This is a genomic window from Crocosphaera watsonii WH 8501 (genome assembly GCF_000167195.1).
Taxonomy (GTDB): domain Bacteria; phylum Cyanobacteriota; class Cyanobacteriia; order Cyanobacteriales; family Microcystaceae; genus Crocosphaera; species Crocosphaera watsonii.
In genome coordinates, this window is the sequence record NZ_AADV02000005.1 from 1 (window position 1) to 198,057 (window position 198,057).

The following is a 198,057-nucleotide window of genomic DNA, read 5'->3' on the forward strand; positions in this document are numbered from 1 at the left end:
GGGCAGCCCGCCGGGATCAGCACATACTCAAGTGACCCATGTCATGAGGAGCTATTAATAAAAAATTGAGATTGTTGGAAAGAAAAGAAGTTGAACTGATTGAAACTTACTCGAAAAAAAAGGAAAAGATTTATAAAATGATTAGTCTGATCATCAAAAAAGATGAAGAGATAAGTAGAAAGACTAAAGAAGCAGGAAAATTTATTTTAGCAACTAACTTAGTAGAGGAAAATAAATTAGAAGCTAGTGAAATTCTGATAACTTATAAAAACCAGCAATCTACGGAAAGAGGATTTCGATTTTTGAAAGATCCCTTATTTTTTACTGATAGTTTCTTCGTTGAAAAACCAGAAAGAATAGAAACAATGTTATTTTTAATGTCTTTGTGTTTGTTGATTTATAACTTGGGGCAAAGAGAATTAAGAAATTGTTTAAAAAGAGTCAAAAAAGGAATAAATAATCAAGTAGGGAAAGTAACATTGCGTCCGACTTTGAGGTGGATATTTCAATGTTTTCAAGGTATTCATTATGTGATTTTAAACGGAGTTAAACAAATTGTCAATTTAACAGAAGAAAGGCGTTTTATATTGAGTTTATTACCTGCATCTTGTCAAAGATATTATCTATAAATTGAATTAGATAAAGCAAAAATAATAAAAGAATAAGAGTCTAATGATATCAAATGAGAAGAGGAAACTCTCCTTCGTTTGTGCTGAGTCTTGCTAAGTTTTCAATGAGTATAAATCTTCTTAATTTGATTATTTTTCCTAAAAATTTAATGAAAAGAGAAATATTCTTGCCCAGGTATGATTTTCGGACTTTTCAAAACTATGTATTTTTTTATACTACATTTTGAAGTGCGGAATCTGGGTTTTAAAGAATAGGGTTTTGCTTTTATTCAGCAAACCCTAAGTAATCGTTGGCAATAAACCTTTGGGGATTGGGGCAAAACTTCCAAACACGAATCCATAGGCCTCTTTAGGAGTTACGCATTGACAGATGGTTTACAATGTGCATAGTCCAAACAGAGAAAGCGATCGCTGTTAACAAAAAGCAAAAAACTGATAAAATAGAGAGGATTATAAGAACTGGAGGTAGATATCCGAACTATAACGAAGAAATCAACGGCTAAATGTCATTTAGAACTCTATACTTACTATTTAATTGCTGAATCCAAATATTCGGGTTGTAATCGTTTATCCGAGATATTTGAGGATTTATCTCATGATAGTGTTAACCGTTTTTTATTAAGAGAAAGCTATAAACCTGTTGATTTATTCAATGAATTTAAACAGCACATTGAACTGAGTGGGGGAACCTTAAGTATTGATGATACAGTCATTGAAAAACTTTATAGTAATCCTAAATTAAGTAAATTTATTGGTTATTTCTGGTCAGGAAATAAACATAAAACTATCAAAGGAATTAATTTAGTTACTTTATTATATACTGACCCTAATGGAATTTCAGTCCCTCTAAATTATCGACTTTATGATAAAGAAGATAATCTGTCTAAAAATGATTATTTTCGGATGATGCTATCGGAAGTTTTAGCTTGGGGACTGAGGCCAATTTATGTAACTGGTGATAGTTGGTATTCATCTAAAGAGAACCTTAAATTTTTGAAAAAACAAGAATTAGGTTTCATGATAGGAATAGCTAAAAATCGACAAGTATCAATCGTTAAAGGACAATATCAATCCGTTGAAAGCTTAGAAATAGAGGAAAATGGGACAATTGTTTACTTAAAAGAGTTTGGCGAAGTTAAAGTATTTAAGAAACATTTCAAAAACGGGATGCTTCGTTTTTATATTTTATTTGACAAAGAGAATAAAGACTTAAGAGAAACAGATAAAACTCTATTTACTTTGTTGAAAACAACTCATTGGATTATTGAATGTTACCATCGTGCGCTCAAACAATTATGTGGTATCAATAAATTTATAGTCAGAAAATCAGAAGCTATATTGACCCATTTCTTTAGTTCTTTACGGGCTTTTATTAAACTTGAATTAATGAGAGCTAATGAGTTAATTGATAATTGGTATCAACTCCAAAGAGAATTGTCTATTGAAGTTAATCGGAATTTTATTTTAGAGCAAATAAATTTGAAATTATCAGCCTAATTTATAGATTAGTTATTGTTATTATTACGTCAATTTTAATGACTCTAATAATTAGCGATCGTTGTCTCTCTTTAAAGCTACTCATATTTAAGTTAATTTGTCAATGCGTAACTCCTAGGTACTTAATTGATCCGACTTGGGATAGTGGTTATGTTAATGAATCAGGTTTTTATCCTTCTTATAATACTAATTATTTATTTACTCCTCCTGAAGTAATGATTATGAGTCATTTTCCTAATAATAAAGATTGGCAATTATTATCTAATCCTTTACCAAAAGAAGAATCTTTAAATAATCCAATGATTCAACCAGAATTTTTTGCTAAAGGTTTGTCTCTTATCTCTCCTAAACAATTCAAAAATAATGTTAATTCCGTGGCAACAATAGAAATTAATAATCCCAATAATAATTATTTATTGGCTAAATTTAATTTAATTGGAAGTAACAATAATACTGAAGATAATAACTGTCAAATCAATCAGGGAATAATTACAAGTATAAAATGCAAATTACCAAAACAAGGGGAATATATAGTTAATTTCTTTGCTGCTCAAGAAAAGTATGGAAATTATAATTATTTAGGACGTTTTCAGTTTAATTATTAATCTATTTTTATCTAGATTTATTTATAATTAAAGGTATTCTTGTTCAATTAGTTATTAATTCAAGAAGGTGGGCAAACGATCTAAGTTTTTGGACTTATCACATTTCTTAAAACTTTGCCCACCCTACAAAATATTACTTTATTTTCTTTTGTGTAAAAATGGGAACTGTTACATTGTACTTAACTAACAATTATATCAATACTGATGTAATAATCACGGTAATATTTTCACTAGGTATCGCACGTAAATGCAAGTTGAACAACCCATTGTGTTGCTTGTCTATAGTCAGAAAAAAGTTCATCAAATCGCTTCATTTCTGATGAGATGCGCTCAACATCCGACGTTAAGTGTTTAACATCTGATTTAATATTCTCAACCTCCGATGTTAGGTTTTCAACATTAGAAGTTAATTTATCCAGTTTTTCAATAACATCGGTTAAGGTTGGTTCATGATTTTGGGTTATTGCCATTGTTTTTATGTTTATTTTTCTATCATTCTATGATTATTATAGATGACTTTTTTTTGATTCCTGAAAACATGAAAGGTAAAAGTTTTGTTATCTTTTTATTTTCTTAAGCAACAGAACAAAGGACAATAGAAATATTGCCAGAGCCATAAGGAGAACGCTATAATGTCAGAGAATATAAGAAGTCGCCTCATAACCCACGGTCCTCAACGTACCCCAAACCGTGCAATGCTGCGTGCTGTGGGCTTCGGAGATGATGACTTTACTAAACCCATCGTTGGGGTAGCTAATGGCTTCAGTACCATCACCCCCTGTAATATGGGGATTAACGACTTAACCAAGCGCGCTGAAGCAGGAATTAAAACGGCCGGTGGTATGCCCCAAATATTCGGTACTATTACTATCAGTGATGGTATCTCTATGGGTACAGAAGGCATGAAATACTCCCTGGTGTCACGGGATGTCATTGCCGACTCTATCGAAACCGCTTGTAACGGTCAAAGTATGGATGGAGTGATTGCGATCGGTGGATGTGATAAAAATATGCCAGGGGCTATGATCGCTATGGCCAGAATGAATATACCTGGAATCTTCGTCTATGGGGGAACCATTAAACCCGGCCGCTACAACGGGGAAGATTTAACGGTGGTCAGTGCTTTTGAAGCAGTTGGCCAACATAGTGCAGGTAAGATAGATGATAACACACTATTAGCCATCGAGCGCAACGCTTGTCCCGGTGCTGGTTCCTGTGGGGGAATGTTCACCGCAAATACCATGTCTTCTGCTTTTGAAGTGATGGGGATGAGTTTACCTTATTCCTCTACTATGGCGGCCGAAGATGCAGAAAAAGCAGACAGTACCGAAAAGTCAGCTTTTGCCCTAGTTAATGCCATTCGTAACCAAATTTTACCTAGTCAAATCTTAACCCGAAAAGCCTTTGAAAACGCCATTTCTGTAATCATGGCTGTAGGTGGTTCAACTAATGCTGTATTACACCTTTTAGCTATTGCTAATACCATGGGTGTTGAGTTAACTTTAGACGATTTTGAAACCATTCGTCAACGGGTTCCGGTACTATGTGATTTGAAACCATCGGGACGCTATGTTACCGTTAATTTACATCAAGCTGGTGGCATTCCTCAAGTGATGAAAATGTTATTAACTCATGGGTTATTACATGGGGATGCCTTAACTATTTCTGGCCAAACTATCGCCGAAATTTTAGCTGATATACCAGAGCAACCTCCTGCTAATCAAGATGTTATTCGTCCTTGGGATAACCCTGTTTACAAAGAGGGACATCTAGCCATTTTAAAAGGTAATTTAGCCTCCGAGGGTTCCGTTGCTAAAATTAGCGGTGTCAAGAACCCAACAATGACAGGCCCCGCACGAGTATTTGAGTCAGAAGAGGAATGTTTAGAGGCTATTTTAGCAGGAAAAATTAACGCAGGTGATGTGATTATTGTGCGTTATGAAGGTCCCAAAGGAGGCCCAGGAATGCGAGAAATGTTAGCACCAACCTCTGCTATTATTGGCGCAGGTTTAGGTGATTCTGTAGGCTTAATTACCGATGGACGTTTTTCAGGAGGAACCTACGGTTTAGTTGTGGGCCACGTTGCCCCAGAAGCTTATGTTGGGGGAACTATTGGGTTAGTAAAAGAGGGGGATAGTATTACCATTGATGCCAAAGAAAAGTTGTTACAAGTGAACGTTTCTGAGGAAGAATTAGCCCAACGTCGCGCTAACTGGAAAGCCCCCGAACCTCGTTATAAAAGAGGGGTATTAGCCAAATATGCGAAGTTAGTTTCTTCTAGTAGTTTAGGAGGAGTTACTGACTTGAATTTGTTTTAAAATATAGGTGGGCATTGCCCACCCTAAGCTAAAAAGCATTTAAAATGCTTTTTAGAAGGCAAAAGGCAAAAGGCAAAAGGCAAAAGGGGTAGGAGATTATAGTTTTTTTATCCATTTCAACAATGAGCGGTTTAAATGCACAACAGCTTAGCATCAAATATAATTGGTAATAAATGCTCTTTAAATAACATATATTTTACAAATATATTGACAAATTAGAAAACAAAACATCTCCCAGTCACCCCATCTCCCAGTCACCCAGTCACCCAGTCTCCCCGTCTCCCAATATGCCTACTCATCGCTTAATTATATTAATTATCGGTTTAAGTATAATTCTTGGTTTGGTTATTTGGTTAATTACCTCTATTTACCGACTTTATATACAAATTTCTTTTACAGCACCTTTATTAGCTAATTTTCTCGTTTTTATGATTATGGGATTATTAGGATTGTTAATTTATGGCTTTATTTATTACTTTAATATCTTTTCTTCTGAGGGTTCTCGTCGTTATAAAAAACGTCGTCCTCAGCTAAAATTACCCGAACAAAAAACGGAAGCAGCACAAGAAAATTTACAGGCAATTCGTCGCCAACTGGAAACAATACAAGATAAAGTTGCTCAAAAAGCTTTATTAAATCGTTCCCAAGAAATTACCGATAATCTAAATAGAGGTGAATTAAAAGTCGTCATTTTTGGAACAGGTTCCGCCGGAAAAACATCTTTAGTTAATGCTTTATTTGGGGATATTGTTGGAGATGTAGAAGCAACTATGGGAACCACAAAAATAGGGGAGACTTATTCTTTAAAATTAAAGGGAATATCCAGAGAGATTTTAATCACAGATACCCCCGGTATTCTGGAGGCAGGAATAGAAGGCAGTGAAAGGGAAACCTTAGCGAGACAGTTGGCAACGGAAGCAGATTTATTATTATTTGTTGTCGATAATGATTTAAGACAATCTGAATATAATCCCCTAGAAATATTAGTAAATTTAGGTAAGCGATCGCTGCTTATTTTTAATAAAATTGATCTCTATACAGAAGAAGAAGAAAACCAAATTTTAGAGCAATTGAAAGAAAGAGTTAAATCAATTATTGCTGAAAAAGATGTCATTTCCTTATCAGCTAAACCCCAAAGTATTACTTCACAAAATGGTAAAAAAGTCCAACCTTTGCCTAATATTACGCCCCTAATAAAACGACTTGCAGCTATACTGAGAGCGGAAGGAGAGGACTTAATTGCGGATAATATTTTATTACAATCTCAACGGTTAGGAGAAGAAGCAAGAAAACTGATTGATCGTCAGAGAAAACGACAAAGTGAGCAGGTAATTGATCGTTATCAGTGGATTAGTGCCGGAGTGATTGCTGTTACACCTTTACCCGTAGTTGATATGTTAGCAACCGCCGCAGTTAATGCGCAAATGGTAATGGAAATAGGACAAGTTTATGGTTGCGAAATTAATAGCGATCGCGGTAAAGAGTTAGCTTTATCTTTAGGGAAAACTTTAGTTAGTTTGGGGGTAGTCAAAGGTGCGGTTGATCTGTTAGGAAGAGTCCTACAATTAAACATAGCAACCTATTTAGTAGGTAAAGTAATTCAAGGGGTAACAGCAGCTTATTTAACCCGTATTGCTGGTAAAAGTTTTGTAGAATATTTCCGTCAGGATCAAGACTGGGGGGATGGAGGGATCACAGAAGTTGTACAAAGACAGTTTCAACTGAGTCGCAAAGATGAATTTCTCAAAGCTTTTGTTCAAGATGCTATTAGCAAAGTAGTGCAACCTTTATCAGACAGTTGGGAAGAAGATAGAGAAGATATTGAACCCGTTAAACAACCTCCAATACAACAAAAAGCTGTGTTAGAAGAACAAGAGGATGATTGGTAACTTATAGTGGTTCTTGAGTTTTTGTTTGAGTTATAATTTGCCTGATCAATTTATCTTCCCATCAGGCTTTAAGCCTAATGGGTAAGTTGTGTTAGCAGCTACTTTTTTCTAGATTCGACCCCTTAACATCATGGCAATCTCATTAGGAGTTGGGGATAATTCTAGGGCAGTTTCTTCGGTAATACGTCCCTCTTGATAGAGATTAAAGAGGGCTTGGTTGGTGGTAATCATACCATCAAATTCACCATCCTTCATTAATTCGTGGATTTCGTCGTTTTGACCGCGAATGATATAGTCTTTCACCGTTTCTGTGTTGACCAAAATATCGTGGTAAGCAGCCCGTTTTCCATCGGTTGTTCGACATAACCCCTGAGAAATAACCGCTACTAACGATTCTGCCATAGCTACCCGCATAGCTTCTCGTTCTTCAGCAGTATATAAGCTCAAAATCCTTTCTATAGTCTTGACCGCACTGTTGGTGTGGAGAGTTCCCATTACTAAGTGACCGGTTTGGGCTGCTTTGAGAGCGGTATTCACGGTTTCTTTGTCCCGCATTTCCCCCACCAGAATGATGTCAGGATCTTCCCGTAAAGCCGCTTTGAGGGCGTTGTCAAATTTGTGGGTGTGCATCCCTACTTCCCGTTTTTTAATCAGGGAACGACGGCTTTGGTGAACAAATTCCACCGGATCTTCGATGGTAATGATATGTTTGGGGTGTTCTTTGTTGATATAGTCCACCATAGCAGCCATAGTGGTAGACTTACCCGAACCAGTAGGACCTGTTACTAAGATTAAACCTTTATGGGAATCAGAAATATCCTTAAACACCATCGGTAGGCGTAATTGTTCCATGGTCAAGATTTTTAGGGGAATGAGACGCAAAACCATGGCGTTTCCCCGTAAAGTGTCAAAGATATTGATCCGAACCCTGGCAAAATCGTACTAGGTTGCCCCATCAAATTCTAATTCCTTTTTAAACCCAGATTCCGCACTTCAAAAAGTAGCATTAAATACTACAAACCTGGGTTTAATAATTAAGTATAATTGCTTAAGCTCTTGAAGACAAAAAAGTGGGATAATTGCTTAAGTTGTTTCCTCTGTAAAAAAAGAGCGAAAAATGTCTTATTTAGAAGAAATACAAGTTAAAAATTTAGACCATTTAGGGATAGTAGCTGGTTTAATTGATGAAATAGGAATAGTCAAAATAATTAATAATAAATTAGGAATAGATGTTAGAGAAAAAATCTCAGCAGGTACAGTAGTTAAGTCTATTTTAATCAATGGACTAGGATTTGTTTCAAGACCTCTATATTTATTCAGTCAGTTTTTTCAAGATAAAGCCATTGAGAAATTGTTAGGAGAAAGAATTAAACCTGATTACCTTAATGATGATAAAATTGGGAGAGTAATGGATGAATTATATAAATATGGACTAAATGATATTTTTATTGAAGTAGTTTTAGAAGTAATTAAAAAATTTGAAATAGACCTTAAATACTCCCATTTAGATTCCACATCATTTCATTTAGATGGAGAATATAAAAGGGAAGAAGATAAAGAGAAACAGGAAGAAGAAAAAATTATTAAAGAAAGACCAATTTTTATTAAGAAAGGATATTCTCGGGATCATAGACCAGACTTAAAACAATGTGTCTTGGATTTAATAACAAGCCAAGATGGAGATATTCCATTATTTGTGAGAGTAGGAGATGGAAATGAATCTGATAAAGCTGTATTTGGAAAAGTTTTAGTAGAATTCAAAAAGCAAATAAAGTTTGATAGTATCATGGTTTGTTATTAAATCCAAGACACATTGTTTTAAGTCTGGTCTATGATCCCGAGAATATCCTTTCTTAATAAAAATTGGTCTTTCTTTAATAATTTTTTCTTCTTCCTGTTTCTCTTTATCTTCTTCCCTTTTATATTCTCCATCTAAATGAAATGATGTGGAATCTAAATGGGAGTATTTAAGGTCTATTTTAATTTTTTTAATTACTTCTAAAACTACTTCAATAAAAATATCATTTAGTCCATATTTATATAATTCATCCATTACTCTCCCAATTTTATCATCATTAAGGTAATCAGGTTTAATTCTTTCTCCTAACAATTTCTCAATGGCTTTATCTTGAAAAAACTGACTGAATAAATATAGAGGTCTTGAAACAAATCCTAGTCCATTGATTAAAATAGACTTAACTACTGTACCTGCTGAGATTTTTTCTCTAACATCTATTCCTAATTTATTATTAATTATTTTGACTATTCCTATTTCATCAATTAAACCAGCTACTATCCCTAAATGGTCTAAATTTTTAACTTGTATTTCTTCTAAATAAGACATTTTTCGCTCTTTTTTTACAGAGGAAACAACTTAAGCAATTATCCCACTTTTTTGTCTTCAAGAGCTTAAGCAATTATACTTAATTATTAACCCCAGGCTTGTAGTATTTAATGCTACTTTTTGAAGTGCGGAATCTGGGTTATATGAGAGAGGGGTCGATGCTGCTCCCAAAAACATACTCAATCTTGTCTAAACTTACTCATATTAGTAGAGAGTAAGTTTGAGTAAGTTTTATATAGCGGTGTAGCTACTCTGATTGAAGTCTTATCTCGAATACAAGCCCATCAATTAATCAAACAACCAGCGCAACTAATGGCATTTAGACTCGTGCAAATTTTGCACTTCTATAAGGTAGTCTTAATAGAACCTTAAAGAGCCTAGCCAAACCATGTGTGTCTATGGTATATTTTTCATGAAAAAAATTATTGAGGAGTTTGTTATTAAAGAATTGAAATCAATTAGATCATAGAGTAAAGTTGTATATTATTAGAGAATTATGAAGGCTAAGTCCCTAGCAAGGGAAGCTTAGCTATGATAAATGTTTTAGGATTTGAATGATGGTAAACCATGGGAAATTTTTAACAGATTGCTCAAGGAACAACTTTGACAATCAGTCTATAATAACAGGAGTTTGCCTGTGTCCAATGATTCGAGCCTTGTCTAAAAAAGAAAATTTTTAGGCCATACTTACTAAACAAAATAACAATAATCCCAAAAGAAAAAAATGCCCCAAGTCGCACTTTCTACTTTCACCAACCTAGATATCTATCCTGGTGCGGTAGTTGAAAATCTCGGAACCCTATTAACCTTTAATTTCGAGCTTGATGAACCCGCTCGTGTTGGTGGTTTAAAAATTTATGTTGATAGCGATACTCCAGGAATTCTTGGTCGTCTTGACCTATCGGCACTGAACGATAACCCCGATTTCTTATCCAATTTAACAGTTAATCAAGAGTCCTTTGAGAACTTTACTGGTAGCGGTTTCGTAGTCACAGTTGAGGCCGGAGCAAAATCCGCTTCCCTGACGCTTCCAGCCCTCGATATAGCCGACTTAAATGGGTTAGACCTAACCACATTTACCCTCACAACCAGAGAAGAAACCGATAGAACAACACAAACCGATCCCGTTACCGGTGATCAAGGTAGCGACTTAAATACTGTGGAAGCAGATGGGTTTCCCATTGGGGATTATACAGTTGACCCGGAATCTGCCAGTAGCAGAGTTTTATTTGCTGATAACGTAGCAGATTTACCACCACTGCCAGTTGTAAGTTTTAGCACCACCCCACAAGTGGTCAATGAAGCCGAAGGAACATTCCTAGTGATGGACTTCAGCTTTGAAGGAGAAATCCCTGATGAAGGGGTTACCGTCAACCTGGAAGGGGATGCAGCCCGCATCATGGAGCAGTTTGACGTAGTCCAAGCTGGTATTGACCAAGAGACAGGAAACATCTTCTATCGCTTTGATGAGGACTTTGTTAACTCTGACAATATTGTAGGAGGTATTTTAGATCCCTTTTCCTTGGAAGATGGAGATCCGGCAGAAAATAATTCCGACCCCGAAGCTGCAGGAGACGCTTTCCTCAGTAGTTTCAGCTTTACTATCACCGAAAACACCGCCAGTATTAGACTTCCGGTGTTAGATGACTTTGTACAAGAAGACGATGCCACCTTTACTTAGGGTTTGCTGAAAAAGTTTCTCCAAAATTTATGCCACTTTTGACCAAGAATTTTCTGACAAATCAATAAGTTTTAGTACATAAAAATTGTTTAAAGTATAATCAAAATTAATGAAAGGCGGTTCGATGAGTTCCCCTGTTCTATTATTAGTAAATAAGGACAAAAAAAGCGACAAAAACTGTCTCAGAAGTTTAGAAAGATTGACAACTAAAAATGTAATAGCAATAGATGTAATGGAGGTTTCAGGGAGTTTTGTCATCACGAGATTTAGGCTAAATCTTCGTTTAGCTTGTCCAAACTTTCCCTCAATAGCATTACGGAAGCATTCATCGGAGTGGGCTTGTTTCTTTTCTTCTTCACTGACATTTTTCGGAGGTCTTCCTAACTTCGGACCACTGATTCTTATCCCTCTTTCCTTACACCAATTTCTGTTTTCCCTAGTTCGATAAATTTTATCTACATGGACGGATTCGGGATAATAGCCAAACGTTTTTTTATACTTTTCTACTTGTTCTTTTAAATGACAAGATTCATTGAAGTTTTCCCAACTTATTTTGTCTAGAAACACATAGTTATCTACACAGCTTACTGAGAGTTTAGCTCCAAACTCTATTGGTTTTCCTGCTTTTCCCCTCACTATTGGACGAATATGCCGTTGAGTTAAACTTACAATTCTTTGAGGAACACTCTGGGTCTTATTCTCCCACATTGACTGTTGTTGTTCATAAACTTTTTTGATAGTCTCTAGACAATTTTTCTGTCTTTTACTCAGATTTTCCAGGGAAGCCCCCAGCTTGAATTAAGTCTTCTATATTTCCTAAATTTTTCTTAAGGTATTTTAACTGTTTCCCGATAGCTTTTCTTCTTTCTTGATAAGATACTTTTCGTTTTTTAGCTACTTTTAAGTATTCCTTTCTAGCAATTTTTTTAGAAGTTCTCGGCTTTTTTCTCAATTTCACTCTTAATGGTTTATAAAGATTATCTATTATTCTTTCTGTCTCAATTCTGGCTTGATTTAATATGCCTAAATCCGTTGGGTATTTGATGTCTGCTGGCGCACAAGTCGCATCTAAAATTAGTTTACCTTTATTTTTTATTTTTTCTCCTTTTTCTTGGAGACAATCCTTTTTTTTTACTTCTTTATCACTCTTGTCTATTTCTCTTTTTACTATTTTTTTATTGATTTTGTTTATCAATTCTCCATCAATTCTTTTCCTAAAATGAACTAGCATTGAAGATTCCAGTGGTGGCTCTTGTTGATAACAATTTAAACCTATAAAGTATTGTAGATAGGGATTTTCTCTAATCTGTTCTATAGTTTCTCTATCACTTGTTCCTAATTTTTCCTTAATAATTAATGTCCCTAATGCCATTCTAAATAGTTTGGCTGGCGCACCTTTTTCTGCTGAAAAAAGTTTAGCATATTCTTCCTCAAAATCATCCCAAGGTATCAACTCTGCCATGATTACCCAACGATTATTGGGGGACAATTTGCCCTCGAAAGGTAATTCAAATTTTTCTGGGGGCGGTAAAGGTTGCTCCTCTTTTCGATACATTTGTTCTTGACCAACAACTGGGAGGTGTTTCTACCAATTATAGCGGTTTGTAGCCGACAAAGCTGATCTTTTTTGCGATCGCGAATATGGGTGTAACCCTAATTAACCTTTCATAAAAGATAAACGTCTTTATCCTACCCCCCCCTCATATTTTGTCAAGTATTCGTTACTTTTTGTATAAAAAGAAGAAAAAGATGTTTATACTGTAGGGGTCAACGGCCGTTGACCCCTACAATATTTATTATGAATTTTGTGATTTGCTAATATATAGAGTAGCTGTAATTAATAGTTTTCACTCATGCCAGCCAAAGATATTTATCATGATGCTGTCAAAAATGCTTTAATCAAAGATGGATGGAAAATTACAGATGATCCCTTAATTTTATCCATTGGAAAAAAAGACTTATTTATCGATTTAGGAGCAGAAAAATTAATTGCTGCTGAGAAAGATCAACAAAAAATTGCTGTAGAAATCAAAAGTTTTCTCGGTAATTCACAAGTTAATGATTTAGAGAATGCTTTAGGTCAATATATTCTTTATTATGAAGTTTTATTAGCAAAACAAGATGAGAGAGTTTTATACTTAGCAATCAAAGAATCTGCTTATCAAGAAATTTTTGAGGAACCTATCGGTAAAATTTTATTAAACAGGAAAATTATTAAATTATTAGTATTTGAACCCAGAAAAGAGAGCATCTTGCAATGGATAAGTTAAATCACTTTTATAACATTATTGCCCCTATTCTCAAAGAATACGCAGCCTTGCCGTATTCTTGTCAAAATCTTAAGCATAAATTAGTTATTAGTGATGATAAAAAGGATTATTTATTAATGACCATGGGCTGGGAAAATGATGTCAAGATTCATGGTTGTTTAGTTCATCTAGAAATCATTAATGATAAAATTTGGATTCATAGAGATGGATTAGAGGATGGTATTGCCAATGATTTAGTCAGAGCAGGTATTCCAAAAAATGAAATTGTTTTAGCATTTCATCCCCTAGAAGTTCGTCATTTTACTGAGTTTGCTGTTTCTTAACTATCATTATTTATTCCTATCCATCATATCTGCTAGAGGACTGATGTTGTGATATACTTAAATCGAACTATACCTACATATGGTTAAGTAACATGAATCAAACAATTGTTTTTGAAGTTTCCCAAGAAGAAGATGCTGGCTTTTTTGCAGAATGTTTGACTGAAGAAATCTTTACTCAAGGGGATAATTGGGAAGAACTAAAAACTAATGTTAAAGAAGCTGTGAAAGGTTACTATTTTGACCAGCCTACTGTTCCTAATATTAAGTTACATCTCGTTAAAGTGGGAACACTTAATAGTATGTTAAGGGCTATTTCTCTTCATAAGCAGGTAAGTAAACAAGCTATTTTAGATATTTTGTAAAGTTCATTATTATTGAGTTTTGCTGTTTAAAAAATTACCATCAAGCCCTTTTTAAAGCAGATTTATCCATAGCAATTAAAGACTTTTGTTGCAGTTGTAATTTATACATATGGTTAAACAAATTCCAACAATATTCTTCAGAAAGTCCACAGGTAATTGCACCCCGTAATACTACATTCAAATACCAATCATTGGGGGCTAATTCTTGGGGTAATTTATCTATAACCACATAGGTTCTCACATTAGTATAAATTTTTCCTTGACTCTCAACAGTGACAGTGTGTCGACGATAACCATTACGGGGGACTTCTTCCCTTTCATCTAGGCGATCGCTAAACCGCCAAGGTAGTTGATACAGTACCCCTTCCACCTTAGCATTGGAGTTTTCAACTACGTCTAAGACTCCACAGTTACGTCGTAGGGAACGACGATAAAAACCCAACCGATATCCTTCTAATATCCCTCTTCCTACCACATACTGATGGGTATTTTCCCCAAAAGTCCGTTTTAAGTCTACTGGACACATACAAGAACCATAGGCAAAATAGTAAAATGAGGGTTCTAAAGTCCCTTGAGGTTGCCAATGACTTCCCTGTGGATGATGATGGGTGGGATGGTTAGTTGCTATCTTGGTTTCTATAAACGCAGAGGTGTTAGGGGTTGGACTCATAGCTAATAATCAATGGTTTGCCTTTCATCCTTAATTTTATCTCAATAATTGAAAAATTTTCAGATACAAAGGATACTTTTCTGCTTAACGCTTAACGCTTAACTTTTTTGTTGAGTGGGACGCAATAAAATATCATGAATTTGTACATAGTCTGGTTGGGATAAAACATAGTAAACTGCGTTAGCAATATCTTTGGGTTGTAAGACGGGAAAACGACTATAAAGTTCTTGTGCTTTTTCTTTGTTATTGTTATATTTTTCAGCAAATTCTGTTTCCACAAAACCTGGACTAATAGAAGAGATTTTAATGTTTTTCTTGGCTTCTCTTAACTCTTGTCGTAACCCTTCTGTTAACGCACTCACTGCATATTTACTAGCAGCATAAACCCCACTAGATAAAGGAACACGATGACCTGACATTGAACTAATATGAATAATATGGCCTTCGTTGCGATCGCTCATATCTTTAATTGCTTCACGGGTACAAATACATAAAGCCAAAACATTCACTTCTAACATTTCTCGCCAAGCTTCTGTTTTCCCTGTCATTAAGGGTTCTTTGTGACCTAACCCTGCATTATTAATTAATATATCAACACCACCCCATTGCTTCCGAATGGTGTTAAAAAGGTTTAATATTTCTGATTCTTGACGTAAATCAACTTTTATGGCTAATATCTCACTATTTTTTTCTTGTAATGTTTTTGTTAATTGATCTAATCTTTCTTGACGACGGGCGCAAATAACTAAACGATAGTTTTCTGCTGCTAAACGATGGGCGATCGCTTCTCCTATCCCACTCGATGCACCAGTAATTAAAGCAACTTTTTTCGATAATTCTTCTACCATAATCCCAATTATACACTATTTCAGATTAAGAATAAACTGAAGTGCTGATACTACATTCAAAATTATCCATTATCCATTATCCATTGTCGAACATTTGTTTAACTATTATTGCTGCTTCTTGCTGAGTCTTAATTTCTCCATCTAAAGTTAAAGCGAGTAACCGATCTAAGACAAGTTTATACTGTGGTCCTGGTTTATACCCCATACGCTTTAAATCATTACCATTTAAGGGTGCTTGAATTTTTGACCATTGGGTTAAATATTGCCAAATAATGCGTCTAACTTCTTTCTTAGAATTAACTGCAACTAAAATTAAATCGGCTAATTTATTGCGATATAACTGTTTATATTTATCGCTTATTTTATTACATTTTAATAACAATTCTTGTATTTCTGAATAAATTATGTTATCTTTGTCTATTCTTTCTAGACTATCTTTAGGTAGGTGTAAATTAAGTGCAAGTTGTTTTCTTTCTTGGGGATTAATTTTAGAAATTAAGATTTCTAGACGAATCAACCAATGACCAATATTATTATCAGGATCAAGATATCTTAACCAACGAGAAGCACAGCGAATTTGCCACCATATCTTATCATCTAATATGACTTGATTATGCAAACATTTTAAAGAATCTAAATCTGACAGTAATTGTAATGCTGGTTTCCAATAATTTGCTTCTAAAATATACTTTGATTCTGCTTTTAAGCGTGTTGTTAAAGCAGGAGTTACATGATTTTTAAGTTTTAATTTATCGTAGATACCGCTTTCAATAGCATAACGGATATAGGTTTCTGTCTGGGGTTCAATGTCAAAGTTTAATCTGACAGCAAACCGCACAGCACGATAAATTCTGGTAGGATCTTCAATAAAACTATTGGCATGAAGTACCCGAACTTCTTTCCCTTTTAAATCTAATAAACCTCCAAAGAAATCTAATAATTCTCCTTCCCTTGGTGGGGTTAATCTCACCGCTAAAGCATTAATAGTAAAGTCCCTTCTATATAAGTCTTGACGAATAGAACTTGATTCTACTTCGGGATTGGCTGCAGGGTAAGGATAAAATTCAGTTCTTGAGGTAGCAATATCAATCCATAGTGACCCAAATTCTGGATCTTTATGCCATAATAAAGCTGCTGTCTGAAACTCTCCATGTACTGATAATCGACAGTTAGGATATTTTTTCTGTATGGTTGAAGCTAATTCAACCCCTGCACCAACATCAGCAGAGCGATGAAATCCATCTACGACTAAATCAATATCTTGAAGCGATACTTTTTGATTATTATTAGTTAGTAATAGGTCTCTAACTGCCCCTCCTACAATATATAAATGCCAGCCTTGATCTTCGGCTTCTTTAGCAATCATTTCTAATAGTTTCCAAGTCGATTTTTTCAAAGAGTGACGCATTGAAGGTAATAAACAGGAAACCGTTGCCACTCTTTTCCCATTTTCGTCTTTAACTTCTTTTCTCTGTTGATGAATTTGCCGTAATAAGTCAGTGCGTGTAACAATCCCTAAGAGTCTATTATCATCAATAACTGGTAATCTTCCCACATCATAAGTTACCATGATTGATTCAATATCAGGTAATAAAGTATCAGGATTAATAGTTTTGATATTTTTGGTCATATATCCTTTTACTGGTGCGTGACTAAACCCATGATGTAATGCTAAATCTAAATCTCGACGGGAAATAATCCCCACTAAATGATCTTTTTCATCCACCACCGATAACCCTGAATGGCCATAACGAAATAACACCCTTTCTGCTTGTTCGATAGTTGTTTCTGGATGAATAGTCCTCACTGGAGAAGACATTAAATCTCTGGCGTTTAAAGGGTGAGGAATTTGAGTAATAAATTCTTCTACTAACTGCTTTAATTTACCGTCAGCATCGACATTTCTTAACATTAAAGAAGCTGCTTGACTATGACCACCCCCTCCATAAAGTGAGAATAATTGATTGAGATCAGTTCCTTCAATACGAGTCCTGCCAATAACAACTAAACGGTTTTCAGGATAAGGCTTATTATTGTGTCGTTTATGATAAATATGAGCAAACAATAAAGCATCACTTTCGCTTAATTCAATCAATCTTTCTGTTAAATTAGATAATCCTGAAACAAAATTTTCTGTTTCAATAAGTACCCAAGCTACTTGATATCCTCGAATATTATTTGTCTCTAATTTATCTAAAGCTTCTGTAAATATTTCTTGTAATTTAGGAGTCAAACCTGGATCACAATATTCAGCAATAATCTTAACATTTGCCCCCTTCTCCATTAACCAAGCCAAAGCTTTTGCGTCCCTAGCAGTGGATTGGGGAAAGGTCAAAGAACCAGTGTCAACATGAATTCCTAACCCCATAATAGTCGCTTCAATGGGATTAGGATTAATATTATTTTCCTGCATTTTTTCCACAATTAAAGTGGTACTTGCTCCCACTGCTTCTATTTGCTGAAAAGTGGCAGGAATATCGGAGCTACTGTTAAGATGATGATCGTATAATTCCACACTCTCTATCTGTGGTAAATCAAACCATTCTGCTGCTTTTCCTAAACGACTAAGTTGTTGGTTATCTACCACAATTAGGTGACGAATTCGTTTCGGGTTAACACTTCTTAACTCAATGAGGGCAATTTCATCTCGATGTAAAGCTAAAAAATCCTTAACCTTTGGATGGGCCCCACCGGTTAAAACGATGCGACTTCCTACTCTGAGACAAGATAAACCAACGGCCGCCCCTAATGCGTCAAAATCAACCGTCTGGTGGCATAAAATTAAGTCCATAGATTCCCCATTGATTGGCGATACCTAATCTAATTGTATCTTTTTGACTGCTGAAACTTTATGAGACTCCAATAATTGTTGTCCCCCTCAATTTTTGTCAGTTTATAATAAGCGGTTAAATGTTGTCCATAAAGAATAAACTCCCAATGGGACATTTCCTTAATAAGCGATTCATAACTACCGAAATCTAGTCTTTTTATTTGTCCTCTTCCTTTACTAATAGTCCCTTCATAACTTAAATAAATCAAGCGATGATCTTGAATTTTTTGGACTATAATTGCTTGTTCATCTTGAATTTCAGGCAAGGAAATTGTTAATTGCCATGTAGCCAAAGTTTTGTCATGTTCGAGCATTAAATCATAGTGAGGTTGGCCATAACCTGTATGATGATGAAAAACAAATTGTTTTAACCCAGATTCCGCACTTCAAAAAGTAGCATTAAATACTACAAGCCTGGGGTTAATAATTAAGTATAATTGCTTAAGCTCTTGAAGACAAAAAAGTGGGATAATTGCTTAAGTTGTTTCCTCTGTAAAAAAAGAGCGAAAAATGTCTTATTTAGAAGAAATACAAGTTAAAAATTTAGACCATTTAGGGATAGTAGCTGGTTTAATTGATGAAATAGGAATAGTCAAAATAATTAATAATAAATTAGGAATAGATGTTAGAGAAAAAATCTCAGCAGGTACAGTAGTTAAGTCTATTTTAATCAATGGACTAGGATTTGTTTCAAGACCTCTATATTTATTCAGTCAGTTTTTTCAAGATAAAGCCATTGAGAAATTGTTAGGAGAAAGAATTCAACCTGATTACCTTAATGATGATAAAATTGGGAGAGTAATGGATGAATTATATAAATATGGACTAAATGATATTTTTATTGAAGTAGTTTTAGAAGTAATTAAAAAATTTAAAATAGACCTTAAATACTCCCATTTAGATTCCACATCATTTCATTTAGATGGAGAATATAAAAGGGAAGAAGATAAAGAGAAACAGGAAGAAGAAAAAATTATTAAAGAAAGACCAATTTTTATTAAGAAAGGATATTCTCGGGATCATAGACCAGACTTAAAACAATGTGTCTTGGATTTAATAACAAGCCAAGATGGAGATATTCCATTATTTGTGAGAGTAGGAGATGGAAATGAATCTGATAAAGCCGTATTTGGAAAAGTTTTAGTAGAATTCAAAAAGCAAATAAAGTTTGATAGTATCATGGTTTGTGATAGTGCTTTATATGGTCAAGAAAATCTCCAACTAATCCAACATTTAAAATGGATAACGAGAGTTCCAATGACCATAAAAAAAGCAAAAGAATTAGTGCAAAATATAGAGGTGGAAGAAGTAAAAGATGAAGATAAAGAAAAAAGAAGTGACCTAAATTTAGAAAGTTATACCTGGAAAGAAGAAATTGTTGCTTATGGTGGAATCAAGCAAACTTGGTTAATAGTCTTGAGTGAAAAAAGACAGAAAAGTGATTTGGAAAAACTAGAAAAACAACTTTCCCAAGAAGAGAAGAAATCCCAAAAATTTCTTAAAGAAATACAATCTGAAGAATTTGAACATCCTCAAGCTGCTCGATATAAATTAAAAGCTATTAATAAAAAATTGAGATTGTTGGAAATAAAAGAAGTTGAACTGATTGAAACTTACTCGAAAAAAAAGGAAAAGATTTATAAAATGATTAGTCTGATCATCAAAAAAGATGAAGAGATAAGTAGAAAGACTAAAGAAGCAGGAAAATTTATTTTAGCAACTAACTTAGTAGAGGAAAATAAATTAGAAGCTAGTGAAATTCTGATAACTTATAAAAACCAGCAATCTACGGAAAGAGGATTTCGATTTTTGAAAGATCCCTTATTTTTTACTGATAGTTTCTTCGTTGAAAAACCAGAAAGAATAGAAACAATGTTATTTTTAATGTCTTTGTGTTTGTTGATTTATAACTTGGGGCAAAGAGAATTAAGAAATTGTTTAAAAAGAGTCAAAAAAGGAATAAATAATCAAGTAGGGAAAGTAACATTGCGTCCAACTTTGAGGTGGATATTTCAATGTTTTCAAGGTATTCATTATGTGATTTTAAACGGAGTTAAACAAATTGTCAATTAAACAGAAGAAAGGCGTTTTATATTGAGTTTATTACCTGCATCTTGTCAAAGATATTATCTATAAATTGAATTGGATAAAGCAAAAATAATAAAAGAATAAGAGTCTAATGATATCAAATGAGAAGAGGAAACTCTCCTTCGTTTGTGCTGAGTCTTGCTAAGTTTTCAATGAGTATAAATCTTCTTAATTTGATTATTTTTCCTAAAAATTTAATGAAAAGAGAAATATTCTTGCCCAGGTATGATTTTCGGACTTTTTAAAACTATGTATTTTTTTATACTACATTTTGAAGTGCGGAATCTGGGTTAAATTTAAGAATAGAATCTTTTGGGCATCATGGGTTGAGCGTCCAGGTCTAAACCCGTAGCTTCTGGCGTGAAAAAGTGCTTCGTGTGCTGGTTCTAGGTCATATTTCACAAGGCATTGCCATGCTCTGTCTGCCATAGTTGGAACCTTTAGCATTCTGGTCGTACCGTCCTTTTTGGGGATGGGTATTTCTCGTAGCTTAGAGTGTTTCCAGTGGTGAGCTTTGGGTAACCTTTCTGCTAGGGCAAACCGTTGTTTGAAATTGAGGGATTTTATCCCGTCTATTCCTGCGGTCTTCTTGCCAGTATTTAGCTGTGATACTTGTCGGACAGCGAGTAGTCTAGCAGCTTTGGATTTCAAAATAAGCTTTTGTATGTTCCTAGCTCGTCTAGTGTCCTCTGCTTGAATGGCTTTGAACAATCTTCTTTGGAGACGGAAAAGATTTCTGCGAAATTTCTTCCACGGAATGTTTTTCCAGAGTTCACTAAAATCTATGATTTTGTGTCTAACCATGTTCACCTCGGTTAATCGTTTTCTATTTGCCTCGAAGCAATTACGCTTCGTCCTACCCGAATCTAGAGGATTCCGCATCTCGTCTTGCCTACTCAGGGTTCGACTATTTCCTGAGACTCTAGATTCGTTTTTATTCGTTCCGTCCGATGATTGATTGTCCCTTTAGATGGAACCGATTTGACTATCGGAAACCCTTGGTTAAGTCAGTCACACCTGAAAGATGCTGACGGGTTACGTTGCTCCGATGAGGTCAGGGGATACTATTCTTTCTGCTTTACCTGCCTTCAAGTAAGTCACTTTTATAGGTTCTGTTTCATCGTGGGGACTCCTGTAACGCCAGTGTCACCAGCAGTCGGTGTCTGATTGCGTCCTATTCCCTGCTTCAGCCTCCCAAATTCCGAGTTGGGTCACTGAGGGTAGGTCTTGAGTCATGTCTAACCTTGACAGGGAGGACTTTCACCTCCATCAATCGGACAGTTACTCAGATTAGGTGTTTATGCTGTTCGGTAATCCCTACTTAGCTTGTTCGGTAATTTGTCATTAAGTTTTGTAAACTTGTTGGCTTTTACCTGATGTTTGGTTTTTGTCCATTTGACTTTCCTAGATTGTCCCCTTCGAGGATGACCTTTAGTGGGTCTGATTTTCCTTTAGGGTCTAGTTGGTCATTTCCACCTTGTTTGACTCCTTATGGAGCCTCTGAGCGAGTCACACGCTGTATCTTTGTCTAGTACTAAATATCAGCTTTCTGACTCATCGAATCGCACCCAGGTTCTTGATTAAAAGGTAAGGCACTACAAAGAGTTATAAAAGGGATATCCAGTAATTGAGCTACTGTGCCTCCCTCTGGATTAATTTGATCGACAATTAATGCTTCTACTCCTGTTTTTTCCAGGGCATTTGCTCCTTCTTCCAGAAAAATTTGGGCAGATTGATAAAACCAGTTGATGGTGAATTGTAAGGCGGGAATACCTTTAAGTTTACTAAGTTTTTTAAATAAAGCTTCTGTTGAACCTAGAGGAAAAATATCTGCACCAATAGGGTAAAAATCAAGTTTAGCTGCTCTTATTTTGGTTTCTGCGTCGGGAACGCCAAAAAAGGTGATCTGATAGCCTTTTTTTTGTAACCCTTGTCCTAGAGGAAGCATGGTGTGGAGATGACCCGTTTCCGCAGGGCAATATAAACCGATATGTTTCATAGTTGCTAGAGAAGTTTTTGTTTGGTTAGAGATAATCTGATTCTAAGGGACAATGATCTTTAGAGGTGCATAAGAGACCTCTATCATACCTAAAAAACGGTTAGCGAGACCTTAATCTTCTTCCTAAATCTCTTGCAAAAGTATTTCGTGATATGATAAGTGGCTGTTTTTTTAGCCAAGACTGTGCTCAGATAGCGATCGCCAGAATAAAAGAGTTTTTTGTGATACTAATTTTCTGGGAGAACATTTAATGCCCCAAAGCTAAAAGGAAAGATTAAGAAAATCTATAATAAGGTGTTTCAATGTGTTAATTAGTAAAATTTTCGTTTATCCTGTTAATTGAAAAATTACACATTAATGAAAATATTAAAAATGCAAGTTTCTCTATCTAAAAATATTTTAGTTTGTAGTATTGTTTGTAGTATACTAAAAATTACAAGTGGTGTTGCAAATGCGAATATTTTCTATGATTTTGAAGATGGTTTGCCTTCTGATGCAATATTTATCCAGGAGCTACTACCGACACTACCAGACGACCCTAATTTTGATTATGAACCCATTATTGAAACTAGGAGTTACGCATTGACAAATTAACTTAAATATGAGTAGCTTTAAAGAGAGACAACGATCGCTAATTATTAGAGTCATTAAAATTGACGTAATAATAACAATAACTAATCTATAAATTAGGCTGATAATTTCAAATTTATTTGCTCTAAAATAAAATTCCGATTAACTTCAATAGACAATTCTCTTTGGAGTTGATACCAATTATCAATTAACTCATTAGCTCTCATTAATTCAAGTTTAATAAAAGCCCGTAAAGAACTAAAGAAATGGGTCAATATAGCTTCTGATTTTCTGACTATAAATTTATTGATACCACATAATTGTTTGAGCGCACGATGGTAACATTCAATAATCCAATGAGTTGTTTTCAACAAAGTAAATAGAGTTTTATCTGTTTCTCTTAAGTCTTTATTTTCTTTGTCAAATAAAATATAAAAACGAAGCATCCCGTTTTTGAAATGTTTCTTAAATACTTTAACTTCGCCAAACTCTTTTAAGTAAACAATTGTCCCATTTTCCTCTATTTCTAAGCTTTCAACGGATTGATATTGTCCTTTAACGATTGATACTTGTCGATTTTTAGCTATTCCTATCATGAAACCTAATTCTTGTTTTTTCAAAAATTTAAGGTTCTCTTTAGATGAATACCAACTATCACCAGTTACATAAATTGGCCTCAGTCCCCAAGCTAAAACTTCCGATAGCATCATCCGAAAATAATCATTTTTAGACAGATCATCTTCTTTATCATAAAGTCGATAATTTAGAGGGAGTGAAATTCCATTAGGGTCAGTATATAATAAAGTAACTAAATTAATTCCTTTGATAGTTTTATGTTTATTTCCTGACCAGAAATAACCAATAAATTTACTTAATTTAGGATTACTATAAAGTTTTTCAATGACTGTATCATCAATACTTAAGGTTCCCCCACTCAGTTCAATGTGCTGTTTAAATTCATTGAATAAATCAACAGGTTTATAGCTTTCTCTTAATAAAAAACGGTTAACACTATCATGAGATAAATCCTCAAATATCTCGGATAAACGATTACAACCCGAATATTTGGATTCAGCAATTAAATAGTAAGTATAGAGTTCTAAATGACATTTAGCCGTTGATTTCTTCGTTATAGTTCGGATATCTACCTCCAGTTCTTATAATCCTCTCTATTTTATCAGTTTTTTGCTTTTTGTTAACAGCGATCGCTTTCTCTGTTTGGACTATGCACATTGTAAACCATCTGTCAATGCGTAACTCCTAGAATTCGCTTTGTTTATATTCCCAAACATACATCGTGGCTTAATCAAATTGAGTGTTGGTTTTCGATCTTAGTCCGGCGTTTACTCAAAAGAATTACTGTCCGTTCAACTGAAGAACTATCCCAAAAAATTCTCAATTTTATTGATTACTTTAATCAACATTTTGCTAAGCCGTTCGTTTGGAAATTTAAGGGCTTTAAAGATCATAAGTGACTGGTGGATTATTTTTGCTAAGCTGCACTAGTCAAGGCACAACAACAGTTATCTCTTCAACAAAGACTGATTGACCAGCAACAACAACAAATCTCTACACAACAGCAAGAAATTGAAAAATTGAAAGAAGAGAGAGATAAGCTAAAAAACCGTAACTCAAAAAACAGTTCAGTCCCCCCATCATCAGACCCACTAAAAAAGCCTTCTGACAAAAAGAAACGCAAAAAAGGATTTAAACGCGGACCAAAATATGACCACCCAGGGAAGACCCGTAATGGTTTTGGTCAGCCCGATAAGATAGTCCCTTTAGAACTAGAAAACTGTCCTGTTTGTGGGGGTTCAGTGGAACGAGATGAAGTAGTTCCCGAAAAAGTCCAGCAAGTGGCTGAAGTAGTAGACCAACCCATAGAAATCAGGGAATATCGTCGCGGATTCTATAAATGTCCTAGTTGTGGATGGTCAGATTACAGTCCTGTTCCATTGGGAGTTAAAGAAGGATTCAGTTATGGGGCGCGATTAAGTAGCATCGTGGGCTGGCTTGGCTATGGGGGTAATCTTACATGGCGTAAACAGGAACATTTTATAGAGTATGTCTTTGGCATTCCCATTTCTCAAGGGAGCCTTGCCAAAATGCACAAATGGTTTCAAGAAAGTTTAGAACCCTTGACCAAACAGTGGTTAAAGTACATCCAGCAGCCAGGAATCCGATGTGTTGACGAAACCAGTTATTGCATCGATGGCATCAAGTATTGGGTTTGGGTAGCCACATCAAATGAGGTCTGTGTGTTGATGTTGGCTCCCACTAGAAGCTCCGCAGAAGTCGAGAAATTGTTAGGAGCAGATTTTAAGGGCATCCTCACCAGTGACTGCTATAGTGCCTACTTTAGACAAAGTGCGATGGCCAAACAGAAATGTCTGGCACATTTAGAACGAGAGTTAGAGTCCCTTAAAACCAGTCGTTTTCAAGCGAATCGAGAATTTGCTGCCGATGTACAGCAAGTTTTAGCAACCGCCCGTATCCATTATCGTCATTATCATGCTCGAAATTTAACCCTTGAAGACTTAGGCTCCAAAAGAACAGAAGTCGAGAACTCACTGCAAAAGATTTTTAAAGCAACTCCCAAAAAAGGATGGCCTTATGATGCACAAAGATTGATTAACCGTCTCAAACGTCATTGGGAAGAGTGGTTCACCTTTCTAACTTATCCTGAAGTCAAACCAGATAATAATGATGCTGAGAGAGCTTTACGTCCCATTGTCATTCACCGCAAAGTAAGTGGGGGAGCAAGAAGCGACTGGGGTGCAGAGTTAGTCACCCAAATGTTCAGTTTTTTAGAGACCATGAGATTACAGGGGCAAAATGCCATTGTCCAATTATGCGAATTATTTTCATTAGCTGGTCGGAGTCCCCCAGGATTAGAGATGTAAAAGGCTCCGGAGCCGATGGGGGATAGATTTTTCTTGATCGCCCTATATCTCTACACAAAAATAAACAAGGTTAGCGGATAATCTCCGCTAACAAAAAACTATCTTACTATTCTTTTTTTCTCATATTGTTGTTTTTATTTGAGGTTTTTAAAAGACTTGATTCTGGGAATGTTAGTCATTAAAATAGCCGTAATAAATTAGCTTAAATTTTACGCTAAATCACAGGGCTTATATTTTTGTTGACTCAACTGATGTTGTTTGTAGTGCTTTTCGATAAGACTTTTTTGTTGCGGTGAGCAGTTACATTGAGTTAAACGATATTTACACTCAAGTTAATATTTTAGAAAAAATTATTGGCCGCAGAGGATTTAATTTAGATGAACTTTTTCAGAACTTTAATTTAGAAAAAGATGAATTTGATCGCTTTGGTTTAAACAAGATTACACAGGAAAGAGTTTTAGGGTTAGACGCAGTTAATGAGCATGATAAGTTAATGATTTTAGGTAAACCTGGTGTAGGAAAAACGACGTTTCTTAAATATTTAGCGATACAATGTAACAGAGGAGAATTTGCTGCGACGAAAATCCCCATATTTATTCCTTTGAAAAAATATGCAGAAACCGAAAATAGTCCATATTTATCCAGTTATATGATTAAATGGTTTGAAGATTGTAAGATAACTAATGCTTCTGAAAAATTAGAGAGAATCTTAACAGAAGGGAGAGGATTAATATTACTGGATGGTTTAGACGAAGTAAGGGAAGAAGACAGCGAAAGAGTAATCAGAAATATTGAAAGTTTTTATAGCCGTTATGATAAGAATAAATTTGCTGTTACTTGTCGTATTGCGGCGAAAGAATATACTTTTACTCAGTTTACAGAAGTAGAAGTTGCAGATTTTGATGATGAGCAAATTAAGACTTTTGTGAATAGTTGGTTTAAAATTAAACAGTTAACTGACTATCCCAAACATTTTCTAGAACAGATAGAAAATAATCCTACTATCAAAGAATTAGGGAATAATCCTTTGCTGTTAACTCTATTATGTTTAGAGTTTGAAGATTCAGGTAATTTTCCCTCAGATAGAGCAGATTTATACGCAAGAGCAACTAATACTTTGTTAAGAAAATGGGACAATAAACGTAATATTTATCGTGACCAAGTATATAAAGAACTGACTCCTAAAAGAAAAGAAGGGTTACTGAGTCAAATTGCTTTTAAAACCTTTGATAAGAAAGAATATTTCTTTAAATTGGACTTTGGATAAAAAATAATTGTTAGCGTAAATTTTACGCTAACAATATCTCCAGAGCTAAAATAGAGAATTAAGGTGATTTTAAAAACTCTCTTTCCATCTTTTTAGGGGATTTTAAATATTAAATAGCTTCATTCAGTTTCGGTTCCAATATAGATATCTAAGTAGGTTTTGCTGAATAAAAGCAAAACCCTATTCTTTAAAAGGTTACACCCATATTCGCGATCGCAAAAAAGATCAGCTTTGTCGGCTACAAACCGCTATAATTGGTAGAAACACCTCCCAGTTGTTGGTCAAGAACAAATGTATCGAAAAGAGGAGCAACCTTTACCGCCCCCAGAAAAATTTGAATTACCTTTCGAGGGCAAATTGTCCCCCAATAATCGTTGGGTAATCATGGCAGAGTTGATACCTTGGGATGATTTTGAGGAAGAATATGCTAAACTTTTTTCAGCAGAAAAAGGTGCGCCAGCCAAACTATTTAGAATGGCATTAGGGACATTAATTATTAAGGAAAAATTAGGAACAAGTGATAGAGAAACTATAGAACAGATTAGAGAAAATCTCTATCTACAATACTTTATAGGTTTAAATTGTTATCAACAAGAGCCACCACTGGAATCTTCAATGCTAGTTCATTTTAGGAAAAGAATTGATGGAGAATTGATAAACAAAATCAATAAAAAAATAGTAAAAAGAGAAATAGACAAGAGTGATAAAGAAGTAAAAAAAAAGGATTGTCTCCAAGAAAAAGGAGAAAAAATAAAAAATAAAGGTAAACTAATTTTAGATGCGACTTGTGCGCCAGCAGACATCAAATACCCAACGGATTTAGGCATATTAAATCAAGCCAGAATTGAGACAGAAAGAATAATAGATAATCTTTATAAACCATTAAGAGTAAAATTGATAAAAAAGCCGAGAACTTCTAGAAAAATTGCTAGAAAGGAATACTTAAAAGTAGCTAAAAAACGAAAAGTATCTTATCAAGAAAGAAGAAAAGCTATCGGGGAACAGTTAAAATACCTTAAGAAAAATTTAGGAAATATAGAAGACTTAATTCAAGCTGGGGCTTCCCTGGAAAATCTGAGTAAAAGACAGAAAAATTGTCTAGAGACTATCAAAAAAGTTTATGAACAACAACAGTCAATGTGGGAGAATAAGACCCAGAGTGTTCCTCAAAGAATTGTAAGTTTAACTCAACCGCATATTCGTCCAATAGTGAGGGGAAAAGCAGGAAAACCAATAGAGTTTGGAGCTAAACTCTCAGTAAGCTGTGTAGATAACTATGTGTTTCTAGACAAAATAAGTTGGGAAAACTTCAATGAATCTTGTCATTTAAAAGAACAAGTAGAAAAGTATAAAGAAACGTTTGGCTATTATCCCGAATCCGTCCATGTAGATAAAATTTATCGAACTAGGGAAAACAGAAATTGGTGTAAGGAAAGAGGGATAAGAATCAGTGGTCCGAAGTTAGGAAGACCTCCGAAAAATGTCAGTGAAGAAGAAAAGAAAGAAGCCCACTCCGATGAATGCTTCCGTAATACTATTGAGGGAAAGTTTGGACAAGCTAAACGAAGATTTAGCCTAAATCTCGTGATGACAAAACTCCCTGAAACCTCCATTACATCTATTGCTATTACATTTTTAGTTGTCAATCTTTCTAAACTTCTGAGGCAGTTTTTGTCGCTTTTTTTGTCCTTATTTACTAATAATAGAACAGGGGAACTCATCAAACCGCCTTTCATTAATTTTGATTATACTTTAAACAATTTTTATGTACTAAAACTTATTGATTTGTCAGAAAATTCTTGGTCAAAAGTGGCATAAATTTTGGAGAAGCTTTTTCAGCAAACCCTATATAAATGGGCGTGTTTATCGAAAATAGTTGGGTCTAAAACCCCGCCTTTTAAGGCGCATAGTTTTTGAAGCGGAGCATAAATCTCTGTTTCAAAAACAACTTCTGTGCGATAGCGCCGGAACGTAGTGAGGAACTTCTGACTTCTGACTTCGTTAAGAGCCTTGGTTTAATCAAGTACAAGTTCATCTTCATTCCTGGGTTCTGGCTGGATCTTGGTTGTACAAAGCACGACGGGTAAGGGCTTTTTCTCATCATTTTGATAGTTGGCAACAATTCTGTGAGAAAGCATTGAATCTTTCTCAGTTCCAAGTAAACAATTATATTAAGGCCGCTAGGGTATTTAAGGATCTAGCGTTTAGTGGTTTTAAGATTTTACCCAAGTGCGTTAGTCAATGTCTCCCCTTGGCAAAACTTAAAGACTACGAATTGACCGAGGCGTGGCAAAAAGTTATTGATGAGAACCCACCCCATAGGATTACTAAAAATGCGATCGAAGCCACCATCAAAGGTGAACCCCTAGCAATCAAGAAACGGTTAGAGATACCCTTGCCAGAATGGGAAAACTTTGAGCAACGCTGTAAAGACGCTGGTTTGAACCCAAAAGACGAACTGCAAAAATTCTTAGGAGGTTAGGATCCAGAAACAGGGGAAATGAGCGAAGAAGATGATCTCAAAGATGATGAAGTTGAGGAGGTTGATCCCGAAAAGATAGAAGTATGGGAAGACGATGTTAAAAACTTAGTTAACGAGTATCAAGTAGCATATAACCTGAGCGTATTTTCGGTTAAAGTCATCCTTGACTGGGTGAACCGGATCAGGAATATTTTCCCCTCCCCACCTGAATGAGAACTGGACGGCGACCAGTCGAAATGACCTTACTAGAGGTAAGGTTATCGTGGGAAGCTTCCAACCCTTCTCACCGGGTAGTAATGGGTTTACGTGGCTTTTAGAGAGATGTAAGCACCATTTTAGGGCTTTTATGATCATCGTAAGCACTAATTAACCCACACTAATCCGAGATCAGCTTAAGACAGAGGTAAGCACCCGAATGCGTGGGCTTGTGGGAGTATCGTAGCGAATATGATCTAAATTCTTAGGGTTGGCAAATTAAAATCAAGGACACTCCGTAATGACAATTGTAGGATTGGACATAGGAAAGCACGGTAATGCCGTAGCTGCTCCACTGCTTGCTATGCCCAAAAATATACTCAAGTATCATGATAACAAGGATAGTGTATTTCTACACTTAACTCCTAGTAAAAAGTCCATCAGGCAGTTGTTAGAACTAGAACCTACTGGTCTAGTTATGGAACCCACAGGAGGGTGGTATAGTGCTTTTTGGCATAGGGTGGCATTCGTCTATCACATCCCTGTTTACTGGATGGGACACGCGGATCTCAAGGGGCAACGATCGCACTTTGGATTTTCTAACAAATATGACAAGAATGACGCGCTGTGTTTAGCAGCATCTTATTTTGACCCATATTTCATCAACAAAGATGGTTCCAAGCGATTCTTAAGAGGATACCGCATAAAAGAGATACAAGCTGTACGGGAACTGGTTTTAGAGTTAGAACAACTCGACAAATTAAGAACAACATTGGTCAATCAGTTAAGACAAAGGTTTGCCTTAGAATACCCAGAAGCGGCCGCACAAACATGGCAAACGAACGATCACGGTATGACCCCTATAATTGAGTGGTTAATCGGCAAGAATCATCACGGTAGACGAGTAAACCACTACAACAATTCTGTCGCTAACAGCTTAGGTATTGACATCTCAGAATATTCTCTAGATCACGGTTACGCTATACATCACATAGAGCAGCGTCGTAGAGACACAGAAAGGATGTTAGATGAAGCGATGGATCAAGAGTGCTTTATTCCCTACCGACAAGCTTTTAAGGGGTTTCGGTGGGGTATAGGAATGGAAGCTTTAACATTAATGAAGGTGTACCCCTTCGAAAAGTTCTTGGTAGATGGATTTCCTGTGGTTGAGTGGATTAAACCACCTAAGCGGTTAAATACAGAGATAGGGAAAAAGTTGGGGAAGAAATGGGACAATTTCAAGGACGCTAAGCAAGCTAAGGGGAAAGATGCTATTATGCGCTTAACGTTCTATGCCACTCGCTTGCTTTTCCAACAACTCAAGGATAATATCTGCTTTTAGCTCTACAGCAATAACCCACCAGCTTGTTATGGTGGGTATAATTTTGACAGAAGTTTTATCTAGAGAGATAATGGAGCTAATTTTGAGTTAAAAATCCGATGGTGTGATAACTCTGTCCACTGTCAATTCATCTTTTTTTAGGAGAACTTCAGGAAAAATCGATCATTATGTCTATTATCTTCCAACTTGTCTTATCCGCCCTTGTTTTCTTTTCCTTTGTCATGGTAGTTGCCGTTCCCGTCGCTTATGCTTCCCCCCAAAACTGGGATCAATCTAAGCCTTTATTGTTCATTGGCTCTGCCATTTGGACTGTTTTAGTGTTATTGGTGGCGGGCTTAAACTTCTTAGTTGTTTAACCCTACATTCACTATTACATGAGCTTTTCAGACTTCATGGAGTAGGATAGCCCCATCTTTAGCTATGGTTAAAGGTGGGGCTGCGGTTTTAAAGCTCAAATGAACAATTGCCGATACAATAAAACTTAGCTGCCATAAATAAGATCAACATCAATCTATGAATGCACCTTTTACCCCCGAAGAAATAGCAGCAGAAGGTATCAAACCCTCTGAATATGAAGAAATTGTCCAACGGTTAGGAAGACACCCCAACAGAGCAGAATTAGGGATGTTTGGGGTCATGTGGTCCGAACATTGTTGCTATAAAAATTCTCGTCCTCTACTGAAAAACTTTCCCACGGAAGGCGATCGCATTTTAGTGGGGCCAGGAGAAAACGCTGGAGTGGTGGACTTAGGTAAAGGGTTAAGATTAGCTTTTAAAATTGAATCCCATAACCATCCCTCGGCAGTGGAACCGTTTCAGGGTGCTGCTACTGGGGTTGGTGGTATTTTAAGGGATATTTTTACTATGGGGGCCCGTCCCATTGCCTGTTTAAATTCTCTACGGTTTGGAGAGTTAGAAAATGCGAAAACTAGGCGCATTTTTTCGGGAGTTGTTGAAGGTATATCTCATTATGGTAATAGCGTTGGTGTGCCAACGGTTGGGGGAGAAATTTATTTTAATTCTGCTTACAATGGCAACCCTTTAGTGAATGCTATGGCTTTGGGTTTAATGGAGACAAAAGATATCGTTAAATCTGGGGCTTCAGGAATAGGTAATCCTGTATTATATGTAGGCTCAACTACCGGCAGAGATGGTATGGGGGGAGCGAGTTTTGCCAGTGCAGAATTAACGGATCAATCCATGGATGATCGTCCGGCAGTACAAGTGGGTGATCCGTTCTTAGAAAAGTCTTTAATTGAAGCTTGTTTAGAGGCATTTAAAACCGGTGCAGTGGTGGCAGCACAAGATATGGGAGCAGCAGGAATTACTTGCTCAACCTCTGAAATGGCTGCCAATGGAGGGGTTGGCATTGAATTGGACTTAGATAAAATTCCCGTTAGAGAAACAGGAATGGTTCCCTACGAATACTTATTATCTGAGTCCCAAGAAAGGATGTTATTTGTGGCACAAAAAGGAAGAGAACAAGAATTAATTGATATTTTTCAGCGTTGGGAACTGCAAGCAGTGGTAGCTGGAAAAGTTATAGAAGAACCCATAGTTAGGATACTATTTCAAGGAGAAATTGCAGCAGAAATTCCGGCTAATGCTTTAGCAGATAATACCCCTATTTACCATCGAGAGTTATTAGAAAATCCTCCCGAATACGCCCAAAAAGCTTGGCAGTGGACAGAAGATAGTTTACCTAGTTGTACAGCAGAAGGGATTGAAATTAAGGGAGAATTGAAAACCTGGAATGATATATTATTAACCCTCTTAGATACTCCTTCTATTGCTTCTAAAAAATGGGTCTATCGGCAATACGATCATCAGGTACAAAATAACACGGTTATTATACCAGGAGGAGCAGACGCTGCGGTGATTCGTGTACGTCCTATTGATGCGAAACCAGATACTTGTAAAATAGGGGTTGCTGCTACCACTGATTGTAATTCCCGTTATGTTTATTTAGACCCCTTAGAAGGGGCAAAAGCTGCTGTAGCAGAAGCGGCCAGAAACCTTAGTTGTGTCGGGGCTAAACCCATAGCTATTACTGATAATTTGAATTTTGGGAGTCCTGAAAATTCTATCGGTTATTGGCAATTAGCCTTAGCTTGTCAGGGTATTTCGGCAGGTTGTCAAGAACTAAATACCCCTGTTACTGGGGGTAATGTTTCTCTGTATAATGAGACAGTTGATAGTGATGGAAATCCTCAGCCAATTTATCCCACACCCGTCATCGGAATGGTGGGTTTAATAGAAGATATTACCAAGGTTTGTGGACAAGGTTGGCAAAATGAAGGGGATATTATTTATTTATTAGGGGTTGACAATAAGCCCAGTTTAGGCGCATCAGAATATTTGGCCACTATTCATGATATTGTGGCAGGAAAACCGCCAAAAGTTGATTTTGAGCAGGAACGTTTAGTGCAGAAAATTTGCCAAGAAGGTATTAGTCAAAGTTGGATAAAATCGGCCCATGATTGTGCAGAAGGTGGCTTAATGGTAGCTTTAGCTGAATGTTGTATTAGTGGAAATTTAGGGGCAAAAATTCAACTAGATTATCAAGATAAAAATAGGTTAGATACTGTACTCTTTGGGGAAGTATGTGAACAAATTATTGTTTCTGTTAGTGCCAACAATCAACAAGAATGGGAAAGTTATCTACAGCAAAATTTAGGTAATAATTGGCAAAAGTTAGGTCAAGTAAAATCTAATCAACTGGATATTATCTTGTCTGATGATGCTTCAATTATTAGTGTAGAAGTTAAGAGGATGATTAATGATTGGTCAAATGCCATTGAGAAAAGATTGAAAAGTTAACCTGTTTAAGCCTACTAAATTAGGAGAAAATCACTCATGTTATCTATTATGTCCTATTATTACGAATATAAAGGAGAAATTGACCAGCAAATTGCTAATGATGAAGCTTTTGCTGATGAATTCCCTAAAAATAACCCCTCTAAGTTACAAGCAAAGGTAAGGTTGTAGGGGTTAACGGCCGTTAACCCCTACTAACAGAAACTGGTATCAGTTGAATATCTTTAACAGCGATCGCAGTTAAAAACCCTAGTGCTAGATATTCCTGTACAAAAAATCAAAGCTAAGATATTTTGTTAGGATCACAGTGGTTGAAACTTGGTTAATTCCTTAAATAATGGGAAAATTCAGACAAAAAAATGACCACAACTTTAACACAATATATTGAAATAACTCCAGATACTCGATTAGGGAAACCTCGCATTGTCGGGAGTCGGATAACAGTAGCTGAAATCGCCACAATGTATCTTAAAATGGGACAATCCCTGGAATTGATTGCAGGTAAGTACAATTTATCTCTAGCCTCAGTTTATGCGGCTATGTCCTATTATTACGAATATAAAGGAGAAATTGACCAGCAAATTGCTGATGATGAAGCTTTTGCTGACGAATTCCAGAAAAATAACCCCTCTAAGTTACAAGCAAAATTGAGGAAATTAAAGGGTGAGTCAACAGATTAAGTATCATTTAGATGAAAATGTTGACCCTGATATCGCCCTGGCCCTTCGTAGTCAAGGAATTGATGTCACGACGACTTTTGAGATGAATATGGCTGGAACATCAGACAATGTACAATTAGCCTTTGTTAAGCAAGAAAAAAGGGTTATTGTCACTCATGACACGGATTTTCTCAAAATAACGAGCCATGACAGCAATCATTATGGTGTTGCTTTCTCTAAAAAAGGAAGTCGTTCTATGGGTGATATGATTCGTACCTTGATATTAATCTACGAAGTGATGACTCCTGAAGAAATGAAGGGAACGGTTGAATATCTTTAACAGCGATCGCAGTTAGAAACCCTAGTGCTAGATATTTTTGTACTAAAAGCTAAACTCAAGATATCTGTTAGGATCACGGTGGCTCAAACTTGGTTAATTCCTTGAATAATAGGAAAATTCAGACAAAACAAGGTAAGGTTGTAGGGGTTAACGGCCGTTAACCCCTACTAACAGAAACTGGTATCAGTTGAATATCTTTAACAGCGATCGCAGTTAAAAACCCTAGTGCTAGATATTTTTGTACTAAAAGCTAAACTCAAGACATTTGTTAAGATCACTGTGGCTGAAACTTGGTTAATTCCTTAAAATAGAAGGCGATCGCCAATATAATTAAATATTTTATACTGTTTAAACTAGAACTATCCCTGCTAAGATTAAGTTAAACATTTGTTAAGAATTCTTTATTATTTCTCTACAAGTTGCCCGAAGCCCATCCTTGAAGCTGTTTTCAGGAGTTCATCTCTAACATGACTGCCCAAAAAAAACTGTCCTCCAGCTATCACTTATTAGATTCTTCTTTTGATAATAACGATTATCCCTTAGATAAACCCGAAGAGGCTTGTGGTGTTTTTGGGGTATTAGCCCCAGAAAGAGAAGTGGCGAAACTCGCCTATTTTGGTTTATACGCCCTGCAACACCGTGGCCAAGAATCTGCCGGTATTGCTACTCTAAAAGACGATATTATTCATCTTCACAAAGACATGGGCTTAGTTTCTCAAGTCTTTAACCAAGAAATACTCCCAACCCTCAAAGGTAGCATCGCAGTAGGCCATACCCGTTACTCTACTACGGGATCAAGCCACAGAGCTAATGCACAGCCCGCTGTTTTGAAAACTCGCCTCGGTCATTTAGCTTTAGCACATAACGGTAATCTTGTCAATACCCTAGAATTGCGAAAAACCCTAGAAGAACGGGGCTGTAATTTCCATACTAGCACCGACTCAGAAATGATCGCCGTTGCGATCGCCCAGGAAGTAGATCAAGGAAAAGACTGGTTAGAAGCTGCCATTAGTGCCTTTCCCCTGTGTTCTGGGGCTTATAGTTTGGTCATTGGAACCCCGAAAGGATTAATGGGAGTCAGAGATCCTCATGGTGTACGACCTTTGGTTATTGGTATCTTAGACGATGATCCTCGGCGTTATGTTTTAGCTTCAGAGACTTGCGCCCTAGATATTATTGGGGCTGACTATTTAAGGGATGTGGAACCCGGTGAACTGGTGTGGATCACAGAGGAAGGATTATCTTCTTTTCATTGGACAGAACAACCACAAAAGAAATTATGTATTTTTGAGATGATCTATTTCGCCCGTCCTGACAGTTTAATGCACGATGAAACCTTATATAGTTATCGGGTGCGTTTAGGGCAACAACTGGCCAGAGAATCTTGTGTAAAAGCAGATTTAGTTATGGGTGTTCCTGACTCTGGTATTCCTGCGGCCATTGGTTTTTCTGAGGTGTCTGGTATTCCTTACGGCGAGGGCTTAATCAAAAATCGTTATGTGGGACGTACCTTTATCCAACCCACCCAACACATGAGAGAGTCGGGGATTAAAATGAAGTTAAACCCCCTCAAAGACGTTTTAAACGGTAAACGGGTGATTATGGTGGATGATTCTATTGTACGGGGAACCACCAGCCGAAAAATTGTCAAAGCTTTAAGAGATGCCGGGGCCAAAGAAGTTCATATGAGGATCTCTTCCCCTCCTGTTACCCATCCCTGCTTTTATGGTATTGATACCGATAACCAAAGTCAGTTGATAGCGGCCACAAAATCTGTTGCTGATATTTGTGAACAGATCGGTGTGGACTCTTTGGCCTATTTGAGTTGGGGCGGAATGTTGGAAATGACACAGGAAGATACCAATGGTTTTTGTTCCGCTTGTTTTACGGGAGATTATCCCATTACTATTCCTGATGATCTCAAAGGCTCTAAATTAATGTTAGAACAAGTACGAGGTTAAGTATATCTAAGCCTTTGCAGATGTTCCCGATCGCTCTATAGTGATAGGTGATCCCCAGTTTAATAATGCAGTATTGTGAAAAAAATTTCTATCCTTGGCTCCACTGGTTCCATTGGTACCCAAACCCTTGATATTGTTAACCAATATCCCGAACAATTTCAAGTGGTGGGTTTAGCCACTCGTTCTAATGTTGATTTATTGGCTACCCAAGTTCAACAGTTTCGTCCGGAAATTGTAGCTATTCGTGATGAAAACAAACTCGGAACCCTCAAAGATGCCATCGCTACTCTGGACTATTCTCCTATTATCTTAGCAGGGGAAGAAGGGGTTATCGAAGTTGCCCGTCACGGTGACGCTGAAAGTGTGGTAACTGGTATTGTGGGATGTGCTGGTTTATTGCCTACTATTGCGGCCATCGAAGCTGGAAAGGATATTGCTTTAGCTAATAAGGAAACCTTGATAGCAGGGGGTCCTGTTGTCTTACCTTTAGTTGAAAAACATGGGGTCAAACTATTACCAGCAGACTCGGAACATTCTGCTATTTTTCAATGTTTACAAGGGGTTCCAGAAGATGGTTTAAGACGTATTATTTTAACCGCTTCTGGGGGAGCATTTCGTGATTGGCGAGTAGAAAAATTAAAGTATGTTACGGTACAAGATGCCTTAAAACATCCTAATTGGTCAATGGGTCAAAAAATAACCGTTGATTCTGCTACTTTAATGAATAAGGGTTTAGAGGTGATTGAAGCTCATTTCTTGTTTGGAATGGACTACAAAAATATTGATATTGTTATCCATCCTCAGAGTATTATTCATTCTTTAATTGAGTTACAAGATACTTCTGTTTTGGCACAGTTGGGATGGCCTGATATGCGTCTTCCTTTATTATATGCCCTGTCTTGGCCCGAAAGAATTTATACTGATTGGGAAACCTTAGACTTAGTTAAAGCAGGTAGTTTAACCTTTAGAGAACCGGATCACGATAAATATCCTTGTATGCAGTTAGCATACTCAGCAGGAGAAGCAGGAGGGGCAATGTCTGCTGTTTTAAATGCAGCTAATGAGCAAGCGGTAGCTTTATTTTTAGAGGAAAAAATCGCCTTCTTAGATATTCCTAAAGTCATAGAAAAAACCTGTGATGATTTTAGAGATCATAACCCTTATAGTCCTAGTTTAGAGGATATTTTAGAGGCAGATAATTGGGCTAGAAAAACCGTTTTAGTTGAGGCTGAAGGGTTAGGTAAAGAAAGTAAAGTTATTTCCGTAAAATAGCAATGTAGAGACGTTATCTATAACGTCTCTACATTGATTTTTAGTTAGGAATTATGCCGATAAATCTAATTTTATTGATTGCTGCTTTGTTAGTTTCATTATTACTATTTCGTTGGCTATTGACTATTATTAAGTCAACGGTTATTAACTTAGCAATTATAGCATTAATTATAGTATTACTACAGTCTGCTTTTGGGATTAGTCCTCAAGAATTATGGAATGAAATTATTAATCTTCCCCAAACTTTTCAAGACTTTTTTCAAACAGACAGTAATCAATTATTTTTAGTAATTGTTGCTAAACTAGGGATACCAATCATCATCTAATATTTGTTCAATGGTGAAGGGTAATTCTAAGGGGAAATTAAGGAAAAGAGTAGCGTTATCAGCTTCTAATTTTACCTCTTTTAAAGCTTTACTATAATTCTTGTCAATATTAGCTGGAAAATGTTTATACTATTTTTTTATCAAGATAAATTAAGAATATTTTCCAAAGGTTTAAAGAGTTGTTTAAAGTATTAAAGTTATTATAAACTATGTGGTAAAATTACTTTTGTTATTCTGAACGAAAAAAGACTTTTATGATTATAAAATACCCCTTAAAACCAAGAGAATATCAGTCAAGACTAGGATTAGAGGTGCTTAAAGGGTGTAACTTAATTGACTTGACAGAGCTACAAAGAAGTCAATTAAAACAAGCTCTATGGCAACAGGGTGTAATTGTTGTTAAAAATCAACATATTAGTGCATCTGAGTTAGAAGAGTTTGCCAGAAAAACCTTTGGAAATTTAATGTTTGGCTCTAATTCTTTTTCTTTAGATCCTGAAATCAGTCCAGAGATACAAAGCCAATATTCTGCGATTTTAGGTAATCCTAAAGGCTTAGATAGAAAGCCTCCTGAAAAGATTTATGGAGCTAGGATATGGCATCAAGATAAGGATGGAGTCCCCATCATAAAAGAGTTGGAAATGAATGCACTTTATGTGGTCATGCTCTATGGTATAAAGGTTCCCGAAGAAGGGGAAAATGGACAACCTCACACGACAGAATATTTAGACTTAGTAGAAGCCTATAATAATCTTGATTCTAGTCATCAAAAAGCATTAGAAGAAATATTAATGTATCAAATGCCTCCTGTCTGGTTTTGGCAAAATCTTGACTGGGATAATGTTCCTAAAAAAGTTCATCCTCTTGTTTCTACTCATAAAGTGACGGGTAAAAAAGGATTGTATTTAGGTTCTTGGAATACAGCAATACCTCTGGGTATGGAAGATAAACAAGAAGAAGCTCAACAATATTGGCAAGATTTATGGAATATGGTTTTGGAACGCACTCCCGTCTATTCTCATGTTTGGGAACCAGGAGATATTGTTTTTTGGGATAATTCACAAGTCATGCACAGAGGGACTTTCTATGATTCGACTAAATACCAGCGCATTGCATTACGATTAGGTGTTGTTGCTGATTGATTTAATGAGCAAAAAATCCCGTTAATAACAAAGGCAACAAAATCAGTAAACTTATAATTAATACTGCTGTTTCTGGACTGATAGGAATAGTATTTTTTTCTTTTGGTGGTTCTTTCATTTGTAGTTTCCTCCTACATTAATTGTGATTTTAACGTATTTTCGTCCCAATAAGCCTTAACTTCGGTAATCTTACCAGCTTCATTGAGTTAAAATGTAGTAATACCTTCAGCGTTTGCTTCTTTACCATTCTTAGAAACAACAATCATTTTCCATTTAACCGCAACTTCATTATTAACGATAAATAAGGACTCTCTTTCTATCTCAAATTTACTATAAAAATTAGTGAGAATAGTAAACAATTTTTCTGAATCTTTTTCTGGGTTTAAAGCAGGTTTTCCCACAGGATCATAAATTGCTGCATCATCCGCTAAAGAGTCTAACCAACCTTGAGGATTCATGGCAGCTAAACTGTTATAATAATTAGAAATCGTAGCTTCAATAGACATAATTTTCTACAACAGTAGGGTGGGCAAAGGTTTTAGAAATAGGATAAACTTCAACAATTCTATCATTTGCCCACCTTTTAGTCAAAAATTCTATTTTTATCTCTGAAATTAGGTGGGCAGTTTATAGTTATTACATTTTATTTTAGGATGAAATATTGCAACTGCCCACCCTATAAGAATTATTAAAATTCCGCACTTAAAGGAGTACGAGGGAAAGGAATAACATCACGAATATTACCCATACCTGTCATAAATTGTACCACTCTTTCAAACCCTAAACCAAATCCTGCATGGGGAACGGTTCCATATTTTCTGAGGTCTAAATACCACCATAGATCATCAGGAATTATCTCCATTTCATTAATCCGTCTTTCTAATACATCTAGTCTTTCTTCCCGTTGCGATCCGCCAATAATTTCCCCAATTTTCGGAGCTAATACATCCATAGCGGCAACGGTTTTCTCATTGTCATTTAAACGCATATAAAAGGCTTTAATAGCAGCAGGATAATTCGTGACAATCAAGGGTTTTTTAAACAATTCTTCTGCCAGATATCGCTCGTGTTCCGACTGTAAATCAATGCCCCATTCCACAGCATACTCAAACTTTTTATTGCACTTCTCTAGTAATTCTATAGCCTTTGTATAAGTAATTCTTTCAAATTCATTGTTAATGATATTATCCGCCGTTTCCAAAACAGACTTATCAATACGCTTGTTGAAAAATTCCATATCTTCGGGACAAGTTTCTAACACATACTTAAAAATGTACTTTAAGAACTCTTCCGCTAAATCTTGATCCCCTTCAATATCACAAAAAGCCATTTCTGGTTCCACCATCCAAAACTCAGCTAAATGACGAGAAGTATTAGAATTTTCTGCCCTAAATGTAGGACCAAAAGTATAAACATTTTGAAAAGACATAGCCATAACTTCCGCTTCTAACTGTCCACTTACAGTTAGATAAGCTTGTTTACCAAAAAAGTCTTGGCTGTAGTCTATTTTCTCTTGTTTATCGACAGGAATCTTGCTTAAATCAAAATTAGTAACAGTGAATAATTCCCCTGCACCTTCGCAGTCACTAGCAGTAATAATAGGGGTATGAACCCACATAAAATCTCTTTCTTGAAAAAAGTTATGAATAGCGGTTGCACAAGCATTTCTGACACGCATCACCGCCCCTATTGTATTGGTACGCGATCGCAGATGTCCAATAGTGCGTAAAAATTCAAAGGAGTGGCGTTTTTTCTGAAGGGGATAGGTTTCGGGGTCAGATGTGCCATATACCTGGACTGTAGCAGCCTTTAACTCGATTTTTTGACCTTTTCCGAGGGATTGTACCAGGGTTCCCGAAACTTCCACAGAAGACCCAGTATTAAGGAGTTTGAGAACATCTTGATAGTCGGGGACGCTTTCATCGAGAACCACCTGTAAACTATTCAGGGAGGAACCGTCATTAACTTCCATAAACGAAAAATCTTTTAGTTCCCGTTTGGTGCGTACCCACCCCTGAATGGTAACGGTTTCATCGGGTTGGCCGTGTCGTAAGATGTCTCTAACTCGTTTAGTTTGCATTATATATTTAATGGTTTATCAATCCGTTGCTTGATCATTTTAGCAAATTTTGTCTTTATCATTGTAGGGTGTATTAGCATAGCGTAATACACCAAGAAATCTAATTTTGGTAGCTTAGGACAGAGGAGTATATTCTTGTTATCATCTAAGTTAAAGTGAAGTATAGAGAAACTTCTATCTTAAACTTTTCAGGTTTTCAATGTTATTTTTAAAGTTATACATGAAGTTATACATTGCGTTTACATATGCAAATAATTCATTGTGATAAAGTTAAAGTATCTAAGACATATTTAGCACATTAATTTAATGAGGAGTTAATCTCATGTACAAAACATTATTAACAGCAACGTTAGCTTTAGGCATAACAGGAATGACTGCATTATCAACTAAAGCTAGTACACTTATTTTTGCAGACAATTTTAATCAAGAAAATAATGGTGTTAGGGCTCTAAATTATAGTAGTTTTAATAATTGGGATGTTACTAATGGATCTGTTGATTTATATGGTAGAGCTTCTAATGGTTTTGGTTCTTTACTCGTACGGACTAATGGAGCATTTGTTGATCTCGACGGTTCTACTGGAACTGCCGGCACTCTTACTTCAAAACAAACATTTACTTTCAATCCTGGAGATATATTAACCCTACAGTATGACTTGTCTCCAGGGGCAAGACCTAACACAAGCTTTGGCAATAATATACTTATTGTATCATTAGGAGACATTTACAGAACCGTACACGCTACTGGAGTCGGATTTCCACTCAAAACTCCTTTTAAATCATTTTCTACAACTATTCATGTAACTGAACGGACCAGAGGAAATTTAGTTTTTTCACATCTTGGTGGTGATACACAAGGTATTTATCTAGATAACGTAAGATTAAGCGTAGAAAAAGCTGTTGTCCCTGAACCTTTAACCATTCTCGGTGCAGGAACTGCGATCGCTTTTGGAGCAGGTTTCAAACGTAAATTAGGTAAAGCTAATAAGAAATAGAATATAGCAATCAGTAATGATTCGTGAGATTATCGAGATCCCCCCTTTAGTTCCCCCCTTAATAAGGGGGGTGAGGGGGGATCAGTTTCAACATTAATTCTCACAACTGATAAATGATTGCTATAGTAAGGCGATGCACTGCCCACCCTACAATTAAACGATAGCTGATACATTACTCATATTTAATTGCTGTAATGCTTGCCAATTGATAATATCCTCATACAAAGATTCATACCCTTTAACATTTGGATGTAACCCATCATTAATTAATCGTGACTTGACATAATTTTCTCCTCTTCCTAACCATAAATCAAAAATATCTAGATAAGGAATATTCCGAGAGTGACACGCTTTTTTTGTCACTTCTTTATAACGATACTGATCAAAATGATTGAAATAAAAACAGTCCATAAAGGGCATTTTTGCCTCATCCACAGGAACCATCCCCACAAAATATACAGAACATAATTGCTGCGCTTCATCCAATAAATTCTCTATTTCCTGTTGATATGTCTCAAAGTCTGTAAATAAACGTCCATTTGCTCGTCTCAACCTCGCCGAATCATTCACCCCAACGGAAAGCATAATCAGATCAGGGACACGGTTACGTAACTCTCCACGATACCGATATTCCCCTTCTAACCGTTGGGCAACCTGATGAGTGCGATCGCCTCTCACCCCCAAATTATACAACACATGACCATTTTCCTGCCCCATCCACTGACGACGCAACCTCTCAACCCATCCACCCCCAACGAGATCACCGTACCCATACACCAAACTATCCCCTAAAGCCACAATTCTCAATGACTGCGTGTTAAAAGATGAATTCCAGATTTGGGTGGGGTTTACAACGGTTGACATTAAGAATACTCCTGTAATGGTCTGTAAAATAACTTTATATATTGATACTAAACTTCATTTTACCGTAACTCAGTAAACTTATTTTTGTAGTATGATTGTAATATAGAGATCGTTAACCCAGTAAACACTGGTTACTGATCACCGATAACTGATAACTGAAAAAATATGCCTTACCAACCATTAAAAATTAGTACAGAAAAACCCGTATTGTCTTGGGCTGATCATGATTTAGCATCGGCAGAAATGCAGATGGCCAAAAATGTTGCCTCTCTACCTTTTGTATATAAGCACGTTGCTTTAATGCCGGATGTACACTTAGGAAAAGGGGCTTTACCCGGATTTCTCACAAATTAATTTGAAAGCCCAATCCAGAGATGAAAAATGATAATTTTTAGGACTAATAGAAATTTTGAATATAGATGAATAAAAAAATTGACTTTGATTATCCAAAAATTGAGTTTAAGAGGGAATAATTATATTAACTTTTGATTTTCTCCACTATAAATAAGACTAAATGAAAGTATCAGTCAGTCAACAACTTATGATAGATATCTTTTTTAAAAAACAACTTATTCTACTTATCCAGTATTAGGAATAGTTTTAATTCTTTTGTTAGCAATAGACAAAATATCTTGATAAGGACAAGCACTAGCTATAGCGATAATAATTCTTCTACAACTAATCTTTATTCTGGCTCCCAACTTAAGAAGATTTAGACGTATTCTTCCCACAGTTGCTTTAGCCAATGAAGTTTTTTTTAAACAGTGTTGACGAAAAGCATTTATGAGAACATAAGCCCAGGAATGTATCCATAATCTTAGTTTATTACTTTGAAATGTTTGAGTTGAAGTTCTATCAGCTAACAAGTCTAATTGTTGTTCTTTAATCCGATTTTCCATCTCGCCTCTCGGACAGTATTTTTTTGTATAAAGTTTTGAGGGTGGAATTTTTGAAGCGGGCAAAGATGTCACCACATGGCGCATTTTTAAGCCATCACTTCCATAACAAACTTTTGTCACTACTCTTCTTTGACAACTCCATGACTTTTCTGTTTTATAACGAATAGAGCGATACCAAGTAGAAATTGGTACTAATTTTTTAACTTCTTCTAAATCTTCTTTTTTCTGAAATAAACTATCCATTAATTCAGTTATTGGAGCTAGTTTTTTTTCATATTCATGTTTGGCTTTTTCAATTACATCATCCGCTCGTAACTTAAGAACGCCATTTGTTCCCATAGCTATAACATAATCAACTAAAGGCTGATTTTCACAAAAATAGAAGATTTCTTCACGGGCATAGGCACTATCACCCCTAACTAGGATATGAGTCTCTGACCATTTTTCTCTAATCAGTCCGATAATTCTTTGTAATTCGTCTAAGGCTCCATCGGCTGGATCTACATTAGATGAACGAAGTTTAGCAACTAATAAATGATGCCCACAGAAAATATATAAAGGAGCATAACATACTCCGTGATAATAACTATTAAAAAATGCCCCTTCTTGATTACCATGTACTTGGTCATCCGTGACATCCATATCTAATGTAATACTTAAGGGAGGTTTTTTATAAGACTCTAAAAAAAATTCGACAAAAGATTTTTCAATGGCTTCAAAGTTGGGTTCTATTTTATGATAACGACTCGTTTTTTGGTCGAGAATAGTCTCAGGACAATATTCCAATCTATTAATTGTACTTTTTCCAGCTAACCATCCCTTTTTATCTTCAAGTTCATTAAGCTTTTCTAAAGCGATCTTAAGGGCAGGATCGTGACGTAATTTATCATGGTCATTGACATCTTCATAGCCTAAAATAATTCCATAAAGCCTTTGTGCTAATAACTCATGAACGGAATGATCTACATAAGATTTATGACGATGATCTTGAAAATAGTTACCAAACTTCTCGGTAATTCCCAGTTTTTTTCCAACTCAGCTATCCAGACAATCCCCGCATCTGAAGTGATTAGTCCCCCATCAAAATTAGCGATTATTTCTTTTCCTTTCTGTTTACTAAAGTTGATTACTTGACGAGGGGTTCGGGGATGACTGGGACTCATTAAATCAGTTTAAGGTAAATTGCTTTAATAATTAAATTATAGCATATTTTATTCTAACAATCTAGTACTATTAGAGATTTTATTAATAATTTTTTTGGAAAAATGAGTGATTGATTTATCTTTTCATCTTTGTCTAATTCGGGTTGATTTTAACTTAAAATCTGACAACAGACTGTTGGTTGGGGAAATCTGCGATCGCTCTGTTCAAACCCACTTCCTGTAAGGCTTCTGTGTTTGGCGATCGCAGATTTTGTGAGAAATTCGGGTCCACCATCCCGTTAAAGCAACTAGAGTAAGGGTGGGTAGTAGCCGAAAAATTACATGAGGTTTATAAGGTTTAGAAGGAGTTAAGGTTTGTTCTATTTTTTCCTGAGATGTTGTCATTATTAAAATTAGAGCATTATGAGTTTTAACTTATTAAGTTAACATCCTACCGCAATACTAATCAAATTGCTAAAATAATCTGTTGAGATAGAGAAACACAATTTATTATCTACATAATAAAATTAACGCTATAATATAAGTCCTTATGTAGTCATTGTTCTGATGACTCGTTAATTTGGGTAAAGATAGTTAACAATTAGTCTAAAAATATTTTACTATGTCTTTCGTTGGTCTACATATACACAGTGATTATAGTTTACTCGATGGTGCTTCTCAATTAAACGCTTTGATTGATCGTGCTTTGGAATTAGAAATGCCGGCGATCGCTTTAACAGATCATGGGGTTATGTATGGGGCGATCGAATTAATTAAAGTTTGTCGCAATAAAAGTATTAAACCCATCATCGGTAACGAAATGTACGTTATTAATGGGGATATTAAAGAGAAGAAAAAGTATAAAAAATATCATCAAGTCGTCTTAGCAAAAAATACCCAAGGTTATAAAAATTTAGTTAAATTAACCACAATTTCCCATCTAGAAGGAATGCAAGGAAAAGGTATTTTTGCCCGTCCTTGTATCAATAAAGAACTATTAGAAGAATATCACGAAGGGTTAATTGTTACCAGTGCTTGTTTAGGGGGAGAGATACCTCAGAGACTTTTAGCAGGAGACTTCAAAGAAGCGAAGGCAGTAGCAAAAAGGTATCAAAAATTATTTAAAGATGACTTTTACTTAGAAATTCAAGATCACGGTTATGTTCAGGATAGAATTGTTAATACTGGTATTGCTAAAATTGCCCGTGACTTAGACATTAAAATTGTAGCAACCAATGACTCACATTTTATTTCTTGTTACGATGTAGAAGCACACGACGCATTATTATGTATTCAAACTAGGAAACTTATTACCGATGAAAAACGGCTGAGATATAGTGGCACAGAATATTTAAAATCTGCTGATGAAATGCGCTTACTATTTCGGGATCATCTTCCTGATGAGATTATAGAAGAGGCCATTAATAATACATTAGAAGTCGCCGAAAAAATTGAACCTTATAAAATTTTAGGAGAACCCCGTATACCTAACTATCCAGTACCTGCTGGACACAACCCTGATAGCTTTGTAGAAGAAATAGCTTGGGACGGATTATTAACCCGTTTGAAATGTCGCTCTCGTAGTGAAATTCCTGATGACTATCGGGAACGGTTAGAATACGAATTAAAAATGTTGCAAAGGATGGGCTTTTCTACATACTTTTTAGTGGTTTGGGACTACATTAAATATGCCAGAGATAACGGTATTCCCGTGGGACCAGGTAGGGGTTCAGCAGCCGGATCTTTAGTGGCTTATTGTTTAAAAATTACCAATATTGATCCAGTACATCACGGCCTATTATTTGAGAGATTTTTAAACCCTGAAAGAAAATCAATGCCCGATGTTGATACAGATTTTTGTATCGAAAGACGAGACGAGATGATTCAATATGTTACCAGAAAGTATGGAGAAGCTAATGTTGCTCAGATTATTACCTTTAACCGCATGACATCAAAAGCAGTGTTAAAAGATGTGGCTAGAGTATTAAATATTCCCTATGCTGAGTCAGATAAAATGACAAAAATGATCCCAGTTTCAAGGGGTAAACCAGCTAAATTAAAAGTCATGGTTTCTGATAAAACACCAACTCCAGAATTTAAAGAAAGGTATGATAACGATCCCACTGTCCATCGTTGGGTTGACATGGCTATTCGTATCGAAGGAACCAATAAAACTTTCGGGGTTCATGCTGCCGGGGTGGTTATTTCTTCTGAACCTTTGGATCAAGTTGTTCCCCTACAAAAAAATAATGACGGGGCAGTTATTACCCAATATTATATGGAAGATTTAGAGTCCTTGGGATTATTAAAAATGGACTTTTTAGGGTTAAGAAATTTAACCACAATTCAACGCACTGCTGATTTAATAAAACAAAATAAAAGGGTAGAATTAGACTTAGATCAACTACCCTTAGATGAAAGAAAAGCATTAGAAATTATTGCCAAAGGAACAGAAAAAAGACTACCACCCGATGTACAAAAAACTTACAAACTTTTAGAAAAAGGAGATTTAGAAGGTATCTTTCAGTTAGAGTCATCGGGGATGAAAGAGATTGTAAAAAACTTAAAACCGTCAGGAATTGAAGATATTTCTTCTATTTTAGCCCTCTATCGTCCGGGTCCCTTGGATGCAGGATTAATTCCTAAATTTATTAACCGTAAACACGGACGAGAAGACATTGTTTATCAACATAAATTATTAGAACCCATCCTAAAAGAAACCTACGCAGTATTAGTTTATCAAGAACAAATTATGAAAATGGCGCAGGATCTAGCCGGTTATTCTTTAGGAGAAGCTGACTTATTACGTCGGGCCATGGGTAAGAAAAAAATATCAGAAATGACCAAACATCGAGAAATTTTTATCGATGGTTCCACAAAAAATGGTGTTTCTCAAGCTATTGCAGAAGATTTATTTGAGCAAATGATCAAATTTGCAGAATATTGTTTAAGTTATGATACAGAAATTTTAACCGTTGAATATGGAGCGATGTACATTGGAAAAATAGTCGAAGAAAACATAAATTGTACCGTTTATACAGTAGATAAAAATGGTTTTGTTTATACTCAAACCATTGCCCAATGGCATAATAGAGGAGAACAAGAAATATTTGAATATGATCTAGAAGATGGTTCAAAAATCAAAGCAACAAAAGACCATAAATTTATGACAATAGATGGTGAAATGTTGCCCATTGATGAGATTTTTGAGAAAAATTTAGACCTTAAACAGGTAGTGTCTCATCCTGATGATTATCTTGTGTAAACCCATTAAATTATTCTTCAAGCAACCCATAAATTTTGATTGTTTGATCTGCATCATAACTGACCACCCACTCCCGATTGGAACTCAGACAAATAGCTTGAATAGGTGATCTATTTCCTGATAAAGTGCAAATCTTCTGATTAATATCTAGGGTTTGCTGAATAAAAGCAAAACCCTATTCTTTAAGAGGTTACACCCATATTCGCGATCGCAAAAAAGATCAGCTTTGTCGGCTACAAACCGCTATAATTGGTAGAAACACCTCCCAGTTGTTGGTCAAGAACAAATGTATCGAAAAGAGGAGCAACCTTTACCGCCCCCAGAAAAATTTGAATTACCTTTCGAGGGCAAATTGTCCCCCAATAATCGTTGGGTAATCATGGCAGAGTTGATACCTTGGGATGATTTTGAGGAAGAATATGCTAAACTTTTTTCAGCAGAAAAAGGTGCGCCAGCCAAACTATTTAGAATGGCATTAGGGACATTAATTATTAAGGAAAAATTAGGAACAAGTGATAGAGAAACTATAGAACAGATTAGAGAAAATCCCTATCTACAATACTTTATAGGTTTAAATTGTTATCAACAAGAGCCACCACTGGAATCTTCAATGTTAGTTCATTTTAGGAAAAGAATTGATGGAGAATTGATAAACAAAATCAATAAAAAAATAGTAAAAAGAGAAATAGACAAGAGTGATAAAGAAGTAAAAAAAAAGGATTGTCTCCAAGAAAAAGGAGAAAAAATAAAAAATAAAGGTAAACTAATTTTAGATGCGACTTGTGCGCCAGCAGACATCAAATACCCAACGGATTTAGGCATATTAAATCAAGCCAGAATTGAGATAGAAAGAATAATAGATAATCTTTATAAACCATTAAGAGTAAAATTGAGAAAAAAGCCAAGAACTTCTAGAATAATTGCTAGAAAGGAATACTTAAAAGTAGCTAAAAAACGAAAAGTATCTTATCAAGAAAGAAGAAAAGCTATCGGGAAACAGTTAAAATAACTTAAGAAAAATTTAGGAAATATAGAAGACTTAATTCAAGCTGGGGCTTCCCAGGAAAATCTGAGTAAAAGACAGAAAAATTGTCTAGAGACTATCAAAAAAGTTTATGAACAACAACAGTCAATGTGGGAGAATAAGACCCAGAGTGTTCCTCAAAGAATTGTAAGTTTAACTCAACCGCATATTCGTCCAATAGTGAGGGGAAAAGCAGGAAAACCAATAGAGTTTGGAGCTAAACTCTTAGTAAGCTGTGTAGATAACTATGTGTTTCTAGACAAAATAAGTTGGGAAAACTTCAATGAATCTTGTCATTTAAAAGAACAAGTAGAAAAGTATAAAGAAACGTTTGGCTATTATCCCGAATCCGTCCATGTAGATAAAATTTATCGAACTAGGGAAAACAGAAATTGGTGTAAGGAAAGAGGGATAAGAATCAGTGGTCCGAAGTTAGGAAGACCTCCGAAAAATGTCAGTGAAGAAGAAAAGAAACAAGCCCACTCCGATGAATGCTTCCGTAATGCTATTGAGGGAAAGTTTGGACAAGCTAAACGAAGATTTAGCCTAAATCTCGTGATGAAAAAACTCCCTGAAACCTCCATTACATCTATTGCTATTACATTTTTAGTTGTCAATCTTTCTAAACTTCTGAGGCAGTTTTTGTCGTTTTTTTTGTCCTTATTTACTAATAATAGAACAGGGGAACTCATCAAACCGCCTTTCATTAATTTTGATTATACTTTAAACAATTTTTGTGTACTAAAACTTATTGATTTGTCAGAAAATTCTTGGTCAAAAGTGGCATAAATTTTGGAGAAACTTTTTCAGCAAACCCTAAGTATGTTCGGTCAATTTTGCTGATTCTTTTATCAGTTTCTCCCAGGACTTCCATCGTATCAGATTCCTCCCAAAATTGCCGTTGATCATCGGTACGAATCTCTTTAGCAAAATTTATAACCTGTTGTTTCAATTGCTCTAAAAAGTTGCGGAATTTTTGATTAATCGCAACTGCTTGCATTTCCGCTTCAAGATTGGTGCTTTGGCTGTATTGATCATCAAGGGGTTTCAATAAAGTATCCAGAATGCGAATCCCCTGTAATAGTTCTTTTTTAGCATCGGCAATAAATTGATCTTTTGCTTCTGTGTTTAAGTAATTAAAGAGAGATTCACTAAAATCAGAAAAAGAGACAATATCGGGATGACTAAGAAGGGATTTTGCTTTTTCTTGATCAAGATCGTTTAAGTCATTAATAATTCCCGATTTCGTCAAATTGTCAAGGTGATTTTTAAGTTTTTGACTGTCTTCAATTGTTTCTTCTGCTGTTGCTTTTAACAGTAAGTAATTGAGAGCAGAAGTTTGAAATTGTCTGTTTTTTCTGTCGTCGTTGATACCAAAGTTATATTCTTTAACTCGTTTATCAAAGCTATTTAAAGCTTCTTATTGTTGTGTCTTATTGGGTAAATCCCATTGATTAATGACCCAAAAAGCTCGCTGAATAATGGTTGGGTTATTTTTATTAATCTGGGATAGAAACTCTATTTCTTGTCCTTGAAGCACTTTAAAAGGACTCATACAAACCACAAAAGCTTTAGCTTTTTCTTTGATGTAATCCTTGGTGAATTCGACGTGACGCTTATTGTCAACCCCTAAACCGGGTAAATCAACTAAAACAATGTCATTATCGATATTAAGTTCCTCTAAAAAAACCTCCACTTTATCCACATAAATTGCCCCAGCATACCCCTCTACATAATTTTTGAGTTCTGATAGAGCAATTTCTTTTTTCCCTTTATATTCATCATTTCCGAAATTACGTAAGAGGGATTGTAATTTCATTAACTCTTGTTGATCAATAGCAATTTCATGGTTTTTTCGTAGGCTTCTACTGCTGCTTTAATTCGTTGTAAATGAGCACCTGGCAGTTCATTTTTTTGTCGTTTTAAGTCTTTACTAATTTTGGTAGAAATTTCACTAACAAAACTATCCCAAAGCTCCATTCTTGCTTGATCACTCATAAAGTGAATAAACCCCTGCTCTTTATCACCTTTTTTCACAATTGTCGGAAAAGCAGTGGTAGACTCGTTGGCTTCAGGTAAAATTTCTCGGCCTAAAATCCCATTAATAATAGTAGATTTACCAGCAGAATATGAACCTAAGAAAGCAACAGGAAACTCGGTTTGTTGTAATTTTTGAATCCAACCTTGTTTTTTCTCAATAATGGCTTTTTTACTGTCCTCCATACCTACGTAAGGGAGAACATTTGTATAAATCTCAAAAAATTTGTTAAATTGTTTAATGGTCAACTGGGACTGTTCATGAAGCATAGCCATGGATATTTTCCTCAAGGTATAAGAGTAATGCTACTGAAGTATAACCTTCACTATGTATTCGTGATCGGATGGGATAATTATGCACTTTTTCTGGATTAGAAGTGGGAAGAGAAAGGGCTGAACATTGAAATTATAGGCTAATTTCACCCAAATTACGTCTTTTTCTCTAATTAATATTAATCATTGTTTCTAGAGCAAATAGCATATATTAATGTTTCCGCTAATAGTGCGATCGCAAATAATTCCCAATCATTATGAATTATTTAAGTAATCTATTTCCAAATAACGCTTCATCGTAACGTTTTTGAAAGATTTATTACCATAGAATGTGACAATTATTAAACTGTCCCTCATCTATTGAATTTAAAAAGGGATCACTCTAGGATTATATTATATCGATCATCAATCGGTACTATGTGGTGTGAGTGAGTTAGTAGAAAAACACTTGGGGTCGAAACACGGCAAGACTCCCGGGTGTTTTTCTCATTTTGGCCAAACCACCCTAAAAAAATAATGTATCTTAATAATTTTACACTTCGTATTGTTGAAGGCAAAGAATTAGAAAACGGTTACGTTGAACTTATTCACAATACTCAATATAGAGTTATTTTAGGTAATCAAAAACCCGTTCGTTGTGATGCTTACCTAGAAATTGACGGTAAACACCTTGGGACTTGGCGACTTCACCCTTATTATTCTATCACCTTAGAAAGACCGGCACATGATGATGGACGTTTTACATTTTATCAATTAGGAACCACAGAAGCTTATAGTGCTGGCTTAGTGGAAGGAGATCCCAAGTTAGGACTTATTAAAGCAATTTTTACCCCAGAACTGACTCAAAAAGAACCCCAATGGATGTCAGCAGAGTCGATGGAAGTGGGGAATAGAAATCAAAGAACCGCCAAAAAATCTGCTAGAGGTTATGCACCTGGGGGAACCGGACTATCAGGTAAAAGTGATCAAGAGTTCATTACTGCTTCGTCTAGGTAGCTAAAACCTATCTATATATTCTAAAATATTATAAATATTAGTAGATTATAGGAGTAAGTCACCGACTGAAAACGAAGATAATATGCTAGAATGAGTCTAGAGTTAATTACTCATAGTAATGGCTAAAAAAAAGTCTCTAAAAGCTAAATTAACACGGATAAGTCGGTCTAAACAAAAGACTGATAAACCCGTGTATCAAAGGCTGATAGGGATTGAAAGTAAAATAGAATATCATCCATTTCTAGAAGATTGGGGTAATGAATATCAAAGTCTTTTACGCAGGGCTTTAAATGATAGACAAAAAGGAATATCCGAAACTGAAATAGAGAAAAGTTACCAAAAAAAGTACAATATTCAATGGGCATGGGCTGATAGTTTAGCCACAAATGCTAGTTCTGTATTTGAGCAATTAACTACAGCTAAACAAAATCAAATAGAACTCCTTGAAACTGATGTAAAATCAGGATTCATGAAAGTAGGAGAAAATCTAGAAGCTTTAGATAATGCTTACTGTAATCCAACTCATTCTTCGACAAGAAACTTTAAGAAGAAATTATTAGGAGTTAAATCGAAACTAGAAAGATTAGTCAGATATTGGGATGGTGAAGTATATGGCTAAATATGGGCTTAATTCAGCTTATGCGGCGGCCATGGTGATTGCCAGACGAGCATTAGGGTTTTCTGAAAGGATAACTCGTTCTAAGGAGCCAATAATAGGAATTTGCATCTCCTCACCAGAGGATAAGGAGGTGCAATCATGGGGTCAATGGGGGAAAATCTGTAAACTTCTTCGTGAGCAGAAAATCTCCCGACACCAAATGTTTGAATCAGCGAAAGTCCTAGAGGCACTGCAAGCGGTGCGACCGAACCGCCGTCTTACGGCGGATTCGCAAGCGCACCGTGCAGTTTCCCGAAGCAGAAGGGGGAAATCTCCTGCCAGAAGTCGAAGGAAAGTTAAATCTACTTCTCTACCAGTAGTTTTTTCAAACAGTCAAATCCACGGGGAGTCACCGATGCCCCAAAACTGTTAGTCTGACAACAGATTGTTAGATATTAATAGGTTTTTAGTAGGTGCTATTAATCAAACAAAACTTGTTAAGCTTATCTATGATTGACACTTCATCTCTAAAACAATTTCGCACTGTTGGTCTAATTTTAATAACTACCTTGCTAGTGTTAGTTTTTCGTTTACCTGCTGTTGCTCAAACTCCCAAACACTACACGGACTTAGAATTTCCCCTTTTAGCAGAAATTTCTCTCCCTGAATACGAACGCTACGAACTGACTAATGGGATGGTTGTCTATTTAATGGAAGACCATCAGTTACCTTTAGTCAAGGGTAGTGCTTTAATCAAAACAGGATCACGACTTGAACCTGCACCAAAAGTTGGCCTTGCTCAAACCACGGGTAGTTTGATGCGTTTAGGGGGAACCCAACAACATTCTGCCAACGAAATAAACCAACTTTTAGAACAACGGGCGGCTAGGGTGGAAGTCGGTATTGGGACCAGTTCGGGTAGTGCGGGATTTAATACCCTCAGTGAAGATTTAGAGACGGTATTTAACCTCTTTAGCGAAGTATTACAAGAACCTGCTTTTTCTCCTCAACTCCTTGGTTTCATCAAAAACCAACAACAGGGGGGTATTGCCCGTCGTAACGATGATCCGGGGAGTATTGCCAGTCGTGAGTTAGGCAAACTCATCTATGGGGAAGACAGTCCCTATGCTCGCACTATCGAGTACGAAACCATCGATAACATTACCCGTGACGATGTGGTTGCCTTTTATGAGCAATATGTGCGACCCGAAAACATTATTTTAGGGGTTGTGGGGGATTTTGAACCAAACACCATGAAATCTTTGATTGAGAATACCCTCGGAAAATGGCAACCTAATACCCCAGAACCCGAGATAAATATTCCCTCAGCACAACAAAAACAAGGTCAGGGGGTCTTTTTCGTCAACCAACCTCAATTGAATCAAAGTAATGTCTTATTGGGGCATTTAGGGGGTAAATTTGATAGTCCTGATTATCCTGCATTATCGGTGGTAAACGGTTTATTGAACGGGTTTGGGGGTCGTCTATTTAATGATTTGCGATCGCGTAAAGGTTTGGCTTACACGGTTTATGGTTTTTGGAGTGCTGGTTATGACTATCCTGGGGTATTTATTGCTGGAGGGCAAACTGCTTCTCAAACCACTGTAAAATTTATCACTTCTTTACTAGATGAAATTAAACGAGTACAAACTACTGCTATTTCTTCCGATGAATTAGACTATGCAAAAGAGTCGATTTTAAACTCTTTTGTCTTTAAGTTCGAGAACCCATCTCAAACTTTATCTCGTCTCACCACTTATGAGTATTATGGGTATCCTCAAGACTTTATCTTTGAGTATCAAAAAGGAGTCAAAGCAACCACTATAGAAGATGTACAACGAGTTGCTCAAGAATACTTAAAACCAGAAAATATTGTCACGTTGGTGGTGGGGAATGAAGAGGAAATTAATCCTCCTTTATCTCAACTAGGACAAACGGTTAAATCCATTGATGTCACTATTCAGGGACAAGCTAAAAGTTAACACAAAGTTTGTAGGGGCTTAATATTATTAAGCCCTTATTTTCATTTAAAATTGAATTATGATAAGTGACATAAAAGCAAGAATGAGATATGGAGATAAAAAAACAATTTAAGTTTTCAGGAATATTTAGAAAATTCCACGAAGAAGATTCTAAACCTATAGAAATTTCTAACGCTAATATATTATGTTATACCAATGGTCATATATTTCTTTAAGTGAATGCTCAAGTTAATCAATATATAAATGAAAAATTATTTTTTGAAAAGTCTATAAAACGATATGAAGGTGATTATGGGATTGAAGGTAAAACGGTTGAAGGTTGGAAGATAACAGCAATTCTAGCTAATCATAGCTTTAAAGTTGGTAACGTGAATAATGTCAATCAACAAGATAAATATCAACTGAGGTTTAAAGCATTATATATTGATTATAATCTAGAGATGTTAGAAGAGAAAGAAACCGAAGAAATTATCTATGGTCTTGCTAACATAGAAGTGTTTTATCAATTTTCCGCTAATATCGGTAATTTCGATACTGAAATTGATATTAAGTCAGTTACGAATCAAGCAAATAGAAGAAAAACTGGATTTTTAAGTGCAGAAATGAAAATAAAAAATGTTGACAAAAACGAACAAAATTCTTACGGAAATTATGGTAATTGGATTATATATCTTTTATCCCTTGTATCAGGTCATTGTGTTGATAAAATTTATAAAATTGAAGGGATAATGGATGAGAAGTTTAACATCAAAAGGGAATATTGGCCTGGTTCTGAACTTCTTAATGAAGCAAAAGGAAGATCGGTTATACAATCACCTGATTTACCTTTATTTATTCAACAGTGTGCTAAAAAACTGAATTGGGATACATTTAATGATAAGGGTCTAGGGTTGGCTTTATATTGGTATATTGATACGTTTGTAAGTATAAAAAGTGAAGTTAATTTTTTGACTTTATGTACAGTGTTAGAAATATTAAATAAAAGACATTCTAATAATTCTAGTAAAAGATTACTCCCTAAAGGAATTTATAAACAAATCAGAAAAGAGATTATAGAAACTATCTCTAAGTTTAAAGATAACATTGATCACAAAGATGATCTTGAGCAATATAATAAATTTGAAATAAAGGTTAAAAAATCTTTTGAAAGTGCTTCGTATAATCAAATGGGAAGTTTACGAACAAGCTTAAAAGAAATGCTCACCTATTATAGTGTTCCCTATGAAGACTTATTTCCAGAATTAGAATTTATAAAAATTAGAGATAAAATTGTTCATGAGGGATTTAGTGGAGTTGATATAATCACAGAATGGGTTAAACTATCAAATCTTGTTGTGCGAGTATTTTTGGCTATCTTAGAGTATGAAGGCAATTATATGGAGTCAACCATAATTGATCTAGATGATAACTGTGAACACAAGAAATATGACTTAATTTGTAAGTCTTTTCCTTTTGTTGTCTCGAAAGATAACTTAAATAAAACTGACTAGAATAAAAAAAGGGGCAATTTTACCCCTTTAAACTACACTAAAAAATCTTCACTTTTAAACCATCACTAGGACGAGGACTAGGAATATTTATCATCTCTAAGTTTTGGTCTGGTAATAGTTCCCAATGACATTTACGAACTAAGAGACTAGTGCAGCTTGGCGAAAGTAATCCACCAGATTTTTACAGAAACTTTCGTGACTAGCCACGACAATGTGTTTCAATGAAACTAACGGAAGAATCTCGAAGTTGATGTCCATGATAAAAGCATTGCCAATTAACCTCTCCAACCTACAGAAAACAGTACTCCAACAAATAGTGAGAGGGACAACAAACCCCTATCGCCTTGTTAGACGAGCCAAGCTAATCTTAGCCGCAGCATCAGGAGAGAGCAATAGTTCGATTAGTCGAAGATTAGAATTAGACCGGGTACAAGTGCGTCAGTGGCGATCGCGATGGTTTGAGGAGAGAGAAAAACTGAGTGCCGCCGAAGAACAACAGGTAACGGAGAAAGCATTAATGGTCTTGATCAAAGGAATTTTAAGCGATCGCCCAAGACCTGGAACAACAAAATCCTTTACGGTCGAACAAGTAGTCCAGATTGTAGCGATCGCTTGTGAAGAATGTGAAAAATCAGACAGACCAGTGAGCCATTGGACACCTTCAGAGTTGGCGGATGAAGCCATAAAAAGAGGAATTGTCGAAAAGATTGCCCCCCGTAGTGTGGGGCGTTTTTTAAAAAGAAGCGACATTACAACCACATCTCGTTCGTTACTGGTTAAATGCCAAAATTGATGATCCCTTAAATTTAAAAAGCAAGTCAAATATATCTGTGAACTTCATCAAGAAGCTAAAACTTTGTTAGAACAAGGAATTCATTTAATTAGTACAGATGAAATGACAGGGATTCAAGCTCTTGAGAGATTATTTCCGAACAAAAGAATCAAGCCTAAACAAGTAGAAAAAATCGAATTTGAATATGAAAGACACGGAACTTTAAGCTTGATTGCGAACTGGGATGTGGCAAGAGGAAAAGTTGTTAGTCCCTCTATTGGACCGACAAGAACAGAACAAGATTTTTCTGAACATATCCAGAGAACGATTAAGATTGATGAAAAAGCAGAATGGATTTTTATTGTAGATAAACTCAACACTCATAAATCGGAAAGCTTAGTCAAATTAGTAGCAGAAAGCTGTGGAATTACTATTGATTTGGGGAGAAAAGAAAAGGAGGGGATTTTGCAATCTATGGACAGCAGAGCAGATTTTTTATCAGATGAATCTCATCGAATTCGCTTTGTTTATATTCCCAAACATACATCGTGGCTTAATCAAATTGAGGGTTGGTTTTCGATCTTAGTCCGGCGTTTACTCAAAAGAATTACTGTCCGTTCAACTGAAGAACTATCCCAAAAAATTCTCAATTTTATTGATTACTTTAATCAACATTTTGCTAAGCCGTTCGTTTGGAAATTTAAGGGCTTTAAAGATCATAAGTGACTGGTGGATTATTTTTGCTAAGCTGCACTAGCACAAACTTGACTGCTTGGTGTTAACTGCTACTAAGATGTGGATGCTACGCAGTTTATACACTGGTCGGGTTTCATCCCTACCTAAAATGTAGAGATTTTTGATAGTATTTTTAGCTAGGGTCTTCACCCGACATTTTTGATAAAATTTCACCTGATCGTAGGGTGGGCATTCCCCACCCTACTACTGTTACAAATATAAACATCCATCAGACATGATGAACCTTAAGCATCTGTCTTTTTAGTTGTACTCGTCTTACTCTTAGTCGTTCGTTTAGTGGTAGTTTTCTTCTTAGTAGTAGTTTTACGAGTAGTTTTCTTCTTAGTTGTAGCCTTAGCTGCTAACAACTCCAAAGCCTTTTCTAAGGTAATAGTTTCCACAGTTTCACCTTCAGGTAAACCAGCATTAACCTTACCATGTTTAACATAAATCCCATAAGGACCCTCGTAAACGTTAACCGCTTCTTGATCTTCGGGATGAACCCCTAACTCTTTTAAAGCTTTCTTGGTACGACCACCACCCCGTCCCCGTTTGGGTTGGGCCAATAATTCCAAAGCCCTTTCCAACGTAATAGTTAAGACATCATCCTCTTTTTTAAGCGATCTATAATCTTTACCCTCCTTCCCTTGATCATGAACCACATAAGGGCCAAACCGTCCTAAACTGGCTTTAATTTTTGCCCCGGTTTCAGGATGGGTTCCCAATAAACGGGGTAAGGCCAATAAACCCACAGCCATGTCTAGGGTGACATCGTCTACATTGGTTCCCTTGGGTAAAGAAGCACGTTTTGGCTTTTTATTCTCCTCACTAGCTTCTCCCAACTGTACATAGGGGCCGTAACTGCCAATCAAAATATAAATAGCTTCCCCGTTTTCCGGGTGTAAACCCAACTTTTGAGGTCCCTCGGTTTTCTGTTTCAATAACTTGTTAATTTGTTCGGGATCAAGATCCGATGGGGTTAAGTCAGTGGGGATAGAAGCGGTAATTTTTTCCTCCTCTTGCAAAACTTCCACATAAGGACCAAACTTACCAATTTTCACCGTTGCTTCCAAATTATCCAAATTAATGGCTTTAGCAACCCCTGGATCGATTTGATCGATACCTACCTTAACCTGACTGTCTAACCCTTCTTCCCCCGAATAGAATTTCTTGAGATAGGGAACCCATTGCGCCTCTCCTGTAGCTATTTCATCGAGGGTTTGTTCCATTTTCGAGGTAAATTTAGCATCTACTAGATCAGGAAAATGGGTTTCTAGTAAACTCACCACAGCAAAAGCAGTAAACGTGGGAACTAAGGCTTTACCGCGCATTTGGGCATAACCGCGATCGCGGATAGTACCAATAATACTGGCGTAGGTACTAGGCCGGCCCACCCCTTCCCCTTCCAACATTTTCACCAGGGAAGCTTCTGTGTATCTTGCCGGGGGTTGGGTTTCGTGGCCCAAGACATCTAACTCTTTACAGTCAGGATGATCTCCTTCTTCTAGAGGAGGTAGAATCACCTCTTGGTTTTCAATAGCAGCATCGGGATCGTCGGAACCCTCCACATAAGCCCTGAAAAATCCAGGAAAATCGATCCGTTTCCCCGAAGAACGAAAACCTGCCTCTTCTACATCCAAAAGAACCGTAATTTGGGTTAATTGGGCGTTGGCCATCTGGGAAGCTACAGTTCGTTTCCAGATCAAGTCATAAAGGCCAAATTCTTGACCCGATAGCCCCGTTTCTTGGGGGGTACGGAAGCGTTGACCAGCCGGACGTATGGCTTCGTGTGCTTCTTGGGCTCCTTTGCTCTTGGTGGTATATTGACGGGGTTTGGGGCTTAAATACTGTTTACCATATTTTTCCTCAACACAACTCCTCGCTGCTTTAATGGCTTCATCAGACAGATGAACCGAGTCCGTCCGCATATAGGTGATATAACCTTCTTCGTAGAGTTTCTGGGCGATACGCATGGTATCTCGTGCGGATATACCCAGTTTACGGTTAGATTCTTGTTGCAGGGTGGAAGTGGTAAAAGGAGGATAGGGTTTACGAGTGGTAGCTTTTTCTTCCTTCTTACTAACAGTCCAAGTTTTCCCTTCTAATTTATCTTTGAGGGCGTTGGCCTCTTCTTCGTTGAGAAGCACCACTTTGCGCCCCTGAGCAATTTTTCCTGTGTCGGGGTCAAAATCAGCCCCCGTAGCGACTTTCTTGCCCTCAAGGGTGATTAACTTGGCTTCAAAGGGACTTTTTTCTTTTTCCAGTAGGGCTTTGAGATCCCAATAACCCCCGGATTGGAAGGCCAGGCGTTCCCTCTCCCGTTTTACCAGTAATCTAACGGCCACCGATTGAACCCGTCCGGCGGATAGGCCCCAAGCAATTTTTTTCCAGAGTAAGGGGGAAAGGGTATAACCGTATAAACGGTCTAAAATACGGCGAGTTTCTTGGGCATGGACTAAATTTTCGTCAATATCCCGACAGTTTTTTAGGGATTTTTGGATAGCTTCACGGGTGATCTCATGGAACACCATACGTTTGATGGGAACTTTGGGCTTGAGAAGTTGTAATAAATGCCAACTGATGCTTTCCCCTTCTCGATCTTCGTCAGTGGCTAAGATTAATTCATCTGCGCTTTTCAAGGCTGATTTTAACCCCTGAACCACCTTTTTTTTGCCCTTGGGGATGACATAAATGGGTTCAAAGCTATCTTCTACATTGACCCCTAAATTTGCCCAATCTTTGTCTTTGTAGGAGGCTGGTATTTCACTGGCCGAGGCCGGAAGATCCCGAACATGGCCCATGGATGCCTCCACTTGGTATCCTTTGGGTAAGTAATTTCTAATGGTACGGGCTTTGGTTGGTGATTCAACAATAACAAGGGTTGACATAATCGTTATCAATAATCAAGCAATTTTAGCGTATCTCATCAAGCCTGGGTAATGGACTTATTCCTAGCTTATCAATTACAGAAAAAGGTGATCGAAAATATCTATTGCAAAACATACCCCTTTTTAGGTAACTTACCACAAGGTTTAGCTAAGTTATGCTGAATTTAATGAGAATTTTCTTAACCTATCTTAAGTAAGAAACCCCTGTCCAATGCAAGATTGTTACAGGAGTTTCTTGAAAAAATGGGTTAAACGATTTTTTCTTAATTTTGTTTTAAGGTTTGCAAGTGTTGCAGCAGTACATCAATTTCAGCTTGTAAATGTAAATATTTAACTTGTTGTGTCACTGAATAAGTTTCTCTCACTTTCATCATCTGATTCTCTCCATCTTTGACCCCATAGGTTTGATTATGAGGATTTTTGGTGGTGTTTTTAGAAGAGTCCGAAGATACACGAGAAAGAGTTTGAGTTGTCATTGATGGTATATTAAGTATATTCACTTATGTTTTTTTGCTTTGCGATGTCCAGTATAACCAATCGGGTGCGATCTTGTACAGTCCATCACCCCTGAATTCTGGCATCGTTGGGTTTTATCTACTGTCGTCTATGATACACAGTCATCAATTTTCCTTGAGGGTTATAGACTTCGATGGACTTACCTGTTTGGTTACTGATTGTTTGTAAGCGTTTTTCAAAGGTGGAAAGATGCTTTAAAAGTTCTACCTGAGTTTGTAAATTTCCTTCTGCTTTTGCTTGTAAAGCAATCATCCATAGTTGTTCTAAATAGTTTGATTCTAGTGCAGCTTGGCGAAAGTAATCCACCAGATTTTTACAGAAACTTTCGTGACTAGCCACGACAATGTGTTTCAATGAAACTAACGGAAGAATCTCGAAGTTGATGTCCATGATAAAAGCATTGCCAATTAACCTCTCCAACCTACAGAAAACAGTACTCCAACAAATAGTGAGAGGGACAACAAACCCCTATCGCCTTGTTAGACGAGCCAAGCTAATCTTAGCCGCAGCATCAGGAGAGAGCAATAGTTCGATTAGTCGAAGATTAGAATTAGACCGAGTACAAGTGCGTCAGTGGCGATCGCGATGGTTTGAGGAGAGAGAAAAACTGAGTGCCGCCGAAGAACAACAGGTAACGGAGAAAGCATTAATGGTCTTGATCAAAGGAATTTTAAGCGATCGCCCAAGACCTGGAACAACAAAATCCTTTACGGTCGAACAAGTAGTCCAGATTGTAGAGATCGCTTGTGAAGAATGTGAAAAATCAGACAGACCAGTGAGCCATTGGACACCTTCAGAGTTGGCGGATGAAGCCATAAAAAGAGGAATTGTCGAAAAGATTTCCCCCCGTAGTGTGGGGCGTTTTTTAAAAAGAAGCGACATTACAACCACATCTCGTTCGTTACTGGTTAATGCCAAAATTGATGATCCCTTAAAATTTAAAAAGCAAGTCAAATATATCTGTGAACTTCATCAAGAAGCTAAAACTTTGTTAGAACAAGGAATTCATTTAATTAGTACAGATGAAATGACAGGGATTCAAGCTCTTGAGAGATTATTTCCGAACAAAAGAATCAAGCCTAAACAAGTAGAAAAAATCGAATTTGAATATGAAAGACACGGAACTTTAAGCTTGATTGCGAACTGGGATGTGGCAAGAGGAAAAGTTGTTAGTCCCTCTATTGGACCGACAAGAACAGAACAAGATTTTTCTGAACATATCCAGAGAACGATTAAGATTGATGAAAAAGCAGAATGGATTTTTATTGTAGATAAACTCAACACTCATAAATCGGAAAGCTTAGTCAAATTAGTAGCAGAAAGCTGTGGAATTACTATTGATTTGGGGAGAAAAGGAAAGGAGGGGATTTTGCAATCTATGGACAGCAGAGCAGATTTTTTATCAGATGAATCTCATCGAATTCGCTTTGTTTATATTCCCAAACATACATCGTGGCTTAATCAAATTGAGTGTTGGTTTTCGATCTTAGTCAGGCGTTTACTCAAAAGAATTACTGTCCGTTCAACTGAAGAACTATCCCAAAAAATTCTCAATTTTATTGATTACTTTAATCAACATTTTGCTAAGCCGTTCGTTTGGAAATTTAAGGGCTTTAAAGATCATAAGTGACTGGTGGATTATTTTTGCTAAGCTGCACTAGTCAAGGCACAACAACAGTTATCTCTTCAACAAAGACTGATTGACCAGCAACAACAACAAATCTCTACACAACAGCAAGAAATTGAAAAATTGAAAGAAGAGAGAGATAAGCTAAAAAACCGTAACTCAAAAAACAGTTCAGTCCCCCCATCATCAGACCCACTAAAAAAGCCTTCTGACAAAAAGAAACGCAAAAAAGGATTTAAACGCGGACCAAAATATGACCACCCAGGGAAGACCCGTAATGGTTTTGGTCAGCCCGATAAGATAGTCCCTTTAGAACTAGAAAACTGTCCTGTTTGTGGGGGTTCAGTGGAACGAGATGAAGTAGTTCCCGAAAAAGTCCAGCAAGTGGCTGAAGTAGTAGACCAACCCATAGAAATCAGGGAATATCGTCGCGGATTCTATAACCCAGATTCCGCACTTCAAAATGTAGTATAAAAAAATACATAGTTTTAAAAAGTCCGAAAATCATACCTGGGCAAGAATATTTCTCTTTTCATTAAATTTTTAGGAAAAATAATCAAATTAAGAAGATTTATACTCATTGAAAACTTAGCAAGACTCAGCACAAACGAAGGAGAGTTTCCTCTTCTCATTTGATATCATTAGACTCTTATTCTTTTATTATTTTTGCTTTATCCAATTCAATTTATAGATAATATCTTTGACAAGATGCAGGTAATAAACTCAATATAAAACGCCTTTCTTCTGTTAAATTGACAATTTGTTTAACTCCGTTTAAAATCACATAATGAATACCTTGAAAACATTGAAATATCCACCTCAAAGTCGGACGCAATGTTACTTTCCCTACTTGATTATTTATTCCTTTTTTGACTCTTTTTAAACAATTTCTTAATTCTCTTTGCCCCAAGTTATAAATCAACAAACACAAAGACATTAAAAATAACATTGTTTCTATTCTTTCTGGTTTTTCAACGAAGAAACTATCAGTAAAAAATAAGGGATCTTTCAAAAATCGAAATCCTCTTTCCGTAGATTGCTGATTTTTATAAGTTATCAGAATTTCACTAGCTTCTAATTTATTTTCCTCTACTAAGTTAGTTGCTAAAATAAATTTTCCTGCTTCTTTAGTCTTTCTACTTATCTCTTCATCTTTTTTGATGATCAGACTAATCATTTTATAAATCTTTTCCTTTTTTTTCGAGTAAGTTTCAATCAGTTCAACTTCTTTTATTTCCAACAATCTCAATTTTTTATTAATAGCTTTTAATTTATATCGAGCAGCTTGAGGATGTTCAAATTCTTCAGATTGTATTTCTTTAAGAAATTTTTGGGATTTCTTCTCTTCTTGGGAAAGTTGTTTTTCTAGTTTTTCCAAATCACTTTTCTGTCTTTTTTCACTCAAGACTATTAACCAAGTTTGCTTGATTCTACCATAAGTAACAATTTCTTCTTTCCAGGTATAACTTTCTAAATTTAGGTCACTTCTTTTTTCTTTATCTTCATCTTTTACTTCTTCCACCTCTATATTTTGCACTAATTCTTTTGCTTTTTTTATGGTCATTGGAACTCTCGTTATCCATTTTAAATGTTGGATTAGTTGGAGATTTTCTTGACCATATAAAGCACTATCACAAACCATGATACTATCAAACTTTATTTGCTTTTTGAATTCTACTAAAACTTTTCCAAATACAGCTTTATCAGATTCATTTCCATCTCCTACTCTCACAAATAATGGAATATCTCCATCTTGGCTTGTTATTAAATCCAAGACACATTGTTTTAAGTCTGGTCTATGATCCCGAGAATATCCTTTCTTAATAAAAATTGGTCTTTCTTTAATAATTTTTTCTTCTTCCTGTTTCTCTTTATCTTCTTCCCTTTTATATTCTCCATCTAAATGAAATGATGTGGAATCTAAATGGGAGTATTTAAGGTCTATTTTAAATTTTTAAATTACTTCTAAAACTACTTCAATAAAAATATCATTTAGTCCATATTTATATAATTCATCCATTACTCTCCCAATTTTATCATCATTAAGGTAATCAGGTTTGATTCTTTCTCCTAACAATTTCTCAATGGCTTTATCTTGAAAAAACTGACTGAATAAATATAGAGGTCTTGAAACAAATCCTAGTCCATTGATTAAAATAGACTTAACTACTGTACCTGCTGAGATTTTTTCTCTAACATCTATTCCTAATTTATTATTAATTATTTTGACTATTCCTATTTCATCAATTAAACCAGCTACTATCCCTAAATGGTCTAAATTTTTAACTTGTATTTCTTCTAAATAAGACATTTTTCGCTCTTTTTTTACAGAGGAAACAACTTAAACAATTATCCCACTTTTTTGTCTTCAAGAGCTTAAGCAATTATACTTAATTATTAACCCCAGGCTTGTAGTATTTAATGCTACTTTTTGAAGTGCGGAATCTGGGATCTAACTAAAGGTCTTCTTTTCACACTTACCTCTATTTTATTTTCCCCTTTAATGACTAATGAGGTCAAAGCTGAAAAGTTTTGTATACAGAGTATTGCCAACCCTTGTAAACCCGAAGTTAGTGAAATGTCTGAACAAGCAAAAAGACGGGCAGAACGTATTTTAGATTCTGATAATTGTGCTTTATATACTTATGGTAATGAACCGCAAATTCATTGTGCTTATGGTCGTGCAGAAAAACGACAACAAATATTAAACGATGTTCGTGCCGGTCGTGCCAGACCTTTTTATGGAGACGGTAGAACTCTTGGTTTTTATATTGAAGAAGTTGGTTTAAATCAAGTGGTGGTTACTTTAGATAATCTCGATGTAAATTATAGCCAATAATTAATATTTACTTTTTGATGTTTCCTCTCTAACCTGAGGAGAGGAGTTCGGAGTTTGGAGTTGGAGATTTTCCATGAGATAATCAGGGTTTAAGACTCTTGATGAAAGATCGGTTGTCTATAAATTTCCTTATATCGAACTCAGGTCTCTAAATCAATCTTGCCAGTGGATAATGGATAATGGATAATTGACAATTATCCATTGGTAAAATCAATTCTGTTCCCTGTTCCCTCTGTAAATTAGCCAGTTTGAGCGAAGTTGCAAGATGTGAGTTTAACACCACAATTATTTTCATTGACACTCTCCTGATTCCGCTACGCTAAAATCAGGAGATTCTTCTCTCAAAGGCTCTTATCTAGCCAATCAAAGATTGACCCCGACAGAACGCCTCCAGAAGCTTCTTGATGCAGTCGCTCATGGGGGAAACCCCCAAGACCGCGCTGCATCGCATTTTCATTCACGGGCTGCCCGACCGCTACTAATCCTCGATTTCTTATTACTTGACTCGCCGCCACATCACGATTTGTTTTATACCCACAATTAGGACAATGATGAATTCTATTTGATAGATTCTTTTTGCCTGTTTGGGTATTACAATTAGGACAAATTTGACTGGTATAATCTTTATCTACCTTAAGAAAATAGACATCTCTTTTCCAACAAATATACGACAAGATGTTGAAAAATTGACCAAAACCAGCATCTAATGTATGCTTACCAAATAAGCCTTTAGCCCAAGCTTTGAAGTTAATATCCTCAACAAACATCATGCCAGCTTGGTCACATAAATGATGGGCTAATTTAAAGTGCCAGTCTTTTCTAGTATCGTGGATTTTTTGATAAACTCTAGCTATTTGAGTTTGCAGTTTTTGCCAATTATTAGACCCCTTTTTCTTGTTCTTTAACCTTCTTTGCAGTGATTTCAACTTGCCATGAAGTTGATTAAAAAACCGAGGCCTTTTGACTAATTCCCCTTCGCTAGTGGCTAAATAAGAATCAAGTCCAATATCTACCCCTAACGGATATCCCTGTATGGGTGTTTCGGGAATATTGACAGATAACTGATAAATTAACTGTACAAAATATCCTGATGCTCGTTTAACTACCCTGATTTGTTTCAACACAAACCCATTACTGATAGGTCGAGACATCCTCATTTTTACTTTCCCAATTTTGGGAAGTTTTACCCATCCATCACCCACCCATTCTTGCTTAACTGATGGGTAGAGAAAACTTCTCATTTTTTTCTTAAGACGTGGAAAACCAAAACCTCTTTCCCACATATTTACAAACGCAGCTTCTAAAGTTCTTAGGGTTTGCTGCAAAACTTGTGAATGGGGTTCTTTTAATTGAGGATAGATTTTCTTGGCATCAGTTAAAGATTTACACTAAGAATTATAGGTAGGTCGTTGTTTATTCGGACTGATTATATATTCTGAGTGAATGGAACAAAAATTGATAGGAGACTTACGACTATTTACCCAATCTTTTCTTTCTCGAAGTGCATAGTTATAGACTTTTTTGCAGGTTTCAAGATACATCTCAATCATCTGGACTTGAGACTTTTTAGGTTTGAGCTTGAAATCGTAGGTCATCGTTATCATGCCCTCATTATAGCATACTTAATAAATGTTGCTACATTTGTTAAGTAATATTCACGGGCAATAAATTACCCGTGTTGCGCTACATCTCCCACTTAAAAGATGGGAGCTTTGCGCTGCCCGTCTTTTTCTGTAAATTAATTAATCATCCATTTGCCAGGGTTCTAATAAATTATTTTCATCAAAAATCTTTTTTGGTCTTAAGACAATTATTACTTGACCTAAAAGTGGACAAGAAGGACTTTCAGCAAACCATTTAAAGGTTAATTCTTCCCCTTCTTCTACTAAAAAATAACTTTGGTCATCCCATGCAGTTACTGCTCGATCAATTAACACCAAAACATCCTCTGGTTTCCCTGTTAAAGATTGAGGAAGTCCATCGCTTTGACATAATATAGCCACGGGATCGACGGCTTTTAAAACAGATTGCCAACTGGGTAGGGGAACCACGGAACCTGTGTTATGATAATTTACGTAGTTAAATGGGCTAACTGTATCTATCTTTTCCACCCCCAACACCTGATTTTTATTCAAGGGCAGGTTTCCGGCTAAGGGAACGATACGGGATATCTCTTCTTGGTTTTCAACGCGGTAGAGGGGCATTAAAGGCGCACTAGCTTCGGGAGTTACGGTAAAGTCGCTGAGTAATTTTTCAATCGCTCCTCTAGCTGTATTAGAGGAGGCATATTTTAACCCCTTGGCGATTAAACGAGTACGAGCTTGAAGGTCTTTTTTCTGTTTGGCCTGTTTCCAACATTGATAAGCCATTGCATCCCCAGGATCAAGAGTAAACCCTGGCGGTAACTGGGGCATTAAAGAGAAGGTTTGGAAAGTTTTGGCGATGTCTTTAGTTTCCAGGTGATCTAAACTTTTATCCTTGGCTAACTTTGCCACTGTAACCCGTTGATTTTGCTTAAGGATGCGTAGTTCGTAGAGTACATCGCTTTTTGGTCCTCTGTAGTAGCTCAATAAGTCTTCGGAAACTTGGCCATCCAGCAAGCTATCATAAACTTGAGCGGCAACGATAATTAAATTTTGCTGACTTGCCTGAAACCCTGTTTTTTCAAAGATGGTTTGACTGTTATATCCTGCTTTTTGTAGCTGCTGACAGGTTTTTCCCCAGTCTACCCAAGTACCTTCTTTGTGGAGAAGCGATCTCATTAATTCTTCGGCCTGTTCTTCAGAAAGCTGTGGTGATGTATCTTGGGGATTATAGTTCATCGAGTCTTTTAACGATAAAGCTTTATTCTTAGGTTATGTTATGGAGACACAAGTTTTCCAACCATAACTTACACTTTCTATTATAAATCAAAAGTGTCCAGAAACATAAAAACTTTCCCAGTTGACAAAGTTTTCCTGTATTGTAGGGTGAGTAGGTATTCGGCTAGGTATTCGGGGAAAATAGCATGAAAATTGCTTATTTAATTAATCAATATCCAAAAATTAGTCATAGCTTTATTCGTCGAGAAATTCTAGCCTTAGAAGCATTGGGACTATCGGTGACAAGGTTTTCCATTCGCTCTTGTAAAGAACCATTGATTGATGCAGCTGATCAAGAGGAATTAGCAAAAACCAATATCATTTTAGATGTCGGAATTATTGGTTTATTGGTCAGTTTGATTAAAATAGCAGTTACTCGACCTAACAGATGGTTAAATGCTCTAAGATTAACTTTTAAATTAGGCTGGAATTCAGAAAGAGGTTTATTATTGCATTTTGCTTATTTGGCGGAAGCTTGTGTATTAGTTTCGCGATTTTCTCAGTTAAACATATCTCATTTTCATGCTCATTTTGGCACTAATTCTGCTATGGTAGTTCTGCTTAATCATGTGTTAGGAGGTCCTGCTTACAGTTTTACTGTTCACGGTCCAAAAGAATTTGAAAAGGTAGAGGCGATCGGGTTACCGAAAAAAATTGACTGTGCCAGTTTTGTTGTGGGAATTAGTTCCTATGGTAGAAGTCAACTTTATCGCTGGTGTAACTATAATGAATGGAACAAAATTAAGGTAATTCATTGTGGTCTTGATGAATCTTTCTTTTCCCATGCTCAGCAACCTATTCCTGAAGAACTGCGCCTAGTTTGTGTCGGGCGTTTATGTGAACAGAAGGGACAACTTTTGTTAGTAGAAGCAGCCAGTAAATTAGTGAGTTTAGGGTATAAATTTAAGTTAGTTTTAGTGGGAGATGGCGAATTAAGAGCGCCCATTGAAGAAGCGATAAAATCAGATAAATTAGAAGGTGATGATAGTGATGATTATTATCAATTTAGTCTAGATAAGACTGCTGGAGTCTCGGTAGCATGGTCAAGTTCAGAGAGTATCACCGTTGAACTTCTCGACAGCAATAAAACCTTAATTAAAAGTTTATCAGGAACCAATATATATGATGATGATGTGCTGTTTGACAATCTCAAGGCAGGGACTTATTACTTACACTTATTAACTGGAAATAATACCGTCAGTAATTATGATGTTGAACTTTTTGTTGGGCCAACGGATAATGTAGATAATGCTAGTCAAACTCCTAAAGATTTAGGAGATTTAACTGCTACTTCAGTAACTCAAAGTGACTATATTTATACTTATTCTGGTTTCTCAGATAGTGATACCTATAGCTTTACTCTCACTGAAGCAAGTGTAGTAGATTTTACTTGGACTGATGGGGTAGGAGACAATACAAATATTTATTTGGGATCAGGTTTTGGCACTTTTGAAGATTTGTTACCTTATTATAATGGGGACTATGAAGAAACAGTTAGCTATCAAAGAACTTTGGGGGCAGGAACCTACGAATTTACTATTGATTATAAATATATTTCTAATGCTCCTGCTTCTTATAATTTAACCTTAACTGCTAGTGAAGCTCCCGATGCGGGAAATAGTTTAGGAGAAGCGCAAGATTTAGGGTTGTTTTCCTATAGTATAACCAGTCCTTTAACCATTCCCATCTTCAAAGAATTTTCAGAAGTTGTTGGGGGTGATGATAGTGATGATTATTTTAAATTTACTCTAGATAACACAGTAGGAGTCTCGGCATCATGGTCAAGTTCGGAGACTATAACTGTTGAAATTCTCGATAGCAATGGAACCTTCATTAAAAGTTTATCAAGCAATCATAATGATGTTCTCTTTGAGAATCTCAATGCAGGGACTTATTACTTACACTTATTAACAGGAAATAATACCGTTAGTGCTTATGATTTAGTATTGCAAGTCGGACCAACGGATAACGTGGATAATGCTAGTCAAACTCCAAAAGATTTAGGGGATTTAACCACTACTCCTTTTAATCAAAGTGACTATGTTCATGGTAATCGTATCCAAGATCATGATATCTATAGCTTAACTCTCACTGAAGAAACTGTAGTAGATTTTACTTGGACTGATGGGGTGGGAGACGATACCAGATTTCAATTATGGTCAATTTCGCCAGTATTTGCTACCTTCAATTATTTCTACAATTGGGAGGACGAAGAGACAGTTAGCTATCAAGAAACTTTGGGACCAGGAACCTACAGATTTGAGATGTGGGGTTCTGGTCCTGTTTATGCCCCTGCTTCTTATGATTTAACTTTGACTGCCACTCCAACAGGCAATACAAATGATAGTCCAACAGATATAACTCTCAGCAACACAACCATTGATGAAAACGAACCGATTAACACAGAAATAGGCACATTGACCACAACAGATACCGATGCAGAAGAAACCTTTACCTATAGTTTAGTTGCAGGGGAAGGAGACACCGATAATAGTTTATTTACTATTGATGGCAATGTCCTCAGAAGTAATGCTATTTTCGATTTTGAAGCTCAAGAAACTTACAGCATTCGTGTAGAAACTACTGATTCAGCTAACAATACTTATTCAGAAGCTTTCATTATTAATATTGAAGATATCAATGAAAGTATAGCCACCTTAGATATAGACGATAACGGAGCTTTAGAACCACAAGATTATAACTTAATTAATTTATATTCTTCTCAATTAGATGAAAGTGAATTTTATTTTTTAATCAATAACTTTTCCAATGACTTAATTGGGAAAAATTCCACCCGTACCGATGCTAGTTCAATTTTTAGTTATTTGAATGAAGTGGGAGAAATATTATTAGATATTGATGGTAACAATAAAGTATAGCTACAAGACCATAACTTAATAAACTTATATTCCTCTCAATTAGATGAAAGTGAATTTGATTTTTTAATCAATAATTTTTCTAACGATTTAATTGGGGAATTTTCCACCCGCACCGATGCTACTTCCATATTTGCTTATTTTGAGACCATTACAGTTTAGATGGGGGAGTAACCCCCAGTTTAGTTAAACTTTGTGCAATGTCTTGTATGAGTTGAAAATCTTTATTTCCTGCGTTATGGTTAGGGTGGCGTAAACAATCAAAAGCTTCTCTAAACTCTGAATTATTACTGATAATTGGGGCGGAAAAATGAGCAGGAATAATCTGCTCAAAACCCCATTTTCCAACTCTATCCACCCAACTTAAAACATCCAAAGGACTACGGTTAAAAATAACTCCTTGTAAAATAGGCGCAACTAATAACTGAGTATGATATAACTTCTCAAAAGAAGATGGCCAACTGTCATCCCATTGAAAAGGAAAGATCCCAAAATAGGCTTTTCTGGAGCGATCAGGAGCTTTCAGAGCATCTTCTAAAACTTTTCTCCATTTCACTGTACCTAATGCACTAGGACGAAAATAGAGCGCAAATAAAACAGTTCTTTGCCACCCTTTAATTCTGTTTTCTGATGTGTCTTCAATGGTTTCTACACCACTGTTTTTGGCATGAAATAGTAAAGGATAGGGATCAATTTCAGTAATTTCAGGAGGGGTTGCAGGGATAGATATAATAGAATCGGTTAATAATAAAGTCTGCGATCGCTTATGATAAAAAGCCACTTCCTGAAACGCCCCTAAACCTAAATCCAATGGTCCTAAAATCTCATAATCAAACTCATTAGCGAAGGGAGTTTGATTACTATTTAAAGGTAATTTTTGGGTTCGTTTTCGGGGAAACCCCAACCAACTCAAAGGAAGATTAACTGGGAAACTCCACTGATCAGGAGCAATGAAAACTTCTGCCTTTGGGAAACATCTGGCAAAAGGCCCCACAAACACTTTATGTTCAATACCAGAAACCGTGGGTAAAATAATGTATTCAACCTCGCCATGAGCAGCTACCAACTCATTAACCAGACTGATACATTCACCAGTCGGGGCAACAGGAGCATAAACCAAAAGTCCACCCTGAGCGAGTTTCACCACCGTCATACGAATGGGAACCACTACATAGAGAATACCCTGACATTGCTCAAATGTCCAAATAGTATCCTTGATAACTTCTTTGCGTATGGTACGACGTTGACCATAAGGGTACAAAGGAACTATCGGCCAAAAAGGCCAAGAGATATCTTGAGAACTAATATCGCTTGATGTTGTTTGTCGGGGTGGGGTCATTCCGTGACTTCATGTTAAAGCAACCCACCTATTTTAATGCTTTTCGCTCCCTGAGAACAATTATCAGTGCTAATAATCTAACATTTGCATTGATTTTTCTTCCAAGTCGGTTGTTTCTATATTTTCGGAGGGCTTTTTATTGTACTTAACTTTCGCTATTTTTAACTTCAAAAAACCACCAACTCCAGCCAGTCCTAAAAGACATAATATACTTAAAGGCTGAGGAATGGGTAAAATTATTGATGAATCGTTAAGATTAAGTAATTGTTGTGAAGACACCAAAACATTCTGATGGTTAACTAACTCGGTAACAACTATTTCATTTTCTTGATTTTTTACGTTTTCAAGTTGCTTTATGTCATTATTTTGACTGAGTGCTGTTTTATTACCAGATACTAAAGAGAGAAGAGCAATAACAGTAATAATCTTTATTTTACTAACTATTTTCATGATTCAAAAAAAGGGTATTTGGTGGCAATTATAGGTAAGATTTCAGTAACCCCCTTTCTTTTTTAGGAATACTTTAGATTTGGGATAATAATGTCTGCATCTTCCAAGCAAAAACAGTGTTATATCATAGAAGAAAGCGAGGAAAGAAAAAAAATATGAAAAATTCCCTACACCCTCAATCTTCTCCTAAAAATAGCTCATTAACCCAGGAAAATTTACATTTAGAAGGAATGGGATGCGCTGCTTGTGCAATCAAAGTTGAAACAGTTCTTAATAAAGTTGCTGGTGTTAAAAAATGTAACGTCAACTTTGCCTTAGAAAGAGCAACGGTTGAGTATGATAGTCAAGTCACTAATTTAGGGAATATTCAAGCTGTTATTAGTAAAGCAGGATACAAAAGTCATGTTTTAGAAGAACAAAAAAATAATCAAACTGAGGATAGTGAACAGGAAAAAAGAAAAGCTAAGCAACAAGAATTAACTCAAAAAGTGATCGTTGGTGGAGTTATCAGTCTTATCTTAATGTTTGGTGGTTTACCAATGATGACAGGTTTATCTCTGCCTTTTATTCCTCATTGGTTACATAATGCTTGGTTGCAGTTATTTTTAAGTATTCCTGTGGTTTTTTGGTGTGGTAAGGGGTTTTATATGGGAGCATTCAAAGCTTTTAAAGGTGGCACATCTGATATGAATAGTTTAGTTACTTTGGGGACAGGTGCAGCCTTTTTATATTCTTTGTTTGCTACATTTTTTCCTCAATTTTTCATCTTTCAAGGATTAAAAGCGGACGTTTATTATGAAGCTGCTGTGGTGATTATTACCTTAATTTTATTGGGTAGGTTATTAGAAACTAGAGCAAGAAGTAAAACATCAGAAGCTATTGGCAACTTAATGGGATTACAAGCTAAAACAGCTAGGGTTATTCGTCAAGGAGAAGGGGTAGATATTGCTGTTGAAGATGTGATTATTGGCGACATAGTTTTAGTACGGCCAGGGGAAAAAATACCGGTTGATGGAGTAATTATTGAAGGACAATCTACCCTAGATGAATCTATGATTACGGGGGAATCTATTCCCGTGGAAAAACAAACAGGAGATGAGGTTATTGGGGCAACTATTAATAAAACAGGTAGTTTTAAGTTTGAAGCCAGAAAAGTAGGGAAAGATACTACATTATCCCAAATTATTAAATTAGTAGAAGAGGCACAAAATAGTAAAGCTCCCATTCAAAAAATAGCGGATCAAGTGACTGCTTGGTTTGTCCCTGCTGTCATGATTATTGCGGTTATTAGTTTTATTTGTTGGTTAATATTTGCTCAAAATTTATCCTTAGCAATGGTGACAACTATGAGTGTTTTAATTATTGCTTGTCCCTGTGCTTTAGGGTTAGCAACTCCCACATCGATCATGGTAGGAACTGGTAAAGGAGCAGAAAATGGCATTTTAATCAAAGGAGCAGATAGTTTAGAATTGGCACATAAAATAAAAGCGATCGTCTTAGATAAAACAGGAACTTTAACCCAAGGCAAACCCATAGTTACAAATTATATTACTGTGGATGGGATTGCTGATAATAATGAATTGAATATTTTAGGGATAGCAGCAGCTATTGAAGAAAATTCTGAGCATCCCCTAGCTGAAGCCATTGTTAATTATGCTAAGTCCCAAGGTATTGTTAATAATTTCCCAAAAGTAGAGAATTTTGAGGCTATGGGGGGGCAAGGAGTACAGGGTAAAATAGAAGGAAAATTAGTGCAAATAGGCACACAGAAATGGCTGGAAAAATTAGGGGTTAATACTAAGCAGTTAGTTTCTCAGGCAAGGGAATGGGAAAACCAAGCAAAAACTACTCCTTGGATAGCTATTGATGGGGAAATAAAAGGTTTATTTGCCATTGCTGATGCAGTGAAACCTTCTTCTATTGAAGCGGTTAAGAAGCTCAAAAAAATGGGCTTAGAAGTGATTATGTTGACGGGAGATAACCAACAAACTGCTCAGGCGATCGCCGATGAGGTGGGGATATATCATGTCTTTGCCGAGGTACGTCCCGATGAAAAAGCTAACAAAATCAAGGAAATACAGCAATCTCAGGGCAAGATCGTTGCCATGGTAGGTGATGGTATCAACGACGCACCAGCACTGGCTCAAGCGGATGTAGGAATGGCGATCGGTACGGGTACGGATGTGGCTATGTCTGCCAGTGATATTACCCTCATTTCAGGAGATTTACAGGGTATTGTAACCGCTATAGAATTGAGTCGTGCAACCATGAAAAATATCCGTCAAAATCTCTTTTTTGCCTTCATTTATAATACGTTAGGTATTCCCATTGCTGCTGGTATTTTATATCCTTTCTTTGGTATGTTATTAAACCCCATGATTGCCGGTGCAGCCATGGCTTTTAGTTCCGTTTCTGTGGTTTCCAATGCTTTAAGGTTACGTAATTTTAGTCCATAATTGTGCTATATTCTTAGTAAGGTCAACACAATAATAATGAATTAATGCTAACCTAGAAATCATGATTATTAGAGCAGTTTTAGAATGGGACGATGAAGTCAAAGCTTTTTCGGCCACCTGTCCAGAATTAAATTATATTTCTTCTTGTGGTGACACAAAAGAGGAAGCTATTGCCAACCTAAAAGAGGCGATTCAATTGCTTTTAGAACCAATCCCTGAGAATTTAGTTAGGGTTTGCTGAAAAAGTTTCTCCAAAATTTATGCCACTTTTGACCAAGAATTTTCTGACAAATCAATAAGTTTTAGTACATAAAAATTATTTAAAGTATAATCAAAATTAATGAAAGGCGGTTTGATGAGTTCCCCTGTTCTATTATTAGTAAATAAGGACAAAAAAAGCGACAAAAACTGCCTCAGAAGTTTAGAAAGATTGACAACTAAAAATGTAATAGCAATAGATGTAATGGAGGTTTCAGGGAGTTTTGTCATCACGAGATTTAGGCTAAATCTTCGTTTAGCTTGTCCAAACTTTCCCTCAATAGCATTACGGAAGCATTCATCGGAGTGGGCTTGTTTCTTTTCTTCTTCACTGACATTTTTCGGAGGTCTTCCTAACTTCGGACCACTGATTCTTATCCCTCTTTCCTTACACCAATTTCTGTTTTCCCTAGTTCGATAAATTTTATCTACATGGACGGATTCGGGATAATAGCCAAACGTTTCTTTATACTTTTCTACTTGTTCTTTTAAATGACAAGATTCATTGAAGTTTTCCCAACTTATTTTGTCTAGAAACACATAGTTATCTACACAGCTTACTGAGAGTTTAGCTCCAAACTCTATTGGTTTTCCTGCTTTTCCCCTCACTATTGGACGAATATGCGGTTGAGTTAAACTTACAATTCTTTGAGGAACACTCTGGGTCTTATTCTCCCACATTGACTGTTGTTGTTCATAAACTTTTTTGATAGTCTCTAGACAATTTTTCTGTCTTTTACTCAGATTTTCCAGGGAAGCCCCAGCTTGAATTAAGTCTTCTATATTTCCTAAATTTTTCTTAAGGTATTTTAACTGTTTCCCGATAGCTTTTCTTCTTTCTTGATAAGATACTTTTCGTTTTTTAGCTACTTTTAAGTATTCCTTTCTAGCAATTATTCTAGAAGTTCTCGGCTTTTTTCTCAATTTTACTCTTAATGGTTTATCAAGATTATCTATTATTCTTTCTGTCTCAATTCTAGCTTGATTTAATATGCCTAAATCCGTTGGGTATTTGATGTCTGCTGGCGCACAAGTCGCATCTAAAATTAGTTTACCTTTATTTTTTATTTTTTCTCCTTTTTATTGGAGACAATCCTTTTTTTTTACTTCTTTATCACTCTTGTCTATTTCTCTTTTTACTATTTTTTATTGATTTTGTTTATCAATTCTCCATCAATTCTTTTCCTAAAATGAACTAGCATTGAAGATTCCAGTGGTGGCTCTTGTTGATAACAATTTAAACCTATAAAGTATTGTAGATAGGGATTTTCTCTAATCTGTTCTATAGTTTCTCTATCACTTGTTCCTAATTTTTCCTTAATAATTAATGTCCCTAATGCCATTCTAAATAGTTTGGCTGGCGCACCTTTTTCTGCTGAAAAAAGTTTAGCATATTCTTCCTCAAAATCATCCCAAGGTATCAACTCTGCCATGATTACCCAACGATTATTGGGGGACAATTTGCCCTCGAAAGGTAATTCAAATTTTTCTGGGGGCGGTAAAGGTTGCTCCTCTTTTCGATACATTTGTTCTTGACCAACAACTGGGAGGTGTTTCTACCAATTATAGCGGTTTGTAGCCGACAAAGCTGATCTTTTTTGCGATCGCGAATATGGGTGTAACCTTTTAAAGAATAGGGTTTTGCTTTTATTCAGCAAACCCTATTATAGCTAATGATTATTATAGCGTTTCTTAGACTTATGAGGTGTACCTCACGAGTATTAGAAACGCTATATTTTGTCCAATTGAGAATCAAAATCAACTATAAATAAAATTGATTGCTTCATTAATAATTGCTGTTTTATCAACCATTTTTGCAAGTTCTTCAGCTTCATATTTTCCCTCAAAAGCTTCTTTTGCAGCAGCTTTTAAACCTAAATCATAAGCATCTTCTAACGTTTCCTGTAACTCTTTTCTGGTAAGATAAGTTCCCTTAGTTTTGCGTCTTTTATTAGTTCGTTGAATTTATTTGACTGCATTAGCAATAGATAAATCCCATGAGCGTGTTTTTCTTTTTTCCGCTGCTTGTTTAATGAGATGTAACAGGAGAATTTTACCAAAGCTAAAAATCTTATTGAGCTTATCATCCTTGCTCATTTCTGTCAACTCCTCAACCAATACTAAAGCATCCGTCACATTTCCTGACAGTAATAATTCTTTCAATATAAATAATTCTTCCATGTCTTTTCTTTAAAGTTATTAATTTTCAACACAATATTTAATGACTATCTCAATATTATAGTCATTATTTTAGCTAATTAATAACAAAAAATCGGGATGACTGGATTCGAACCAGCGACCCCTTCGTCCCGAACGAAGTGCGCTACCAAGCTGCGCTACATCCCGTAAAAATATCACTCCTCGATTATATCTTAAAAGTTCGCTTCTAAAAATCCTCTAAACTTCTTATATTGCCAACCTCTATCTCAGAGCAAGCACGCTTAAGTAAACCAGCTAATACCTTACCCGGCCCCACTTCTAACACTTGAGTAATCTCTTGTTGAGGCAAAGCTAACATAATTTCACGCCAACGTACCGATCCCGTCATTTGCTTGCTTAAACGTTCTTTGAGGATGGTTGCTGAGGTGCTGGGAGTGGGATCAACATTGGATAGTACAGGAACCTTTGCGTCTGTAAACTTCGCTTCGTCTAATAACTGTTTAAACTTTGTTGCAGCTTCGGCCATCAAAGGAGAATGAAACGCCCCGGATACTTTTAAGGCGATCGCACGTTTACTTTTAACTTGGGAACAGAGTTGATCCACTGCTTCAGGAGTGCCGGAAATGACCACTTGTTGCTCGCTGTTATCATTAGCCAAAACCACACCAGGAATGCTTGCGATCGCCTCTTCCAACTGAGAACGATCAAACTTCATCAAGGCCACCATTTTACCTCCAGCAGCCTCACTCATCAACTCAGATCGGCGTTTAACCAAGTTTAACCCTGTGGCAAAATCAAACACCTCAGCAGCATATAAAGCGGAATATTCCCCTAAACTATGACCTGTGACTAAATCTACCCTTTGACCCTTATCTTTCAATAAGTCGATTAAAATACTTTCCACTACATATAAACAAGGTTGAGTGTATAACGTCTTCCCTAACTCAGTTTCATCCCCCTGACATTTATCTAATACAGACCAACCTAAGATTGTTTCTGCCTCTATGAAGCGATCTTTTGCCATAGGAGTTGCGGTTAAATCTGCTCCCATACCTACGGTTTGTGATCCTTGTCCTGGAAATACCCATGCTGTTTTCATCATTACTCACCTATTTATTAATTTATATATTTATGGGGTCTAACTACCCCAACGGAATACGGCAGCACCCCAAGTTAAACCAGCACCAAAACCAGAACTAGCCACAATATCCCCTGGTTTGATTTTTCCTTGTCTAACGGCTTCATCGAGGGCTAAAGGAATAGAAGCAGCAGAGGTATTGCCATATTCATCTAAATTAGCAATCACTTTCTCTCCTGGAATTTTCAGACGTTTGGCTACAGAATCGATAATTCTTTGATTGGCTTGGTGTAGAATTAACCAGTCAATGTCATCGGTGGTTAATTGGGCGTTAAAGAGTGCTTTTTCGATGACTTCTGGCACCTTTTCCACGGCAAAACGATAAACATCTCGTCCCTTCATGGTAATGGGTTGATAAGTGCCTTGATTGACCTTTATACCTTCTTTTAAGCCCTTATCTGTACCGTGATAACCAAGGTTGAGAGCATCGTGTTGTTTTCCATCGCTGTACATGGCAAAACCTAACAAATTATCCTCCTCTGTAATGCCTTGACAGACAACGGCACCGGCACCATCTCCAAAGAGAACGCAGGTGGTACGATCTGACCAATCAACCCAACGGGAAAGAATATCGGCCCCGATCACTAAGACATTTTTGTAGACTCCTGTGCGCAAAAATTGACTGGCGGTGATTAATGCAAAGACAAAACCCGAACAAGCTGCGGTTAAATCAAAAGCTACTGCCCGATTCGCTTGTAAAATGGCCTGTACTTTAGCTGCACTGCCAAAGAGATCATCGGCGGTAGATGTGGCTAAAATAATCAAATCAATATCGCCAGGAGTGAGTTGCGCCATAGCGATCGCCTGGGTGCCTGCTTGTGCCGAGAGTTCACTCAAGGATAAATCTGTGCTGGCCAAATGTCGCTTACTAATTCCGGTTCGGGTGCGAATCCATTCGTCAGATGTTTCAACCAAAAGACTTAAATCGTCGTTGGTCATCACCTGCTCTGGTGCAGCCGAACCACAACCTATGATGCTTACCCCGATCGCTTTCAATAACCTTTCCCCCTAATGGTTTAGGACAATAGTAGAGTTGACACTCCCTTCGACGGAGTCGAGGGATTCTTGAGCTAATCACCGCCCTTTCAAGTTTCCTCTACTTAGGTCTGACACGATTATGTCCCATCCGAGCTTGCTAGAAGATCACTTGCTATCTAGATGCCCACTTAAGGATGGATCTCCAAGCGTTTTCCCATTTCAGGGACGATTCGGGTATGCCCTACCCTATCTGTCTTACGACAAAACCTTTTACAAGTTGTTCATTCACCGTTGTTTGTCGGTTACTGCGCTTACGGTCGCTCAGATCATTCTGAGGACACCTCAGAGTGCGCGACCTCATGTTTTACGAGGTTTTCGCTACCCTACTTTTTTGTCTCTTGTGCAGACTTTTGGGTTCTAGGGTTCAACTCAGTCGAGTCATTCACTACCGCCCTTTCGGGACTTCCACCCAGGGGATTCAAACCGTCTCTGATATGCTAACACTCGCAATTTATCCCGTCAAGAGTATATCGTGCTTCGCTGTTAATATACTTGGTCGGATTTTCATCCCGAAGGGTGAAATCTAGGGTCGAGGGTCCGACATTTTAGGATAAATCTCACTTTCCGGTGATCAATGGATAATCACTTCTCTTTCAAAAAGAAGAGGTAATTATCCATTGTCCATTATGGATCGTCCATTGTCTATTATTGTTCCACCGATGCTTTAACACCATCGGATATAGTAGTTTTTTGAGAAGCTTTGATGCGATCTATTACTTGATTGTCGATCGCTTCTTTGGCTGAGCGAATGGCGTTAAAAATAGAGGGAGCATGAGAGCTACCATGACTAATAATACAAATACCGGCTACACCTAATAATAAGGCTCCTCCGTGTTCAGCGTGGTCGATCCTTTGTTTCAGGTTTTTCAGGTTGGGTTTGAGAATAGCTGTCCCTAATATGCCACGCCATCCTTGGGGTAGTTCTTCTCGCATGATCTGTAAAACAATTTCCCCTACTGCTTCGGCAAATTTTAAGAGTACATTGCCCACAAAACCGTCGCAAACAATAACATCAAAATTACCTGAAAGCACGTCTCGGCCTTCGGCATTACCAGCAAAGGGAATGGCTTGGTTATTTTCCAATAATTGATAGGTGGCTAGGGCTAAATCGTTCCCTTTGCTGGATTCTTCCCCAATATTCAGTAATCCCACTTTTGGTTGCTCAACTCCCATCACATATTGGCTGTAAATGGTTCCCATCAAGGCAAATTGTTCTAGATATTTGGGACGACAATCTACATTTGCCCCCACATCTAATACAATTACCGATTTCCCTGCTATAAGGGTGGGAAATACCGTTCCAATCGCGGGGCGATCGATGCCTTTGAGACGACCTAATCTTAGGGTGGCTGCCCCCATAGCAGCCCCAGAATGACCGGCTGATATCACCGCATCTGCCCTATTTTTCCTGACTAAATCCATTGACACATTAATCGAGGCTTTGGGTTTGCGCCGAAGTTCACTAATCCCTTCGTGCATCTCGATCGCACCCTCTGCGTCCACGATCTCTATATTGGGGGATGGCTGATGATGTTGGAGGCACCCTTCGATGGATGGGCGATCTCCCACCAGTAAAATATCTACGTCCAACTCTTCCGATGCCCGAACCGCCCCGGCGACGATTTCTTTGGGGGCATGATCTCCCCCCATAGCGTCCACTGCAATCCTTGCTCGATTTCCTGCCATTACTCAAAACCATAGAAGTCACCAAGATTTTAGCAGAAGCTTTGAACAATTTTGAAATGAATTATTAATCATACTCATTATGATTATGTATATTTTCTTATCTTCTCCCTCCCTTATTGCATGGATGCGATAAAAAAATTAAGATGAACAATTTTAAGATAAAATAAGATTTGTAAAATAACCGTTTGAAAAATGAATTTTTTAACCGAGCTTTTTTCTGCACCTAAATCCACTGAAAAATCAAGGAAAGAAACAGAACAAATTGGACTACCTCGCACGAAAAAAGGTCGTCGGGGGGTACAGATCAAATCCCCTGAAGAAGTGACTATTATGCGTCAATCTTCTTTAATTGTAGCAACGGTTCTCAAAGAAATTCAAGAGATAGTGAAACCGGGGATGACTACAGGAGATTTAGATAATTATGCAGAACAAAGAATCAGAGAAATGGGAGCAACACCGAGTTTTAAAGGTTATTATGGTTTTCCTGGATCGATTTGTGCCAGCATTAATCATGAAGTGGTTCATGGTATTCCTAATGCTAAAAGAAGAATTCGCCGTGGGGATGTTTTAAAGGTAGATACAGGGGCTTATTATCAAGGGTATCATGGAGATTCTTGTATTACTATTGCTGTGGATAAAGTATCCTCAAAAACTTCTCGTTTAATTCGTGCAGCAGAAGACGCTTTATACGCAGGTATTAGGGAGGTAAAAGCAGGGAAGTATTTAGCAGATATTGCTGGGGCCATTGAAGATGTTGTTCATAAATATGGTTATTCTGTAGTAGAAGATTATACCGGTCATGGTGTGGGACAAAACCTACACGAAGAACCTCCGGTTTTTAATTATCGTACCAGAGAAATTCCCAATATTAAGCTAAAAGAAGGCATGACTTTAGCCATCGAACCTATTGTTAATGAGGGGTCAAAATATACTAAAACGTTGCGCGATCGCTGGACAGTTGTAACCGTTGATAATCGTTTATCGGCACAGTTTGAACACACCGTATTAGTAACAGCAACAGGTTACGAAATTTTAACAGATAGAACACACATTTAAAGGAGTTAATAAAATTCACTATAGCAATTATCATAATTATGAGGTACACAGTTTTCTAGTTTTAGGAGTTCGGAGTTAGATGTTAGGTGTACCTCATGAATTCTAAAAACGCTATAATAACATATATTAAAGAAAAACCTATTAATTAAATTTTGATTCTTCAAACATCAAGTAAGGAAGTTGTGTCATTCCTAATACCCTATAGGTTTCTTGGGCTATATTATTATCTTGTTCAACATATAATCGAAATCCACAGACATCTTCTTTATCATTAGCAAGTTCTTTGATAAACTGATACATACTTCGATAAATGCCACAACGACGATATTCTTTTTTAACAAAAACACTTTGAATCCACCAAAATACTCCATTGCGCCAGTCACTCCACTCCTTAGTAATCATCAAACATCCAACTACTTTAAAATCTATTTCAGCTACAATATAAAAACCTTGTGATGGATTTTTTAGTAAAGTATTGACCCCGGCTAAAACAACATCAGGTAATAATACCTTCTCCTCAGTTTCTTTGGCCATTATTTGATTAAAAGTTGCGATATCTTCCGCATCACTGAGTTGGGCCAGACGTATGTTTATGGTATCCAATGTTTAACTCAAGTTCGTTTAGTTGACAATCCCTATTTTACTCCCCAGAAGGACTTGATACAGATTATGATTGATATGGAGGACAATATTTTTAAGGATAATTCTACGGGATATATGGATTACAAAGATTACTATGCTACATTGGGCATCAATAAAAGTTCCAGCGCAGACGAGATCAAAAAAGCCTTCCGCAAATTAGCGGTTAAATATCATCCTGACAGAAACCCTGATGACAAGCCAGCTGAAGAACGTTTCAAAGAGATCAGCGAAGCTTATGAAGTGTTGTCTGATCCCGAAAAACGCAAGAAATACGACCAGTTTGGTCAATATTGGAAACAAGCGGGTCAAAGCACCTGGCCTGGTGGCGGTGCTAACGTGGATATGGGAAACTTCGATTTTAGCCAGTATGGTAACTTTGAAGAGTTCATCAATGAGTTATTAGGAAAGTTCTCTACTCCAGGGGGAGGGAGAACGGGTAATTATGGTTATGGCAATCAGGGAACGGGATATAGTGGTTATAGTGGGGGTTATGGCAATCAAACTCCGGCACCAAACCGAGAAGCAACCTTAAAACTGACTTTTTCTGAGGCATTTCGTGGGGTACAAAAACGTCTTAACTTAGGGAATGAGATCATCGATGTGCGTATTCCTGCCGGGGCAAAAAATGGTAGTCGTATCCGTGTTAAAGGGAAAGGGGGAAATAGTCCTTATAGTCAAAATAGAGGAGACTTGTATCTGAATGTAGAACTGACTCCCCATAACTTTTTTGCCTTTGAAGATGATAACCTGGTGTGTGAAGTTCCTATTTCCCCCGATGAAGCGGTATTAGGAAGTACCATAGATGTACCTACCCCTGATGGTATGGTAACGGTTAAAGTTCCTCCTGGTATTCGCTCTGGCCAGTGTTTACGGTTGCGTGGAAAAGGATGGGTAAACCAGAAAAAAGGGAGAGGGGATCAACTGGTTAAAATTATCATTGATACCCCTCAACATATAACTGATACGGAACGAAACTATTACGAGAAAATTCGTGATAGTCGCAGTTATCAACCTCGTCAGCATTTACAAACGATTAGTTTATGATCCCCCTAACCCCCCTTATAAAGGGGGGCAAAGGAACAAGGTTCAAGAAGGGGAAGATTCCTCTAAAATAGTGAACTGTACATGGTTAATGGCTAAATTACCAATAGAAACCTGTTGCTTATTTAAGACAACTCCATCGATCATTAACCGCTCAAAGGGAACCCCTTTACTCATTTCTGCATGATACCAAGCTAACCCCATGAAAAACCTTGTGGGGTATGGGCCTCCTTCGTAAATATCATCGGGGTTTGACTCCATAGGTAACCAACCCACCCCAGGAATATAAAACTCCAACCAAACATGATTATAATCGGGTTTGAGGGGGATATTATGAACTAGGGCAGAAGCAGGACATTTATAGCGGCCAACGGTACGACAAGCAATACTATTTAAACGAAATAAAGCCAGTAACACTCCTACATATTCCCCACAAGATCCCACCCCTCGTCTCAGGGCAATATCGGGGGTATCAATATGGGGTTTAATGCCATAAGACAGGCGATCGTAAACATAGTTACGAATATTGTAGATTTTTCTGAGTAGGTTGGTTTCTCTTCCCACTGCTTCGGCGGCGGCCCGTTTAATAATATCTGTATCCATGGCTAAATTATCGTTATCTACTAAATAGCGATCGCCGTAGTCTGGGGGCATTTCTGGGAGTTTTTCGCAATCACGGGGTGTTAAATTATATTTAATTCCCCATACTTCGATTAAGGCTTTCCAGCCGAAAATACAACGGCTATGTTCTGTTAGGGTATCAAATTTAAACACAGCCACCCTTTCCCCATCTTCGATTATTTCTGTAAAGGGTAGGCCGATGGGTTCGACTTTATGGACTTTTTGACGATGGGTTTGGGCCGGTAGGGCCATACGCCATTCTAAATTTTTCAACTCGATGGGATCAAGGGGTGCCAACTCTTCTACGTAAGTCATTTCCACTAGATAACCATTGGAGAGGGCATAATGATCCTGGGGATAGTAGCGAAAATATAAAGGATGGATAAAGGTTTCTATGCGATACACTAGTTCATGGTTAGGATCGGCGTTAGGATTATCTCTAATGTACGGTTCATTATTAACATAAGAGACATATAAGATGTCTTGATCTGTTTCTGGGTCGTGATAAAAGGTTAATCCTGTGGGACATTCAAAAGGGGTTAATAAACTAAATTTTTGTCTTCCTGTAGCCCGATCTAAGCAATAAACACTTTGTTCTAGGGTATCGCTAACCCATAAGTCTTCTCCTTTTATGGTAATGTTTTCAATGCCAATTCCTGGAGCATCTAAATGGGTAATTTCTTTAGCATTTTGTCGATCAAAAACGGAAATGGTTCCTGCTTTTTGTGAGGAAACATAAACGCTTGATTCCCAGATGGCAACACCGTTAACACGATCAGCAAGTCGGATGAATAGTTCACATTTGAAATCGGGATCATCTAAGTTACAATAATAGACGCTATAACGGGATGTAAACCACAGTTTATTATCGGCGATCGCTAGTCCTGTAACTCCGATAAAATCTTCCCAGTGGTTGCTATTCAGAACTTTTGTGTTATGAGTAATGGGATCAACTTCCAAAAGATAACCATTACGATTATCTAGAGCATACAATTTGTTATTATAGAAAGCGATTCCATGAATTTCTGAGGCTGCGATGGGGCGAATGGTTGCACCATTAAACTGTTGTTGTGGGGAGACAGATAAAAGGGTATCAGAAATCATTTTTAATGCTTCAGGATGTTTATCAGTGAACAGTTACCAGTTACCAGTGAACCGTTATTCAGTGAGCAAGAATTGTTCACGAATCATTCATTATTGCTGGCTTCCTCTAGTTTACCAACTTTAGCATAATTAACCCTTAAAAAATGCTTATTTTGAACTAATTATCACCAAAAAATCTTTTATTTTTATTAATTTTGTCTAGAATCACAATTAAAGTTAATAGAAGTCAAACTATTATAGCTCAGTGAGCATCCTACTCACCTAAGTTCGACATAAGCAAATTTATACACAACTGATTTACATCAAGAGTCTTAAACCCTGGTTATCTCATGGAAAAAACTTCAACTCCTAACTCCTAACTCCTAACTCCTAACTCAGTTTGCCCACACTCCTCTGTGTCAAATAAATTGAATTCATTGAATTTTATCTATGGTAACCTTCTTATTCCCCTCCTGGGAGGGGTTAGGGGTGGGTAGGTTAAGAGTGGGTTGAATACCTTAAAAATGGTGAGTCACGAGGCATTATCAATTTCTTGTGATAACCTAAGTTATATCCGTATAAACCACCTTATAATCTAAGTGTAATTAACATGAAAAATTATAGAGCGATCGCTTCTTGTTTATCTTTATCTCCTCTGTTATTGAGTTCCTCGGTTTTAGCAGGAACAATAACACAAAATGGCACTCAACTTTTAAATAATCCTGATGTTTCTTTCCCGACAATAAGTCCTACTTTAATTGGTGATACTTTGAGATTTGGCACAGGTAGGGCTTTTGGTGAAACTATACTAAGATGGGACTTATTTCCAGCTAATACATTAACAAATAATAGTCCAACAGAAATAATAAATGTTACTGCTAACTTAGGAAGATTAAGAAGTACAAGTTCGAGATTTCCTGGAGACTGGGACTTTACAATTTACCTTTGGGATGGAACTAATATTGTTGGTGGGATTTTTGGAGATAATGGAAGAGGTTTTTTTAGCAGTGTAACAGGAACTTCTAACGGCACTTTTAACACAATTAGAGAAGGAGCAAAATTCTATCCTGGAAGTGGCTTCCCTGATATTAATAAATATGCTAATTTTAATGTAGATTTTGAACTAGGACAAACTACGACACGAGTAACTTTATATGGGTTAGGATAAAGTCTTTCTTTCAATACAAATACTTTTGATAGGACTCAATCTTTATCTCTTGGAATAGCTCGAAATCATAATTATGAAAGATATGATATTAATTCAACTACTGTAATATCAAATCATGTCGTACCTGAACCTTTAACTATTTTAGGTGCAGGAACTGCTGTTGCTTTTGGAATCAGTTTTAAACGGAAAGTTAATCAATCTCAAAACCAGTCAAATAAGTCATAATATTGTGGGATTATTCGTCCCTAAGAATGATAACTAAACTGAGTTTTTGAGTTCTGTAAATGGTGGGTTACGACGGATTACTAATTTCTTATGATCACTTAAATTATATCCGTCTGACTCACCCTATAATCTAAGTGTAATTAACATGAAAAATTTACTTGCGATCGCTTCTTTTTTATCTTTTTCTCCTGTATTATTGAGTTCCCAAGTTTTAGCAGGAACAATAACGCAAAATGGGAATCAACTTTTAAATAACCCTAATGTCTCTTTCCCGACAATAAGTCCAACTTTAATTGGTGATACTTTGAGGTTTGGGACAGGAAACTTTCTCAATGAAACAATTTTGAAATGGGACTTATTTTCTGCTAATACATTAACTCCTACAAGTCCAACAGAAGTAATAAATATTACTGCTAATTTAGGAAGATTAGAAAGTACAAGTTCGAGATTTCCTGAAGACTGGGACCCAACAATTTATCTTTGGGATGGAAATAATATTGTTGGGGGACTTTTTGGAGATAATAGAGGAGGTGAATTTAATAGTGTGGAAGGAACATCTAATGGTTCTTTTAATAATACTACATTTGGACCATTCTTAGATGCAGGAAATGATTTTCCTAATATTGGTGAATCGGCTAATTTTAATGTGGAGTTTGAGTTAGGACAAACAGAGACTAAAGTGACTTTATCTGGATTAGGTGAAACTCTCTCTTTTACTACTAATAATTTTGATAGAACTCAATCTTTATCTCTTTTAATTGCTCGTAATCATTTCTATGAAAGATATGATATTAATTCAATTACTGTAACATCAAATCATGTTGTCCCTGAACCTTTAACTATATTAGGTGCAGGAACTGCTGTTGCTTTTGGAATCAGTTTTAAACGGAAAGTTAATCAATCTCAAAACAAGCCAAATAAGTCATAATATCTTGAGATTATTCCTTACAAAAATACTGGTTAAAATAGTGGGTTACGACGGATTACTAATTTCTTGTGATAACCTAAGTTATATCCGTCTAACTCACCCTACAATCTAGGTGTAATTAACATGAAAAATTTTCTAGCGATCTCTTCTTTTTTATCTTTTTCTCCTGTATTATTGAGTTCCCAAGTTTTAGCAGGAACAATAACGCAAAATGGGAATCAACTTTTAAATAACCCTAATGTCTCTTTCCCGACAATAAGTCCAACTTTAATTGGTGATACTTTAAGATTTAGTACGGCAAATGTTTTTTATGAAACTATATTAAGATGGGACTTATTCCCTGCTAATACACTAACAGATAATAGTCCAACCGAAATAATAAATATTACTGCTAATTTAGGAAGATTAAGAAGTACAAGTTCAAGATTACCTGAAGATTGGGACCCAACCATTTATCTTTGGGATGGAACTAATATCATTGGGGGAATTTTAGGAGATAACTTAGGGGGAGCTTTTCAAAGAATAGAAGGTACATCTGATGGAACTTCTAATAATCTTTCTCTTATCGGTTCACTATCAGATGCAGGAAATGGTTTTCCTGATATTGGTGAATCTATTGACTTTAATGTGGAGTTTGAATTAGGACAAACAGAGACTAAAGTAACTTTATCAGGTTTAGGAGAAAGTCTCTCTTATACTACTAATAATTTTGATAGAACTAAATCTTTATCTCTTTTAATTACTCGAAACCATCCCTATGAGAGATATGATATTAATTCAATTACTGTGACATCAAATCATGTTGTACCTGAACCTTTAACTATATTAGGTGCAGGAACTGCTGTTGCTTTTGGAATCAGTTTTAAACGGAAAGTTAATCAATCTAAAAACAAGTCAAATGAATCATCATATTTTGAGATTATTCGTTCCTCAGAATGACATTTATATTCATCTCCGATCAGTTATCTTACCCTCTTGTTCCCCTCCTGGGAGGGGTTAGGGGTTGGTAGGGCCGGGGTGGGTTGAATATATTGAAAATGGTGGCCTGCGAAGGATTATAAATTTCTTGTGATAACCTAATTTATATTAGTCTAAGCCACCCTAAAGTTAAGTATAATTAAAATAAGAGTTAACTCAGACACTCAAAATTATGTTAAAAATTAAACCTAAATTTGAAACTTTTGAAGACTATTTAGCTTACGATAATAATAGTGATAAATGGTATGAATTATTTAATGGAGAATTAGTTGAGATGCCTCCAGAATCAGGAATTAATGTACAGATTGCCAATCGTTTATTTCTCATCTTTGCCCTGTTATTAGGAACCGATAAAGTTAGGGGTCAAGGGTTAGAATTAGAAGTGAGAGGAGAACCTAGAAACCGTTATCCAGACCTTACCATAATTAGAGAAGAACATATCAATTTATTAGCAAAACGTAATACAATTCGTTTGTTTATGCCTCCTCCTTTATTAGTAGTAGAAGTTGTTAGTCCTGGGGAATTACAACGCAACAGAGACTATATTGCAAAACGGAGACAATATGAAGATTGCGCTATTCCTGAGTATTGGATAATTGATCCTGAAGCTGAAAATATATTAGTATTAGAATTGAAGGATAAAACATACATTGAGGTGGGAGAGTTTTCAGCAGATAATAGAATTATATCCCCTCAATTTCCTCGATTAGATTTAACTCCATCGCAACTTTTTCAGCCATCTGTAGGGGTTTAATATTATTAAAATTACAGTTTTGTAATAGGTTATCGCTGTTGAGTCATTGCGACGATAGCTTCTACTGTTAAGTCTAAAATATTATCAAGGGTAGGAAGTTTATCATTTCCAGCAAAAATAAGGGGTAATTCTTGTCCATCCCAAACCCAAATTTGTTTTCGTTGAATATCAATTAAGCAAGCAAGTTTTGTTCCATTACTTAAACAGTGTAATATCTTTTTTTGTAAGTCTAATATGTTTTGATCAGGGGATCTAATTTCTATTAACCAATCTGGTGAACCTTGTAGGGGTCCATCGTCATCACCAAGGCGCTCATATTTAACAACTACTATATCAGGTACAGGAGAAAAAGGGGGAACAATACACCGTAGTTCTTGAATCGCTTCGTATGCTTTACTTTTATTATTAATTGTGTTGACTAGGTTGCGCTGAAGACGAGAATGAAATAAGGTAGGCATGGGCTTTTGTTTAGCTTGTCCATTGATAAATTCCCACGCTGGACTTGCTTCAATATTGGGTTGCTTAAGGAAAGTGTTTAAGGAGTTAGTAATACTAGGAGTTTGCATCATTAAGTTATCTCTAATAGCATGAAAAGGTTATGTAATTATTATTGCATCAGAGGATAGATCAATTGTGTCTGGTTGTAGATACAATTCAATCGATTCTTTTATATTTTGTAAAGCTTCTTCTTCTGTTTCTCCACAAGAGGTACATCCTGGTAACTCTGGACACCAAACAGCAAAATTACCTGTTTCTGAATCTTTCTCAAGAAGAACACGCCATTTATTCATATTGTTTATACTCTACTTATTTTTATGTTTCTATTTTAGCATAATGAGCATAATGCTATTATGCCCTTACAATATATAAAATAGCATTATCTAAATTTTAGGGTGCATTAAGCAAGTGTAATTCACCTAATCATAATTCAAATCAGCAAAAGGTAAGAACAAACTATCCTCAATTTCTTCTCTCACTTCTCGACTAACATAACACTCACTATTTAAACACTCCATTAAGAGTTTATTAGCAGTTAAATATTGCTTAAGTAATTCAATTTGCTGCTGGTTAAAGTTCCATTCGTGACCAATATTACGATATTTAATCATCGCTTGTCTGAGTTCATTTTTCCAAGTTGCACCATTATTTTTCCACCACTGCTTTTTTATCTCTCTATCTAAATCTCTATCTGGTAATTGTTGTTGCAATTGTTGTAATATTTCTCTTAGTTTTCGATCTAGACAATGTTTTATAGCGCTGTTAAGGTCGGGGGAGAGGTCAAGGAGTTTAAGGTTGATGTCCTGGGAGAAATCGCAGGAGAGGTAGAGGGACAGGTAGAGGTCGAGGTAGAGGGAGAAGTTACGGTCGTGGTCGAGGGAGGGGTGGAGGGAGTAGTAAAACTCTCTAATAGCTGCAATTTTCTGATCTGCTTCCACTGAATTACTTTTATCTCTCACCCAAACTAAATATTCTTGTAATCTTGTTTCATTTGCGAGAAATTGATCAATATTTCGTTTCATTAACGATAATAAACGATCCGCAGGTTCTAATAGAGTTGCTGTTAATAAAAAAACTTCTTTCCATCGCTTTTCAAATACATGATCTGCTAAATCAATTAAAGCAGTTTCTAACTCCTTGGACTTTGGACAAAAAAAAGTTTGTTAGCGTATATTTTACGCTAAACTAAAATCCCAAAATATCGGCTCTGTATCAGTCAATAAAATTGGCTGACAAATAGGGCTAATCTATAGATTCTGAGGAAAACTAAGGAGCTTTTAAGTTTTCAGTTGATTTTTTGCTCCCTTTCTTGATAACATCATGACGAGTTCGTGGGGCTTTTTTGTAACCTTTAATACGTCCGGAAGAAAAACCTCGACGTTTGGGAAATTTGGCGAAAGTCCCCAAGGTCGTAATTATTCTTGAAAAGTCTCTTTGAACTAGACTAGGGGTGATTTTGATGGATTTATTAGTCTTCAAATACTGTTCCCAATCACGGGGTAAAACCACAGCTAATTTTCTGGCAGCCCACAAATTTACATAAGAAAGAAGTGTTAGTTTAAACCAATTTTCTTCATGATGTACATCGGGAGTTAAATAAGATGTCATCAATAATCTTTGTTTACCAAATCGAAAAAGATGTTCCATGTCATAACGTTGTCGATAACACTGATAACAATCAACTAAACTTAACTCATCGCGCCGAGAACCAATAACAATAAGCCACATAGGTTTCCAAATACTATTTCTTTCTTGATCTCTGACAACAATCTGGAGTAAAGTAAAGGAGTGATTGTTCATTTTATAGTTTTTAGTTCCTCTCATTAACATCTGTTTCCATCCCGAAATAGTCACTGTTAATTGACGACCTTTTTTCGTTGTAAAGGGAACATGATGAACTTCATCAGGTTCAGTCCAAGTTTTGTCATCTTTAAGGTCAAATTTATCCCCATACCAACGGGGATGTCCCGAAGTTTTGGCTTGATTTGGGTCCCGAATAAATTGACGATAAAAAACTCGGTCACTTCTAACTCTTGTAATAGTAACTACGTCTTCATGCTTAACTTGTTCCCCAATAAAATCCTTTTGGCTGTAGTCACTATCAGCCACTAAGACAGATAATTTATCAGAAAATAAAGAACTTTGCCAGATTTTTTTTAGTTGTTGATTGCCTTGATTTACTCCTTTATGTTTAGAGGGGACTAGCTCTCCTGATAAGGGGACAGCCCAAGGGACTTTTTCTGTGTCTATTTGGTCAGGTAAAGCGCAGACAACGGAATAACAATGTCCAATATTAATGGGTTTATTTCCCTTAATTGGATTGGGGTAATGAATAAAGGTTTTATCCGCTAACGTTTCGGCAAACCGTCGTGGACAGGGAGTTGTGTCAATACCAAATAAGTTATAATGTTTTGAAGTGGGAGGAACTGTTCTCGATACCGCTGAAAATAAAGTCTCAATTCTCTGTTCATAATTAGGGTCAGTTTGAGTGGGTAAAAACTCTTGAATTCCTCTATATAAACTGTTATAATCTCTTCTAAATAAAGGATTGAGAGACAATTCAACGACTGAGTGAGCTTGTTGGTTACTGGAGAGGGCATCGAGTAATTCTATAATAGTTTCTTTTCTAACTTTTAGTCCTTGGAAGAGGTTAGACCTCCACACCAGGAATTCCTCGACAGATGTAGCCGTTTCATTTTTGGTCATTTTTAAAATTTATTACCTTATAAATTAGCGGAATATATACGCTAACATCAAAAGAGGTTGTTTGTTACAGTTAAGGCTAATGTCATAACATTCCGAACTTAAGACCAGTCAAGATGTCCACCTGAGAGCCAAACAAATTAAGAGTCTAATTCGCTCTCTTAAACAGAAAATAAAAAAAATTGAACGGGAAGGGGAAGTAGCACCAGCTAATTGTCATATTATTCGTTATCAGGTTAATGGAAAGGGAACAATCTACTGGTATTATAAACTACAGGCTGCTGAATCAATTTTTCCTATGGCCACTAATAATGAGAAAAAAACCAAATATAAATATTTAGGACGAGCCGGAAGTTCTGCTCATATTGATGCTGTAGAAAAACTCACTAGAAGAAATCTCATTGATGAATTAGAACGAGTCATTCAATCTCTAACTGAAAGCTACTTAGATATCTATATTGGAACCGAAACTGAATGAAGCTATTTAACATTTAAAATCCCCTAAAAAGATGGAAAGAGAGTTTTTAAAATCACCTTAATCCTCTATTTTAGCTCTGGAGATATGTTTAGCGTAAAATTTACGCTAACAATTGTTTTTTATCCAAAGTCCAAGGAAACAATACCAAAGACTATCTCAACTTTTTAAAACAAGTATTCCTAGCAGAAATAGAAAGTAATAGCAACCCGGCGGTGGTTTATCCCATCCTACAGCAGCATCAACACCTATTAGATGATGTCTTGGCCCAACTCCTGCCACAATGGATAAAACATGGCGTTTCTCAAATCAACCCAGAAGAAACTGCGGCCATAGTCGGGGTGATTGAAAATTTATGTATTCATATTAGTCAGTTTCCTTTGGGAAGTCGAGCAAATAATCTAGAAATTGCCATTAAAGAGTATGAAACGGTGTTAGAAATGCGTCCCCGTGCAACAATGGCAGAACAATGGGCCATGACACAAAATAATCTGGGGAATGCTTATAGCGATCGCATCCGAGGGGAAATGGACCAGAATATAGAACATGCGATCGAAGCTTATGAGCAGTCTTTACAAGTCTATACCCGTGACGCTTTTCCTGAACAATGGGCCATGACACAAAATAATCTGGGGAATGCTTATTATAGTCGCATCCGAGGGGAAAGGGCCCAGAATATAGAACATGCGATCGAAGCTTATGAGCAGTCTTTACAAGTAAGAACCCCCACAGCATTTCCTCTAGACTGTTTACAAACAGGACGAAACTTAGGGAATATTGGGAAAGCAGAAAAAGACTGGGAAACTGCTATGAAAGGGTACGGACAAGCTATTGCGGGGGTGGAACAAAGTCGAGATTGGGCGATTACCCAGTACAGTAAGAAGGAAATACTAGGGGATGCTATCGGTGTTTATCATGGGATGATAGAAGTGTGTTATCAGGCAGGGCAGTTAGACAGGGCGTTTACCACCGTAGAAAGCAATAAATCTCGCTATTTAGTGGAATTATTGGCTGCCACCACGGTTAATATTCCCGATACTGCTACAGATGACCAAAGACAAGTTTATCAAGCATATCAACAGTTACGTCGTCGTCTGGATATCTCTGGGTTGCAGTCAGGAAACAGTGAAGAATTAAACAGCGAGCGTCTACAATTAAACGAGTTATTAAATGAGATCAAAGGTTTCGATCCTAACTTTGCCGTCACCCAAAAGGTGGAAAGGATTAAATTATCAGAAATACAAAGCATATTAGACCCAAAAACCGTTATTTGGGAATGGTATATAAGTGATGACAAGTTTTATTGTTTCGTCATTACTGAAAATAGCATTGATGTGGTCATTAGTAATGAGCAGCAGTTAGAGCAATTAAAAGACTGGAGTAACGGTTATTTTGATAGTTATGTGCAGGAAAACTGGAACACTTTACCCGAAAAATTAGGGTATTTTTGGGAGACATTACTTTTACCGCAAGTGTTAGAGAAAACCCCGAAACACTGTGATGAATTAATTCTCATTCCCCATCAATATTTACATATTTTCCCCATTCATGCGGTTTATAACCCCGAAAATAATCTAAGTTTAGCAGAGACATTTAAACAAGGTATTCAATATAGTCCCAGTTGCCAACTGCTGCAAAAAATAGAGAAAAAATCTCGTCAAAGGAAAGAGCCAAAACCTTTATTTTTCGGGATACAGAATCCTACAGAAGACCTATTTTATGGTGGTTTAGAAGTGGAAATTATTGCCGAAAGCTTCAAACCAGATACTTTTGTTTTGAAAGAAAAAGAAGCCAGCAAAACAAAGTTATTAGAAGTAAATAATATTCAACAATTACGTCGAAGTCGTTATCTTCATTTTTCCTGTCACGGAAGCTTTAACCTTGATTCACCCTTAGATTCCTTTTTACTTTTAGCAGGAGAAACAGATAAAGATAGGTTAAACGAACAAGAGTTAGAAACCTTCAAAAATGAAGGATTTTTGAAAGATGAAAAAGGCGTAATTAAACCTATTCAAAAATTAACACTAGAAGATATTTTTGAAAAGATAAACCTACCCCAATGTGAGTTAGTTATCTTATCAGCTTGTCGAACAGGGTTAACAGGTTTAAGTAAAGGAGTTGACGAATATATTGGGTTAGGGAGTGGATTTTTGTACGCAGGAAGTCTTCATGTAATTAATAGTTTATGGAGTGTTGGGGAATTTTCCACAGCTATTTTAATGATTCGTTTTTATCAATTGATGTTCGACAAAAATAATCCTGTATCCATTCATTTAGCCTTACAAAAAGCACAAAATTGGATGAAAAGGGTTACAAAAAAAGACAGAATTGATTGGTTAACTACTTTGCCATTTAAAGATAAAAAACCTTACAAGATATGATCATTTATTTAAGACTAAATTATAATGAAAACCCACCATTTAAACACCCCAAATATTGGGCAGCGTTTTGTAGTTTAGGAAAAGTAGAGTCAACAAACAGTTAACAGTTAACAGTTAGCAGTTAACTGTTTGAAGATACAAAAAATGGTTAGTACATTGTTTGTATCTTTAAACTGTCATTCCGAGGTAGGAGGAATCTCTGTAACCTTTTAACTACAATGAGTAGTATTATGTATAAACGTAGCAATCAGGTTTCAGTTGTGAGAAAATAGAAGAAGAGGATTTATTCTCGCTTCTCACATATCATTATTGACTACTATAGCAATCAGTTATCAGTTGTGAGAATTAAGTGAATTGTAATCCCCCCTAACCCCCCAACCCCCCTTATTAAGGGGGGATCATAAAGGGGGAACTGAAGGGGGGATCTCGACGTTCTCATGAATCATTCGGTGATTGCTATATCTCTTCTCTTTTAATTTTATTTTCACCTACCTACTTAATTAACATCATGACAGAATCAATCACCTTAGAAACAATTCAAGCTTTTATTTACCTAATAAAGCAAGAAGATAAAAGTATTTTTCCTGATCATTTTCAAAGTTTATCCCAACTTAACCAAAACTTAGAAAACTTAACAAGTGAAGAAGATTTTGACGTAGCTAATATCATTTTAGACTGGTGTGAGAACTATCCTAACATTAAACAAGCATTACGAGAAGCTTGTAACAAGAGAAAATCAACAAAAGATATTGTAGAAAATGAGGAACAAATACCCCAAAATATTAATCATCAAAATGAAGAGGGAATAATTACAAATAAAATTTTAGTCCGTAAAACGATTGAAACTGCCTTAAAACAACAGACACAAGCTGCTGATTCTGAAAACAATGAATGATTTTGACTTTGAAGTTTATGCCCCAAATTTTCATAGTTTCACCTTTAAAGTTCATACAGGAATTGATAAAAACTTGCAAACTATTAGTTGTGATCGCAAATGGATTTTAGATACTTATAATCCCATTGTTGAACAACTAGGAGACTTTCCCAGAGATACTATTAAACTGCGAGAAGACACCCCGAAAAATACTCCATTTAGTTTACTAGACTATAGAAAAAATGCCCGTTTATTTGACTCAGATAATGGTAATTTAGAAAGTAACAAACCCAGAAGAAAATCATTAGTTTATCCTCAACAATTTGATGATAGTTATAGCTTAAGTCTCGATTTATTTATCCCCGAAACTCCTGAAACGGATAAAATTAACAGAGAAAAAATAAAACAATTTAATCCTAATAACTGTTTTCAAATTGACACAGAATTAGGTCAAACTTTTCTAATCACGGCATTTTTAGAAGAAAATAATTCACAAAATTATGAAAAAATAGCTAATTATTGTCTCCATGAACTATTATCTATATCTCTAGAAGAAATAGAAACCAAACTATATCGTCAAGGAGAAATATTTGATAGTAATATTTTAGAATATGGTTATCCTAAAGAAGATGAATTTCATGCAGTAGTTGTATTTTTTACAGACAAATCAAACAGTGAAAAATTAGAGGAAGTTTACTGGGAATTACCCAGTTTATTCTTATACCATCACAAAATTATAAATGCTTATGCTGATAGTCGTTTAGATTACCATAAATTAGACAATCAAGTAGCCAAAATAGAAAACCTTGTTTCTAGCATCAAAAAACAAGATAACACAAAAAATAGCCAACTTTCAGAACTAGAATTAGACAACTATAAAGACACTCTAAAAGAACTTTTAAACCTATCTTTGGATTATTCTCAAACCCTCCGTAACCTACAATATTATCAAAATACAATTGCTATTAACAGTCATAACTACCAAATTAAACTGAATAAAATACAAACAATAAGCAATAATGACCTTGACTTTTTTGCCAGATTAATTGATAAAGAATGGATAACCTTACAAGAGCAAATCAAAGCAGACTTAAGCTATTTCAATCAAGGAAATATCATTTTAAACCGAGGAATTGAGACAATTAGAGGATTAATAGAAATCGATCAAGCTAAAAGCGATCGCCTCAGAGAACAAAAAGAAATAGAACGCGATCACAACTTACAAATCAATATTTTAGCCATTGGTTCTAGTTTAACAGTTGCAGGAATTGTTGCTAGTAGTTATGGATTAGTTACAGCAGAAAAACCTTTATTACCCCCAGAATTTTACCATCCTTTTCGTTCAGTTTCGCCTTTCTATAAATCTGTTTTCTTAAGTATTGCTTGCGCTATTATTACTTATATTTTAATCAGAATATTTCAGAAGATATTTAGATTTCTCAAAAAAATACTTAATATTTTAATCAGAAAAATTCAGAAGATATCTTGATTATTCAAATAAAAGTAGAGATTCCTCTTACCTCGGAATGACAATTATCCATTATCCATTATTCATATTATGAGACAAGAAATTATCGATTGGTTAAAAGAGAATGTTTCAGAACATCGTTTGCAACACATTTTAGGTGTAGAAAAAATGTGTGAGCAATTAGCTATTCATCATAAAATTGACCCTAAAAAAGCTGCAAAAGCAGGATTAATGCACGACTTAGCCAAATTCTTTCCACCCCCTAAACTATTAGCAATGGCTAAGAAAGAATATAATGAAATTGATACAGTTTGTTTATCTAACCCCCATCTTTTACACGCAGATGTAAGCGCAATGGTTGCTAGAGATACTTTTGGGGTAACAGATGAAGACATTTTACAAGCAATTCGTGACCATACTTTAGGGAATCCAGAAATGAGTGATTTAAGTTGTATTGTCTTTATTGCTGATGCGTTAGAACCCAATAGAGGCAATACACCAGAATTAGAAAAAATGCGTCAAATTAGTTGGGAAAACCTGTATAAAAGTGTACAACAAACTTGTGAATATTCCCTACAGTATTTAATAAAACATAACAAAACTATTCATCCCAGAGCAATTTTAACACGTAATTGGGCATTACATAAAATAAGAGCTAAGCATTAAAAAATATTAACTCATGAGAGATTTAAGGACATAATTTTTAATAATTTTATTTGAGTATGTATTCTAAGATCAAGAATAACTAAACAGGAGAGAACAGTTTATGTTTATTACTAGAATTACAAAAATACTGCTTGTTTGTGTGCTTTCATTGGTTCTATTTACAACGTCATTAGCGAACGCAGGGACTGTAGTAACATCCCGAGAATATAAATTAATTTTGGTTCCAAGCAACTTTAATGGTAGCAACCCAGATGATGCAGTTAATGATTATTGGAGTGAACTTCAGCTACTTGTTGAAGGGGAACCCATTAACATAGAGATGAAAGGTTCTCTAACCCTTGCTAAGAACCGTACTGTTAAATTTTACGATACACCAGGAACCTGTCAACTGAAAAAGAAAGACTTAGTATTTCGTGAAAGGGTTGAAAATGAGAAGAGAGAAGTCGTACTTAAGTTCCGTTCACCTGATCGATATATTGCTGCTTCTCTACCTATAAGGTGATTTCCGAGAAAGCTTTTCCCATAAGGGTAATCGCTTGGACTAAAGGCTTTCAAGAAATAAAAGGAACAGAGAGTTAGCGGATCTTGGTACACAACTTTAAAATTTCATAATTGGCTTGTCTGAAAAAACAGAAGAAATAGATTAAAATGAAGAGGTAAAAAGATTAGAGAGAGTAAATTGAAGCTAAAACAGACAAATAATCCCTTAACCCCGTCGATGGTCGATGATTTACGTTTAGCAGCCTCAAAAATGACGGGAGCAGAGCGTCGTTCATTTCAAGCTGAAATGTGTCTCAAGTATTGTGGAGGAAGTGCCAGACAAACCGAAATCGTGTTTGGTTGAGGGAGAAAAAATGTTCAACTTGGATTACATGAAAAACGAACTGGGATAGTGTGTTTAGGATTACAATCAGTCAATAGTGGATGTAAAAAATGGGAGGAAAGATACCCAATAGTTGCCCAATCATTGAAAGAAATAGCCGAAGCTCACGCACAACAAAACCCCACATTTAATAACCCCATTGCCTATACAAGATTAACGGCGGCTGAAGCCATTAAACAATTAAGAAATCTAGGATATAATGGAGAGGAGGTTCCTGCTGCTTCGACAATGGCAGATATTTTAAATCGTTTGGGCTATCGATTAAGAAAAGTGGTAAAAGCTAAACCTAAAAAAAAATCTCGGAGACGGACGCTATCTTCGAGAATATAGAGAAAAAAGATAGAAAAAAAGACCCTTCTGTGAAACGTTTAAGTATGGATTGTAAAGCAACTGTGGAAATAGGAGAATATTCACGTGGCGGACAAACTAGAGGTTATAATCAAGCTCAAGATCATGATATGGGAACTAAAGAAAAATACGTTCCTTGTGGGATTGTAGATGAAGATACAGGGCAACTTTATGTAACTTTTGGAAGTTCTTATAAAACGAGTGATTTCATGGTAGATAACTTGGAGCAATGGTGGACAAGTCTGAGTATAACTGAAAAGCAGCAACTAGAGAACATCCAAATTAAAGTTGATAATGGAGCAGAAAATAGTGGAATAAGAAGGCAATTTTTGAAGAGAATGGTAGAGTTTGCCGACCAAACTAAGAAATCTATTCAATTACTATATTTTCCTCCTTATCACAGTAAATATAATCCCATAGAAAGATGTTGGGGAATTTTAGAGAGGCATTGGAACGGAACACTTCTGAGAAATGCTCAAACGATGTTAGCTTGGGTAAAAACTATGACATGGAAAGGCTTAAATCCGATAGTTAAGTTAAGTAAAAAAGTTTATCAAAAAGGCATTTCTTTAACGAAAAAAGAGATGAAGGAAATTGAGAAACGTTTAGAACGTAATCCTCACTTACCTAAATGGGATATTTTGATTAGACCCAGTTAGTCTAAAAAGTTAATAAGAGTGTAAAATTAAGTGAATTTCCTTTTTAAAAATAGTCAAAGCTAATTTAAAAGTTAGCGTATTTCTTTCTTTTAGATAGGGAGGTTTTTGTTCGCGGAAAGTATCCGCGAACAACTTTTTATTTTTCCCTTTTCGCTTATTTGAGATGTTCTACAAACAGATTCTGAGAATGGGTGGGAAACTTTTTCTTGGAAATCACCTTAGCAGCCCCACTTCTAATGCCATTGCTTCTTTGTCTTATAGCTTTAATAGTAACCAAGATTTATCTTTAGTGGTGGCTGGTACTGAAGGTACTCTTCTGGCTTATTTATCAGGCAAAATTGTTAAGTGGTCTGCTACCCCCCCTAGTCTTAAGCAACTCTTCACAACACTTCCGGAATGGCAGTTTGCCATCAAACAAAAATTGGCCAAGTTTTTTCCCAAAAACCAAGGGCAAAAAATCAGAAACAGTCCTCACTATCGACAAATTAGCCAATTTTTTAAACAAATAGAAACCCAAGAACCTTTCACTGTCACCTCAGAAAAAGCAAGAGAAGTTGTCCGCCTTTGGGAAGAAATTGTTTCTATTTATGCAAAATAATCAGAAAACTTCCCTGTTATTAGGGATGTTAGCTAATCGCAAATTAGCGAAAGCCATCTCGGAACTAGGTTTTTATGAATTCAGAAGACAGCTAGAGTACAAATGTGAGCTTTACGGCTCAAAATTGACTATAGTTGACAGATGGTTCCCTAGTTCTAAAACTTGCTCTAGCTGCGGTTCAATTAAGAGCAATTTGTCTCTATCAGATCCCATTTATCGAAGGGACGTGCGGATTTGAGATAGATAGAGACTTAAATGCTGCCAAGGTATTAGCTAACCAAGCGGTAGGCTATACCGTGGGGCGCCTGTGGACAGAGTACCGCCGACGGTTCGCAGTTGTTGCAGGAAGTAAAACTCAATGTATCAGTTTTATGTAGCAGTGTCAATCTGACTCCGAACTCCGAACTCAAGTTAATAAACATTCATTACAAATGCTGTAACACAGGCCACCCCTAATGATAGGGTGAAAAATGCACGTATACTACTGGGGGAACCATAATGACAGGAACTAACGAGACACCCTATCTCCTTCGTGCTGCACAAGGAGAAATCTTAGATCGTCCGCCAGTTTGGATGATGAGACAAGCTGGACGCTACATGAAAGTATATCGGGATTTACGGGATAAATACCCCAGTTTTCGTGAAAGATCCGAAAATCCTGACCTTGCCATCGAAATTTCTCTGCAACCTTGGCGAGCATTTCAACCGGATGGGGTCATCATGTTCTCTGATATTTTAACCCCTTTGCCTGGGATGGGGATACCTTTTGATATTGTCGAAAGCAAAGGGCCAGTTATTGATCCACCCATTCGCACCAAAGAACAAGTGGATAACCTACGTCCTCTCGATCCAGAAGAGTCCTTACCCTTCATCAAAACTATTTTAAACACCCTCAGAGCAGAAGTGGGTAATAAATCCACTGTGTTAGGATTTGTGGGATCACCCTGGACTTTAGCTGCTTATGCTATTGAAGGGAAAAGCTCTAAAAATTATGCCATCATCAAAAACATGGCCTTTTCTCAACCCGAGATCCTGCACAGTTTCTTGAGCAAAATAGCTGATTCGATCGCGGTTTATGTCCGTTATCAAATCGACTGTGGAGCGCAAGTGGTACAGTTGTTTGATTCTTGGGCCGGTCAACTAAGTCCCCAAGACTACGAAACCTTTGCCTTACCCTATCAACAACAGGTGGTGCGTCAGGTTAAACAAACCCATCCCGACACCCCATTAATCCTTTATATTAGCGGTAGTGCTGGTGTCTTAGAAAGAATGGGACAGTCTGGGGTAGACATTGTTAGTCTCGACTGGACCGTAGATATGGCAGAAGGGAGAAAACGTTTAGGTAGGGGGATGAAAGTACAGGGAAATATCGATCCTGGGGTATTATTCGGGTCCCAAGACTTCATCAAAGCTCGCATTTTGGATACAGTACGCAAAGCCGGAAGAGGTGGCCACATCCTCAACTTAGGTCACGGTGTCTTAGTGGGAACCCCTGAAGATAACGTCCGTTGCTTCTTTGAAACAGCGAAGCAAGTGGATCAATTATTAGCCGTTCCCGTGTAGGTGCTAGGGTGGGTTAGACGGGTATAATTGCTGGCGATCGCAATAATATAAAAATCCGTCGCAGCCCATCATTTTTACCGAAACAATCGAGTAGGGTGGGTTTTACCCACCTTATTATTTTGTTCTGCAATGGTGATACTCCTATACCCGGATTTCTCACAAATTAATTTGAAAGCCCAATCCAGAGATGAAAAATGATAATTTTTAGGACTAATAGAAATTTTGAATATAGATGAATAAAAAAATTGACTTTGATTATCCAAAAATTGAGTTTAAGAGGGAATAATTATATTAACTTTTGATTTTCTCCACGATAAATAAGACTAAATGAAAGTATCAGTCAGTCAACAACTTATTCTATTTATCCAGTATTAGGAATAGTTTTAATTCTTTTGTTAGCAATAGACAAAATATCTTGATAAGGACAAGCACTAGCTATAGCGATAATAATTCTTCTACAACTAATCTTTATTCTGGCTCCCAACTTAAGAAGATTTAGACGTATTCTTCCCACAGTTGCTTTAGCCAATGAAGTTTTTTTTAAACAGTGTTGACGAAAAGCATTTATGAGAACATAAGCCCAGGAATGTATCCATAATCTTAGTTGATTACTTTGAAATGTTTGAGTTGAAGTTCTATCAGCTAACAAGTCTAATTGTTGTTCTTTAATCCGATTTTCCATCTCGCCTCTCGGACAGTATTTTTTTGTATAAAGTTTTGAGGGTGGAATTTTTGAAGCGGGCAAAGATGTCACCACATGGCGCATTTTTAAGCCATCACTTCCATAACAAACTTTTGTCACTACTCTTCTTTGACAACTCCATGACTTTTCTGTTTTATAACGAATAGAGCGATACCAAGTAGAAATTGGTACTAATTTTTTAACTTCTTCTAAATCTTCTTTTTTCTAAAATAAACTATCCATTAATTCAGTTATTGGAGCTAGTTTTTTTCATATTTATGTTTGGCTTTTTCAATTACATCATCCGCTCGTAACTTAAGAACGCCATTTGTTCCCATAGCTATAACATAATCAACTAAAGGCTGATTTTCACAAAAATAGAAGATTTCTTCACGGGCATAGGCACTATCACCCCTAACTAGGATATGAGTCTCTGACCATTTTTCTCTAATTAGTCCGATAATTCTTTGTAATTCGTCTAAGGCTCCATCGGCTGGATCTACATTAGATGAACGAAGTTTAGCAACTAATAAATGATGCCCACAGAAAATATATAAAGGAGCATAACATACTCCGTGATAATAACTATTAAAAAATGCCCCTTCTTGATTACCATGTACTTGGTCATCCGTGACATCCATATCTAATATAATACTTAAGGGAGGTTTTTTATAAGACTCTAAAAAAAATTCGACAAAAGATTTTTCAATGGCTTCAAAGTTGGGTTCTATTTTATGATAACGACTCGTTTTTTGGTCGAGAATAGTCTCAGGACAATATTCCAATCTATTAATTGTACTTTTTCCAGCTAACCATCCCTTTTTATCTTCAAGTTCATTAAGCTTTTCTAAAGCGATCTTAAGGGCAAGATCGTGACGTAATTTATCATGGTCATTGACATCTTCATAGCCTAAAATAATTCCATAAAGCCTTTGTGCTAATAACTCATGAACGGAATGATCTACATAAGATTGATGACGATGATCTTGAAAACAGTTACCAAACTTCTCGGTAATTCCCAGTTTTTTATCCAACTCAGCTATCCAGACAATCCCCGCATCTGAAGTGATTAGTCCCCCATCAAAATTAGCGATTATTTCTTTTCCTTTCTGTTTACTAAAGTTGATTACTTGACGAGGGGTTCGGGGATGACTGGGACTCATTAAATCAGTTTAAGATAAATTGCTTTAATAATTAAATTATAGTATATTTTATTCTAACAATCTAGTACTATTAGAGATTTTATTGTAATTGCTCACCGCAATAAAGAATCTGTCTTGACAACATAAAGGTAAAATCGGGGATTTTTATGTATAGTGGGGGTTATGACCACAAATGCTACCATTGATTCAAAGCTAGTTAGAGCTATCGCCGATGAACAGTTGGCGAACAATGTCTTCATGATTGAGTGGCTAGTCAAGGCACAACAACAGTTATCTCTTCAACAAAGACTGATTGACCAGCAACAACAACAAATCTCTACACAACAGCAAGAAATTGAAAAATTGAAAGAAGAGAGAGATAAGCTAAAAAACCGTAACTCAAAAAACAGTTCAGTCCCCCCATCATCAGACCAACTAAAAAAGCCTTCTGACAAAAAGAAACGCAAAAAAGGATTTAAACGCGGACCAAAATATGACCACCCAGGGAAGACCCGTAATGGTTTTGGTCAGCCCGATAAGATAGTCCCTTTAGAACTAGAAAACTGTCCTGTTTGTGGGGGTTCAGTGGAACGAGATGAAGTAGTTCCCGAAAAAGTCCAGCAAGTGGCTGAAGTAGTAGACCAACCCATAGAAATCAGGGAATATCGTCGCGGATTCTATAAATGTCCTAGTTGTGGATGGTCAGATTACAGTCCTGTTCCATTGGGAGTTAAAGAAGGATTCCGTTATGGGGCGCGATTAAGTAGCATCGTGGGCTGGCTTGGCTATGGGGGTAATCTTACATGGCGTAAACAGGAACATTTTATAGAGTATGTCTTTGGCATTCCCATTTCTCAAGGGAGCCTTGCCAAAATGCACAAATGGTTTCAAGAAAGTTTAGAACCCTTGACCCAACAGTGGTTAAAGTACATCCAGCAGCCAGGAATCCGATGTGTTGACGAAACCAGTTATTGCATCGATGGCATCAAGTATTGGGTTTGGGTAGCCACATCAAATGAGGTCTGTGTGTTGATGTTGGCTCCCACTAGAAGCTCCGCAGAAGTCGAGAAATTGTTAGGAGCAGATTTTAAGGGCATCCTCACCAGTGACTGCTATAGTGCCTACTTTAGACAAAGTGCGATGGCCAAACAGAAGTGTCTGGCACATTTAGAACGAGAGTTAGAGTCCCTTAAAACCAGTCGTTTTCAAGCGAATCGAGAATTTGCTGCCGATGTACAGCAAGTTTTAGCAACCGCCCGTATCCATTATCGTCATTATCATGCTCGAAATTTAACCCTTGAAGACTTAGGCTCCAAAAGAACAGAAGTCGAGAACTCACTGCAAAAGATTTTTAAAGCAACTCCCAAAAAAGGATGGCCTTATGATGCACAAAGATTGATTAACCGTCTCAAACGTCATTGGGAAGAGTGGTTCACCTTTCTAACTTATCCTGAAGTCAAACCAGATAATAATGATGCTGAGAGAGCTTTACGTCCCATTGTCATTCACCGCAAAGTAAGTGGGGGAGCAAGAAGCGACTGGGGTGCAGAGTTAGTCACCCAAATGTTCAGTTTTTTAGAGACCATGAGATTACAGGGGCAAAATGCCATTGTCCAATTATGCGAATTATTTTCATTAGCTGGTCGGAGTCCCCCAGGATTAGAGATGTAAAAGGCTCCGGAGCCGATGGGGGATAGATTTTTCTTGATCCCCCTATCTCTCTGCACAAAAATACACAGGATTAGCGGATAATCTCCGCTAACAAAAAACTATCTTACTATTCTTTTTTTTTCATATTGTTGTTTTTATTTGAGGTTTTAAAAAGACTTGATTCTGGGAATGTTAGTCATTAAAATAGCCGTAATAAATTAGCTTAAATTTTACGCTAAATCACAGGGCTTATATTTTTGTTGACTCAACTGATGTTGTTTGTAGTGCTTTTCAATAAGACTTTTTTGTTGCGGTGAGCAGTTACAGATAAAGTAATAATTGTGGAAAGTGTAGCCCATGATCAAGTTCCCCAGTATATTAACTTAATGAGTGTTTTGGTCTTACCTTCAGAAACAACCTATAAATTCAAAACCCTGACTGCTGTAGGTTGGAAAGAACAGTTTGGTCATGTTTTAATCGAAGCAATGGCCCGTAAAGTTCCTGTGATTGGTTCAAATTCTGGTGAAATTCCTAATGTTATTGGAGAGGCTGGTCTAATTTTTTCTGAAGGAGATAATCTCGCTTTAAAAAATTGTTTAAGGTCCTTGATGTTAGATAAAAAACTGGCTAGTGAATTATCAGAAAGAGGCTATCAAAGAATTTTAAATTATTATACAAATAAAGCTTTAGCTCAAAAATCACTAAGTTTTTATGAAAGCCTCGTTGAAACAATCTAAATAGAACGAAAGTTTGCTAGACTGTTAGTGATTATTTTAGATTAAATATTGAGATGCAAAAATGTCAAACTTTCCTTCACAAGCTAATCAACTGTTAAATATAGAAAACAACTTTGCCTTGATTTTAACAGCTACCATCTGTGTTGATAATTTACCCAGAGTATATCCCGCAGATAGATCTGTGAGAGAACAGCAATACTTGAATACTTTAAACTGTTATCTCCATAATCATCCCAGACTAAAAAAAATCATTTTTATCGAAAATTCTGGAAGTTCCTTAAATGCTTTAGAACAAGCCACGCAAAATAATCCCTATCAAAAGCAGGTAGAGTTTATTTCTCTCAATAATAATCTCAGTTACGGGTTTAACGGAAAAGGTTTTGGAGAATGTTTACTAATTCAAGAAGGCTTGAAACAATCCAATATTATTGAGAGTGTAACCCACTTTGGCAAATTAACAGGGCGCATTTATCTTGAGAATATAACCCAAATTTTAGAAACCTGTCCTGATAATTTTGACTGTATTTGCGACTATAAAGATCAAGGTTATATCCTTAAAAATACCCTAGCCAAAAAAAGAGATTTGCTCCTTTTTGTGATACCAGATTTATTGCATTTAGCTGGAAATTCTATAGTAAGTACCTTGAGTCTTTACACTTAGACTTTATTGAGAAACACCCTAATCAAGGATTTTTTATTGAGCCTGAATATTATCGAGTAATACATTCTTTAGAAAAAGAAGCAAACATCATCAAAAGATTTAAAAATGAACCAAAATTTTGCGGGGTTTCTAGTCATTCAGGAGGGAAAAAATACGGGGGTAAGGACTATGATAGTTTCAGTGAAAAACTAAAGTATCAATTCAGAATTGCTGCTCGTCAACTGTTCCCTTGGTTGCATATCTAGAAATCCAGAAGAAGAGTAAGCTTGTTGATAATATGCTATACTAAGTACAGTATCTATTCATAAGAAACAATGTTAATTTTACCAGGAACCACAGTTAAAGTAACAAACCCTAACGATACCTATTACAAATTTGAAGGCTTAGTACAACGAGTCAGTGATGGAAAGGCCGCCGTGTTATTTGAAGGGGGTAACTGGGATAAATTAATTACTTTTCAACTTTCTGAAATCGAACCTGTTTAGTATCATAAACAATGAGACTGCCTTTACCTCAGTTTGCCACGGATAATCATCACCCTGATCATATTGCCGAGGTGATAGAAACATCGACTACCCAATTTTTAGCCCAATGTTTGGAACCAGAAGACCTAAGTTTTCCGGTAATGCCCCCCTTTGGAAGTTGGCTAAAATCTTTAGATGAAGAATCGGGCAATAAAATAATAGCGGTTGTTACCTATGCTACCACTACCCCCATTGATTCTGTACATCGTGCAAGAGCATTGGGGTTGTCCTTAAGCGAGTTAAGAGAGCAACAACCCCAGATTTTTGCTATGTTGAAAACAGAATTTAAAGCCACTATTGTCGGTTTTGAAAGTTATCAAAACACAGAAAATGGCAATGGTAATAGTTTAGGCAAAGTTTATCAATATTTGCCTCCCCGTCCCCCTCAAATTCATCAAGGGGTTTATCGCTGTGAAGCAGCAGAAATTCTCAATTTTAGTGAACAAGTCGAATTTTTAAGGATTTTATTACAGGTTAGAGATGCGCCAGTAGATGCTTTAATGGCCGCTGCCATTCGAGACATTTACCTATTAAGAAAAGGGGATAAAGATTGGTTAGTAAAAGTGGGCAGAACCCTCAGTATTTTATTAAGAGATGATTACGATCGCTTGCAATATATTCTTAGTCAAGTCACCTTGTAACGTTGAGATTGTAGGGGTTAACGGTTGTTAAACCCTAGTTTGGGAAATTGCCACTTTTTCGGTTCGGTTCCACTACTGTTTTAAATGGGTTAATCGGTTTATCATCGAAGAAGTTAGAAGTCAGTGGCAGACTGAGAAAAATTTATGATGGTTTCCGAGGCGTTATTAGAGAAATTAAGCGATATTCTCAACCGAGATCCAGGGGTCAACTTGATACCCTCTCCTTCTCAACCTACCCAGATAGAAGTTGAGCAACAACGACTGAAAGCTCAAGGACAATGGGTGAGTGCGATCGCCTCCCTAGAAACCCTCTTATTGTTAACAGACCAAGAAGGCACCTCAGAGGAGACTCCTCAAGGACTAATTCTATCTGCCCCTACCCCCATTTTATGCCATCCCCATCTAACGAAAACACTGCACAGAGGGATTTTTACCCTACAACATCCCCATTATCGTTGGCAACAATTTCAACTAACTGGAGTATCTGAGGGAACTGAGGATAACAATAGTCCCAAGTTAACCGAATTACCCATATTTCCCCAAGATCCCCTGGCAACGGAACAATTTTGCCTCGTTTTAACCCCTAAATTTCCTTTGTTGATGGTACTGGGGGAGGATAGCTTAGGACTGCCGGCCTTTCAATTTTCTTTTGCCCCTGATATGGTTACTCAAGGGTGGTTAAGCTTGCGATCACGTCTCAAGTTAGTCAACCATCCCCAACTTGCTTATTTAGACCAATTAGTTGAACAATTTACACCTGTAACTCCCAGTTATCAAGTGGTCACAGAGTTTACTCGATTATTACTGCATTATTGTCCACAAATTCCTCCTATTATTACTCGCAAAAATTCCTATATTCAAGACTTACAAGAAAATCATCATCAACCCCAGTCCCGTCAACAGAAACCTTTAACCGCTTCTCAGGTTGAAGAAACCACAGACATTGCTTTACTGCAAGCCTTAAGTCATGAAATTCGTACCCCCTTGACCAGTATTCGCACCATGACCCGTTTACTGTTGAGAAATAAGGACTTACAACCGAAAATGACTCGGTTATTAGAAAATATTGATCAAGAATGTAGTGAACAAATTAACCGCATGGAGTTGATTTTTAAAGCTACGGAATTGAAGAGTAAAAGTGATCAAGATTGCTCCGTAGAATTAGTTAAAATATCCTTAGATAGCCTATTTCATCAATCTATTCCCCGTTGGAAAAAACAAGCACAAAGACGAAATGTTGATTTAGAGATCGGACTGCCTAAAAAGTTACCACAAGTGGTCAGCGATCCAGGAATGTTAGATCAAGTTTTAACAGGTTTGATAGAAAAATGTACCCGTAGTCTTGCTGGTGGGGGAGAAATTAAAGTACAAATTACAACAGCCGGTCATCAATTAAAACTACAATTTCAGACAGAATCTCATCGAGAACATAACCCTTTCAAAGCCTTGGGACAACTATTATTATTACAACCAGAAACCGGAAGTGTTAGTTTAAATTTGGACGTGACAAAAAACTTATTTAACCGCTTAGGGGGTAAGTTAATTGTTCGTCAGCGATCGCAACAAGGAGAGATTTTCACCATTTTCTTACCGTTAAATTAAATTTGGGTAGGGGTCAACGGCCGTTGACCCCTACCCAAATGTTTCTAAACCTGATAACTTTCTTCAGGGGTTCCTTCGTGAACGGTTTTCACCCATTTTAAGCGTTTGGGACGAATAGACATCCGCGCCGTAACACAGGGCATAATAATTAACCAGTGCATCATATATACCATTCCCCGTAAAGTTTGCCACCCGAAACCAAAGATATCCATAAACTGAAACGTCTCTTGATTTTTGATCCGACGTAACCCTGTAAACATTCCCCAAAAAGACAGAGATAACATTAACCCAGTCAATGGACCCAATACAGGTAAACGATGACGAGTAACAATCATCATAAGATCAGGAATAGCTGCGGTAGGGAGAAGATACTGCATCAAAATAAAGGAGATCAGATCAAACCTTTTCCCTAACCCCATAGGTTGATTAAAAATAAACCGCCAATAATCTAAATAGCGTTGATAACCCCCTTCGGCCCAACGGTTTCGCTGGTGCCATAAAGCTTTCGCTGTGGTAACTCCTTCTTCTTGAACCGCAGGATGGTTTAAAAAGCCAATTTTCCAATCATCCAAGTGTAAGCGCATGGTTAAATCTAAATCATCGGTGATGGTTTGTTCGTTCCATCCCCCGCAGTTAATTAACGCTGTACGGCGCACAAATTGACCGTTACCCCGTAATTCCCCAATACCACCGAGGGAGATGCGTTTTTGTTGAAAAAAGCTGTCTAAAGCCATTTCTGCTGCTTGTCCTTTGGTCCAGAAGTTCAGGGGTTCATTGGCGATCTGTTTCCTCACTTGGACGGCACCAATTTTTTCTTGATTAAATAAGGGAACCACCCGTTTTAGTAAGTCTGGTGTTACTTTGGCATCCGCATCAAACACAGCGAGAATATCACCTTTGGTTTCCGGGAAGACACCATTTAAGGCCCCAGACTTACCCCCTTGGGCCCCAGCCCCACGATGAATAACATTGAGTTGGGGATAGTCTTTGCTCAAGCGATCGAGTATTTCCGGGGTTTTATCCGTACTATGGTCGTCAACAATCCACAAATCGTATTTTTCCCTAGGATAGTCTAGATTGCATAATTGCTCTACTAATTTGCCGATAACCGCTTCTTCGTTTTTGGCTGCCACCAGCAAAGACACAGAAGGGGCCTGTTGTAAACCTTCCTCGGATAAGGGTTCTGGAATGGGATCGGGTTGAGCAAAAATAAGACGAAAAGCTTGTAAGGTAAAAACCGTGGTTAAAGCAATAATAATTCCTGTTCCCCAAGCGACTACATGGAGAGTCATGACAACACCCCAAACCCCCATCAAGACAAAGGCCGCTTTTTTACGTCTTCCTGATAAACCCTGAAAAAAGTCGCTTCTAAACTCTTCTTCCTCCTCTTCGGGATCGGACCATTCCGATAAAATGGAACTGATGGGATCTAAGTTGTCTTGTTCGTCGTTGTCTATCCAATAGTTTTTTGCCATAATTCAAGGGTTAGTTTAATTTTGTTTTTTTCTACTAAGAGCAGGGGACGATCATTTTTGCTCCCCTGTGTTTGTTAACCTTATTTATCCCATATTTTAACCAAAAATGTTGCCTATTTTACCGGTTATTGATCCTGACTGGGTTAATAACCTGAGTTTCTATAGGTCTCATTGTCTTTAAGGGATCATCCACACCAGCCCATTTTGCCCATAATTTAGTAATTTGTTGTTCTTTTGAGTTATCTTCGTTGTTTAAACTCATAGTTAAACGCCAAGGTATTGTAATGCCAGAATAACCATTATAAGCTCCAGATAGGGCTGCTGTAATGGCAAGAATTGGGAGATGGTTAAATTGAGATGCTTGTAGAATACTTAATTTAAAGTTGTCTGGAGTTTTAGCAAAACAATACAAAGACAATAATAAATGGTTACTATCTAAAATGGTTTTTTGTCGAAACTGTCGCTTTAATTCGGTTAATGGGGTTTGATTATTTAATAATGTTTGTACTTTTTCTAGACTTGGTAATAAGTCTTTCTTGTCTTCAAAAATCAAGTTGATAATTTGCCTAAATAAAACAACATCTTGGATTAATTGTTGATTTAGATTGGTGTGGTTTTTGATTGTTTCTAACTGTTCAGATAATAAATGTTCTGTTTCATGGAAAAAGATAATTAAAGGTAATACTTTTAAAATCAATTCTCCAGAAGTTATTTGTTCATTTTTTGACATGATTGTTTGACAAGTTTTTGGAGATATTGTTTCATTTTGAATTAAATCTATGATAATTTTTTCATTGCTTATTTCCCAATTTAATTTAGGTGGCTTTTGACCTATGATTTGCTGAGAAATCACCGGTCCTAATAAGATGCCCCGAAAATTATTTAACAAAGATTGACTCATAGCTTTTCTGGTAATTATCTATTATCCATTATCCAATTCCTATATTAAGTCTATCATATTGCTATATTCACTAATAAATTCATCGTAAGTTAAACTATCATTTTCGGTTTGTGGACTCCACATTAGTTCAAATTTAAGTAAATAATCGGATGGCATAGAACCTAGACTATTTAGGGCTTCTTTGAGATCATCTGGGGTTCTAATATCTTCAAATAATGGCTTATCGTGTGCCGTTCCCACTAATAAAGTGACCACAATATACATAGCTGACTCATCATCAGGAGAAATCACAGATTTTTCTTTGATATTTCCCTCAATATTAGATAGAGTTTCTGAACTTAATTTGCTTCTTTCTTCTAGGGATAAACTATTAAATTTAGCTTCTGCTTGATCAATATTAATTTTCTGGGAACTATTCACATGATGAGTCCAATACTCGGAACTTCTCAGTAAAATTAGGACAGATTCTTGTAATAATTCTTGGAGTCCTTCTTCTGTACTGGTATCTACCCTTAAACTTAATTCCGTTAACCCTGACTGGACATCTGTTGCTAATGCTAATAAAGCAATTTGTAAGCGAGAAATGGTTACAATATCATTATCTCTCTCTCGACTATAAGCAGTAGAGTTATTATCATTACTATTGCCAGAAAAAGCTGACTTGAGTGTACTGTAAACAATGGCAAAGAGAATAATTCCAAAAATACCAAAGAAGACAACTCCAAAAAATATTCATGCTCCTCCACTCCCACCACTATACCCGGATTTCTCACAAATTAATTTGAAAGCCCAATCCAGAGATGAAAAATGATAATTTTTAGGACTAATAGAAATTTTGAATATAGATGAATAAAAAAATTGACTTTGATTATCCAAAAATTGAGTTTAAGAGGGAATAATTATATTAACTTTTGATTTTCTCCACGGTAAATAAGACTAAATGAAAGTATCAGTCAGTCAACAACTTATGATAGATATCTTTTTTTAAAAACAACTTATTCTACTTATCCAGTATTAGGAATAGTTTTAATTCTTTTGTTAGCAATAGACAAAATATCTTGATAAGGACAAGCACTAGCTATAGCGATAATAATTCTTCTACAACTAATCTTTATTCTGGCTCCCAACTTAAGAAGATTTAGACGTATTCTTCCCACAGTTGCTTTAGCCAATGAAGTTTTTTTTAAACAGTGTTGACGAAAAGCATTTATGAGAACATAAGCCCAGGAATGTATCCATAATCTTAGTTTATTACTTTGAAATGTTTGAGTTGAAGTTCTATCAGCTAACAAGTCTAATTGTTGTTCTTTAATCCGATTTTCCATCTCGCCTCTCGGACAGTATTTTTTTGTATAAAGTTTTGAGGGTGGAATTTTTGAAGCGGGCAAAGATGTCACCACATGGCGCATTTTTAAGCCATCACTTCCATAACAAACTTTTGTCACTACTCTTCTTTGACAACTCCATGACTTTTCTGTTTTATAACGAATAGAGCGATACCAAGTAGAAATTGGTACTAATTTTTTAACTTCTTCTAAATCTTCTTTTTTCTGAAATAAACTATCCATTAATTCAGTTATTGGAGCTAGTTTTTTTTTATATTCATGTTTGGCTTTTTCAATTACATCATCCGCTCGTAACTTAAGAACGCCATTTGTTCCCATAGCTATAACATAATCAACTAAAGGCTGATTTTCACAAAAATAGAAGATTTCTTCACGGGCATAGGCACTATCACCCCTAACTAGGATATGAGTCTCTGACCATTTTTCTCTAATTAGTCCGATAATTCTTTGTAATTCGTCTAAGGCTCCATCGGCTGGATCTACATTAGATGAACGAAGTTTAGCAACTAATAAATGATGCCCACAGAAAATATATAAAGGAGCATAACATACTCCGTGATAATAACTATTAAAAAATGCCCCTTCTTGATTACCATGTACTTGGTCATCCGTGACATCCATATCTAATATAATACTTAAGGGAGGTTTTTATAAGACTCTAAAAAAAATTCGACAAAAGATTTTCAATGGCTTCAAAGTTGGGTTCTATTTTATGATAACGACTCGTTTGTTGGTCGAGAATAGTCTCAGGACAATATTCCAATCTATTAATTGTACTTTTTCCAGCTAACCATCCCTTTTTATCTTCAAGTTCATTAAGCTTTTCTAAAGCGATCTTAAGGGCAGGATCGTGACGTAATTTATCATGGTCATTGACATCTTCATGGCCTAAAATAATTCCATAAAGCCTTTGTGCTAATAACTCATGAACGGAATGATCTACATAAGATTGATGACGATGATCTTGAAAACAGTTACCAAACTTCTCGGTAATTCCCAGTTTTTTATCCAACTCAGCTATCCAGACAATCCCCGCATCTGAAGTGATTAGTCCCCCATCAAAATTAGCGATTATTTCTTTTCCTTTCTGTTTACTAGAGTTGATTACTTGACGAGGGGTTCGGGGATGACTGGGACTCATTAAATCAGTTTAAGGTAAATTGCTTTAATAATTAAATTATAGCATATTTTATTCTAACAATCTAGTACTATTAGAGATTTTATTAATAATTTTTTTGGAAAAATGAGTGATTGATTTATCTTTTCATCTTTGTCTAATTCGGGTTGATTTTAACTTAAAATCTGACAACAGACTGTTGGTTGGGGAAATCTGCGATCGCTCTGTTCAAACCCACTTCCTGTAAGGCTTCTGTGTTTGGCGATCGCAGATTTTGTGAGAAATTCGGGTAACCAATAAAGGTGATCTTGACCAAGTGTTGCAATATGTTCAGACGCATCAACCGCAATACTTAGAAGTCAGGTTACAGGTTTGATTTTTCCAAGAAAAAGCTCTTATTCACTCTGCTTCTCAGATACACGGAGGATTTGACTATGTTGAAAACGTTGATGGCGAGTATCATTCTTGTCGGCGCAACCGCTTTGCCCATGCAAGCACAACGGCAAGGGCCTGGATGCGGCCCTTACGATAACTGTCGAGGGGGACGAGGAGGACAAGGTTATTATGGACAAATTTGTACCAACGATCGCAATGGCCGCTTAAATGTCAGAAACGGCCCTGGAGTCAATTATCGCCGTTGGACACAAGTTCGCAATGGACAAACAGTAATGATTGTTAATAGTGCTATGGGTCACGATGGTGGTCGTTATAGATGGCAACAAGTTTACATCAATGGTCGAGAGGGATGGGTTCGTGCCGATTATGTTTGCGATTAGTTGAGTTTGGGAACAAAACCAATAACTACGGGTCACTTAGATTATGCTGAGCAGCGGACGAGATAAAATGCTAACTATTTAAGCTTTTCAAGTGTCTCCGTAAGAAGAGTTTGCCGTCTGCTTTTAGTCTTACGCTACATCGGCTACTCTTAACAACAGTCCAAGTATTTCTTGGGCTGTTTTTCCTAAAAATTTTGGTAGTTCAATTATCCATTGATAATTAGAGACGGGAGAAATTAGGAAGTAAGAAACTTTCTGATTTGATATTCTTCAGCTTCGATCATTGTATAAGGATGATCTTGCATTTCTTGGGCAAACTCTTCGTCTGTTGCTGCTAAAACAGATAGAGGGATAGCTTTCCATTTTTCACGGGTTTCCCAACGAATGATTAAAGTGATTTCGTCGGGAATATTAGGGGATATCCAGACTTCTTTCCCCATAAAACCAGGAAACTGCGCTAAAGTTTTTGTCCATATCTTATTGTCCAACTGAATGAAGATATCCCTAGATTGGGGAGAAACCCGAAATTTAAGCAACTCGATAACCATATTGTAAATTTTTACTGAATTAATACAACAAAATCTTATTTTTACGAGAGAATGAAGATAGGGAGTTAACGAAGTCAGAAGTCAGAAGTCAGAAGTTCCTCACTACGTTCCGGCACTATCGTACAGAAGTTGTTTTTGAAACAGAGATTTATGCTCCGCTTCAAAAACTATGCGCCTTAAAAGGCGGGGTTTTAGACCCAACTATTTTCGATAAATAAACTAAGATTATTTCCCCGGGAGTGAGATTATGATTAATACATTTTTATACCCTAATAGCATTACTTACTTGATTGTTAAACTCTGTGTTTTATTGGTAGCTGTTTTACTCTATTTTATGTTCACAGCTACCTCCGTCACGTGATCTAATCTGCTACATAAAACTGATACAATGCGACATAATATGACACATTGAGGTTTACTTCCTGCAACAACTGCGAACAGTCGGCGGCAACGGACTTCAATACGCGCCCACAGGTGGCGCGTCCAGTCCTCCTCTGTCCACAGGAGCTCCACGGTATAGCCTACCGCTTGAGCGCGCTAATACTTTAGCGGCATTTAAGTCTCTTCCCCTTCAACCAAAGCACGATAGTCTTGAGCAGACATGGTATCTTCTGATTCGTCATCGAGGTTTTCAATACGGACTTTTAATAACCATCCATCACCGTAGGGATCATCAGCGATCGCCTCGGGGCTTTCAATCATTTCTTCATTGCGATCAACCACGGTTCCTGAAACGGGGGGATAAAGGTCTTCTGCTGCCTTAACCGACTCAATAGAACCAAAGCTAGTTCCTAATTCTAAGGAGTCCCCTACTTCGGGTAACTCTAAAAAGACGAGATCCCCTAATTGCTCGATCGCATAAGAACTAATGCCAATAGTGGCAATTTCTCCATCTAAACGGATGTACTCGTGGGTATCCAAATATTTTAAATCTTCAGGAAATTCTAGATCCATGACCTATCCTCAAAGTTAGCATAAATTTTTTTTGCTTTGATGACCATCAAAATTAGGGGTCGAAAAGGAAGTCACCTTCCTCTCCTCCCATTCCGAACCGTGCGTGAGACTTTCACCTCACACGGCTCTCGGCAATTAGTCCCTTGTCATAGGTACTGTTAACATATCGTCTTTCCATTCATAGCCATTGTCTAGCCAATCATAGAGGTAGTCATTTTTGCTTTTGACATCATGACAGTGACGATGTAGAGCTTGTAGATTGTTGTACGTATCCTTTCCACCTTTCGATTTAGGGATAATGTGGTCAACTTCTATCAAGTCATCAGGTGTAAAGTGTTGCTTGCATTGGGGGCATCTACCTTTTTGTTTCTTTAAGAGTTTTGAAACGCTAGTTGGTGTTCCAGTGTAGTTACCCCGTCTTTTACTCCAATAAGACCAGTTTCCGTCGTAATACGATGCTTCGGGCTTGACCAATTGATGTCTCATAATTTTCGTTTCGGCATGGTAGTAGAGGCTGATTTCTTTTGTTTGAAATGTCCAGTGTCCATGCTTTCCGTATGTGAAATATTTACTGAGAGCATTAATCAATGGTGCATTTCCCTTTTTCCTGCTGGCTGTCCAAGCTCTGAGCATATTCCATAATATGTTATCTTCAGATGAAAACGTTTCCTTACTGCAAACAGTTCGGTAGTAGTTGCACCATCCTTTGATTATGGGGTTTAATCTTGCGATTAATGCTGTTTGCGAGGATTTCTTATTGGTTTTGATAACCTCTTTGATTTCCTCGTGATGAGCTAGTATTTTCTTCTTGCTGGGTTTGATTAGAGTTTTGAATCCAAGGTTTTTCTTCCATCCTGTTTTGGCAGAGTGGTGTTTCCCAGTAGGGTATGACCTGATGTTGAATCCAAGGAAGTCGAATCCTGCTTCTTCCATCTTTCCATTAACTTTTACATCCTTTAAGGTGTGGCAGATTCTGGTTTTAGATGGCTTGATTTCAAGTCCGACTTGTTCTAACCACTGTGCAATCAGTTCTTTACATTGTAGAATAACGTCGTAGTCCTCATGGAGAACTACGAAATAATCAGCGTATCGGATGATTCTGGGTTTATAATCCCAGTTTGTACTTCCATCTTTCCTACGTTTTGTACGGGGAAAGTGGTTTACTATATCATCTATCATACCGTGTAGTGCAATATTAGCCAATAACGGACTTATTACACCCCCTTGAGGTGTTCCTGATTCGGTTTCCTCAAATACGCCTTTGTCTAATACACCACATTTCAACCATTGTTTGATGATTCTTTTGATGTTGTATGAGCAATCTACTTTGGACAGTAGGTGGTCATGGTTAATCTTGTCGAAGCATTTTGCAATGTCGGCATCTAGGACATATTTTGCCTTAGAGTTTATGACTGTATATATTCTCTCTATTGCGTCATGTGCGCTTCTGCCTGGGCGAAAACCATAAGATGTTCCCTCGAATTGGGCTTCCCAGTATGGCTCTAGGGCTGATTTAACCAAGGCTTGCATTACTCTATCTTTCATGGTTGGTATTCCCAATCCACGTTTTTCCTCTCTTCCAGGTTTAGGAATCCAAACCCGTCTGAGTGCCTTGGCTTTGTAACCTTTTAACCTTAGTTCGTTAACTAGCTTTAGTCTTTGGTTAGGTCGTAATGACTTTTTCCCATCAACTCCAGCAGTTTTCTTACCTTGGTTGTCTTGGGTCACTTTGCGGATGGCTAAGAGCTTTGCGTAATGTGACTTTAACAGTAACTTCTGAAGCTGTTTAGCTTTGACTTTATTACCTGATTTAACAGCTTGAAATATTCTGGTTTGAAGCTTGAACACTTTTCTCTGAACTTTTGCCCAGTTGATTGTGTTCCATTCTGGCGTAGTCTTGGTTATACTCGCATTCGACATATTTACCTCTAGTAGAGACTATTTCTTCTAATTAACCAGCAATACGTCAGCTTATCCATACTCATTACAAGTAGGCATTTGCTTCTTATTGCTTCTCACATCCATGACCCTTGCGCTTAAGTTTGTCACTACTTACATCATCGACCTGATGGTAAGAGCAGTCATGGACTTAATTCGTTCCGTTGGTTTGGGTATATCGATTTTAGGTTTCATCTTTCCCCCAAGTTACTTTTAGGAATCTGTGTGGATAGCATAGGCAGACTTCCACTTTTCACTTTGTTCTTTCGAACGCAGCCTGTCAAACAGATTTGGCTACTTGCTTATTTTTTGAGGGTTCAAGTCGATGATTCAACGTAATGTTTAACCATAATCGATTGACTCGGGAAACGGCTTATCATGCTGTTTCATGACGGGCTTCCCTTTTAACCCTGCTTCCATCCTGAATTTACTAAGTCCAAAACGGAGGGTTATGTCGTTCCTCTCAGGATTGCTCCCTTGATTCCGAGTGTGGCTCCTTTAGCCAACAAACCAACAGTTATTCTGTTATACAGGTACAGAACGAGCTACACGCTTGTACTTAGTACAGGCTTTCTAGCTCAACGAATCACACGCCTATGTCTAGCATAAGCCCCAATTAGTTCCTTGAAAAGTAGCCTAACCAATTTATTTTTTCCATCTTTGGCGAGGTTCCCTGGAATATTTGCTTAAAATTTCCTAAAAAACATATCCCTCTGCCAAAAATACCGATTCAATAGAGGTGAATATAATCAACTAGCTTTATGCACGAACTGGGTATTACTCAAAATATTGTGGCTATCGTCTGCGAGCAAGCTAAAGGCGCATCAGTTACCCGTGTTACTTTAGAAATCGGTAAACTGTCAGCTATTATGCCCGATGCTATTCGCTTTTGTTTTGATATTTGTTGTCAAGATACAATTTTAGAAGGAGCAACCTTACAAATTATTGAAACAGAAGGCAGGGGCAAATGTCGTCGTTGTGGACATGAAATTAATTTATCTCAACCCTTTGGACAATGCGATCGCTGCCATAGTTTTGAACTAGATATTATTCAAGGACAAGAATTACAAATTAAAGAAATGGAGGTGGAAGAATTATGTGCGTAACCTGCGGTTGTTCTGAGGGTAATGATGTCACTATGACCAATATTGAAACAGGAAAAACCACCGAGATCAATGGTCATCATATCCATACCTTAGCCGATGGAACGGTTATTACTCATTCCCACGATGATCATCATAACCATAATGAGTCGTCAGAAATTCATGCTAAAATGCACGGCACTACAGTAACTTTAGAAGAAAAGATCCTGCAAAAAAATGACTTAATCGCTGCTGAAAATAGAGGTTATTTTAAAGGTCGGAATATTTTAGCCTTAAACTTAGTGAGTTCACCTGGTTCCGGCAAAACCACCCTATTAACACGGACTATTAATGATCTCAAAGGGAAACTAAAAATTAATGTTATTGAAGGGGATCAAGAAACAGCTAACGATGCACAAAGGATTAAAGAGACAGGGTGTAAAGTCGTCCAAATTAACACGGGAACCGGTTGCCATTTAGAAGCAGAAATGGTGAAAAAAGGCTATACAGAATTAACCCCCGAATCAGACTCAATTTTGATGATTGAAAATGTGGGTAATTTGGTTTGTCCTGCGTTATTTGATCTGGGAGAAGCAGGGAAAGTAGCTATTCTTTCTGTGACAGAAGGAGAAGATAAACCCATCAAATATCCCCATATGTTTCGGGAAAGCAAGGTAATGATTTTAAATAAAATTGATCTCTTACCCTATGTTTCTTTTAATGTAGAGAAATCCCTCGAATACGCCCGAAAAGTTAACCCATACTTAGAAATATTCCAAGTCTCTTCTGTGACGGGAGAAGGGTTATCCTCCTGGTATCATTGGCTAGAAAATCAGTTGATTTATTAGTTTTCATTCATCCCCACCGAACATATCAGTGTTTTTTTGGGAATTTATTAGGTGGGGACTTCTGCAAATAATTTTCTTCAATTGACTGATAAAACGAAAATTTTCGGGTAGAATTAAACTGTGGATTGCTAGTGGTGGGAGCGTTAGGATTATCTAAAAAATCTATGAATAAATCCAATGGTAAATATTGAAGTCATCACCGTTGCAAAAATAACTGTTTTATGCTAAAGAAGTTGTCTTTAAACTCAATCAAGATTAGTTTAGGACTGTTAGTCTGTCTTAATGCTCTTGATTGTCTAACCCCACCAAGCCAAGGGGCTACCCTGCGCTTACTTCTGGGAACAACACAGAGCCTCAACATAAGAGAAATAACAACCCTAGACTTTCTAGACCCCGATATTCTCGCTCTATTGATCCCTCCCCAAGAAGGAGTAGCAAGCCTTGACGATCCCTTTGCCCCAGAGGCAACTGTTCTACAAGCTTTGTCAGATCCAAAAAGCATATCTATAGATTCTATAGTTGCTTCCCTTAGTCAGATCAACCTATACCTAAATAGAGACGATATAATCGTAGAAGAAGTTCCTATCTTGCCACAAGTGGCTGCGTCCGATATTTATAAGGACATCTATGATTTTGGCACTACTACAGCATCGGAACTGAGTAATCCTCTAAGTGTTGGGGTATTACCGTCCCCAGAAGCCCCTCCTACCCCAAGAGGTGGAGCAACAACCACAAGAACCGGAGCCTTAGGAGTTCCCGGCCTCAACACAAATCAGCCCCGCTTACCCCGTTTTGGGGGACCGGTAGCTATTATCGGGGGTCCGTCTGAGGATTTTGTCGTTCCCTTGCGTCAAGTGACCTTACCTTCAGCTAATCCCGTGCAAGCTGGTAGTTGGGGAGATGCTGAACTAGATGTGTTTTTTGCCTCTCTACCCGAAAAAGAAGTGGTGGATATTGATATCTTCATGAGAACAGTGTATCGAACCAGTGTCTCTGATATGGTCAAACAAATTGATGCTAGTTTGGATTTAACCATTGATACTGATTTCAACTCCATGCCAGCGGAGGTTTTCCCCAGGAATGCTATGCCCTCTGGAGAATTTAATCGAACTCCTTAATTGCTCAAAAACGAATGTTCTGGACTAACGCCCTCTCAACTCAACCTTCTTTAGAAACTGCTGTGACAGAAGTGAGTCAAACGATTCTTAGTCGTTTGTCGAGTCCTGCTGATGTGGGCATTTTCTGGATTTCATCGGCTTATGCCAGTGATTATTCACGATTAATTCCCTTAATCTTGGAAAAATTTCCCCTACCCATATTGATCGGTTGTGGTGGTGCCGGAATTATTGGGCAAAATGAGAACAAAGAAAGCTCTGAGATAGAAAACAATCCGGCTTTGAGTTTAACAGTTGGTTGTTTACCCAATGTCAAGATCAACCCTTTTTTTCTCAACCCTGAGAGTTTACCAGATTTAGACAGTTCCCCCGAAATTTGGCAAGAATTAATGGGAGTTTCTCCCCAAGAACAACCCAATTTTATTTTATTGTCCGACCCCTTCTCCACTCCCATTAACGACTTACTGGCAGGTTTAGATTTTGCCTATCCTCAATCGGTTAAAGTCGGAGGATTAAGTAGTAGCAATTTGATGGGGGTTCCAGGAACCGTATTTTATCATCAAGCAGATGATCCCCAAAGTGGGTTTTATCATCAGGGAACCGTAGGGCTGGCCTTGAGTGGTAATATTGCCATCGATACCATTGTCGCCCAAGGATGTCGTCCTATCGGTGAACCCTATCAAGTGGTTAAAGGACAACGAAATATTATTTTAGAATTGTCCCAAGACGGGGAAACGAAATCTCCCCTGGAATGGTTGCGACAGTTGATGGAAGGTTTAAACGACTCGGATCGTAGTCTGGCTCAACATTCCCTATTTGTAGGAGTGGTTAGAGATGAATTTAAACAAGAATTACAACCAGGAGATTTTTTAATCCGCAATTTCTTGGGGGTCGATCCACAGTTGGGCGCTATCTCTATCGGCGATCGCGTTCGACCCGGCCAAAGATTACAATTTCATCTACGGGATGCTCAAACCTCTGCCGATGACTTAGATACCCTACTCAAACAGTCTAACCCACCAACTCCCATTCAAGGTGCGTTGATGTTTTCTTGTCTGGGAAGGGGACAAACCTTATACCAAATACCAAATTTTGACTCTCAGTTATTAGCTAATTATTTTCCTGGGGTTCCCATAGGAGGATTTTTCTGCAATGGTGAAATTGGCCCCGTAGGAAAGGAAACTTTTCTACACGGTTATACTTCTGTAATCGCCCTACTACGACAATTAAGGATTTAATGGAACCTCTTGATTCTACTTCTTTAGAAGTAGGTTTACGGACAATTATTAATCAATTGGGACATCTTTTAGACGTTGATTACTGCGTTTTTAGTCCATTTAATTCTCATTATTCAATCAATAAAAGTATTTTTTATAATAAAAAAAAGAGAAAAATGATAATCAATTAGCTTTGTTAGAACAGACAATTGTTCCTATTCAGAAGATAGAAATAATTAACTGTATAAAAAAATATAGTTTTGCAGAAAAGCCCAGAGAAAAAGCATATCAACTGACGAAAATTGGAGCCTCTTTATTAATTCCTCTCACCTTAGAAAATAATTTTATTGCTGTGGTTGGATTACACCGTAATTGTGATTTTTACCATTGGCAAAAACAAGAAATTGCTATTACCAAAATGGTAGTAGAACAAATAAAATTAGCTATTTCCCAAGCCCAAGCCTACCAACAAGTAAGAGCATTAGCCCAGAGAGAAGCCTTAATTAGGGTTTGCTGAATAAAAGCAAAACCCTATTCTTTAAAAGGTTACACCCATATTCGCGATCGCAAAAAAGATCAGCTTTGTCGGCTACAAACCGCTATAATTGGTAGAAACACCTCCCAGTTGTTGGTCAAGAACAAATGTATCGAAAAGAGGAGCAACCTTTACCGCCCCCAGAAAAATTTGAATTACCTTTCGAGGGCAAATTGTCCCCCAATAATCGTTGGGTAATCATGGCAGAGTTGATACCTTGGGATGATTTTGAGGAAGAATATGCTAAACTTTTTTCAGCAGAAAAAGGTGCGCCAGCCAAACTATTTAGAATGGCATTAGGGACATTAATTATTAAGGAAAAATTAGGAACAAGTGATAGAGAAACTATAGAACAGATTAGAGAAAATCCTTATCTACAATACTTTATAGGTTTAAATTGTTATCAACAAGAGCCACCACTGGAATCTTCAATGCTAGTTCATTTTAGGAAAAGAATTGATGGAGAATTGATAAACAAAATCAATAAAAAAATAGTAAAAAGAGAAATAGACAAGAGTGATAAAGAAGTAAAAAAAAAGGATTGTCTCCAAGAAAAAGGAGAAAAAATAAAAAATAAAGGTAAACTAATTTTAGATGCGACTTGTGCGCCAGCAGACATCAAATACCCAACGGATTTAGGCATATTAAATCAAGCCAGAATTGAGACAGAAAGAATAATAGATAATCTTTATAAACCATTAAGAGTAAAATTGAGAAAAAAGCCGAGAACTTCTAGAATAATTGCTAGAAAGGAATACTTAAAAGTAGCTAAAAAACGAAAAGTATCTTATCAAGAAAGAAGAAAAGCTATCGGGAAACAGTTAAAATACCTTAAGAAAAATTTAGGAAATATAGAAGACTTAATTCAAGCTGGGGCTTCCCTGGAAAATCTGAGTAAAAGACAGAAAAATTGTCTAGAGACTATCAAAAAAGTTTATGAACAACAACAGCCAATGTGGGAGAATAAGACCCAGAGTGTTCCTCAAAGAATTGTAAGTTTAACTCAACGGCATATTCGTCCAATAGTGAGGGGAAAAGCAGGAAAACCAATAGAGTTTGGAGCTAAACTCTCAGTAAGCTGTGTAGATAACTATGTGTTTCTATACAAAATAAGTTGGGAAAACTTCAATGAATCTTGTCATTTAAAAGAACAAGTAGAACAGTATAAAGAAACGTTTGGCTATTATCCCGAATCCGTCCATGTAGATAAAATTTATCGAACTACGGAAAACAGAAATTGGTGTACGGAAAGAGCGATAAGAATCAGTGGTCCGAAGTTAGGAAGACCTCCGAAAACTGTCAGTAAAGAAGACACGAAACAAGCCCACTCCGATGAATGCTTCCGTAATGCTATTGAGGGAAAGTTTGGACAAGCTAAACGAAGATTTAGCCTAAATCTCGTGATGAAAAAACTCCCTGAAACCTCCATTACATCTATTGCTATTACATTTTTAGTTGTCAATCTTTCTAAACTTCTGAGGCAGTTTTTGTCGCTTTTTTTGTCCTTATTTACTAACAATAGAACAGGGGAACTCATCAAACCGCCTTTCATTAATTTTGATTATACTTTAAACAATTTTTATGTACTAAAACTTATTGATTTGTCAGAAAATTCTTGGTCAAAAGTGGCATAAATTTTGGAGAAACTTTTTCAGCAAACCCTAATTAAAAATCATTAAAAAATCCCCAGATATTTAGGTTTGGGGATTTTGTTATAATCTTCTAAAGATTTTAGATTTGTTACGCAACCAACAAAAATACCATGAAACCTATAATTCGTTGGAGTTTAACATTAGGTATCCTCATTAATCCTGTTAGTAACCTCGGTTTAATACAACCAACCCCAGTGGTTGCTCTACCACAATCGGCAATTGTGGATTTTTTGGCAGGATTTCCTGTTTATAGTTTAATTAATCAACAAGGCTCTCCTGTTGGTCGTCAATTAGATGATGGTAGCGTCGTCACTCCAGTGTTTATGAGTCGCAGGGAAGCTGAAGCTTTTGCCACAGAGCTACGACGAATAGATCCTGAAACGGCTAATTCTTATCGCATTCAAATGTTTCCCTTGGGTCGTATTTATGAGGTTGCGCGCCAAAATTCCAGCAACTCAAACCGCCTTTTTCTAGATTATATTCCCAATACAAAAGAATTAGAAATTGCTCGCCAATTTGTCACGGAAAATGGTCAAAAATATCCAGGGGATGTCCCCTTATACATGGCGAAAATTGCATCGGATCAATCTTATCTGACTATTAAACAAGATGATCAAGACATTGTTCCTGTCTTCTTTGAAAAAGCTACCATTGACCAATGGATAAATACGGTTAGTCAAGCCCAACCTGAACTTGCTCAGGGTATCACTATTAGTGTTATTTCTCTGAGTAGTTTGATTGCTAATCTGGAGAAACACGATAATCCTTTACTCAGAAGTTTGCGGTTTTGGCCCTCTGAAGAGATGATGAAAATTATTCGTTCCAATCCTCAAAATCAACCCCAATAAATTGAAGATGGCCTCTGTATTTTCTATCTCCGGACAAACATTAGATCAATGGTATCGTTGGGCCAAACAAGAGGCGATCGCCGCTGAGATCCCTGCCTCAGAGGTAGACTGGTTGCTTCAAACCGTAACTCCCTTAGATAGTTTATCCTTGCGCTTGGGGTTATTTAAAGAGCGATCGCAAATTCCCCTACAATACCCCTTATCAAAATTAACCGAATTATGGCAACGTCGGGTTAAACAGAGAGTCCCTCTACAATATTTAGTGGGTATCACTCCCTGGCGACGTTTTTCCTTAAAAGTGTCCCCTGATGTCTTAATTCCTCGTCCTGAAACGGAATTAATCATTGATTTTGCAGTTGAGGCAGCGAAACAGAGTCCTAACCCCGATCTAATGTTTGGCCATTGGCTGGATCTCGGTACGGGAAGTGGTGCCATCGCCCTTGGCCTAGGGGATAGTTTTCCCCAAGCAACTATTCATGCTGTAGATACTAGCAGTAAAGCCTTAACCATTGCCCAAGAAAATGCTATTCAGGCAGGTTTTTCTCATAGAATCAACTTTTATCAAGGATCGTGGTGGACTCCTTTAGAACAGTTAAAAGGACAAGTCAGTGCAATGGTGTCTAACCCTCCCTATATCCCCACATCCTTATTGTCCGAGTTACAACCAGAAGTGCAAGAACATGAACCCATACTTGCTTTAGACGGAGGAAATGACGGTTTAGAGGCGATTCGTTATCTAATTGATACTTCTCCTGATTATTTGGTTTCAGGAGGCATTTTTTTAGTGGAAATGATGGCGGGACAAGGAGAAACAGTTAGACAACTATTAGAAACATCTGGTCATTATCAATCTATTCAAACTCTACCAGATTTAGCAGGAATCAGTCGCTTTGCCTTGGCTTATCGTTCTTAATATATAGACTTACTTCTATTAATAATCAATATTACATATTATATAATCTATGCTTATAAGCTTAATTAAATTTTCTTTATCATTTATAAGCTTAATCATAAATTTTTTTACCTCAAGATGTTAAACTAATTTATTAAGTTAACTAATTCAGTTACAACCCATTTGCCCATGATGATGCTCCAGTCTCATCATTAATTAAGTATTATTTGCATGACTTTAGGGTGCGTTTTGAACGCACCTTTTTATTTTTATTCTCTAGTTATTTTTCAAAAAACGTTTATGATAGGATTAGTTGACAATAAATTAAACCTATGGGTAATACAAGCAAGCAAATTTATAATTATACTGTTCTTTTAGAACAAGAAGCAGAGGGGGGTTATCACGCTTTTTGTCCCACTTTGAAAGGGTGTCATTCCCAAGGAGATACCTTTGAAGAAGCTATTGAGAATATGACAGAAGCTATTGAATTGTATCTAGAAAGTTTAAGAGAAGATAATCAACCTATTCCTCAAGATAATTTAATTGTTAAACCGTTAAGTATTTTAGCATGAGTAATTTTCCTAGTGTTAAAGCGTGACCATTTTTCCAGCGTTTGTAAATATTTTTTGATTGTCCAATGTAAATTACTTTGCTTTGAGATGTTCGAGTTATCTTTATCATTCATTTGGCATCCTCTCAAAACTCTTATTGGTTAGGATACCCAAAATTATCAGAAAGATTATCATATATAAGATAAAACTAGATAAGACAGATCACATAGTTATTAATTTCCATGACTTTCAACAGAATCATTAACAGAATTATGATTATGATTATTCTGGTTAAATAAATTAGTAACGGGATCTAAACGAAATCCTGGAGCGGTATAATTTTCGGGTAAATACTCTGCTGGGATGGTATTATGATGACCGTCACGAATGGCACTATAATGAGGGGATAATATCTCGATATCAGCTTCGTTACATTGGTCTTGAATATTTTGATGTAAGTGTGAATAAATATCATGCATTTTTGTAGATTCATTTGTATAAGCATTAATTTCATAACTCACATAAAAATCGTTTAAAGCTGTTTGTAAAACAAAAGGAGAAGGTCTGCTTAAGACATAATTAGTAGATTGAGCAGCCGCAATTAACACCTGATGAACTTTCCGCCAAGGAACATCATAACCAAGGGTAATAGTTGTATGTAAAATCAACGGACTTTTTAAGTCTCTTTTTAAAGAACTATAGTTAATAACATTACTATTCATAATTACAGAGTTAGGAATAGTAATTACAACATTTTTAACTGTTCTAATTCTTGTGACTAAAAGATTTTTTTCTAGGACATCCCCCACAGAGTCACCAATCTTTACTCTATCTCCCAGTTGAAAAGCACGGGTGTAAATCAACACTAAACCCGATACTGTATTAGAAACAACTCCCGTCGAACCTAATGTAAATAAAAGAGCGGCAAAAGCAGAAACCCCTTTAAATGCAGGAGAATCAAAACCTGGTAAATAAGGAAAAGTAAATACAGCAGCTAACATAATGGTTAACCAACTAAGTAGTTGATAAGTTGGTTGCGCCCATTCAGAATAAAAACCAGTAAAGTGTAGATTTCCTGTTTCTATTTCGTTAAAAATAAATTTTAAAAATCGTAAAGTATAATAGGTTAAATAGATAATAACACCCACTACAAAAATATTAGGCAAATAACCAACTAAACCACTTAAAACTGTGGTAACAGCCTTGATTAAATAATCAAAAAGAACGTTAGATATTTTTCTTGTTTGTGGGAAAAACCCTAAAATAAACGGAACAAAACTATAAAGAATAAAAAGAGTAACAATAATGCGAACTGTTTTAATCAGTGTCTTGAAAATTTGGGTTAATTTGTCTGCTGATAACAATTCTATGTTTTTGATTCTAATAGACGGAATCAAAGTTCCTTGCCATCTTTCTATGTGGGAATTAATGTAAGGAAAAATAAAGTCAAATATTTTGAGAATTACTAATAATATTAATAAACTAATCCCGGTAGAAATTAACCCAATTACCCAATAAAAATGACCTCGTTCCCTGCGATAAGCTCTCAAAGCTTTTTTGAGACTCTTTAAATATTGTTCTGCTAAGTATTGACGAGAAGTTGTTTCTGCTACAGCATCGTCTGCGGTTACGGTGATTAAGGTTTTATTGTCAAATAAAATAATAATCACATTACCCCGATCATCAATATCAAATTTATCGTCGGTAATTTCTATATTACTATCATTAGCAATGGTGTTTAATCTTCGGGTGATAATAGTCGCTCTTTCTTGTGCTGACAAAGAGCCATTTGACTCATAAACATTAAAAAGAGTAATATGGTCAAATACCACAGGAAACCCTGGACTATTATCTTCCGTTTCTAAGCTATAACTCTGTAGAAAACTGCCTTGAAATAAGACTAATAATAAGGCTAAGAGTCCTAAAATAAGTCTTTGATATATTTTACTTGTATAAAAATTTAAGAAATAATCTTTCATCCACGTATATTCCCTAGCTATAATTGAATCTATGGTTTGCCATCACTGACACCTATCGTAATTGTGCCTAACCTTTAGCAAATAGGACTTTTTGTTTAGATTTATTTCAGAACTTCAAGATAAATTCTTAAAAATTACTAAATTTATAGCAGTTCTCATATTTGTAAGGTACAGAGTTTGCCCCCCTTACTAAGGGGGGATGGGGGGATCAAAGTAAGCAAGTAAATAGAAAGTCTTTCAAACCCGCCGTTTAATCTGTTTTTAACATTTAGTAGCTTTATGAGAAATCTTAAAATATTGTGAAAATAATTATCAAACCCAGAAAAAACGTTTACAAAGGAGGGTGAATCTAAATTAATACAAAGAGGCTTTTGTTAAGTTTTTATGGTACAGATAATCCAAAATTCCCTCTTAACGCCCTATTTGGCTCTACACATTCCCGATGGCTTTTTAAGCCCTTCTGTTAGCTTATTTTGTTGGGTGATTACCATTGTTTTAATCACTGTTTCCCTCAAAAAAGTACAAAGAGACTACCAAGAAAAAACAGTCCCTTTGATGGGGGTTTGTGCAGCCTTTATTTTTGCCGCACAAATGATCAACTTCCCTATTCCTGGGGGGACATCGGGCCATTTAGTGGGGGGAACCCTAGCCGGTATTATCCTTGGACCTTGGGCTGGTACCTTAGTGGTAACTGTGGTGTTTATTGTCCAGGCGGTTTTGTTCCAAGATGGCGGTTTAACCGTTTTAGGAGCAAATATCTTGAATATGGGACTAATAGGAACTTTTTGCGGTTATTATCTCTATAGAGCAATTCGTTTCTCGTTAAACCCTCGCTCCTTGAAAAGTATGACCATCGCCACTGTGGTTGCTTCTTGGTGTAGTGTGGTCATTGCTGCGATCGCAACTGCCTTTCAATTAGCTTTATCAGGCACTGTTCCCCTAATTGCATCCTTGATCGCTATGATCGGTTGGCACGTGCTTATCGGCGTGGGAGAAGCCCTTATTACCATGATCGCTGTGGGATATATCTGGAAATCTCGTCCGGATCTCATCTACGATAGTCCTTCCTCTGTCAGGTTGGATACCAGACAGAAAGTTCATGGCTAAAATTACTAACTCAAAACAAGAGAAGAATCCTGAAAATGACGAATAAACCCTCTGATACGCAGAATAATCGTTCTTTTATCCTAGTCGGAATGGGTGTTGCTCTGGCTGTAGGCGTTTTAATATCTCCCTTTGCCAGTTCCAACCCCGACGGCTTAGATAGAGTCTCCCAAGACTTAGAATTTGAAGATAAAGCCATAGAAGATGCACCGGCACAAAACTTGCCCTTCCACGCAGTTTTTGAAGAATATGGCTTACGAGGAGTTCCCGGTCCTTTATCAACCCCTCTCGCTGGTTTAGCCGGAACTGTTATAACCTTTGGTATCGCTTGGGGAACCGGAAAATTATTAGTCACCCCCCCAGTAGATGGAGAATCATAAAAGGTAAAGGTAGAATTTGGAAGGAAACTATTTTCAAATTCTACCTTTCAAATTCAATATGTTACTACACATTAATTCTTTTCTCGGTCAGCAGAGACAACAACCGCCCACACTTTGGCATTCTTTGAATGTTCAAGCACGGGTTTTATGCGCTTTTATTAGTGTTTTTGCCATTGCTTTAACCCCCAATGGACAATGGAAAAGTTGGGGAATTTATGGGATTGGAGTATTATTTGTCATCTTAATTAGTCGTGTTTCTTGGCTTAGTTTATTCTCAAGGGTAATTATTGAATTTGCCTTTGTTGGAGTGGTATTATTGGGGACTTTATTTCGTCCAGAAGGAGAGGTTATTTGGTCTTGGGGTATTCTGCAAATCACCACTACTGGAGTTATGGTTTTAGGCAGTGTTACCACCAAAGCAATTTTATCATTATTGATGTTAAATACACTAATAATGACCACAGAAATTACTGAATTATTTAAAGCATTCTTGGCTCTAAAAATGCCGCCTTTATTAGTAGTCATTATGGCTTCTATGTATCGTTATATAGGTGTCATAAATAGAGAATTTACAACCATGAAAAGGGCAGCCATTTCTCGCAATTTAATGAGTAATGGAAAAATGATCCGTCATGTCATGGGAAATGCTATTGGTTCTTTATTTATCCGTAGTTATGAACGGGGAGAATTGATCTATAATGCTATGTTGTCGAGAGGTTATCAAGGAGTTCATGGAAATCCCGAAAAATTAGCTTATAAAAATAAGGATATTTTTGCTCTAATTATTACAATTTTCATCGTTTTTTTAGGGCAGATTATTTATTTTTAGGTTAATGTAAGAGTTAATGAAGACAGAGACAAAATGGCGTTTTATTCCTCCCATGGAAGCATCGGGAAAATTACAAATGTCCATCGATCGCTGGTTATTTGAAAAACACGAACAAGGAATAAGCCAACCGATTTTAAGATTTTATACCTGGTCAAAACCCACTATTTCTTTAGGTTATTTACAAAAAAAATATCCTTCCCATTGGGATAATTTAATCTGGAAAAAGGAACCTTTAGACCTAGTAATTCGTCCCACAGGAGGCAGAGCCGTTTTACATCAAGGAGATTTAACTTATATGATAGTTATGCCCTTAGATCATCGGAAAACTTTGGCTATTTATCAAGATATTTGTACCTTTTTAATCCAAGGTTGGCAAACATTAGGTATTGCTTTGGAATATGGCACAGCAAAACGGGGATATATTAATAATTCTAGTTGTTTTAATACCGCAACCGTAGCAGACTTAATTACAGCAGATGGTAGTAAACTAATTGGTAGCGCACAACGAAGGGGAAAAGGTTCAATTTTGCAGCATGGTTCTTTAGTTTTGTCAACAGACAAACAGTTATTTGAAACAGTTTTTAATCAAGTTGCTCCTTGGAATTTAAGCTTAAAAGAAAGATTATCTAAAAATCATTCTCAAGAAAACATTATAGAAGTTTTAACCGAAGCAGCCAAACAACATTTTAAGATAGAATTGATAACAGAACCTTTATCAGAGGAAGAATGGCAAGAGATTCAGAAATAATATCTAATCAATCTGAGTTTAACTTATCCCATCTTAACGAAAAAGGAGAAGCAGAAATGGTAGATGTTTCTTCTAAAAATGTGACCCGTCGTCAAGCGATCGCACAGGGGAAAATAACAATGAAGTTAGCAACTTTTGAGGCCATAGAAACAGGAAACACCCCCAAAGGTGACGTTTTAGGAACTGCAAAATTAGCAGGGATTATGGCAGCAAAACAAACAGCTAACTTGATCCCCTTATGCCATCCTTTGCCCCTACATAAAATAGAGGTAAACATCAGAGGAGATGAAAATTTACCAGGATATATAATAGAAGCAACTGTGATCACAAAAGCAGAAACAGGAGTAGAAATGGAGGCATTAACCGCCGTTTCCGTAGCTGCTTTAACCCTTTATGATATGGCCAAAGCCTTAGGAAAATCCATGAAAATTGAGAATATCTGTTTAATTAGTAAAACAGGAGGAAAATCAGGAGATTATCAGAAGATAACTGATAATTAATTAATTCCCTTGAAACCTTCTGTCCTAATTATCCATTGTCCATTATCAAAAGAGGATCTAATTGATTTTGTCCATCGAGGGAATATAAATCATCACATCCTCCAATATGTTGATTATTGACGAAAATTTGAGGAACTGACCGTTTTCCAGAGGATCGTTGTGCCATTTTTTCCCTAGCAGTCTCATCCCCATCGATTTTATATTCAGTGAAGTTGACCCCTTTCCACCATAAAAGTAATTTAGCACGTATACAAAACGGACAAGTTTGCCAAGTGTAGATTTCCACATCCGCCTTGATTTTTTGGGGATCGCGGCCTAATAAAGAATTAAAAAGATTCAACATAGTAACCTTTTATGTTTTACATTATTATTATATAAAGAATCAATGGGTTTGAGATGAGTATAGCAGATCAGGGTTTTTTCTCCTTGTTGTCAGACTGTATTCATTATCCGATCCCAGAAAATGATTAGCGAATTAACAAAAGAAATGTTATAAAGGTCATAATAGAGATGGTACAAAAAAATTCGCATTATTTAAAAATTGAGTGGGGAAAAATTGTGGAATGTTGTGGTTTGTCGTCATTGATGGGTGAGGGTTCAGAGTTAGAGAAAAATCCGTCTTGCACCGTTTCTCTTGCAATTCGGAACGCTAATTTAAAAGATATCAAAGCTTTGACAGATGTACTTACCCTGAGCTTTCATCCCTCTGGGGGGTGGTTATCTTTCCTACAACCTATTTTAAGACTAGGAGTCTCCGAAGACTTGCGCTTGCGTCTTCGGGGAGCGGTTCCCTATTATTGTTGTCTAGTCGCAGTGGAAACTACCAAAACACCTTCAGAAACTAAAGAAAAGGTGATTGGAACCGTTGAAATAACCCTCAAAAGTGGATTCAATTGTCATTACCTCTACATCAGTAATTTGGCAGTCCTGGAGACTCATCGAAGAAAAGGAGTTGCTAAAAAGTTACTAAAAGAATGTGAAAGAATTGCCTCCCAATGGGGATATAATAGCCTTAATCTTCATGTTTTAGAAAATAACTATGCTGCCAAGAAATTGTATTTGAGTAATGGCTATCAAATCTGTGAAAATGAAATTCTTTGGACCAATTGGTTTTGGGTTCGTTCTGAAAAATTATTCTTGAAAAAGAAAATATAGAAAACTATGTCTAATACCGTTTTTCACCGGCAAGTTACCCCAGAGGAAAAACAACAAATAGATGAGATTCTTCAACATCTACACCAACAAAAACTATTGGTGATCAACCCCCGTCGTAAAAATGGTTTAATCCTCTATAAACCCTATCATGCTGAGTTTGCAGGCCCGGGAGCAGCTATTGGCTCTAATTTTGATCAAGATGTCATTGATGTGCTTCCTGTTGGTAAATTATCCCTAACCGAACCGAGAACCAGTCAAGAAAGAATCAACAGTTATTTAATTCGGCGACAATGGGTTAAACTAGCTAAACAAATTAGCGATAATACCGTTGCGCAACAAAGGGACCAGGTGATTTTAAATCAGTTTGAACATTGGTTTGACCTAGAAACTGCTAGTGTTTTACCCGATGAAACCTTTGCTCTATTAGTGGGGGTATTACCTCAAACTATGAGGAAAGTTCGTACCCAAAACGAACTCTTGTCCCAGTAGTCTTTAAAAAAAAATTAAGATTCTCTCCCTAAATTCCTGATTATCATAGGGTTATGTAACAACAAGGATTACTATTTATGGAACTCCTACCCTCAGAAATTCTGGCAGCCAATAAGTTTGAGCAATCTGTTCTTAGTCTAGCCCTGATTAATATTTGTAACCAAGATAGTCATGTGGGTCAAACGATGAAAGAACGTTACAATACCTGGAAGTCGGAAACGGATGATCCTATTAATAATCCTTGGTTAGACTTACATCAGTTCACCATTTATGTACCTCACCCCCAGCAAACCTACGAAGACATTACCCTAGAAGAAGGTCTGAGTTTGGGTTATAACATCGAGGTGGAACCCATAATTGATCAAGATAGCATTCCCTACAATATTCCCGAAGGGGGTCATTTTGTGGCTGTTTTGAAACAAAATCAGGTCGAGGGGAAATTTAAAATTGCTGCTACTGGAATGTTTATTCAACCTTTAGCTGCTTTGAGTTTAGATATTGTTACCGATCCCGAAGAAGGTAAATATGAATCAATGGTGATTAAACACCCTATTATTCGAGATTATCCCCAGAATTTTGTTCAACAAATCGATCAATATCTTAATCGAGAAATTCATTTTAAACAACTTCCTAATCTTGTTGGATATGTTGATCAAACCCAAAACCCAGATTATCGTCAACCTTCTTGGCATGAAATTTATTTAGAAGGGCAAGGTTTGAAATTATTTTAACCTTTTTTGACAAAAAAAAGGTGCAGAAATGCCCCTCTTTTTGATGATATAATAATATTGTTAAAGAGATTACTCGTCACCTCAGAATGACACTTAAAGAGACAACAAATGTCCTATGAAAGTCTATCTAAAAGATGAGATTTTATATATTGAGCAAGAAGATTTACCAAGTTATAAAAAAGGCGGCTCAATCGTAAGAAATAGTTATTTTTGGGCGTTAAAATCTATTAGTTGTTATTCTAGAAAAGGAAAAGATTGGGAATTTGATCAAGTGGTTTGGTTGGCACTATGCCGAATGTTATTATCCTTCGCTCAATCTGGATATCTAGGGGACTCAGAAACTATGCTGGAGTTTGACACAGATACCCCTATTCCTAATGAGTTGCGATCTGTTTCTACTTGGCTTTGATAGCAGTTATCAGTTATCAGTTATCAGTTATCAGTGGAATTTTATTATTTCTGAGTTGAATTATCCCTCTGAGGAATCTCTTTATGGTGAGATAAAACTGTCATTGCGAGGAAAGAATAAATGTTGTTATTATATAGCAATTTACTACAAGTAGGGGTTAACGGCCGTCAAGGTGATTTCCAGAATAAAACATACCTGCTTTTCCAGTTATCCCCCCCCTTTTTAAGGGGGGTTAGGGGGGATCATCAGGGATCTTCTTGATCAGAAATCACCTAACCCCTACACATCCCCTATAATATTTTTGATTTTAAAATTTACATCTAATAATACTCAATTCTCTTGCCATACCCCACTTTTGTAGAGACGTTTCATGAAACGTCTCTACAGTGTTATGGGGTAATACATAGGGGGGTTTTGAGAAACGTATTTAGTATAAATTATAAATATGCTACTTATTAGAATACCAAGGGCCAATAATTGATTCTCCTTCATTTTCTTTTTCTGCCAAGGCTAAATTTAAAGTTAATAGTTGCTCTAAAATATCATCATAAGGGTTAAATTGATATGCTTCCATGACAACATTATCTAGTTGTTGATGCAGTTGATAAAGTTGGCTACTGGGTTCATTAAAAAAAAGCATTATAAAGTTTAGTTATTCCCCATTGTTTCTTTTCCATTTGTTGAGTTCTATATTCATGGAGTTGTGTCATTATTTTGCGGATACTATCAACAGTTTCAGAAGTAGGGTTTTGGGGAAAAGGAAAGGTTTCAAAACATTTTGTATGTACATAACGAGTTCTATCTTCTAAGGTTTATTTTTTGGCTTGTATCCACAGTCTATGAACCTTTGATGTCAAAATACCTAAGATATAAAAATCATCAGAAATAACGACTGTTGTAGAGTCAGCAGGAAGGTTGTATTTTTTGACTGGCAAAAATATAAACCATTTAGAATGTCTCGGAACAGAAAAATAAAAAGATAAATCTTTTATTGCTTCTCTCATTGCTGGTCTTTTTTCGCCAAACTTCCACCAATTTAATCGAGTCGTTTTTCTTCTATTTTTATCTCTTTCTGGTTTAACAGTTAACTTAAGATGTTCAAAAGGTAAACTATAATCACTTGCATCTTCTAAAGACATATCATTAAAATCAATGATCCATCGACTTGCTTTTCCATGAGGTTTACTGGTTAAATCATCGGCAGAACAAGAAAGCTTTAAAACCTCTTTATTTTTAGCATCAATCTTGATCCATTTTTCAGCTTGTGAGGAATCAATATAAAATCCTTTCCCTACAGGAATAACTCCTTGAAAACTTTTATTTTTATTAGCTTTTAATGTCTTAGCAATGGAAAGATCTATATGAGTTTGTAGAGAAGAATTAATTTGACTGACTTGGTTATCATCTAAATAGTATTGCTCAGGTTGTTGTTTACACCAATTAACAATACTAACATGAACATTTGCTTCTCCCGACCAAGGTTTACTAGAAATAGCATCATGAATATGACCCCCATTTTGAGTAATATCATCTAGTGCAGCAACCCGACTTTTTCCCTGACTAATAGAGTTTGTTGCTACTAAACCAGCACGTTCTTTTTGCTCTATATTTTCATGTGCTACACGAAACCAATAGGCACAAAAATCTACCGAATTTTTAACCTTTGAATACTTGTTAAAAACCTTATCAACATAATCATCTCTTAAATTTATTCTCAGATGTTTACCTCCCAAAAAAGGAGGATTACCGATAATTGCATCTGCTTTAACCCAGTCATTAAATAAAGCATCTTGACAAAGAATATTATCATCCAAACTATCCAAAGGTAAATAATTTTCTGTTAACTCAAACTTATCAATCGCAACTTTTCTAGCGATCATTAATGTCACCCTCGCCAACTCCACCGCAAAGGGATTAATATCCATGCCATAAAACTGTTTAAGGGTGACAAAACCCATGATCATCTGTTCATTTTTAGACTTACGACGCTGATAAATTTTGTTTAATAATAACTGTTCAATGCGCTTTAACTCTTGATAAGCAACATACAAAAAATTTCCTGAACCACAAGCAGGATCTAATACCTTATATTGTTGTAACTCTAACTGTAATTGATTCAATTCACCGATATTTTTAGCTGCCTCTATTTTATCCTCCCAATAACGACTAATAGTCGGTCGAATAATCTTCATAATATCCGCTTCCGAAGTGTAATAAATACCATAAGCATGACGTTCATCTTCATTGACTGTCCCTTCAAAAAGGTTTCCAAAAATAGCAGGTCTAATCTTATTCCAATTTTGAAGAGATGCTGTTTCTAACAATTCCAATTCTTGTCTTTTTAACTCTATAGCTTGTATCTGAGAAAATAAACCACCATTAAAATAATCTACCCCTTGATATTGTCCAGCAGGAGTTTTTCCCTGTTGATTCATCTCCCGAAATAACCCTCCCAAAACATCATAAGAACTCGCTCCCTTTAAACAATCTTTCACACAACGTAAAAATAAATCTCTCGGTAATAAACCCCGATCTTGTGCAAACATTGCTAACACACATTGCAAGATAAAACGTTGTGCTTGTAACTCACTAAAATTATCTTTTCTCCTCCTTTTCTGTAGCATTTTAAACAATTCACCCATACGTCTCGCTGCTTTTTCGGTTACCTCAACCTGATTATTTTTAAACACAGGAGTACGGTTACCCAACTCCATAAAATTAAAAGCACTAGCACGATTTTTTAACTCCGAAACTGCTACTTTATCAACCGGTTCATCTATCTGTAAATTAAAGTCAAAAATCCAAAACTCATCAAAGTTACATAGAATAACATAACGAGGGCGATCCGGTACTAATCTTGTCCAATAATCAAAGGCTTGAGAATAATGTTTATCTAAAGATTCTCCTCGCTTTTTCATCTCAATTAAAACCCGAGGTTTCCAGACTAAATCAGCAAAACCAGTCCCACCTTTTTTACTCCCTTTCTTAATCGGTTCCTCATAACTTCCACCTGCTTCTAATACCCCCTCATAACCAAAGGCTTGAAAGAATCTATCTAAGAAAATTTGCGCCTCTTTTCGCTCTTTTCCTTTGATATGTTTTCGACAAAACTCAATAAATTGTTCTAAACTTTTTAAGGTAGCACTTGACATTTGTAAAAAAGTGTGTAATTATAAGTGATTGGTAAGGTATTTTAGAGAAGGTGTATATCCTAAGATTCAGGAACTTACAAAACTTTACCTAAAAACTCCATTAGAGACAGACGAGACAAAAAAGTCTTATCTGTCGTAGTTTCGCAGAGCCAACCTTGAACTTGATGAGGCGATCGCCACAAGTCCAAATGGTCAACCGCAGGATTAGCATAGAAACTAAGCTTTCCTGTACCTAAGATAGCAGAACTGTAATGGGTAAATTCATCGTGACTGATGCGATAAACGGGAAAATCACCCAATAAAGGAACCCCCCAACCATCAAAGGCAATTAACCCCTTAATCTTACCCCCTTGTCGTTGCCATTGCATTGCCGCAGTAACCGCAGCAACCACCCCTGCACTAAAGGCAATGAATATTAAGTTTTGTGATTTAACATTGAATTTTCCCTGCAAATAATGTATGAGATGAAAGCCAGAATAGGGAGGATATTGATCGGTGGGAAAGATTAATAAGTTATCGAGATAAGGATAATAATGACTAATATTATTGACAAAAGAATGGGTTAAACTTTGCTCATGAAAACCAGGACAAATTAGATATAAAATAGATGTGTTTTTGCTCATAAAATATTGAATATATAACTACTTATTATAATTATGAGGTTATGTATATTCCTCCTAACTCGGAATGACAATTATTCATTGTTAAATGTTCACTGGTAACTGGTAACTGGTAACTGTTAATTAGGGTTTGCTGAAAAAGTTTCTCCAAAATTTATGCCACTTTTGACCAAGAATTTTCTGACAAATCAATAAGTTTTAGTACATAAAAATTGTTTAAAGTATAATCAAAATTAATGAAAGGCGGTTTGATGAGTTCCCCTGTTCTATTATTAGTAAATAAGGACAAAAAAAGCGACAAAAACTGCCTCAGAAGTTTAGAAAGATTGACAACTAAAAATGTAATAGCAATAGATGTAATGGAGGTTTCAGGGAGTTTTGTCATCACGAGATTTAGGCTAAATCTTCGTTTAGCTTGTCCAAACTTTCCCTCAATAGCATTACGGAAGCATTCATCGGAGTGGGCTTGTTTCTTCTCTTCTTCACTGACATTTTTCGGAGGTCTTCCTAACTTCGGACCACTGATTCTTATCCCTCTTTCCTTACACCAATTTCTGTTTTCCCTAGTTCGATAAATTTTATCTACATGGACGGATTCGGGATAATAGCCAAACGTTTCTTTATACTTTTCTACTTGTTCTTTTAAATGACAAGATTCATTGAAGTTTTCCCAACTTATTTTGTCTAGAAACACATAGTTATCTACACAGCTTACTGAGAGTTTAGCTCCAAACTCTATTGGTTTTCCTGCTTTTCCCCTCACTATTGGACGAATATGCGGTTGAGTTAAACTTACAATTCTTTGAGGAACACTCTGGGTCTTATTCTCCCACATTGACTGTTGTTGTTCATAAACTTTTTTGATAGTCTCTAGACAATTTTTCTGTCTTTTACTCAGATTTTCCAGAGAAAGCCCCAGCTTGAATTAAGTCTTCTATATTTCCTAAATTTTTCTTAAGGTATTTAACTGTTTCCCGATAGCTTTTCTTCTTTCTTGATAAGATACTTTTCGTTTTTAGCTATTTTAAGTATTCCTTTTTAGCAATTTTTCTAGAAGTTCTCGGCTTTTTTCTCAATTTTACTCTTAATGGTTTATAAAGATTATCTATTATTCTTTCTGTCTCAATTCTGGCTTGATTTAATATGCCTAAATCCGTTGGGTATTTGATGTCTGCTGGCGCACAAGTCGCATCTAAAATTAGTTTACCTTTATTTTTTATTTTTTCTCCTTTTTCTTGGAGACAATCCTTTTTTTTTACTTCTTTATCACTCTTGTCTATTTCTCTTTTTACTATTTTTTTATTGAGTTTTGTTTATCAATTCTCTATCAATTCTTTTCCTAAAATGAACTAGCATTGAAGATTCCAGTGGTGGCTCTTGTTGATAACAATTTAAACCTATAAAGTATTGTAGATAGGGATTTTCTCTAATCTGTTCTATAGTTTCTCTATCACTTGTTCCTAATTTTTCCTTAATAATTAATGTCCCTAATGCCATTCTAAATAGTTTGGCTGGCGCACCTTTTTCTGCTGAAAAAAGTTTAGCATATTCTTCCTCAAAATCATCCCAAGGTATCAACTCTGCCATGATTACCCAACGATTATTGGGGGACAATTTGCCCTCGAAAGGTAATTCAAATTTTTCTGGGGGCGGTAAAGGTTGCTCCTCTTTTCGATACATTTGTTCTTGAGCAACAACTGGGAGGTGTTTCTACCAATTATAGCGGTTTGTAGCCGACAAAGCTGATCTTTTTTGCGATCGCGAATATGGGTGTAACCTTTTAAAGAATAGGGTTTTGCTTTTATTCAGCAAACCCTAATTTAACAATTGATTCTCCTATAGAAACAACCGTCCCTTCATCAATCAACTGTTGCGCAATAGTTCCAGAGTAGGGTGACTTGAGGTTACTTTTAGTTATATCTAAATTTATCTGTTCAATCTTAGCGTCCATCTGCTTAATAACCGCTTTTTGTTTATCTATCTGTTCTATTCTCGTTCCTGCTAACAATGCATCCAGAAGACTTTGTGCCTCAGCTAACTGTGCAGCTAAGACATTACTATTGAAAGACACCTCATCGAGTTGTTCGAGGGAAATGGCACCTTCTTGATAAAGATATTCTCGTCTTTCTCGTTTTGCTACTTCTAAACTTAATCTTTCTTGTAACTGCTGCACCTTAGCTCTGGCTGCATCAATTCTCTCTTTTCTTTCCCCTGCCGTTAATTCAGCCAAAACTGCTAATTGTTGAGATTGTTGCGCCTCTAGGTCCAATTTTTGGGTTTCTAGGTCAGAAGTATCCAGTTTCGCAATAATTTGTCCCTTTGTAACCCGATCTCCTTCCTCTATATATACTTGAACCACTTTCCCCCCTCTTTCAAACCCCAAGGAACTTTCTCTCATAGTTGCTGTTTCCCCTATATAGGTTCTTTGAGTTGAATAGCGAGAAATGGGGGTAATTTTCAGTGTTTTTACTCTTAGAACATTAGGAGAAGTTGCATAGGGCGTTTTAACTTGAGTTTCTTCTTGGGGACGATACTGACTTCCCACCATAAACCCAACTAAAATTAACCCCCCACCCATGATTGTTGTGAGAAGAACATTCCTAAAATTCATTTTTTTAGCAGTAATAAAGAACAAATTAGCGGAAAAATCGGATTCATGCCATACTTTACTCATGATATTGAACCTATATGTTAGGTTTCATACTATAGTGACTAGGCTGATATTCAACTTGTTGAGTATGTCAAGGAGAATTTTTTGTAAACCTTGTTATTGAAGGAATAAAGGGAATAATCTCATTAAATTTATTATAAAACCTAAAAAAAAAGCAATGGCGTTAACTCACACGATTTTAGTTACTTTAGCAACCGAATCTCATACAGGGTATGAAATTTGGAAGACATTTGAAGAGACATTGAATAGTTTTTGGAAAGCGAGTCAACAACAAATTTATAGAGAATTAGGAAAAATGGAAAAAAAAGATTGCTTAATTCAGAAATTATTCTTCAAAAAGGTCGTCCTAATAAAAAACTTTATTCAATTACAGAAGAAGGAAAAATGGAGTTACAAGAGTGGATGAATCAGAAGTCTGAACCAGCAGTTATGCGAGAAGATTTATTAGTTAAAGTTTGTGTAGGAGGTTTAGTTAATCCAGATATTATTATTCAAGAATTAACCCATCGTCGTCAAGTTCATAAAGAAAATTTAACCCGTTATCAACAAAAAGAAAAAGATTATTAAAAAAAAATTGATAGTTTAACTCCATCAGATTATTGTCTTTATTTAACCCTTAAACGAGGTATTGGTTTTGAAAATCAATGGATTGAATGGTGTGATGAAGCTTTAGAATATTTTAATGGTTCAAAACCATAGTAAATTACTAGCAACATGAGCTAATTTAGAGATATCTTCGATGTTTTCTAAATAAGGTATCATGCCCAAAATAGGAATTTTGGTGAGAGATTCAAGGAGAGAAATAGGAGTAAAATCAACAATTTCTTGCTCAGATATGGGTTGAGAACAACTTAAAATAATCCCTTTTAAATTAACATTATGTTGACGGGCCAAAGCCACATTAGCAACGGTTTGAGCGATGGCCCCCAACTTAACAGGAACCACCAAAACCGTCTCTAAACCCCAGTTTCCTGCAAGCTCAGCCACGGTTAACTCCCAAGTTACGGGGGACCCTAACCCTCCTAGTCCCTCGGCTAAAACAAGCTTTTTACGCTGCTGTAAGTCCTTTAACCCTTGCTCTACCAGATCCAAAGGAATAGGGCGGTTTTCCCTCTGTGCAGCCACGGGAGGGGCCACAGGAGTATCATAGTGTAGAGGGTTGACTATCTCTAGATCTGGGAATAATCTTTGATAGTGTTCGCGATCGCCGATCCCAGTTTGTATCAATTTAATCAACCCCAACGACTCTGTAGGGTGATGGGTTTGCCAATAAGCAGCTATTGCGGAGGTAACAACAGTTTTACCCACTTCCGTATCGGTACCAACGATAAATAAGGTGGTCATTTTAGCAATTAATAATTAACAATTAACAATTAACAATTAATCTGTTTTTAAGGCTGCGATCGCTTCTTTTATTTGTCCCTGGTAGGGTTTTTCTTGTTCACAAACTTCAAAGGTTTTTTGACAAGCTGAAGGATATTGTAGGAGTTGCAGACAAAGATCGGCGATCGCATCTCGACTAACCTGGCCTTTTAAATTATCTCCTTGCTTAAAAAATAGGGCTTTATCCCCAGGTTTCTCAGTTAAAGCGCAAGGACGAATAATCGTATAATTTAACCCACTCTGACGTAATACGTCTTCTCCTTTTAATTTCCAGGTGAGAATACCCCCTAGTTGCTCGTTCATTTTTACGGCCGGGGGTTGATCTTCTAAATTTATATCAGATCTACCGGGACGGGTAACACCAGCAGAACTAATTAAAATAAATTGTGGGGTGTTAACTTTCCTTCCGTAAGCTTTAATATTGTTAACGTCTAAGCGAAATAAACCAGGAGAAAATTTCGGGTTTAAACTACCATCGTACTCGAATTTTGTTTGCATCAACTGCATGGAATAGATACAACTGGGATCAAACTTGCCCATTTCTGGTACGGTTTTGGCACGGAATACTGGTATTAACTCAGCAAAAGGAATGCGTACCGTTGTCGAGATGTTAGAAAAGGTATCAAAGGAGTAACTATAACCCACACCATCCCATTTATTTTCGCAACGAATAATAAATTTATAGCGTTTGCCATCCCCTTCCACTCTTAATTCTATGCCTTCATACTCAGACAGATCCACCGGAGGGGTTAAATTTTTGGTTCTCACTGAGGCAAACCCCCCATTATTAGCGATGGAGACGTTTCCAGAAAACACTGCTTTATTTTGTTCTAAACGCATATTACTTTCACTAACCCCTCCCATTACCACATCATCCACTGCACCCCAAGTGTCTTTTGTTGCTTCTGTGGGGTGGCTAAAATCAAATAATAATTTAGTGTCGGATCTCACATATTTCTTCATCACCTCGGTTAAATTTTTCATCCCTAAATATTCCACTGTTTCGGGAGTATCCACAACTTGCGGCATATAAAACTTAGTTCCCTGGTAATATTTATCTCGGTTGGGGGTATCTCCTTCCACCGGTTGCACACGGGTTCCCACACAAGAGATAACCGCAGAAACATTTTCTAGTAGTTTGGGGGTTAAGGTTTCGGGACGGGTAACATCTCCTTGAATCAGTTCAACTTTCTCATCAAAAAGGGGTTTCGCTGCTTCTATATCCCGTACTAAAGCACGAACATAATAATTTTGTTCTAATAAACGACGAACCACACGCTTACCCACGCCTCCTGTGGCTCCGGTAACTAAGATCATACTCATAGTGTCATTATTTAGGTTAACTGAAGGGCGATCGCTTGGCTGAAATAGTTTTTGCAGATCACTAACAAACGGAATCAACTCAAAATAGTTTAAGGTGTTTAGAAAACGTCCTAAGTCCCATGATTTACGTTCTTTCTCACTCATAATCTGCTTTTAATCTTAGATAATTAATTATTTCTTAATTATTAATTAATCATAGCAACAACAGCAACCAGGTTGCTAGTCCCTTAGAGTTTTCCACGCCTTCCTTGAGATTCCCTAGAGTCGCACTGAATTATCAATTTCAGTTACCTTGCTCCCTTGGTTCTACTTGAGGAAATTTAAGCCTCTAGCTTGGTTGCTGTTATTGAGAGTTAACGAGACAGACATGAACTTATACAGTAACTGCTCACCGCAACAAAAAAGTCTTATTGAAAAGCACTACAAACAACATCAGTTGAGTCGACAAAAATATAAGCCCTGTGATTTAGCGTAAAATTTAAGCTAATTTATTACGGCTATTTTAATGACTAACATTCCCAGAATCAAGTCTTTTTAAAACCTCAAATAAAAACAACAATATGAGAAAAAAAAGAATAGTAAAATAGTTTTTTGTTAGCGGAGATTATCCGCTAACCCTGTGTGTTTTTGTGCAGAGAGATAGGGGGATCAAGAAAAATCTATCCCCCATCGGCTCCGGAGCCTTTTACATCTCTAATCCTGGGGGACTCCGACCAGCTAATGAAAATAATTCGCATAATTGGACAATGGCATTTTGCCCCTGTAATCTCATGGTCTCTAAAAAACTGAACATTTGGGTGACTAACTCTGCACCCCAGTCGCTTCTTGCTCCCCCACTTACTTTGCGGTGAATGACAATGGGACGTAAAGCTCTCTCAGCATCATTATTATCTGGTTTGACTTCAGGATAAGTTAGAAAGGTGAACCACTCTTCCCAATGACGTTTGAGACGGTTAATCAATCTTTGTGCATCATAAGGCCATCCTTTTTTGGGAGTTGCTTTAAAAATCTTTTGCAGTGAGTTCTTGACTTCTGTTCTTTTGGAGCCTAAGTCTTCAAGGGTTAAATTTCGACCATGATAATGACGATAATGGATACGGGCGGTTGCTAAAACTTGCTGTACATCGGCAGCAAATTCTCGATTCGCTTGAAAACGACTGGTTTTAAGGGACTCTAACTCTCGTTCTAAATGTGCCAGACATTTCTGTTTGGCCATCGCACTTTGTCTAAAGTAGGCACTATAGCAGTCACTGGTGAGGATGCCCTTAAAATCTGCTCCTAACAATTTCTCGACTTCTGCGGAGCTTCTAGTGGGAGCCAACATCAACACACAGACCTCATTTGATGTGGCTACCCAAACCCAATACTTGATGCCATCGATGCAATAACTGGTTTCGTCAACACATCGGATTCCTGGCTGCTGGATGTACTTTAACCACTGTTGGGTCAAGGGTTCTAAACTTTCTTGAAACCATTTGTGCATTTTGGCAAGGCTCCCTTGAGAAATGGGAATGCCAAAGACATACTCTATAAAATGTTCCTGTTTACGCCATGTAAGATTACCCCCATAGCCAAGCCAGCCCACGATGCTACTTAATCGCGCCCCATAACTGAATCCTTCTTTAACTCCCAATGGAACAGGACTGTAATCTGACCATCCACAACTAGGACATTTATAGAATCCGCGACGATATTCCCTGATTTCTATGGGTTGGTCTACTACTTCAGCCACTTGCTGGACTTTTTCGGGAACTACTTCATCTCGTTCCACTGAACCCCCACAAACAGGACAGTTTTCTAGTTCTAAAGGGACTATCTTATCGGGCTGACCAAAACCATTACGGGTCTTCCCTAGGTGGTCATATTTTGGTCCGCGTTTAAATCCTTTTTTGCGTTTCTTTTTGTCAGAAGGCTTTTTTAGTGGGTCTGATGATGGGGGGACTGAACTGTTTTTTGAGTTACGGTTTTTTAGCTTATCTCTCTCTTCTTTCAATTTTTCAATTTCTTGCTGTTGTGTAGAGATTTGTTGTTGTTGCTGGTCAATCAGTCTTTGTTGAAGAGATAACTGTTGTTGTGCCTTGACTAGCCACTCAATCATGAAGACATTGTTCGCCAACTGTTCATCGGCGATAGCTCTAACTAGCTTTGAATCAATGGTAGCATTTGTGGTCATAACCCCCACTATACATAAAAATCCCCGATTTTACCTTTATGTTGTCAAGACAGATTCTTTATTGCGGTGAGCAATTACAAAATGACTACCTCTACGATTGGTTAGAAAATGGCTATGAATGGAAAGACGATGTGTTAACAGTACCTATGACAAAGGACTAATTGCCGAGAGCCGTGTGAGGTGAAAGTCTCATGCACGGTTCGGAATGGGAGTCGTGGTAGGTGACTACCACTTCGACCCCTAATCAAGATTGCTGCTCCCAAAAACCTACTTAATATTATCTAAGGGGTTGGTTGCTGTTAACCCCTACAAGATAACTACTTAACTATTTGAACCGGCATAACTAAATAAGTCATTTGCAAACCTCCCAAGGGATTCAAAATAACCGGTTGATTGCCTTCGTTTAGCTGTATTTTAATGTCTTTGGTGGCTAAAGCCTTCAAACCATCCATTAAATACTTAACATTAAAAGCAATTTCTCCACTATTTCCTGTTACCTCTGCCGGCATCGACTCTTTAGCACTCCCTAAGTCTTGGGTATCCACGGATAAAGAAACCTGCCCATCCTCATTACTAAAAGTACACTTAACCAAATTATTTTTCTGATCCGCTAAAACCGCTACCCTTTCTAAACTACTCAATAAGCGTTTTCTTTCTAAACAAATGCTGCGACTAAACTGTTGAGGAATGAGCATTTGATAATTAGGATAAGCCCCATCCAACTTACGCACCGTTAACCGTTGATAACCCAATTGAAAGACAACTTGAGCCTCATCCACCTGCAAGGCGATGGTATCAGATTCGCTGCGACTACCGAGCATCCGTTCTAACTCCCGTAACGCCCGTGCCGGAATCGTTACCGCAAACCCTTCTAAATTAGGCATTTCAGGGCTTTCCCCCTGCTCATTCCCCTCATCATCGGTTTCTGGGGACAAAGTTGTTTCTACCACAGATAAACGATGGCCATCAGTGGCCGCAAACTCTAGACTATCAGGAGTCCCCGTTAAATGTACCCCCGTTAAGATTTGTTTGGTTTCGTCGCTACTAGCAGCAAATAAAGCCCCTTTTAAACCTTCCGTTAACATGACAATGGGTAATTGCACCAACTCCCCCTCTTCCACCGTTGGGAGTGGGGGAAACTCCTCTGCATTCATGGCCCTTACTTGAAACTGCCCCGACGCTGATTTTAAAACCACAATTTGACTATCATCATCATCATCTTCTTCTTCTTCAGCCATGAGGGTGATTTCTCCTTCCGGGAGTCGTGATACAATTTCATTGAGAAGTTTAGCCCGGAGGGTAATTTTTCCATCTTCGCTAACATCGGCACTAAAACTGGTTTCCAGACCTAAACTAAGGTCGAATGCAGTTAAGCTGACTCGGTTTTTTTGACTATCAGCTACTACTAACACATTGGCTAAGATAGGATGAGTGGGACGAGAGGCAACAGCCCGACTGACTAAAGATAAATTGCTATTGAGATCACTTTGACTGCAAAGGAATTTCATAGAGAGTTGAAAGGGTGATTAACGTAGATCAATTGTATTTTAAAACAGATTCTCACTTGCTTAAATAATTCTTTTGTTTGCTCCGAAACTTGTGGAAAACCTGTGGAAAAGATTAGATGGTTTTCCATAGTTTTCTTAGTTTAATGTCCAAAATTCCTAATTTTGCCGTATAAATTCTTAGATAAAGCAATTAAATTAAATTTAGATAGAAGATAATCCCTAGAAAAATCCTAAAAATTAGCAAAAATATTAATTTATTAAAAATATTACTAAATTTTGTAACTTTAAGTAATTTTAATTTTTTCCACAGATTAATAAAAAACCTTAAATAGTAACATCAGTCACGGCAATTTTTGCCATTTTCCCGAAAAATGAGTACACTGGTCTAGTTTTACCCTCCAAACCTCCCACAGTATGAGCGAAATTTTTACCAAAAAAGTTTGGTTTTCTAACGTAAAAAATGATTTATTATCAGGGACACTCGTTGCTTTAGCCCTCATTCCTGAAGCCATCTCTTTCTCCATTATTGCTGGAGTTGACCCCAAAGTGGGCTTATATGCCTCTTTTTGCATTGCAGTTATCACCGCCTTTATGGGGGGTCGCCCTGCCATGATTTCGGCGGCTACAGGAGGGATGGCCCTATTGATGACCACTTTAGTCAGAGATCACCCTGCCAACGGTTTACAGTATCTTTTCGCCGCTACTATTCTTACAGGTATTCTACAACTTCTCTGGAGTTGGATCAAACTCGCAAACCAGATGCGGTTTGTGCCTCGTTCCGTAATGATCGGATTTGTCAATGCTTTGGCTATCCTAATTTTCCAGGCACAACTCCCTCAGTTTCAAGGGGCTTCTTACCTAGTTTATGTCATGGTTGCTGCGGGCTTAGGTATTATTTATGGCCTACCACGACTAACTACCATCGTTCCTTCCCCTTTAGTGGCTATTATCATCATTACTGCTGTCTCTTGGATAGGAAAATGGGACATCCCTACTGTGGGAGATCAAGGAGAGTTACCCAGCAGTTTACCGATTTTTGCTATTCCCCAAGTTCCTTTTAATTTTGAAACCTTACAAATCATCCTCCCTTATGCTTTAGCTCTCTCTTTGGTAGGGTTACTCCAATCCTGTTTAACGGCTAATGTTATTGATGATTTAACTGATAGCTCTAGCAATAAAAACCAAGAGGCCTTAGCTCACGGAACGGCCAATATTGTCACGGGATTTTTGGGCGGGATGGCTGGATCTGCCATGATTGGTCAATCGGTCATTAATGTTCGCTCCGGGGGAAGGGCCCGCCTTTCTACCCTCAGTGCCGGTATTTTTCTGTTTATTTTTATTATTATCTTTGGAAAATGGGTAGCAGAAATTCCTATGGCTGCCTTAGTGGCAGTGATGATTATGGTTTCTATTAGCACCTTTAACTGGGGTTCTATTATAAATATTGGCAAATTCCCTAAGAATGAAACCGCCGTCATGATCACTACTGTATTTATTACAGTTTTAACCCGTAATTTAGCCATTGGGGTATTAATTGGGGTGGCTATGAGTGCTATTTTCTTTAGTCGGAAAATTGCTAATCTCATTCATGTGGATTCTTACTTAAAAGAAGAAAGTAATGAGCGCATTTATAGTGTCAATGGGCAAGTGTTTTTTGTCTCTGTCGATAGTTTCTTAAGTGCCTTTGATTTCCGTGAGAAATTGAACAAAGTTATTGTAGACCTAACCTATGCTCATTTATGGGACCATTCCGCAGTGGATGCAGTGGATAAAGTGGTATTACGTTATCGTAAAAGAGGGGTGAAGGTGGAATTAATTGGACTCAATGAAGCAAGTGCCACCCTTTTAGAACGATTAGCAATTCACGATCAGCCCGATCCTTTGGAGAATATAGGCAATGATTAGATTTTTTGTAGAGGCAAAATAGCCTCTACAATTGATCTCACGCACTGTATTGCCATTCTTGGGTTTTTTCTCTGACTTTCTCTAACTGATAGGCTAATAGTTCTCGGGTTTCCCGGTAACTTTCCAATTCAGTTAAATGGGGTTGTCCTCGTAATAATTGGCCTTGTTGTTCTAATTTTTCCAGTCTTTGGGTTGTTTGGGCAATAATTTTATTGGCTAAAGTTAGTTTTTCTGATAACTGCTGTTCATCTCCAGAAATCACCATAGGCATATCTAGAAGGTTAATCACCTTCTTAATGTCTGTTAAACACAGGGAAAGTTGTTCTTGATAATCCCTGAAAATCCCTTGTACTGTTTTACTGTGGTCAGTTGATAAATTCTTCATGAAATTTAATCCTAAGTATACGACTCCTACAAAATAATTGGACTTGATACTAACACTGCTTTTTTATTAAAAGAGACTATTTTTAGATAGTTTTAAGAATTTCGAGCATTCAATAATGGACAATGGACAATGGATAATGGATAATTACCTCTCCCTAAAAGGCTTTCTTCTCTTACTTGACTCACGGAAAGAACTTAACCATTCTCGAAAGGGTAATAAACTAGCTTCCCATAAGTTATTGTATACTTCTCCTGTTGTCAGTCCAGTGGGGGGAAACTCGTCACGACGGGGATGATAATAGGTTTTAAAGACAATATCCCATAAGGGGAAAAAGGCTGCAAAATTCTTATCCAAATGTTCTGGTTGAAAGGAATGATGTAGACGATGGTATTGTGGGCCTGTAATCACTCGGGATAAATACCCTAAGTTTAACCGTAAATTCAAATGAATAAACTGTAACCAGATAATTGCTATGAAGGTAATAATACCCAATGATAAGCCGTTAAACTTAAATAATAACCCCATTGGCAACTCCAAACAGAATAGTAAAAAGGGATCTTCTAACCAATGGACTCGTCTTGTACTGGTGACATTAAGAGACACCTCACTATGATGAAACTTATGTTGCTCCCATAACCAAGTTGTATGTTGCCAACGGTGAAACCAATAGTAAAAAAAGTCTGTGACTAAAAAGTACAATAATGCTATTAGTCCATAGGTTAGAGGATTATGGGGAACGGGTAAATTAATTAGAGGCAATTCTAGCCAATTTTGGATTAAATCAATTAATAAGCCAATTCCTGTGGCCTGGAGGGCAAAACTCACTAATATATAGAAAACATACCATCCTAAATTAAACCAAACATGACTTAATGGTTGATGTTTTTCAACTGGCCTTATACGTTCAATCAACATGAAGAAACCGTACATCAGAAAACCAGTTAAGATATATTTGGCAAAGTTAAGAAAATCAGAAAACAATTCCATTGTTAAAATTATTTAGATACTATATTTTTCATAAAAGTCCACTTATATGTTACCATAAAATATATTTTTTACCATATATTTTTTAATATTTACAGTTTTAACTTGATTACAGATCAGATAAAAAGTCATCTAGTTCTTCTGGAGTAAAGTCCATTTTAGGAAAGTCAAGAGGTTTATATTCTCTTTCTTCACGGAATAAACAATAATTGATGATGTCTTGTAATTTATCACTAAAATTATCCATGAGTTTATCAATAGTTTCTTGAAGACAAACTGACTTACTAAATGTCCAGTCAATGCGCAATTGATTATTCATTATTAGGCTATTTATCTCAATCAAGCAACTTCTTTTATCTCTTTTACTCCTGGCATTGCCACTAGGTTCTTTTGCTATTTTAAAGGTGGATTCTGGAGTAAATAAATTATTGAATTGTCCGAAGTGATTAAAATGAATTTCTGCATTGGGAAGATTTTTTAATTGTTTTTTAATTGCTTTACCTCCTAAATAACGTAAGATTCCATAATTAATACCATGATCAGAAATATTATTTAATTGTTCTTTGATCCTGTTGATTGCCTCTAGATTATTTTCTGCTTTACTTAAATCAAATACTACAGGAAATAAAGTAGTAAACCAACCAATAGTACGGGATAAATCAACATCTTCAAATAAGTTTTCTCGCCCATGTCCTTCTAACTCTATCAGTAATTTCTTTTGTCCTATTAATGTTTCAAAGGTTTGCACTAAAGCAGCAATTAAAACTTCATTAATTTGTATTTGATGGCGACTAGGAATTTCTTTTAATAATCTTTGTGTGTCTTCTTCACTAAAGTTTAGGGATAGAGTTTCCGCCTCACTCATTATATTTTCACCTGTGGGTAAGTCAACAGGTAGAGGGGAAATTGAATTATTAAACATAGTGAGATATTCGTCTAGTTTTGAGGTTATTAATTCAGAATTCACGTAACTTTGTAACTGTTCTGACCAATATTTAAAAGAGGTTGTTTTTTGCGGTAATAATATTTCTTTATTTTGATTTATTTGTTGATAAACTATCTGTAAATCTTCTAGAAAAATACGCCAAGAAAGACCATCAATTACTAAATGGTGCATGACTATTAAGAGGCGACTACTGCGATGATTTCCTAAGTTAAACCAAGCAATTTTAATTAATGGTTCTGTATCTAAAGAAAAGCTAGATTGTATTTGTGTAGCAGTGCTAGAAATAGCTAACTCTAAAACTTGATCGGGTAAGCTGGAGAAATCAATTTCTATAAAGGGAATAATATTATTAAGATCGTTGTTAACTTGTTGCCACCCTAACTCTGTTAGTTCAAAGCTTAAACGTAAAGCGTCATGATGTTCTAATAATTTAGTAATTGCCTGTTGTAAATTTTGTGTATTAATTTGCTGTTCAATTTCTAATAAAATAGCTTGATTCCAATGATGAGGATCTCTTAAATTTTGTTCAAAAAACCAGTTTTGAATAGGGGTTAAGGGAACCACACCAGTGACGGTTCCTTGTTCAGCTTTAATAGTGGATAAACTTTGATTAATAGCTGTAGCTAGTTTAGCAATAGTTTGGTGTTGAAATAAATCTTTTGGTGCAAGCTTTAATCCCATTTGTTTAGCTTTTGCTACCACCTGAATAGCGAGGATAGAATCACCACCTAAAGCAAAGAAATTATCATTAACACTAAGGCGATCGCAGCCTAAAACTTGACTCCAAATAATTGCTAAAGACTTTTCTTGGGGTGTCTCAGGAGCAATAAATTCTTGTTGTATATTAGTATTAATCTCCGGTTCAGGTAAAGCTTTACGGTCTATTTTTCCATTGGGAGTTAAGGGGAGTGAGTCTAAGATTACATATAGAGAGGGAACCATATAATCAGGTAAAGTTTCCTGAAGAAAACGGCGTAAATTTTCTTCTCCTGAAAATGTTGCTGTTGACTCTATAACCAGATATGCAACTAATCTTTTATTACCGTTATTATCTTCTTTGACTGTTGCTACAGCTTGAGCAATATCTGGATGTTTTAATAACTTGTCTTCTACTTCTCCTAACTCAATGCGAAAACCTCTTACTTTTACTTGATAGTCATTGCGGCCTAAATATTCAATTTCACCATCTTCTCGTAATCTTACCCTATCTCCTGTTTTATACAATCTTTCTCCCTCTCCAAAAGGACTGGGAATAAACCTTTCTGCGGTTAATACAGGTTGATGTAAATAACCCCTAGCTAACCCTTTTCCTCCTAAATATAATTCCCCTGGTACACCCATAGGCACCGGTTGCAAATAATGATCTAAAATATAAGCTTGGGTATTAGTAACAGCAAAACCAATACTAGGAGAATTTTGTGTTTCTGGGTTAATTAAAGCTACCGTTGAATAGGTGGTATCTTCAGAAGGTCCGTAAAGGTTAAAGACTTTTTCAACAGGAGAATTTTTGTATAATTTTTGAACAAGATGCTTAGAAAGAGCTTCCCCTGCTAAGTTAATGGTTTTGACGCTGTTGGGAATAGCATTGAGTCTTAATAACTCAGTTGCTGCTGTGGGGACAGTATTAATTAAAGTTACTTTCTCTATATAAGATAACTCAGGTAAAGCGAGAGCATTGTCTACTAAGATAACGCTTCCACCCCAACTTAAGGGAACAAAAATTTCAAATACAGATAAGTCAAAACAGACAGAGGTTGATGCTAATACCCCTGATATTTGTTCTGAGGTAAAGGTGTCTTTTGCCCAGTTTAACAAGGAAGCTGTGCTACTATGGGCGATCGCAACTCCTTTTGGTCTTCCGGTGGAACCTGATGTATAAATAAGATAAGCTAAATTTTGGGGTAAAACGTTAGTAGAAGGGTTAATGATAGGTTGTTCAGTAATTTTATCTTGATCTAAATCTAAATCAACAATTGTCACCCCTGGAGGTTGTAGAATATTACCTTGAGTGATCAGAATAGGTATTTTTGCATCTTCTATCATTAAAGCCAAACGTTCCGAGGGATAATGAGGATCTAATGGTAAATAAGCTCCCCCTGCTTTTAAGATAGCCAGAAGTGTAATAATAAGGTGAGGGGAACGGTTTAAACAGACACCCACAGGGGTTTCCGGTTTCACTCCCAACTGTTGCAGATAATGAGCGAGTTGGTTGGCCTGACTATTTAGTTCGTGATAGGTTAATTGTTGAGTTTCATGGATAAGAGCGATCGCATTAGGAGTATTTTCCACCTGCGTCTCAAATAGTTGATAGATCAAACTCCCAACTCCGGTGTCTCCCAGTCTCCCCATCTCCCCATCTCCCAACTCCGGTGTCTCCCAGTCTCCCCATCTCCCCATCTCCCCATCTCCCAGTCTCCCCATCTCCCAGTCTCCCCATCTCCCAGTCTCCCCATCTCCCAGTCTCCCCATCTCCCCACTCCCCACACTTCCCACACCCAAAGGAAGACTCCACAAAGGTTGCTGAGGGTTAGCAATAATACCTGTAATTAAGGTTTGAAAATGCTCAGCTAAACGCTGTATTCTACTCTCTTCAAAAAGATCGCTATTATATTCAAAAGTAGCAGTTAAACCTTCTTTTGTTTCGCTCATAAACAAGGTTAAATCAAACTTAGCTGTTGTACTCTCAGGTTTTATTGAGGTTAAAGATAAACCAGGTAACTCAATAGACTGCATAGGAATATTTTGCAGCACAAACATTACTTGAAACAAAGGAGTATAACTTAAATCTCTTTCTGGTTGTAATGCTTCCACTAACTGCTCAAAAGGAAGATCCTGATGACTATAAGCACCCAAAGTTGTCTCTTTTACTTGTTGTAATAATTCTAAAAAGGTTATTGTCCCTGATAAACGAGTTCGCAGGGTTAAAGTGTTAGCAAAAAAGCCGATTGATTTTTCAGTTTCCCTATGGTTACGGTTAGCAATAGGAGAACCGACAATAATATCCTCACTATTAGTATAGCGATGTAATAGCACTTTAAACGCTGCCAACAGGATCATAAATAATGTACTATTTTGCTGCTGACTTAACTGTTTTAAAGCGCTAGATATTTCTTCTGACAGTTGAAACGTCAAAGTATTCCCGTTAAAAGTTTGTATGGGGGGACGAGGGCGATCGCTTGGTATTTCTAATAAAGTTGGGGCATTTTCTAACTGTTTTTTCCAGTAAGTTAGTTGTGTTTCTAATGTGTCCCCTTGTAACCATTTTCGCTGCCAAGCTGCAAAGTCTAAATATTGTATGGGAAGTTTCGATAAAGAAGAAGGTTTTTGTTGTGAAAATGCTTGATATAATGCTGCAACTTCTTGAATAAATATACCCACAGACCAAGCATCTGCTACACTATGATGAATTACCAATAGTAATATGTATTCTTCTTCTGCTAACTGGAGCAGTTTAACCCTTAATAAAGGACTTTGCTCTAAGTTAAAAGGTTGTTTTATTGCATCTTCTACTAACTTTTTAGCAGATTCTTCTGAGTGAGGAATATTCTTTAAATCAATAATAGGTAAGTTTAAGGTTATCTTAGAATAAATTATTAGTTGAGGTTTTCCGTCAATAGTTTGAATACCAGTCCGTAAAACCTCATGACGACTAACCACTTCATTGAGACTATTTTGCAGAACAGAAATATCTAGTTTACCTGTTAAACGAACTACACCAGGAATATTATAAAAAGGACTATCAGGTTCAAGTTGTGCCAAAAACCATTGTCTTTGTTGAGCAAAAGATAACGGTAACTCTCCATTACGCTCAATTTTTTCTAAGGGTAAAAATTCTTGTTTTCCTTCTCCTTCAATAGCTTTAGATAAACTGCTAATAGTTGGTTTTTCAAATAATACTCGTAAGGGTAACTCCACTGAAAAAACTTGTCTAACTTGTGACATTACCCTTGTTGCTAGAAGAGAATGTCCACCTAACTCAAAAAAGTTATCTTCTACACTTATTTGACTAACCTTTAAAATAGTTGCCCAAATACCTGCTAAAATTTCTTCTGTTGCTGTTTTTGGAGCAACATAATCTTCACTATTTAATTCTATCTCTGGTAAAGCTTTCCGATCTATTTTTCCATTAGGAGTTAAGGGTAAACTGTCTAACTCCATAAACCGAGAAGGAATCATATAATTAGGTAATTTTTCCCCTAAAAACTCTTTTAAGTACCCGTATAATTTTATTTCACCCATTCTGTTCCCTGTTCCCTCTTCCCTATTCCCTTTCGTTACGATATAAGCAATTAAACTTTCTTCTTTAACAATAACAACAGCTTCTCTTACTTGGGGATGGGTTAATAATATTGTTTCTATTTCCCCTAACTCTAAACGAAAACCTCTTAATTTTACCTGATAATCTATTCTACCTAAATATTCTATTTCTCCGTCTTCTCCATACTTCACTAAATCTCCTGTTTTATACAATCTTTCTCCATCTATCCCCCCTTTTACCCCCTTACTAAGGGGGGTTGGGGGGATCGCAATAAATCTTTCTGCTGTTAACTCTGGCCTGTTTAAATACCCTCTAGCAATCCCCATTCCTCCAATATATAATTCTCCTGGTACACCGATAGGAACTCGATTATAATCTTTATCTAAAATATAAAATTGTGTATTATTAATAGGTTTCCCAAGTCTAACTTTATCTGAGTTTACTTTATAAACCGATGACCAAATAGTTGTTTCAGTTGGTCCGTATAAATTCCAAACTTTCTTAGACTTTTGTTGCAGATATTGTGCTAAACCTGGATCTAATGCTTCCCCACCGCAGAAAATAGTTAAATCTTTTTTTCCTTCCCAACCTGATGAAACTAAGAGTTTCCAAGTAGCAGGAGTTCCTTGCATTACTGTCACTTGATGAGTTTCTAACTGTTGTGCAATACTAACACCATCAACAGCAATATTTCGAGCAACTAATATTAACTTAGCCCCAACTATTAAAGGTAAATATAGTTCCAATGCAGCAATATCAAAGGAAAGGGTAGTAACAGATAATAAGGTATCATTATCTGTCAAACCTGGTTTTTTGCTCATTGAAAGTAAGAAGTTACTTAAGGCACGATGAGGTATTTGTACACCTTTAGGAATACCAGTTGAACCAGATGTATAAATAACATAAGCTAGGTTTTCTCGATTGATTTCTATGTCAATATTTGTATCTTTTTGTTTATTTATTTTCGCTTTAAGTTCCTTAATATCAACGAAGAATTTTATACTCTCCTCACTCCGAACTCCGCTGCGTAGCACGACGAAGTCGCCCTCCGAACTCCCTATTAAATAATTAATTTCTGAATCTTTGATCATAAAATCAAGACGTTTTTCAGGATAATTAGGATCTAGGGGTAAATAGGCTCCACCTACTTTAAGAATAGCTAATAAACTAATTACCATTTCTAAAGAAGGTTCTAAACAAATACCAACTAAAGTCTCAGTTTTAACCCCTAAACTGTGTAAATAATGAGCTAGTTGGTTAGCTTTTTGATTAAGTTGTTGATAGGTTAAAGATTCCTCCTCAAAAACAACAGCAATATTATTAGGTGTTTTCCAAACTTGTACCTCAAATAATCGATGAATAGGGATATATTTATCTTCTTCTATTATCTCCCAGTCTCCCAGTCTCCCAGTCACGAGATCGCCTTCTATTAATAACTGTTTTTCCTCCGAATATGTAAGTAAATTTAATTTTGAAATATGTTGCTCAGAATTATTTATTATTGAATCTAACAATATTTTAAAATTTGCAATCAAACGCTTAATTGTTGACTCTCGAAACAAATCAGTATTATATTCAAAAACACCTCTTAAACCAGAGTCAGTTTCGTACATATCTAAACTTAAATCAAAGCGAGATGTTTGACTTTCCCACGATAATGTCTTCAAAGTCAACCCGGGTAAATTGACCTTTTGACTAGGGGGATTATGCAAAATAAACATCACCTGAAACAGTGGGTTATGGCTTAAATTACGCTCTGGTTGTAAAATTTCGACTAAATATTCAAAAGGCAAATCTTGATGTGCATAAGCACCCAAGGCAACCTCTTTTACTTCACTTAAAAAATCTCTAAAACTAATATGACTTTTAATCTGTGTACGAAACACTAAATTATTAACAAATAAACCAATTAAATTCTCAATTTCAGTGCGGTTACGATTAGCAACAGTAGAACCCACTGAAATATCATTTTGTCCTGTATAACGATACAACAAAATTTTGAAAGCTGCCAACAACGTCATAAAAAGTGTTGTCCCTGCTTGACGTGAAAGGGTTTTCAAACTGTCTGAAACTTCAGGAGAAAGGAAAAATTCCTCAGTTGTCCCCCGAAAGCTTTGAATAGCTGGACGAGGAAAATCTGTAGTTAATTGCAGAATAGGTGGGTGATTCTCTAATTTTTTGCTCCAATACTCTAATTGCTCACTTTTTTCTTTTCCTTGTAACCATTTTCTTTGCCAAACAGCAAAATCAGCGTATTGAATAGGTAAACTAGGTAAGGGGGAAGGTTTTTGTTGAGAAAAAGCTTGATAAATAAGGGCTAATTCTTGAATTAGTACCCGCATTGACCAATAATCAGCAATAATATGATGAACGGTAAATAATAAGACATAATCTTCTTTATCTCTTTGAAAGATAACACTTCTCAATAAGGGCGTTTTCTCTAAGTTAAAGGGTTGTAATGCTTGGTATTTAATATTAGTTTTGATTTCTTTTTCTTGTTCTCTTTTTGATAAATTTTGTACATCTATTAGGGGCATATCTAAGGTTATATCTGAGATTATTTTTTGTTTTGCATCACCCTTAATAACAATGAAAACTGTCCTTAATATTTCATGTCTTCGGATAATTTCATTTAAGCTTTTCTTGAGTATATTTAGATTTAATTTCCCTTTTAATTCTAGAGCAGCAGGAATATTATAGGCAGCATTATCCCCTTGCAAGCTATCTAAAAACCAGAGGCGAGACTGAGCGAATGATAGGGGAAATAATTGTTTTTTTTGTTTCTTTTTTTGTTCTAACTTTGCTAATAGTTGTCTCTTTTCTTCTAAGGAAAGTTGATTAATTGCTGATTGCTTTTTGTTCATTTTATACTTGAACTGTCGATAGTTGTTGCCTAAGTTCTTGTTCTAATGATTCTATTTTAGCTCGAAATTCTGCTTGTAGACTATGGATCTGCCTCCTCAATTCTTTTACTAATGTGGTTAGTGAAGGTTGTTTGTTAGTTCTTGGTACGGATTGACCTTCACTAACTACTTTTTCCATCTCTCGCAACTTCCTTTCCAACCTCTGGATCTCGTTGCGACGTTGGATGGCCTTTTTCATATCCTTGTACGCTTGGCTATCCTTTGAACCCAGATACTTAGCCATTTTGTCTTTAAATTTGCTTTTGGGGCTATTATCTAGCTCAGGCTTTTTTGTGTTAAGGACAGCTTTCATTAAACGGTAGTAGGTGTATTTCTTCCCTTTTTTGGTGATGGTTGAGTACCCAATCCAGGTATTGGGACCAGCTACAGGTCCTGATGCTTTTATCTGGGCGATTCTAGCTTTGATGGCCAGTTGGGTCGACATGATTAACAGTTGGTGAAGGTTATACTTGTATAATATACCTTCACTAACTACTTTGTCAAGAGCGATCGCATCCTAAAAATGCGATCGCATTTTCAGCCACCGAGATGTTACAGAGAAGCAGCAAAAGCAAAGTCAGCAGCACTCAAACTACCAGCATTAATTCCTAGTGCAGCTTAGCAAAAATAATCCACCAGTCACTTATGATCTTTAAAGCCCTTAAATTTCCAAACGAACGGCTTAGCAAAATGTTGATTAAAGTAATCAATAAAATTGAGAATTTTTTGGGATAGTTCTTCAGTTGAACGGACAGTAATTCTTTTGAGTAAACGCCGGACTAAGATCGAAAACCAACACTCAATTTGATTAAGCCACGATGTATGTTTGGGAATATAAACAAAGCGAATTCGATGAGATTCATCTGATAAAAAATCTGCTCTGCTGTCCATAGATTGCAAAATCCCCTCCTTTTCTTTTCTCCCCAAATCAATAGTAATTCCACAGCTTTCTGCTACTAATTTGACTAAGCTTTCCGATTTATGAGTGTTGAGTTTATCTACAATAAAAATCCATTCTGCTTTTTCATCAATCTTAATCGTTCTCTGGATATGTTCAGAAAAATCTTGTTCTGTTCTTGTCGGTCCAATAAAGGGACTAACAACTTTTCCTCTTGCCACATCCCAGTTCGCAATCAAGCTTAAAGTTCCGTGTCTTTCATATTCAAATTCGATTTTTTCTACTTGTTTAGGCTTGATTCTTTTGTTCGGAAATAATCTCTCAAGAGCTTGAATCCCTGTCATTTCATCTGTACTAATTAAATGAATTCCTTGTTCTAACAAAGTTTTAGCTTCTTGATGAAGTTCACAGATATATTTGACTTGCTTTTTAAATTTTAAGGGATCATCAATTTTGGCATTTAACCAGTAACGAACGAGATGTGGTTGTAATGTCGCTTCTTTTTAAAAAACGCCCCACACTACGGGGGGAAATCTTTTCGACAATTCCTCTTTTTATGGCTTCATCCGCCAACTCTGAAGGTGTCCAATGGCTCACTGGTCTGTCTGATTTTTCACATTCTTCACAAGCGATCTCTACAATCTGGACTACTTGTTCGACCGTAAAGGATTTTGTTGTTCCAGGTCTTGGGCGATCGCTTAAAATTCCTTTGATCAAGACCATTAATGCTTTCTCCGTTACCTGTTGTTCTTCGGCGGCACTCAGTTTTTCTCTCTCCTCAAACCATTGCGATCGCCACTGACGCACTTGTACTCGGTCTAATTCTAATCTTCGACTAATCGAACTATTGCTCTCTCCTGATGCTGCGGCTAAGATTAGCTTGGCTCGTCTAACAAGGCGATAGGGGTTTGTTGTCCCTCTCACTATTTGTTGGAGTACTGTTTTCTGTAGGTTGGAGAGGTTAATTGGCAATGCTTTTATCATGGACATCAACTTCGAGATTCTTCCGTTAGTTTCATTGAAACACATTGTCGTGGCTAGTCACGAAAGTTTCTGTAAAAATCTGGTGGATTACTTTCGCCAAGCTGCACTAGAGCGAGATCCACTACATCTAAAATCGACTTTGTTACTTCACTTAACCCTGCCGGACCATCGACAACAATGGCATCATATTTATCGGAAATCGTATCAATGGTTTCAAATAATTGCTCAGGATCTAAGATCGCTTGAGTAGGGATTTTCACTGATTCTAATTGAGATATCCAAGTTGAACTTGATTGTTGAGAATCAGCATCGATTAAAATAACAGAACCATTAAAGGAAAGCTAATAAGCAAAATGTGCCGCTGTGGTGCTTTTGCCACACCCTCCTTTTTGGTTGACTAATCCAATGATCATTACTTTATTTTTTCATAATATTAATTATTTTTAAGAGTACCATCTTCGGTGATCTTGTTGCGCTTTCGCGCGGATCACCGAGAAGAAGAATTCAGGGCAGATCCATGAAAACAACGAAAACAGTGCAGGGGAAAATTGATCCCCTTAATTTCCTGCAACTATCTATTTTCGACTTACCTGTTCAAGATACACCCACAAAACTAAGGTATCCCAATCCCAAGAAAGCTCAGAAATTTAGAGACTTAGCTGACCGAATGCAAAGCCAAATCGATAATAAGCTAAACCCTGCTATTGGTCAACAACGCCCTACCAGGAGACGGGCGAGGATTGCTGCATCTATGAGGGAAGACGGGGAAAAATTGGCTTTAATTCAAGCATGGTTGTATGCAATGGCTGATGCTTTAGATGAAGGCACATTACCCCGTATTCTGTCAGACATTAGCACAAAAACCCAGTTATCCGACTTAGCAGATTTCAGAGACCCCAAGTGGCGCGATGACTCCATCAAACGGGGTCTAGCGGTTGACGGTTGGGCTAGATCGCTGTTACGAGCTAATCTCGGTACAGTTTCTAGTGTCCGCAAAGCGATCTTAGTTTTAGAAGAACTCCATCAAGCCCCCGTCATCGACCCAAAAGTTAAGCAAATAGCTGAAATTGAGCGCAGTTTGATTGGAGCTAAGATTCCTGGGTATTTTCCAACGCCTAAGCCGATTTGTGAGCAAATGGTCAAATTAGCAATACTTCAGCCAGGCATGAGAGTCTGGGAACCATCAGGTGGGAAGGGTGACATTGCCAGTGCTATCAAAGAGGCTGCTGATGTAAACCTAGAAGTCTGTGAACTTAACTATAATCTGAGAGAACTACTCAAACTGAAAGGTTTTAATGTTATTGTCTCTGACTGTTTTGATATTACCACATCCTACGACAGAATACTAATGAATCCACCGTTTGTTAAAGGCAGCGAGATAAATCATATTCGTTATGCTTTTGATCGTCTCGTTGATGGTGGACGGTTGGTAGCCATTGTTCCTGAATCTATTGAATTCCGGAAGGACAAGAAATATCGGGAGTTTCGGGAGTGGTTAGAAGACAAGTGCATCATTAATGATCCGTTGCCACAAGGAAGTTTTCTGAATAGCGATAGATCCACAGGGGTTAACACAAGAATCCTCGTCTTAGAGCGTTAGCTTGCGCTTTGCGCTGTCATCAGGATAATTAGGGATTATCCTGATGACTTACTCCAAATATCAAAGCAAAGTCGTTCCTTTAGAGAATAACTGGCGGTTAAACTGTCTTTTGCCTCACTTGGCTACTATTACCAACCCCAAGGGCGAAAGACATACCAGTTATTTCGGTTTTAATTGCTATGAAGAAGCTAAAGCATTCTCTCAATATCTCACCGAAAATAACCTTTGCTCAAGAGCAATTATTCGTCGGAGTCAAAGGCTATCTTTGTGCAACTACGAGATTAAAAGTTGGGGTGTAGGCTCAGCAATTCTAGTCAGAATATTGAACCAACAGGACTTGCCTCTGATTAATTTTGTAAACCAAGAACAGCAAGTATCTTAAGCCCCAATTTGAAAAACATCTACACCTAATAATACCATGTCTTATACAGAATTTCAACGTCTCGATTGTCAAGGTATTCCTACCATTGAATACCGTGCAGAACCAACAGAACCAATCGTTCCTGAACGAATCCAATTTGATTTTATTCCTCGATTTCCTCATGATCAATATGGTTATTCTGAACCCAAATATGTCTTCCCTGAGCCTGTAATCCTAGTTTCACAATGGCAAGAATGTCAGGACAATCAATACGATTTCTTTGATTATTACGAAGTTTACTATATTTGTGCCTTGGAATTAGTTGAATACAGTTTAACCAGAAAAAGCCTGTACGAAGCACCTTCTTGGAAATACGGAATCCGAGGAACTAACGGCACTAAAGAATTAATTTGGTTTGAAGAAAATGAGTTGATTTCTATCAACGAAATTAATTCAGAAGACCAGGAGTTTTAGATGGATTTAGGAGGACGGTTGTTCTCCTTTTTTTGTTTTTACGCTTCGCGTGAATAGTTGAAACAATTACCCTTGCAATATTATGTCTGATCTCATGTTGCCCGAAGAAATCCGAGCCGAATTCACTGTTAACGCCGACGGTAGCACCACGACCAGTATTCGGGGGGCAGCTCGGTTAATCGGAGTCCCCCACAATAGTTTACTTTATCAACTTAATGGTGGTCGAAAACAACCATCAAAATTATATCAAAAGCTGACTGAGCATGGTTTTGAACCTGGTCAATTTTCTCAAGGTCTTTCTGAAATCGCTTTAACGTTAATCATCGAACACTATAGTTTTGACGCTCGAAAATGTACCTCTCAAGCTCGTCAAGTTTACCGTGCTTTTGCCGCCGTGGGTATTCGTGCTTGGCTATATGAACAACTAGATTATGAAGAAAAACCATCCCCTAATACTAAGATTGTACCCACAATAGAAGAAATCGACCTAGTATTTGCTGGCTTAGAAAAGCTTAATATTGCACCCCAGTTAATTCAGTCAGCCAAATTAACAGCAATTGCTAAAACTTTTCCTCACTTAGGAACGGCAGCCGAAGAAAGTAAACAGTTGCTTTTTGCACATAACCAAGTCGAAGAAATCCCATTATCACCAACGAAACTAGGGAAAATCATTGCTGAGCAATTAGGGTTATCTAAACCCATTTCTGCCCGTCGTATCAACCAAATATTAATCACAGTTGGATTTCAAGATTCCGAAAGAGTTAGCAACTCCAAAGGAAAGACAAAAATCCAATACAAATTGACGAAGTTAGGGGAAGAATACGCACGAATACAGTTAGATACAGCAAGAGGTCACAACAAGACTATTTATGTCATTCGTTGGTTCAAATCAGTTATTCCTATTATTACAGAGGCTATGAACAATGATCAATAACTTCGACGCTCAACATTATGCGTCGCTATATTGCCAATACGATCCCGAATCTGGTAATCGAAACTGGAAAGAACTTCTCGAACAAAACACAGTAGAAACCATTGATTTACTGATTGCTAAAAATGCCCTGAACGCCCAAGAGAAAGAGGTAGAAGTTCAAAGAATCATCTACTATGGTTCACCTTTGGCTCAACAATTAACGGAAGAAAATCGGGTTAGCTACAGTTTTCAGATTACAGCTTATGCTTTATTCCCTAATATCATCTCAGTCAATTTCTTTGATGACAAGTTCAACTCAACGATTCCTAAGCCTAAGTTTTATCTTGGACAACCTATTATTGTTGATACCTTGGAAGGAATGGATGAAACTGATTATATTGTGACAGGAATTGCTTTAAACTATTCCCCAGAAACTAATCCATCTTGGTCTTATTGTGTATTTCCTGAAGCAACAACTGGGTATTTCAGGAAGGGTTAAACAGTTATCTACGTTGAGTCGAAAGATGGCAGAGAAACTATTAACTAGGAAGCGCATTGAAGATATTATTAGGGCTTCTGAGTTATTATCAAAGCCTCTGGTTTTGAATGGTTCTCATCAGACTTAATTGATGTCTCAGGGGATATTTTAAAATGTCCCCTACTCTTGACAAATAAAGGAATTGATTATTTTTAGATTTTGGGTTAGGATAATTCAGATTTATCCCCTCATTTACTTGTCCAAAAATTGTTGAACTTGATGTTCTGATAAAGCCCTCGGTTCTATCTTTTGAAACTGCTCAATCCTCTTAAGATGGATTCTGGCTGATGAGATATTACTAAGTCGCAGTAGCACCATGTCTTTATACATAATATCACTGGGAGATATTTTATCTAAAAATAAATCTCCCAGTTGATTTTTGTCAATTTCAAAATCTAACTGTTTTAAGAACAAATCTCTTTTATTCGGACGACAAGAAACTAAATACCAGTTCATCAATTAAGCCAAGAAAAAAAATTGAATCAATTATATTTTGATTCAATTAATATGTTATCCTATTAACATCATCTAAGTCAATTAGTTGAAATATTTAGTAACTCAAAAAAGCCAACTATCGTGTGTAATATATCTTAACTAACCTAAAGAAAAAGTGACTAAAGCACTACCCATTATCCCTAAAGAAATAGAACAATTAATTGACAATAATATATCCGTTGCTAACCGAGAGGCAGTTCCAGGTTTTACCATCGATGGGGAAACATCAAAAGACCTAGATGATGCTTTATGGTTACAACCAAATCCATCAGGGGCAGTGATATCAGTCCATATTTCTGATGTATCTGCTATTATTCAACCAGGTTCTTCCCTAGAAGCTCATGCACTCTCACAGGTGGAAACTCGCTATCTCGCAACAAAGAATATACCCATGTTTCCCCATGAACTCTCGGAGGATAAATTATCCCTCTTAGAAGATAAATTACGCTTAACTGTGACAATTAGGATCACCTTGGACAGTCACTCTAATATCAAAGAGACTTCACTTCATCTAACCCATTTAACCAGTCTCAAACGATTTTCTTACACTTCAGCAGATGCCTCTCTTCATGACCCCTCATCCCCATTTTTTCAAATGTTACGTTACTGCGAACTATGGGCGCAAAAGTTAGCCTGGAAACGTCAAGATGTCGGTGCAATAGGTTTAAGCAGTGTCGGTGGGGTAAACTTAGACGAAGAGGGGCGCATCCTCACCACCCCACTGTATCATTCACAGCAAATCATCCAAGAATTTATGATTTTGGCTAATACAGCAGTGGCAAGTTTAGCAGAAAAGCATCGATTACCAATCCTTTACCGTAATCATACTGCGAATGCCATTGCCCCCAAAAGTCAAGAATTGATAGAAACTTTGACCACACTGGGTTTACCCGAATTAGTGAGACAGAAGTTGCAAAGTTGGTTAAATCCTGCCACCTATTCTCCTGCGCTTATTGGGCATTTTGCCTTAGCTTTACCAGCGTACACCCATTTTACCTCCCCCATTCGTCGAGTAGCTGATTACGTTAATCACCGTATTCTGAAAGCGGTTTTTATTGAGGGAAAAGATTCTCCCTACACCCTCGATGAACTGGGAGCGATCGCCAAGCAGATCAATAACAAACGCACTGAAGTAAAAGAACAACGAGACGAGCATTTCCGTGAGAAACGACTGAATGAAACAGTGAATATTTTACGAGATAAAGGAAAGATTGAGAATCTTTCAGATAAAGAGTTTTCCCAAATTATTAAAGATAGTTTGAGGGTATCAAAATTAGACAAAATTGTGCCGGAGGCTATCTCTAGGATAGAACAAGGCAACATAAAACCCGTGGATTTATACTATCTAATTTTTGGAGAGTATAACGATTTAGACAGGTTAGAGTTACTCAAAAACCAGATATTAGATTATCTATTCGAGGAACAGGTAGAGGCAACGAAAATTATCCAGATAGCCGCAACAACTAACCAAACAACGGTGGAATATATTGAAAAGACAACCGCATCGGGAAAATTTGCTTTTTGGTCTGTGTTAGAAGGGGAAACCACCGCTATTCCAGGGATGGCCAGTAACAAACAAGCAGCCAAACATCAGGCTAATTATTTATTAATAGAAGGAGTGTTAGATCAGAGTTTAGTGCCACCCCAGTTCATTGATGAAGATTCTTTGCAAGATGTTAGTTCAAAAACACAGATAGTTCCCGTTGAAACAACGGATGAGTCTATGGCTGTTTTAGAAACAGAAGAAATAGACATGGAACTTGTGCCATCGGCAGCATATCAATCTCCTATTGGTTATTTACATGAAACTTTACAGCGAGTAAAAATGAAACGCCCTGATTATTATTACCATCAGGTAGGAAATGACTGGCTTTGTCGTTGTCAGATTCAATGGTTAGATGAACCTCTGATTGAAACAGAAGCTATTGAAGCTTCCAAAAAAGACGCTAAAACTAATGCTTCGTTGAAGGCAATCGTTCACTTAGAAAAATTTGTTGTGGAGGAGTTATCCGATTGAGTCAGTTGACTTGAATTTGGTTTAAGATGATTTTATGCACTTAATTTCAGCAGGTAAACTCAAACAAGTAGCATCCAAATATCCTGATGTAACTAAAACCATAAAAGCCTTTTGTCAAACTATTAAAAAAGCTCAATGGAAAAATTTGATTGAACTTCAACAAGTTTATCGAGAAGCCGAAGCAGTTGGTAACTTTACAGTTTTAAATCTTAAAGGGAATAAATATCGTCTAATTCTCGATATTGACTATGAAGAACAAGTTGCTTATTTCAAATACTTTTTAACTCATGCTGAATATGATAAGGAGAAATGGAAAAATGACCCTTACTTTAAATAAAGAAAATTATCTAAGACTTTTAAAGGAAACTAAGATTATTCCCAAAATTATTGAAACTGAAGAAGAATATAGGGAATACTTAGCTGTGACTGAAAATTTAATGGCTAAGAAAAATCAGCGAACTCTAGAAGAAACCACATTATTTCGTTTACTGGTGAGATTAGTTGAAGATTATGAAGAAAAATTTTTTAATCTAGGAGATTGGAGTGACCTTCCTCCTCATGAAATTTTACAGCATCTGGTAGAATCAAGTGGCATGACCGAAAACGACTTACAAGAGGTGATTAGTTCTGATGGTGAGTTAATTGGAAACCTCCTTAATGGTCAACTAGCTATTAGCTTTGAACAAGCTCAAAAATTAGGAACATATTTTAAGGTTTCGCCTAGTTTATTTTGCCCTTCATAGTGAGATCAAATCAAAGGTTTATCTAAAGTTCACTTAATTTATCGAAGTAATTAGGGTTTGCTGAATAAAAGCAAAACCCTATTCTTTAAAAGGTTACACCCATATTCGCGATCGCAAAAAAGATCAGCTTTGTCGGCTACAAACCGCTATAATTGGTAGAAACACCTCCCAGTTGTTGGTCAAGAACAAATGTATCGAAAAGAGGAGCAACCTTTACCGCCCCCAGAAAAATTTGAATTACCTTTCGAGGTCAAATTGTCCCCCAATAATCGTTGGGTAATCATGGCAGAGTTGATACCTTGGGATGATTTTGAGGAAGAATATGCTAAACTTTTTTCAGCAGAAAAAGGTGCGCCAGCCAAACTATTTAGAATGGCATTAGGGACATTAATTATTAAGGAAAAATTAGGAACAAGTGATAGAGAAACTATAGAACAGATTAGAGAAAATCCCTATCTACAATACTTTATAGGTTTAAATTGTTATCAACAAGAGCCACCACTGGAATCTTCAATGCTAGTTCATTTTAGGAAAAGAATTGATGGAGAATTGATAAATAAAATCAATAAAAAAATAGTAAAAAGAGAAATAGACAAGAGTGATAAAGAAGTAAAAAAAAAGGATTGTCTCCAAGAAAAAGGAGAAAAAATAAAAAATAAAGGTAAACTAATTTTAGATGCGACTTGTGCGCCAACAGACATCAAATACCCAACGGATTTAGGCATATTAAATCAAGCCAGAATTGAGACAGAAAGAATAATAGATAATCTTTATAAACCATTAAGAGTAAAATTGAGAAAAAAGCCGAGAACTTCTAGAATAATCGCTAGAAAGGAATACTTAAAAGTAGCTAAAAAACGAAAAGTATCTTATCAAGAAAGAAGAAAAGCTATCGGGAAACAGTTAAAATACCTTAAGAAAAATTTAGGAAATATAGAAGACTTAATTCAAGCTGGGGCTTCCCTGGAAAATCTGAGTAAAAGACAGAAAAATTGTCTAGAGACTATCAAAAAAGTTTATGAACAACAACAGTCAATGTGGGAGAATAAGACCCAGAGTGTTCCTCAAAGAATTGTAAGTTTAACTCAACCGCATATTCGTCCAATAGTGAGGGGAAAAGCAGGAAAACCAATAGAGTTTGGAGCTAAACTCTCAGTAAGCTGTGTAGATAACTATGTGTTTCTAGACAAAATAAGTTGGGAAAACTTCAATGAATCTTGTCATTTAAAAGAACAAGTAGAAAAGTATAAAGAAACGTTTGGCTATTATCCCGAATCCGTCCATGTAGATAAAATTTATCGAACTAGGGAAAACAGAAATTGGTGTAAGGAAAGAGGGATAAGAATCAGTGGTCCGAAGTTAGGAAGACCTCCGAAAAATGTCAGTGAAGAAGAAAAGAAACAAGCCCACTCCGATGAATGCTTCCGTAATGCTATTGAGGGAAAGTTTGGACAAGCTAAACGAAGATTTAGCCTAAATCTCGTGATGACAAAACTCCCTGAAACCTCCATTACATCTATTGCTATTACATTTTTAGTTGTCAATCTTTCTAAACTTCTGAGGCAGTTTTTGTCGCTTTTTTTGTCCTTATTTACTAACAATAGAACAGGGGAACTCATCAAACCGCCTTTCATTAATTTTGATTATACTTTAAACAATTTTTATGTACTAAAACTTATTGATTTGTCAGAAAATTCTTGGTCAAAGGTGGCATAAATTTTGGAGAAACTTTTTCAGCAAACCCGAATTAGACTCTTAATTTGTTTGGCTCTCAGGTGGACATCTTGACTGGTCTTAAGTTCGGAATGTGATGACATTAGCCTTAACTGTAACAAACAACCTCTTTTGATGTTAGCGTATATATTCCGCTAATTTATAAGGTAATAAATTTTAAAAATGACCAAAAATGAAACGGCTACGTCTGTCGAGGAATTCCTGGTGTGGAGGTCTAACCTCTTCCAAGGACTAAAAGCTAGAAAAGAAACTATTATAGAATTACTCGATGCCCTCTCCAGTAACCAACAAGCTCACTCAGTCGTTGAATTGTCTCTCAATCCTTTATTTAGAAGAGATTATAACAGTTTATATAGAGGAATTCAAGAGTTTTTACCCACTCAAACTGACCCTAATTATGAACAGAGAATTGAGACTTTATTTTCAGCGGTATCGAGAACAATTCCTCCCACTTCAAAACATTATAACTTATTTGGTATTGACACAACTCCCTGTCCACGACGGTTTGCCGAAACGTTAGCGGATAAAACCTTTATTCATTACCCCAATCCAATTAAGGGAAATAAACCCATTAATATTGGACATTGTTATTCCGTTGTCTGCGCTTTACCTGACCAAATAGACACAGAAAAAGTCCCTTGGGCTGTCCCCTTATCAGGAGAGCGATTCCCCTCTAAACATAAAGGAGTAAATCAAGGCAATCAACAACTAAAAAAATCTGGCAAAGTTCTTTATTTTCTGATAAATTATCTGTCTTAGTGGCTGATAGTGACTACAGCCAAAAGGATTTTATTGGGGAACAAGTTAAGCATGAAGACGTAGTTACTATTACAAGAGTTAGAAGTGACCGAGTTTTTTATCGTCAATTTATTCGGGACCCAAATCAAGCCAAAACTTCGGGACATCCCCGTTGGTATGGGGATAAATTTGACCTTAAAGATGACCAAACTTGGACTGAACATGATGAAGTTCATCATGTTCCCTTTACAACGAAAAAAGGTCGTCAATTAACAGTGACTATTTCGGGATGGAAACAGATGTTAATGAGAGGAACTAAAAACTATAAAATGAACAATCACCCCTTTACTTTACTCCAGATTGTTGTCAGAGATCAAGAAAGAAATAGTATTTGGAAACCTATGTGGCTTATTGTTATTGGTTCTCGGCGCGATGAGTTAAGTTTAGTTGATTGTTATCAGTGTTATCGACAACGTTATGACATGGAACATCTTTTTCGATTTGGTAAACAAAGATTATTGATGACATCTTATTTAACTCCCGATGTACATCATGAAGAAAATTGGTTTAAACTAACACTTCTTTCTTATGTAAATTTGTGGGCTGCCAGAAAATTAGCTGTGGTTTTACCCCGTGATTGGGAACAGTATTTGAAGACTAATAAATCCATCAAAATCACCCCTAGTCTAGTTCAAAGAGACTTTTCAAGAATAATTACGACCTTGGGGACTTTCGCCAAATTTCCCAAACGTCGAGGTTTTTCTTCCGGACGTATTAAAGGTTACAAAAAAGCCCCACGAACTCGTCATGATGTTATCAAGAAAGGGAGCAAAAAATCAACTGAAAACTTAAAAGCTCCTTAGTTTTCCTCAGAATCTATAGATTAGCCCTATTTGTCAGCCAATTTTATTGACTGATACAGAGCCGATATTTTGGGATTTTAGTTTAGCGTAAAATATACGCTAACAAACTTTTTTTGTCCAAAGTCCAAACAGTATTGGATGTATTCAGAATTGATCATCCTGACTATGAAAAACCTTTGTTGTTGGCAACCATTGCCCGAGAGCTAACTACTGAACAGATTTGGTTGGGGTATAAGCATCGCTTCCCCGTGGAAACTAACTTCTATGTTGCCCAGGATAGTGCGGGGATGGAAATGCCCAGAGCCTGGACTGAGAATGCTATTAAGCGTCGTATCAGTTTAGCGATGCTAGCTGGGTTTGTACTCAAAGCGATCGCCGCCATGTCTGAACCTCTATCAATTGGACCCTGGGATCGAAGACCTCAACCCACGGCTGGTAGGTTAGCCAATTATCTTGATATTCATATCCATAATTTTCTGGCACTTGCTCTGAGCGGGGTCAAACCAAGAAACTACAAAAAAATTCCAACTCCTCAGAAGAGTAAGGGTTTGCCGTTGCCAGATACGGCTTAGATTGGTAAAACACGAGTTTATTAAATGAAATAACCGTGATTGATTAAGCCATGAATATAGAAGAAATTTTAAGTCAACTGAAATCAGAAGATTCTACTTTTCCACGAAAAGCTTTCTTCAGAGGCTATCAAACAGCGAGAAGAAATAACCCCTCATCTATTAAAGATTATAGAGGATGTTAATCATGATAGCTCTGAGTTGTTGAACAGAGAAGGGGATTTGTCGTTAATCTATGCTCTGTTTTTATTAGCACAATTTAGAGAAACATCAGCTTACCCACTAATTGTTAGATTAGTATCAAAGAATGAACAAGTGATTGAGGATTTACTGGGAGATTTAGTCACGGAAGATTTAGGAAGAATCTTAACGTCTGTTTATGACGGAAGATTAGATTTAATTCAGGAGCTTATAGAAAATCATTCTCTTTACGAATATGTGAGGACAGCTGCCATTAAATGTTTAACAATTTTGGTGGCACATAAATCATTATCCAGAGAAGTTGTGATTAATTATTTTCGATTATTGTTTAACAGTAAACTTAAAAAAGATGGCTCTTATGTTTGGACATCTTTAGTTTGTGAAAGCACTAATCTATGTCCCAAAGAATTAGAAATAGAAATCAGAAAAACATTTGAAGCAGACCTAATTGAACCTTTTTTTATTAATTTAAAAGATGTAGAAAAATCTCTCAAGACAAATATAAACCAATCTTTATCTTCTCTGAGAAAAAATCGTCACTATTCTTTGATTAACAACACTATAGCTGAGATAGAAGGCTGGGCTTGTTTTAAGCATGAACCGTCGAAAAAAACTATTTCTACCGAAGAAGTCGCTCCGAGTTTTTCGGGCTTAGTTGACAAAGTGAATCGTGACCGCAAGAAAGCGAAGAAATCTCAGAAGAAAAAGAAAGGCTTTGGATAAAACTAAATCTTAAGTAGGGTTTGCTGAATAAAAGCAAAACCCTATTCTTTAAAAGGTTACACCCATATTCGCGATCGCAAAAAAGATCAGCTTTGTCGGCTACAAACCGCTATAATTGGTAGAAACACCTCCCAGTTGTTGGTCAAGAACAAATGTATCGAAAAGAGGAGCAACCTTTACCGCCCCCAGAAAAATTTGAATTACCTTTCGAGGGCAAATTGTCCCCCAATAATCGTTGGGTAATCATGGCAGAGTTGATACCTTGGGATGATTTTGAGGAAGAATATGCTAAACTTTTTTCAGCAGAAAAAGGTGCGCCAGCCAAACTATTTAGAATGGCATTAGGGACATTAATTATTAAGGAAAAATTAGGAACAAGTGATAGAGAAAATATAGAACAGATTAGAGAAAATCCCTATCTACAATACTTTATAGGTTTAAATTGTTATCAACAAGAGCCACCACTGGAATCTTCAATGCTAGTTCATTTTAGGAAAAGAATTGATGGAGAATTGATAAACAAAATCAATAAAAAAATAGTAAAAAGAGAAATAGACAAGAGTGATAAAGAAGTAAAAAAAAAGGATTGTCTCCAATAAAAAGGAGAAAAAATAAAAAATAAAGGTAAACTAATTTTAGATGCGACTTGTGCGCCAGCAGACATCAAATACCCAACGGATTTAGGCATATTAAATCAAGCCAGAATTGAGACAGAAAGAATAATAGATAATCTTTATAAACCATTAAGAGTAAAATTGAGAAAAAAGCCGAGAACTTCTAGAAAAATTGCTAGAAAGGAATACTTAAAAGTAGCTAAAAAACGAAAAGTATCTTATCAAGAAAGAAGAAAAGCTATCGGGAAACAGTTAAAATACCTTAAGAAAAATTTAGGAAATATAGAAGACTTAATTCAAGCTGGGGCTTCCCTGGAAAATCTGAGTAAAAGACAGAAAAATTGTCTAGAGACTATCAAAAAAGTTTATGAACAACAACAGTCAATGTGGGAGAATAAGACCCAGAGTGTTCCTCAAAGAATTGTAAGTTTAACTCAACCGCATATTCGTCCAATAGTGAGGGGAAAAGCAGGAAAACCAATAGAGTTTGGAGCTAAACTCTCAGTAAGCTGTGTAGATAACTATGTGTTTCTAGACAAAATAAGTTGGGAAAACTTCAATGAATCTTGTCATTTAAAAGAACAAGTAGAAAAGTATAAAGAAACGTTTGGCTATTATCCCGAATCCGTCCATGTAGATAAAATTTATCGAACTAGGGAAAACAGAAATTGGTGTAAGGAAAGAGGGATAAGAATCAGTGCTCCGAAGTTAGGAAGACCTCCGAAAAATGTCAGTGAAGAAGAAAAGAAACAAGCCCACTCCGATGAATGCTTCCGTAATGCTATTGAGGGAAAGTTTGGACAAGCTAAACGAAGATTTAGCCTAAATCTCGTGATAACAAAACTACCTGAAACCTCCATTACATCTATTGCTATTACATTTTTTGTTGTCAATCTTTCTAAACTTCTGAGGCAGTTTTTGTCGCTTTTTTTGTCCTTATTTACTAATAATAGAACAGGGGAACTTATCAAACCGCCTTTCATTAATTTTGATTATACTTTAAACAATTTTTATGTACTAAAACTTATTGATTTGTCAGAAAATTCTTGGTCAAAAGTGGCATAAATTTTGGAGAAACTTTTTCAGCAAACCCTACAATAAAAATCCATTCTGCTTTTTCATCAATCTTAATCGTTCTCTGGATATGTTCAGAAAAATCTTGTTCTGTTCTTGTCGGTCCAATAGAGGGACTAACAACTTTTCCTCTTGCCACATCCCAGTTCGCAATCAAGCTTAAAGTTCCGTGTCTTTCATATTCAAATTCGATTTTTTCTACTTGTTTAGGCTTGATTCTTTTGTTCGGAAATAATCTCTCAAGAGCTTGAATCCCTGTCATTTCATCTGTACTAATTAAATGAATTCCTTGTTCTAACAAAGTTTTAGCTTCTTGATGAAGTTCACAGATATATTTGACTTGCTTTTTAAATTTTAAGGGATCATCAATTTTGGTATTTAACCAGTAACGAACGAGATGTGGTTGTAATGTCGCTTCTTTTTAAAAAACGCCCCACACTACGGGGGGAAATCTTTTCGACAATTCCTCTTTTTATGGCTTCATCCGCCAACTCTGAAGGTGTCCAATGGCTCACTGGTCTGTCTGATTTTTCACATTCTTCACAAGCGATCGCTACAATCTGGACTACTTGTTCGACCGTAAAGGATTTTGTTGTTCCAGGTCTTGGGCGATCGCTTAAAATTCCTTTGATCAAGACCATTAATGCTTTCTCCGTTACCTGTTGTTCTTCGGCGGCACTCAGTTTTTCTCTCTCCTCAAACCATCGCGATCGCCACTGACGCACTTGTACTCGGTCTAATTCTAATCTTCGACTAATCGAACTATTGCTCTCTCCTGATGCTGCGGCTAAGATTAGCTTGGCTCGTCTAACAAGGCGATAGGGGTTTGTTGTCCCTCTCACTATTTGTTGGAGTACTGTTTTCTGTAGGTTGGAGAGGTTAATTGGCAATGCTTTTATCATGGACATCAACTTCGAGATTCTTCCGTTAGTTTCATTGAAACACATTGTCGTGGCTAGTCACGAAAGTTTCTGTAAAAATCTGGTGGATTACTTTCGCCAAGCTGCACTAGGTTTATGAAACCCCTAATTTTTTTTAGCTGATGGTGGGCAATGCCCACCCTACTATTTTAACGAGTGACAGGGGTAGCGGTTTCTGTTGCTTCTGGGGAAATTTGTTGCAGTTGGTCTTTGCGTTTTCCTTCACCAATACCAGTAACTAATCGCGCACCACGACCACGGGTAAAGTAATTCCAACCCCATTGCACCATCACCACCAATTTGTTATCAAATTCGATGAGATAGTAAATGTGGGCCCAAACCCAAACAAACCAAGCCAAGAACCCTGAGAACTTGGCAAAGCCTAAATTAACCACCGCTTTATTCTGACCAATAACCGCCATATTGCCATAATCTTTATAGATAAATTGGGGTAAAGACTCTCCTTGAAGACGTTTCTTGATTAATTTAGCAACATAAGCCCCCTGTTGCATGGCTACTGGTGCCACTCCAGGTAAAGGCCGTTCTCCCTGGTGAGGAAAATTAGCCAGATCCCCGATCACAAAGATATCAGAATGGCCAGGAATACTCAGATCCGGTTCGACAATAACTCGTCCAGCACGGTCTAATTCTACCCCGGTGCGTTCCGCTAATACCTTGCCCATTTTCGACGCTTTAACCCCTGCAGCCCATAAAATGGTACGGGAGTTAATTTGTTTAATTTGTTCACCTTGACGCACCGTTACCACGTGGTCATTGATATCCGTTACCATAGACTGGGTTTGGACTGTGACCCCTAAATGGCGTAAATCTTCGGCTGCTTTAGCAGATAATTCAGGAGGATAAGGAGGAAGTACCCGATCTAACCCTTCAATGAGTAGAATTTTGGCTTCTTTAGGATCGATACTGCGAAAATCACCAGCCAAAGCCCCGTGAGCAATTTCTGCGATCGCCCCGGCCAATTCTACCCCAGTGGGTCCACCGCCAACAATAACGAAAGTTAACCAAGCTTGACGCTTGACGGGATCGGTTTCTTTTTCCGCTGCTTCAAAGGCCATAAAGATACGGCGACGAATTTCGATAGCATCCTCAATAGTTTTTAACCCAGGTGCTAAAGTTTCCCATTGATCATTACCAAAATAGTGATGAGAGACCCCTGTAGCCAAAATTAAGGTGTCATAGGGAATAGGTTCGTGATCATCGAGGATGACTTCTTTTTTCTCAGGATCGAGATCGATGACATGATCCAAAAGAACTTTAGTATTTTTATGTTGACTTAAAACTAACCGTAAAGGAGAAGCAATATCCGCCGGAGACAGACCTCCTGTAGCCACTTGATACAGTAAAGGTTGAAAGAGATGAAAATTTCGTTTATCGATGAGAGTCACGTCTACAGAGGAATTTTTCAGGTCTTGAGCCGTATATAAGCCCCCAAAACCCCCACCAACAATGACAACGTTTGTTTTATTTTTCAAAGTTTTAGTATCCATAACTGTTTTAAACTCCTGTTGCCCGAAATCAGACAACTAACTTGCCTCACCCATAGTGTAAAGCTAATGTAAACAGAATTAAGTAACTAGGGTTACATCGATTAAACCATCGCGTCAAGTTCCTTAAAAATGTTACGATCTCCACAGAAAGAGAAACGTGATAATAGAAAAGGAACGAACGCTACATGCAAGAGTTTGACAAGTCAATATCCTTCGACGGACGGGACATTCGGCTAAAACTAGGATTATTAGCTCCCCAAGCTGGCGGTGCAGTCCTAATTCAGTCCCAAGATACGGCAGTTTTGGTGACAGCAACAACGACAAAAGGAAGAGAAGGCATCGACTTTTTACCGTTAACCGTAGATTATGAAGAGAGACTTTATGCAGCAGGACGAATTCCAGGGGGATTTTTACGACGGGAAGGCCGTCCCCCAGAGAGAGCAATTCTCATTAGTCGTTTAATCGATCGCCCCTTACGTCCCCTATTTCCGAATTGGTGGCGTAAGGACATTCAGATCATTGCCACAACCCTATCTATGGATGAAGAAGTTCCACCGGACGTTTTAGCGGTGACAGGGTCTTCTATTGCTGTAATTCAGGCAGGAATCCCTTTTTATGGACCAATGGCTGCGGTGAGAGTGGGTTTAATCGGAGATGACTTTATTATTAATCCCACCTATCGAGAAGTAGAAAATGGGGATCTCGATCTTGTAGTGGCTGGCAGTCCCGATGGAGTGGTGATGGTGGAAGCGGGGGCTAACACACTCCCAGAACAAGATATCATCGAAGCTATTGATTTTGGCTATGAAGCAGTTAGAGATTTGATCGGGGCCCAATATGACATTATGGAAGAGTTGGGCATGGAAATTGGTAAAGCTGAACCACCAAGCACCAATGAAGTCCTAGAAAAATTTATAGAAAAGCAGGCCGCAGACTCTATTAAAAAAGTTCTAGTTCAGTACGATCTTAGTAAAGCAGACCGAGATACAGCACTGGATAATATAAAAGAAACCGCTATTGAAGAGGCGATCTCTGAACTATCAGAAGAAGATCCCATCAAAGTAGCCACCACCGAAGATCCCAAAGCAGTAGGCAACCTCTACAAAGGGTTAACCAAAAAGTTAATGCGATCGCAAATCATCTCGGAAGGTATCCGTGTGGATGGCCGCAAACTGGATGAAGTGCGCCCTATTGCCTGTCGTGTGGGACTGATGCCTCCTCGGGTACATGGTAGCGCGTTATTTACCAGAGGACTCACCCAAGTCTTTTCTTTGGCGACTTTAGGCACTCCAGGAGATGCTCAAGACTTGGGGGACGATCTCCATCCAGAGGACGAAAAACGCTATCTTCACCATTACAATTTTCCTCCTTTTTCTATGGGAGAAACCAAACCCCTACGTTCTCCAGGCCGTAGAGAAATCGGTCATGGGGCGTTAGCAGAACGGGCAATACTCCCTGTTTTACCCCCCCAAGAAGAGTTCCCCTATGTGGTTCGGGTGGTGTCAGAAGTGGTATCTTCTAACGGTTCGACTTCTATGGGATCGGTATGTGGTTCTACTTTAGCTTTAATGGATGCTGGAGTTCCCATTATCAAACCCGTCAGTGGGGCTGCGATGGGATTGATTCGAGAAGGGAAAGAAGTGCGTATTCTAACTGATATTCAAGGGATTGAAGACTTTTTAGGGGATATGGATTTTAAGGTAGCAGGAACCGATAGCGGTATCACTGCTCTACAAATGGATATGAAAATTACGGGACTGACCATGGATATTGTGGCTAAAGCCATTCAACAGGCTTTACCTGCCCGTTTACATATCCTAGATAAAATGCTGGCTACTATTGCCCAACCTCGTCGGGATCTTTCTCCCTTTGCCCCCCGTTTACTGACCATGAAAATTGACCCGGAACAAATTGGTTTAGTGATTGGGCCTGGGGGTAAAACTATTAAAAGTATTACCGAACAAACTGGTTCAAAAATCGATATTGCCGATGATGGAACTGTTACTATTGCTGCTATTCAGGCGAGGAAAGCAGAAAAAGCCCGAGACCTCATTTTTAACATGACCCGTAAACTGAAGGAAGGAGAGGTCTATTTAGGTCGTGTTACTCGTATTATCCCTATCGGGGCCTTTGTGGAAGTTTTACCAGGGAAAGAAGGTATGATCCATATTTCTCAGTTAGCTGAAAGGCGCGTTGGTAAGGTAGAAGAAGAGGTTGCTGTGGGTGATGAAGTGGTGGTTAAGGTTCGCGAAATCGATAATAAAGGTCGTCTTAATTTAACTCGTTTGGGTATTCATCCCGACGAAGCGGCCGCTGTTCGTAGAACCTTCTAAGGCAGAATTTCTCTGCTCAAACCTCTTTAGATAAGGGGAAACTTTCAAGAAAGGATGAAAAAATAATCAGTAAAATGGAAACCTAGGTTAACCTAGGTTTTTGTTTTTCCAGAGTAGATAAATGATTCATCCACATTTCAAAACAATTTTAGGGATTATCAGTGGCACTATTTTTCTAAGTTCTCCTCTTTTAGCTCTAAATGTAGGAAATAATCAGACTTTATTTAATCATTCTCCCCAACTGCTTGATACTGTCACCACATTAAGTCGTATTCGTGTGCAAGGGGCAACTTATTATTTTACAGTTCACTTACCGATGAATGTCGGGGAATCTTTACAACAACTAACCCTTCAACAAACTCAAGGGTTAGAAACCATTTATTTTTATTTAGATGATACCATCGCTTTTGAAGGAAGACCTGTTAATAGAGACAATGAGTTAAACATTGCTAGGGTTAAACGAAATCTTGATAATAATACAATTGCTGTGATTTTTGATCCCCCTATCCCTCCAGGAAAAACTTTTACTATTGCCATGAAACCCAAAAGTAACCCGGAAATGAGTGGGAATTATCAATTTGCTATTACTGCTTATCCCACTGGTGAAAACCCTCAAGGTTTATATTTAGGGTTAGGACGGTTGAATTTTAATCAAAAAGGCGATCGTTTCCCCTAAAATATCTATAAACTTGATCAATTATTGATATGTTACTATTTTCATAAAATTTTGTAGCAAAATTGAAAATATTGGGAATTCTTAGATCACAGGCTATCTATTAACCTGAGTTGGATCTACGAAAAACTCTAGTTTTAAGGTCACACTCAGAGGCTTAATCTTTAGCTTGTCAAACAATCTAGACTTTTGACAACGTTGAACGTTGCTTATTGCATGAAAAACACCTTAACACAATCATCCTCTTTATATCAACAATTTCGCCAACAAATTAAGTCTGCACCCCCTGTCAAAACGGAAGAATCTGTTATTTTTCGTACTTTAGTACAATGTTTAGTAATTGTCGGTATTATTGCTACGGATATTGCTGCTAGAACCCAGATGAGTTTCTGGGCTATTCCCTTAAGTATTATCGGTGGTGTTTGGAGTTGGAATCGTCGTCAGCATCGTAATATTACCCTAAAATTTTTCTTAGCTATTGCTATGTTAGGGGTACTTTGTTTTTTTCTGATTAACTTAGCAGGAAGTCTCAATGATAGCCGTTTAGTCTTAGCAGAATTATTAGCTCAATTACAAGTGTTACATAGTTTTGACTTACCAAGACGCAAAGATTTAGGCTATTCAATGGTTATTGGCTTAATTTTATTAGGGGTTGCAGGAACAATTTCCCAGACGGTTGCTTTTGCTCCCTGGCTCTTATTATTCTTAATAATAGCCATTCCTACATTAGTATTGGATTATCGTTCACGCTTAGGATTAGACGCGATTGATAGACAGTTTAAATCACCGTTTAAACCCTCTAAAAAAGCTAAAAAGAAGGCTAACTATTCTCCCGTTTCTCTGAAAAGTATTAGTGTTTTAATTGCCATTACTTTAGTATTTGGCTTAAGCATTTTCACTCTGATGCCTAGATTCCCAGGCTATCAATTACAAAGTTTTCCGGTTGATAGTCCATTGGATGCAGATAGTCAAAAATTCGGGGGACAAAATCAAGGAATTATGAACCCAGGTTATGATAACAAAAACCAAGGAGAAGGAGGAAATAGACAAGGAAACAATAACAATAAATCTGAAGGAAAAGGGGAAGTTGATGATACTTATTATTATGGATTTAATACTAAAATAAATCAAAATTTACGGGGACAAATGAAACCAAAAATTGTTATGAGAGTGCGATCGCAATCCCCTGGATTTTGGAAAGCTTTATCATTCGATCATTATACGGGACAAGGATGGGAAATTACCAACAATGAAGATTTTGATACCATTAAACGAGATCGCTGGGCTTATAAGTTTTTCTTGCGTTTTCCCAGTACTATAATGAAAACCAAAGAAGTTATCCAAAGTTACACAGCAGTCGCTGATTTACCTAATATTATTCCTTCTCTTTCTGTCCCCAAACACCTTTATTTTCCAGCACAAGAAATAGGGGTTGATGATCTGGATAATTTGCGATCGCCTGTGGGTTTAGTAGAATGATTAACCTACACAGTTGTTTCAGATGTTCCCTATCGCGATCGCACTAAATTACAAAAATCTACTCAAGATTATTCAGATAAAATCAAAGCAACTTATCTCGATATTCCTCCAGAAATTGCTGAAAAAGTTCGAGAAAAAGCCGAACAGATTTTAAGTAAAACTGAAAAACCTTTCAACTCAATCTATGAAAAGGTTTTATTTTTAACCCAAGTGGTTAAGCAACAATATCAAATTCGAGAAGACTTACCTTTTTTGGATGAGAGTGAAGACTTGGTTGAATCTTTCTTATTTAAACAGGAAGGAGGAAACCCTGATCACTTTGCTACTGCCTTAACAATTATGTTACGTTCTCTAGGTATTCCTGCTAGGGTAACAGTTGGTTTTGGACAAGGAAAATTCAATCCTTTAACAGGGTTTTATGTGGTCAAAAACACAGATGCTTATGCGTTAACTGAGGTATATTTCCCTTATTATGGTTGGTATGCTTTTGATGCTATTCCTGGCCATGATTTATTTCCCTCCTCTTTAGAAGAAGATCAAACTTTTAGCGTTTTAAAGCAGTTTTGGAACTTGATAGCGGGATTAGTACCTTCTCCTGTGGCTAACTTTTTCAATATTATTTGGACAAAAATTATTGTTGGATTTATTAGCTTTTTGGTTGGGTTATGGCGGTTTATATCCAGTGGTTTAGTAGGAACATTAGTTGGACTTTTATTAGCCGTTGGTTTAGGATTATTAGGTTGGTTAGGTTGGGGACAGTTAAAGAAATTGGGTTATTATCGTCGCCTAGCAAAGTTACCCCCTATGGCACAATTGTACGAAGAAATGTTGAAGGTATTCAAAACAAAAGGATATCCTAAACATCCGGCACAAACTCCCTTAGAATATGTTAATGTATCATATCAACAACATCCCCAAGAACAAGCAGAAGTTATTGACGAAATTTCGTCAGCTTATGTGAGTTGGCGATACGGAAATAATGACCAAAATGTTGACTATTTAAGACAAAAGTTTAAAGCTTTGGTTAAAAGTTTGAAACGCAACAATTAATCCTTAGATTAGGTTAAGTGCGGATTATATTTTGAGACAAATCTTATCAGTTATTATCCGCACCGTAACCCACTATTGTCAATATGTAGCGTTTCTCGGACTCAATATGTACACCTAATATCGAGCCTCCTCACTCCTAAAACTAGAAAACTCTGTACCTCACAAGTATGAGAAGTGCTATATAGTCTAATATACTTTTAAGGACTATGATTTTAATTTTCTTTTAATGTAAAATTTTTGGAAACTATAATTGCTTTACTAATATTTTTTTGCTAATGTATAGTCGTGAAGTTATGCAAAGAAACATGAATGTAAAGTTAAAAACTCTTGCTAGTGCATCCGCTGTTGTCTTAGCCATTGGTTTTCAGTCCATAGCTTAAGCAAATACTGGTGTGACTACTAATCCGTCGTGGTTTGAGACAGCTTGGGAAGAGGGTACTGAGGAATACGAAGACAGAATAGAAATACATGCTTCTAATACTGATGACAAGGTAGATGATGCTTATAGTGGTGTCAAACAACCTTTAGTTGAGGCCGATGTATCCCCTACAACTATACCGGAACCTTCAAGTGTTATTGGACTCGGAATGTTAACCCTTTTTGCACTGGGAACAAGGTTGAAACGTAAAGCGCGCCAAAGCTAAAAAGGAATAGAATCTCATAGTAACGTTATTTTTTTTATCGAAAGTTTGGGATAATCGTTTCTTCAAGTTAAACTTTAGTTTGTAGGGTGGGCAATGCCAATTAGAGAGTAAATTTTATCCTATGTCGCCAGAATACCCCATCCGTCTATACGGTGGGGTATTCTATCGATTAATCAGAGATTGTTCTTGGGGAAATATTATAGAAAAAATTGAGTCGGTAGCTGCAAAGTTTGGGTCGATTTGTTTAAAGGTTAACCCTAAATTTACATCCCAAAAGTGTTCCCATTGTGGGCATATTCAAAAAGAAAACCGCAATAAAGAACGATTTTTGTGTCTTAATTGTGGATTTTTCGCTGATGCAGATATCCAAGCATCTGTTAATATCGGTGTCAAAGGACTAAAAACCCTTGGAATTAGTCAATCCAAGCTACTGAGGGTCCCTCAGAAAGTTACGCCCAAGCCTGAATTGACAGGTTCATTCAATAGGGAAAAATCAGCTTTGTTGGAGGCTGAGCCTGGGAACCCTCAACAGTTAAGTCTGTTTGAGTGGGTGAATGGGGAAGCGATTCCCTGTTAGAATCCCCAACTTCAACGAAGCCTTAGCTTCGTCAAGTTGGGGTTCTTCAAACTTAAGCGATTGTTAGCATTGCCCACCAACTATTAATCTATAATAGGCTAATGGGTCGTAAAATGTAAAATGTCCAATCGTCTCTATATTTCTCGTGAAACTGCTGAAGAGTTGCAAACGACACTCACTCAACAGTTAGAAAACAAGCAAACTAACTCGCAATATTATGTTTTTCTCGTTTGGGGTATTGGTGGAGTTGGTAAGACTACTTTAACCGAAAAATTAAAAGAAGATCAGCAATATCTTGCCGATTTTTCTATGGTTTCTTTTGGTAGAACCGCAGGTATTGGTAACAGCATAAAACTAATGGATGTTCTGTATAAACAGTTACTTGACAATGATTTATTAGGGGTTACATTTTTTTCTAGTGACCCGTTTAAAGAACTTTATCAAAAATATTGGGACACTATTCATGAGTTAGAAAAGACACCAAGTAAAGGTAAAAAAGAGGTTGATTCAGAACAGCAAAAATTAGTAAAACAGTTAACTAGTGAGGGTGCAAGTGCATTTGCTAAGTTTACTCCTGCTGCTGCTTTACCTGGAACTACTGTTAAAAAAACGGCTGAAACTGCTGTGGATGCTGCTGGAATTATTCTCTCGGAAGCTGACAGAATTAAACAGTTATTACAACAACATAGAAAGACTAAGGATAAACGAGAATTAAAGGAGTTGATGTTAGAACCTTTACCTAAGCTAACTGAGGCGTTTCTTGAGTCTTGTAAGCAACATAATAAACCAGTTATTTTAGTGTTAGATACTTATGAAAAGGTTTCTCCTGATATTGATGCTTGGTTATGGAAATATTTAATAGGTAATGCTAAATTTACTGAGAGTAATCTTTATGTTGTTATTGCTGGCAGAAATAATATTTTAAAAAATGAATCATGGCGAAAATTACAACAGGATACTAATTTTATTTATGATCGTCCTTTGGAAAGATTTGATCAGGGACAAACAGGAACTTATTTACAATCAATCGATATTAGAGATAAGTCAACTATTGAACAAGTATTTAAAATAACCAAAGGTTTACCTTATTATTTAGATAAAATTAGGGAAAGAAGAGAACGAAAAGAAAGAATTGATTTCTCCCAGTTAAATCAAGATATTGTTAGTTTATTACTCCAAGGTTTAAATAATACACAAAAACGAGTAATTTCTTTAGCTGCTTGTTGTCGTTGGTTCGATAAACAAGTAATAAAAGATTTAATAGAGCAACAAGACAGTTTAGAGTTTAAAAATGCAGTGGATGAAAAAGTAAATTGTTTTGAATGGTTGATTAAACGAGATTTTGTAGAATTAATTAATGGTAAATATTGTTTAGACGATGTAGCAAGGGATGTATTTAGACAAGAATTTTGGCGAGAAGATGAACAAGAATTTAGACAAACTCATCAACATTTAGCTGATTATTTTAAAAAGAGGAGAAATGAACAACTTTATGATAATAGTTCCCCTGCACAAAAATATGATAATCCCCAATGGCGAGACTATACCAGTGAATTTCTCTATCATCAGTTATATGCAGGAACAAAAAACAGTGAGATTGAATTGATATCTTATCTCTTTACGTCACGGTATTTTAAACAGGATGATATTGTTAAAATGCCAGTGGAAGATATTATCAGTGAAGTAGACATCTATAGTGATCAAGATACTCTGTTAATCTATCCTTTAAAGCAATGTTTAAAAGAAATAAGAATAGCTATTGATCAGAGTTATTATGTTTTAGAATCAGAATCCAGAGCCTATTGGTTTTTAGAAGTCTCTAACAATATAAAAAAGGCTGGTGTTGATCAAGCTTTAACTCGTTGTTTTCGTCATCTCCATAAGTTTACAGGAATGGCTAAGTTTGCAGGGTTACTATATAAACCAAAACGCTGTCAACCTTCTCAAAAATTGGATTATTTACAACAAGCAAAAACCGAAGCAGAAATGATTGTCACAGAAGATGATCCAGAATTTAGTTGTGATTTATTTTTATGGAATTTAGGCAATAATTTTATTGAATTACAAGCTTATCAGCAAGCAGTTGATTGTTATCAAATTGCTGTTAACTTTAAACCAGATAAACATGAAGCTTGGAATAACCGAGGGGTAGCTTTAGATAAGTTGGGAAGGTTAGATGATGCGATCGCCTCCTATGACAATGCTTTAGAAATTAAACCAGACGATCATCAAGCTTGGAATAACCAAGGGGCTGCTTTAGGTAAGTTAGGAAGGTTAGATGATGCGATCGCCTCCTATGACAATGCTTTAGAATTTAAACCAGATGATCATGAAGCTTGGTATAACCGAGGGGTAGCTTTAGGTAACTTAGGAAGGTTAGATGATGCGATCGCCTCCTTTGACAAAGCTTTAGAATTTAAACCAGATGATCATCAAGCTTGGTATAACCGAGGGGTAGCTTTAGGTAACTTAGGAAGGTTAGATGATGCGATCGCCTCCTATGACAATGCTTTAGAATTTAAACCAGATGATCATCAAGCTTGGTATAACCGAGGGGTAGCTTTAGGTAACATAGGAAGGTTTGATGATGCCATCGCCTCCTATGACAAAGCTTTAGAAATTAAACCAGATGATCCTAGTGTTTACTACAATAAAGCTTGTGCTTATGCCTTACAAAATAAGATACAATTAGCGATCGAAAATTTGCAACAAGCGATTAACCTTGATGTTAAATATAAAGACATGGCAAAAACAAATACAGACTTTGATAGTATTCGGGATAATGAACAGTTTCAAGAACTTTTGCAGTAAGGTGTAGTAGAAGTCAATAGTCGTTTCAAATAAGTTTGAGACAAAGGAGTGTGAGCATCTTGCTCACTATACTAGGGTTTGCTGAATAAAAGCAAAACCCTATTCTTTAAAAGGTTACACCCATATTCGCGATCGCAAAAAAGATCAGCTTTGTCGGCTACAAACCGCTATAATTGGTAGAAACACCTCCCAGTTGTTGCTCAAGAACAAATGTATCGAAAAGAGGAGCAACCTTTACCGCCCCCAGAAAAATTTGAATTACCTTTCGAGGGCAAATTGTCCCCCAATAATCGTTGGGTGATCATGGCAGAGTTGATACCTTGGGATGATTTTGAGGAAGAATATGCTAAACTTTTTTCAGCAGAAAAAGGTGCGCCAGCCAAACTATTTAGAATGGCATTAGGGACATTAATTATTAAGGAAAAATTAGGAACAAGTGATAGAGAAACTATAGAACAGATTAGAGAAAATCCCTATCTACAATACTTTATAGGTTTAAATTGTTATCAACAAGAGCCACCACTGGAATCTTCAATGCTAGTTCATTTTAGGAAAAGAATTGATGGAGAATTGATAAACAAAATCAATAAAAAAATAGTAAAAAGAGAAATAGACAAGAGTAATAAAGAAGTAAAAAAAAAGGATTGTCTCCAATAAAAAGGAGAAAAAATAAAAAATAAAGGTAAACTAATTTTAGATGCGACTTGTGCGCCAGCAGACATCAAATACCCAACGGATTTAGGCATATTAAATCAAGCCAGAATTGAGACAGAAAGAATAATAGATAATCTTTATAAACCATTAAGAGTAAAATTGAGAAAAAAGCCGAGAACTTCTAGAATAATTGCTAGAAAGGAATACTTAAAAGTAGCTAAAAAACGAAAAGTATCTTATCAAGAAAGAAGAAAAGCTATCGGGAAACAGTTAAAATACCTTAAGAAAAATTTAGGAAATATAGAAGACTTAATTCAAGCTGGGGCTTCCCTGGAAAATCTGAGTAAAAGACAGAAAAATTGTCTAGAGACTATCAAAAAAGTTTATGAACAACAACAGTCAATGTGGGAGAATAAGACCCAGAGTGTTCCTCAAAGAATTGTAAGTTTAACTCAACGGCATATTCGTCCAATAGTGAGGGGAAAAGCAGGAAAACCAATAGAGTTTGGAGCTAAACTCTCAGTAAGCTGTGTAGATAACTATGTGTTTCTAGGCAAAATAAGTTGGGAAAACTTCAATGAATCTTGTCATTTAAAAGAACAAGTAGAAAAGTATAAAGAAACGTTTGGCTATTATCCCGAATCCGTCCATGTAGATAAAATTTATCGAACTAGGGAAAACAGAAATTGGTGTAAGGAAAGAGGGATAAGAATCAGTGGTCCGAAGTTAGGAAGACCTCCGAAAAATGTCAGTGAAGAAGAAAAGAAACAAGCCCACTCCGATGAATGCTTCCGTAATGCTATTGAGGGAAAGTTTGGACAAGCTAAACGAAGATTTAGCCTAAATCTCGTGATGACAAAACTCCCTGAAACCTCCATTACATCTATTGCTATTACATTTTTAGTTGTCAATCTTTGTAAACTTCTGAGGCAGTTTTTGTCGCTTTTTTTGTCCTTATTTACTAATAATAGAACAGGGAAACTCATCAAACCGCCTTTCATTAATTTTGATTATACTTTAAACAATTTTTATGTACTAAAACTTATTGATTTGTCAGAAAATTCTTGGTCAAAAGTGGCATAAATTTTGGAGAAACTTTTTCAGCAAACCCTAATTAGGGTTTTAATTGATAAAAATTGCCTCACCAAACCAGTAACCTTCTAATTCACTAAAGGGTTTTGTTTCTATTCCAGAAAGAGGATTACCTAAGATTAATTCTTCTTTTTCCATATCAATATCCATCAAAACCACTGCATGGGGAAACTGTTGACTTAACCATCTTTGTTTAACATGGAGTAAAGCCATTTGTTTGCGATTAACTAGGTCATCTAAGGTTGAATCATGATGATAATCTGGGTTTAATCCTAGCTTTTTCATGGCCGCAATTTCTGCTAATGTGTTTGTCCCTAAACGATTAGTTCGAGTCAGTTTAGTAACTTCTTTTTCAGTAATTTCTGGATGTTTGCCACTGAGTCTTGCTAAAGTTGCAATACTTGCTGGCGCACAAGTTACAGTAGTTGACTGTATGACTACTCCATCAACAATTTTTAATTCTCCCACGTCATTAACAATAGGAGAAAACAAATAAAATAATACGGATAAACAAAAGGTAATAGCCGCCAGTCCAACTAATAATTGATTGCGTCGTTTTTTCGATGACCATCCTGATAATTCTAGGAGAAATAAGAGTCCAAAAAGAAAAAATCCAACGCACAATAATACATTATCAAAAGCTGCTTGTATATAGAGAGAAAGGAAATGGGGAAATAGTTGAGGAACATAGTAAGCAACGTTAGAACGATCAATGATAATTAATACGGTTAAAATAGCTGCTAAACCGATAAAAATAATCCTAGCAGTTTTTTGATGTTTTTCTAAAGCATTATCTGCGGTGATTCCTTTTTTGGCTAAATCATTGCCCAAAAAACCCCCTAAACCAAAGCCAATAGCACTAGGTAGAATTAAGTCGAACATAATAATTTTTCTACAATATTAAAGTAACTAACTAACAAAAATAACTTCACCAAACCAATAATCTTGAAACCGTTTAAAATTTCTGATCTCAATTCCACCCAAGGGGTTTCCTATAGTCACTTCTTTTTCTGTTATTTGCGGATGTTTTCCACTTATTCTTGCCAAAGTAGCAATACTCCCTCCTGATAATTCTAGAAATAATAGAAATCCTAAAGTAAAAAACCCAAACAATAACAATAACTCATCACAAAAAGCTTGCGAATAAAGAGAAATAAAACCCAGATTCCGCACTTCAAAATGTAGTATAAAAAAATACATAGTTTTAAAAAGTCCGAAAATCATACCTGGGCAAGAATATTTCTCTTTTCATTAAATTTTTAGGAAAAATAATCAAATTAAGAAGATTTATACTCATTGAAAACTTAGCAAGACTCAGCACAAACGAAGGAGAGTTTCCTCTTCTCATTTGATATCATTAGACTCTTATTCTTTTATTATTTTTGCTTTATCCAATTCAATTTATAGATAATATCTTTGACAAGATGCAGGTAATAAACTCAATATAAAACGCCTTTCTTCTGTTAAATTGACAATTTGTTTAACTCCGTTTAAAATCACATAATGAATACCTTGAAAACATTGAAATATCCACCTCAAAGTCGGACACAATGTTACTTTCCCTACTTGATTATTTATTCCTTTTTTGACTCTTTTTAAACAATTTCTTAATTCTCTTTGCCCCAAGTTATAAATCAACAAACACAAAGACATTAAAAATAACATTGTTTCTATTCTTTCTGGTTTTTCAACGAAGAAACTATCAGTAAAAAATAAGGGATCTTTCAAAAATCGAAATCCTCTTTCCGTAGATTGCTGGTTTTTATAAGTTATCAGAATTTCACTAGTGCAGCTTGGCGAAAGTAATCCACCAGATTTTTACAGAAACTTTCGTGACTAGCCACGACAATGTGTTTCAATGAAACTAACGGAAGAATCTCGAAGTTGATGTCCATGATAAAAGCATTGCCAATTAACCTGTCCAACCTACAGAAAACAGTACTCCAACAAATAGTGAGAGGGACAACAAACCCCTATCGCCTTGTTAGACGAGCCAAGCTAATCTTAGCCGCAGCATCAGGAGAGAGCAATAGTTCGATTAGTCGAAGATTAGAATTAGACCGAGTACAAGTGCGTCAGTGGCGATCGCGATGGTTTGAGGAGAGAGAAAAACTGAGTGCCGCCGAAGAACAACAGGTAACGGAGAAAGCATTAATGGTCTTGATCAAAGGAATTTTAAGCGATCGCCCAAGACCTGGAACAACAAAATCCTTTACGGTCGAACAAGTAGTCCAGATTGTAGCGATCGCTTGTGAAGAATGTGAAAAATCAGACAGACCAGTGAGCCATTGGACAGCTTCAGAGTTGGCGGATGAAGCCATAAAAAGAGGAATTGTCGAAAAGATTGCCCCCCGTAGTGTGGGGCGTTTTTTAAAAAGAAGCGACATTACAACCACATCTCGTTCGTTACTGGTTAAATGCCAAAATTGATGATCCCTTAAAATTTAAAAAGCAAGTCAAATATATCTGTGAACTTCATCAAGAAGCTAAAACTTTGTTAGAACAAGGAATTCATTTAATTAGTACAGATGAAATGACAGGGATTCAAGCTCTTGAGAGATTATTTCCGAACAAAAGAATCAAGCCTAAACAGGTAGAAAAAATCGAATTTGAATATGAAAGACACGGAACTTTAAGCTTGATTGCGAACTGGGATGTGGCAAGAGGAAAAGTTGTTAGTCCCTCTATTGGACCGACAAGAACAGAACAAGATTTTTCTGAACATATCCAGAGAACGATTAAGATTGATGAAAAAGCAGAATGGATTTTTATTGTAGATCAACTCAACACTCATAAATCGGAAAGCTTAGTCAAATTAGTAGCAGAAAGCTGTGGAATTACTATTGATTTGGGGAGAAAAGGAAAGGAGGGGATTTTGCAATCTATGGACAGCAGAGCAGATTTTTTATCAGATGAATCTCATCGAATTCGCTTTGTTTATATTCCCAAACATACATCGTGGCTTAATCAAATTGAGTGTTGGTTTTCGATCTTAGTCCGGCGTTTACTCAAAAGAATTACTGTCCGTTCAACTGAAGAACTATCCCAAAAAATTATCAATTTTATTGATTACTTTAATCAACATTTTGCTAAGCCGTTCGTTTGGAAATTTAAGGGCTTTAAAGATCATAAGTGACTGGTGGATTATTTTTGCTAAGCTGCACTAGCTTCTAATTTATTTTCCTCTACTAAGTTAGTTGCTAAAATAAATTTTCCTGCTTCTTTAGTCTTTCTACTTATCTCTTCACCTTTTTTGATGATCAGACTAATCATTTTATAAATCTTTTCCTTTTTTTTCGAGTAAGTTTCAATCAGTTAAACTTCTTTTATTTCCAACAATCTCAATTTTTTATTAATAGCTTTTAATTTATATCGAGCAGCTTGAGGATGTTCAAATTCTTCAGATTGTATTTCTTTAAGAAATTTTTGGGATTTCTTCTCTTCTTGGGAAAGTTGTTTTTCTAGTTTTTCCAAATCACTTTTCTGTCTTTTTTCACTCAAGACTATTAACCAAGTTTGCTTGATTCCACCATAAGTAACAATTTCTTCTTTCCAGGTATAACTTTCTAAATTTAGGTCACTTCTTTTTTCTTTATCTTCATCTTTTACTTCTTCCACCTCTATATTTTGCACTAATTCTTTTGCTTTTTTTATGGTCATTGGAACTCTCGTTATCCATTTTAAATGTTGGATTAGTTGGAGATTTTCTTGACCATATAAAGCACTATCACAAACCATGATACTATCAAACTTTATTTGCTTTTTGAATTCTACTAAAACTTTTCCAAATACAGCTTTATCAGATTCATTTCCATCTCCTACTCTCACAAATAATGGAATATCTCCATCTTGGCTTGTTATTAAATCCAAGACACATTGTTTTAAGTCTGGTCTATGATCCCGAGAATATCCTTTCTTAATAAAAATTGGTCTTTCTTTAATAATTTTTTCTTCTTCCTGTTTCTCTTTATCTTCTTCCCTTTTATATTCTCCATCTAAATGAAATGATGTGGAATCTAAATGGGAGTATTTAAGGTCTATTTTAAATTTTTTAATTACTTCTAAAACTACTTCAATAAAAATATCATTTAATCCATATTTATATAATTCATCCATTACTCTCCCAATTTTATCATCATTAAGGTAATCAGGTTTAATTCTTTCTCCTAACAATTTCTCAATGGCTTTATCTTGAAAAAACTGACTGAATAAATATAGAGGTCTTGAAACAAATCCTAGTCCATTGATTAAAATAGACTTAACTACTGTACCTGCTGAGATTTTTTCTCTAACATCTATTCATAATTTATTATTAATTATTTTGACTATTCCTATTTCATCAATTAAACCAGCTACTATCCCTAAATGGTCTAAATTTTTAACTTGTATTTCTTCTAAATAAGACATTTTTCGCTCTTTTTTTACAGAGGAAACAACTTAAACAATTATCCCACTTTTTTGTCTTCAAGAGCTTAAGCAATTATACTTAATTATTAACCCCAGGCTTGTAGTATTTAATGCTACTTTTTGAAGTGCGGAATCTGGGTTAAAGTATAATCAAAATTAATGAAAGGCGGTTTGATGAGTTCCCCTGTTCTATTATTAGTAAATAAGGACAAAAAAAGCGACAAAAACTGCCTCAGAAGTTTAGAAAGATTGACAACTAAAAATGTAATAGCAATAGATGTAATGGAGGCTTCAGGGAGTTTTGTCATCACGAGATTTAGGCTAAATCTTCGTTTAGCTTGTCCAAACTTTCCCTCAATAGCATTACGGAAGCATTCATCGGAGTGGGCTTGTTTCTTTTCTTCTTCACTGACATTTTTCGGAGGTCTTCCTAACTTCAGACCACTGATTCTTATCCCTCTTTCCTTACACCAATTTCTGTTTTCCCTAGTTCGATAAATTTTATCTACATGGACGGATTCGGGATAATAGCCAAACGTTTCTTTATACTTTTCTACTTGTTCTTTTAAATGACAAGATTCATTGAAGTTTTCCCAACTTATTTTGTATAGAAACACATAGTTATCTACACAGCTTACTGAGAGTTTAGCTCCAAACTCTATTGGTTTTCCTGCTTTTCCCCTCACTATTGGACGAATATGCCGTTGAGTTAAACTTACAATTCTTTGAGGAACACTCTGGGTCTTATTCTCCCACATTGGCTGTTGTTGTTCATAAACTTTTTTGATAGTCTCTAGACAATTTTTCTGTCTTTTACTCAGATTTTCCAGGGAAGCCCCAGCTTGAATTAAGTCTTCTATATTTCCTAAATTTTTCTTAAGGTATTTTAACTGTTTCCCGATAGCTTTTCTTCTTTCTTGATAAGATACTTTTCGTTTTTTAGCTACTTTTAAGTATTCCTTTCTAGCAATTATTCTAGAAGTTCTCGGCTTTTTTCTCAATTTTACTCTTAATGGTTTATAAAGATTATCTATTATTCTTTCTGTCTCAATTCTGGCTTGATTTAATATGCCTAAATCCGTTGGGTATTTGATGTCTGCTGGCGCACAAGTCGCATCTAAAATTAGTTTACCTTTATTTTTTATTTTTTCTCCTTTTTCTTGGAGACAATCCTTTTTTTTTACTTCTTTATCACTCTTGTCTATTTCTCTTTTTACTATTTTTTTATTGATTTTGTTTATCAATTCTCCATCAATTCTTTTCCTAAAATGAACTAGCATTGAAGATTCCAGTGGTGGCTCTTGTTGATAACAATTTAAACCTATAAAGTATTGTAGATAGGGATTTTCTCTAATCTGTTCTATAGTTTCTCTATCACTTGTTCCTAATTTTTCCTTAATAATTAATGTCCCTAATGCCATTCTAAATAGTTTGGCTGGCGCACCTTTTTCTGCTGAAAAAAGTTTAGCATATTCTTCCTCAAAATCATCCCAAGGTATCAACTCTGCCATGATTACCCAACGATTATTGGGGGACAATTTGCCCTCGAAAGGTAATTCAAATTTTTCTGGGGGCGGTAAAGGTTGCTCCTCTTTTCGATACATTTGTTCTTGACCAACAACTGGGAGGTGTTTCTACCAATTATAGCGGTTTGTAGCCGACAAAGCTGATCTTTTTTGCGATCGCGAATATGGGTGTAACCTTTTAAAGAATAGGGTTTTGCTTTTATTCAGCAAACCCTACTTAGTCCTTTAGGACAAGAAAGATAGTCATCATCAAGGCTAAAGCCTTGACTACCTACTTTTCTATTTTCTATTGTTTATTTTAGTGTTGTTAGTGCATGGGAAATTATTATTAAAGTAAGTTAAAATGTATGT

The 198,057-nt window shown here is 36.6% G+C and carries 158 protein-coding genes, 1 tRNA gene and 31 pseudogenes; 115 read left to right on the plus strand and 75 right to left on the minus strand.

Translation table 11 applies throughout. The annotated features are described in order from the left end of the window. Positions 1–50 precede the first annotated feature (50 nt). The 3 genes and pseudogenes from CWATDRAFT_RS09710 to CWATDRAFT_RS09720 form a co-directional block, all read left to right on the plus strand. Positions 51–629, plus strand: a pseudogene (locus tag CWATDRAFT_RS09710) (IS1634 family transposase); the annotation flags it as partial. A gap of 471 nt (positions 630–1,100) precedes the next feature. Further along, positions 1,101–2,126 (plus strand): IS701 family transposase, encoded by a 1,026-nt coding sequence (locus tag CWATDRAFT_RS33255; RefSeq protein WP_071892152.1) that lies wholly within the window; start codon positions 1,101–1,103, stop codon positions 2,124–2,126. 221 nt (positions 2,127–2,347) lie between these two features. After that, positions 2,348–2,731, plus strand: a complete 384-nt coding sequence (locus CWATDRAFT_RS09720; protein WP_157134062.1) for a hypothetical protein — start codon at positions 2,348–2,350, stop codon at positions 2,729–2,731. 230 nt (positions 2,732–2,961) lie between these two features. Here CWATDRAFT_RS09720 and CWATDRAFT_RS09725 read toward each other — a convergent pair whose 3' ends face one another. Continuing rightward, complete coding sequence (locus CWATDRAFT_RS09725) at positions 2,962–3,201, minus strand: LPP leucine zipper domain-containing protein (RefSeq protein WP_007305026.1); 240 nt, start codon at positions 3,199–3,201, stop codon at positions 2,962–2,964. Positions 3,202–3,363: 162 nt separating this feature from the next. On the opposite strand from CWATDRAFT_RS09725, the gene ilvD reads away from it, so the two are divergent. Next, positions 3,364–5,049 carry a dihydroxy-acid dehydratase gene (gene ilvD, locus CWATDRAFT_RS09730; RefSeq protein WP_007304855.1) on the plus strand — a complete coding sequence of 562 codons (1,686 nt, stop codon included), beginning with the start codon at positions 3,364–3,366 and terminating at the stop codon, positions 5,047–5,049. Positions 5,050–5,336: 287 nt separating this feature from the next. Beyond that, the gene (locus tag CWATDRAFT_RS09735; protein ID WP_007304856.1) at positions 5,337–6,938 is read left to right on the plus strand and encodes a YcjF family protein; all 1,602 of its coding nucleotides are present in this window, start codon (positions 5,337–5,339) and stop codon (positions 6,936–6,938) included. Between the two features lie 108 nt (positions 6,939–7,046). On the opposite strand, the pseudogene CWATDRAFT_RS09740 reads toward CWATDRAFT_RS09735, so the two are convergent. Beyond that, a pseudogene (locus tag CWATDRAFT_RS09740) lies at positions 7,047–7,916 on the minus strand (type IV pilus twitching motility protein PilT); the annotation flags it as partial. 139 nt (positions 7,917–8,055) lie between these two features. Here CWATDRAFT_RS09740 and CWATDRAFT_RS09745 point away from each other — a divergent pair. Further along, a pseudogene (locus CWATDRAFT_RS09745) lies at positions 8,056–8,733 on the plus strand (IS1634-like element ISCwa1 family transposase); the annotation flags it as partial. Here CWATDRAFT_RS09745 and CWATDRAFT_RS09750 read toward each other — a convergent pair. Next, on the minus strand, positions 8,686–9,282 hold the full coding sequence (locus CWATDRAFT_RS09750; RefSeq protein ID WP_007305024.1) for an IS1634 family transposase: 597 nt from the start codon (positions 9,280–9,282) through the stop codon (positions 8,686–8,688). The pseudogene CWATDRAFT_RS09745 and the gene CWATDRAFT_RS09750 overlap by 48 nt on opposite strands. 724 nt (positions 9,283–10,006) lie before the next feature. Between CWATDRAFT_RS09750 and CWATDRAFT_RS09755 the strand changes: the two genes are divergently transcribed. Beyond that, positions 10,007–10,963, plus strand: coding sequence for a hypothetical protein (locus CWATDRAFT_RS09755; protein WP_007304858.1), 957 nt, complete (start codon positions 10,007–10,009; stop codon positions 10,961–10,963). A 27-nt stretch (positions 10,964–10,990) separates the two neighbouring features. Here the strand turns inward: CWATDRAFT_RS09755 and CWATDRAFT_RS33260 are convergent. Next, positions 10,991–12,518, minus strand: a protein-coding gene (locus CWATDRAFT_RS33260) for an IS5-like element ISCwa2 family transposase (RefSeq protein WP_085961745.1) whose coding sequence is annotated in 2 segments (ribosomal slippage) — positions 10,991–11,752 and positions 11,754–12,518 — 1,527 coding nt in all. Because the reading frame shifts where the segments join, the coding sequence is not laid out codon by codon here. A 298-nt stretch (positions 12,519–12,816) separates the two neighbouring features. Between CWATDRAFT_RS33260 and CWATDRAFT_RS09770 the strand changes: the two genes are divergently transcribed. The 3 genes from CWATDRAFT_RS09770 to CWATDRAFT_RS09780 all read left to right on the plus strand — a co-directional run bounded on the left by CWATDRAFT_RS09770 (position 12,817) and on the right by CWATDRAFT_RS09780 (position 13,918). Continuing rightward, positions 12,817–13,233, plus strand: a complete 417-nt coding sequence (locus tag CWATDRAFT_RS09770) for a XisH family protein (protein ID WP_007304859.1) — start codon at positions 12,817–12,819, stop codon at positions 13,231–13,233. Continuing rightward, a complete protein-coding gene (locus CWATDRAFT_RS09775; protein WP_007304860.1) occupies positions 13,221–13,556 on the plus strand; it encodes a XisI protein in 336 nt (111 codons plus the stop codon). The genes CWATDRAFT_RS09770 and CWATDRAFT_RS09775 overlap by 13 nt, the downstream gene beginning before the upstream one ends. A 92-nt stretch (positions 13,557–13,648) precedes the next feature. Continuing rightward, the gene (locus tag CWATDRAFT_RS09780) at positions 13,649–13,918 is read left to right on the plus strand and encodes a type II toxin-antitoxin system HicB family antitoxin (protein ID WP_007304861.1); all 270 of its coding nucleotides are present in this window, start codon (positions 13,649–13,651) and stop codon (positions 13,916–13,918) included. 40 nt (positions 13,919–13,958) lie between these two features. Here the strand turns inward: CWATDRAFT_RS09780 and CWATDRAFT_RS09785 are convergent, their stop codons facing one another. The 4 genes and pseudogenes from CWATDRAFT_RS09785 to CWATDRAFT_RS09800 all read right to left on the minus strand — a co-directional run. Continuing rightward, entirely contained in the window at positions 13,959–14,588 is a 630-nt protein-coding gene (locus CWATDRAFT_RS09785) for a gamma-glutamylcyclotransferase (protein WP_007305021.1), read from the minus strand. A gap of 98 nt (positions 14,589–14,686) precedes the next feature. Continuing rightward, complete coding sequence (locus tag CWATDRAFT_RS09790; protein WP_007305020.1) at positions 14,687–15,436, minus strand: dehydrogenase/reductase SDR family member 11; 750 nt, start codon at positions 15,434–15,436, stop codon at positions 14,687–14,689. Between the two features lie 76 nt (positions 15,437–15,512). After that, positions 15,513–18,227 carry a CBS domain-containing protein gene (locus CWATDRAFT_RS09795; protein WP_007305019.1) on the minus strand — a complete coding sequence of 905 codons (2,715 nt, stop codon included), beginning with the start codon at positions 18,225–18,227 and terminating at the stop codon, positions 15,513–15,515. A 29-nt stretch (positions 18,228–18,256) separates the two neighbouring features. Further along, positions 18,257–18,604: pseudogene (locus tag CWATDRAFT_RS09800) on the minus strand (DNA polymerase ligase N-terminal domain-containing protein); the annotation flags it as partial. 172 nt (positions 18,605–18,776) lie between these two features. On the opposite strand from CWATDRAFT_RS09800, the pseudogene CWATDRAFT_RS09805 reads away from it, so the two are divergent. Then, positions 18,777–20,402: pseudogene (locus CWATDRAFT_RS09805) on the plus strand (IS1634-like element ISCwa1 family transposase). A gap of 216 nt (positions 20,403–20,618) precedes the next feature. Here CWATDRAFT_RS09805 and CWATDRAFT_RS09810 read toward each other — a convergent pair. Together CWATDRAFT_RS09810 and CWATDRAFT_RS09815 are read right to left on the minus strand one after the other, a co-directional pair. Further along, positions 20,619–21,236: a reverse transcriptase N-terminal domain-containing protein gene (locus tag CWATDRAFT_RS09810; RefSeq protein WP_007305017.1), complete on the minus strand. Its 618-nt coding sequence runs from the start codon at positions 21,234–21,236 to the stop codon at positions 20,619–20,621. A 652-nt stretch (positions 21,237–21,888) separates the two neighbouring features. After that, entirely contained in the window at positions 21,889–22,353 is a 465-nt protein-coding gene (locus CWATDRAFT_RS09815; protein WP_157134063.1) for a glycosyltransferase family protein, read from the minus strand. A 357-nt stretch (positions 22,354–22,710) separates the two neighbouring features. On the opposite strand from CWATDRAFT_RS09815, the gene CWATDRAFT_RS09820 reads away from it, so the two are divergent. Continuing rightward, positions 22,711–22,947, plus strand: a complete 237-nt coding sequence (locus CWATDRAFT_RS09820; RefSeq protein ID WP_042711396.1) for a hypothetical protein — start codon at positions 22,711–22,713, stop codon at positions 22,945–22,947. A gap of 92 nt (positions 22,948–23,039) precedes the next feature. Here the strand turns inward: CWATDRAFT_RS09820 and CWATDRAFT_RS33265 are convergent, their stop codons facing one another. Further along, positions 23,040–24,065: an IS701 family transposase gene (locus CWATDRAFT_RS33265; RefSeq protein WP_071892218.1), complete on the minus strand. Its 1,026-nt coding sequence runs from the start codon at positions 24,063–24,065 to the stop codon at positions 23,040–23,042. A gap of 120 nt (positions 24,066–24,185) precedes the next feature. Between CWATDRAFT_RS33265 and CWATDRAFT_RS33270 the strand changes: the two are divergent. The 15 genes and pseudogenes from CWATDRAFT_RS33270 to CWATDRAFT_RS09890 all read left to right on the plus strand — a co-directional run. Continuing rightward, a pseudogene (locus tag CWATDRAFT_RS33270) lies at positions 24,186–24,398 on the plus strand (transposase); the annotation flags it as partial. 27 nt (positions 24,399–24,425) lie between these two features. Next, a pseudogene (locus tag CWATDRAFT_RS09830) lies at positions 24,426–25,826 on the plus strand (IS66-like element ISCwa4 family transposase); the annotation flags it as partial. 292 nt (positions 25,827–26,118) lie between these two features. Then, a complete protein-coding gene (locus CWATDRAFT_RS09835; protein WP_007304864.1) occupies positions 26,119–27,093 on the plus strand; it encodes an NACHT domain-containing protein in 975 nt (324 codons plus the stop codon). A gap of 291 nt (positions 27,094–27,384) precedes the next feature. Continuing rightward, positions 27,385–28,911, plus strand: a complete 1,527-nt coding sequence (locus CWATDRAFT_RS09840) for an IS5-like element ISCwa2 family transposase (RefSeq protein ID WP_007304865.1) — start codon at positions 27,385–27,387, stop codon at positions 28,909–28,911. A 247-nt stretch (positions 28,912–29,158) separates the two neighbouring features. Continuing rightward, the gene (locus CWATDRAFT_RS09845; RefSeq protein WP_007304866.1) at positions 29,159–29,575 is read left to right on the plus strand and encodes a hypothetical protein; all 417 of its coding nucleotides are present in this window, start codon (positions 29,159–29,161) and stop codon (positions 29,573–29,575) included. Between the two features lie 18 nt (positions 29,576–29,593). Further along, positions 29,594–29,788, plus strand: a complete 195-nt coding sequence (locus CWATDRAFT_RS09850) for a hypothetical protein (RefSeq protein WP_042711399.1) — start codon at positions 29,594–29,596, stop codon at positions 29,786–29,788. Between the two features lie 283 nt (positions 29,789–30,071). Next, positions 30,072–31,112, plus strand: a complete 1,041-nt coding sequence (locus tag CWATDRAFT_RS39610; protein WP_007304867.1) for an IS110 family transposase — start codon at positions 30,072–30,074, stop codon at positions 31,110–31,112. A gap of 167 nt (positions 31,113–31,279) precedes the next feature. Beyond that, entirely contained in the window at positions 31,280–31,468 is a 189-nt protein-coding gene (gene psbZ / locus CWATDRAFT_RS09860) for a photosystem II reaction center protein PsbZ (RefSeq protein WP_007304868.1), read from the plus strand. 157 nt (positions 31,469–31,625) lie between these two features. Further along, positions 31,626–33,932: a phosphoribosylformylglycinamidine synthase subunit PurL gene (gene purL / locus CWATDRAFT_RS09865; protein WP_007304869.1), complete on the plus strand. Its 2,307-nt coding sequence runs from the start codon at positions 31,626–31,628 to the stop codon at positions 33,930–33,932. Between the two features lie 36 nt (positions 33,933–33,968). After that, the gene (locus CWATDRAFT_RS40985) at positions 33,969–34,100 is read left to right on the plus strand and encodes a hypothetical protein (protein ID WP_007310194.1); all 132 of its coding nucleotides are present in this window, start codon (positions 33,969–33,971) and stop codon (positions 34,098–34,100) included. Between the two features lie 188 nt (positions 34,101–34,288). After that, positions 34,289–34,609, plus strand: a complete 321-nt coding sequence (locus tag CWATDRAFT_RS09870) for a DUF433 domain-containing protein (protein ID WP_007304870.1) — start codon at positions 34,289–34,291, stop codon at positions 34,607–34,609. Continuing rightward, positions 34,593–34,928 carry a DUF5615 family PIN-like protein gene (locus tag CWATDRAFT_RS09875; RefSeq protein WP_007304871.1) on the plus strand — a complete coding sequence of 112 codons (336 nt, stop codon included), beginning with the start codon at positions 34,593–34,595 and terminating at the stop codon, positions 34,926–34,928. Before CWATDRAFT_RS09870 ends, CWATDRAFT_RS09875 begins: the two co-directional genes overlap by 17 nt. 467 nt (positions 34,929–35,395) lie before the next feature. Further along, on the plus strand, positions 35,396–36,889 hold the full coding sequence (gene purF / locus CWATDRAFT_RS09880; protein WP_007304872.1) for an amidophosphoribosyltransferase: 1,494 nt from the start codon (positions 35,396–35,398) through the stop codon (positions 36,887–36,889). Between the two features lie 75 nt (positions 36,890–36,964). Beyond that, on the plus strand, positions 36,965–38,161 hold the full coding sequence (dxr, locus tag CWATDRAFT_RS09885) for a 1-deoxy-D-xylulose-5-phosphate reductoisomerase (protein WP_007304873.1): 1,197 nt from the start codon (positions 36,965–36,967) through the stop codon (positions 38,159–38,161). 53 nt (positions 38,162–38,214) lie between these two features. Then, the gene (locus tag CWATDRAFT_RS09890) at positions 38,215–38,487 is read left to right on the plus strand and encodes a hypothetical protein (protein WP_007304874.1); all 273 of its coding nucleotides are present in this window, start codon (positions 38,215–38,217) and stop codon (positions 38,485–38,487) included. Here CWATDRAFT_RS09890 and CWATDRAFT_RS33275 read toward each other — a convergent pair. After that, a complete protein-coding gene (locus CWATDRAFT_RS33275; RefSeq protein ID WP_081450942.1) occupies positions 38,464–38,595 on the minus strand; it encodes a DUF29 family protein in 132 nt (43 codons plus the stop codon). The genes CWATDRAFT_RS09890 and CWATDRAFT_RS33275 overlap by 24 nt on opposite strands. 146 nt (positions 38,596–38,741) lie before the next feature. Here CWATDRAFT_RS33275 and CWATDRAFT_RS33280 point away from each other — a divergent pair, with 146 nt between their 5' ends. Continuing rightward, on the plus strand, positions 38,742–39,629 hold the full coding sequence (locus tag CWATDRAFT_RS33280; protein ID WP_007304875.1) for a TauD/TfdA dioxygenase family protein: 888 nt from the start codon (positions 38,742–38,744) through the stop codon (positions 39,627–39,629). Positions 39,630–39,835: 206 nt separating this feature from the next. Here the strand turns inward: CWATDRAFT_RS33280 and CWATDRAFT_RS09900 are convergent, their stop codons facing one another. Together CWATDRAFT_RS09900 and asnS are read right to left on the minus strand one after the other, a co-directional pair. Next, entirely contained in the window at positions 39,836–40,135 is a 300-nt protein-coding gene (locus CWATDRAFT_RS09900) for a nuclear transport factor 2 family protein (RefSeq protein WP_007305015.1), read from the minus strand. A gap of 182 nt (positions 40,136–40,317) precedes the next feature. After that, positions 40,318–41,709, minus strand: a complete 1,392-nt coding sequence (gene asnS / locus CWATDRAFT_RS09905) for an asparagine--tRNA ligase (RefSeq protein ID WP_007305014.1) — start codon at positions 41,707–41,709, stop codon at positions 40,318–40,320. A 322-nt stretch (positions 41,710–42,031) separates the two neighbouring features. Between asnS and CWATDRAFT_RS39615 the strand changes: the two genes are divergently transcribed. Continuing rightward, positions 42,032–42,703: a PEP-CTERM sorting domain-containing protein gene (locus tag CWATDRAFT_RS39615; RefSeq protein WP_007304876.1), complete on the plus strand. Its 672-nt coding sequence runs from the start codon at positions 42,032–42,034 to the stop codon at positions 42,701–42,703. A 153-nt stretch (positions 42,704–42,856) separates the two neighbouring features. On the opposite strand, the gene CWATDRAFT_RS09915 is transcribed toward CWATDRAFT_RS39615, so the two are convergent. Next, positions 42,857–43,567: a GDSL-type esterase/lipase family protein gene (locus CWATDRAFT_RS09915; RefSeq protein ID WP_007305013.1), complete on the minus strand. Its 711-nt coding sequence runs from the start codon at positions 43,565–43,567 to the stop codon at positions 42,857–42,859. Positions 43,568–43,732: 165 nt separating this feature from the next. Between CWATDRAFT_RS09915 and CWATDRAFT_RS09920 the strand changes: the two are divergent. Next, positions 43,733–43,906: pseudogene (locus CWATDRAFT_RS09920) on the plus strand (RtcB family protein); the annotation flags it as partial. 239 nt (positions 43,907–44,145) lie between these two features. Here the strand turns inward: CWATDRAFT_RS09920 and CWATDRAFT_RS33290 are convergent. Further along, positions 44,146–45,629: pseudogene (locus tag CWATDRAFT_RS33290) on the minus strand (IS1380-like element ISCwa5 family transposase). A gap of 601 nt (positions 45,630–46,230) precedes the next feature. Between CWATDRAFT_RS33290 and CWATDRAFT_RS09940 the strand changes: the two are divergent. Together CWATDRAFT_RS09940 and CWATDRAFT_RS33295 are read left to right on the plus strand one after the other, a co-directional pair. Next, the gene (locus tag CWATDRAFT_RS09940; RefSeq protein WP_007304878.1) at positions 46,231–48,873 is read left to right on the plus strand and encodes a trans-splicing intein-formed DNA polymerase III subunit alpha N-terminal partner DnaE-N; all 2,643 of its coding nucleotides are present in this window, start codon (positions 46,231–46,233) and stop codon (positions 48,871–48,873) included. Between the two features lie 286 nt (positions 48,874–49,159). Continuing rightward, positions 49,160–50,686, plus strand: a pseudogene (locus CWATDRAFT_RS33295) (IS5-like element ISCwa2 family transposase). On the opposite strand, the gene CWATDRAFT_RS39620 reads toward CWATDRAFT_RS33295, so the two are convergent. The 3 genes from CWATDRAFT_RS39620 to CWATDRAFT_RS39630 all read right to left on the minus strand — a co-directional run bounded on the left by CWATDRAFT_RS39620 (position 50,646) and on the right by CWATDRAFT_RS39630 (position 52,210). After that, on the minus strand, positions 50,646–51,149 hold the full coding sequence (locus CWATDRAFT_RS39620) for a hypothetical protein (RefSeq protein WP_007305011.1): 504 nt from the start codon (positions 51,147–51,149) through the stop codon (positions 50,646–50,648). The pseudogene CWATDRAFT_RS33295 and the gene CWATDRAFT_RS39620 overlap by 41 nt on opposite strands. A gap of 168 nt (positions 51,150–51,317) precedes the next feature. Next, a complete protein-coding gene (locus CWATDRAFT_RS39625) occupies positions 51,318–51,716 on the minus strand; it encodes a dynamin family protein (protein ID WP_007305010.1) in 399 nt (132 codons plus the stop codon). After that, the gene (locus CWATDRAFT_RS39630) at positions 51,716–52,210 is read right to left on the minus strand and encodes a dynamin family protein (protein WP_007305009.1); all 495 of its coding nucleotides are present in this window, start codon (positions 52,208–52,210) and stop codon (positions 51,716–51,718) included. Before CWATDRAFT_RS39630 ends, CWATDRAFT_RS39625 begins: the two co-directional genes overlap by 1 nt. Positions 52,211–52,723: 513 nt before the next feature. On the opposite strand from CWATDRAFT_RS39630, the gene CWATDRAFT_RS09970 reads away from it, so the two are divergent. From CWATDRAFT_RS09970 to CWATDRAFT_RS10000, 6 genes are all read left to right on the plus strand, one after another. Further along, positions 52,724–53,203: a hypothetical protein gene (locus CWATDRAFT_RS09970; RefSeq protein ID WP_007304881.1), complete on the plus strand. Its 480-nt coding sequence runs from the start codon at positions 52,724–52,726 to the stop codon at positions 53,201–53,203. A gap of 118 nt (positions 53,204–53,321) precedes the next feature. Further along, positions 53,322–53,822 carry a hypothetical protein gene (locus tag CWATDRAFT_RS39635; protein WP_007304882.1) on the plus strand — a complete coding sequence of 167 codons (501 nt, stop codon included), beginning with the start codon at positions 53,322–53,324 and terminating at the stop codon, positions 53,820–53,822. Positions 53,823–54,310: 488 nt separating this feature from the next. Then, positions 54,311–55,783: a M16 family metallopeptidase gene (locus CWATDRAFT_RS09985; RefSeq protein ID WP_021834896.1), complete on the plus strand. Its 1,473-nt coding sequence runs from the start codon at positions 54,311–54,313 to the stop codon at positions 55,781–55,783. Positions 55,784–55,998: 215 nt separating this feature from the next. After that, on the plus strand, positions 55,999–57,273 hold the full coding sequence (locus CWATDRAFT_RS09990) for a hypothetical protein (RefSeq protein WP_007304884.1): 1,275 nt from the start codon (positions 55,999–56,001) through the stop codon (positions 57,271–57,273). A gap of 211 nt (positions 57,274–57,484) precedes the next feature. Continuing rightward, positions 57,485–58,066: a helix-turn-helix domain-containing protein gene (locus CWATDRAFT_RS09995; RefSeq protein ID WP_007304885.1), complete on the plus strand. Its 582-nt coding sequence runs from the start codon at positions 57,485–57,487 to the stop codon at positions 58,064–58,066. A 63-nt stretch (positions 58,067–58,129) separates the two neighbouring features. Further along, entirely contained in the window at positions 58,130–58,771 is a 642-nt protein-coding gene (locus CWATDRAFT_RS10000; protein WP_007304886.1) for a transposase, read from the plus strand. A gap of 254 nt (positions 58,772–59,025) precedes the next feature. On the opposite strand, the gene topA is transcribed toward CWATDRAFT_RS10000, so the two are convergent. The 3 genes from topA to CWATDRAFT_RS10015 form a co-directional block, all read right to left on the minus strand. After that, positions 59,026–61,668 (minus strand): type I DNA topoisomerase, encoded by a 2,643-nt coding sequence (topA, locus tag CWATDRAFT_RS10005; RefSeq protein WP_007305008.1) that lies wholly within the window; start codon positions 61,666–61,668, stop codon positions 59,026–59,028. Between the two features lie 263 nt (positions 61,669–61,931). After that, positions 61,932–62,144 (minus strand): hypothetical protein, encoded by a 213-nt coding sequence (locus CWATDRAFT_RS10010; protein WP_007310209.1) that lies wholly within the window; start codon positions 62,142–62,144, stop codon positions 61,932–61,934. A gap of 118 nt (positions 62,145–62,262) precedes the next feature. After that, on the minus strand, positions 62,263–62,523 hold the full coding sequence (locus CWATDRAFT_RS10015; RefSeq protein ID WP_232287060.1) for a hypothetical protein: 261 nt from the start codon (positions 62,521–62,523) through the stop codon (positions 62,263–62,265). Positions 62,524–62,527: 4 nt separating this feature from the next. On the opposite strand from CWATDRAFT_RS10015, the pseudogene CWATDRAFT_RS39640 reads away from it, so the two are divergent. From CWATDRAFT_RS39640 to CWATDRAFT_RS10025, 3 genes and pseudogenes are all read left to right on the plus strand, one after another. Next, a pseudogene (locus CWATDRAFT_RS39640) lies at positions 62,528–63,103 on the plus strand (helix-turn-helix domain-containing protein); the annotation flags it as partial. Between the two features lie 69 nt (positions 63,104–63,172). Continuing rightward, on the plus strand, positions 63,173–63,814 hold the full coding sequence (locus CWATDRAFT_RS39645; protein WP_007303468.1) for a transposase: 642 nt from the start codon (positions 63,173–63,175) through the stop codon (positions 63,812–63,814). 27 nt (positions 63,815–63,841) lie between these two features. Then, a pseudogene (locus CWATDRAFT_RS10025) lies at positions 63,842–64,252 on the plus strand (DUF6444 domain-containing protein); the annotation flags it as partial. 244 nt (positions 64,253–64,496) lie between these two features. On the opposite strand, the pseudogene CWATDRAFT_RS10030 reads toward CWATDRAFT_RS10025, so the two are convergent. Then, a pseudogene (locus CWATDRAFT_RS10030) lies at positions 64,497–66,122 on the minus strand (IS1634-like element ISCwa1 family transposase). A gap of 267 nt (positions 66,123–66,389) precedes the next feature. On the opposite strand from CWATDRAFT_RS10030, the gene CWATDRAFT_RS10035 reads away from it, so the two are divergent. Then, a complete protein-coding gene (locus CWATDRAFT_RS10035) occupies positions 66,390–66,650 on the plus strand; it encodes a hypothetical protein (protein ID WP_232287061.1) in 261 nt (86 codons plus the stop codon). 341 nt (positions 66,651–66,991) lie between these two features. On the opposite strand, the pseudogene CWATDRAFT_RS10040 reads toward CWATDRAFT_RS10035, so the two are convergent. Beyond that, positions 66,992–68,245: pseudogene (locus CWATDRAFT_RS10040) on the minus strand (RNA-guided endonuclease InsQ/TnpB family protein). A 147-nt stretch (positions 68,246–68,392) separates the two neighbouring features. Continuing rightward, complete coding sequence (locus CWATDRAFT_RS10045) at positions 68,393–69,472, minus strand: RuBisCO accumulation factor 1 (RefSeq protein ID WP_007305004.1); 1,080 nt, start codon at positions 69,470–69,472, stop codon at positions 68,393–68,395. Positions 69,473–69,657: 185 nt separating this feature from the next. On the opposite strand from CWATDRAFT_RS10045, the pseudogene CWATDRAFT_RS41710 reads away from it, so the two are divergent. Together CWATDRAFT_RS41710 and CWATDRAFT_RS41715 are read left to right on the plus strand one after the other, a co-directional pair. Next, a pseudogene (locus tag CWATDRAFT_RS41710) lies at positions 69,658–70,488 on the plus strand (glycosyltransferase); the annotation flags it as partial. Between the two features lie 156 nt (positions 70,489–70,644). Then, positions 70,645–72,390, plus strand: coding sequence for a cadherin domain-containing protein (locus CWATDRAFT_RS41715; protein WP_042711406.1), 1,746 nt, complete (start codon positions 70,645–70,647; stop codon positions 72,388–72,390). 148 nt (positions 72,391–72,538) lie between these two features. On the opposite strand, the gene CWATDRAFT_RS10060 is transcribed toward CWATDRAFT_RS41715, so the two are convergent. Both CWATDRAFT_RS10060 and CWATDRAFT_RS10065 read right to left on the minus strand, forming a co-directional pair. After that, positions 72,539–73,726 carry a DUF4336 domain-containing protein gene (locus CWATDRAFT_RS10060; RefSeq protein ID WP_007305003.1) on the minus strand — a complete coding sequence of 396 codons (1,188 nt, stop codon included), beginning with the start codon at positions 73,724–73,726 and terminating at the stop codon, positions 72,539–72,541. 69 nt (positions 73,727–73,795) lie between these two features. Next, on the minus strand, positions 73,796–74,176 hold the full coding sequence (locus tag CWATDRAFT_RS10065; protein ID WP_007305002.1) for a hypothetical protein: 381 nt from the start codon (positions 74,174–74,176) through the stop codon (positions 73,796–73,798). Between the two features lie 155 nt (positions 74,177–74,331). On the opposite strand from CWATDRAFT_RS10065, the gene CWATDRAFT_RS10070 reads away from it, so the two are divergent. Together CWATDRAFT_RS10070 and CWATDRAFT_RS10075 are read left to right on the plus strand one after the other, a co-directional pair. Then, positions 74,332–76,632: a heavy metal translocating P-type ATPase gene (locus CWATDRAFT_RS10070; protein WP_007304891.1), complete on the plus strand. Its 2,301-nt coding sequence runs from the start codon at positions 74,332–74,334 to the stop codon at positions 76,630–76,632. Between the two features lie 61 nt (positions 76,633–76,693). Further along, positions 76,694–76,873: a type II toxin-antitoxin system HicB family antitoxin gene (locus tag CWATDRAFT_RS10075; RefSeq protein ID WP_007304892.1), complete on the plus strand. Its 180-nt coding sequence runs from the start codon at positions 76,694–76,696 to the stop codon at positions 76,871–76,873. Between the two features lie 17 nt (positions 76,874–76,890). Here the strand turns inward: CWATDRAFT_RS10075 and CWATDRAFT_RS35675 are convergent. The 6 genes and pseudogenes from CWATDRAFT_RS35675 to plsX form a co-directional block, all read right to left on the minus strand. After that, a pseudogene (locus CWATDRAFT_RS35675) lies at positions 76,891–78,416 on the minus strand (IS5-like element ISCwa2 family transposase). A 232-nt stretch (positions 78,417–78,648) separates the two neighbouring features. Beyond that, positions 78,649–79,071: pseudogene (locus tag CWATDRAFT_RS39650) on the minus strand (DUF29 family protein). Between the two features lie 91 nt (positions 79,072–79,162). Next, positions 79,163–79,236, minus strand: a tRNA-Pro gene (locus CWATDRAFT_RS10095). Between the two features lie 40 nt (positions 79,237–79,276). Then, entirely contained in the window at positions 79,277–80,149 is an 873-nt protein-coding gene (gene fabD / locus CWATDRAFT_RS10100) for an ACP S-malonyltransferase (RefSeq protein ID WP_007304999.1), read from the minus strand. A gap of 39 nt (positions 80,150–80,188) precedes the next feature. After that, on the minus strand, positions 80,189–81,184 hold the full coding sequence (locus CWATDRAFT_RS10105; RefSeq protein WP_007304998.1) for a beta-ketoacyl-ACP synthase III: 996 nt from the start codon (positions 81,182–81,184) through the stop codon (positions 80,189–80,191). 687 nt (positions 81,185–81,871) lie between these two features. Beyond that, complete coding sequence (gene plsX / locus CWATDRAFT_RS10110; protein WP_007304997.1) at positions 81,872–82,912, minus strand: phosphate acyltransferase PlsX; 1,041 nt, start codon at positions 82,910–82,912, stop codon at positions 81,872–81,874. A gap of 192 nt (positions 82,913–83,104) precedes the next feature. On the opposite strand from plsX, the gene map reads away from it, so the two are divergent. Then, a complete protein-coding gene (gene map, locus CWATDRAFT_RS10115) occupies positions 83,105–83,968 on the plus strand; it encodes a type I methionyl aminopeptidase (protein ID WP_007304893.1) in 864 nt (287 codons plus the stop codon). 141 nt (positions 83,969–84,109) lie between these two features. Here map and CWATDRAFT_RS10120 read toward each other — a convergent pair whose 3' ends face one another. Further along, on the minus strand, positions 84,110–84,571 hold the full coding sequence (locus CWATDRAFT_RS10120) for a GNAT family N-acetyltransferase (protein ID WP_007304996.1): 462 nt from the start codon (positions 84,569–84,571) through the stop codon (positions 84,110–84,112). 114 nt (positions 84,572–84,685) lie between these two features. On the opposite strand from CWATDRAFT_RS10120, the gene CWATDRAFT_RS10125 reads away from it, so the two are divergent. Next, positions 84,686–85,654 (plus strand): DnaJ C-terminal domain-containing protein, encoded by a 969-nt coding sequence (locus tag CWATDRAFT_RS10125; RefSeq protein ID WP_035825932.1) that lies wholly within the window; start codon positions 84,686–84,688, stop codon positions 85,652–85,654. 42 nt (positions 85,655–85,696) lie between these two features. Here CWATDRAFT_RS10125 and CWATDRAFT_RS10130 read toward each other — a convergent pair whose 3' ends face one another. Then, positions 85,697–87,376, minus strand: a complete 1,680-nt coding sequence (locus CWATDRAFT_RS10130) for a transglutaminase domain-containing protein (RefSeq protein WP_007304995.1) — start codon at positions 87,374–87,376, stop codon at positions 85,697–85,699. A 589-nt stretch (positions 87,377–87,965) separates the two neighbouring features. On the opposite strand from CWATDRAFT_RS10130, the gene CWATDRAFT_RS10135 reads away from it, so the two are divergent. From CWATDRAFT_RS10135 to CWATDRAFT_RS10150, 5 genes are all read left to right on the plus strand, one after another. Continuing rightward, on the plus strand, positions 87,966–88,523 hold the full coding sequence (locus CWATDRAFT_RS10135; RefSeq protein ID WP_007304895.1) for a hypothetical protein: 558 nt from the start codon (positions 87,966–87,968) through the stop codon (positions 88,521–88,523). 105 nt (positions 88,524–88,628) lie between these two features. After that, positions 88,629–88,748, plus strand: coding sequence for a PEP-CTERM sorting domain-containing protein (locus CWATDRAFT_RS39655; RefSeq protein WP_268742260.1), 120 nt, complete (start codon positions 88,629–88,631; stop codon positions 88,746–88,748). Positions 88,749–88,944: 196 nt separating this feature from the next. Next, positions 88,945–89,676 (plus strand): PEP-CTERM sorting domain-containing protein, encoded by a 732-nt coding sequence (locus tag CWATDRAFT_RS10140; RefSeq protein WP_232287062.1) that lies wholly within the window; start codon positions 88,945–88,947, stop codon positions 89,674–89,676. A gap of 123 nt (positions 89,677–89,799) precedes the next feature. Continuing rightward, a complete protein-coding gene (locus CWATDRAFT_RS10145) occupies positions 89,800–90,615 on the plus strand; it encodes a PEP-CTERM sorting domain-containing protein (protein ID WP_007304897.1) in 816 nt (271 codons plus the stop codon). Between the two features lie 211 nt (positions 90,616–90,826). Next, on the plus strand, positions 90,827–91,408 hold the full coding sequence (locus CWATDRAFT_RS10150) for a Uma2 family endonuclease (RefSeq protein ID WP_007304898.1): 582 nt from the start codon (positions 90,827–90,829) through the stop codon (positions 91,406–91,408). Between the two features lie 29 nt (positions 91,409–91,437). Here the strand turns inward: CWATDRAFT_RS10150 and CWATDRAFT_RS10155 are convergent, their stop codons facing one another. The 4 genes from CWATDRAFT_RS10155 to CWATDRAFT_RS10170 all read right to left on the minus strand — a co-directional run bounded on the left by CWATDRAFT_RS10155 (position 91,438) and on the right by CWATDRAFT_RS10170 (position 94,612). Then, on the minus strand, positions 91,438–91,977 hold the full coding sequence (locus CWATDRAFT_RS10155) for a Uma2 family endonuclease (protein WP_007304994.1): 540 nt from the start codon (positions 91,975–91,977) through the stop codon (positions 91,438–91,440). 27 nt (positions 91,978–92,004) lie between these two features. Next, positions 92,005–92,199: a type II toxin-antitoxin system HicB family antitoxin gene (locus CWATDRAFT_RS10160; RefSeq protein ID WP_007304993.1), complete on the minus strand. Its 195-nt coding sequence runs from the start codon at positions 92,197–92,199 to the stop codon at positions 92,005–92,007. Between the two features lie 126 nt (positions 92,200–92,325). Continuing rightward, positions 92,326–92,928: an NACHT C-terminal helical domain 2-containing protein gene (locus CWATDRAFT_RS10165; protein ID WP_007304992.1), complete on the minus strand. Its 603-nt coding sequence runs from the start codon at positions 92,926–92,928 to the stop codon at positions 92,326–92,328. Positions 92,929–93,172: 244 nt separating this feature from the next. Beyond that, positions 93,173–94,612 carry an NF041680 family putative transposase gene (locus tag CWATDRAFT_RS10170; RefSeq protein ID WP_007304991.1) on the minus strand — a complete coding sequence of 480 codons (1,440 nt, stop codon included), beginning with the start codon at positions 94,610–94,612 and terminating at the stop codon, positions 93,173–93,175. 121 nt (positions 94,613–94,733) lie between these two features. Between CWATDRAFT_RS10170 and CWATDRAFT_RS32320 the strand changes: the two genes are divergently transcribed. The 11 genes and pseudogenes from CWATDRAFT_RS32320 to hemE all read left to right on the plus strand — a co-directional run bounded on the left by CWATDRAFT_RS32320 (position 94,734) and on the right by hemE (position 104,524). After that, entirely contained in the window at positions 94,734–95,087 is a 354-nt protein-coding gene (locus CWATDRAFT_RS32320) for a hypothetical protein (RefSeq protein WP_042711372.1), read from the plus strand. Positions 95,088–95,299: 212 nt separating this feature from the next. Beyond that, entirely contained in the window at positions 95,300–97,465 is a 2,166-nt protein-coding gene (locus tag CWATDRAFT_RS10180) for a CHAT domain-containing protein (RefSeq protein WP_007304899.1), read from the plus strand. A 508-nt stretch (positions 97,466–97,973) separates the two neighbouring features. Then, positions 97,974–98,360: a hypothetical protein gene (locus tag CWATDRAFT_RS10185; protein ID WP_007304900.1), complete on the plus strand. Its 387-nt coding sequence runs from the start codon at positions 97,974–97,976 to the stop codon at positions 98,358–98,360. After that, positions 98,353–99,828, plus strand: a complete 1,476-nt coding sequence (locus CWATDRAFT_RS10190; RefSeq protein WP_007304901.1) for a hypothetical protein — start codon at positions 98,353–98,355, stop codon at positions 99,826–99,828. Before CWATDRAFT_RS10185 ends, CWATDRAFT_RS10190 begins: the two co-directional genes overlap by 8 nt. A 69-nt stretch (positions 99,829–99,897) precedes the next feature. Further along, on the plus strand, positions 99,898–100,473 hold the full coding sequence (gene yqeK, locus CWATDRAFT_RS10195; RefSeq protein ID WP_007304902.1) for a bis(5'-nucleosyl)-tetraphosphatase (symmetrical) YqeK: 576 nt from the start codon (positions 99,898–99,900) through the stop codon (positions 100,471–100,473). A gap of 100 nt (positions 100,474–100,573) precedes the next feature. Next, complete coding sequence (locus CWATDRAFT_RS10200; protein WP_157134064.1) at positions 100,574–100,975, plus strand: hypothetical protein; 402 nt, start codon at positions 100,574–100,576, stop codon at positions 100,973–100,975. 216 nt (positions 100,976–101,191) lie between these two features. After that, on the plus strand, positions 101,192–101,317 hold the full coding sequence (locus CWATDRAFT_RS40990) for a hypothetical protein (protein WP_268742196.1): 126 nt from the start codon (positions 101,192–101,194) through the stop codon (positions 101,315–101,317). 48 nt (positions 101,318–101,365) lie between these two features. Next, positions 101,366–102,363 (plus strand): annotated as a pseudogene (locus CWATDRAFT_RS38445) (ISAzo13 family transposase). A gap of 187 nt (positions 102,364–102,550) precedes the next feature. Beyond that, on the plus strand, positions 102,551–102,961 hold the full coding sequence (locus CWATDRAFT_RS10215; protein WP_042711407.1) for a hypothetical protein: 411 nt from the start codon (positions 102,551–102,553) through the stop codon (positions 102,959–102,961). Positions 102,962–102,986: 25 nt separating this feature from the next. Beyond that, positions 102,987–103,199, plus strand: coding sequence for a zinc ribbon domain-containing protein (locus CWATDRAFT_RS41720; protein ID WP_412093215.1), 213 nt, complete (start codon positions 102,987–102,989; stop codon positions 103,197–103,199). Positions 103,200–103,459: 260 nt separating this feature from the next. Further along, positions 103,460–104,524, plus strand: coding sequence for a uroporphyrinogen decarboxylase (gene hemE, locus CWATDRAFT_RS10225; protein ID WP_007304904.1), 1,065 nt, complete (start codon positions 103,460–103,462; stop codon positions 104,522–104,524). Positions 104,525–104,885: 361 nt separating this feature from the next. Here the strand turns inward: hemE and CWATDRAFT_RS35680 are convergent. After that, positions 104,886–106,369 (minus strand): annotated as a pseudogene (locus CWATDRAFT_RS35680) (IS1380-like element ISCwa5 family transposase). Positions 106,370–106,522: 153 nt separating this feature from the next. Between CWATDRAFT_RS35680 and CWATDRAFT_RS10240 the strand changes: the two are divergent. The 6 genes and pseudogenes from CWATDRAFT_RS10240 to CWATDRAFT_RS10260 all read left to right on the plus strand — a co-directional run bounded on the left by CWATDRAFT_RS10240 (position 106,523) and on the right by CWATDRAFT_RS10260 (position 112,163). Continuing rightward, positions 106,523–108,019, plus strand: a complete 1,497-nt coding sequence (locus CWATDRAFT_RS10240; RefSeq protein ID WP_007304905.1) for an IS66-like element ISCwa4 family transposase — start codon at positions 106,523–106,525, stop codon at positions 108,017–108,019. A 299-nt stretch (positions 108,020–108,318) separates the two neighbouring features. Continuing rightward, positions 108,319–108,735, plus strand: a pseudogene (locus tag CWATDRAFT_RS10245) (glycosyltransferase); the annotation flags it as partial. Between the two features lie 61 nt (positions 108,736–108,796). Continuing rightward, positions 108,797–109,396 carry a hypothetical protein gene (locus CWATDRAFT_RS10250; RefSeq protein WP_007304907.1) on the plus strand — a complete coding sequence of 200 codons (600 nt, stop codon included), beginning with the start codon at positions 108,797–108,799 and terminating at the stop codon, positions 109,394–109,396. A gap of 314 nt (positions 109,397–109,710) precedes the next feature. After that, positions 109,711–109,881 carry an NAD(P)H dehydrogenase subunit NdhS gene (locus CWATDRAFT_RS32325; RefSeq protein WP_007304908.1) on the plus strand — a complete coding sequence of 57 codons (171 nt, stop codon included), beginning with the start codon at positions 109,711–109,713 and terminating at the stop codon, positions 109,879–109,881. An 11-nt stretch (positions 109,882–109,892) separates the two neighbouring features. Continuing rightward, positions 109,893–110,561 (plus strand): HAS-barrel domain-containing protein, encoded by a 669-nt coding sequence (locus CWATDRAFT_RS10255; RefSeq protein WP_007304909.1) that lies wholly within the window; start codon positions 109,893–109,895, stop codon positions 110,559–110,561. 144 nt (positions 110,562–110,705) lie between these two features. Next, positions 110,706–112,163, plus strand: coding sequence for a sensor histidine kinase (locus CWATDRAFT_RS10260; RefSeq protein ID WP_007304910.1), 1,458 nt, complete (start codon positions 110,706–110,708; stop codon positions 112,161–112,163). 44 nt (positions 112,164–112,207) lie between these two features. Here CWATDRAFT_RS10260 and CWATDRAFT_RS10265 read toward each other — a convergent pair whose 3' ends face one another. The 5 genes and pseudogenes from CWATDRAFT_RS10265 to CWATDRAFT_RS37170 form a co-directional block, all read right to left on the minus strand. Beyond that, positions 112,208–113,638, minus strand: a complete 1,431-nt coding sequence (locus CWATDRAFT_RS10265; protein ID WP_007304989.1) for a glycosyltransferase family 2 protein — start codon at positions 113,636–113,638, stop codon at positions 112,208–112,210. A gap of 118 nt (positions 113,639–113,756) precedes the next feature. After that, positions 113,757–114,491 (minus strand): ADP-ribosylglycohydrolase family protein, encoded by a 735-nt coding sequence (locus CWATDRAFT_RS10270; protein WP_232287063.1) that lies wholly within the window; start codon positions 114,489–114,491, stop codon positions 113,757–113,759. 87 nt (positions 114,492–114,578) lie between these two features. After that, a complete protein-coding gene (locus CWATDRAFT_RS10275) occupies positions 114,579–115,271 on the minus strand; it encodes a DUF1517 domain-containing protein (protein WP_085961746.1) in 693 nt (230 codons plus the stop codon). Between the two features lie 272 nt (positions 115,272–115,543). Further along, positions 115,544–117,026: pseudogene (locus tag CWATDRAFT_RS35685) on the minus strand (IS1380-like element ISCwa5 family transposase). A gap of 154 nt (positions 117,027–117,180) precedes the next feature. Continuing rightward, positions 117,181–117,318 carry a hypothetical protein gene (locus CWATDRAFT_RS37170; RefSeq protein ID WP_157134065.1) on the minus strand — a complete coding sequence of 46 codons (138 nt, stop codon included), beginning with the start codon at positions 117,316–117,318 and terminating at the stop codon, positions 117,181–117,183. Positions 117,319–117,451: 133 nt separating this feature from the next. Between CWATDRAFT_RS37170 and CWATDRAFT_RS10290 the strand changes: the two genes are divergently transcribed. Then, complete coding sequence (locus CWATDRAFT_RS10290) at positions 117,452–117,778, plus strand: SH3 domain-containing protein (RefSeq protein ID WP_232287064.1); 327 nt, start codon at positions 117,452–117,454, stop codon at positions 117,776–117,778. A 236-nt stretch (positions 117,779–118,014) separates the two neighbouring features. Here the strand turns inward: CWATDRAFT_RS10290 and CWATDRAFT_RS10295 are convergent, their stop codons facing one another. From CWATDRAFT_RS10295 to ltrA, 3 genes are all read right to left on the minus strand, one after another. Then, on the minus strand, positions 118,015–118,326 hold the full coding sequence (locus CWATDRAFT_RS10295) for a TIGR03792 family protein (protein WP_007304984.1): 312 nt from the start codon (positions 118,324–118,326) through the stop codon (positions 118,015–118,017). A gap of 555 nt (positions 118,327–118,881) precedes the next feature. Beyond that, positions 118,882–119,280: a glycine cleavage system protein GcvH gene (gene gcvH / locus CWATDRAFT_RS10300; RefSeq protein WP_007304983.1), complete on the minus strand. Its 399-nt coding sequence runs from the start codon at positions 119,278–119,280 to the stop codon at positions 118,882–118,884. A gap of 135 nt (positions 119,281–119,415) precedes the next feature. Then, positions 119,416–121,200 carry a group II intron reverse transcriptase/maturase gene (ltrA, locus tag CWATDRAFT_RS10305; RefSeq protein WP_007304982.1) on the minus strand — a complete coding sequence of 595 codons (1,785 nt, stop codon included), beginning with the start codon at positions 121,198–121,200 and terminating at the stop codon, positions 119,416–119,418. A gap of 779 nt (positions 121,201–121,979) precedes the next feature. Between ltrA and hypA the strand changes: the two genes are divergently transcribed. The 9 genes from hypA (at position 121,980) to CWATDRAFT_RS10350 (ending at position 129,979) form a co-directional block, all read left to right on the plus strand. Next, entirely contained in the window at positions 121,980–122,324 is a 345-nt protein-coding gene (hypA, locus tag CWATDRAFT_RS10310; protein WP_007304912.1) for a hydrogenase maturation nickel metallochaperone HypA, read from the plus strand. Beyond that, on the plus strand, positions 122,315–123,148 hold the full coding sequence (gene hypB, locus CWATDRAFT_RS10315) for a hydrogenase nickel incorporation protein HypB (RefSeq protein WP_007304913.1): 834 nt from the start codon (positions 122,315–122,317) through the stop codon (positions 123,146–123,148). The genes hypA and hypB overlap by 10 nt, the downstream gene beginning before the upstream one ends. A 233-nt stretch (positions 123,149–123,381) precedes the next feature. Further along, positions 123,382–124,266 (plus strand): hypothetical protein, encoded by an 885-nt coding sequence (locus CWATDRAFT_RS10320; RefSeq protein WP_232287065.1) that lies wholly within the window; start codon positions 123,382–123,384, stop codon positions 124,264–124,266. Positions 124,267–124,280: 14 nt separating this feature from the next. Continuing rightward, on the plus strand, positions 124,281–125,501 hold the full coding sequence (locus CWATDRAFT_RS10325) for an FIST signal transduction protein (protein ID WP_007304915.1): 1,221 nt from the start codon (positions 124,281–124,283) through the stop codon (positions 125,499–125,501). A 172-nt stretch (positions 125,502–125,673) separates the two neighbouring features. Beyond that, on the plus strand, positions 125,674–125,997 hold the full coding sequence (locus CWATDRAFT_RS38450; RefSeq protein WP_007304916.1) for a GAF domain-containing protein: 324 nt from the start codon (positions 125,674–125,676) through the stop codon (positions 125,995–125,997). 125 nt (positions 125,998–126,122) lie between these two features. Next, positions 126,123–127,649, plus strand: a complete 1,527-nt coding sequence (locus CWATDRAFT_RS10335; RefSeq protein ID WP_007304917.1) for an IS5 family transposase — start codon at positions 126,123–126,125, stop codon at positions 127,647–127,649. 128 nt (positions 127,650–127,777) lie between these two features. Beyond that, entirely contained in the window at positions 127,778–128,515 is a 738-nt protein-coding gene (locus CWATDRAFT_RS10340; RefSeq protein WP_007304918.1) for a Tic22 family protein, read from the plus strand. A gap of 7 nt (positions 128,516–128,522) precedes the next feature. Next, entirely contained in the window at positions 128,523–129,428 is a 906-nt protein-coding gene (gene prmC / locus CWATDRAFT_RS10345) for a peptide chain release factor N(5)-glutamine methyltransferase (RefSeq protein ID WP_007304919.1), read from the plus strand. 311 nt (positions 129,429–129,739) lie between these two features. After that, positions 129,740–129,979: a type II toxin-antitoxin system HicB family antitoxin gene (locus CWATDRAFT_RS10350; RefSeq protein WP_007304920.1), complete on the plus strand. Its 240-nt coding sequence runs from the start codon at positions 129,740–129,742 to the stop codon at positions 129,977–129,979. Here the strand turns inward: CWATDRAFT_RS10350 and CWATDRAFT_RS41725 are convergent. Together CWATDRAFT_RS41725 and CWATDRAFT_RS10355 are read right to left on the minus strand one after the other, a co-directional pair. Then, the gene (locus tag CWATDRAFT_RS41725) at positions 129,954–130,088 is read right to left on the minus strand and encodes a GIY-YIG nuclease family protein (protein ID WP_138984607.1); all 135 of its coding nucleotides are present in this window, start codon (positions 130,086–130,088) and stop codon (positions 129,954–129,956) included. The two genes, CWATDRAFT_RS10350 and CWATDRAFT_RS41725, sit on opposite strands and share 26 nt — an antisense overlap. Positions 130,089–130,191: 103 nt before the next feature. Next, positions 130,192–131,937, minus strand: coding sequence for a mechanosensitive ion channel family protein (locus CWATDRAFT_RS10355; protein ID WP_007304981.1), 1,746 nt, complete (start codon positions 131,935–131,937; stop codon positions 130,192–130,194). 384 nt (positions 131,938–132,321) lie between these two features. Here CWATDRAFT_RS10355 and cbiM point away from each other — a divergent pair, with 384 nt between their 5' ends. From cbiM to moaC, 5 genes are read left to right on the plus strand one after another with little or no spacing between them, the layout of a single operon-like run. Then, positions 132,322–133,044: a cobalt transporter CbiM gene (gene cbiM, locus CWATDRAFT_RS10360; RefSeq protein WP_007304921.1), complete on the plus strand. Its 723-nt coding sequence runs from the start codon at positions 132,322–132,324 to the stop codon at positions 133,042–133,044. A gap of 35 nt (positions 133,045–133,079) precedes the next feature. Further along, entirely contained in the window at positions 133,080–133,421 is a 342-nt protein-coding gene (locus tag CWATDRAFT_RS10365; protein WP_007304922.1) for a PDGLE domain-containing protein, read from the plus strand. Positions 133,422–133,479: 58 nt separating this feature from the next. Beyond that, positions 133,480–134,250 (plus strand): cobalt ECF transporter T component CbiQ, encoded by a 771-nt coding sequence (cbiQ, locus tag CWATDRAFT_RS10370; RefSeq protein WP_007304923.1) that lies wholly within the window; start codon positions 133,480–133,482, stop codon positions 134,248–134,250. 16 nt (positions 134,251–134,266) lie between these two features. Next, positions 134,267–134,998: a lipoate--protein ligase family protein gene (locus tag CWATDRAFT_RS10375; protein ID WP_007304924.1), complete on the plus strand. Its 732-nt coding sequence runs from the start codon at positions 134,267–134,269 to the stop codon at positions 134,996–134,998. Next, positions 134,977–135,498: a cyclic pyranopterin monophosphate synthase MoaC gene (moaC, locus tag CWATDRAFT_RS10380; RefSeq protein WP_007304925.1), complete on the plus strand. Its 522-nt coding sequence runs from the start codon at positions 134,977–134,979 to the stop codon at positions 135,496–135,498. The genes CWATDRAFT_RS10375 and moaC overlap by 22 nt, the downstream gene beginning before the upstream one ends. Positions 135,499–135,526: 28 nt before the next feature. Here moaC and grxC read toward each other — a convergent pair whose 3' ends face one another. Continuing rightward, complete coding sequence (grxC, locus tag CWATDRAFT_RS10385) at positions 135,527–135,841, minus strand: glutaredoxin 3 (RefSeq protein WP_007304980.1); 315 nt, start codon at positions 135,839–135,841, stop codon at positions 135,527–135,529. A gap of 419 nt (positions 135,842–136,260) precedes the next feature. Here grxC and CWATDRAFT_RS39660 point away from each other — a divergent pair, with 419 nt between their 5' ends. From CWATDRAFT_RS39660 to CWATDRAFT_RS10405, 4 genes are all read left to right on the plus strand, one after another. Further along, positions 136,261–136,653, plus strand: coding sequence for a GNAT family N-acetyltransferase (locus CWATDRAFT_RS39660; RefSeq protein WP_232287066.1), 393 nt, complete (start codon positions 136,261–136,263; stop codon positions 136,651–136,653). A 6-nt stretch (positions 136,654–136,659) separates the two neighbouring features. Further along, positions 136,660–137,142, plus strand: coding sequence for a hypothetical protein (locus CWATDRAFT_RS10395; RefSeq protein WP_007304927.1), 483 nt, complete (start codon positions 136,660–136,662; stop codon positions 137,140–137,142). Positions 137,143–137,219: 77 nt separating this feature from the next. Further along, the gene (locus tag CWATDRAFT_RS10400; RefSeq protein ID WP_007304928.1) at positions 137,220–137,873 is read left to right on the plus strand and encodes a hypothetical protein; all 654 of its coding nucleotides are present in this window, start codon (positions 137,220–137,222) and stop codon (positions 137,871–137,873) included. Between the two features lie 115 nt (positions 137,874–137,988). After that, complete coding sequence (locus CWATDRAFT_RS10405) at positions 137,989–138,282, plus strand: hypothetical protein (protein WP_007304929.1); 294 nt, start codon at positions 137,989–137,991, stop codon at positions 138,280–138,282. A 448-nt stretch (positions 138,283–138,730) separates the two neighbouring features. Here CWATDRAFT_RS10405 and CWATDRAFT_RS10415 read toward each other — a convergent pair. The 4 genes and pseudogenes from CWATDRAFT_RS10415 to CWATDRAFT_RS10435 all read right to left on the minus strand — a co-directional run bounded on the left by CWATDRAFT_RS10415 (position 138,731) and on the right by CWATDRAFT_RS10435 (position 144,728). Further along, positions 138,731–141,434, minus strand: a pseudogene (locus CWATDRAFT_RS10415) (DNA methyltransferase). A 74-nt stretch (positions 141,435–141,508) separates the two neighbouring features. Further along, positions 141,509–142,057: a hypothetical protein gene (locus CWATDRAFT_RS10420; RefSeq protein WP_007304978.1), complete on the minus strand. Its 549-nt coding sequence runs from the start codon at positions 142,055–142,057 to the stop codon at positions 141,509–141,511. A 151-nt stretch (positions 142,058–142,208) separates the two neighbouring features. Further along, positions 142,209–143,734, minus strand: a pseudogene (locus CWATDRAFT_RS33335) (IS5-like element ISCwa2 family transposase). Positions 143,735–143,855: 121 nt separating this feature from the next. Then, the gene (locus CWATDRAFT_RS10435; protein WP_007304976.1) at positions 143,856–144,728 is read right to left on the minus strand and encodes an HlyD family secretion protein; all 873 of its coding nucleotides are present in this window, start codon (positions 144,726–144,728) and stop codon (positions 143,856–143,858) included. Between the two features lie 154 nt (positions 144,729–144,882). Between CWATDRAFT_RS10435 and CWATDRAFT_RS41730 the strand changes: the two genes are divergently transcribed. Together CWATDRAFT_RS41730 and CWATDRAFT_RS39665 are read left to right on the plus strand one after the other, a co-directional pair. Further along, positions 144,883–145,131, plus strand: coding sequence for a PadR family transcriptional regulator (locus tag CWATDRAFT_RS41730; protein WP_053074869.1), 249 nt, complete (start codon positions 144,883–144,885; stop codon positions 145,129–145,131). Beyond that, positions 145,128–145,424 (plus strand): annotated as a pseudogene (locus CWATDRAFT_RS39665) (hypothetical protein). The gene CWATDRAFT_RS41730 and the pseudogene CWATDRAFT_RS39665 overlap by 4 nt, the downstream one beginning before the upstream one ends. On the opposite strand, the gene bioD reads toward CWATDRAFT_RS39665, so the two are convergent. From bioD to CWATDRAFT_RS10455, 3 genes are all read right to left on the minus strand, one after another. Then, positions 145,413–146,069, minus strand: a complete 657-nt coding sequence (gene bioD / locus CWATDRAFT_RS10445; protein ID WP_007304975.1) for a dethiobiotin synthase — start codon at positions 146,067–146,069, stop codon at positions 145,413–145,415. The pseudogene CWATDRAFT_RS39665 and the gene bioD sit on opposite strands and share 12 nt — an antisense overlap. 36 nt (positions 146,070–146,105) lie before the next feature. After that, complete coding sequence (locus CWATDRAFT_RS10450) at positions 146,106–147,575, minus strand: CIA30 family protein (protein ID WP_007304974.1); 1,470 nt, start codon at positions 147,573–147,575, stop codon at positions 146,106–146,108. Positions 147,576–148,116: 541 nt separating this feature from the next. Further along, positions 148,117–149,613, minus strand: coding sequence for an IS66-like element ISCwa4 family transposase (locus tag CWATDRAFT_RS10455; protein WP_007304973.1), 1,497 nt, complete (start codon positions 149,611–149,613; stop codon positions 148,117–148,119). A gap of 29 nt (positions 149,614–149,642) precedes the next feature. On the opposite strand from CWATDRAFT_RS10455, the gene CWATDRAFT_RS40995 reads away from it, so the two are divergent. Further along, positions 149,643–149,765 carry a hypothetical protein gene (locus CWATDRAFT_RS40995; RefSeq protein ID WP_268742256.1) on the plus strand — a complete coding sequence of 41 codons (123 nt, stop codon included), beginning with the start codon at positions 149,643–149,645 and terminating at the stop codon, positions 149,763–149,765. A 156-nt stretch (positions 149,766–149,921) separates the two neighbouring features. On the opposite strand, the gene dnaN is transcribed toward CWATDRAFT_RS40995, so the two are convergent. Continuing rightward, positions 149,922–151,112, minus strand: a complete 1,191-nt coding sequence (dnaN, locus tag CWATDRAFT_RS10460; RefSeq protein ID WP_007304972.1) for a DNA polymerase III subunit beta — start codon at positions 151,110–151,112, stop codon at positions 149,922–149,924. Between the two features lie 414 nt (positions 151,113–151,526). On the opposite strand from dnaN, the gene CWATDRAFT_RS10465 reads away from it, so the two are divergent. Continuing rightward, the gene (locus tag CWATDRAFT_RS10465; protein WP_007304931.1) at positions 151,527–153,017 is read left to right on the plus strand and encodes a SulP family inorganic anion transporter; all 1,491 of its coding nucleotides are present in this window, start codon (positions 151,527–151,529) and stop codon (positions 153,015–153,017) included. Between the two features lie 37 nt (positions 153,018–153,054). Here the strand turns inward: CWATDRAFT_RS10465 and CWATDRAFT_RS10470 are convergent, their stop codons facing one another. From CWATDRAFT_RS10470 to CWATDRAFT_RS39675, 7 genes are all read right to left on the minus strand, one after another. Next, the gene (locus CWATDRAFT_RS10470) at positions 153,055–153,402 is read right to left on the minus strand and encodes a hypothetical protein (protein WP_007304971.1); all 348 of its coding nucleotides are present in this window, start codon (positions 153,400–153,402) and stop codon (positions 153,055–153,057) included. A 144-nt stretch (positions 153,403–153,546) separates the two neighbouring features. Continuing rightward, on the minus strand, positions 153,547–154,389 hold the full coding sequence (locus CWATDRAFT_RS10475; RefSeq protein ID WP_007304970.1) for a sterol desaturase family protein: 843 nt from the start codon (positions 154,387–154,389) through the stop codon (positions 153,547–153,549). A 106-nt stretch (positions 154,390–154,495) separates the two neighbouring features. Further along, positions 154,496–162,454: a non-ribosomal peptide synthetase gene (locus CWATDRAFT_RS39670; protein ID WP_007304969.1), complete on the minus strand. Its 7,959-nt coding sequence runs from the start codon at positions 162,452–162,454 to the stop codon at positions 154,496–154,498. A 1-nt stretch (position 162,455) separates the two neighbouring features. Next, positions 162,456–162,938 (minus strand): hypothetical protein, encoded by a 483-nt coding sequence (locus CWATDRAFT_RS10485; protein ID WP_007304968.1) that lies wholly within the window; start codon positions 162,936–162,938, stop codon positions 162,456–162,458. A gap of 194 nt (positions 162,939–163,132) precedes the next feature. Beyond that, positions 163,133–163,774: a transposase gene (locus tag CWATDRAFT_RS10490; protein ID WP_007304967.1), complete on the minus strand. Its 642-nt coding sequence runs from the start codon at positions 163,772–163,774 to the stop codon at positions 163,133–163,135. Positions 163,775–163,838: 64 nt separating this feature from the next. Next, positions 163,839–164,420: a helix-turn-helix domain-containing protein gene (locus CWATDRAFT_RS10495; protein WP_007304966.1), complete on the minus strand. Its 582-nt coding sequence runs from the start codon at positions 164,418–164,420 to the stop codon at positions 163,839–163,841. An 8-nt stretch (positions 164,421–164,428) separates the two neighbouring features. After that, entirely contained in the window at positions 164,429–164,635 is a 207-nt protein-coding gene (locus tag CWATDRAFT_RS39675) for a ParA family protein (RefSeq protein WP_232287067.1), read from the minus strand. 257 nt (positions 164,636–164,892) lie between these two features. Here CWATDRAFT_RS39675 and CWATDRAFT_RS10505 point away from each other — a divergent pair, with 257 nt between their 5' ends. The 4 genes from CWATDRAFT_RS10505 to CWATDRAFT_RS10525 all read left to right on the plus strand — a co-directional run bounded on the left by CWATDRAFT_RS10505 (position 164,893) and on the right by CWATDRAFT_RS10525 (position 168,222). Continuing rightward, on the plus strand, positions 164,893–165,975 hold the full coding sequence (locus CWATDRAFT_RS10505; RefSeq protein WP_007304932.1) for a DNA methyltransferase family protein: 1,083 nt from the start codon (positions 164,893–164,895) through the stop codon (positions 165,973–165,975). Between the two features lie 418 nt (positions 165,976–166,393). After that, a complete protein-coding gene (locus CWATDRAFT_RS10515) occupies positions 166,394–166,810 on the plus strand; it encodes a hypothetical protein (RefSeq protein ID WP_007304933.1) in 417 nt (138 codons plus the stop codon). 82 nt (positions 166,811–166,892) lie between these two features. Next, complete coding sequence (locus tag CWATDRAFT_RS10520; RefSeq protein ID WP_007304934.1) at positions 166,893–167,744, plus strand: hypothetical protein; 852 nt, start codon at positions 166,893–166,895, stop codon at positions 167,742–167,744. Further along, positions 167,734–168,222: a hypothetical protein gene (locus CWATDRAFT_RS10525; RefSeq protein WP_007304935.1), complete on the plus strand. Its 489-nt coding sequence runs from the start codon at positions 167,734–167,736 to the stop codon at positions 168,220–168,222. Before CWATDRAFT_RS10520 ends, CWATDRAFT_RS10525 begins: the two co-directional genes overlap by 11 nt. Positions 168,223–168,453: 231 nt before the next feature. Here CWATDRAFT_RS10525 and CWATDRAFT_RS10530 read toward each other — a convergent pair whose 3' ends face one another. Next, complete coding sequence (locus CWATDRAFT_RS10530; RefSeq protein WP_007310311.1) at positions 168,454–168,717, minus strand: hypothetical protein; 264 nt, start codon at positions 168,715–168,717, stop codon at positions 168,454–168,456. Positions 168,718–168,871: 154 nt separating this feature from the next. Between CWATDRAFT_RS10530 and CWATDRAFT_RS10535 the strand changes: the two genes are divergently transcribed. From CWATDRAFT_RS10535 to CWATDRAFT_RS35730, 9 genes and pseudogenes are all read left to right on the plus strand, one after another. After that, positions 168,872–170,773 (plus strand): RNB domain-containing ribonuclease, encoded by a 1,902-nt coding sequence (locus CWATDRAFT_RS10535; RefSeq protein WP_007304936.1) that lies wholly within the window; start codon positions 168,872–168,874, stop codon positions 170,771–170,773. Positions 170,774–170,807: 34 nt separating this feature from the next. Then, positions 170,808–171,110 (plus strand): type II toxin-antitoxin system HigB family toxin, encoded by a 303-nt coding sequence (locus CWATDRAFT_RS10540; protein ID WP_007304937.1) that lies wholly within the window; start codon positions 170,808–170,810, stop codon positions 171,108–171,110. Beyond that, positions 171,091–171,516, plus strand: coding sequence for a helix-turn-helix domain-containing protein (locus CWATDRAFT_RS10545; RefSeq protein ID WP_007304938.1), 426 nt, complete (start codon positions 171,091–171,093; stop codon positions 171,514–171,516). Before CWATDRAFT_RS10540 ends, CWATDRAFT_RS10545 begins: the two co-directional genes overlap by 20 nt. 189 nt (positions 171,517–171,705) lie before the next feature. Then, positions 171,706–173,232 (plus strand): IS5-like element ISCwa2 family transposase, encoded by a 1,527-nt coding sequence (locus CWATDRAFT_RS10550; RefSeq protein ID WP_007304939.1) that lies wholly within the window; start codon positions 171,706–171,708, stop codon positions 173,230–173,232. A 180-nt stretch (positions 173,233–173,412) separates the two neighbouring features. Further along, positions 173,413–174,851 (plus strand): annotated as a pseudogene (locus CWATDRAFT_RS39680) (NF041680 family putative transposase). Between the two features lie 113 nt (positions 174,852–174,964). Next, positions 174,965–175,423 carry a hypothetical protein gene (locus CWATDRAFT_RS35725; protein ID WP_007304942.1) on the plus strand — a complete coding sequence of 153 codons (459 nt, stop codon included), beginning with the start codon at positions 174,965–174,967 and terminating at the stop codon, positions 175,421–175,423. Positions 175,424–175,473: 50 nt separating this feature from the next. After that, positions 175,474–175,605: a hypothetical protein gene (locus tag CWATDRAFT_RS41000; RefSeq protein WP_268742257.1), complete on the plus strand. Its 132-nt coding sequence runs from the start codon at positions 175,474–175,476 to the stop codon at positions 175,603–175,605. Further along, complete coding sequence (locus CWATDRAFT_RS10565; RefSeq protein WP_326997413.1) at positions 175,592–176,344, plus strand: DUF1186 domain-containing protein; 753 nt, start codon at positions 175,592–175,594, stop codon at positions 176,342–176,344. The genes CWATDRAFT_RS41000 and CWATDRAFT_RS10565 overlap by 14 nt, the downstream gene beginning before the upstream one ends. Positions 176,345–176,496: 152 nt before the next feature. Continuing rightward, a pseudogene (locus CWATDRAFT_RS35730) lies at positions 176,497–178,023 on the plus strand (IS5-like element ISCwa2 family transposase). A gap of 28 nt (positions 178,024–178,051) precedes the next feature. Here CWATDRAFT_RS35730 and CWATDRAFT_RS10580 read toward each other — a convergent pair. The 3 genes and pseudogenes from CWATDRAFT_RS10580 to CWATDRAFT_RS10590 form a co-directional block, all read right to left on the minus strand. Continuing rightward, positions 178,052–178,333 (minus strand): annotated as a pseudogene (locus CWATDRAFT_RS10580) (hypothetical protein); the annotation flags it as partial. 64 nt (positions 178,334–178,397) lie between these two features. Continuing rightward, positions 178,398–178,979: a helix-turn-helix domain-containing protein gene (locus CWATDRAFT_RS10585; protein WP_007304963.1), complete on the minus strand. Its 582-nt coding sequence runs from the start codon at positions 178,977–178,979 to the stop codon at positions 178,398–178,400. A gap of 122 nt (positions 178,980–179,101) precedes the next feature. Beyond that, a complete protein-coding gene (locus tag CWATDRAFT_RS10590) occupies positions 179,102–180,460 on the minus strand; it encodes an NAD(P)/FAD-dependent oxidoreductase (RefSeq protein ID WP_007304962.1) in 1,359 nt (452 codons plus the stop codon). Between the two features lie 185 nt (positions 180,461–180,645). Here CWATDRAFT_RS10590 and CWATDRAFT_RS10595 point away from each other — a divergent pair, with 185 nt between their 5' ends. The 7 genes and pseudogenes from CWATDRAFT_RS10595 to CWATDRAFT_RS35740 all read left to right on the plus strand — a co-directional run bounded on the left by CWATDRAFT_RS10595 (position 180,646) and on the right by CWATDRAFT_RS35740 (position 191,764). Then, positions 180,646–182,793: a polyribonucleotide nucleotidyltransferase gene (locus tag CWATDRAFT_RS10595; RefSeq protein ID WP_007304946.1), complete on the plus strand. Its 2,148-nt coding sequence runs from the start codon at positions 180,646–180,648 to the stop codon at positions 182,791–182,793. A 121-nt stretch (positions 182,794–182,914) separates the two neighbouring features. Next, the gene (locus tag CWATDRAFT_RS10600; RefSeq protein ID WP_007304947.1) at positions 182,915–183,469 is read left to right on the plus strand and encodes a DUF2808 domain-containing protein; all 555 of its coding nucleotides are present in this window, start codon (positions 182,915–182,917) and stop codon (positions 183,467–183,469) included. 213 nt (positions 183,470–183,682) lie between these two features. Continuing rightward, positions 183,683–185,995 (plus strand): annotated as a pseudogene (locus CWATDRAFT_RS10605) (transglutaminase TgpA family protein). A 392-nt stretch (positions 185,996–186,387) separates the two neighbouring features. Then, a complete protein-coding gene (locus tag CWATDRAFT_RS10610; RefSeq protein WP_007304950.1) occupies positions 186,388–186,639 on the plus strand; it encodes a PEP-CTERM sorting domain-containing protein in 252 nt (83 codons plus the stop codon). Between the two features lie 121 nt (positions 186,640–186,760). After that, complete coding sequence (locus tag CWATDRAFT_RS10615) at positions 186,761–187,216, plus strand: zinc ribbon domain-containing protein (protein WP_007304951.1); 456 nt, start codon at positions 186,761–186,763, stop codon at positions 187,214–187,216. 120 nt (positions 187,217–187,336) lie between these two features. Next, positions 187,337–190,027 (plus strand): tetratricopeptide repeat protein, encoded by a 2,691-nt coding sequence (locus tag CWATDRAFT_RS39685; RefSeq protein ID WP_007304952.1) that lies wholly within the window; start codon positions 187,337–187,339, stop codon positions 190,025–190,027. 210 nt (positions 190,028–190,237) lie between these two features. After that, positions 190,238–191,764 (plus strand): annotated as a pseudogene (locus CWATDRAFT_RS35740) (IS5-like element ISCwa2 family transposase). A gap of 39 nt (positions 191,765–191,803) precedes the next feature. Here CWATDRAFT_RS35740 and CWATDRAFT_RS10635 read toward each other — a convergent pair. The 3 genes and pseudogenes from CWATDRAFT_RS10635 to CWATDRAFT_RS10645 form a co-directional block, all read right to left on the minus strand. Continuing rightward, on the minus strand, positions 191,804–192,655 hold the full coding sequence (locus CWATDRAFT_RS10635; RefSeq protein ID WP_007304961.1) for a cysteine peptidase family C39 domain-containing protein: 852 nt from the start codon (positions 192,653–192,655) through the stop codon (positions 191,804–191,806). A 27-nt stretch (positions 192,656–192,682) separates the two neighbouring features. Next, positions 192,683–192,973, minus strand: coding sequence for a cysteine peptidase family C39 domain-containing protein (locus CWATDRAFT_RS10640; protein ID WP_198138967.1), 291 nt, complete (start codon positions 192,971–192,973; stop codon positions 192,683–192,685). Positions 192,974–193,174: 201 nt separating this feature from the next. Beyond that, positions 193,175–193,558, minus strand: a pseudogene (locus tag CWATDRAFT_RS10645) (IS1634 family transposase); the annotation flags it as partial. 63 nt (positions 193,559–193,621) lie between these two features. On the opposite strand from CWATDRAFT_RS10645, the gene CWATDRAFT_RS10650 reads away from it, so the two are divergent. After that, positions 193,622–194,203 (plus strand): helix-turn-helix domain-containing protein, encoded by a 582-nt coding sequence (locus tag CWATDRAFT_RS10650; protein WP_007304955.1) that lies wholly within the window; start codon positions 193,622–193,624, stop codon positions 194,201–194,203. Positions 194,204–194,267: 64 nt separating this feature from the next. Beyond that, positions 194,268–194,909 carry a transposase gene (locus CWATDRAFT_RS10655; protein ID WP_007304956.1) on the plus strand — a complete coding sequence of 214 codons (642 nt, stop codon included), beginning with the start codon at positions 194,268–194,270 and terminating at the stop codon, positions 194,907–194,909. Between the two features lie 26 nt (positions 194,910–194,935). Here CWATDRAFT_RS10655 and CWATDRAFT_RS33375 read toward each other — a convergent pair. Both CWATDRAFT_RS33375 and CWATDRAFT_RS10665 read right to left on the minus strand, forming a co-directional pair. Further along, a pseudogene (locus tag CWATDRAFT_RS33375) lies at positions 194,936–196,180 on the minus strand (IS1634-like element ISCwa1 family transposase); the annotation flags it as partial. A 113-nt stretch (positions 196,181–196,293) separates the two neighbouring features. Further along, a complete protein-coding gene (locus CWATDRAFT_RS10665; RefSeq protein ID WP_007304957.1) occupies positions 196,294–197,784 on the minus strand; it encodes an IS5-like element ISCwa2 family transposase in 1,491 nt (496 codons plus the stop codon). Positions 197,785–198,057: the final 273 nt, after the last annotated feature.

Coding starts and splice junctions, on each gene's coding strand:
- CWATDRAFT_RS09720 (WP_157134062.1), top strand. CDS start 2,348: ATGAGTCATTTTCCTAATAATAAAGATTGGCAATTATTATCTAATCCT.
- CWATDRAFT_RS09725 (WP_007305026.1), bottom strand. CDS start 3,201: ATGGCAATAACCCAAAATCATGAACCAACCTTAACCGATGTTATTGAA.
- ilvD (WP_007304855.1), top strand. CDS start 3,364: ATGTCAGAGAATATAAGAAGTCGCCTCATAACCCACGGTCCTCAACGT.
- CWATDRAFT_RS09735 (WP_007304856.1), top strand. CDS start 5,337: ATGCCTACTCATCGCTTAATTATATTAATTATCGGTTTAAGTATAATT.
- CWATDRAFT_RS09750 (WP_007305024.1), bottom strand. CDS start 9,282: ATGTCTTATTTAGAAGAAATACAAGTTAAAAATTTAGACCATTTAGGG.
- CWATDRAFT_RS09755 (WP_007304858.1), top strand. CDS start 10,007: ATGCCCCAAGTCGCACTTTCTACTTTCACCAACCTAGATATCTATCCT.
- CWATDRAFT_RS09770 (WP_007304859.1), top strand. CDS start 12,817: ATGCCAGCCAAAGATATTTATCATGATGCTGTCAAAAATGCTTTAATC.
- CWATDRAFT_RS09775 (WP_007304860.1), top strand. CDS start 13,221: ATGGATAAGTTAAATCACTTTTATAACATTATTGCCCCTATTCTCAAA.
- CWATDRAFT_RS09780 (WP_007304861.1), top strand. CDS start 13,649: ATGAATCAAACAATTGTTTTTGAAGTTTCCCAAGAAGAAGATGCTGGC.
- CWATDRAFT_RS09785 (WP_007305021.1), bottom strand. CDS start 14,588: ATGAGTCCAACCCCTAACACCTCTGCGTTTATAGAAACCAAGATAGCA.
- CWATDRAFT_RS09790 (WP_007305020.1), bottom strand. CDS start 15,436: ATGGTAGAAGAATTATCGAAAAAAGTTGCTTTAATTACTGGTGCATCG.
- CWATDRAFT_RS09795 (WP_007305019.1), bottom strand. CDS start 18,227: ATGGACTTAATTTTATGCCACCAGACGGTTGATTTTGACGCATTAGGG.
- CWATDRAFT_RS09810 (WP_007305017.1), bottom strand. CDS start 21,236: ATGCGGAATCCTCTAGATTCGGGTAGGACGAAGCGTAATTGCTTCGAG.
- CWATDRAFT_RS09815 (WP_157134063.1), bottom strand. CDS start 22,353: ATGAAACATATCGGTTTATATTGCCCTGCGGAAACGGGTCATCTCCAC.
- CWATDRAFT_RS09820 (WP_042711396.1), top strand. CDS start 22,711: ATGAAAATATTAAAAATGCAAGTTTCTCTATCTAAAAATATTTTAGTT.
- CWATDRAFT_RS09840 (WP_007304865.1), top strand. CDS start 27,385: ATGTATCGAAAAGAGGAGCAACCTTTACCGCCCCCAGAAAAATTTGAA.
- CWATDRAFT_RS09850 (WP_042711399.1), top strand. CDS start 29,594: ATGAGCGAAGAAGATGATCTCAAAGATGATGAAGTTGAGGAGGTTGAT.
- CWATDRAFT_RS39610 (WP_007304867.1), top strand. CDS start 30,072: ATGACAATTGTAGGATTGGACATAGGAAAGCACGGTAATGCCGTAGCT.
- psbZ (WP_007304868.1), top strand. CDS start 31,280: ATGTCTATTATCTTCCAACTTGTCTTATCCGCCCTTGTTTTCTTTTCC.
- purL (WP_007304869.1), top strand. CDS start 31,626: ATGAATGCACCTTTTACCCCCGAAGAAATAGCAGCAGAAGGTATCAAA.
- CWATDRAFT_RS40985 (WP_007310194.1), top strand. CDS start 33,969: ATGTTATCTATTATGTCCTATTATTACGAATATAAAGGAGAAATTGAC.
- CWATDRAFT_RS09870 (WP_007304870.1), top strand. CDS start 34,289: ATGACCACAACTTTAACACAATATATTGAAATAACTCCAGATACTCGA.
- purF (WP_007304872.1), top strand. CDS start 35,396: ATGACTGCCCAAAAAAAACTGTCCTCCAGCTATCACTTATTAGATTCT.
- CWATDRAFT_RS09890 (WP_007304874.1), top strand. CDS start 38,215: ATGCCGATAAATCTAATTTTATTGATTGCTGCTTTGTTAGTTTCATTA.
- CWATDRAFT_RS33280 (WP_007304875.1), top strand. CDS start 38,742: ATGATTATAAAATACCCCTTAAAACCAAGAGAATATCAGTCAAGACTA.
- CWATDRAFT_RS09900 (WP_007305015.1), bottom strand. CDS start 40,135: ATGTCTATTGAAGCTACGATTTCTAATTATTATAACAGTTTAGCTGCC.
- asnS (WP_007305014.1), bottom strand. CDS start 41,709: ATGCAAACTAAACGAGTTAGAGACATCTTACGACACGGCCAACCCGAT.
- CWATDRAFT_RS39615 (WP_007304876.1), top strand. CDS start 42,032: ATGTACAAAACATTATTAACAGCAACGTTAGCTTTAGGCATAACAGGA.
- CWATDRAFT_RS09915 (WP_007305013.1), bottom strand. CDS start 43,567: ATGTCAACCGTTGTAAACCCCACCCAAATCTGGAATTCATCTTTTAAC.
- CWATDRAFT_RS09940 (WP_007304878.1), top strand. CDS start 46,231: ATGTCTTTCGTTGGTCTACATATACACAGTGATTATAGTTTACTCGAT.
- CWATDRAFT_RS39625 (WP_007305010.1), bottom strand. CDS start 51,716: ATGAAATTACAATCCCTCTTACGTAATTTCGGAAATGATGAATATAAA.
- CWATDRAFT_RS39630 (WP_007305009.1), bottom strand. CDS start 52,210: ATGGCTATGCTTCATGAACAGTCCCAGTTGACCATTAAACAATTTAAC.
- CWATDRAFT_RS09970 (WP_007304881.1), top strand. CDS start 52,724: ATGTATCTTAATAATTTTACACTTCGTATTGTTGAAGGCAAAGAATTA.
- CWATDRAFT_RS39635 (WP_007304882.1), top strand. CDS start 53,322: ATGGCTAAAAAAAAGTCTCTAAAAGCTAAATTAACACGGATAAGTCGG.
- CWATDRAFT_RS09985 (WP_021834896.1), top strand. CDS start 54,311: ATGATTGACACTTCATCTCTAAAACAATTTCGCACTGTTGGTCTAATT.
- CWATDRAFT_RS09995 (WP_007304885.1), top strand. CDS start 57,485: ATGTGTTTCAATGAAACTAACGGAAGAATCTCGAAGTTGATGTCCATG.
- topA (WP_007305008.1), bottom strand. CDS start 61,668: ATGTCAACCCTTGTTATTGTTGAATCACCAACCAAAGCCCGTACCATT.
- CWATDRAFT_RS10010 (WP_007310209.1), bottom strand. CDS start 62,144: ATGACAACTCAAACTCTTTCTCGTGTATCTTCGGACTCTTCTAAAAAC.
- CWATDRAFT_RS10035 (WP_232287061.1), top strand. CDS start 66,390: ATGTCTGAACAAGCAAAAAGACGGGCAGAACGTATTTTAGATTCTGAT.
- CWATDRAFT_RS10045 (WP_007305004.1), bottom strand. CDS start 69,472: ATGAACTATAATCCCCAAGATACATCACCACAGCTTTCTGAAGAACAG.
- CWATDRAFT_RS10060 (WP_007305003.1), bottom strand. CDS start 73,726: ATGACCCCACCCCGACAAACAACATCAAGCGATATTAGTTCTCAAGAT.
- CWATDRAFT_RS10065 (WP_007305002.1), bottom strand. CDS start 74,176: ATGAAAATAGTTAGTAAAATAAAGATTATTACTGTTATTGCTCTTCTC.
- CWATDRAFT_RS10070 (WP_007304891.1), top strand. CDS start 74,332: ATGAAAAATTCCCTACACCCTCAATCTTCTCCTAAAAATAGCTCATTA.
- CWATDRAFT_RS10075 (WP_007304892.1), top strand. CDS start 76,694: ATGATTATTAGAGCAGTTTTAGAATGGGACGATGAAGTCAAAGCTTTT.
- fabD (WP_007304999.1), bottom strand. CDS start 80,149: ATGAAAACAGCATGGGTATTTCCAGGACAAGGATCACAAACCGTAGGT.
- plsX (WP_007304997.1), bottom strand. CDS start 82,912: ATGGCAGGAAATCGAGCAAGGATTGCAGTGGACGCTATGGGGGGAGAT.
- map (WP_007304893.1), top strand. CDS start 83,105: ATGAATTTTTTAACCGAGCTTTTTTCTGCACCTAAATCCACTGAAAAA.
- CWATDRAFT_RS10125 (WP_035825932.1), top strand. CDS start 84,686: ATGGATTACAAAGATTACTATGCTACATTGGGCATCAATAAAAGTTCC.
- CWATDRAFT_RS10130 (WP_007304995.1), bottom strand. CDS start 87,376: ATGATTTCTGATACCCTTTTATCTGTCTCCCCACAACAACAGTTTAAT.
- CWATDRAFT_RS10135 (WP_007304895.1), top strand. CDS start 87,966: ATGAAAAATTATAGAGCGATCGCTTCTTGTTTATCTTTATCTCCTCTG.
- CWATDRAFT_RS10145 (WP_007304897.1), top strand. CDS start 89,800: ATGAAAAATTTTCTAGCGATCTCTTCTTTTTTATCTTTTTCTCCTGTA.
- CWATDRAFT_RS10150 (WP_007304898.1), top strand. CDS start 90,827: ATGTTAAAAATTAAACCTAAATTTGAAACTTTTGAAGACTATTTAGCT.
- CWATDRAFT_RS10155 (WP_007304994.1), bottom strand. CDS start 91,977: ATGATGCAAACTCCTAGTATTACTAACTCCTTAAACACTTTCCTTAAG.
- CWATDRAFT_RS10160 (WP_007304993.1), bottom strand. CDS start 92,199: ATGAATAAATGGCGTGTTCTTCTTGAGAAAGATTCAGAAACAGGTAAT.
- CWATDRAFT_RS10165 (WP_007304992.1), bottom strand. CDS start 92,928: ATGAAACGAAATATTGATCAATTTCTCGCAAATGAAACAAGATTACAA.
- CWATDRAFT_RS10170 (WP_007304991.1), bottom strand. CDS start 94,612: ATGACCAAAAATGAAACGGCTACATCTGTCGAGGAATTCCTGGTGTGG.
- CWATDRAFT_RS10185 (WP_007304900.1), top strand. CDS start 97,974: ATGACAGAATCAATCACCTTAGAAACAATTCAAGCTTTTATTTACCTA.
- CWATDRAFT_RS10190 (WP_007304901.1), top strand. CDS start 98,353: ATGAATGATTTTGACTTTGAAGTTTATGCCCCAAATTTTCATAGTTTC.
- yqeK (WP_007304902.1), top strand. CDS start 99,898: ATGAGACAAGAAATTATCGATTGGTTAAAAGAGAATGTTTCAGAACAT.
- CWATDRAFT_RS10200 (WP_157134064.1), top strand. CDS start 100,574: ATGTTTATTACTAGAATTACAAAAATACTGCTTGTTTGTGTGCTTTCA.
- CWATDRAFT_RS40990 (WP_268742196.1), top strand. CDS start 101,192: ATGGTCGATGATTTACGTTTAGCAGCCTCAAAAATGACGGGAGCAGAG.
- CWATDRAFT_RS10215 (WP_042711407.1), top strand. CDS start 102,551: ATGGGTGGGAAACTTTTTCTTGGAAATCACCTTAGCAGCCCCACTTCT.
- CWATDRAFT_RS41720 (WP_412093215.1), top strand. CDS start 102,987: ATGTTAGCTAATCGCAAATTAGCGAAAGCCATCTCGGAACTAGGTTTT.
- hemE (WP_007304904.1), top strand. CDS start 103,460: ATGACAGGAACTAACGAGACACCCTATCTCCTTCGTGCTGCACAAGGA.
- CWATDRAFT_RS10250 (WP_007304907.1), top strand. CDS start 108,797: ATGTCAAACTTTCCTTCACAAGCTAATCAACTGTTAAATATAGAAAAC.
- CWATDRAFT_RS32325 (WP_007304908.1), top strand. CDS start 109,711: ATGTTAATTTTACCAGGAACCACAGTTAAAGTAACAAACCCTAACGAT.
- CWATDRAFT_RS10255 (WP_007304909.1), top strand. CDS start 109,893: ATGAGACTGCCTTTACCTCAGTTTGCCACGGATAATCATCACCCTGAT.
- CWATDRAFT_RS10260 (WP_007304910.1), top strand. CDS start 110,706: ATGATGGTTTCCGAGGCGTTATTAGAGAAATTAAGCGATATTCTCAAC.
- CWATDRAFT_RS10265 (WP_007304989.1), bottom strand. CDS start 113,638: ATGGCAAAAAACTATTGGATAGACAACGACGAACAAGACAACTTAGAT.
- CWATDRAFT_RS10290 (WP_232287064.1), top strand. CDS start 117,452: ATGGCGAGTATCATTCTTGTCGGCGCAACCGCTTTGCCCATGCAAGCA.
- CWATDRAFT_RS10295 (WP_007304984.1), bottom strand. CDS start 118,326: ATGGTTATCGAGTTGCTTAAATTTCGGGTTTCTCCCCAATCTAGGGAT.
- gcvH (WP_007304983.1), bottom strand. CDS start 119,280: ATGGATCTAGAATTTCCTGAAGATTTAAAATATTTGGATACCCACGAG.
- ltrA (WP_007304982.1), bottom strand. CDS start 121,200: ATGTCGAATGCGAGTATAACCAAGACTACGCCAGAATGGAACACAATC.
- hypA (WP_007304912.1), top strand. CDS start 121,980: ATGCACGAACTGGGTATTACTCAAAATATTGTGGCTATCGTCTGCGAG.
- hypB (WP_007304913.1), top strand. CDS start 122,315: ATGTGCGTAACCTGCGGTTGTTCTGAGGGTAATGATGTCACTATGACC.
- CWATDRAFT_RS10325 (WP_007304915.1), top strand. CDS start 124,281: ATGTTCTGGACTAACGCCCTCTCAACTCAACCTTCTTTAGAAACTGCT.
- CWATDRAFT_RS10335 (WP_007304917.1), top strand. CDS start 126,123: ATGTATCGAAAAGAGGAGCAACCTTTACCGCCCCCAGAAAAATTTGAA.
- CWATDRAFT_RS10340 (WP_007304918.1), top strand. CDS start 127,778: ATGAAACCTATAATTCGTTGGAGTTTAACATTAGGTATCCTCATTAAT.
- prmC (WP_007304919.1), top strand. CDS start 128,523: ATGGCCTCTGTATTTTCTATCTCCGGACAAACATTAGATCAATGGTAT.
- CWATDRAFT_RS10350 (WP_007304920.1), top strand. CDS start 129,740: ATGGGTAATACAAGCAAGCAAATTTATAATTATACTGTTCTTTTAGAA.
- CWATDRAFT_RS41725 (WP_138984607.1), bottom strand. CDS start 130,088: ATGATAAAGATAACTCGAACATCTCAAAGCAAAGTAATTTACATTGGA.
- CWATDRAFT_RS10355 (WP_007304981.1), bottom strand. CDS start 131,937: ATGAAAGATTATTTCTTAAATTTTTATACAAGTAAAATATATCAAAGA.
- cbiM (WP_007304921.1), top strand. CDS start 132,322: ATGGTACAGATAATCCAAAATTCCCTCTTAACGCCCTATTTGGCTCTA.
- CWATDRAFT_RS10365 (WP_007304922.1), top strand. CDS start 133,080: ATGACGAATAAACCCTCTGATACGCAGAATAATCGTTCTTTTATCCTA.
- cbiQ (WP_007304923.1), top strand. CDS start 133,480: ATGTTACTACACATTAATTCTTTTCTCGGTCAGCAGAGACAACAACCG.
- CWATDRAFT_RS10375 (WP_007304924.1), top strand. CDS start 134,267: ATGAAGACAGAGACAAAATGGCGTTTTATTCCTCCCATGGAAGCATCG.
- moaC (WP_007304925.1), top strand. CDS start 134,977: ATGGCAAGAGATTCAGAAATAATATCTAATCAATCTGAGTTTAACTTA.
- grxC (WP_007304980.1), bottom strand. CDS start 135,841: ATGTTGAATCTTTTTAATTCTTTATTAGGCCGCGATCCCCAAAAAATC.
- CWATDRAFT_RS10395 (WP_007304927.1), top strand. CDS start 136,660: ATGTCTAATACCGTTTTTCACCGGCAAGTTACCCCAGAGGAAAAACAA.
- CWATDRAFT_RS10400 (WP_007304928.1), top strand. CDS start 137,220: ATGGAACTCCTACCCTCAGAAATTCTGGCAGCCAATAAGTTTGAGCAA.
- CWATDRAFT_RS10405 (WP_007304929.1), top strand. CDS start 137,989: ATGAAAGTCTATCTAAAAGATGAGATTTTATATATTGAGCAAGAAGAT.
- CWATDRAFT_RS10420 (WP_007304978.1), bottom strand. CDS start 142,057: ATGAGCAAAAACACATCTATTTTATATCTAATTTGTCCTGGTTTTCAT.
- CWATDRAFT_RS10435 (WP_007304976.1), bottom strand. CDS start 144,728: ATGAGTAAAGTATGGCATGAATCCGATTTTTCCGCTAATTTGTTCTTT.
- CWATDRAFT_RS41730 (WP_053074869.1), top strand. CDS start 144,883: ATGGCGTTAACTCACACGATTTTAGTTACTTTAGCAACCGAATCTCAT.
- bioD (WP_007304975.1), bottom strand. CDS start 146,069: ATGACCACCTTATTTATCGTTGGTACCGATACGGAAGTGGGTAAAACT.
- CWATDRAFT_RS10450 (WP_007304974.1), bottom strand. CDS start 147,575: ATGAGTGAGAAAGAACGTAAATCATGGGACTTAGGACGTTTTCTAAAC.
- CWATDRAFT_RS40995 (WP_268742256.1), top strand. CDS start 149,643: ATGTTGTCAAGACAGATTCTTTATTGCGGTGAGCAATTACAAAATGAC.
- dnaN (WP_007304972.1), bottom strand. CDS start 151,112: ATGAAATTCCTTTGCAGTCAAAGTGATCTCAATAGCAATTTATCTTTA.
- CWATDRAFT_RS10465 (WP_007304931.1), top strand. CDS start 151,527: ATGAGCGAAATTTTTACCAAAAAAGTTTGGTTTTCTAACGTAAAAAAT.
- CWATDRAFT_RS10470 (WP_007304971.1), bottom strand. CDS start 153,402: ATGAAGAATTTATCAACTGACCACAGTAAAACAGTACAAGGGATTTTC.
- CWATDRAFT_RS10475 (WP_007304970.1), bottom strand. CDS start 154,389: ATGGAATTGTTTTCTGATTTTCTTAACTTTGCCAAATATATCTTAACT.
- CWATDRAFT_RS39670 (WP_007304969.1), bottom strand. CDS start 162,454: ATGAACAAAAAGCAATCAGCAATTAATCAACTTTCCTTAGAAGAAAAG.
- CWATDRAFT_RS10485 (WP_007304968.1), bottom strand. CDS start 162,938: ATGTCGACCCAACTGGCCATCAAAGCTAGAATCGCCCAGATAAAAGCA.
- CWATDRAFT_RS10495 (WP_007304966.1), bottom strand. CDS start 164,420: ATGTGTTTCAATGAAACTAACGGAAGAATCTCGAAGTTGATGTCCATG.
- CWATDRAFT_RS10505 (WP_007304932.1), top strand. CDS start 164,893: ATGAAAACAACGAAAACAGTGCAGGGGAAAATTGATCCCCTTAATTTC.
- CWATDRAFT_RS10515 (WP_007304933.1), top strand. CDS start 166,394: ATGTCTTATACAGAATTTCAACGTCTCGATTGTCAAGGTATTCCTACC.
- CWATDRAFT_RS10520 (WP_007304934.1), top strand. CDS start 166,893: ATGTCTGATCTCATGTTGCCCGAAGAAATCCGAGCCGAATTCACTGTT.
- CWATDRAFT_RS10525 (WP_007304935.1), top strand. CDS start 167,734: ATGATCAATAACTTCGACGCTCAACATTATGCGTCGCTATATTGCCAA.
- CWATDRAFT_RS10530 (WP_007310311.1), bottom strand. CDS start 168,717: ATGAACTGGTATTTAGTTTCTTGTCGTCCGAATAAAAGAGATTTGTTC.
- CWATDRAFT_RS10540 (WP_007304937.1), top strand. CDS start 170,808: ATGCACTTAATTTCAGCAGGTAAACTCAAACAAGTAGCATCCAAATAT.
- CWATDRAFT_RS10545 (WP_007304938.1), top strand. CDS start 171,091: ATGACCCTTACTTTAAATAAAGAAAATTATCTAAGACTTTTAAAGGAA.
- CWATDRAFT_RS10550 (WP_007304939.1), top strand. CDS start 171,706: ATGTATCGAAAAGAGGAGCAACCTTTACCGCCCCCAGAAAAATTTGAA.
- CWATDRAFT_RS41000 (WP_268742257.1), top strand. CDS start 175,474: ATGAATATAGAAGAAATTTTAAGTCAACTGAAATCAGAAGATTCTACT.
- CWATDRAFT_RS10585 (WP_007304963.1), bottom strand. CDS start 178,979: ATGTGTTTCAATGAAACTAACGGAAGAATCTCGAAGTTGATGTCCATG.
- CWATDRAFT_RS10590 (WP_007304962.1), bottom strand. CDS start 180,460: ATGGATACTAAAACTTTGAAAAATAAAACAAACGTTGTCATTGTTGGT.
- CWATDRAFT_RS10595 (WP_007304946.1), top strand. CDS start 180,646: ATGCAAGAGTTTGACAAGTCAATATCCTTCGACGGACGGGACATTCGG.
- CWATDRAFT_RS10600 (WP_007304947.1), top strand. CDS start 182,915: ATGATTCATCCACATTTCAAAACAATTTTAGGGATTATCAGTGGCACT.
- CWATDRAFT_RS10615 (WP_007304951.1), top strand. CDS start 186,761: ATGTCGCCAGAATACCCCATCCGTCTATACGGTGGGGTATTCTATCGA.
- CWATDRAFT_RS39685 (WP_007304952.1), top strand. CDS start 187,337: ATGTCCAATCGTCTCTATATTTCTCGTGAAACTGCTGAAGAGTTGCAA.
- CWATDRAFT_RS10635 (WP_007304961.1), bottom strand. CDS start 192,655: ATGTTCGACTTAATTCTACCTAGTGCTATTGGCTTTGGTTTAGGGGGT.
- CWATDRAFT_RS10640 (WP_198138967.1), bottom strand. CDS start 192,973: ATGTATTTTTTTATACTACATTTTGAAGTGCGGAATCTGGGTTTTATT.
- CWATDRAFT_RS10650 (WP_007304955.1), top strand. CDS start 193,622: ATGTGTTTCAATGAAACTAACGGAAGAATCTCGAAGTTGATGTCCATG.
- CWATDRAFT_RS10665 (WP_007304957.1), bottom strand. CDS start 197,784: ATGTATCGAAAAGAGGAGCAACCTTTACCGCCCCCAGAAAAATTTGAA.